Raw genomic sequence first — 197,126 nt, forward strand, 5'->3', positions numbered from 1 at the left:
GGGGTATCAACATATCTGGCGTTGATTTTTGGCACGCTGTTGAGTTCTCAAGGAACGGACGCTTCCTTTGTACTCACCCTCTCGGGCTTTCCTCCGGGCGCTTCCCTTCGGTCTTGCGTTTCCGACTCTATCAGACCGTTTCCGTATCCGATTTCCTCGGCGCTTTCCAGGTTTTCGCTTTCGCGTTTCCCTTTCCGGCGAGTCCGACTCTATCAGATCCTTTCGGGCCTGACTCCCAGTCAGCGGGGTTTGTCATCGCGACTGTTGGGCCGTTCCGACGAGTGAGACATTAGCGGATTCCGGACTCCCGAGCTAATCGGGGTGGCGCTCTTTCGAACGCGGAATCCTCATTTCGCAAACATGCATGAAAACGAGCCGACGACGAGTCGTCGATCGTTGGATGCTGGTGCGGAATGGCTGTCCGGGGACGACCGGAGTCGGCTCTCACGTCGGACAACTCGGAGAACACTACGGACGGGCACGGGCCGTGTCAACCGAGGCCCCGACGGGCCACCCGAGGCGTACGCTGACGTCCATGACTACGCGTACGTGCGCCCAGCAGTGGTGGGCCGCCTGACGGCGGCCGTACACACGTATGTACTCAACGGCCGCCGCCTCGGCGGCCGTTCTTGTTTCCCTCCTGGGGAGCCGGCCGACGGGTGCGGCGGCCTCGACCAGGAGGTTGAGAGATGACGCGGATCTTCAGCGGGGTCAAGCCGACCGGGCATCTGACGCTGGGGAACTACCTGGGTGCCGTACGCCGCTGGGCGGAGGTCGACCAGCACCGGGCCGAGGCCCTCTTCTGCATCGTGGATCTGCACGCGCTGACCGTGGACCACGATCCGGGGCGGGTCCGCAGGCTCAGCAGGCAGGCGGCCACGCTGCTGCTGGCCTCGGGGCTCGATCCCGAGCTGTGCACCGTGTTCGTACAGAGCCATGTGGACGAGCACGCCCGGCTGTCGTATCTGCTGGAGTGCGTCGCGACCGACGGCGAGATGCGGCGGATGATCCAGTACAAGGAGAAGGCCGCGCTGGAACGGAATCGTGGCGGGAGCGTGCGGCTGTCGTTGCTGACCTATCCCGTACTGATGGCGGCCGACATCCTGGCGTACGGCACCGACGAGGTTCCGGTCGGGGAGGACCAGACACAGCATGTCGAGCTGACCCGGGATCTGGCGGTGCGGTTCAACCAGCGCTACGGGCATACGTTCGTCGTGCCCCGGGCGACCCGGCCGGAGGTCGCGGCACGGGTCATGAACCTTCAGGAGCCGACGTCGAAGATGGGGAAGAGCGACGACGTGGGGCCCGGTGTCGTCTATCTCCTCGACGAGCCGGACGCCGTACGGAAGAAGTTCATGCGCGCGGTGACGGACAGCGGACAGGACGTCGCGTACGACCCGGAGGAGCGGCCCGGGGTCTCGAATCTGCTGGAGATCCTGGCGGCGTGCGAGGGCGGGGACCCCGAGACCCTCGGCGGTACCTATACGTCGTACGGCGCTTTGAAGAAGGACACCGCCGACGCCGTGGTCGAGCTGCTCAGGCCCGTGCAGGAGAGGCACCAGCGGCTGTGCGCTGACCCCTCCTATGTGGAGGGGGTGCTGCGGGACGGTGCGCGGCGGGCCAGGGAGACGGCGCGGCCGAGAGTGGACTCCGCGTACGAGGCCATCGGCCTGCTGGCGCCTTCGGCGGGATAGGCGCGGGCCGGATAGGCGCGGGTCGGACCACCGGAGGGCCGGACTACCGGAGCCGAAGAGCCGGGCCGGTGGTCGTCCTCGGCTCCGGGCCGGCTCCCGGGACCGAGGACGGCTCGGTGCCGGGGCCGGTCGGAGCGGAGTGGGCGCGTCAGCTGTTGCCGGAGGCGAGTTCGCGACTGCGGTCGCGGGCCGCTTCCAGCGCGGCGATGAGTGCGGCGCGTACGCCGTGGTTCTCCAGCTCGCGGATCGCGTTGATCGTGGTGCCCGCGGGAGAGGTGACGTTCTCACGGAGCTTGACCGGGTGCTCGCCGCTGTCGCGGAGCATCACGGCGGCGCCGATCGCGGACTGGACGATCAGGTCGTGGGCCTTGTCGCGGGGCAGGCCGAGCAGGATGCCCGCGTCCGTCATGGCTTCGACCAGGTAGAAGAAGTACGCGGGTCCCGAGCCGGAGAGCGCGGTGCAGGCGTCCTGCTGCGACTCGGGGACGAGCAGGGTCTTGCCGACCGCGCCGAAGATCTCCTCGGCGTACGCCACGTGCTCGGCGGTGGCGTGGCTTCCCGCGGAGATGACGGACATGGCCTCGTCGACGAGGGCGGGCGTGTTCGTCATGACGCGGACGACGGGCGTGCCCGCGGCCAGCCGCTCCTCGAAGAAGGAGGTCGGAATGCCCGCCGCGCCGCTGATGATCAGACGGTCGGCGGGGATGTGCGGGGCGAGTTCGTCCAGCAGGGCGCCCATGTCCTGGGGCTTGACCGTGAGGATCAGGGTGTCCGCCGTCTTCGCCGCTTCGGCGTTGCCGACCGGGGTGACGCCGTGGCGTTCCTGGAGTTCCTTGGCCCGCTCCGGCCGGCGGGCGGTGACCAGGAGATCGGTGGGGGCCCAGCCGGCTCGGATCATTCCGCTGAGCAGGGCTTCGCCGATCTTGCCGGTGCCGAGGACTGCGACTTTCTGAGGCATGGTGCGGGTGCCCTCCGGGAGTTGAGTCGTCCGTGTTCATCCTCCCACCGGGATCATGGGGGCGGGCGGGATGTCCGGTGGGCGGACGGAGGGCCGGCCGCCCCCGCCGCCCACGGCCGAAGGGCTCCGCGGCGGACACGGCCTACGGCGTCCTGCGGCGCAGGGTCGCCGCTCCGAGCCCCAGGACCAGCAGCGCGCTGCCCGCGACGATCAGCACGTCGCGCACGAAGGTCGCGGTCAGATCGGTGTGCCTGAGGACCTGGTTCATGGCGTCGACCGCGTACGACATCGGGAGGACGTCGGAGATCGCCTCCAGGACGGGGTGCATGTCGGAGCGCGGGGTGAACAGGCCGCACAGGAGGAGCTGCGGGAAGATCACCGCCGGCATGAACTGGACGGCCTGGAACTCGGAGGCGGCGAATGCCGAGACGAAGAGGCCGAGGGCCGTGCCCAGGAGGGCGTCGAGGAGGGCCACCAGGAGCAGGAGCCAGGGGGAGCCGGTGACGTCCAGGCCGAGGGCCCAGACGGCGAGTCCGGTGGCCAGGGCCGACTGGACGATCGCGAGCGCGCCGAACGCGAGGGCGTAGCCGGCGATGAGGTCGCCCTTGCCCATGGGCATCGCGAGGAGGCGTTCGAGGGTGCCGGAGGTGCGCTCGCGCAGGGTCGCGATCGAGGTCACCAGGAACATCGTGATCAGCGGGAAGATCCCGAGGAGGGACGCGCCGATGGAGTCGAAGGTGCCCGGGCTGCCGTCGAAGACGTAGCGGAGCAGGACCAGCATCACGCAGGGGACGAGGATCATCAGCGCGATGGTGCGCGGGTCGTGCCGGAGCTGGCGCAGGGCGCGGGCCGCGGTGGCCGTCGTGCGGGAGAGGTTGAGCGCGCTCGGGCGAGGCGCGGGGGCCGGCTGTCCCGGGGCGGCGTGGGGTTCGGGCGCGGCGGGCGGAGTGGGGCTGGTGGCCGCGGTGGAACTCATCGTGCGGTCTCCTCGCGGGAGTCGGGGCCGGGGAGCGGGGACGTCGTGGCCGGCGCGGGCCGGCGTGCGGTGGCGACCGCCTCGTCCACGAGGTGCAGGAAGGCGGCTTCGACGGTGTCCGAGCCGGTCCGTTCGCGCAGGGCTTCGGGGGTGTCGTCGGCGAGGATCCCGCCCTCGCGCATGAGCAGGAGCCGGTGGCAGCGCTCCGCCTCGTCCATGACGTGGGAGGAGATGAGGAGGGTCGTACCGCGCTCCTCCGCGATGGAGTGGAAGAGGCTCCACAGATCGCGGCGCAGGACGGGGTCGAGGCCGACGGTCGGCTCGTCGAGGACGAGGAGTTCCGGGGCTCCGAGGAGGGCGACGGCGAGCGAGACGCGGCTGCGCTGGCCGCCCGAGAGGTTGCCGGCGAGGGAGTCGGCGTGGGTGGTGAGGTCGACGTCGGCGATGACGCGGGTGACGTCCGCGTGGCGGCGGTCGGCGGCGGCCCGGCCGGGGTCGAGGATCGCGGCGAAGTAGTCGAGGTTCTGGCGGACGCTCAGGTCGTCGTAGACGGAGGGCGCCTGGGTGACGTACCCGATGCGTGAGCGCAGTGCGGCGGCGCCCGCGGGGAGGCCGAGGACGTCGAGGGTGCCGCCGACCTTGGCCTGGGTGCCGACGGTCGCGCGCATCAGGGTGGACTTTCCGCAGCCGGAGGGGCCGAGCAGGCCGGTGATCTGGCCGCGCGGAACGGTGAAGTCGAGTCCGTGCAGGACGGTGCGGGTGCCTCGGACGACCGTGAGGCCTTCGGCGCGGACGGCGGGCGGGGAAAGGGGCACGGGTGTTCCTGTGGGGTCGGGCGGACGAGGACGAATAATCATCACGCGATGAATATTCCTCTCGCGGGGTACGCGGGTCAAGGGCCGCGCGGGACCGGTACGAGGGGGCGTACGGCGGGTGGCTCAGGCGTGCGGCGGGTGGCGCGGGCATGCGGGGCGGGTGGCGCGGGCGTGCGGCGGCGCGAACGGAACGCGATCGTCCGCGGCGCCTCCGCATCACGCGCTCCCGCATTCGCGTGACGCGGCCCCGGAGGTGCTGCGCGGCCAACGGGCTTACCTGACAATGGATTTCACTGCGCGATACGGCCCCGTGCCGTGTCGCCAGGGCCGCCGTGCCCTCCCCCGGCACGGCACCCACGCATCTCCCGCTGTCGACCGGAGGTGCTGTCGTGATGCGCAAGGCCGATCTGTTCGCGTCCCTCGTCGTCTTTCTGGTGGCGTTGCCCCTGTGTGTCGGGGTCGCCATAGCGTCCGGTGTACCGGCCGAACTGGGGCTGGTGACCGGAATCGTCGGCGGGCTGGTCGCCGGGGCGCTGCCCGGAAGCAGTCTCCAGGTGAGCGGCCCCGCCGCCGGGCTGACCGTGCTCGTGTACGAGGCCGTGCGGTCGTACGGGGTCCAGGCGCTCGGCGTGCTGGTGCTCGGGGCCGGGCTCGTGCAGCTCGGGCTCGGGGTCCTCCGGCTCGGGCGGTGGTTCCGGGCCGTGTCGGTGGCCGTCGTGCAGGGGATGCTCGCCGGGATCGGGCTCGTGCTGATCGCGGGCCAGGTGTACGCCATGGGCGACGCGACGGCACCCTCGGGCGGGCTCGGGAAGCTCGCCGGGCTGGTGTCGCTGGCCGGGGCCGCCGATCCCGTGGCGCTGGCCGTCGGGGGCGCCACCGTCGCCGTACTGCTGCTGTGGCCGCGCTGGCGGCGGGGCGCGCGGGTGGTGCCGGCGCCGCTGCTGGCGGTGGCGCTCGCCTCGGCCGTGACCGGGGTCTTCGGCCTGGCGGTGCGGCGGGTCGAGATCCGGGGGCTTTTCGACGCCGTGCGGCCGCCGTCCACCGCGGATCTGGGCCGGCTCACGGAAGTGGGCGTGATCGGGACGGTGCTGGCGTTCGCGCTGATCGCCTCGGCGGAGTCGCTGTTCAGCGCGGCGGCGGTGGACCGGCTGCACCAGGGGCCGCGTACCGACTACGACCGGGAGCTCATCGCGCAGGGCGCGGGCAACGCCGTGTGCGGGATGCTCGGGGCGCTGCCCATGACCGCGGTGATCGTGCGGAGCGCGGCCAACGTGCACGCGGGAGCGCGGACCAAGGTGTCTCGGGTGCTGCACGGGGTGTGGCTGCTGCTCTTCACCGCCGTGGTGCCCGCGGTGCTCGGGCTGATCCCGGTGGCGGCGCTGGCGGGGCTGCTGGTGCACGCGGGGTTCAAGCTCGTGCCGGTGCGGGAGGTGCGGACGCTGTGGCGCGGGCATCGCGGTGAGGTGGTCGTGCTCGCGGTGACCGCGGTGGCGATCGTGCTGGGGAACCTGTTCGAGGGGGTGCTGGCCGGGCTCGCGCTCGCCGTGGCCAAGACGGCCTGGGACATCAGTCATGTGCACGTGGAGACGGAGGACCGGGGCGCCGCGGGCCTGGTCGTACGGGTGGCGGGCAACGCCACGTTCCTGCGGCTGCCGAAGCTGCTGGACGCCTTGGAGGCGTTGCCCCGCGACCGTGTCGTACGGCTGGAACTGGCCGGGCTGCGGCATGTGGACCACGCGTGTGCGGCGGCCCTGGACGCGTGGGCCGCCGGGCGGGATCAGGGACGGATCGCCACCAGCAGCTCCACGACGTAGGTCTCCTCCACCAACCCTTCGGGAAAGGCCTGGAGGAGGTGGTCGCGTTCCTCGGCGAAGAAGGCGCCGGTGGCCTCCTCGCCGAGGACCAGGAAGTGCGAGTGGCTGCCGATGTTCGCGAGACGGGTGTCGACCGGGACGCGCCGGCTCCAGCGGACCCGGCGGTGCTCGAAGGTGAGGGTCCCGCTGGGGTCGGCGGCCAGGGAGTGCGCGGGGTCGGCGGAACCGTGGCTCCTCTCCGCCTTCAGGTCCTTCTCGTCCAGGCCGAGGAACCGTCCGGCGCGCCGGGCCGCCGCCTCGATCCACGGGACGCCGAGCGCCTCGGTGTTCCACCACAGGGCGAGCGCCCCGCCGGGACGCAGGACGCGCAGGGCCTCCGGCACCGAGCGGCGCGGTTCGGTCCAGTGCCAGGACTGGGCGTAGGTGAGGAAGTCCGTCGAGGCGGTCGCGAGGGGCAGGGCGTCGCCGCTGCCCCGCACGATCGGGATGCGGGGGTGGACGCGGCGGAACTCGGCGGCCATGCCAGGGCCGGGCTCCACGGCGAGGACGTCCGCGCCCCGGCCGTGCAGCAGCCCGGTCGAGATGCCGGTGCCGGCCCCTACGTCGGCAACCCTGGCCCCGCTCAGCGACCGGCCGGCCAGGTCTTCCACGGCGTCGAAGAGGGCGGGCGGGTACGAGGGGCGGTTGGCGGCGTACTGCGCCGCGGCACTGTCGAAGGAGCGCGCACGCGCGGCGTGCCGGGCGGCTCCGGAGGAGCTGGAGGGCGAGGGCGACGAGGAAGGCGTCATGGGGTCATGATCGCGGGCGGCGCGGGACCCGGGTAGGGGGTTTTCCGCCGCGGCGGCCGGACGTGGTCGGGCGCGGCGGCGCTTCTTCGTGAGGCCGGGGCTGGCGCGGCGGCGCTCCTCCGCGGGAGCCGGTCAGGCCCGGCGGTGCTTCAACGCGGGACCCGGTAAGTCGCGGCGCCGCCCCTTCGTCGAACTCCGGTCAGGCGGGGCGGGCGCTTCTTCGCCGGAGCCGGTCAGGCCCGGCGGCGCTTCAACGCGGGACCCGGTCAGGCGCGGCGGCGTTTCTTCGCGGGGTTGCCGGCGCGGCGTGTGGTGCGGCGGATGTACTGCTCCTTCGCCGTCTCGTACTCCGCGCGGTGCAGCTTCTCGCCCGGGGCCTCGGTGAGCGAGCGCAGGGAGTAGGCGAGGAGGGAGCCGACGAAACCGATGGTGAGCAGTCCGCGCAGCTTGGCCCGGCGTTCGGGGTCGGGCCGCTTGGAGAAGGACTCCCAGGTGTGGCCGAACGCGAGCGCGGTGCACACCGCGAACATCACCACGACCATCACGGTCACGAGTGTGCCCACGTTCCCGATGGTCAGGCCCTCGTAGGCGAAGCGGAGCACGAAGCAGGAGGCCACCGCGGCGACCGGCGAGCCGACGGCCACGCCGATCCGGCGGGCGGTGTAGCCGCCGTCGTGCTCCACCCAGGTCGTCCCGAAGAACCGCAGGGGCTCGGGCTGGGGCCCCGCGGGGGTGCCGGTTCCGGTGCTGTTCTCGTCGCTCACCGGACGATTATCGCCCCGGGCGACGACCCGCCCCACCGCCGTGGGTGCCCCGGAGCCGGGGAGACGGTCAGGAACACTTGGCGGCGACGTAGCCGTCGCTGCCGGTCTGGACGTAGGCGTCGGAGACGAACTGTCCGTTCGAGATGTTGTCCCAGATGTTGCTCGTCCCGTACGGGCCGGCCACGGACTCGCCCGGGCACTGGCAGTAGATCGGAACGCTCGAACCCGCCGGCAGCGTGCGGACGACGCTGAAGTGCGTTCCCGGACCACTGCGGACGTTGACGTTGTGGCCCGGCGCGAGCGGGTAGGTGCGCAGCGCCTGGGCAGTGGCCGACATGCCGTCCGCCGCCGCTGTCGAGTCCGTGATCACAATGTCTTCCGTGGCCATGTCTCTGTCCCCCGTTGATTGATTCACGCCAACTTGTGGCTGCGCGCCGAGGCTAGCAAGCCGCCGAGGTTTCGCACGAAGGATCGACTAGGCTCTGCGCGTCGCGCATGCGGTCGAACCCACGGGGGTGAGTGATGCCGCCACAGCGCAGCACTGGTACGGACTCGGAAGCGGAACATCCGCGCTATGCCGGGCAGTACCTGCTGGAGGCGAGACTGGGCTCCGGTGGCATGGGAATCGTGCATCTGGCGCGGTCCGCCTCCGGGTTGCGGCTGGCCGTCAAGGTCGTGCACGCCGAGTTCTCGCAAGACCCCGAGTTCCGGGGGCGGTTCCGTCAGGAGGTCGCGGCCGCGCGACGGGTCAGCGGTGCCTTCACCGCGCCCGTGGTGGACGCCGACCCCGACGCCGCACGCCCGTGGATGGCGACCCTGTTCATCCCGGGACCGACCCTCGCCGAACACGTGAAGCGGAACGGCGCGCTGCCCACGGACCGGTTGCGCCACCTGATGGCCGGACTCGCCGAGGCCCTGCGCGACATCCACCGGGCCGGGGTCGTCCACCGCGATCTCAAGCCCAGCAACGTCCTGCTGGCGGAGGACGGGCCGAAGGTCATCGACTTCGGCATCTCGCGCCCCGCCGACAGTGAACTGCGGACCGAGACGGGCAAGTTGATCGGCACTCCGCCGTTCATGGCGCCGGAGCAGTTCAGCAGACCGCGGCATGTCGGGCCGCCCGCTGACGTGTTCGCCCTCGGGTCGGTGATCGTGCACGCGGCCACCGGGAGCGGGCCCTTCGACTCGGACAGTCCCTATCTGGTCGCCTATCAAGTCGTGCACGACGAGCCCGACTTGACCGGGGTGCCGGAGGAACTGCTCGATCTGGTCGCGCGCTGCCTCGCCAAGGAACCCGAGGACCGGCCCACCCCGGACGAGCTGATGACCGCGCTGCGCTCGGTCTCGGCCTCGTACGACACCCGGGCTTTCATCCCCGAACAGCGCACCGGCAGAGGGGAGTCGGCCGTACCGGAGCGGGCCTCGCGTCCGCGGATGCGGCGTGAGCGGCCGGAGGGCGCCGAGGACCGTACCCATGTGGCCGCCCGGAAGCGGGGCGGCAGGCGCCGGGGTCTGCCCGCGCTCGTCGCGGTCGCCGGGCTCGCCGTCGTCGCCGGTGTGGTCGTCGGCGCCTTCGGTCTGCCCGGCGCGTCGCAGAGCCCGGCGGCGGAACACCACGCCGCTCTCCCGCCCGGGCACACCTTCCGGCCCTGGAGTCGCGATCTGAAGACCTCCGGCTCCGAAGCCGCGGGTCAGACGCAGTGCACGGACACGCCCCGAGCCCTGCTCTGCGTCCGGCCCGGAGTCCTCGCCGCCGCGATCGATCCGGACAACGGCGAAGTGCTGTGGTCCCGGAGCGACACGGGGACCGCCAGCGCCTACTCCACCCCGGCCCCGGTCCTTTCCGGCGGGCTCCTGCTGGTCGGCAGCGGGGACGGGCGGCGGCTGACGGCGCTGGACCCCGCCACGGGCGCGACGCGCTGGACCCGGGACGTCGAACGCTACGACGGCCGGATCGACCACGTCGACGGCGTGGTCCTGCTCATCGCCCCCGACTCGAAGGTCATCGCGCTGGACGCCGCCACGGGCAAGGAGAAGTGGCGTCACACCGTCCCCGGTATGCACCTCCCCCAATTCCACTCGTTCGGTGACGGGGTCGCCTACGCGGTCTCGACGCCGACGGCGACCGAGACCCGGGTCGCCGCCGTGGACCCGCGGACCGGTTCCACGACCTGGCAGCGGACGATGAACGGGCAGCTCGGCATCGTGGCCGCCCACGACGGAGCGGTCTGGTTCACGTCGACCACCACAGACCAGTACACGGACGCCGTACTGCGTTACGACGTGGCGCAGCGCCGGCTCCACCGCACCGCGCTGCGGGTCCAGCAGGCCCAGGCGCAGGTGGCGGTACGGGGGGACGTCGCGTATCTGCTGGGGAACGACGGTTCGCTGGTCGCCGTGAACACCAGGACGTCGAAGCAGCTGTGGCGGGTGGAGACATCGGTCAGCAAGGCGTCCGCCCCGGTCGTGGCCGGACGACGCCTCTACCTCACCGCGGTGGACGGACGTCTCATCGCCGTCGACGCCGACCGGGGCGCCTTGCTCGGCCAGACCGAGCCACGGGCGGGCGGCACCCGGGGCTCGCTCGTCAGCGCGCTCCCGGCCCCCCTCACCGCCGGCACCCGCGTCTACGCCACCGCCCCCGACGGCACCCTCTTCGCGGTCGACGGGCGGGATCCCTCGGGCTGGTGAGACGTGAAGGGGGCCGTCCCGGCAGGAACGGCCCCCTTCACGGCTTCGCGAGGACGGGCGGGCTAGCCGAGCTTGGAGACGTCGCGCACCGCGCCCTTGTCCGCGCTCGTCGCCATCGCCGCGTAGGCGCGCAGGGCGGCGGTCACCTTGCGCTCGCGGTTCGCGGGGGCGTAGACCCCGTTCAGCGCCTCGCGGCGGGTGGCCAACTCCTCGTCGGAAACGAGCAGTTCGACGGAGCGGTTGGGGATGTCGATGCGGATGCGGTCGCCGTCGCGGACGAGCGCGATGGTGCCGCCGGACGCGGCCTCGGGAGAGGCGTGACCGATCGACAGGCCCGAAGTGCCGCCGGAGAAGCGGCCGTCGGTGATCAGGGCGCAGGTCTTGCCGAGGCCGCGGCCCTTGAGGAACGAGGTCGGGTAGAGCATCTCCTGCATACCGGGGCCGCCCTTGGGGCCCTCGTAGCGGATGACCACGACGTCGCCGTGGGTGATCTGCTTCTTGAGGATCTTGTCGACGGCCTCGTCCTGTGACTCGCAGACGACCGCCGGGCCCTCGAAGGTCCAGATGGACTCGTCGACACCGGCCGTCTTCACGACACAGCCGTCGACGGCGAGGTTGCCCTTGAGGACCGCGAGACCGCCGTCCTTGGAGTAGGCGTGCTCGGAGGAGCGGATGCAGCCGCCCTCGGCGTCCTCGTCGAGGGCCTCCCAGCGCTCGGACTGGGAGAACGCCTCGGAGGAGCGGACGCAGCCGGGGGCCGCGTGCCACAGCTCGACGGCCTCGGGCGAGGGGGAGCCGGCACGCACGTCCCAGGTCTTCAGCCAGTCCGACAGGGACGGGCTGTGGACGGAGTGGACGTCCTCGTTGAGCAGACCCGCGCGGTGCAGTTCGCCGAGGAGGGCGGGGATGCCGCCGGCGCGGTGCACGTCCTCCATGTAGTACGTGCGGTCCTTGGCGACGTTCGGGGCGACCTTGGCGAGGCACGGCACCCGGCGCGAGACCTCGTTGATCTCGTCCAGGCCGAAGGGGACGCCGGCCTCCTGGGCGGCGGCCAGCAGGTGCAGGATCGTGTTGGTGGAGCCGCCCATGGCGATGTCGAGGGCCATGGCGTTCTCGAAGGCCGCGTGGGTGGCGATGTTGCGCGGCAGGACCGACTCGTCGTCCTGGTCGTAGTAGCGGCGCGTGATGTCGACGACCGTGCGGGCCGCGTCCTCGTACAGGCCCTTCCGGGCGGTGTGGGTGGCGAGGATCGAGCCGTTGCCGGGCAGGCTCAGGCCGATGGCCTCGGTCAGGCAGTTCATGGAGTTGGCGGTGAACATGCCGGAACAGGAGCCGCAGGTCGGACAGGCGTTCTCCTCGATACGGAGGATGTCCTCATCCGAGATCTTGTCGTTCACGGCGTCGGAGATCGCGTCGACCAGGTCGAGGGTGCGGACGGTGCCGTCGACCAGGGTGGCGCGGCCGGACTCCATCGGGCCGCCGGAGACGAAGACCGTCGGGATGTTCAGGCGCAGGGCGGCCATGAGCATGCCGGGCGTGATCTTGTCGCAGTTCGAGATGCAGATCAGGGCGTCGGCGCAGTGCGCCTCGACCATGTACTCGACCGAGTCCGCGATCAGGTCGCGGGAGGGCAGCGAGTACAGCATGCCGCCGTGGCCCATCGCGATGCCGTCGTCGACCGCGATCGTGTTGAACTCGCGGGCGATGCCGCCGGCGGCCGTGATGGCCTCGCCGACGATCCGGCCGACGGGCTGGAGATGGGTGTGGCCCGGCACGAACTCCGTGAAGGAGTTGGCAACCGCGATGATCGGCTTCCGTCCGATGTCCGCACCGGGTACACCGGAGGCGCGCATCAGGGCACGTGCGCCCGCCATGTTGCGGCCGTGGGTGACTGTGCGGGACCTCAGCTCGGGCATCGTCGCTCGCTCCTTCGGGAGATAAGACTGAAGTCGAGCGTACGCCGGTGCTCCAGGATCCGGACAGGGTGTCCGTATCGCGGACCGCATGTCTCGCCCAGCGGCTGTGTCCGCACGGCGTCCGCGCAGGTCGGCGGTGTTCACCGGGGCAGGGCCGGCTTCACTCGCTCATGGGTTCGTCAGGTGTCCTTGCACCACGGGGGCCACCTTGACCACGATGCGCTCCAGGTCCGCCGAGGCCAGCGGCTCGACCTTGATCACGTAGCGCAGCATCGCGACCCCGACCAGCTGGGCCGCCGCGAGCTCCGCGCGCAGCTCCGCGTCCGGGAGGTCGAGCCGGCCGGCGACGCGGCGCAGCAGCTGGGCGGCGACCAGGCGGCGGAAGACGGCGGCCGCGGCGTCGTTGTTCACCGCCGAGCGGACGATCGCGAGCAGCGGGGTACGGCTCGTGGGGTTCTCCCAGATGCCGAGGACGAACCGGGTCAGCCGTTCGCCGACGCCTTCGAGGGGGCCCTCGACGAGCTTGTCGGGCGCGTCGAGCGCGGGGGCGAAGGCGACCTCGATGGCCGCCTCGAAGACCTGTTCCTTGGTGCCGAAGTAGTGGTGCACGAGGGCCGAGTCCACGCCGGCGGACTTGGCGATCCCGCGGATCGAGGTCTTCTCGTAGCCGCGCTCGGAGAACTCCTCGCGGGCCGCCTCCAGGATGCGGTCGCGGGTGGCGGGGCCCGCCTCCGTCTGGGTACGGGTGGGTCGTCCCCGGCCGCGGCGGGGGGCGGCGTCCGTCATCCGCGGGGCACCTTGACCGCCGCGGCGAGGTGGAGCCGGGTGAAGGCGAGGGCCTCGGCGAGGTCGGCCTCGCGCTCCGCGCTGGACATCGCCCGGCGGGTGTTGACCTCGATGACGACATGACCGTCGAAGCCGGACAGGGCGAGGCGGTCCAGGAGTTCGGCGCAGGGCTGGGTGCCGCGGCCCGGGACCAGGTGCTCGTCCTTGCTGGAGCCGTTGCCGTCGGCGAGGTGGACGTGGCCGAGGCGGTCGCCCATGCGGTCGATCATCTGGAGGGCGTCGGTGCGGGCGGTCGCGGTGTGGCTGAGGTCGATCGTGAAGTGACGGTAGTCGTCCTTCGTCACGTCCCAGTCGGGGGCGTACGCGAGCATCTCGCGGTCGCGGTAGCGCCACGGGTACATGTTCTCGACGGCGAACCGCACGTCCGTCTCGTCGGCCATGCGCCAGATCCCGGTGACGAAGTCACGGGCGTACTGGCGCTGCCAGCGGAACGGGGGGTGGACCACGACGGTGCTCGCGCCGAGCTTCTCCGCGGCGGCCTTCGCGCGCTGGAGCTTGGTCCACGGGTCGGTGGACCAGACGCGCTGGGTGATCAGCAGGCAGGGCGCGTGGACGGCGAGGATCGGTACGCGGTGGTAGTCGCTGAGGCGGCGCAGCGCGTCGATGTCCTGGCTGACGGGGTCGGTCCACACCATGACCTCGACGCCGTCGTACCCGAGGCGTGCGGCGATCTCGAAGGCCGTCGCGGTCGACTCCGGATAGACGGAGGCCGTGGACAGCGCGACCTTCGCATCCGGGATGCGCACCACTGGTTCTGCCACGAGGGACAGCGTACGGGGTGCGTACGGCGGAGTCCGGGGCGCCCACTCGCCGTGGGGGCGGGGGTCGTCGGCGGGTCTCCCCCGCGGCGGGCCGAGCACGCCGTTCCCCGCGCCCCCTTCGGGGCGACCGGCCCCACCGGCGTCCCACCAGGCCCTGCGGGGCGGCACCCACCCGCCGTGGGGGCGGGGGTCGTCGGCGGCTTTCCCCTACAGGGGGCTGAGCGCGCCGTTCCCCGCGCCCCTTCAGGGCGCCTTGGTATCCGGCGTTCCGCGCGCCCCCTCGGGGTGCTTGCGCGGGGTCCTGGTCGTCTCTCTACTCCGAGGCCATCTGGTCCAGGCGGCGCAGGATGACGCCCTCGCGCAGGGCCCAGGGGCAGATTTCCAGGGTTTCGACGCCGAAGAGGTCCATCGCGGCCTCGGCGACCAGGGCTCCGGCGAGCAGCTGGCCCGAGCGGCCCGGGGAGACGCCCGGCAGCTCGGCGCGTTCGTCGGCCGTCATGGACGCGAGGCGGGGGACCCAGTCCTCCAGGGAGCGGCGCTTGAGCTCGCGCTGGACGTACAGGCCGTCGGTGGAGCGGGCGGCGCCGGCGATCCGGGCGAGCTGCTTGAACGTCTTGGAGGTGGCGACCACGTGGTCCGGGGCGCCGAACCGGCTGAACTCCCCGACCGTCCGGGCGATCTGGGCCCGTACGTGCCGGCGCAGCGCCCGCACGTCCGCCGGGTCCGCCGGGTCGTTGGGCAGCCAGCCCGCGGTGAGCCGGCCGGCGCCGAGCGGCAGCGACACGGCCGCGTCCGGCTCCTCGTCCATGCCGTACGCGATCTCCAGGGAGCCGCCGCCGATGTCGAGGACGAGCAGCTTGCCCGCCGACCAGCCGAACCAGCGGCGGGCCGCCAGGAAGGTGAGCCGTGCCTCCTCGGCGCCGGTGAGCACCTGGAGATCGACGTCGGTCTCCGCCTTCACACGGGCGAGCACCTCGTCGGCGTTGCCCGCCTCGCGCACGGCGGACGTGGCGAACGGGAGCAGGGCCTCGACGCCCTTGTCCTCGGCGGCCTCCAGGGCGTCCTGGACCGTCTCGATCAGCTTGTCGACGCCTTCGGGGTCGATCGCGCCGTTCTCGTCGAGCAGTTGGGCAAGCCGCAGATCGGCCTTGTGCGAGTGCGCGGGGAGCGGCCGGGCGCCGGGGTGTGCGTCCACCACCAGCAGATGCACCGTGTTCGAACCCACGTCGAGGACACCGAGTCTCATGTACGGAACGCTACTGCCAGCAGGGCGGTTCACGTGGGGCGGGGCGAAAGCCCACGTCGAACGGTGACCTGCGGGCGGGCGGCGGAGCGTCCCCGGCGGGGGCGGAAGCGACTTACCCTGGACACGTGCCAAAGACGAAAAAGGCGAAGTCCGACAAATCGGCCACCGACTCCCCGCAGGCGAAGGCCGCCAAGCCCAAGAAGCCTGTGAAGAAGGGCGACGAGAAGGGGCTCGACTTCGCCCGCGCATGGGTGGAGTTCCCGGATCCCGCCGATGACGAGCAGGTGTTCCGGTGCGATCTGACCTGGCTGACCTCCCGGTGGAACTGCATCTTCGGGAGCGGCTGCCAGGGCATCCAGGCGGGCCGCGCCGACGACGGCTGCTGCACCCTGGGGGCCCACTTCTCCGACGAGGACGACGAGAAGCGGGTGGCGGGGCACGTGGCCCGGCTCACGCCGGAGATCTGGCAGCACCATGACGTGGGCACGGAGACGGGCTGGGTGTCCAAGGACGAGGACGGCGACCGCCAGACCCGCCCGTACGAGGGGTCCTGCATCTTCCAGAACCGTCCGGGATTCGCCGGCGGCGCGGGCTGCTCGCTGCACATCCTGGCCGTCAAGGAGGGCCGCGAACCGCTGGAGACCAAGCCGGACGTCTGCTGGCAGCTGCCGGTGCGGCGCACGTACGAGTGGATCGACCGGCCCGACGACACCCGGGTGCTCCAGGTCTCCATCGGCGAGTACGACCGGCGCGGCTGGGGACCGGGCGGCCACGACCTGCACTGGTGGTGCACCTCGGCGACCTCGGCACACGGCGCCGGTGAACCGGTGTACGTCTCGTACCGCCCGGAGCTGATCGAGCTCATGGGCCAGGCGGGATACGACCGTCTGGCCCAGCTGTGCGAGGAGCGGCTGGCCTCGCAGCTGCCGCTGCTGGCACCGCACCCCGCGGATCCGGTGGACTGAGTCCACGACCGGGCGCAGTACGCGTGGGCCCGGGCCTCAAGGTGGCCCGGGCCTCAAGGTGGACTCGGGCCTCAAGGTGTGCCGGTTCCCGGGTCACCGCCGTCGTCCGGCGGTGCCGATGAGGTGCCCGGGTCCGGGGTGGACGAGGCGGTGGCCGTCGGTGTCGGGTCGGACGCGGTCGGGGACGGGTCCTCGCTGGGGCTCGCGGCCGGGCTGGAGCTCCCTCCCGAGGGGGTCGGAGCGCCGGTGGTGGGGTCCGGTCCGCCGCCGGGCCGGGGCGAGCCGGCCTTTCCGTACCCGGTGATCGTGACCACCGCGCCCGCCGGGGCGATCGCCACCCGCGCGGTCCAGCGGCCCGCGGGCTCGCGCAGGTGGTCGACGTACACCTTGACCGTCAGCGACCGGCCCGGATCGAGTGTTCCCGAGGACTGGCTGAGGTAGAGCCAGGACACACCGGTGCGCGCGGACCAGCGGACCGGGGCGCTGCCGGACGCGGTCAGCGTGACCAGGGTCGTGTCGCCGCTGGTCCTGGCCGCCACCGCGAGATGTCCGGGGGTGGTTCCGCGGGCGCTGACGACCTCGACGGAGACGTCCGAGGAGCCGCCGCCCCCGGTGAAGCCGGAGCCGGGTCCCGCGCTGGCGTTCCCGGCGTTCTCGTAGCCGCCCGCCTGTCCGCCGTTCAGACCCTCGGAGTCCTGGGCCCCGCTCGTACTGGCCGGACGGCCGTCCACGCCCTCGCCGGTCAGGGGCGCGCCCCGGTACGCGGCCCACAGGGCGAGGACGGGGGCGGCGACGACGGTGGCCACGATGGTCGTCGTGACCGCACGCGCGCGCAGACGGTCTCTTCGGGCCGCGTGGTCCTTGGGGTCCATCGGGAAGCCGCGCCGGTCGAAGCGCGGAGCGCTGCCCCGCGCGCGCGGGGAGTGCGCCATCGCGGTGCGCAGGTCCGCGTGCGGGGCCTGGAGCACGGGAAGCGCCGCGGGCGTGACGCTGGTGCCGGGCCAGGCGCCGGGAACCGCGCGTTCGGCGGTGCGGCGGCAGCGGGGGCAGTCGTCGACGTGCCGGACCAGCTCGCCGCGCAGGGTGGTGCTCAGGACGAGCCGGCTGTCGCCGGTGAGTCGGGCCACGCTGGGGCAGGCGCCGGTCTCCACGACGGCGAGGGCGGCGCGGGTGCGTTCGACCTCGCAGGCGGCGGAGGCGAGCAGTTCGCGGGCCACGGTCAGGTCCATGCCGAGGACCGCGGCGACCTCGTGGGCGGCGAGCTGGTGGCGCACCGCGAGTTCGAGCGCCTCGCGCTGTTCCGGGGTGGTGCCGGCGGCCTCCGGCCAGGCCAGCAGACCCAGTTCGCGGCGCCGGTGGTCCTGGATCTCCTCGGACACGGAAGGGGCGCTCAGCGCCTCGGCCGCGCGCCGGTCGGCGGCGGCCTTGAGCGCACGGTCGGGGGCGGCCCCTTCCCGGGGCCCTCCCGGGGCTCCGTGGGAGTCGCCCGCGCGGGGGGTGTACCGCCCGGAGGCGTGCGCCGCCTGCCGCTTGCGCCGGGCCTCGGTGAGCTTGCGCAGACAGGACCAGCGGGCGAGCGCGTAGAGCCAGGCCCTGCGGTCGCCGGCGGCCTCCGGGCCCCGCGGGCCGCGCCGCTCGGCGAGCGCGAGGGCGTCCCCGAGGGCGGCGGTGGCCGCGTCGTGGTCGCACAGCACGGACAGGCAGTAGGTGAACAGACCGTCCAGATAGGGCTCGTAACGCGCGGGGGGACGCTGGACCAGCGTGCGGGGGGTCGCGCCGCGGGACACGGCCGCCCACTTGCGCGCGGTTCCGTGCGCCCGGTGTGCGCCGGTGGTGTGCGTTGAGGTCTCCGGACTGCTGCTCATCACCCGTGCGACCGTAGGTGCCCGGGGCCAGGCCCTTCCTCCCCCTTGAGCACATTTAATCCGTACGGGTGAAACGATCCCTCATAAGAGGACAGGAACCCCCGACCCCTGGCCTGGGCCGTCACCGGCCGCGATGGCACTCCATGGCAGATGGGACGGCTCCGGGTCCACGCGGGGCCCGGTCGCGCGGGGGTGGGACGGGGGCACGGGGGCTCGCGGGGAGCCCGCGGGGAGGCCATCGAAGCACGGCCTAGGGGCCGGGGCGCGGGGCCTTCGGGGCAAGGGCTCGCGGGCGGTCCGGGGCCGGGGCGCGGTGGGGTCGTACCGGCGCGTGCCGGGTTGTCAGTGGGTCCGGCTACGGTTCGGTCATGGCTGCCCGTACGAAATCCGCGAAGGACCGCCCGTCCTACCGCTGCACCGAGTGCGGCTGGCAGACGGCCAAATGGCTCGGCCGTTGCGCCGAATGCCAGGCATGGGGGACGGTCGAGGAGTACGGCGCGCCCGCCGTGCGCACGACCGCGCCGGGCCGGGTCACCACGTCCGCGGTGCCCATCGGACAGGTCGACGGCCGTCAGGCCACCGCCCGCAGCACCGGCGTGCCCGAGCTGGACCGCGTCCTCGGCGGTGGTCTCGTGCCCGGAGCCGTCGTCCTCGTCGCGGGTGAACCCGGCGTCGGCAAGTCCACGCTGCTGCTGGACGTGGCCGCGAAGTCGGCGAGTGACGAACACCGCACCCTGTATGTGACGGGCGAGGAGTCGGCCAGTCAGGTGCGGCTGCGCGCGGACCGGATCAAGGCGATCGACGACCACCTCTATCTCGCCGCGGAGACCGACCTGTCGGCCGTCCTCGGTCATCTGGACGCGGTGAAGCCGTCGCTGCTCATCCTGGACTCCGTCCAGACCATCGCCTCCCCGGAGATCGACGGCGCGCCCGGCGGCATGGCCCAGGTCCGTGAGGTGGCGGGCGCGCTCATCCGCGCCTCCAAGGAGCGCGGCATGTCCACCCTGCTCGTGGGCCATGTCACCAAGGACGGCGCGATCGCCGGACCCCGGCTGCTCGAACACCTCGTGGACGTCGTCCTGTCCTTCGAGGGCGACCGGCACGCGCGCCTCAGGCTCGTCCGAGGGGTCAAGAACCGCTACGGCACGACGGACGAGGTCGGCTGCTTCGAGCTGCACGACGAGGGCATCACGGGGCTCACCGACCCGTCGGGGCTCTTCCTGACGCGCCGAGCCGAGCCCGTCCCGGGCACCTGTCTGACCGTCACCCTCGAAGGCCGCCGTCCGCTGGTCGCCGAGGTCCAGGCGCTCACGGTGGACTCCCAGATCCCCTCCCCGCGCCGGACGACCTCCGGTCTGGAGACCTCCCGCGTCTCGATGATGCTCGCCGTCCTGGAGCAGCGGGGCAAGATCAGCGCCCTCGGGAAGCGGGACATCTACTCGGCGACGGTCGGCGGTGTGAAGCTCACCGAGCCCGCCGCGGACCTCGCCGTCGCGCTGGCGCTGGCGTCCGCCGCCAGTGACGTCCCCCTGCCGAAGAACCTCGTCGCGATCGGCGAGGTGGGGCTCGCGGGCGAGGTCAGACGGGTCACGGGGGTGCAGCGACGGCTGGCCGAGGCCCATCGTCTGGGCTTCACGCACGCCCTCGTACCGACCGATCCGGGCAAGGTCCCCGCCGGTATGAAGGTCCTGGAAGTGGCCGACATCGGCGCGGCTCTGAGTGTCCTTCCGCGCTCGCGTCGCAGAGAGGCCCCACGGGACGAGGAACAGCGCCGGTAGACTTTGCCCTGGTCTCGCCCGTCCGTACGAACCGAGGGCGGCCGGAAACCTTCGACCGGAGGAGTGCAGTGGCAGCCAACGACCGGGCAGCAGCTCCCGGAAAGTCCGGTGGGAGCTCCGGTGCCGATGGCCTGATGCGCGCCGCACTGAGCGCCGTGGCACCCGGCACGGCGCTGCGCGACGGACTTGAACGGATCCTCCGCGGCAACACGGGCGGACTCATCGTGCTCGGCTCCGACAAGACCGTCGAAGCGATGTGCACGGGCGGGTTCGTCCTGGACGTGGAGTTCACCGCGACCCGTCTGCGTGAACTGTGCAAGCTCGACGGCGGCATCGTGCTCGACAAGGACATCACCAAAATCCTCCGGGCGGGCGTGCAGCTGGTGCCCGACCCGACGATCCCGACGGAGGAGACGGGCACGCGGCACCGCACCGCGGACCGGGTGAGCAAGCAGGTCGGCTACCCCATCGTCTCGGTCTCCCAGTCGATGCGCCTGATCGCCCTGTACGTCGACGGTCAGCGCCGCGTCCTGGAGGACTCCGCCGCGATCCTCTCGCGCGCCAACCAGGCCCTCGCCACGCTGGAGCGCTACAAGCTCCGCCTGGACGAGGTCGCGGGGACGCTGTCGGCGCTGGAGATCGAGGACCTGGTCACCGTCCGGGACGTCTCGGCGGTCGCCCAGCGTCTGGAGATGGTGCGCCGCATCGCCACCGAGATCGCCGAGTACGTGGTGGAACTGGGCACGGACGGACGCCTGCTGACCCTCCAGCTCGACGAGCTGATCGCCGGAGTCGAGCCCGACCGCGAGCTGGTCGTCCGGGACTATGTACCCGAGCCGACCGCCAAGCGTTCCCGTACGGTCGACGAGGCGCTGTTCGAGCTGAACGCGCTCGCCCACGGGGAGCTGCTCGAACTCTCCACGGTGGCCAAGGCGTTGGGATACACCGGCTCCCCCGAGGCGCTGGACTCCGCGGTCTCCCCGCGTGGCTTCCGTCTGCTCGCCAAGGTGCCCCGGCTGCCCGGCGCGATCATCGACCGGCTCGTGGAGCACTTCGGCGGGCTCCAGAAGCTGCTCGCAGCGAGCGTGGACGACCTCCAGACGGTCGACGGCGTGGGCGAGGCACGGGCCCGCAGCGTCCGCGAGGGCCTGTCCCGTCTCGCCGAGTCGTCGATCCTGGAACGCTACGTCTGAGGACCGGGGGCTCTCCCCGGCCGGGGGCGCTCAGTCCTTGGACAGGACGAACGACGTCTGCGCCTTCGCCAGCCCCGGCGCCTTCGCCTCGACCAGATAGGTGCCGGCGGGGGCCGACCCCGAGGGGGGCGTGGCGCACGACGGGGCGCCGGGCTTGCGGTCCCACTTCACCGTGTGGACGGTCTGGCCGTGGGCCGGGACGCGGAAGAGGATGCCCGCGGCGTCCTTCGGGCAGTCGTCCGAGGCCCAGAAGCCCTTGTCGCCGCCTGACTGAGTGATCGTCAGAACAGCGCTCTTCGGGCCGAGATCGACCTTGCAATCGCTGCCCGAGCCGTTCTTGGCGACGATCTCGATCTCGGGCTGCTCGCCCGGCGCGTAGCTGTTGCGCACGCTCTTGAGCGTCAACTTCACATCGCCCGGCGTGCAGTTGGGGACGGTGGACCCGGCCGGGAGCCGGTCGGCCGCCCCGCCGCCGTTCTTGGCCCCGTCGTCGGAACCGCCGCCGGCGCTCCCGCCGGAAGCGGTGGAGCCGTCACCCGAACCGTCACCCGAACCGTCGCCCGAGCCATCGCCGGAGCCGCCGCCGCTTCCGGTCCCGCCGGTGCCGCCGCTCTCACCGCCGTCGCCCGACTCGTCGCGGCCGCCCGGGTGTTGGCTGATCGCGGGGCCCGACCCCGACGGTCCCGGCGTGATCGAGGAAGCGGGATTCTTGCCGTTCGACCCTCCGGCGGCGTTGTGGCCGCCGCCGCCTCCGGTACCGACCACCCAGACGGTGAGAAGCGCCAACAGCCCTAGCACGGACAGCAGAACGGCCCTCCGACGCCAGTAGATGGTGGAGGGTAGCGGCCCGACCGGATTGCGCAGAGATCCCACGGCGCAAACTGTACGAGAGATCGACCGCCCATCAGGCCCCACCCGCCGCCCCGGCGCCAACTTTTCCGGATCATCATCCAGGAGGACATCCATTCCGGCGACCGCACGGCCGCCGGATGCAGCCTTTCACCACCGCCCGCCCCCGGCGTCGTCCCCGTATCGGCACCGCAGCATGGCAGGATCGACATCGCCATGACTGCACCCACCCAGCCCACCGGGCCCCTCCGCAAAGCCCCCGGCGAGGACCTCCACACCCCCGTCATCGCCTGGTTCGACGAGCACGCCCGCGATCTGCCCTGGAGGCATCCCGATGCCGGCCCCTGGGCGGTGATGGTCAGCGAGTTCATGCTCCAGCAGACCCCGGTCAACCGTGTCCTGCCGGTGTACGAGCAGTGGCTGGCGCGCTGGCCGCGCCCCGCCGATCTGGCGAAGGACGCGCCCGGCGAGGCCGTACGGGCCTGGGGGCGACTCGGCTACCCGCGCCGCGCCCTGCGTCTGCACGGCGCCGCGGTGGCCATAGCGGAACGGCACGGCGGCGACGTACCGACCGATCACGCGCAGTTGCTGGCGCTGCCCGGTATCGGGGAGTACACGGCGGCGGCGGTCGCGTCGTTCGCGTACGGCCAGCGCCATCCCGTGCTGGACACCAACGTCCGCAGGGTCTTCGCCCGGGCCGTCACCGGCGTGCAGTACCCGCCGAACGCCACCACCGCCGCCGAGCGCAGGCTCGCCCGCGCCCTGCTGCCCGAGAGCGAGAGCACGGCGGCGCGCTGGGCCGCCGCCTCGATGGAGCTCGGTGCGCTGGTCTGCACGGCCAGGAACGAGACGTGCCACCGGTGCCCGATCGCCGGGCAGTGCGCGTGGCGGCTGGCGGGCAAGCCCGAGCACGACGGGCCGCCGCGCAAGGGACAGACGTACGCGGGCACGGACCGCCAGGTGCGCGGCAAACTGCTGGCCGTCCTGCGGGACGCTCATGTGCCGGTTCCGCAGAGCGCGCTGGACCGGGTCTGGGACGAGCCGGTGCAGCGGGGGCGGGCGCTCGACGGTCTCGTCGCCGACGGTCTGGTCGAGCCGCTCCCCGGCGGTCTGTATCGGCTGCCTCTCACCTAGAACAGACGTCATATCAGGATCAACCCGGACATAGGGTCAACTCCCCTTACCCCGCACGTACAGCCGTTACACAACCGACGGACAGCCGAGTGCTGGCCGAAGGCTGTCTCGGACAACCCCGTGACAACGCGTCCGTAGCTTCAGTGCCGTACCGCAGGAGGTGCCGCCCGACCGGCGGCGACCGAACGGCGGTTCGCAGGCAACGGACAACCGGCAGCAAGCGGGTCGGAAACGGGGATGGAGGCGGTTGATCATGGCGCACGGCGAGGTGCTCGAATTCGAGGAGTACGTCCGCACTCGGCAGGACGCGCTGCTGCGCAGTGCCCGCCGCCTGGTCCCCGACCCGGTCGACGCCCAGGACCTGCTCCAGACGGCGCTCGTGCGGACGTACGGCCGCTGGGAGGGCATCGCGGACAAACGTCTCGCCGACGCCTATCTGCGCCGCGTGATGATCAATACGCGGACGGAGTGGTGGCGGGCCCGCAAGCTCGAAGAGGTGCCCACCGAGCAGCTGCCGGACGCGTGCGTCGAGGACGCCACCGAGCAGCACGCGGACCGCGCGCTGCTGATGGACATCATGAAGGTGCTGGCACCCAAGCAGCGCAGCGTCGTGGTGCTGCGACACTGGGAGCAGATGTCCACGGAGGAGACGGCCGCCGCACTCGGCATGTCGGCCGGAACGGTCAAGAGCACGCTGCACCGGGCGCTGGCCCGGCTCCGCGAGGAGCTGGAGAACCGCGACCTGGACGCCCGCGCGCTCGAACGTGAGGAGCGGGAGCGTTGCGCGGCCTAGGAGTCCGGTCCAGAACGGCTCTACAGGCGGGGGGTTCGGCGGCGGCCGGGCTCGCCGCCCTCGGCCTTTTCCTGACCGCGTGCGCCACCGGCGGCACCGGCGCCCGTGACGAGGGGCCCGCGGGCACCGACGCGGTCCCCAAGGGCAGCATCAAGCCGGTCGTCTCCGGCTCGCCGCCCAAGGCGCCCGAGCGCGTGGACGCGGTCAAGATCGTCAAGAACGACCCGACGGTCAGTGCCGCGGTCAAACGCGATCTGAAGCCGTGCGTCGCCGACGAGTACCCGGTCGACGTGTCGTACGGGAAACTGACCGGCGGGTCCGCGAACGACGTCGTGATCAACGTGATGACCTGTGCCGACGCCGTGGGTGTCGGCAGCTACGTCTATCGCGAGCAGAACGGCCGGTACCAGAATGTCTTCAAGGCCGAGGAGCCGCCGGTCTACGCCGAGATCGACCGGGGCGATCTGGTGGTCACCCAGCAGCTGTACAAGAAGGGCGACCCGGTGTCGTACCCGTCCAGCGAGGAAGTGATCACCTACGGCTGGTCCTCGACGCGCTTCGTCGAGCAGTCCCGGATCCACAACGACTACAGCAACGCGGTGGGCGGCTCCAACTCGCCCGCCCCGGACGCGAATTGAGAACGGGCGGAGCAAGCCGGATGGCAGAGCAGACCCATGTCCTGTTCGTCGAGGACGACGACGTCATCCGCGAGGCCACACAACTCGCCCTGGAGCGCGACGGCTTCGCGGTCACGGCCATGCCCGACGGGCTCTCGGGACTGGAGGCCTTCCGCGCCGACCGTCCCGACATCGCCCTGCTGGACGTGATGGTCCCCGGGCTCGACGGTGTGTCGCTGTGCCGCCGCATCCGGGACGAGTCGACCGTGCCGGTCATCATGCTGTCCGCGCGCGCCGACTCGATCGACGTCGTGCTGGGCCTTGAGGCCGGCGCCGACGACTACGTGACCAAGCCCTTCGACGGCGCCGTACTGGTCGCCCGTATCCGCGCGGTGCTGCGCCGTTTCGGGCACGCGAGCGGGGGCGCGGGCTCGGCGGCCGAGGACGCCGCGCCGGTGGAGGGCGGGGTGCTCGTCTTCGGCGAACTGGAGATCGACACCGAGGGCATGGAGGTGACCCGGAGCGGTACGCCGGTGGCGCTGACGCCCACCGAGATGCGGCTGCTCCTGGAGTTCTCGTCCGCGCCGGGGACGGTGCTGAGCCGCGACAAGCTGCTGGAGCGGGTGTGGGACTACGGCTGGGGCGGGGACACACGGGTGGTCGACGTCCATGTGCAGCGGCTGCGGACGAAGATCGGCCAGGACCGTATCGAGACGGTCCGCGGCTTCGGCTACAAGTTGAAGGCCTGAGCGCGCCGTGCGGGGGATGTTCGGGCGCTCGGCTCCGGGGACGCCCGCGGCCGCGGGGCGGGTACGGATTCCTGGCGGACGCGCGGCAGCGGGGGACGGCGTGAGAACGGGTGCGCGCGAGGGCGTCGACACGACTGCCGGCAGAGGTGCCGGCCGGGGCGAGGTCCTCGGCGGGGGCGTCGGCCCCCGACCGGTGAGCGGCAGGGGCGGCGGCATCGGATTCGGCAGGGGCCGCGGCATCGGGATCGGCATCGACCGGGGCACGGACTCGGGTACGAGCATCCGTACGGGCATCCGCTGGAAGCTGAGCACGGCGATCGCCCTGGTCGGCGCGCTGGTCGCGGTCGCGCTGAGCCTGGTCGTGCACAACGCGGCCCGTGTCTCGATGCTGGACAACTCGCGTGACCTGGCCGACGAGCGCATCCAGCTGGCCGAGCGCATGTACGGGCCGGGCCGGCCGCCACCGTTCGGCGCGAAGATAGACGATCCCTCCATCCCCTCGGACCTGATGGTGAAGGTCGCGGAGGGACGGCGGGCGACCTACGTCTCCGACAGCCCGAACGGCGTGCCGGACATCTGGGCCGCCGTACCCCTCAGGAACGGCCAGGTGCTGTCCTGGCACGAGCGTTTCACGGACCGCAACGCGGACGTGATGAAGGACCTCGACCAGGCGCTGATCATCGGCTCGATCGCCGTCGTCTTCGGCGGCAGCGCGCTCGGGGTGCTGATCGGCGGCCAGCTGTCACGTCGGCTGCGCAAGGCCGCGGCCGCGGCGAACCGGGTCGCCAAGGGGGAACCGGACGTCCGGGTGCGGGACGCGATCGGCGGTGTCGTGCTCGACGAGACCGACGACCTGGCGCGGGCGGTGGACGCCATGGCCGACGCGCTCCAGGAGCGCATCGAGGCCGAGCGCCGGGTGACCGCCGACATCGCGCACGAACTGCGCACCCCGGTGACCGGGCTGCTCACGGCGGCCGAACTCCTGCCGCCCGGCCGCCCCACCGAGCTCGTACGGGACCGCGCGCAGGCCATGCGCACGCTCGTCGAGGACGTGCTGGAGGTCGCCCGGCTCGACGGGGCCTCGGAGCGCGCGGAGTTGCAGGACATCATGCTCGGTGAGTTCGTGGCCCGGCGCATGGCCGCCAGGGGCGCGGACGTCGAGGTACGGGTGGTGCACGAGTCGGAGGTCACGACGGACCCGCGCCGTCTGGAGCGCGTGCTGCTCAACCTTCTCGCGAACGCGGCGCGGCACGGCAGGCCGCCGATCGAGGTCACGGTCGAGGGCCGGGTCATCCGGGTCCGCGACCACGGTCCGGGTTTCCCCGAGAAGCTTCTCGCGGAGGGGCCGAGCCGGTTCCGTACCGGCAGCACCGACCGTGCGGGCGACGGGCACGGACTCGGCCTGACCATCGCCGCGGGCCAGGCCCGGGTGCTGGGCGCCCGGCTGACCTTCCGCAACGTACGGCCCGCGGGGGCTCCGGACGATGTGCCGGCCGAGGGGGCGGTCGCGGTGCTGTGGCTGCCGGAGCACGCGCCGACGAACACCGGCAGCTTCCCGGTCCTGCCGCCCTCCGGCACGTAGCCACGGTGGTGGACCGGGCCGGACCGCGGCCCGCCACCCGCGGCGCGCACAGGAGAAGGCCCCCGGGGCGGACAACGCCGGGGGCCTTCGTCGAGAGGTGACCGGGGCCGGGTGGACCGGCCCCGGTCAGGTCAGACCGGCTCCGCGAGCGGGACCTGGGGTGCCTCGTCCGACGCCCCGCCCTCGCCGGGCTTGGGCGCTCCGGCTCCCTTCAGCGGGACCTCCTTGACGAACACGGCCGCGACCAGTGCGAGAACGGCGACCACGGAACCGAGCAGGAACGCGGAGTGCGTACCGGCGGACACCGCGTGCTGGTAGGCGTCACGGGCGGCCGCCGGCAGCTTCGCCAGGCTGGCCGCGTCGAGCTGCGCCGACTTCTCGGTCGTCTTGGAGCCGAGCGCCCCGGCCCGCTCGGCCATGACGTCCTGCACCCGGTGGTTGAACAGCGCGCCCATGATGGCGACACCGAACGACGATCCGAGCGTACGGAAGAGGGTCGTGGAGGAGGACGCGACGCCCATGTCCTTCATCTCGACGCTGTTCTGCGCGACGAGCATCGTGATCTGCATCAGGCAGCCCATGCCGGCGCCGAGCACCGCCATGAACAGCCCGGAGGTGAGCCGCGTCGTCCCGGTGTCCATCTGCGAGAGCAGGAACAGCCCGATGATCATCAGCACGCTGCCGACGAGCGGGAAGATCTTGTAGCGGCCGCTGTTGGTGGTGACCCGTCCGGCGACCATCGACACGGCGAGCATGGCGCCGAGCATGGGCAGGAGCAGCAGACCGGAGTTGGTGGCGGAGGCGCCCTGCACCGACTGCTGGTAGAGCGGCAGGAAGAGGACGGCGCCGAACATCACGAAGCCGGTGATGAAGCCGATCATCGACATCAGCGTGAAGTTGCGGCTGCGGAAGATGTGCAGCGGCATGACCGGCGCGGTGGCCTTGGTCTGCCAGAAGATGAAGCCGACGAGAGCGGCGACGCCGATGCCGGTCAGCTCCATGATCCGCGCGGAACCCCAGGCGTACTCGGTGCCGCCCCAGGTGGTGACGAGCACGATGGAGGAGATGCCGAGGGCCAGCAGAGCGGCACCCAGGTAGTCGATCTTCGCCTGGACGCGCTTCTTGGGCAGGTGCAGCACGACACTGACCGCGATCAGCGCGACGACGCCGAGCGGCAGGTTGATGTAGAAGGACCAGCGCCAGCCCCAGTGGTCGGTGATGGTTCCGCCGACCAGCGGGCCGAGGATCATGGCGAAGGCCATCACGCCGGCCATCATGCCCTGGTACTTGCCGCGCTCGCGGGGCGGGATCAGGTCGCCGATGATCGCCATGACACCGACCATCAGACCGCCGGCGCCCAGACCCTGGATCGCGCGGAAGCCGATGAGCTGTCCCATGTCCTGGGCCATGCCGCTGAGGGCCGAACCGATCAGGAAGATCACGATCGAGGTCAGGAAGGCGCCCTTGCGCCCGTACATGTCGCCGAGCTTGCCCCAGATCGGGGTGGAGGCCGCGGTGGCCAGGGTGTAGCCGGTGACCACCCAGGAGAGGTGCTCGAGTCCGCCCAGCTCACCGACGATCGTCGGCATCGCGGTGCCCACGATCATGTTGTCCAGCATGGCGAGCAGCATGGCGATCATGAGCGCCATCAGGACGACTCGTACGCTCCGCTGCTGCTTCCCGCCCTCGGCCGGTGCCCCGGCCGCTTCCGCGGCCGGTTCGGCCGCTTTCGTCTCGTCCGCCATCGTTCCCCACTCCCCTGAGCGCCGCTGCTGCCGTCCCACTACTTACTTGCCGACCGGCAAGCTGACTACACTCAGGAAAATAGCCCTGTAACTAGCCGGGCGTCAAGTAAGTAACACTAGTTTTGCCAGCCGGTCGACAGGTAAGTTTCAAGGGAGCGCGAGGAGTACGAGAATGGGCGGCACCATGGACGGCATCAAGCGGCAGCGCCGGGGCGACACTCGGCAGCGCATCCAGGACGTAGCCCTCGAACTCTTCTCCGAGCAGGGCTACGAGAAGACCTCGCTGCGCGAGATCGCCGAACACCTCGACGTCACCAAAGCGGCGCTCTACTACCACTTCAAGACCAAGGAAGAGATCCTCATCAGTCTCTTCGAGGATCTGACGCGGCCACTGGACGAGCTGATCGAGTGGGGCGCGCAGCAGCCGCACACCCTGGAGACCAAGCAGGAGGTCCTGCGCCGCTACAGCGACGCCCTCGGCGGGGCCTCACCACTCTTCCGCTTCATGCAGGAGAACCAGGCGACGGTACGCGAGCTGAGCATCGGCGAGACCTTCAAGGACCGCATGATCAGCATGCTGGAGATCATCAAAGAGCCCGGATCGGCGCTGACCGACCAGGTCCGCTGCATCAGCGCGCTCTTCACGATGCACGCCGGCATGTTCGTGCTCAAGGACGTCGAGGGCGACCCCGAGGACAAGCGCAAGGCCGTCCTGGAGGTCGCGATCGACCTGGTGACCCAGGCCCACGCGGGCGGCGCGGCCTCCGAGGGCGAAGCCTCCTAGGCGCCGGTTCCGACCGCGCGGGGACGGGACCTTCCGGCGTCCGCCCCCCGGCGGGGGGCGAGTCCTCCCGTTCCGGTTCCGGGCGCGCGAAAGCGGAGCCCAGGCACCGCTTTCGGTGCCGGGACTCCGCCTCGGTCTCCGCTCCGGCCGTTCGGGCCGGTGCCGCACGCCGGATCACCGGCGCGAGGGTCAGACAGTGACACCCATGCTGTGCAGGAACGTCACGGGGTTGATGGCCGAGCCGTAGTTCGGGGTCGTACGGATCTCGAAGTGCAGGTGCGGGCCGCTGGAGTTACCGGTGTTGCCGGACAGGGCTATGTGCTGGCCGGTGGAGACGACCTGGCCGACGCGCACGTCGATGCGCGACAGGTGGGCGTACTGCGAGAACTTGCCGTTGGCGTGCTTGATGACGATGGCGTTGCCGTACGCCGGGCCGTCACCGGCGCCGTTGGGGCCGACCTTGACGACGGTGCCGCCGTGGGCCGCCATGACGTTGGTGCCCTGCGGCACGGCGAAGTCCTGGCCGGAGTGCTTGTGGGCCCACATGCCGCCGGCCTGGTCGAAGGTGGCGGACAGGGTGTACTTCGCGACCGGGTCGATCCAGGACGCGGCCTTCTTCGCGGCGGCCGCCTTCTTCGCGGTGGCGGCCTTCGCCTGAGCCGCGGCCTGGGTGTGCACCGCGTCGGCCGCGGTGACGGTGGCGCTGCTGCTGACGCCCGTTTCGGCGGCGGTCGCGACCCCTGCGCCCAGCACGACCGAGGCGCCGAGGCCGACGGCCAGGACGGCCGCCCGAGTGCGGACCATGGACGTAAGGGACTTGCGGGACGTGACGCGCTTCGACATGAAAACCTCGTGGAGACGGGGACGGGGGCTTGAACAACCACTCCGGTGCGGTGCTGGCCACCGAGCGGGCCATTCATTGGTAACCCGGCCCCTGGGCCGGACTCAAACCCCCCATCTACGGCCCAAGGTAGTAGTTCATCGCAAAACTTCCCGAACCTTGACACCTCGGACATCCGGCGCGGGATCTTGCCCCTTTGGTCCGAAATCCAGGGTTTACCTCCACTTCAGGCCTGTACATCCCTTGCTAAACCTGCCCCGGGCCACTCCATCCTCACGACCTGCCGACAGCCCTGTCCACCCTGGGCCAAAGGTCCTTTTTGTCCGTTTTCACTTATCCACTATTCGCCCTAGTACCGGACAAACCGCCTGTGCGTCATGTCACCGGGGCGCCGGATCCAGGACCTCCTGAATGTGACGCGGGCTACCCCTCCGGCCCCTGTTTTCAAGGGCCTTGAGGCACCGGCGAACCGTCCGCGGACACCCCCGGAGCAGCCGTGTCGACCGGCTGCCGGAGCGCGCGGTTGTCCGACCACGCTGGTGCGACGGCCGGCGGTGACCGCGGCGCGGGGAGCAGGGAGCGGGGAGCGGGGAGCCGGGAGCGGGGAGCGGGGAGCGCGGGCGGGGAGAGCGCATCCCCGTCGTCCTTCCGCTGCGCACCCTGGTCCGCCCCCTCGACGGGCCTGCCGACCCCGGACACGACCTAGGACTCCCAGAGCCTCCTGTGGCTCCTCCACGGACGTGAAAAAAGGGGCTGCCCCGGAACCGAAGTCCCGGGGCAGCCCCTTTTCAGGCGGACCCTGAGGTCACGCCTCCTTGCTCAGGTTGGGACCGGCGCCGCCGGCGGCCTGCTCGATCGGCGGGACGTCGGGAAGGGCCGACTTCTCCTCACCGCGGAAGGTGAAGGCCTTGGTGTCGCCCTCGCCCTCCGTGTCCACGACCACGATGTGGCCGGGACGGAGCTCGCCGAAGAGGATCTTCTCGGAGAGGATGTCCTCGATCTCGCGCTGAATGGTCCGGCGCAGCGGCCGGGCGCCCAGCACGGGGTCGTAGCCCTTCTTCGCGAGGAGCGACTTGGCGGTCGGGCTGAGCTCGATGCCCATGTCCCGGTCCTTCAGCCGCTCGTCGACCTTGGCGATCATGAGGTCGACGATCTGGATGATGTCTTCCTCGGTCAGCTGGTGGAAGACCACCGTGTCGTCGACACGGTTCAGGAACTCGGGGCGGAAGTGCTGCTTCAGCTCCTCGTTGACCTTGGCCTTCATCCGGTCGTAGTTCGTCTTGACGTCGCCCACGGCCGCGAAGCCGAGGTTGAAGCCCTTGGAGATGTCCCGGGTGCCGAGGTTGGTCGTCATGATGATGACCGTGTTCTTGAAGTCCACGACCCGGCCCTGGGAGTCGGTCAGTCGACCGTCCTCCAGGATCTGCAGCAGCGAGTTGAAGATGTCCGGGTGGGCCTTCTCGACCTCGTCGAACAGGACGACGGAGAACGGCTTGCGGCGGACCTTCTCGGTCAGCTGGCCGCCCTCTTCGTAGCCCACGTAGCCGGGGGGCGAACCGAAGAGACGCGAGACCGTGTGCTTCTCGCTGAACTCCGACATGTCGAGGGAGATCAGCGCGTCCTCGTCACCGAAGAGGAACTCCGCGAGGGTCTTCGACAGCTCCGTCTTACCGACACCCGAGGGGCCGGCGAAGATGAAGGAACCACCGGGACGCTTCGGGTCCTTCAGACCCGCTCGCGTACGGCGGATCGCCTGCGAGAGCGCCTTGATGGCGTCCTTCTGGCCGATGACCCGCTTGTGGAGCTCGTCCTCCATGCGCAGCAGACGCGAGGACTCCTCCTCGGTCAGCTTGAAGACCGGGATGCCGGTGGCGGTGGCGAGGACCTCGGCGATCAGCTCGCCGTCGACCTCGGCCACGACGTCCATGTCGCCGGCCTTCCACTCCTTCTCGCGCTTGGCCTTCGCCGCCAGCAGCTGCTTCTCCTTGTCGCGGAGAGAGGCCGCCTTCTCGAAGTCCTGGGAGTCGATGGCCGACTCCTTGTCGCGGCGCACGCCCGCGATCTTCTCGTCGAACTCACGGAGGTCCGGCGGTGCGGTCATCCGGCGGATGCGCATCCGGGAGCCCGCCTCGTCGATCAGGTCGATCGCCTTGTCGGGCAGGAAGCGGTCCGAGATGTACCGGTCGGCGAGCGTCGCCGCCTGCACCAGGGCCTCGTCCGTGATGGACACGCGGTGGTGGGCCTCGTACCGGTCGCGCAGACCCTTGAGGATCTCGATCGTGTGGGGGAGGGAAGGCTCCGCCACCTGGATCGGCTGGAAGCGGCGCTCGAGGGCCGCGTCCTTCTCGAGGTGCTTGCGGTACTCGTCCAGCGTGGTGGCACCGATGGTCTGGAGCTCACCGCGGGCCAGCATCGGCTTCAGGATGGAAGCGGCGTCGATGGCGCCCTCGGCGGCACCCGCGCCGACGAGCGTGTGCAGCTCGTCGATGAACAGGATGATGTCGCCGCGGGTGCGGATCTCCTTGAGGACCTTCTTCAGGCGCTCCTCGAAGTCACCGCGGTAGCGGGAGCCGGCGACCAGCGCGCCGAGGTCCAGGGTGTAGAGGTGCTTGTCCTTGAGGGTCTCGGGCACCTCGCCCTTGACGATGGCCTGGGCGAGGCCCTCGACGACGGCGGTCTTGCCGACGCCGGGCTCACCGATCAGCACCGGGTTGTTCTTGGTGCGACGGGACAGCACCTGCATGACCCGCTCGATCTCCTTCTCGCGCCCGATGACCGGGTCGAGCTTGGACTCACGAGCGGCCTGGGTGAGGTTCCGGCCGAACTGGTCGAGGACCAGGGACGTGGAGGGAGTGCCCTCGGCGGGACCGCCACTGGCGCCGGCGGTCTCCTTGCCCTGGTAGCCGGAGAGCAGCTGGATGACCTGCTGCCGCACCCGGTTGAGGTCTGCGCCCAGCTTGACCAGGACCTGGGCGGCGACGCCCTCGCCCTCACGGATCAGGCCGAGCAGGATGTGCTCCGTGCCGATGTAGTTGTGGCCCAGCTGAAGGGCCTCGCGGAGCGAGAGCTCCAGGACCTTCTTGGCACGGGGGGTGAAGGGGATGTGCCCGGACGGGGCCTGCTGGCCCTGCCCGATGATCTCCTCCACCTGCTGGCGGACCGCCTCGAGCGAAATCCCGAGGCTCTCCAGGGCCTTAGCGGCGACACCCTCACCCTCGTGGATCAGGCCCAGGAGGATGTGCTCGGTGCCGATGTAGTTGTGGTTGAGCATCCGGGCTTCTTCCTGAGCCAGGACGACAACCCGCCGCGCGCGGTCGGTGAACCTCTCGAACATCGTTAATCGCTCCTCAGAGCGGTCAGGCAGTAAGGGGACGCTCCCCTCCCTGTCCTTCCGCAGCTTAGTCCCGCAAGCGGGGACCGCTCATTCCAACTGCCGACACCGTCCTTGGCCTCCTGACCCCGAACGCCGACATCTGCTCCAACCTGATGGTGCGAGACGATGTTCCCGCAGGCCAGGCAGATACCCTCTCCCGCTGTACGCCGATGGCGAACGTGAGATGCCGAGGCCCTGCGTGTCGCCCCTCCCACTAGGCATGTCTTACCCGCGCGCACGGACAGTCCATGCCGCGCGCACCGGTTCCCTCCGCTACGGGCGAACATCAATGCCCGGCGGAACGCTCCCGCACGCCCCGTTTTCCGGAACTCTGTGCGGTCACATAAACACCCAGCGTAACTCCGGGTGCCTTCCGGCGGTTGCTCCTTGCATGGTTGCCACCGTCCCTGTCCCCCGTCGGCCGTCCGATCCGGGTGATCCGGTCGATCCGGTACGCCGGTGGTACGAAAACGAACTGGGCTGGGCGACAGTGCCCGGAGCGCCGGTACGGCTGGTCACGGGGCTGCGCTTCGACGTCCTCGACGTTCCGGCCGAGGCGGGATTCCCCGCCCTGCGGCATCTGGGGCCGGGTTCTCCGGTGGCCCTGCGCGGGGAGCGGATGCGGCTGCTGGTGGCCGCGGGGAGCGCGGAGGAGCTGCCGGGGCTGCTCGACTGGCTGGAGTGGGGCTCTCTCGCGCTGGATCTCGTGGCGATCGGCGAGGGCGGAAGCGTCGAGGCTCCGCCGCGGCCCGGTCCCGGCGTCGCGGTGGCGCCGGATCCCGGGGATCCCGCGGCACCGGGTCCCCGCGCCGCGGGGCCTTCGGGGTTCGGGGCACGGCCCGGAGGCCGGCCCGGGGACGGTCCGCGGGCCCGTCCCGGGGAGCGGCCGGAAGCCTGTCCGGGAACGGGAACGGGGACGGCCCCACGAGGGGCCACCCGCTGGCTGCGGCCCCCGGAGCCCGGCCGCGAGGTGGAGACGGCGTTGCCGACGCTGTCGGCACTGGGCGGCGGGACCGCCGGCGGGGGCGTTGGGGGCGCCCCCGATCTCGTGCGACTGGTGCAGACGATGGCGACACAGTGCCACCGCGTCATGCTGCGGCGGGCGCGCGCTCAGCCGTTGGCCGTCTCGTAGGCCTCACGGATGGACGCGGGAACGCGGCCGCGGTCGTTGACCTCCAGGCCGTTCTCCTTCGCCCAGGCACGGATCTGCGCGGTGTCCTGGCTGCCACCGGAAGCGGCGCGGGCCTTTCCACGTCCGCCCGAAGCACGGCCTCCGGTACGACGGCCACCCTTGACGTAGGCGTCGAGAAGGCCACGGAGCTTGTCCGCATTGGCGGTCGTGAGATCGATTTCGTACGTCTTGCCGTCCAGCGCGAACGTCACGGTCTCGTCCGCCTCGCCACCGTCGAGGTCGTCGACAAGAAGGACCTGAACCTTCTGTGCCACCGGATTTCCTTTCATCGATAACTTCAAGGGCAAGGAGGGCCTCGCGGCGTCCGCCGTTTCGCCGTCCCTTGTTATATGCAGTACTGCACTACGTCGGAAAGCAAACCGCTTTTGCTGGAAAAACACAAACCCCTGGCGGAGACTCACGGGACTCCGCCCGCCCGGAAACGTGCGCGTTTCGGACATAGGGAACGTGGGCAAGGCGCTCCGGCGGAATAGCCGGCGGCGATCACAGATGCAGAAGCATCCGGCTGTTGCCCAAGGTGTTCGGTTTCACCCGTTCGAGACCGAGGAACTCCGCGACGCCCTCGTCATAGGAACGCAGGAGCTCGGCGTAGACATCGGTGTCGACGGGCGTCTCGCCGATCTCCACGAAGCCGTGCTTCGCGAAGAAGCCGACTTCGAAGGTCAGACAGAAAACCCGTCGAACACCGAGCCAGCGGGCGGTCTGGAGCAACTTCTCCAGCAACTGATGGCCGACGCCCAGGCCCTTGACCGCGGGGTTCACCGCGAGCGTGCGGACTTCCGCGAGGTCTTCCCACATCACGTGCAGGGCGCCGCAGCCGACCACCTCGGCGTTGTCGTCGCGTTCCGCGACCCAGAACTCCTGGATGTCCTCGTAAAGGGTGACGGTGGCTTTGTCGAGCAGGATACGGCGGCGCACGTTCGCGTCGAGGAGTCGTCGTACGGCCGCGACATCGCCGGTCCTGGCCCGCCGGACGGTGACGGCTTTTGCGGTGACTTCGGGATGCTCCGCCGGAAGCCCTGCCGGAACCTCCGCGGGATGCTCTGCTGACATGAGCGGACGCTATCGCCCGGGGGCGTCCCCGTCGGCGGCGGGGTTCTCCTCCGAGGGCTCGGGCGCCGGTGGCCTTTCGACGGCTTCGGGGGCTTGCGGTTCGGGCCCTTGCACGATGCGCATGGCGTCCCTGAGGGCCACCCGCTGTTCCTCGCTCATCATCCCGAAGAAGGCGACGAGAGCCGCCGCGGGGTTGTCGCTCTGCGACCAGGCGTCGTTCATCAGTGCCGCCGAGTAGGCGGCCCGTGTGGAGACGGCCTCATATCGATAGGCCCGGCCTTCCGCCTCGCGACGCACCCAGCCCTTCTGATGGAGATTGTCCAAAACGGTCATCACCGTGGTGTACGCGATGGACCGTTCCTGTTGAAGGTCTTCCAGGACTTCCCGAACGGTCACCGGGCGGTTCCACTTCCACACCCGCGTCATGACCGCGTCTTCGAGTTCTCCCAATGGGCGAGGCACAGTTCAGAACAATAGTGGGAGAGAGTCAACAAAAAGGGCGTACGACTCGAAGGACGCAGGAAACGTCCGAGTCGTACGCCGCTGACAGCGCCGTCCGGTACGGGGCGGGCGGGCGCCGGGGAGGGCCCGGCGGGCGCGCCGGGGGCCGCCCGGGGCTCAGGCCCCGGCGTCCTTGGGGGCCGAGGTCTGCCGGGCGGCCTCCACGCGCGCGAGGGCGGCGTCGACGACCCCGTCCTCCTTGGCCTTGTTGGCCCCGCCCTGACTCTTCACGATCGTCACGATGAGCCCGATGAAGAACACGGCCATCACTACCGGGGGCACGAGCGCGGAGACGTAGTCCATGCCCCCAGAGTAGCTAGCCCGCCGCGAGTTGCTGCGGCGGGTCGGCCGGAGGAGGCCCGGGCTTGCGCCGCGGCGGGAAGACCTCGCCCGGGGTGGGGACGGGCCGGTCCGGGCGCGGCGTCCGGGGCTGCTCTCCCGGCGCGGGCCTGCGGTCGGGCTCCTCGGCGGCGCGGCCGCCCGGCAGGGCCAGCAGCCGGGTGCGGGACGCCGGGACCGGGGCGACCGCGCGGCCCGCGAGCCGGGCGCGCACGTCCTGCTCGGCGAGGACCCGGCAGCGTTCCAGGAGGACCGCCGCCACGGGGTTGCCGCGCAGCGCGCGGAGCGCGGCGAGGTCGTCGGGGTTCGGCCGGTAGCCGGAGGCGAGGACCTCCTCCAGGAGGGCGAAGTATCCGGCGGCGGTGCCCGGCAGCGCGGCCCGGTAGCGGGTCAGGTCGGCCAGCAGGAAGGCCCGGAGCCTGGTCCCCTCGTGGGCCGCCTCGTCGATGGACTCGGCGAGGCGGAGGCAGTCCTGGACGTCCTCGGCCGAGACGGGGCTGGGTTGCAGGGCGAGGGCGAGGGCACGGCGGAGCACACGCAGCTCCTCCGCGCCGAACGCCATGCCGCCGTGGGATCCATAGGGCGTGGGCATGAAAGTGACGATACGCACCGAATGTGAAGAATCAGAAGAATGTAATTCTTGTGGCGCGGCTCGGGCCCGCCCTTCGGACCAGGAAGATCCGGAGAACGGGCCCGCGGGGTCAGATCACGCGCCTCCTTGCGCTCAGCGTGCCGCCCGGCGGCGCAGGCCGAGGAACAGTCCGGCGCCGAGGAGCAGGGCCAGCACCGACGCTGCTGCGGCGAGCGCCGTCGCGGGGCTCGCTCCGGTCGCGGCCAGGGGCCCGTTCCCGGTGCCTCCCGTGGCCGTACCGGCGCCGGAACCCTGCGCCCCGCCGGAGGCCGCGGACGTACCGCCCGAGCCCGTGGAGCCCGCCGTACCGCCCGTACCACCCGAGCCGCCCGTGCTACCCGAGCCGCCCGTCGCACCGCCGCTGCCCGAGGCGTGGCCCGCGGCGACGACGACGACGGGCGCGGTGTTGTTGTCCGGGTCGGGGTCGCTCTTCCACCGGTCCGCCTTGACCCTGCCCGGCTTCAGCGCGGCCGGATCGAGGACGCGCAGTTCGAAGGTCCAGGTCGACTGCTGGCCGGGGTCGATCCAGCCGTCGTTGCGGTCGAACTTGACGCACTCGTAGTCCACGGCACCGTTCTTGGCCGTGAACTTGACGCAGCCCTCGGGAACGGCGACCGCCTCCGTCCCGGCCGGAAGGACGACGTGGGCCGTGAACGTGGAGTCCTCGCCGGGTTCGCTGCCGCCCCACGCCCGGGTGCCGGCGGGCCCGTTGTTGCGGATGCCGACCGTGACCGCCACCGGGTCGCCCGGCTTCTTCTGCCGTGTGGAGGCTCCCAGCGCCTGCCAGTCCATGGTGTTGTCGACGTCGAAGCCAAGCCGCCCTTGCTCCTGCGGCGTGCCCGGGGGCGCCGAGGCGGGCCGGGGCGTCGGCTTCAGCTCACGGCCGGTGCCGCGGTGGTGCGGCTGGCCGTTCCACACGGGCTCCGCGCTCCCGTACGAGACCGACACCTCGCCGTCCAGCACGGCGGTGTCGACGGTCATCGAACCCAGGTCCAGGTCGTACGATCCGTCGACGGCGAACGGACCCTCGAAGTCGCAGAAGACCGTGCCGCCGCCGTTCGCGGTGCCGTGGGACGTCGAGTACTCGCAGTTGCTGAATTCCTCGTCGGGCGTCAGGCCCGAGTAGTACATGCCCAGACCCGTGGTGTTCTGCGCGTCGGCACCGTAGTTGGTGAACCCGCTCGTCACCTTCAGGGAGGTTCCCGGCTTCACCTTCTGGCTGCCGGGCGTCCGCTCCAGGCGGTCGAGGACCACGCCCGCGTCGGGAACCGTCACCTTGATCGTCCGCGTCGCGAGCTGCACTCCGTGCGATGCCAGGGTCACGCGGATCTCGCCCGAGGCGCCGACCGCCGCGTTCTTCGCCCGCCGCAGATCGAGCGAGTAGGCGCGGCTCCCACGGGACGGGAGGATTCCGTCGGATGCGCAGACCCTGACGGGGTTCGCGGGCTTCCCGCTCGCGCACGCCGTCACATCGGCGACGCCCTTGAGCGACGCGGCATCGACGGTGAGCTGGTAGGAGTCGAGCGTCGTCGTCCCTGTGTTGCGCACCCACACGTTCATCGGAAGTCCGTAGGACGGATGCGGGAAGGCCTGCGCGGTCGCCGGAGCGTCCAGCTCCACGTGGGTGCCGGCCGGCGCGGGCGCCCCAGCCGCCGATCCGGTGGACAGGCCCGTCAGGGCCGTCGCCGCGGCGAGGGCGCACACGGCCGACCGGGCCCATCTCCTGCCGGCCGTTCTGGCCGCAGCCGGAACCGATCTCATCCGAACTCCTCTGGTGGTCCAGGGCCCCGGGACACCCCGAAGGCACCCACGATGACCATGAACCCGACCAGAAGGTTGTATGAACTCCGGTTGTACGAAGGCTCCGTGAATCCGGCTCTCGTGAGTCCGGACCCTGTCGCCCTAGGTGCGCGAGACGTTCCGCTCGTACACCAGGCGCAGCCCGATCAGCGTCAGCCACGGCTCGTGCTCGTCGATCACCGAGGACTCGCCGAGGACCATCGGGGCCAGTCCGCCGGTCGCGATGACGGTCACGTCCTCGGGGTCGCCGGCGAGCTCGCGCGCCATCCGGGTCACGACCCCGTCGACCTGGCCCGCGAACCCGTAGATGATGCCGGACTGCATCGCCTCGACGGTGTTCTTGCCGATCACCGCGCGGGGCCGGGCCACCTCGATCTTCCGCAGCTGCGCGCCCTTGACGCCGAGCGCCTCGACGGAGATCTCGATGCCGGGGGCGATGACACCGCCGACGTACTCGCCGCGCGCGCTGACCGCGTCGAAGGTCGTCGCCGTACCGAAGTCGACGACGATCGCCGGTCCCCCGTAGAGCTCGACGGCCGCGACGGCGTTGATGATCCGGTCGGCGCCGACCTCCTTGGGGTTGTCCGTGAGGATCGGCACGCCCGTCTTGACGCCCGGCTCGACGAGGACGGCGGGGACATCGCCGTAGTAGCGCCGCGTCACCTCGCGCAGCTCGTGCAGCACCGACGGCACGGTCGCGCAGATCGCGATGCCGTCGATGCCGTCGCCGAGTTCCTCGCCGAGCAGCGGGTGCATGCCCATGAGGCCCTGGAGCAGCACGGCGAGTTCGTCGGCGGTGCGGCGCGAGTCGGTGGAGATGCGCCAGTGCTCGACGATCTCCTCCCCGTCGAAGAGGCCCAGGACCGTGTGCGTGTTGCCTACGTCGATGGTCAGCAGCATGGCCGGGGTTACTCCGCCGCTCGCAGGTCGAGGCCGATGTCGAGGATCGGGGCGGAGTGCGTGAGCGCGCCCACCGCCAGGAAGTCGACGCCCGTCTTCGCGTAGGCCCCGGCGTTGGCGAGGGTGAGCCGGCCGGAGGCCTCCAGCAGGGCCCGGCCCGCGACGACGGCGACCGCCTCCTCGCACTCCGCTGGCGTGAAGTTGTCCAGAAGGATCAGGTCGGCGCCCGCGTCCACGACGTCGCGGAGCTGGTGCAGGGTGTCGACCTCGACCTCGACCGGGACCTCGGGGAACATCTCCCGTACGGCCTTGAAGGCCTCGGCCACCCCGCCGGCGGCGACCACGTGGTTGTCCTTGACCAGCGCCGCGTCGGACAGCGACATGCGGTGGTTGACGCCGCCGCCGCAGCGCACCGCGAACTTCTCCAGGGAGCGCAGGCCCGGCGTGGTCTTGCGGGTGTCCCGCACCTTCGCCTCGGTGCCCTCCAGGGCGTCCGCCCACGCGCGCGTGGCGGTCGCGATGCCGGACAGGCGGCACAGGAGGTTGAGGGCGCTGCGTTCGGCCGTCAGCAGGTCGCGGGTGCGCGTGGTGACGCTGAGCAGCTTCTGCCCGGCCTCGACGGTGTCGCCGTCCTCGACGTGCCGCTCGACCTCGAACTCGTCGGTGCAGACGACGGACAGGACGGCCTCGGCGACGCGCAGGCCCGCGACGACGCCCGCGTCCCGGGCGGTGAAGTCCGCCGTGGAGACGGCGTCCTCGGGGATGGTCGCGACCGTCGTCACGTCCACGCCGTGGTCGAGGTCCTCCTGGATCGCCACGTTCGCGATGTCCTCGACCTCCAGCGGGTCGAGGCCGGCGTCGGCCAGGAGCTGGGCGAGAGCGGGATCGAGGCCGCACTCCATGTACGCCTCGTCCATGTCTGCGTCGCAGCCGCAGCCGTCGCCGCAGCCGCCGCTCTCGGCGAGGGGAAGGTCGTGGGTGCTCACTTCGGTCACTGCTCCTGGGGACGGGACGGGGGCGCCGTGTGGGGCTGCCGGGATGTCGGGGGGAAGTCTGCGGTATCGGTGGTGCGGACGGCGAGGGTCCGGTCGGGATTCAGCCGTACGACGATGTGGCGGCGCCACTGCTCGTCGTCCCGGTCGGCGTGGTCCTCGCGCCAGTGGCAGCCCCGGGTCTCCTCGCGCAGGAGGGCGGCGGCGACCAAAACGCGGGCCACGCACAGCAGGTTGGTGGCCTCCCAGGTGTCGACGCCCGGCTCGGAGGTCTTGCCGTTCTCGTCGAGGGCGTCCCGGGCGTCGGTGTGCAGCCGCTGGAGCTGCTCGGCCGCGGTCTGGAGGGACGCGGCGGAACGCAGCACTCCGGCGCCGCCCGTCATGATCCGCTGGATCGCGAAGCGGGCCTCGGGGGCGAGCAGCGGGTGCGCGGGGGTCTCGGGGTGCGGGACGGGCTGGGGCACGCGCGCGTGCAGGCCGTCCCCGGCGTGGCTCGCCACGATGTCGGCGGCGATGCGCTCGGCGTAGACGAGGCCTTCCAGCAGGGAGTTGGAGGCGAGCCGGTTGGCGCCGTGGACGCCCGTGCAGGCGACCTCACCGCACGCGTACAGACCGGGGACCGTGGTGCGGCCACGGGCGTCGGTGCGGACGCCGCCGGAGGCGTAGTGGGCGGCCGGGGCGACCGGGACGGGCTCGGTCACCGGGTCGATGCCGTTGGCCCGGCAGGCGGCGAGGATCGTGGGGAAGCGGTGCTCCCACATCTCGGCGCCGAAGTGCCGGGCGTCGAGGAACATGTGCTCGGCGTCCTGCTCCTGCATGCGGCGCGTGATGCCCTTGGCGACGATGTCCCGGGGCGCCAGCTCGGCCAGCTCGTGCTGTCCCAGCATGAAGCGCACGCCGTCGGCGTCGACCAGGTGGGCGCCCTCGCCGCGTACCGCCTCGGAGACCAGGGGCTGCTGGCCCTCCGCGTCGGGGCCGAGGAAGAGCACGGTCGGGTGGAACTGGACGAATTCGAGGTCGGAGACCTCGGCGCCGGCGCGCAGCGCGAGGGCCACGCCGTCGCCCGTGGAGACGGACGGGTTGGTGGTCGCGGAGTACACCTGGCCCATGCCGCCGGTCGCGAGGACCACGGCGGGGGCGTGCACGGCGCCCACGCCGTCGTGCTGGCCCTCTCCCATGACGTGCAGGGTCACACCCGCGGTGCGGCCCTCGGCGTCCGTCAGGAGGTCCAGGACGAGCGCGTTCTCGACCGTGCGCAGTCCGCGCGCGCGGACCGCCTCGACGAGGGCCCGGGAGATCTCGGCGCCGGTCGCGTCGCCGCCCGCGTGCGCGATGCGGCGGCGGTGGTGACCGCCCTCGCGGGTGAGTTCGAGGTCGCCCTCGGACGACTCGTCGAAGTGGGCGCCGGTCGCGATGAGCCGGCGTACCGCGTCGGGGCCCTCGGTGACGAGGATGCGCACGGCCTCCTCGTCGCACAGGCCCACGCCCGCGACGAGGGTGTCGTCGAGGTGCTGCTCGGGGGTGTCGCCCTCGCCGAGCGCGGCGGCGATGCCGCCCTGGGCCCAGCGCGTGGAACCGTCGTCCAGGCGGGCCTTGGTGACGACGACGGTCCGCAGCCCCTCGGCCTCGCAGCGCAGGGCCGCGGTGAGCCCGGCGACGCCGGAGCCGACGACCACGACGTCCGCGGTCAGGGCCCAGCCGGGGGCGGGCGCGTGCAGGCGTATGCCGGTGCCAGTGGCGGTGTCTGAACCTGTGCCTTTGCCGGTCACGAGGCCGCTCCGAAGGTGAGGGGGATGTTGTCGATCAGCCGGGTCGTCCCGACCCGGGCGGCGACGGCGAGGACCGCGTCGCCGGTGTGGTCGTCCGGGATCTCCGTGAAGTCGCCGGGGTCGACGAGCGCGAGATAGTCCAGGACCAGGGGCGGCTTCATCCGGGCCGCCTCGTCCAGGACCAGCCGGGCCGCCGAGCGGACGCCGCCGGGCCAGCCGGGGACGGCCTTGGCGACGGCGTGCGCGTCGGCCGCGGCCCGGGACTCGCCCAGGGCGCTGAGGGCCTCGGCACGCGCGTGCGTGGCGGGCACTTCGAGGGCCCGCGCGCGCAGCGCCTCCTGGGCGGCGTGACGGTCACGGCCGGCGAACAGGGCCTGGGAGAGGGCGAGCGCGGTGCGCCGCTCCTCGGCCGAGAGGTAGCGGTTGCGGCTGGAGAGGGCGAGGCCGTCGTCCTCGCGCACGGTGGGGACGCCGGTGATCTCGACGCCGAAGTTCAGGTCGCGTGCCATGCGCCGGATCAGGGCCAGCTGCTGGGCGTCCTTCTGGCCGAACAGGGCCACGTCCGGGCGGGTCAGGTGCAGCAGCTTGGCGACGACGGTGAGCATGCCGTCGAAGTGGCCGGGCCGCACGGAGCCCTCCAGGCGCTCGCCCATGGGTCCCGCGGAGATCCGGACCTGGGGCTCGCCGCCGGGGTAGACCTCGTCGACGGAGGGGGCGAACACGACGTCCGCGCCCGCCTGTTCGGCGATCTTCAGGTCGGCGTCGAGGGTGCGCGGGTAGCGGTCGAGGTCCTCGCCCCGGCCGAACTGGAGGGGGTTCACGAAGACGGTGACGACCACCTCGCCCGTGTCTCCCGCGATCTCGCGGGCGGCGCGGATCAAGGTGGCGTGGCCCTCGTGGAGGGCGCCCATGGTCATCACGACGGCTCTGCGGCCGGTGCGGGCGCGCGCGGACAGTTCGCCGGCGGTGCGCATCAGGGCGGTGGTCATCGGGTGTCTCCCTCGGTCCCCTGGGGCGCGTCCGTCCCGGCGGCGAGCACTCCCAGGAGGTCCTCGGCGAGTTCGGGCTTGAGCAATCCGTGCGCGAGCGCCCGGTCGGCGGTCGCGCGGGCCATCGCCAGATAGCCGGCGACGGTCTCCGGGGCGTGCCGGCGCAGTTCGGCGACGTGCGCGGCGACCGTGCCCGCGTCCCCGCGCGCGACGGGTCCGGTCAGGGCCGCGTCACCGGACCTCAGGGCGTTGTCCAGAGCGGCGCCGAGGAGCGGTCCGAGCATGCGGTCGGGGGCCTCGACACCGGCGGTGCGCAGCAGTTCCATCGACTCGGCGACCAGGGTCACCAGGTGGTTGGCGCCGAGCGCGAGGGCCGCGTGGTACAACGGCCGTGACTCCTCGGCGATCCACTCGGGCTCGCCGCCCATCTCGATCACCAGGGCCTCGGCGGCCAGCCGCAGCTGCTCGGGGGCGGTGACCCCGAAGGAGCAGCCGGCGAGCCGCTGGACGTCGACGGCGCTGCCGGTGAACGTCATCGCGGGGTGCAGGGCCAGCGGCAGCGCGCCCGCGCGGAGGGCCGGCTCCAGCACGCGCGCGCCGTAGCGTCCGGAGGTGTGCACCAGCAGTTGTCCCGGCCGGACGGCGCCGGTCTCGGCGAGCCCCTCCACGAGCCCGGGGAGCGCGTCGTCGGGCACGGTCAGCAGCACGAGGTCGGCGCGCTGGAGCACCTCCGCCGGGGACACCATCGGCACGTCGGGCAGGAGCTGCGCGGCCCGTCGGCGGGAGGCGTCGGAGACGCCGGAGACGGCCACCGGGCGGTGTCCGGCGAGCTGGAGCGCGGCGGCGAGCGCGGGTCCGACACGGCCTGCGCCGACGACACCGACGGTCAGCCGCGCTGGGCGGTCCTTGGGCTCTGGCTGGGGATGTGTACTCACTCGACGGCGGCCTTCCGTTCCAGTCCGCTCGGGGTACCGGACGATTTCTCGTCATGTTAACGCGATTGGCCGGAGGGCTGTTCGGCCATCCACAGGCTGTGGGTTCCCGCGCGCCGCCGCGGCGCCCGCGAGCCGACCGCCGGAGCGGGATTTCCGCAGGTCACCGGCGGGCCGAATTCGGGATGCCCGACAGGCCCGGCTCGGGACATGATCCTGGGATGAGTGATAGCGATACGGCGGCACGAGGCGGAGCGGAACCTGCGGAGCGGGGCGGGACTGAACCCACGACGGAGCGGGGCGGAGCCGATCCTGCGGAGCAGGGCGGTGAGGGAGCGGCGGAGCAGGGCGGTGCGGGGGCGGCGGAGCTGTCTCCCAAGGAGCGGTTCGAGCGGCGCGCGGTGGCCTGGAAGGCGGCCGGGCGGGTGCTGTGGCGGCCCAGCCACCAGCAGACGCTGCGCGAGCGTCTGGACTGGCTGAGCGAGGGCGCCGGTGCCGTGTGCGACCTGGACCAGCGGATCGACATGTACGGCGACGGCGTCGTCGAGACCCTGGAGGAACGGGTCGCCGGACTGCTGGGCACGGAGGCGGCGGTCTTCTTCCCGACGGGGACCATGGCGCAGCAGGTGGTCCTGCGCTGCTGGGCGGGCCGGACCGGCGACCCGACCGTGGCCCTGCACGGCCTCAGTCACCCCGAGGTCCATGAACGGCAGGCGTTCAGCCAGGTCAGCGGGCTGCGTCCGGTCCGTCTGACGAACGAGCCCCGGATGCCCACGGCCGAGGAGGTACGCGACTTCCCCGAACCGTTCGGCGCCCTGCTGCTGGAACTGCCGCTCAGGGACGCCGGTTTCGTCCTGCCCACCTGGGAGGAGCTCACCGAGGTGGTGGAGGCGGCCAGGGAGCGCGACGCCGTGGTGCACATCGACGGGGCCCGGCTGTGGGAGTGCACCCCGCACTTCGGCCGCTCCCTGGAGGAGATCGCCGGCCTCGCGGACAGCGTGTACGTCTCGTTCTACAAGTCGCTCGGCGGGTTCGGCGGTGCGGCCGTCGCGGGACCGAGGACGCTCGTGGACGAGGCGAAGACCTGGCGGCACCGGTACGGCGGCATGATCATCCAGCAGTTCCCGACGGTCCTGTCGGCGCTGATCGGCCTGGAGCGGGAGCTGCCCCGGCTGCCGGACTACGTCGCCCACGCGCGCGTGGTGGCCGGCGCGCTGCGCGAGGGCTTCACCGAGGCGGGGGTCCCCTGGGTCCGGGTCCACCCGGAGGAGCCGCACACCCACCAGTTCCAGGTCTGGCTGCCCTACGAGCCCGACGTCCTCTCGGACGCGGCCCTGCGGCAGGTCGAGGAGACGGGGACGGGCCTGTTCGCCCAGGGCTGGAACCGGGGCGGCCCGGGACTCGCGTACACCGAGGTCACGGTGGCGGAGCCGGGCCTGGAGTGGACGGCGGACGACGTGAAGGCGGCGGCCCGCGCGTTCGTGGAGCGGCTGCCGGAGCGGATCACCGGGTAGCGAGGGGCCCCCGCGGCGTCTCAGTGGACCGGCCGCCGGTGCGTGCCGTGCAGCCACCGGCTCAGGGCGCCGCGCAGCCGGCCGCGGGCCGGATGTCCGGCCAGGACGGCCCGGAACCGCCGGTAGTCGCGCAGTTCCCGGGCCGTCTCCCAGTCGTGGCTGCCGGGGGCGGGCGGAGCGGCTTCCGCGTGCTGCGAGGCCCGGTAGCTGTCCAGGAGGTACTGCTGGGTGACGCTCATGGCCGACCGCCTCTCGGGAGAGGGATGGGATCCGAGGGCCCCGCGCGGACCGCCCCGGTCGTCCCAGGTTGCGCCTGACCACAGCGGCTGTCCCGTCGATTGACGGCCGCCGTCAATCGACGGCGGCCGCTGTCGGTGGCGGGGTGCACCATGGGGGCATGAGCGTGCGCATCGACATCGACGGGCTGCGGCCGGAGCGGACGGCCGTCGTGCCCTCGCCGCTGGCCGAGCTGGGGATGGCGCTGCACGCGCTGGCGGAGCCGGGACACCACCCCGGGCTCCAGGGCTGGGCGACGGGGGTGACGGCCGGGCTCGACCCGCATCTCGCGGACCGGATGTGCGAGGCGGACTTCCTGTGGCGCACGACGTTCTCGGACCTGTTCCTGCCGTGCGCGGGTGTTCCCGGCGGCCCCTCGCTGCCCGGCGCGACGCTCGCCGAGGACCTGGACCTGCTGGACAAGCTCACGGACGAGCAGTTCGTGGACGCGGCCCTGGAGTTCACCTGCGCGCTCGCGTACGGCACCGAGGGGCCGCACGCCCTCGCCGACCCCGAGGTGCGGCGGCGGGCCGTGGACCTGGCCGCCTCCCGGGGACCCCAGCAGACCCGGTTCACCGAGCGGCTGCTGGCGGACCCGCCGGGGGTGCGGGCGTGGCTGCGCCAGTTCCTGGAGGACTGCGACGAGGCCTTCTTCGCCGAGACCTGGTCCCGGCTGCGCCACCCGCTCGCCGCGGAGGCCCGCCACAAGACGGATCTGCTCCGGCACAAGGGCCTGTCCGAGGCGCTGGCCTCCGTCTCCTCCGCCCTGTCCCTGGACGAGACGGCGCGGATCATCACGGTGGACAAGCTCACCGAGGGAAGCACGGTCACGGCCGGCGGCGGTCTCCTCCTCGTCCCCACCAGCCTCGGCCGTCCGCACCTGATGGTGCTGCACCGGTACGGATGGCAGCCGGTGCTGCACTATCCGGTCAGCTCCCCCGAGCTCTCCGCCCCGCCTTCCGTGGAACAGCTCACGCTGCGGATGAGCGCCCTGTCCCATCCGGTCCGGATGCGTATCTGCCGTCATCTGGCGCGCAGCGCGTACACCACGGGCGAGCTGGCGCAGGTGCACGGCATGACCGCGCCGGAGATATCCCGGCACCTGAGTGTGCTCAAGAAGGCGGGGCTGATCACCACGAGGCGGCGCGGCCGGTATGTGCTGCATCAGCTCGACGTCACCGTGGTGGCCCGGCTGGGCAGCGACTTCCTGGAGGGACTCCTGCGCTGACGGCGCCGGGTCGGCCCGGGCGCCTTCAGCCCGTGAGCGGTGTGGCTTCAGTCCGGTGGGTGGGTCGGGGCCGTGCCGGTGCATCAGCCCGTCGCCGTCGGGTGAGGAGTGGGCGTCGGTGGCGACCGGCATCGATGTACCGGCACGGCCCCTCGCGTTGTATCCCGGCTGCGGGTCCGTCCACATTTCGGCTCCGGCCGGCGAATTTCAGCCCCTCCGGCGTTTGAGGAGCAGGGGTCCGGGGGCGGCGGGTCGGGTAGGGGCGGAGGGGGCGAGAACCTGTCCGGACCCGAGGTGGGGCCGCCTTCGGCCTGCGGGTCAGTCGAAGCGGATGTGGCGCACGCTCGTCCGTGCCCGGCGCAGGCGTCCGCGCAGGGCACCGTCCCGGTTCGGCGTCAGGGTCAGCCCCGCGAGGACCGCGATCCGCTCGGCGGTCCTGGCGACCGTCGTGTCGTCGGTCCACAGGTGTTCGGCGAACTCGGGCTCGCGCAGCCGCTCCAGGCAGCGGTCGAGCTGCCCCACGGCCCAGCTCTCGCGCCGCAACGGGACGTCCTTCCCGGCGACATGGCGCACGACGTGCCCCAGGCCGCGCTCGCGCAGCCGCCGCAGGACGGTCCCGGGTTCGGCCAGCAGCGTGAAGTGCCGTACGTCGTGGCCCAGTTCACGCAGCCGCCCGACCGTCTCCCCGAAGTACACGGGGTCCGTGACCGTCATCGGGGCGATGACGACACCGTCCCGCTCGCCGAGCGCGAGGTCGAGCACCTCGACCACGCCCTGCCGCCAGGACGCCAAGTCCTGGAAATCGCCGCGGAGTTCGGGCGGAAGCATGCGATGGAGACCGAAGCCGGCATGTTCCGGATCGCAGATGACGCTGCCGGGCAGCCGGCGCCGGATCTCGTGCGCGGTCTGTGTCTTGCCGCCCCCGAAGGGCCCGTTGATCCACAGAAGCATGCGCAGACCCTAGTGCGCGCCGGTCACGTCCCGGTCACGCGACCGCGCCGGCCTCCGGTCGCGGGGCGTGGGCCGTGGTGCGGTCTCAGCCGAGCCCGCCCGCCCTGACGAGTCCCGTCTCGTAGGCGAGGACGACCACCTGGACCCGGTCCCGCAGTCCCAGCTTGGTGAGGATGCGCCCGACGTGGGTCTTCACGGTGGCCTCGGAGAGGACGAGACGGGCCGCGATCTCCCCGTTGGACAGACCCTGGGCGACGAGGATCATGACCTCGCGCTCGCGGTCGGTGAGTCGTTCCAGGCCCTTGTGCTGCGGCTCCTTGCCCGCGTTGGGCAGCAGCGGGGCGAACCGGTCGAGCAGACGCCGGGTGGTGGACGGCGCGACCACCGCGTCGCCGCTGTGCACGGAACGGATGGCGGCGAGCAGCTCACCCGGGGGCACGTCCTTGAGCATGAAGCCGGAGGCGCCCGCCTTCAGCCCGGAGAACGCGTACTCGTCCAGGTCGAAGGTGGTCAGGATCAGCACCTTCGGCGGGTTCGGGTCCGAGCAGATGCGGCGGGTGGTCTCCACACCGTCGAGCTTCGGCATGCGGACGTCCATCAGGACCACGTCGACCTCGCCGGCGCGCAGCACCTGGAGGGCCTCGACGCCGTCTCCCGCCTCCGCCACGACCTCCATGTCCGGCTGGGCGGCGAGCACCATCCGGAAGCCGGTGCGCAGCAGCACCTGGTCGTCGACGAGCATCACGCGGATCGCCATCGGGGGCCTTTCACTTCGTCGGGCCGGTCGTCAGGTCAGGACCGGGTGCCTACAGGCTGGCCGGCCGCGAGGACCGGTGGTGTACAGGTGTCAGTGGGCCGCTTTGAGCGGCAGCAGGGCGCTGATACGGAACCCCCCGCCGGGCCGGGGACCGGCGTCCAGGGTGCCGCCGACCATGCCGACGCGCTCCCGCATGCCGATCAGGCCGTGCCCCTGTCCGTCGGCGCCGCCCTCCTCGTACAGCTCGTGCGGAGCGCCCTTGCCGTCGTCCTCGACGAGCAGGCCGAGGCCGTCGTCGAAGTAGACCAGACGGACGCTGGCGCCCGCGTTCGGGCCTCCGTGCTTGCGGGTGTTGGTCAGGGCCTCCTGCACGATGCGGTACGCCGTGAGCTCCACACCGCTGGGCAGGGGGCGCGGGGTGCCCTCCACCTTGAAGTCGACGGGCAGGCCCGAGGTGCGGCACTGCGCGATGAGGTCGTCGAGCTGCTCGACGTCGGGCTGCGGCACGTACTCGCCGCCCTCCTGGTGTTCGCCGGTGCGCAGGACGCCGAGCAGCCGGCGCATCTCGGCGAGGGCCTGCCTGCCGGTCCCCGAGATGGTCTCCAGCGCCTTCCTGGCCTGGTCCGGTGCGGTGTCCATGACGTACGCGGCGCCGTCGGCCTGCACCACCATCACCGAGACGTTGTGCGCGACGACGTCGTGCAGCTCGCGTGCGATCCGGGCGCGCTCGGCGGCGACCGCGACCTTGGCCTGCGCCTCGCGCTCCTTCTCCAGGCGGGCGGCACGCTCCTCCAGCTGCGCGAGGTAGGCGCGGCGGGTGCGGATGGAGTCGCCGAGCACCCAGGCGAGCGCGAACGGAACGGTCTGGAAGATCGCTATGAAGACGCCGCCGGGCCCGCTGGTCTCGTGCGCGGGCCAGCGGAGCTGCGCGATCGTGCCCGCGCACAGGCCGCCGATCAGCGCGAGCCGCGAGGCCCAGCGGGCGCCGTTCGCGGCGACCGTGTAGATGATCACCAGCATCGCGAAGTCCGCGGGCGCCGACGGCACGTCGAGGACCAGCTGTGCGAGGCCCGCCAGGACGGCCAGGACCAGCATCTTCTCCGGCATGCGGCGGCGCAGCGCGAGGACGGCGCTCAGCGCGAAGGCGATCGGGAGCGCCACGGCGGTCGACGACGGTCCCTCCGCGGCGCCGTTGACATTGCTGATGCTCACCCAGGAGATCCCGAGGAGGGCGACGGCCCAGAAGGTGTCGACCCATGTCGGGTACCTGCGGAGAAGGTCATAGAGGCGCTGCACGTAACCCAGAGTAGGGAGGCGCGCGGTGTGCCCGGGTCAACCGGAGGACCGATCCGGGACCGCCCCTCGTACTCCCCAAGGTGGATGCCTCCGCCGCGGGACGCTCAGGGGGCGCCTTTCGGACGGCCCCGGGACCGCCGCCCGCTCAGCGGGGAACCGGCCCCGGCGGGTGGCCACTAGCCTGGCCCCGTGGAACGTGCGGCGGCGGGTGCGTGGCGGGGATGGCGTGAGGCGACGGAGGAGGCGCTGTACGGCCCCTCGGGCTTCTATCGCCGGCCCGAAGGGCCTGCCGGGCACTTCCGGACCTCCGTGCACGCCTCCCCGCTGTTCGCGGGCGCCGTGGCACGGCTTATGTGCCGCCTCGACGCGGCGCTCGGCCACCCGGACCCGCTGGCCTTCGTGGACATGGCGGCGGGCCGCGGCGAGCTGGTGACCGGCGTCCTGGCCGCCCTCCCCGCCGATGTGGCCGCCCGCACACGCGCGTACGCGGTCGAGCGGGCGGACCGGCCGGCCGGCCTCGACCCCCGGATCTCATGGCTCGGCGAACCGCCGGTGGGGGTCACCGGGCTGCTGTTCGCCAACGAGTGGCTGGACAACGTCCCCGTGGACGTCGCCGAGGCGGGCCCGGACGGTGTGCCGCGGCTGGTCCTCGTCCGCGACGACGGCACCGAACGGCTCGGGGACCCGGTCACCGGGGAGGACGCCCGCTGGCTGCGAACCTGGTGGTGGCCCGCTCCCGACGCCGGACCCGCGCCGAAAGCGGACCCGGACACCGCACCGGGAACAGGGCCGGGCCGGCCCTTGGACCCCGATCCGGGACGGCGCCCGGACCCCGCCCCGGCAGGACACCTGAACCCCGTGCCCGCTCCAACGCCCGAAGGTTCCGGGCGCCCCGCGCCGGAAAGCCGACCCGTCCCCGCCCCGGGGGCAGATCCGGGCCCCGAGCGCGTACAAGGAGCACCCCGCCCGCCAGGGGCGGACACGGCTTCCGGGGCGCTCCTCGCGCCCATGGAGGGCGCGCGGGCCGAGATCGGGCTCCCCCGGGACCTCGCCTGGGCCTCCGCCGTGTCCGCGCTCGACCGGGGCCTCGCCGTCGCCGTCGACTACGCCCACCGCGCCGGCGGGCGTCCGCCCTTCGGCACCCTCACCGGTTTCCGGGAGGGCCGCGAAACGACCCCGGTGCCGGACGGCTCGTGCGACATCACCGCGCATGTGGCGCTCGACGCGTGCGCGCTGCACGGAGGGCACGTGCTGACGCAGCGCGCGGCACTGCGCGCGCTGGGCGTGAGCGGCGCCCGCCCCCCGCTCTCGCTCGCCTCTTCGGACCCGGCCGCCTATGTGCGCGCCCTGGCGGGCGCCGGACAGGCGGCCGAGCTGACCGCTCCGGGCGGACTCGGCGACTTCGGCTGGCTGCTCCAGCCGGTCGCCTTCCCGGGCCTCGAAGGCCTACTTGTCGATGTCCCCGACCACGAAGAACAGTGACCCGAGGATCGCCACCATGTCGGAGACCAGGGTCCCGGGCAGCAGTTCGGTGAGCGCCTGGATGTTGTTGAACGACGCGGAGCGCAGCTTCAGCCGGTACGGGGTCTTCTCGCCCTTGCTGACGAGGTAGTAGCCGTTGATGCCGAGCGGGTTCTCGGTCCATGCGTACGTGTGTCCCTCGGGCGCCTTCAGGACCTTCGGCAGACGCTGGTTGACCGGGCCCGGCGGCAGTTCGGCCAGCCGGTCGAGACAGGCGTCCGCGAGGTCCAGGGCGTTGTGGGTCTGCTCAAGGAGGCATTCGAAGCGTGCCAGGCAGTCGCCCTCCTCGCGCGTGACGACCCTCAGGGTGTCCTGGAGCTCCCCGTAGGCGAGGTAGGGCTCGTCGCGGCGCAGGTCGAAGTCGACGCCGGAGGCCCGCGCGATGGGGCCGCTCACGCCGTACGCGTGCACCGCCCCGGGAGTGAGGACGCCCACACCGCGCGTCCGCCCGCGGAAGATCTCGTTGCCGAGCACCAGGTCGTCGTACACGCCCATCCGCGAGCGCAGGGCGGCGACGCAGGCACGCGCGCGCGTGGCCCATCCCGCCGGGAGGTCCTCCTTGAGGCCGCCGACGCGGTTGAACATGTAGTGCATGCGCCCGCCGGAGATCTCCTCCATGACGTGCTGGAGCTCCTCGCGCTCCGTGAAGGCGTAGAAGATCGGCGTGATCCCGCCCAGCTCCAGGGGGTAGGAGCCGAGGAACATCAGGTGGTTGAGGACCCGGTTGAGCTCCGCGAGCAGCGTGCGCATCCACACCGCGCGCGCGGGGACCTCCATGCCGAGCATCCGCTCCACTGCCAGGACGACGCCCAGCTCGTTCGAGAAGGCCGACAGCCAGTCGTGGCGGTTGGCGAGCATGATGATCTGCCGGTAGTCACGCGCCTCGAAGAGCTTCTCGGCGCCGCGGTGCATGTAGCCGATCACCGGCTCGGCGTGCTGGATCCGCTCACCGTCGAGGACGAGCCGCAGCCGCAGCACGCCATGGGTCGAGGGGTGCTGGGGGCCGATGTTGAGCACCATGTCGGTGCTCTCGGCGGCTCCGCCGACACCGACCACGGTCTCCGTCATGGGAGTCATGGCCACAGTCTCTCGTACGTACGCTTGCTCCATGGAGACGGGGAGCGCACGGACCGGGAAGAGCGCGCCGGGGGAGCCGGTCTGGACCGGACTGCCTCCGGGGCTGCTGCACATGCGACGACTGCTGCTGGTGGTGTGGCTGGGACTCCTGACGATCGCCGTCGGGGTGCTCCTCGCCCTGCTCGCCGGTCGGGGCTGGGCGGCCTTCGCCCTGCTGCCGCTCGCGCTCGCCGCGTGGGGCTGGCGCATGCTGGGGCGCAACTGGCGTTCCTGGCGGTACGCGGAACGCGCGGACGACCTGCTGATCAGCCGCGGGGTGCTGTGGCGTGAGGAGACCGTGGTGCCGTACGGGCGCATGCAGCTGGTCGAGGTGACCTCCGGGCCGCTGGAACGTCACTTCGGACTCGCCGGTGTGCAGCTCCACACGGCCGCCGCGGCCACCGACGCGCGCATCCCCGGTCTCGAACCGGCCGAGGCCGAGCGGTTGCGGGACCGGCTGACCGAACTGGGCGAGGCACGATCGGCGGGCCTGTGAGCACGGCCTCCCCGGACTCCCCGGGACACCCGTCCGGGCACCCGGCCGCCGCCTCGCCCGGCCTCCCCGACGCGACGGCCGGACCGGACGACGAGGGTTCCCCACAGGACCACCGTTCCCTACGGGACCACGGTTTCGTACGGGACCACGGTTTCGTACGGGAGGAAGTCCCGTTGTCCGAGCGGCGGTTGCACCCGGTGACCCCATTCCGGCGCGCCTGGGCCCCGGTCGCGGTGCTCGCCGGCTGGGCCGTCCACGATCCGGGCCAGGCGCAGCAGCAGCTCACCCGGCTCACGACGACCGCGCTGCTCGTCGGACTCGCCGTGATCGTCCCGGGCGCCGCCCTGTACGGCTTCCTGAGCTGGTGGTTCACCCACTTCGCGGTGACCGACACCGAACTGCGCATCCGTACGGGCCTGTTGTTCCGCCGCACCGCGCACATCCGGCTCGAACGGCTCCAGGCCGTCGACATCACCCAGCCGCTGCTCGCCCGGGTCGCGGGTGTCGCCAAGCTCAAGCTCGACGTCGTCGGAACGGACAAGAAGGACGAACTGGCCTATCTGGGCGAGGGCGAGGCCCGACGACTGCGTGCCGAACTCCTGGCCCGGGCGGCCGGGTTCGCACCCGAGTCCGCCCGCGAGGTCGGCGAGGCGCCGGTGCGGCGGCTGCTGCACGTGCCGCCCGGCGTCCTCGCCGTCTCCCTGCTGCTCACCGGCGCCACCTGGGCCTCCCTGGTCGCCGCGCTCGTCGTCCCCACGCTGCTGTGGTTCGCCACGCACAGTGCCTGGACGGTCCTCGCGACCGGGCTGCCCCTGCTCGGCGCCGCGGGCGCGAGCAGCGTCGGGCGGTTCGTCGGCGAGTACGACTGGACGGTGGGCGAGTCGCCCGACGGCCTGCGCATCGATCACGGGCTCCTGGACCGGACGCACGAGACGGTGCCGCCCGGACGCGTGCAGACCGTCCGCATCGTCGAACCCCTGCTGTGGCGCGGCAGATGGGTGCGCGTCGAGCTGGACGTAGCCGGGTCGTCGAACTCGGTCCTCGTGCCCGTCGCCCCGCACGAGGTCGCCTACGCCGTGATCGCCGCGGTGCTGCCCGGGGTGACCGTTCCCACGTCGCTGGACCGCCCGCCGCGGCGGGCCGGCTGGTGCGTGCCGTTCTGGTGGCACGGGTACGGACTCGCCGTCACCGACACCGTGTTCGCCGCGCGCCGGGGACTCCTGCGACGCCGCCTCTCCCTCGTCCCGCACGCCAAGGCGCAGAGCGTCCGGCTGACGCAGGGGCCCTGGGAGCGCTTCAAGGGGCTCGCCGACGTCCACGTCGACGCCGGTGCGGGCAAGACGGTGACGGCGCGGCTGCGGGACGCCACGGAGGCGGCGGAGCTGCTCCAGGCACAGGCGGACCGCTCCCGCACGGGACGGCGTGAGGCCCCGCCGGACCGGTGGATGGCCTGAGCCACGCCGGGGCGGGAAGCCGAGGCGGGAAGCAGGACCGGGGAGCCGCGGCGGGAAGCCGGACCGGGAAGCCGGACCGGGAAGCCGGACCGGGAAGCCGGAGCGGGAAGGGCGCCGGGCGCACGAGTCCGCTCCGGGCAGGGGCTGTGACGCGGGTTCTCGGCGCGGACAGCGAACGACCGAGGGCAGTGGCGTGATGCCACTGCCCTCGGTTCGTCGTGCGCGCCCGGCGGGCGTACGGCTCAGGAAGCCGCGCTGCGCAGCCCGGTCATGTCGATGTGCTCGGTCTCGTCGTGCGCGGTGAGGTCGATGACCTGGCGGTCGGCGCCCTCAGGGGTCTCCCCCACGGGCTCGGACCCGGCCTCGGACTCGGCCTGGTGCGCCGCGAGCGCCTCCTGACCGACCACGTCGGCGAGGTCCTCGTTCTGCACGGCCTCCATCGCGGCGGCGTCCGCCTCCTCCTTCTGCGTACCGAAGAAGTCGAAGCCGCCCTCGACCGAGGGACGCCGCACCGGCGCGGTCTGCGGGACGACGGCCACCGCGGTCGGCACGGTGAAGTGCCCGGAGCGCTGGGCGGGCCTGGCGGGCGGGAGCGCCGCCCGCGTCGGCGACGCCGTCACGGCCCTGCGGGACGTCTCGGGCGCGGCGGGTGCCGACGGTTCGGCCTCGGCGGCCGCGCGCTGGTGCTCGCGGGCCGCCTCGGGCTTCCCCTGCGCCCCACCCGCCTCCGTGACGGAGTCCGCGGACGGACCCGTCTCGGCGGCCGGAGCGCCCTTCGGGGCGGCCTCGCCCTGCGCGGCCGCGTCCCGCTCGGCCATCAGGTCTTTCCTCGCGACCAGGTCCTTCGTGGCCGCCGAGCCCTTCTGCATCGCCGCGCGCCTCTTGGCCGCGTCCCGCTTGACGGCCGCGTCCAGCGCGGAACCGGCGGGCGCGGGCACGTCGTTCAGGGACCTGGCGGTCGCGTCGGCGTCGGGGGCGGTGTCGGCGGGGGCCGACTCCGGCAGCGCGAGGGCGACGGACGTCGAGGACACCGCGGTCCGGGTGCCCTGCGTCTGCCGGGCATCGACCGCCGTACGGCCCGGTGCCGCCCCGCCCCGCAGGAAGAGCGACGACCCGGTCGGGGAGAAGCCCTCCGCGGACTCCTCGGTCCCGGCCTCCGCCTTCGCGTCCTCGCCGTCCCGTGCGTCCGGGGCGACGGGGTCGTCGTCGGGTGCGATGAAGGCCTCGATGGCGTCCGTACCGCTTCCGGACACGGACGGCGCGCGGCCGGAACTCCCGGGCTCCGTCGGCCCCTCGGAGGCCGAGGAACGCTCATGCCCCTCGGGTGCCTCCGACGCGCCCGGTCCCCCGGGCGTCTCGTCCGCTTCGGCCGTCTCGACCGCTTCAGGCGTCTCGTCCGCTTCGGTGGCCTCGTCCGGCTCGGGCGTCTCCGGCGAGTCCGCCGCCGCGGCGAGGTCCGCGGAACCCGGCGTGTCGTGCGCGTCCGGCGTGTCGTGCGCGTCGGACACGGCGAGCGAGTCCGTCGCGTCGGAATCCTGCGTCTCCGTGTCGTCCGGAGCCGTCCGCGCGGCCGGCAGGGCGCGGGCCGGTACCGAAGCCTCTATGGCGAGCTGCCGGCGCCCCTCGAGGGCGGTGGCCCGCTCCGTCTCGGCCGTGGCGTAGCGCCGCAGCAGCGCCGCGTGCTCGTTGCGCAGGCCGGCCAGTTCGGTGCGCTTGGCGCGCAGCTTCTGCTCCAGCTTGCCGCGCAGTTCGCGCGACTCCTCGAGATCCGTCTCCAGTTCGGCGACGCGCTCCTCATGACGCCACTCGTCGCTCGCCCGCGCGCGCGTGAGATCGGCGACGCGTTTACCCGCCGCGGAGTCCCATTGGCGCAGGACGACCGCGCTGACGACCGCCGTCGCCGCGGCACCCGCGGCCAGGACACGGAGCGCGAACGCGTCCGTGAACAGCCAGGGTCCTATGGCGCAGACGAGCGACACGCCGGCGATCGCCGAAGAAGGCAGCACCCTGTGCAAGGGCGGGGAATGGCGGTGGCGTCCACGTGGCATGGCCAGAAACTTACCGCGCGTAGGCGAATCTTGGTGCCCCGCGCGGTAAAAACCCAGTCTCCCCGGAGGCTTTGTCCTGTACCAGCCGCCCACAGGACACACCGCTTGTCCCACTAAGCCCGCCACGCCCCCCGATCGCACCGGCTCCGCGATCAATTCGACCGGCTCCGAACGTTATCCGAATCGTCATCGACGCGGCTCCGGCATTCCTCGGCGGGACGCCATTATCCCGGCGCCGGACGACCCTCGATCGGCGGGCCGGACGACCCTCAATTCGTCCGGCCCGCACCGCCCCGCGCCACAGCGCACGGCGCGACGCGGCAGGGCAGGGCGCCGCGCGACACGGCACGGCATCGCGCGACACGGCAGGCGTCAGCGGTCGCTCAGGCGTCCGCTGATCCACTGGAGCGCCGCCGGGATCTCCCGCCGCCAGGTGTTGAAGTTGTGGCCGCCGCTGTCGAGGATGATCGACGAGATCCTGGTGAGCCTCTTCGATTTCACCAGGTCTATGAAGTCCAGCGTCGCCCTGTAGTTGGATTCGCCCAACCTGCTGCTCGTGACGAGGAGCGAGGTGTCCGGCGCGGGCTTGTTCCGCAGGTACCAGCGGAGGTCGGCACTGTCGCGCAGGGCCTTGTGGCCGCGGAAGAGATTGCCCGTCGTGCGGTCGATCGGCGCCTTGTAGTAGGGCGACAGTCCGGCACCCGCCGCGTACGCCCCGGGATGATGGACTGCGAGTTTCAGCGCGCAGTACCCGCCCGTCGAGTCACCGATGACGCCCCAGCTCCGGGGACTCGGGCCCACCCGGTAGTGGGCCGACACGGCCTCGGGGAGGTCCTTGGCGAAGAAGGACTCGGTCCGCGGACCGCCGGGGATGTCCACGCACTCGGTGTCCCGCGGCGGAGCGACGGTCGGACGCAGCATCACCAGGATCATCGGCTGGCTCCGGCCGCTCTTGACCAAACGATTCTCCGTCTGCGGGAAGTGCAGCGCGTTGATGAGCGCCTTGGCCGTCCCGGGATAGCCGGTCAGCACGGTGACGGCGGGGAACGTACGGGTGCGGTAGCGCGGCTGGAAGTACTCCGGCGGCAGGTACACGTACGCCGGTGTGGCGATCCGGGACGTACGGCCGACGATGTCGATCTTCTGGATCTGACCGCCCGTCTGCGGCCTGGCGCCGCCCGAGACGGCCACCGGCTCGGTGTCCACGACCTGGAGGGGGCCGCCGCCCGGACCGGCGGCGCCGTTGTGGTCGACGACCACACCCTCGCCCTTCTCGCGGCCGAGGAGGTCCGCCCAGCTGGCGTAGAACCCGAAGGCCTGGTTGGCGCACAGCCCGACCGAGGCGAACAGCATCACCTGAGTGACCAGCAGCAGCCCGACCCGCCCGCCGACGGACGCCCAGGTACGCCTGGCGAGCCGCGGCCACCACCACACCGTGCCGATGAAAAGCAGCACGGCGAGCAGGACCACCAATGCCAGCACCTTGTTGCTCGTGAGACCCATGGGCTGCTCCGCCTGCGCTTTCCGTCCGGGTCCGTCCCGCACATTGGCGAGTCCTTGCCCTGGACTTTCCTTGTCCTTTGAACCGGATTTCCGGCGGGGAATGAACCTGAGTCCCCAAGACACCGTCCTAGAGGGCGCAATGTCGCCGGATGCCGGAATGGCACCGGATTCAAGGTCTCTCGCAGAACCACGGGATGCGATGTCTGTCAGGATAGATGGGGAATTGTCGGGTGGGGTTCCAGGCCGAGCAGCCCGGACGCGGCGCCTTCTGCGCGGTCCGAGCCCGGAGGCCGTCCCCGCCCTGGTCGCCAGGGCCTGCACGCTCGTAGGTCTCCTGGACATCGCGGCGGGAGTCTTCCCGCGCTTCCGTCACAGCCGTATGCACGCCCTGGCCGAGGTGCTGCCCGGAGCGTTCGGGCCCTTCGCCGCGGCGCTGTCCCTCAGCGCCGGCGTGCTCCTGCTGCTGCTCGCCCACGGACTGCGGCGCCGCAAGCGCCGGGCCTGGCGCGCCGCGGTGCTGCTGCTGCCCGCCGGAGCCGTCGCGCAGTTCGCGTACCGCCACTCGGTGATCGGCGTCGTCCTCTCGGCCGCGCTGCTCGCACCGCTGCTGCGCCACCGGAACGAGTTCGCCGCGCTGCCCGATCCGCGCAGCCGCTGGCGCGCGCTCGCCAACTTCGTCCTCATGGGCGCCGGTTCCCTCGTGCTCGGACTCGTCATCGTCAGCGTCCACGAGGACCGCATGATCGGCGACCCGAGTCTGGCCGACCGCATCAGCCACGTCCTGTACGGCCTGGTCGGCTTCGAGGGCCCCGTCGACTACGCCGGACCCACGTCCTGGACCGTCGCCTTCTCCCTCGGCGCGCTCGGCTGGCTGACCGCCGTCACCACCATCTATCTGGCCTTCCGGCCCGAACACCCCGCCGCACGCCTCACGGAGGACGACGAGGCCCAGCTGCGCGTCCTCCTGGACAAGCACGGTGCCCGCGACTCCCTCGGGCACTTCGCGCTCCGCCGCGACAAGGCGGTCGTCTTCTCCCCCAGCGGCAAGGCGGCGGTCACCTACCGGGTCGTCTCCGGGGTGATGCTCGCCAGCGGTGACCCCATCGGCGACGTGGAGGCCTGGCCCGGCGCGATCGAGCGCTTCATGGACGAGGCCAGGGCGCACTCCTGGACCCCCGCCGTGATGGGCTGCTCCGAGACGGGCGGCGAGGTGTGGACCCGCGAGACCGGCCTCGACGCCCTCGAACTCGGCGACGAGGCGGTGGTGGACGTCCCGGATTTCTCCCTCTCAGGGCGCGCGATGCGAAACGTGCGCCAGATGGTCAAGCGCATCGAGCGCGCCGGCTACGAGACCCGGGTGCGGCGCATCCGTGATCTGGGGGAAGGCGAGCTGGAACGGATACGGCACGCGGCGGAGGACTGGCGCGGCACCGACACCGAGCGTGGTTTCTCCATGGCGCTCGGCCGTATCGGTGACCCGTCCGACGGCGACTGTCTGATCGCCACGGCGCACAAGGCCGACGACCCGCCCGGTCCTTACGGCGACCTGAAGGCCGTCCTGCACTTCGTCCCGTGGGGCCCGGACGGCGTGTCGCTCGACCTCATGCGCCGCGACCGCGCGGCCGACCCCGGCATGAACGAACTCCTCATCGTGGCCGCGCTCCAGGCGTCACCACGCCTCGGCATCGAGCGGATCTCGCTCAACTTCGCGATGTTCCGCTCGGCGCTCGCACGCGGCGAGAAGATCGGCGCGGGGCCCGTGCTGCGCGCCTGGCGCGGCCTGCTCGTGTTCCTGTCCCGGTGGTTCCAGATCGAGTCGCTGTACAAGTTCAACGCCAAGTTCCGCCCGCGCTGGGAACCGCGCTTCGTGGTCTACGCCACCTCCCGCGACCTCCCCCGCATCGGCTTCGCCGCCATGCAGGCCGAGGGCTTCGTGAACCTCGCCCTGCCCCGGATCCTGCGCCGCCGCGCACCGGCCCCGCGCCCGTGCACCCACGCGACGACGGAACGGGGCGTCAGGGCGGCCTAGGTCGTGTCCGCAAAGTCTCGTCTGCCCGGCCTCCGGGCGGACGACGCGACTTTGCGGACACGACCTAGGCTGGACGTATGAGTATTGAGCGCGGGCGCGGCCGAGTCGCGGGACTGCCGACGTGGGACCGCTGCGCGGTCATGGGGGTCGTGAACGTCACCCCCGATTCCTTCTCCGACGGCGGCCGCTGGTTCGACACGACGGCCGCGGTCAAGCACGGCCTCGGCCTGGTCGCCGAGGGCGCCGACCTCGTGGACGTGGGCGGCGAGTCCACCCGCCCCGGAGCGACCCGGGTCGACGAGGCCGAGGAGCTCAAGCGGGTCATCCCCGTGGTCCGCGGTCTCGCCTCCGAGGGCGTCACCGTCTCCGTGGACACCATGCGCGCCTCCGTCGCCGAACAGTCCCTCGCCGCCGGCGCCGCCCTCGTCAACGACGTCAGCGGCGGCCTCGCCGACCCCGCGATGATCCCGGCCGTGGCGGCCGCGGGCGCCCCCTTCGTGGTCATGCACTGGCGCGGCTTCCTGGCCGGCGGGAACGTCCGGGGCACGTACGAGAACGTGGTCGCCGAAGTCCTCGACGAACTCCACGCGCGCGTGGAGGCCGTGCTGGCGGGCGGGATCGCCCCCGACCGCATCGTCGTCGACCCCGGCCTCGGCTTCTCCAAGGACCCCGAGCACGACCTGGCCCTCCTGGCCCGCCTGGACCGCCTCCACGACCTCGGCCACCCCCTGCTGGTCGCCGCCTCCCGCAAACGCTTCCTCGGCCGCGTCCTGGCCGGCCCCGAGGGCGCCCCGCCGCCCGCGCGCGAGCGGGACGCCGCCACCGCCGCCGTCTCGGCCATAGCCGCCCAGCAGGGCGCCTGGGCGGTCCGTGTGCACGAGGTACGGGCCACCGCCGACGCCGTACGGGTCGCCCGCGCCGTCGAGGGCGCCAGGACCGGCACGGGCACGAACACAGACACGAGCACGGGCAAGGCCAAGGGCCAGGGCACCGGCACCGCCGACGACACGGCCGCAGAGGGAGCCCGGTGAGCACACCGCGTACCGACGTCGAACAGGTCGAACGCGCCAACACGGCGTACTACGAGGCGATGGAACGGGGTGACTTCGAGGAGCTGTCCTCGCTGTGGCTGATCCCGCCCGACACCTCGGGCGACGACCTCGGGAGCGAGGACGGGGACGCGGCCGTCTCCTGCGTCCACCCGGGCTGGCCCGTCCTCAACGGCCGCGGCGAGGTGCTCCGCTCGTACGCGCTGATCATGGCCAACACGGAGTACATCCAGTTCTTCCTCACCGACGTGCGCGTCTCCGTGGCCGCCGACACGGCCCTGGTGACCTGCACCGAGAACATCCTCAGCGGCGGTCCCGCCCCCGACGACAGCGACGAGCTCGGCCCCCTCCTCGGCCAGCTGGTCGTCGCCACGAACGTGTTCCGCCGCACCGCCGACGGCTGGAAGCTCTGGTCCCACCACGCCTCCCCCGTGCTGGCCGAGTCCGGCGAGGAGGAGGACGAGGACACCGCCGGCTGAGTGGGTGTGGGGCGCCCGGGAGCCGAAAGGCGATTGGAACCGCCACTCCGGGGTAGGGGCGGCGCTACCGGCCCGTGAGCCGCCGCGTTCCCCAGGGGAAACGCCCGGTGAAGCCTCGTGGCCTTCACCGGTCGTCCGCGCCCGTGGGCGAGCGTTGTCGGTGCCCGCAGGTAGATTCGTTCGAGGCCCGTGTGCCGGCCGCATGCGGCACAGGACGGCCTTCACCGACAAGTTCAGGAGTGATTCGCGTGGATCGTGTCGCGCTGCGCGGCCTCAAGGCTCGCGGGCACCACGGCGTCTTCCAGAAGGAACGCGAGGAGGGCCAGACCTTCATCGTGGACCTGACGCTGGGCCTGGACACCCGGCCGGCCGCGGCCGACGACGACCTGGCGAAGACCGTGCACTACGGCATCGTGGCGGAAGAGGTCGTCGCCGTCGTCGAGGGCGAGCCGGTCGACCTCATCGAGACGCTCGCCGAGCGCATCGCCCAGACGTGTCTCAAGCACGACGGGGTCCAGGAGGTCGAGGTCTGCGTCCACAAACCGGACGCGCCCATCACGGTCCCCTTCGACGACGTGACCGTCACGATCATCCGGAGCCGAGTATGACCACATCCTTCACCGAGGGCCAGAGCGACCCGACCGTCCAGCCGGTGCCCGCCTCCGTGGTCGAGCGGGTCGACGCCGCCGACACCACGCTGAGCAACCCCCGGCGCGCGGTGGTCTCCCTCGGTTCGAACCTGGGCAACCGCCTGGAGAACCTCCAGGGAGCCGTCGACGCCCTGGAGGACACCCCGGGCGTCCGGGTCAAGGCCGTCTCCCCCGTCTACGAGACCGAGCCCTGGGGCGTCGAACCCGGCAGCCAGCCCTCGTACTTCAACGCGGTCGTGGTGCTCAGGACCACCCTCCCGCCGTCCTCCCTGCTGGAGCGGGCCCACGCGGTCGAGGAGGCCTTCCACCGTGTACGGGACGAACGCTGGGGCCCGCGCACGATCGACGTCGACATCGTCGCGTACGCCGGCGTCCTCTCGGACGACCCGGTGCTGACCCTCCCTCACCCGCGCGCCCACGAGCGGGCCTTCGTCCTCGCCCCCTGGCACGACGTGGACCCCGAGGCACAGCTGCCCGGCCACGGCGCCGTCGCCCGCCTTCTCGACGGCATCACCCGGGACGGTGTCGCGGCCCGCGCCGACCTGGAACTCCGGCTGCCCGAGTAGTCGTTAAGGTCAGGACGAACGCGCCGGCCCGACACGGGCCCGGCCGCACGCGGGCTACCGAAGGGGCAACGTGAAACAGCTGCGGATCAGGACACTGGCTGCCGTGTTCGTGGTGGCCGGAGTGCTGTCCTGGGCGGGCGCCCGCCTGTGGAACGCGGTGGGCACGCTGCCCCGGGTCCCCCTGGCCGCGCCCATCGTCCTCGCCGTGATCGCGATCGTCCTCCTTGCGACGGCCCTGTCGCTGCGGGCCCGTCTCAAGGCCCAGCGCGAACGCCGCCCCGGCGCCAAGGGCGTCGATCCGCTGATGGCCGCCCGCGCGGTCGTCTTCGGCCAGGCGAGCGCCCTGGTCGCCGCCCTGGTGGCGGGCATGTACGGCGGCACCGGCGTGTTCCTCCTGGAATCCCTGGAGGTCCCCGCCCGCCGCGACCAGGCCATCTACGCCGGCTTCTCCGTCCTCGCCGGAATCGCCGTGATAGCGGCCGCCTTCTTCCTGGAACGCGTCTGCAAACTCCCGGAGGACGACGACGAACACCACGGCGGGACGGCCCCGGTGGCATGACCCGGCACCGGGGCACCGCGTCCCCGTGAGTGGCGTCGGTGTTGTCCTGACCGGTCAAATGGACGGCCGGACGGACCGGTCGGACGGACGGACCGGTCGGACCGGTCCGGGTGAGGCCGTGGGGCCTAGCGCGCCATGATGAGGCTCATCGCCTCGTTGCGGGTGGCCGCGTCCCTCAGCTGTCCGCGCACCGCCGAGGTGATGGTCTTGGCGCCGGGCTTGCGGATACCGCGCATGGACATGCACATGTGCTCGCACTCGATGACCACGATGACACCGCGCGGCTCCAGGATCTCCATCAGCGAGTCGGCGATCTGGGTCGTCAGCCGCTCCTGCACCTGGGGACGCCGGGCGTAGACGTCGACGAGCCGGGCCAGCTTGGACAGGCCGGTGATCTTGCCGCTGGTGGACGGGATGTAGCCGACGTGCGCGACGCCCCTGAACGGGACCAGATGATGTTCACAGGTGCTGAACACTTCGATGTCCTTCACGAGGACCATCTCGTCGTGGCCCAGGTCGAACGTCGTCGTCAGCACGTCCTCCGGCCGCTGGAGCAGACCCGCGAATATCTCCTTGTACGCCCTCGCGACACGTGCCGGGGTCTCTCGTAGGCCCTCGCGGTCCGGGTCCTCGCCGACCGCGATCAGGAGCTCTCGTACGGCGTTCTCGGCGCGCTTCTCGTCGAACTCGCCGATCGCGGCCTCGCCGTCCAGCGTCACGGGGTCGGTCATCTGGTCCTCGTTCCTGTGGATCCTGCGCGTGCCTCGACGCGTCCAAAAGGTGCGGGCACACGAAAATGCCGCGCCCCCCAGGCTAGAACCTGGGGGGCGCGGCATCCATTCCGGGCCTGGTGAGGCCGCCCGGAGCCGAGCGGACTCAGCTGTCGGTGCGGTCCTCGGGGGCCGTCTCCGTGGCCGGGACGGACTCCGTCGCGGTGGCGATCGAAGCCGTCGATCCGTTCGCCCCGTTCGTCAGTGACAGCTCCTTGGGGGAGAGCACCGGCGGGCGGGTCGACGGGGTGCGGCGGGAGGAGCCGGTCCACGCGGGGCGGGCCGGGCGCTTCACGATCGGAGCGAAGACCTCGGCGATCTGCTCCTTGCTCAGCGTCTCCTTCTCCAGCAGCTGGAGCACGAGCGCGTCCAGAACGTCGCGGTTCTCGACCAGGATCTCCCAGGCCTCGTTGTGCGCGTTCTCGATGAGCTTCTTGACCTCTTCGTCGACGAGCGCGGCGACCTCTTCCGAGTAGTCGCGCGGGTGCGACATCTCCCGGCCCAGGAAGGGCTCGGTGTTGTCGCCGCCGAACTTGATCGCGCCGAGACGCTCGGTCATGCCGTACTGCGTGACCATCGCGCGAGCGGTGGCCGTGGCCTTCTCGATGTCGTTCGCGGCGCCGGTGGTCGGGTCGTGGAAGACGAGCTCCTCGGCCGCGCGGCCGCCCAGCATGTACGCGAGCTGGTCCAGCATCTCGTTGCGCGTGGTGGAGTACTTGTCCTCGTCCGGCAGGACCATCGTGTAGCCGAGGGCACGGCCACGCGACAGGATCGTGATCTTGTGGACCGGGTCGGAGTTGGGGGAAGCCGCCGCGACCAGGGCGTGTCCGCCTTCGTGGTACGCGGTGATCTTTTTCTCCTTGTCCGACATGATCCGGGTCCGCTTCTGCGGGCCCGCGACCACACGGTCGATCGCCTCGTCCAGCATGCTGTTGTCGATCAGCTTCTGGTTGCTGCGCGCGGTGAGCAGCGCCGCTTCGTTCAGCACGTTCGCCAGGTCGGCACCGGTGAAGCCGGGGGTCCGGCGTGACACCGCGGACAGGTCCACGTCCGGAGCGACCGGCTTGCCCTTCTGGTGAACCTTGAGGATCTCCAGACGGCCCTGCATGTCCGGGCGGTCGACCGCGATCTGGCGGTCGAAGCGGCCGGGGCGCAGGAGTGCCGGGTCGAGGATGTCGGGCCGGTTCGTGGCGGCGATCAGGATGACGCCGCCCTTCACGTCGAAGCCGTCCATCTCGACGAGCAGCTGGTTGAGGGTCTGCTCGCGCTCGTCGTGACCGCCGCCGAGGCCGGCGCCGCGATGGCGGCCGACCGCGTCGATCTCGTCGACGAAGACGATCGCCGGAGCGTTCGCCTTGGCCTGCTCGAACAGGTCACGGACCCGGGAGGCACCGACACCGACGAACATCTCGACGAAGTCGGAACCGGAGATCGAGTAGAAGGGAACGCCGGCCTCGCCCGCGACGGCGCGCGCGAGGAGCGTCTTGCCCGTACCGGGAGGCCCGTAGAGCAGGACTCCCTTGGGAATCTTCGCCCCGACCGCCTGGAACTTCGCCGGCTCCTGGAGGAACTCCTTGATCTCCTGGAGCTCCTCGACCGCCTCGTCCGAGCCCGCGACATCCGCGAACGTCGTCTTCGGGGTGTCCTTGGTGATGAGCTTCGCCTTGGACTTCCCGAAGTTCATGACCCGGGAGCCGCCGCCCTGCATCTGATTCATCAGGAACAGGAAAACGACGACGATGAGGACGAAGGGGAGCAGGGAGAGCAGGATCCCGACGAAGGCGTTCTGCTTGGTCGGCGAGACCGTGTAGCCGTCGGGGATCTGCTTGTTCTGGTACTTGTCCTGGAGCGTGTTGGCCAGGGCCACGCCCTGGTCGCCGATGTAGCTCGCCTGGATCTTCGAGCTGCCGTCAACCTTCTCGCCGTCCTTCAGCGAGGCCTTGATGATCTGCTCGTCGCCAGTGGTGATCTTGGCTGACTGGACCTTGTTGTCATTGATCGCCTGGACGACCTGGCCGGTGTCCACCGTCTTGTAGCCGCCGGACGAACCGACGACCTGCATCAACACGACCACGGCAAGGACGGCCAGCACGATCCACATGACCGGCCCACGGAAGTATCGCTTCACGTCCATCCATACGGAGCGGTGCCGCCCCGTCCCTCCTGCCATAGTGAGTTTGATAAAGACTGTTCTTCGGACGGTACCCCAGCATTGTCACCCGAAGCCGCAGGGGACTGCTGTCAATCCCGTCCACGCATGCTCCAACGGCGCGAAACCCGCTGGGGTTCCCGATCGTCCTACAAGGACTGAGCTGCCCTCAGGAAGAGGGGGCTCAGCCGCCGTAGACGTGGGGCGCGAGCGTACCGACGAACGGGAGGTTGCGGTACTTCTCGGCATAGTCCAGGCCGTACCCGATGACGAACTCGTTCGGGATGTCGAAGCCGACCCACTCCACGTCGATCGCGACCTTGGCCGCGTCCGGCTTGCGCAGCAGCGTGCACACCTTGAGCGAGGCGGGCTCGCGGGAGCCGAGGTTGGAGATCAGCCAGGACAGGGTCAGCCCGGAGTCGATGATGTCCTCGACGATCAGGACGTGCTTGCCCTTGATGTCGGTGTCCAGGTCCTTGAGGATCCGCACCACGCCGGAGGACTGGGTGCCCGCGCCGTACGACGACACGGCCATCCAGTCCATGGTGACGGGGGTGGACAGCGCACGCGCGAGGTCCGCCATGACCATCACGGCACCCTTGAGCACGCCGACGATCAGCAGGTCCTTGCCCGCGTACTCCGCGTCGATCTTCGCGGCCAGCTCTGCCAGCTTCGCGTCGATCTCTTCCTTGGTGATGAGCACCGACTTGAGGTCGGTGCCCATGTCTTTCGCGTCCACCCGCATCACTTTCGGTCGTCCGTCCCACTTTTCTGGGCTCGTCACCTGTCAGGGCGCCGTGTAACCGGCGGTGGTCCCCTTCGGCTCACCCGCACGGCCGCTCGGACCGCCCGCGACCCGAGTGCAGGGGTCCCGGGGAGCCGCGTGAGCGGCCCCGGTGCAGGGTCCGGTTTCAGCCTTGCCGAATCACCAGTCTGCCACCCTGGCGCTGGGCGACGACTTTGCCCGGGAGATTGATGGCTCCCTGACCGCGCCATCCGGTGATCAACCGGTCGATCTCCTCGATGTGCCGGGCGAACAGCGAACCGGCCGGAGCGCCCGCCTCGATGGCCGCGCGGCGCAGGATCCGGCGGCGTACGGCGGGCGGCAGGGCGTAGAGCTTGGCGCACTCCAGGAGGCCGGCCGCGTCGCGTACGGAGGCCTCCGCCTGGCTCGCCCACGCGTCGAGCGCGTCGGCATCGTCCCGGGAGAGCTGGGCCGTACGGGCGAGAGCCTCGACGACTCCTTTGCCGAGAGCCTTCTCGAGGGCGGGCAGACCCTCGTGGCGGAGCCGGGAGCGGGTGTAGGCCGGATCGGCGTTGTGCGGGTCGTCCCAGACGGGCAGCGACTGGACCATGCACGCCTTGCGGGCGGTCTGCCGGTCCAGGTGCAGGAAGGGGCGTCGGTAACGGCCGTCGGCCCCCGAGACCGCGGCCATTCCGGACAGTGAGCGGATGCCGGAGCCGCGCGCGAGGCCGAGCAGGACGGTCTCGGCCTGGTCGTCGCGGGTGTGGCCGAGGAGGACCGCCGTGGCGCCGTGGCGCTCGGCCGCGGAGTCGAGAGCGGCGTACCGGGCGTCGCGGGCGGCGGCCTCGGGGCCTCCGTCGCGGCCGACGGTGACGGCGATCGACTCGGCCGGCGCGAGCCCGAGTTCACCGAGGCGCAGCACGACTTCGTCGGCGCGCAGCTCGGAGCCGGGCTGAAGACCGTGGTCGACGGTGATGCCGCCGGCGCGGATGCCGAGTTTCGGGGCTTCGAAGGCGAGGGCCGAGGCGAGCGCCATGGAGTCGGCGCCGCCGGAGCATGCGACGAGCACGAGCGGCGCCGGGGTGACGCCCTCGCCCGGCAGGGGCCGGGAGCTCGTGGAGGTCTGGTCGTGCGAGTGGCGCGCGGGCGCGGTGACGCTGCGCCGCGTTCCGGGGGCGGGGACGCGTTCCGCGTCGGGCGCGCAGGAGCGCGCGGCACCGCGTGCGGGCGCGCGCCGGGTGTCGTGGGTGGTCGGCTGTTCGGTCAGGATGTCGTGGAGTACGCGGCGGACCGCCAGGCGTATCGCCGCGACCGCAGGATGGGGACCCATGTCCGGTTCCCTTCATGAAGTTTTCGGGGGGTTGGCCCCGGGGGGTCTGTCACTCAGAGTGTGTAGATGGTGACAGAACCGGGGCGTTCCCCGAGCATTGCACGCCTACCCATGCTCCACGGTCCCTCGGACGGGTGATAGCAGAAGCGTTTGCCTGCCATCGGCCGGATTCGTTTCACGACCGTCCCGTAGGGTTCACGACTCCGCCTTGCGGTGCACCCGTGTGACCCAGTCCGCCGGTTTGGCGATCTCCGCCTTGGTCGGGAGCGTGTTGGGGGAGGTCCAGACACGGTTGAAGCCGTCCATGCCGACCTCGTCGACGACCGCCCGTACGAACTTCTCGCCGTCGCGGTACTGCCGGAGCTTGGCGTCCAGGCCGAGCAGCTTGCGCAGGGCCATGTCGAGACGGGAGGCGCCCTTGGCGCGGCGCTGCTGGAACTTCTCGCGGATCTCGGCGACGGAGGGGACCACGGCCGGGCCGACGCCGTCCATCACGAAGTCGGCGTGTCCCTCCAGGAGGGACATCACGGCGGTGAGCCGGCCGAGGATCTCGCGTTGGGCGGGTGTCTGCACGATTTCCACGAGGGAACGTCCGCCGTCGTCCTCCTCGGTGTCGGGACGCGAGCCGGCGAGCGACTGCGCGGCCTCCCTGACCCGCTCCAGGACGGTCATGGGGTCGACCTCCGTCTCCCCCAAGAACGACTGGATTTCGCCCTCCAGGTGGTCACGCAGCCAGGGCACGGCCGAGAACTGGGTGCGGTGCGTCTCCTCGTGGAGGCACACCCACAGGCGGAAGTCGTGGGGCTGGACGTCGAGTTCGCGCTCCACGTGGACGATGTTCGGGGCGACGAGCAGGAGTCTGCCGCCGCCGTTGCCGGAGGGGGTGGGCGCTCCCGCGGGCAGGTCGCGGGTCGCGGGAGCGAACGTCTCGTACTGCCCGAGGACCCTCGACGACAGGAACGACAGCAGCATGCCCAGTTCGACGCCGGTGACCTTGCCGCCGACGGCGCCGAGGACGGCTCCGCCCGGGGTGCTCCCGCGCCGTTCCTGCATCTTGTCCAGCAGGGGCTTGAGGATCTCCCGGAACCCGGCGACGTTGGCCCTGACCCAGCCGGGGCGGTCGACGACGAGGACGGGGGTGTCGTGGACGACGTCGCCACCCATGCGGGTGAAGCCCCGCACGTGTTCCTCCGAGGCCTTGGCGTGCCGGCGCAGCTCGGCGACGATCGCCCGTGCCTCGTCGCGGCTCACCTCGGGGCCCGGCCGTACGAGTCGGGTCGCGGTCGCCACCGCGAGATTCCAGTCGACCATCCCAGTAGATGCAGCACCACCGATGCTCGTCATGCGTCAACCGTACGTGAGCGGGTGCGGCTGCGGTTAGGGTCCGACACCGTCCGCGCGCCCGTACGGGGGCGACTGATGCCCGTGGTTCGCGCGGGCCGGGAGGGGCCGCGCTCCCGCGTCCGGCGGGCCGCCGCTACCGGCAGCCGCACGCCACCAGTGCCGTCGCCGTGTGGTCCAGGGCCGCCCGGGCCTCCAGGGGGTTCGGGGGGTTGGCGGGGTCGGAGGTCAGGAAGGCGAAGGCCAGCAGGCGGCCGTCCTTGTCGACGACGGTCCCGGCGAGGGTGTTGACCCCGGTCAGGGTGCCCGTCTTCGCGCGGACGACCCCGGTGGCGGTCGGGGCGTCGGTGTAGCGGGTGCTGAGGGTGCCGGTGAACCCGGCGACGGGCAGGCCGGTGAGGACCGCGCGGAGCTCGGGGTGGGCCGGGTCGCCGGCCTTGGTCAGCAGGGCGGTGAGCAGGTCGGCGGACACCTTGTCGGCGCGGTTCAGACCGCTGCCGTCCGCGAACCGGGCCCCGGTCAGCGGGAGTCCGAGCTTGTCCAGCTGGGCGCGGATCGCCTTGGCGTCGCCGTCGAAGCTGGGTTCCTCGCCGGCAGCGAGGGCGACCTGACGGGCCAGGGCCTCGGCGATGTCGTTGTCACTGTTGGTCAGCATCCGCTCGACCAGGGCGGACAGCGGCGGCGAGGAGACGGAGGCGAGGGCCTGGGAGCGGCTCGTCGCCTTGGAGGGGCCGGGTGCCGTGGCGGTGACGCCGTGCCGGTGGAGCAGGTCCGCGAACGTCCGTGCCGCGTCCGCCGCCGGGTCGGCGGCGCGCCCGGCCGGCCCGCTGGTCGAGTGGTCGAGGCGGCCCTCGTCGGCCATCAGGGGGGTGACCTTCGCGATGTTCTCGTTGACCCCGATGGGGTGAAGGTCGGGGCCGGAGTAGAGCGAGGTGTCGTAGGAGAGCGTCACGTGGTCCATGTGACGGGCCTTCAGGGCGGTGGCCGTCCGCTCGGCGAGCGTTCCCAGGTCGGCCCAGCCGTCCGCGGGCTTGCGCGCGGTCAGCGTCGGGTCACCGCCGCCGACGAGCACGACCTCCTCGGTGTCGGGCTCCAGGACCGTACGCGTCTGGATGCGGTGGTCGGGGCCCCGTGCGGCGAGGGCGGCGACGGCGGTGGCGATCTTCGTGGTGGAGGCCGGGGTCTGGACCTGGTCGGCGCCCTTGCCGTAGAGCCGCTCGCCGGTCGCCACGTCGACCACGACCGCGGTGCGCACCGAGCCGAGGACCGGGTTGGCCAGCAGCGGGTCGAGGACGTCCGCGAGGGCCTTTCCTGCGGGCGCGGGCTCGGCGCTCGCCGGTCCGCCGAGTCCGGTGAGCACGGAGTCGGCGCTGGGCGCGGGCCGGGGTGACGTTCGGCGCGTACCGGACGTACGTGCGTGATCTGTGCCACCCTCGGTCGTCCGCGATGCGGCCCAGTCCCGCTCGGCCGTACGCTGACCGGTGGAGTCCCAGGGGCCGGCCACGGCCACCGCCCCGGCCGAAAGTGCCAGGCCGACGGTGGCGGCGACGGCTGTGAGCTGCGGCGTCGTCCATCGCAGGGCACGCGGCTGCACGGCTCGGGTGATCCGCGCCACATGCGGTTTCACCGTCCGCGCGACCCGCACCACATGCGGTCTCGCGGCCCGCCAAGCCCTCAGCTCTGGCACGACCACCAGCCCCTTTCGCGATCACCCACCTGCGTGAGGGACACTTAATCACCAGAACTATGTGTTGATCATGGAGGAGCCACCGGTGGAGTTCGACGTCACGATCGAGATTCCGAAGGGTTCACGGAACAAGTACGAGGTGGACCACGAGACCGGTCGGATCCGTCTGGACCGTCGACTCTTCACCTCGACCAGCTACCCGGCCGACTACGGCTTCGTCGAGAACACCCTCGGCGAGGACGGCGACCCGCTGGACGCCCTGGTCATCCTGGACGAGCCGACCTTCCCGGGCTGCCTCATCCAGTGCCGCGCCATCGGCATGTTCCGTATGACGGACGAGGCCGGCGGCGACGACAAGCTGCTCTGCGTCCCGGCGCACGACCCGCGCGTGGAGCACCTGCGCGACATCCACCACGTCTCGGAGTTCGACCGCCTGGAGATCCAGCACTTCTTCGAGGTCTACAAGGACCTGGAGCCGGGCAAGTCCGTCGAGGGCGCAGACTGGGTCGGCCGCGCGGACGCCGAGGCCGAGATCGAGCGTTCGTACAAGCGCTTCAAGGACCAGGGCGGTCACTGACCTCCCCGCGGGCGGTCGTTGACCTCCGCTCCTTCCGAACGGGCCGCGCGATCCCCCTGGGGGTCACGCGGCCCGTTTGTGTGTCCGTACGCATACTGAGGCATACGGAAGGCAAGAAGGAGAACCACACAGACGGGAAAGGCGAGGCTGGAGTTGGTGGCGGACCCGGAAGCGGAAGACCGCAAGCCGCACTCGGACGAGGCGAGGAGTGCCTTCACCCCGCCCACGGGTGTGCCGGCGCCGGCCCCGGCGGCGGCCGACGACGAGTCGTCGACGACCTCGGAGTTCGCGCTCCCCCACGGGCTCGACGCACCGCAGCCCGCCGCGGAGCGGGAGGGCTCGGCGTTCAACACGCCGCGCACCTACAGCGCCCGCTCCGCGCCTCCCGCGTTCACCCCGGCGACCGGCGTCCCCCTGGTCAGTCTGACCAAGGAGGGACCGTGGCAGGACCGGATGCGCACGATGCTGCGCATGCCGGTGACCGAGCGCCCCGCGCCCGAACCGGTGCACAAGGAGGACGAGACGGGGCCCGCCGTCCCGCGCGTCCTGGACCTGACCCTGCGCATCGGCGAGCTGCTCCTCGCGGGCGGTGAGGGCGCCGAGGACGTGGAGACCGCGATGTTCGCCGTCTGCCGCTCCTACGGTCTCGACCGCTGCGAGCCGACCGTCACCTTCACCCTGCTGTCGATCTCGCACCAGCCGTCGCTGGTGGACGACCCGGTGACGGCGTCCCGGACCGTGCGCCGCCGGGGCACCGACTACACGCGCCTGGCGGCCGTCTACCACCTCGTGGACGATCTGAGCGACCCGGAGACCGTGATCCCCCTGGAGGAGGCCTACAGGCGGCTCGCGGAGATGCGGCGCAACCGGCATCCGTATCCCGGCTGGGTGCTGACGGCCTCCGGCGGGCTGCTGGCGGGCGCCGCCTCCGTGCTCGTCGGCGGTGACGCGATCGTGTTCGTCGCCGCCGCGCTCGGCGCGATGCTCGGCGACCGGCTCGCCTGGCTGTGCGCGGGACGCGGGCTGCCGGAGTTCTACCAGTTCACGGCCGCCGCGATGCCGCCCGCCGCGATAGGGGTGGCCCTCACGGTGGCGCACGTCGACGTGAAGGCGTCCGCGGTGATCACCGGTGGGCTCTTCGCGCTGCTGCCGGGACGGGCGCTGGTCGCGGGGGTGCAGGACGGGCTGACCGGCTTCTACATCACCGCGGCCGCGCGGCTGCTCGAAGTCATGTACTTCTTCGTGGGCATCGTCGTCGGCGTCCTGGTGGTGCTCTATTTCGGGGTGAAGCTGGGCGCGCAGCTCAACCCGGACGCGGCGCTGAACATCTCCGAGCGGCCGCTCCTCCAGATCGCCGCGTCGATGCTGCTGTCGCTCACCTTCGCGGTCCTGCTCCAGCAGGAACGTTCCACTGTTCTCGCCGTGACCCTCAACGGAGGCGTCGCCTGGTCGGTGTACGGGGCGATGCACTACGCGGGCGGGATATCGCCGGTGGCCTCCACGGCCGTCGCCGCGGGCCTGGTGGGCCTGTTCGGGCAGCTGCTCTCCCGCTACCGGTTCGCTTCCGCGCTGCCGTACACGACGGCCGCGATCGGGCCCCTGCTGCCCGGTTCGGCGACCTACTTCGGACTGCTGTCCATCGCCCAGAACAACGTCGACAAGGGCCTGGTGTCGCTCACCAAGGCCGCGGCCCTCGCCATGGCCATCGCGATCGGCGTGAACCTCGGTTCGGAGATCTCGCGGCTGTTCCTGCGCCTGCCGGGCGGCTCCGCCGGCGGGCGGCGGGCGGCCAAGCGGACCCGCGGGTTCTGAGGCCCGGCCCCGGCGGACCGGGCCCGGGCTCACCTGGCGGGCCCGTCAGTTCCGCGAGGGGCCCTGGCCGTACGGGTACTGCTCGGCGTCGTACGGAGGCCGGGGGTGGGCCTGGGGGTGCTGCTGGGAGTGCTGCTGGGGCTGACCCTGGTCGTAGCCCTGGTCGTAGCCCTGCTGGTACCCCGGGTCGTACTGCTGCTGGTCGTAGCCGTAGCCCTGCTCCGAGCCGTAGGGCTGCTGGGGCTGCTGCTGGTACGGCTGCTGGGGCTGGTGCTGCTGGTACGGCTGCGGCTGCGGCTGCTGGGCCTGGTAGGCGTTGTGCTGGCGGCCGTAGCCCTGGTTCTGGTTCTGACCCTGGTTCCCGTAGGGCTGGTCGCCGTACGGCTGACCCTGGCCGCCGTACTGCTGACCGTGGCCCTGGTTCCCGTACGACTGCCCGTGGCCCTGGCCCCGGCCCCGGTCGCCGTACGGCCGGCCGTGGCCCTGGTCGCCCTGGAACCGGTCGTGGTCCTGGCCTTCGTACGAGGGGTCCTGGCCCTCGTGGACCGGCGGCACCCGCAGCGGCCTGGTCGCGTCGTCCATGACCGGAAAGTGCGGGAAGTCGTCGAAGTCCTGGGGGTTCGGGGACTCCTCCGGCTCCTGGGACGGGTTCTTCTTGGCCTGGGAGCGGGCGCGCAGGAACTCGATCATGATCGGGACCACCGAGACGAGCACGATGAGGATCAGGATCAGTTCGATGTGCTTGTTGACGAACTCGATCTTGCCGAGCCAGGCGCCGAGCAGCGTGACGCCCGCGCCCCACAGGACGCCGCCGATGACGTTGAAGGTGAGGAACGGGCGGTACCGCATGCCGCTGACGCCCGCGATGATCGGCGTGAACGTGCGCACGACGGGGACGAAGCGGGCGAGTACCAGGGACTTCGGGCCGTACTTCTCGAAGAACTCGTTGGCCTTGACCACGTTCTCCTGCTTGAACAGGCGGGAGTCCGGGCGGTTGAAGAGCGAGGGTCCGACCTTTTTGCCGAAGAGGTAACCCGCTTGGTCGCCGAGGACCGCGGCGAGACAGATCAGCGGGACCGCCGCCCACAGCGGGAAGTCCATGGCACCCGTGGTGATCAGCAGACCGCAGGTGAAGAGCAGCGAGTCACCCGGCAGGAAGAAGCCGATGAGCAGGCCGGACTCGGCGAAGACCACCAGCAGCAGGCCCCAGATGCCGAAATTGTCCAGGAGCGTGTTCGGATCCAGCCAGCTGGGACCGAGGGCAAGCGTCATCACGGGTCCGGGCTCCTGAGGGGTGAAGGGAGTTGCGGCGGTCCTTGTACGGCCGGCCAAAGCTATCAACGCAATGTGTCAACGCCAGGTTCCACCCGTGACTCCAGGATGCACTGTGCGAGGACTGGGACAAAGCTGTGGACCATGGGCATCGATGAATACGGCGGCGGCCAGGGTCCCCACGAGGACGTCCTGGTCGTCACGACGAACGACGTTCCCGGCCATCGCGTCGAGCAGGTCATCGGGGAGGTCTTCGGCCTCACGGTGCGCTCGCGCCATCTGGGCAGCCAGATCGGCGCGGGCCTGAAGTCGATGATCGGCGGCGAGCTCAAGGGGCTCACGAAGACGCTGGTGCAGACCCGCAACCAGGCGATGGAGCGGCTCGTCGACCAGGCACGCGCGCGTGGCGCCAATGGCGTACTCATGTTCCGCTTCGACGTCTCGGAGGCCGCGGACGTGGGCACGGAGGTCTGCGCCTACGGCACGGCGGTGGTCCTGGTGAAGGAGTAGCCGGCACCGGCGGGGTCCGCCCGCACCGGCGCCGGCCGAGATCACGCGTCCCTGGTCCGGGCCGGTGCCGGCATCGGACATTCCGCGGCCTGGCCGGCGCCGGTCCGGGTCAGGCCTCCCGGGGGTTCCGGCCGGCGTTCGCCGTGATCGCCGACCTCAGGTGCTCGGCCAACCCCGGCCGCATGGAGTCGTAGAACGCTCTGAACCGTTCGTCGGCGACGTACATCTCGCCGAGCCCCCGGTGGATCTCGTACGTGCACGTGTAGAACCACGTGCAGATGTGCTGCCGGTGCTCCTCGGCCATGTCCATGGCCCGCTCGCCGTCCGGTTGCTCCCCGGCCTCCATCAGGGCGCCGTAGCGCTCGCCCCAGGAGGCCACCTCGGCCTGCATGCGCTTCCAGTCGTCCTTGGTGTAGCGGGCCGTCCGGCGCCGCGACTCGGCGTACGTCTCCGTGCCGCCCCAGCGGCGTTCGGCCTCCTGCGCGTGCTCCTCGGGGTCCTTGTCCCCGAAGACCTCGAACTGCTCCTCGGGCGTGAGGTTGATGCCCATCGTGCGTGCCTCCATGGCGTGCTCCACGGCCGCGGCCATCCTCTGAAGCCTCTCGATCCGGGCGGTCAGCAGTTCGTGCTGCCGGCGCAGCCGCGCGCGCGGGTCCGTGTCCGGGTCGTCGAGCAGGGCCGCGACCTCGTCGAGCGGGAAGCCGAGCTCCCGGTAGAACAGGATCTGCTGCAAGCGGTCGAGATCGGCGTCGCCGTAACGCCGGTGACCCGCGTGGCTGCGTTCGCCGGGGGCGAGCAGACCGATCTCGTCGTAGTGGTGCAGCGTGCGCACCGTGACTCCGGCGAATCCGGCGACCTGTCCCACTGAATAGCCCACTTCCGCTCCTTCCTCGGTACGCCCTTCACGATGAGGCCTGACGTGACGTGAGGTGCAAGCCCGAAGTCCCGGACCGGTTCCGGTGGTGACGTTCGGGATGTTATGTCCGATTCACGCGCTTAGGGTGAGCCCGTGACCCACCAAGCGGCTCCCCCGGGACCGGCCCCCGCCCCGGCGACGCCCGCCCGGACGCTGCTGCCGCTGTTCCTCCCGGCCGTGGTCGTCGGCGCGGTCTCCAGCCTTCTCTTCGTGGGCGTGAGCCGGCTCGCCGACCAGCTGAAGGACGTGTGGTGGACGGACCTTCCGAACGCGCTCGGCATCGGCGGATACTCCTCGCTCTGGATGATCGTCATGCTCACCACCACCGGCATCCTGGTCGGTCTTGTGGTGTGGAAGGCGCCGGGGCACGCGGGACCCGATCCGGCCACCGTGGGGCTCCAGGCGGCGCCGATGGCCCCGTACATCCTGCCCGGGCTGCTGGTGGCGGCCATGCTGATGCTGGCGGGTGGTCCGAGCCTCGGTCCCGAGAACCCGATCATCGCCACCAATGTCGCGCTGGCGTTCTGGGCGGGCCGCCGGTTCGCGCCGGCGGCACCCGGTGAGCTGTGGGTGGCCCTGGCCGAGGCGGGGACCATCGGCGCGCTGTTCGGCACCCCGGTCGCGGCGGCGCTGGTGATATCGGAGGCGCTCGCCGGCCGGCAGGTGAGAGGTCTGCTGTGGGACAACCTCTTCGCCCCGCTGACGGCCGCCTCGGTGGGCTCGATCACCACGGCCCTGCTGGGGCACGCGAGCTTCGACCTGGATCTGCCCCCGCTCGGCAGTCCCGGCTGGGCCGACGTGCTGGCCGCGGTGGTCATCGCCTCCGCCGCGGCGGTGCTCGGCATGGCCGGGGTCTACGCCTTTCCTTACGTCCACAAGGCGTTCGGCCTGCTGCGCCATCCCATGGCGGCCCTGCCCGTCGGCGGGCTCGTGCTCGGCCTGCTGGGCTGCCTGGGCGGGCCGCTGACCCTGTTCAAGGGCCTGGACCAGGTCGCCGAGATCGCCCGGGACCCGGACGGCTGGTCGGCGGGCCGGTTCGCCCTGATGGCGGTGGTGAAGCTGGCCGCGCTGGTCGTCGCGGCGTCCTGCGGATTCCGGGGCGGCCGGATCTTCCCCGCCGTCTTCGTGGGCGCCTCGTTCGGTCTGTGCGCCCACGCGCTGGTGTCCTCGGTCCCGCCGTCGCTGGGATTGGCAGCGGGGGTCCTGGGCACGCTTCTCGCGACCACCCGGCAGGGCTGGGTGAGCCTGTTCACGGCCGCCGCCCTGGTGGCCTCGCCGACGATCATCGCCCTGCTGTGCATCGCCTCGCTGCCGGCCTGGCTGCTGGTGACCGGGCGGCCGCAGATGCAACTGCACCCGGACGGGAGCCCGGTCCGGTGAACCGCCGGGGCGCCCTCATCCGATGAACAAGGGGGACGCCCGTCCCGCCGAACCGTTGGGAGTAAGCCCATGCCGCTCCACCAGGGCCAGCAGAAGCCCGATGCCCGCCCGCACTCCGTCAATCCCTTCTACGGCGAGGCCAATCCGGTCAGCGGCATGGTCGAGGCGCCGCCCAAGCACCGCCTCCCGGACGGCCCGCTGCCGCCTACGACCGCGCTCCAGCTCGTCCACGACGAGCTCATGCTGGACGGGAACTCCCGGCTGAACCTGGCCACCTTCGTCACCACCTGGATGGAGCCGCAGGCCGGAATCCTGATGGCGGAGTGCCGGGACAAGAACATGATCGACAAGGACGAGTACCCCCGGACGGCCGAACTGGAGCGGCGCTGTGTCTCGATGCTCGCCGACCTGTGGAACGCTCCGGACCCCTCGGCCGCGGTGGGCTGTTCCACGACGGGTTCGAGCGAGGCGTGCATGCTCGCCGGCATGGCCCTGAAGCGGCGCTGGTCGCAGCGCAACGCCGACCGGTATCCGGGCGCGCGGCCCAATCTCGTCATGGGCGTGAACGTCCAGGTGTGCTGGGAGAAGTTCTGCAACTTCTGGGAGGTCGAGGCCCGCCAGATCCCCATGGAGGGCGACCGGTTCCACCTCGACCCCGAGGCGGCGGCCCAGTTGTGCGACGAGAACACGATCGGGGTCGTAGGCATCCTGGGCTCCACCTTCGACGGCAGTTACGAACCGATCGCGGAGCTGTGCGCGGCGCTGGACCGGCTCCAGGAGCGCACGGGGCTGGACATCCCGGTCCATGTGGACGGCGCGTCCGGCGCGATGGTCGCGCCGTTCATCGACGAGGACCTGGTCTGGGACTTCCGGCTGCCCAGGGTGTCGTCGATCAACACCTCGGGCCACAAGTACGGACTGGTCTACCCAGGCGTCGGATGGGCGCTGTGGAGGAGCGCGGAGGAACTGCCGGAGGAACTGGTCTTCCGGGTGAACTACCTGGGCGGCGACATGCCGACCTTCGCGCTCAACTTCTCCCGCCCCGGGGCACAGGTCGTCGCGCAGTACTACACGTTCCTGCGGCTGGGTCGGGAGGGCTACCGGACCGTCCAGCAGACGACCCGGGACGTGGCGCGCGCCCTCGCCGAACGCATCGACTGCCTGGGCGACTTCCGGCTCATCACCCGAGGGGACGAACTGCCGGTGTTCGCGTTCACGACGGCACCCGAGGTGACGGCGTTCGACGTGTTCGACGTGTCCCGGAGAATGCGCGAGAACGGCTGGCTGCTGCCCGCGTACACCTTCCCCGAGAACCGTCAGGACCTGTCGGTGCTGCGGGTGGTGTGCCGCAACGGCTTCTCGTCCGATCTCGCCGACCTCTTCATCGAGGACCTGACCCGGCTGCTGCCCGAACTGCGCCGCCAGTCGCATCCCTCGACCCATGACAAGGAGGCGGCCACGAGCTTCCACCACTGAAGCCGCGCCCGGCTCGCCCTACGGGACAGTCGGCCCGCCCCCGCGGCCGGGCCGCCCCAGGCCGGGCACCGCCCGCGAGCGGGGCGCTCACCCCCAGGAGGAGCCTCGTTCCAGCGCCACCAGCTCGAAGGCCGTCTTGCCGTCCAGGGACTCGCGGATGATGTCGGCGTGCCCGGCGTGCCGGGCCGTCTCACGGATCAGATGGAGGGCCAGCCAGCGCATCGAGACCCGGCCCTCCGGCGGGAACCACGGGTCCGGCGGAAGCGCGAAGGTGTCGTCCAGGCTCGGCACCGAGCTCAGGAAGGCGTCCGTCTCGGCGGCGACCTTCTCCCAGTAGGCCAGTTGCGAGGCGACCGTCTCCCCCTCCGCGAGGACGAAGCACTCGTGCCAGTTCGACTCGTCCCGCTTGACGGCCGGCGGCTCGCCCTTGGCCCGCGCGATCCAGCCCTGCTCGACCTCGGCGACATGTTTGAGCAGCCCGGACAGGGAGAGTTCGCTGGCGCTCGGCCTGCTCGCGGCCTGCTCCTCGGTCAGCCCCAGCAGCGACCGGCGGATACCGCCGCGCTGCTCCTCGATGAAGGCGAGCAGCGCCCCGCGCTCGTCGCCCCGCTCTTCCGCTCGCACATGCGTGACCATGACCGGCCGCCCTTTCCTCGGGTCTTCCTGGCTGACACGGAAGACGCTACGGACCCTTGCGGTCAGGTTCTGTCCGCAAGGGTCCGGGCGCGCTGAACGATCACGCGAAGGCGTGTCAGAAGGGGAAGCGGCTCCGCCCGTGCTGCACCGAGATCCACTTCGTGGTGGTGAAGGCGTCGACCGTCGTCTCGCCGTTCAGACGGCCGATGCCGGAGTGCTTCTCGCCGCCGAAGGGGACGAGGGGTTCGTCGTGGACGGTGCCGTCGTTGACGTGGAACATGCCGGTGTCGATCTGCTTGGCGAAGTTCACGCCGCGCTCGATGTCAGCCGTGTGGACGGCGCCCGAGAGGCCGTACGGGGTGTCGTTGACGATCCGGACCGCCTCCTCCTCGCCGTCGAACAGGACGAGGAAGACGACCGGGCCGAAGACCTCCTGGCGGAGGAGTTCCGAGTCCGCGGGGACGCCGGTCAGGACGGAGGGCTCGACCAGGTTGTCCGTGGTCGAGCCGTGCAGCAGGGCGGTGGCACCCTCGGCGATCGCCTGCTCGACGACGTTGGACAGGGCGTCCGCCTGCGAGGAGTTGATGACCGGGCCGATGACCGTCCCCGGGTCCCTCGGGTCGCCGGTCTTCAGCGTCCCGACCTTGGCGACGAACTTCTCGGTGAACTCGGCCTCGATCGAACGGTCCACGAGGACGCGGTTGGCGGCCATGCAGACCTGGCCCTGGTGGACGAAACGGCTGAAGACCGCCGCGTCGACCGCGTAGTCGATGTCCGCGTCCTCCAGGACCACCAAGGCGCTGTTGCCGCCCAGTTCGAGCACCGAGCGCTTGAAGTTCGCGGCACAGACGGTGGCGACGTGCCGGCCGACCTTGTCGGAGCCGGTGAAGGAGATGACCTTCGGGACCGGGTGCTCGATGAAGGCGTCGCCGATCTCGGCGATGTCGGTGATGACGACGTTCAGGAGGCCGCCGGGCAGGCCCGCCTCTTCGAAGATCTTCGCGACGAGGGAGCCACCGACGATCGGGGTGTTCTGGTGCGGCTTCAGGACCACGCCGTTGCCGAGCGCGAGGGCGGGGGCGACGGACTTGACCGACAGCAGGAAGGGGAAGTTGAAGGGGCTGATGACCCCGACGACACCGACCGGGACGCGGTAGAGGCGGTTCTCCTTGCCGTCGCCGGGCGACGGGATGATCTTTCCTTCGGGGCGCAGCGACAGCTGGACCGACTCGCGCAGGAACTCCCGGACGAGGTGCAGTTCGAAGGCCGCCTTGAGACGGGTGCCGCCGAGCTCGGCGATGATCACCTCGGTGATCTCTTCCTCGCGCTCGTCGATGACGGCGAGTGCCTTCTCGAAGACCGCGCGGCGGGCGTACGCGTTCGTCGCGCCCCACTTCTTCTGGGCGCGCTCGGCGGCGCGGTAGGCGTCATCGACCTCTTCGACCGTGGCTATCGTGATCGACGCCAGCTTCTCGCCGTCGTACGGGTTGAAATCGATGATGTCCCAGGAGCCCGTTCCCGGGCGCCACTCGCCGTCGATGTACTGCTGGGCCAGGTCGGTGAAGTAGGACGACATGTGCTCCCTCAATCCCTGTGCTGCCGAGACAGTCCTTGGTCCGGGTCAGCAGACATCCGATCACGGTCTGATCACATGTCATCGTACTTGTGTTTCAAGGGAGTTGAGGGAGTCCAGGGAAGTCCGCGGACTCTCCCGGGAGAGTCGGAAGCCTCAGGAGAGCTGGAGCAGACCGCGCAGCAGGTCCCGGCTCTCGGCCGGCCCGGGGCTGTCCTGCTGGAGCTGCTTGAGCGCGCCCTCGTACTGGTTGACGTCCTCGCGCTTGTCCAGGTAGAGCGCGCTGGTGAGCTGCTCCAGGTAGACGACGTCCGACAGATCGGACTCGGGGAAGCTCAGGATGGTGAACGCGCCGCTCTCGCCGGAGTGGCCGCCGAAGCTGAACGGCATGACCTGAAGACGTACGTTGGGCCGCTCGGAGATCTCGATCAGGTGCTGGAGCTGCCCGCGCATCACCTCACGGTCGCCGTAGGGGCGGCGCAGCGCGGCCTCGTCGAGGACGATGTGGAACTCGGGGGCCTTCTCGGAGACGAGGTACTTCTGCCGCTCCAGGCGCAGGGCCACGCGCCGGTCGACGTCGGCGGCGGAGGCGCCCTTCATCCCGCGCCGGACGACGGCGTGGGCGTACGCCTCCGTCTGGAGGAGACCGTGCACGAACTGCACCTCGTACACCCGGATCAGGTGGGCCGCGCCCTCCAGGCCGACGTAGGTGGGGAACCAGCTCGGCAGGACGTCGGAGTAACTGTGCCACCAGCCGGCGACGTTGGCCTCCTTGGCGAGGGAGACCAGGGAGGTGCGCTCGGCCTCGTCGTTGATGCCGTAGAGCGTCAGCAGGTCCTCGACATCGCGGGTCTTGAAGCTCACCCTTCCCAACTCCATACGGCTGATCTTCGATTCGGAGGCACGGATCGAGTAACCGGCCGCTTCACGGGTGATGCCGCGGGTCTCACGCAGGCGCCGCAGATGCGACCCCAGCAGCATGCGGCGCACCACCGAGCCGCTCGACTCACCAGCGCTCACGTTCGTCAGCCTCCCCAACCGTCTTCCAGACGCCGAAGTCTGCCACTAAAACACTTCAAGCAGTACTCGTTCAGTTACGGAAACGGAAAGCAGCCAAAGCCCGCGCACAGAAAAGGATCAATGACGGGCCGGGAACTGAGAATAAGGTGAAGGAAGAAATGACCAAGAAGTAGCAGAGGAAGGTCCAATTCGGGCGCGTGCACGTGCATCTGCCCTTGCATCTGCTGTACGCATTCGGAACCATGGTCCCCGCGCCACCGCTGCATCGCAACGACCGCGAACACCCGGGAGTGCCTCGCATGGGGACGAATGGATCGACCATGCTCGAACCCTTACGGCAGGGACTTCCGCCTCTCGATCCCGCGGCCGTGTCCAGCGCCGCCTCGTGCGCCCTGCCCGCCCGCTACGAAGCGGTGCGCGAGGCACGGCAGTTCACCCGCGGAACGCTGGACCAGTGGGAGATCGGCGACCGTTTCGACGACGTCTGCCTCGTGGTCTCCGAACTCGTCACCAACGCCCTGCGGCACGCGCTGCCCTCGGACACCCCGCGCAAGGACGACCAAGGGCCGCCCGTACGGCTGCACTTGATGCGGTGGACCTCACGACTGGTGTGCGCGGTGCGCGACCCCAGCCACGAGAGTCCGGTCGCGGGCGACTCGGACGACTTCGCGGCGGAGTCGGGGCGCGGCCTCTTCCTGGTCGACTCGTTCTCGGACAGCTGGGGCTGGCACCCGCTCGCCGGAACGCTCAGCGGCAAGGTCGTCTGGGCGCTGTTCCGGCTGGGGTCACAGCCGGACACGGACGCGCTCTCCTCCGAATAACGAACCGCGGCGCCTTTTGGCGCCGCGGTTCTACGCGCGTTACGGAACGCAGAGTGAAGCTCACCCTCGAATGACGCCGACCGCTCCCTGTCCGGCCCTTCCCCGGCCGGCTCGCCCGGGACGGTGCGCGATCACGGCCGTCAGCCCGCGATCAGGTGGTCGAACTCGCCGTCCTTGATACCCAGGAGCATGGCTTCGATCTCGGCGCGCGTGTAGACGAGCGCGGGTCCCTCGGGGAACCGCGAGTTCCGCACGGCCACGTCACCGCCGGGCAGCCGCGCGAACTCCACGCAGGAACCCTGTGAGTTGCTGTGCCGGCTCTTCTGCCAGGCGACGCCGTCGAGCTCGGTCGCAGCCATGCCGTTGTACACACATTCAGCCATACCGTCGTACACGTCATCCACGTCGAACACGTCGTGGTCCACAGGTCGCTCCCCGGTCGTGCAGTGGCTGAGGTGGCCATAGATGCAGTAGTCAACTGACTCGGATCATAGCTCTGTTCATGTGCAGATGCATGGGCAGATGCACGTGCACGCGGGGTGGTCCTGCGGTTACAGCTTTTACCGGCCTTTGACTACCGGCTGTCGTTCACCCGACTACGGCCCGCACCGCACCGAAGCTCGGTACGGCCCGTATCCGGTCAAGCGCATTCCCCGGAAACCGCTTCACATGCGGCCCCGGCCCCCGTCCACGATCTTCCGCGCCCTCGATCTGTGCGGGACCTCCGGATCGGATCCCGCGTGTATCAAGTAGAGACGCATGCCGCGCCCTTACTGTTCCAGCGTTCACGTAGTGGTCCGGACCGCGGATCGCCGCGCGTGCCCGCCGGCCCGCCGGACGCCCGGCTTCCGCGGGGGCTCGCGGGCGGGAACGAGCACGTCAGCGGTCCCGGGGAGGTTCACGGCACGGCACCCGTGAGCAACCGCATGCCGGATTCCCCGACGGAGTCCCCCGGCCCTCCTGATAGCTTGCTGCGATCGTTCGGGCGACCCGCATCCATCCCACCCTTGGGGGCTTCAGTGACCACGGCGACCTTCCCGTCCCGCCACGCGCGCATAGCGGCCGCGACCGCCGGACTGGCGGCGGCGCTCGTGCTGACCGGTTGCAGCAGCGGGAGCGACGACTCCGGGACCCCCTCCGCGAGCCCCAGCGCGTCCGCGACGGACGGCGCCGGTACGGGCGGCGACTCCGGCAGCCCCTCGGCCTCGGGCGGCAAGCTCCAGGGCAGCTGGCTCACCACCGCCGAAGGCAAGGCCGTGGTCCTCATGATCAACGGCAAGCAGGCGGGCCTGTTCGCGACCGGCGGCACCGTGTGCAGCGGCACCTCGGCCGACGAGGCGAGCATGCAGATGATCCGTCTCGCCTGCACGGACGGCAGCAAGAAGCGGGCCGTCGGCATGGTCGACTCCGTGAACGGCACGACTCTGACGGTCACTTGGCAGGGCGGCCTCGGCAAGGAGACGTACACGAAGAGCGTGGGCGGAAAGCTGCCCACCGGTCTGCCCACAGCGAGCCTCGGCTCGTGACCGGGCGCGGGACCGACCGCCGGACCGACCGCCGCGTCCCCCCGCTCGCCGGATCGCCTGAGCACCTGAGCACCTGAGCACCTGAGCACCTGAGCACCTGAGCACCTGATCGTTCGAGCTCGGTCCCCGCAGAATCTCGTCGGTCCATTCCGACACGGCGAGAACGTCCGCGGGCAATTCAGGGCGATACCGGTCCCGTGCGGGTGAACGGCCAGGGGTGGGCAACCTCGGTGGTCCCGAGTGCGTGATGATCCATGCACATCGTCACGACTCCCAGGGGAACCCATGCGCGCTCTGCCCATCGCCGTCACCGTCCTCGCGGCGGCCCTCGCTCTGACCTCCTGCGACGGCGGCGGCTCCGGCACCTCGGGAAAATCCGGTGACTCCGCCGGCCCGGCCAAGAAGACCGCCGCCGCGGCCTGCGTGATCGGTGACACCGGAATCCAGGTCGGTCCGGCGAACGCCGCCACGGCCGCCGGCGACACGGGCAACATCCCGGTCACCCTCACCAACAAGGGCGACCGGTGCATCCTGAAGGGCTTCCCCGGGCTCTCCGTGGCGGCGGGCGGCACCTCCGCCGCCATCGCGGCGGACAAGTCCGCGGCACCGGAGGAGCTGACCCTGGCCAAGGGCGACACCGCGTCCTTCACCATCACCTATGTCCGGGGCGCGGCGGGCGACGCGAAGACCCTCGCCGTGAAGACCCTGAAGATCGCGCTGCCCGGCGCCGACACCACGCAGAGCTTCCCGTGGTCGTACGGCCCGCTCGCCGGCAAGGGATCGGCGAGCGAGCCGAACGCCTCCGTGACGCCGTTCCAGCACGCGGGCGACTGACGAGCCGCCGCCGCGCCTCTACGGACAGGGGCGCGCGGCCGGATCTACGGAAGCGGGTGCCTGGCCCTGCGCACGGCGGCTCCAGTGAAGCGGGTGCCCGGCCCGGACCTGCGCACGATCGACGCCGGGGAAGCGGGGACCGGGCCCTGCGCTCGGCCGGCTCTGCGCATGCCGGTGCCGAGCCCTGCGCACAGCGGGTCTACGGAAGCGGGCGTCGGCCCCGGACCTGCGCACGGTCCGCCGCCGCGGCGCCCTCGTGCCACCCGGCCTCGTCGGTGATCCCGCGCACCCTCGTCGTCACCGTCTCCGGGAACATCCGGTCCAGGTGGTCCGCGACCGCCGCGTCACGGGCCGCCAGGACCGGCAGCAGCTCCCCCTCCGTGGCGGTCACCTGCTCCTCGGCGACCGACGCGAGCCGGTCACCGATCCGGTGCGCGTACGCGGCCAGGAACGACTGCCGGAAGGTCTTCGTACGCTTGCGCCCGCCCGCCCACTGCGCCGCCTCCGCCTTCGCCATCGCCGTCGTGGCCTGGACGAGGAGCGAGGTGTAGAGGAGCTCGACCGCTTCCAGATCGGGTTCGAAGCCGACGACGGTCGAGAAGCAGAGAGCCTCGTTCCACACGGCCCGGCAGCGGTTCGCCCCCGCGACCGCGTCCAGGAGCACCGCCTTGGCCGTCTCGTACGGCGGCTCGACGCCGACCCGGCAGGCGCCGGGCGCGTCCTTCGCGTGGGTCCGGGCCGCGAGCAGCGCCTCGTCGAAGCTGTGCCGCGCCATCAGCTCCTGCGCCTTGGCGCTGAGCGCCTCCGCCTCCTCAGGGAACCCGGTCGCCTCGGCCTTCGCGAGCAGGGCGCGGATCCGGGCGAGCATGCGCGTCTCCTGCGGGGCGGCGGCCGTGACCGGCGCCCTGGGCGGCTCCAGCGGTTCGATGGAGGGCAGCCGCAGGAGCAGCCGGTAGAGCTCCAGGGTCGCGGTGGCGCGGGAGAAGCGGTCCGTCCGGAGGTCGTGCGGCTCGGCCTCCAGCTCGTCCAGCTGGGCCGTCCAGCGCGCGCCCCGGGGCACGCGCTCCCCCTCCACCTCCTTGAGGATCAAGGAAATCAGCAGGCGTACGTGTACGTCGTCCAGGTCGCGCCGCACGATCCGTACGACATCGGCGGGCTGCCAGCCCCGTCGCCAGGCCGCAGCGACGAACTCCTCGCCGCGCCGGGCGAGTTCGGGGTCGGAGGCCGGGTCCGCGGCGAGCACGGAGGCTCCGGTGTCGAGGGCCGTGTCGGAGTCGGCGTAGAGGGCGGCCGCGAAGGCGCGCTCCACGGTGCTGGACGTACTCATCCCCCGATCGTGTCACGGGCGGGGCGGGGCCGGCGTACGGCCCGACGTCACGGCCGTCGGCTCGTCCACACCCTGTGGACAACTTTTCGCCGCCGGAACGGGGATCCGGAGCAGGCATCCCGAGAGCCTTGTCGCACCACTCTCCGAGGGTGCCGCACCGGCACCCTCGATACGACATCAAGTGTCAACTCCGGGTTGACACTCCCGGACTGTCAACCTACCGTTGACACATGACGACGAACTCACCCGGCAAGGCATCCGTCCGTCTCGACGACCTCATCGAGGCCATCAAGAAGGTGCACACCGACGCGCTCGACCAGCTCCAGGACGCGGTCATCGCGGCGGATCACCTGGGCGACGTGGCCGACCATCTGATCGGGCACTTCGTGGACCAGGCACGCCGTTCGGGAGCCTCCTGGACGGACATCGGCAGGAGCATGGGCGTGACTCGGCAGGCCGCGCAGAAGCGGTTCGTGCCGAAGGCGGAGGCGGACCTCGACCCCAGCCAGGGGTTCGGCCGCTACACACCCCGCGCCCGGAACGTGGTCATGGTCGCGCACAACACGGCGAAGGGCGCGGGCCACGCGGAGGGACTCCCCGAGCACCTCGTCCTCGGCCTCCTGTCCGAGGACGAGGGGCTCGCCGCGAAGGCGATCACCGCACAGGGCGTGACCCTGGACGCGGTCCGCGAGGCGGCCCTCGCCGCGCTCCCGCCCGCCGCCGCCGAGGTCCCCGAGCTGGTCCCGTACGGACCGGCCGCCAAGAAGGTCCTGGAGCTCACCTTCCGCGAGGCCCTCCGGCTCGGTCACAACTACGTCGGCACCGAGCACATCCTGCTCGCCCTGCTGGAGTTCGAGAACGGCGAAGGCGTTCTCAGCGGCCTCGGCATCGAGAAGACGGCGACGGAGGCCTACCTCGTGCGCGTGCTGGAGGTCATCGCAGGGGCGGGACAGCGGGAGGACCAGTAGGTCCAGTAGGTCCGGCAGGACTCGCAGGTCCCGGGAGCCCGGACCTGGGAAATGGGGCCCGGGACTTGAGACACAGGGCATGGGACCCGGGACTTGGGAGCCCTGGACTTGGGGTTCGGACCACCGCCCGCCCTTCTCCCCCTGCCCCTCCCACCCATCCCACCCTCCCCTGACCCGCCCTTCCCGCCCTGCTCACGGCCATTGTCAGACCCTCCTGCGAGACTCGGAACCATGACCGAGCGCTGGGCTCTCGCGCCGGCCGAGGACGGAGGCGTCGAGATCGCCGCCCTCGGCCCGGACGGGCTGCCCGCAGGGGAGGTCCGCCGGGAGGCGGACCTCGCGGGTGCCGTACGGACCCGGCCGGACGTGAGCCGGTGGGTATGGCGGTCGACGGCCGATGTCTATCCGCGCCTGCTCGCCACGGGGGTGCGAGTGGAGCGGTGTTACGACATGGAGGCCGCCGAGACCCTGCTGCTCGGACACGAGGGGCGGCTCGGCGAGCCCCGGTCGGCGGCCGCCGCGCTCGCGAGACTGCGCGGCGGCCCCGTACCGCCCGACCCGCCCCAGCGCTCCGCCGCACCCGGCTCGCAGTCCTCCCTCTTCGAACCCGGCCCCGTGCACCTGCCGCTGGCGGATCTCCTCGCGGTCTACGCCGACCAGCAGCGCCGCCATGACGCCACGGAGCACCCGGAACGGATGCGGCTGCTGACGGCCGCCGAGTCCGCGGGGATGCTGGTCGCCGCCGAGATGAACCGGGCGGGGCTGCCGTGGAGCGCGGACGTCCACCGGGACCTGCTGCGCGAACTGCTCGGCGACCGGTACACCGGAGGCGGTGAGCCCCGGCGCCTGGCCGAGCTCACCGAGGAGGTGTCCGCCGCCTTCGGAAGGCGGGTCAGACCCGACCTGCCCGCCGATGTCCTCAAGGCGTTCGCACAGGCCGGGATCAAGATCAAATCCACCCGGCGGTGGGAGATCGAGTCGATCGACCATCCCGCCGTGAAACCGCTGCTCGCATACAAGAAGCTCTACCGCATCTGGGTCGCCCACGGCTGGTCCTGGCTCCAGGACTGGGTGCGCGACGGACGGTTCCGGCCCGAGTACCTGCCGGGCGGGACCGTCACCGGACGCTGGGTGACGAACGGCGGCGGCGCGCTCCAGATCCCCAAGGTGATCCGGCGTGCCGTGGTCGCCGATCCCGGCTGGCGGCTGGTCGTCGCCGACGCCGACCAGATGGAGCCGCGCGTCCTCGCGGCCATCTCCCGCGATCCCGGCCTCATGGAGGTCGCGGGCCGGGAGAGCGACCTCTACCAATCGGTGTCGGACCGGGCGTTCTCCGGCGACCGGGCCCAGGCCAAACTCGCCGTCCTCGGCGCCGTCTACGGCCAGACCTCCGGCGACGGGCTGAAGAATCTCGCCCTGCTCCGCCGCCGTTTCCCCAAGGCGGTGGCCTACGTCGACGACGCGGCCCGGGCCGGCGAGGAAGGGCGCCTCGTGCGGACCTGGCTCGGGCGGACCTGCCCTCCGGCGGCCGGTGCGGGCGATGGCGGCGGGGAGGAGGCGGGCATCCCGCAGGACGAGCCCGTCGAGACGGGCGGCGACCAGGGCTGGGTGCCGGGGTACGCGTCCTCCGACTCCCGCGCCCGCGGCCGGTTCGCGCGCAACTTCGTCGTGCAGGGCAGTGCCGCCGACTGGGCCCTCCTCATGCTGGCGGCACTGCGCCGCACCTGCTCCGGACTCGCCGCCGAACTCGTCTTCTTCCAGCACGACGAGGTGATGGTGCACTGCCCCGCCGAGGAGGCGGAGACCGTGGTGGCGGCCATCCGCGAGGCGGCCGAACTCGCCGGCCGTCTCACCTTCGGAGAGACACCGGTGCGCTTTCCGTTCACGACGGCGGTCGTCGAGTGCTACGCGGACGCGAAATGACGCGACGCCCGCGTCACCGGACCGTCTGCCGTGCCAGCAGCTTCCGCAGTTCGCCGGTCACCGGGCTGTCCGTGTCCTCCAGGGCCTCCAGGGCGGACGCCCACTCCTGACGGGCCGCCTCCATGTCGCCGCGTTCCCGCAGCAACAGGCCGGCCTGATGGCGGGCGAGGCCCCCGGTGTAGCCGTCGGCGCGGCGGTCGGCACGGCATCGCAGCAGCTCGCACTCCCGCGTGGCCCGCTCCGACTGACCGACACCGCGCAGGGCCCGCACCAGACCGAGCCTGGTCTGTGACTCGCCGTGCCAGTCGCCGTGGCCGCCGAGGATGCGCAGGCTCTCCTCGAAATGCGGTACGGCGGCGGCCGGTTCACCGAGCGTCAGGTGGGCGTAGCCGATGTTGCAGTGCGCGGAGAGCCGGATGATCACATCCTGCACGGCGTCGCCGATGGCGAGACTGCGCTTGTGGTGATCGATGGCGGCCCTCGGGTCGGTGTGCTCGTACAGGTTGCCGAGATGGCTGTAGGTGATGGCCTCCATGTGCGGGTCACCCAACTCCCGGGAGAACTGGAGACTTTGGAGGAGTGCCTCGCCGGACTCGGCATGCCGGCCGAGGGATTCGAGGAGCATGCCCCGGTTGTTCAGGGCCCGCCGCTGGCAGGAGCGCACCCCGAGGCGGCGCCAGATCGCGAGCGCGTCGTCGTTCAGGGTCAGGGCCTCGCCCACCCGGCCCGTCATGAAGTGCAGTCCTCCGAGGTCGCCGAGCGCGTACGCCTCGGCCGCCTCGTCGCCGAGCAGTCGCGCCGCGTCGAGCGCGGCCCGTTGAAGAATCTCCAACTCGGCGACGCGGCCGCTTCGTTGGACGTACGGGTTGAGCAGGCGGGCCAGCAGGGGGAAGTACGGGGAGGTGTGCGCGTGGCGCTCCGCCAGCGCGACCACGTTCGCCAGCTCCGTGTCGCCCCAGGCGAAGGCCTCCCGCGCGGAGCAGAACGGGGGCGTGGCCGCCACGTCCGCGGCGTGCCCCGCCGGCTGCGAGGCGGTGGGCCGGCTGCGGTCCTCCCGGTCGAGGCCGGGTTCGAGGAGCGCCTCGAGGGAGCGGGCGGCGACACCGGCGTACCAGCGCAGGGCACGCTCGGCGACCGCCGCGTCATGACCCGGCGGTACGGGACCGATCCGAGCGCCGGGGGATGGATGGGTGGTCGGGTGTGTGGGGGCGGGGGTTGGAGAGGCCTGGGCGGCTGGGAACGCCTGCCCGCTCGGGGACCCCTGCACGCTCGGGGCCGCCTGCCCGGTTGGGGCCGCCTGCGCGGCTGGGGAGGCCTGGGCATCACCGTCGGCGCGGGCGGCGGCAACTCCCTCGATTCCGGGAACGCCGTCGGTGGGCGTGGCGCCCGCACCAGTCGCACCGGCCGCAGCGACCGCTGTCGCGAGGACGCACTCCGCGGCACCCGCGATCTCCCGGGCGAAGTCCCGCACGAGATCGTGCGGCGCGTAGCGCCCGTACGCCGTCTCCTCCAGGAGGGCGACATCGACGAGGCGGTCGAGCGCGGCCTCGGCGCGACGCTCGTCGGTGCCGTTGAGGCGGGCGACGAGGGCGGCTCCGTACGCGGGCAGGTCGAGCGCGCCGATACGGCACAGGGCGAGCGCAGCGTCCCGGTCGGCCTCCCGCTCGGAGGCGCGCAGCGCGTCGTGCGCGACGGCGAGCGAACGGCGCACGCTCAGGTCGTCGTACTCCAGATGATGCAACCGGCTCTCGGTGGCGGCCAGTTGACGGGCGAGCACGTCGGGGGTCAGGGCGCGGCGGGCGGCGAGACGGGCCGCGACGACCCGGAGCGCCAGCGGCAGTCGGCCGGTGAGCTCGACGAGGGGGTGGCCTCTGTCGAGCCCGTCCCGGCGGCCGGAGACCGCGCGGAGCAGGGCCGCGCTGTCCTCGTCCGTCAGCGGCGCGAGCGGGAAGCGGTCGGCACCGTCCAGGGCCGCGAGCGGCGAGCGGCTCGTCACGATCACCGCGCAGCCGGGGCCGGCCGGCAGCAGCGGTCGTACCTGGGCGGCGTGCGCCGCGTCGTCCAGCACCATGAGGGTGCGGGTGGGGGCGAGCATCGACCGGAGCAACGCCGCCGCCGCGTCGGGGTGTTCGGGGATGCGCCGGGGTTCGGCCCCGAGGTCGCGCAGGAGCGCGGCGAGCGCCTGACCGGCGGTGAGCGGGGTCATGCCGGGGGTGGCGCCGTGCAGATTGACGTACAGCTGACCGTCGGTGAATCGTTCCCGCAGTCCGTGTGCGACATGGAGTGCGAGCGCGCTCTTGCCGACGCCCGCCATCCCGCTGATCACCACGACCCGGGGCATGCCGGTGGCGGGGGCGCCGTCGAAGGCCCGGCCGTACGGGGCGCTCCGCGGGACATCGGCGGGTGCGACACCGGTGGGCGCCGCACCTGTGGGCACAGCACCCGTGGGTGTCCCGGGCGTCGTCGCGTCGTGGGGTTCGGTGGTGGACGCACGGGCGAATGCACCGGCGGACGCCTCTGCGGCTGCTCGGTCGCCGGGGGCGACGTTCGGTCGCGCCGGGTTCTCCGGGTGCGTGGGGTGCGAGGCGGGTTCCGGGTTCAGGATGCGGAGCAGCCGGTCGCGGACGTCCTCGCGTCCGGTGAAGTGTGCCGGGGGCGGCGGGAGTTGGGCGGGCCTGGGCGGTGAGACGGTGTCCCGCCCGGTGCGGTGGGTACCGACCGCGGACTCCGCCGCCTCGCCGTCGCGGCCCGGGCCGCTGTCTCCGTCCCGACCGGCATACCCGTCTCGGCCCTGGTCTCCGCCCCGATCGGCGTGCGCGCCCCGACCGCCGTTCGTATCCCGGCCGCCGCTGCTACCGCGACTGTCGTTGCCGTCATGGACAGCGCCGCCGTCCCGACGGCCGTTCCCGTCGCGGCCACTGCCATCGCCCTGGCCGGCGCTGCCACCCCGCCCCCCGTTCACGGCACTGCCGACACCGTCGTTCTCACGCCCTCCGCCGTCGCGGTCGGCCCTCCCGGCGCCATCGTCGTATCCGCCCCGGTCGGCGCTCCCGTCCGGGACGGCCCCCTCGTACCGGCGGGCACTCCCGTCGTCAGCCCCGGTCCTGTCGTCCTCGCCGCTCCCCGTCCTGGCCCGGCTGCGGCGGTCGCCGCCCTTCCTGCGGTCCGGTCCCTCGCCCGGGATCCAGCCCATGTACGGATCTCCGACACCGGCGGCACCCTCACCAGGAGCCACCTCGTCCGCACGGAACGCACCCGAGGCCCGGTCGTCGTCCCGCAGGATCTCCAGGTGGGCCCTGCGCACGGCCGGGCCCGGCTCGACGCCGAGTTCGTCGAGCAGACGGGCCCGCAGGTCGCGGTGGACGGCGAGCGCCTCGGCCTGGCGTCCGGCGCGGTGCAGGGCGAGCATCAGGAGCCGGTGGAACGACTCGCGGAGCGGATGCTCGGCCGTGCGGGCGGCCAGTTCCGGCGTCAGCCGGTCGAGCCGGGAAGCCGTCGGGTCGAGGCCCAGCTCCGCCTCGTACCCCCACTCCAGGACGAGCAGCCGGGCCTCCTCCAGCCGCTGGACGAAGGCGTGTCCGCCGGTCTCCGGCGGCAGGCCGCCGAGCGGCGCGCCCCGCCACAGGGCGAGCGCCGCGGTGGACTCGCGCAGCGCCCGCTGCCAGTCGCGCTCGGCGTGCGCGTCGCGCGCGAGGCCGGAGTGCCGCTCGAAGACGCGGACGTCCAGCTCGCCCTCGCCGACCCGCAGGACGTATCCCGGTGGTACCGCGCGCAGTCGTTCCGGATCGTCGAGGAGCCGGCGCAGCCGGGTCACATGGTTCTGGAGGGAGGCGTGGGCGGATGCGGGCGGCGCTCCGCCCCACAGCGCGTCCTTGAGCACCTCGACGGAGACGACCCGGCCCGGTTCCAGGAGCAGCGCGGCCAGCAGGGCGCGCGTCTTGCGGCTGCCGATCGAGCCGACCTCGCCATGGGAGTCGTACAGGACCGGCGGCCCCAGCAGCCCGAACCGCAGCCCGTTCCGCATCTCGCCGCCCCACGCTTTCCGCCCGGCCGCGCCGGCCGCGCACCACGGCGGTTTCGCGCCCCTCAGGACGAGTTCACGCCGGTCAAGTGATCGTTCCCGAGGGAACCGTTGGCCTCATGTTAGCGATCCGTTGGCGTGGCCTGATGTGATCATTCCATCGGATCTGGCCCGACGGTGCGCGCGTACTACGCGTAACTCGGGGGAGTGTCGCCGCCGCGGCCGGATCCGGGGACGTGAGAGGCCCCGGTCGTCGAGGTGATCGACCGGGGCCTCCGTCCGTCCGGAAATCGCCGTACAAGATCTCCGTACAAAATCCCCGCGCGAGATTCACGGACCGAGCCCGCGGGCGGGGCTCCCGTGGCGAGATCCCACCGCTGACGCCTGAGGTAACCGGCGAGCGGAACCGGCCGCCGGAACCGCCCAGGAAACGGTGCTCAGAACCGGCGGTCCGGGGTCGGACGACCAGCCGGCCCGATCCAGACGACCGGCGGACCGCGTTCAAACGCCCAGCCGACCGGATCCAGCCGACCAGCGAGCCGGATCCAGCCGCCCGGCACGCCGGGTTCAGATGACCGGCGGGCGGCCGAGTCGGGTCAGTCGCCAGACCGTCCGCCACCGCATCGGGCGCCGCTCTCCGCCGGACCTCCGCAGCCCCTCCGCGAATCCGCCGAACCAGGCGCGCAGCCCGCCGACCGACCGCGTTCGCAGCAGCGTGAGCACCATCCAGATCCCCAGGTGCACGGGGATCAGCGCCAGGGGCAGCCGGCGGCGGGTGAGCCAGACCCGGTTGCGGGCGGTCACGCGGTAGTAGATGGCGTGCCGGGCGGGCGAGGTCTTCGGGTGCTGGAGGAGCAGTTCGGGCTCGTACAGCACGGTCCAGCCGGCGTCGATCGCCCGCCAGGCCAGGTCGGTCTCCTCGTGCGCGAAGAAGAACTCGGCGGGCCAGTCCCCCGTCTCGGCGAGCATCGGCATGGACAGCGCGTGCCCGCCCCCGAGGAAGCCGGTGACCGGTCCGCCGCGCATCGGGTCCTTGGCCCCGACCCTCGGCACATGGCGGCGCTGGGTCTCCCCGTTCTCGTCGGCGATGCGGAAGCCCACGATGCCGAGCCGCGGCCGGGAGGCGTACAGATCACGCACCTTGCGCAGCACGTCGGCGTCCACGAGAAGCCCGTCGTCGTCGAGTTCGACGACCACGTCCACGTCCCCGAACTCACGCAGCCGGCTCAGACCGACGTTCCGGCCACCGGGGCAGCCGAGGTTGTCGTCCACCTCGATGGTCGTCACCTCGCCCGGCAGACCGAGGCGGTCGGCGAACTCGGGCAGCGGACAGCCGTTGCCGATGATCACGATCCGGGCCGGCGCCACGTCCTGCTTGGCCACGGAGGTGAGCAGCGCGTCGACCTCGGCGGGCCGGTTGCCCATGGTCACCACGGCAACGGCGATCCGTGGCCCCTCCTCCGCCTGTGACACGACACCCACCCCATCCCGGCCGACAACTGTGCCGCGATGCTAGTCGTTCACCGGGACGACCCCTCACGTACTCCCTCGGGTACGCGGATACGCCGGCCGTGCGTACGTCCTGATCTACGGTCATACGTCCGCGATATCTACGGTCATACGTCCGCGATCAGGAGCACGTCAGGAGCTCCGGTTCTCCTTGCGCCGGACGAATTTCAGCCCCGACCAGTCCTCCCCCAGGGCGGCCACCTTCACGTCGACGACCCCGAGGGGCAGGAAGAGATCCCGCAGATCGTTCTCGGTGATGTCGCTGCGGTGCCCGGCCGCGCGACGGGGCCAGGCGATCCACAGCATGGCCGCGTCGGACAGGTCCGCGGCCAGCCCGGCCGCCCGCGCTGCCAGCTCCGCGCGCTCCCGGAAGAAGGCGACGGTGACGTCGGCCCCCTCCGGGCCGCTCTCCCCGATCTCGCAGTCCTCGGGCAGCCCGGGAATCTCCCAGTCCCGCGGCCCGTGGACCAGCCGCACCCGGTGCCCCGCCTTGATGCCGATCTTCCGGGCCAACGGGGTACCGGAGTACCCGCCGCCCGCCGTGCTGGAACCCGTCATCCCCGCAGGATGACACCACCCGGCCCGGCCGGCCCGCGTACACCGGACGGCCGCCCGGAGCGCGGCTCGACTACCGGTTGTCGGGATGCGGGTTCATGCTGGTGGGAGCGGCCCGGCTCCCCGGGCGTCCCTGGTGACCCGCGGGATGCCCAGGCTTCCGGGCCGGGGACAGCGTGCGCCCGGTCCACCCGGCGGGCGCCACCAGGTTCCGGAGGGCGCCATGAGCTCACGATCCGTCCCGCCACCCGCGCCCCTGCCCCCGTTGGGCCCCGGCGCCACGGACAAGGGCCTCAAGGGCGGCGCCCTGGGTCTGTTCTCCAGCACGGTGATCGGACTGGCCTCGACGGCCCCCGCCTACAGCCTCGCGGCGACCCTCGGCGTCATCGTCGGGATCGTGGGCTTCCAGTCACCGATCGTGGTCATCCTCGCGTTCGTCCCGATGTTCCTCATCGCCTACGGCTACAAGGAACTGAACCGGGCCGACCCCGACTGCGGCACCACGTTCACCTGGGCGGCCCGGGCTTTCGGCCCCCGTACCGGCTGGCTGGGCGGCTGGGGCATCGTGGCCGCCGACATCATCGTGATGGCCAACCTGGCCCAGATCGCCGGCGCGTACGGCTTCCAGCTCATCGGCGCGGACGGGCTGGCGCAGAACACCTTCTGGGTCACCTTCGTCGGCGTCGTGTGGATCGCCCTGATGACCCTGATCTGCTACATCGGCATCGAGCTCTCGGCCAACCTCCAGAAGGCACTGCTCACCATCGAGATCGTGGTGCTGTTCCTGCTGGCGATCACCGCGCTGTTCAAGGTGTACAACGGGTCGGCGCCGGGTTCCTCCTCGGAGATCTCGTGGTCGTGGTTCAACCCCTTCGAGATCAACTCGTTCGACGACCTGACCAAGAGCATCCTCGCCGGTGTGTTCATCTACTGGGGCTGGGACACCGCGGTGTCCGTGAACGAGGAGACCGTCGACCGCGACCGCACACCCGGCCGCGCCGCCGTCATCTCGACCGTCATCCTGCTGCTCGTCTACGTCCTGGTCACCACGTCCGCCCAGGCCTTCGCGGGCGTCGGCGACAAGGGCATCGGCCTGGGCAACCCGGACAACTCCGGAGACGTCCTCTCCAGCCTCGGCGCCGAGGTCTTCGGCACCGGGGGCTGGGGCACGTTCGCCACCAAGCTCCTGATCGTCATGGTCCTGACCTCGGCCGCGGCCTCCACCCAGACCACGATCCTCCCGACGGCCCGCACTACTCTGTCCATGGCGGCGTTCAAGGCCATCCCGCAGCGCTTCGCCCGTATCCACCCGCGGTTCCTGACCCCGACCTGGTCCACCGTGGGCATGGGGCTGGCCTCAGCCGTCTTCTACGTCATCCTGACCCGGGCCAGCGAGAACGTCCTGGCCGACTCCATCGGATCCGTCGGCCTGATGATCGCCTTCTACTACGGGCTCACGGGCTTCGCCTGCGTCTGGTACTACCGCAAGGTCCTCACGCGCAGCCCACGTGACCTGTGGACGCGCGGGATCATGCCGGGCCTGGGCGGTCTGATGCTGTTCTACTTCTTCGTCAACGCCTGCATCGTGTACGCCGCCGCCGACTACGGCAGCACGTCGTGGACCCTGCCGTTCCCGCCGCACTGGCAGCTCGGCGGCGTCTTCGTCACCGGCATCGGCGCCCTCATCGTCGGAGCCGTCCTGATGCTCGTGTACAACGCGTTCCGCCCGGCCTTCTTCCACAAGGAGACGATCCCGGTCTCCGCCCACGACCCGAGCGGCCACTGACCGGCCCGTGCGTGAACGAACCGGAGCCATTCGGCCACTCGCCCGCCACCGCATCCGGAAAAAGCAAAAGCCCCAGGTCACGGCGAGTGAGTCCTGAGGCTTCCACAGAGCCGCCTTCGGGATTCGAACCCGAGACCTACGCATTACGAGTGCGTTGCTCTGGCCATCTGAGCTAAGGCGGCGCGCTGTCCACACCTATGGTGCGATCAGCAACGTCGGTAAGTCTACACAGTTTCCCGAGGTGCTCCGCACACCGCTCGGAGCAGGGGTGCCGCGGTTGCCCGGCAGGGCTATGAGCAGCGCTTTCCCTTCTCCGGAGGGGTGCCCTGGAGCAGGTAGCGGTTGATCGCGGAGTCGATGCAACTGCTGCCGCGCCCGTAGGCGGTGTGGCCGTCGCCGACATAGGTCAGGAGGGTGCCGGAGGAGAGCTGGGAGGCCAGGGACTGCGCCCAGGGGTACGGGGTCGCCGGGTCCCGGGTCGTGCCCACGACGAGGATCGGTGCCGCACCCTTGGCCTCGATGCGATGGGACTCGCCGGTGTTCCTGACGGGCCAGTACGCACAGTTGAGCGAGGCCCAGGCCAGGCCCTCGCCGAAGACGGGGGACGCCTTCTCGAAGGCCGGGAGCGACCGCTCCACCTGGTCCGGGCCGGAGAAGGCCGGGGGCAGGTCGAGACAGTTCACGGCGGCGTTGGCGGACATCAGGTTCGCGTACCGGCCGTCGGCGTCCCGCTCGTAGTAGCTGTCGGAGAGGGCGAGCAGACCCGCGCCGTCGTTCTTCTTCATCGCGGAGGTGAGCGCGTCCCGCAGCTGGGGCCACGCCGTCTCGTCGTACATCGCCGCGATGACACCGGTGGTCGCGAGCGCCTCTCCGAGCTTGCGGCCGTCCGGGTCCCCCGTCGGGATCGGCTCCTTGTCCAGCTGCTGGAAGAACGCCTTCAGATTCCGGCCCACCTCGTCCGGGCTCGTGCCCGCGTCGCCCAGCGGGCAGTCGCTGTGCCGCACACAGTCCTTCGCGAAGGACTGGAACGCCGTCTCGAACCCCGCCGTCTGCTCCTCGTTGAGCTTGCGCGCGTTCAGGGACGGGTCGAGCGCGCCGTCCAGCACCAGCCGGCCCACCCGGTCCGGGTAGAGGCCCGCGTACGTCGCCCCCAGGAACGTCCCGTACGACGCCCCCACGTACGTCAGCTTCTGGTCGCCCAGCACCGCCCGCAGAATGTCCATGTCACGGGCCGCCTCGACCGTGGAGACGTGCCGGAGCAGCTCGGGGGAGTGCGCGCCGCAGCCCTCGGCGAACTTCTTGTACGCCTTGACGAGCTGATCCGTCTCCCGGCCGTTGTCCGGCGTGGTGTCCGTCTGCGTGAACGCGTCCATCGCGCGACCGTTGAGGCACTCGACCGGCTCGCTGCGGGCCACACCGCGCGGGTCGACCGCGACCATGTCGTAGCGGGCACGGACGTCCACCGGATAGCCGATTCCGGCGTACGACTGGAGGTAGCCGACCGCCGAACCGCCCGGCCCTCCCGGATTGACGAGCAGCGAACCGAGCCGCTTGCCCGGTCCCGTGGCCTTCTTGCGGGAGACCGCCAGCCTGACATCGCCCGAGCCAGGCTTGTCGTAGTCGCGCGGCGCCTTCATCGTGGCGCACTCGAAGCCGGGCACACCGCAGCTGCGCCAGTTCAGCTTCTGCTCGTAGTACGGCGCCAGCGCCGACGGGGTGGCACGCGGCAGCGGGGTGAGCACCGCCTGGGTCGTCGCGGTCGTGGTCGTGGAACTCCCCGAGGAGGAGCACGCGGAGACGAGCAGCGCCGCGGCGGCCAGCAGCACGCCGCTCGCACGGAGGGGTCGGATCGGCCGTGTGGTGCGCCTCATGTGCATTTCGCGAGCCTAACCTTGTGCGATGGTTCGATCACCTTCAGTCGCGGAAGCGGCTCGTACGAGTGACGCCGTCAACCGGGCACTCGCCACCGCCGCCCGTCGGCAGCCGTCGCCGGGCAACCCGTCGCCACCGGGTGACAGTGGTCGCCGGGCAACCCGTCGCGCCGAGTGACAGTCACCGCCGGGCGGCAGCCATCGCCGGGTGACGGCCGTCAGCCCGCGCGGAGCGCCATCGTCATCGCCTCCACCGCGAGCAGCGGAGCCACATTGCGGTCGAGCGCCTCGCGGCACGCGGCGATCGCGTCGATACGGCGCAGCGTCGACTCCGGCGAGCCTCCGCGGGCCAGCCGCTCCAGGGCGTCCCCGGCGTCCGCGTTGGCGATGGCCAGGCGGGAGCCGAGCTGAAGGGCGAGGACATCGCGGTAGAAGCCGGTGAGGTCGATCAGGGCCAGATCCAGGCTGTCGCGCTGCGTACGTGTTCTTCGGCGCTTCTGCCGGTCCTCCAGCTCCTTCATGACACCCGCGGTGCCCCGGGGCATCCGGCCGCCCTGCGCCGCGCCGAGCGCCGTCTTCAGCTCCTCGGTCTCCTTGACGTCGACTTCCTCGGCGAGTTGCTTGGCGTCCTCCGCCGCCGTGTCGATCAGCTCCTGGGCCGCCTTGAGACAGCCGCCGACGTCGTCGATCCGCAGGGGGAGCTTGAGGACGGCGGCGCGGCGCTGACGGGCGCTCGGGTCCGTCGCGAGACGGCGGGCGCGCCCGATGTGGCCCTGGGTCGCGTGCGCGGCGGCCGCGGCGACCTCGGGCTCGATGCCGTCACGGCGGACCAGGATGTCGGCGACGGCCTCCACCGGAGGGGTGCGCAGCGTGAGCAGCCGGCAGCGGGAGCGGATGGTGGGCAACACGTCCTCGACGGACGGCGCGCACAGGAGCCAGACGGTGCGGGGTGCGGGCTCCTCCACGGCCTTGAGCAGGACGTTGCCCGCGCCCTCGGTGAGTCGGTCCGCGTCCTCCAGGACGATGACCTGCCAGCGGCCGCCCGCGGGGGACAGCTGGGCGCGCCGGACCAGGTCGCGGGTCTCCTTGACGCCGATGGAGAGCAGGTCGGTGCGGACGATCTCCACGTCGGCGTGGGTGCCGACCAGGCTCGTATGACAGCCGTCGCAGAATCCGCAGCCGGGGATTCCCCCGAGCGCGCGGTCGGGGCTCACGCACTGCAAGGCGGCCGCGAACGCACGCGCCGCCGTGGAGCGGCCCGAACCGGGCGGGCCCGTGAACAGCCAGGCGTGCGTCATCTTGGACGCCTCGGGAAGCGGGGTCCTCGCGGCGACGGCCGTGACGAGGGCGTCGGCGTCCCGGGCAGCGGCGGCGAGCTGCTCGCTCACCTTCTCCTGGCCCACCAGGTCGTCCCACACAGGCATGGGCTCCGCCCTTCCGTCGCACGCGCTTTGTCTCGTGTCGTCCATTGTGCGGGTCGCCACTGACAACCGGGCCCCACCGCCCGTTCGGCGGACACGACCTGGGCCCGATCGTAGGCAACCCCGGCCCGATCGCGCGCGGCCCGGGCCAGGCCCCGAGCAGCCGGCCAGGCCGTCGGTCGTCGGAGCGCGCACCGCTCCGCGGAGCGGTGACGGCCGGGGCAGGGCAATCCCCGGCCGTCAGCCGTCAGCCGTCAGCCGTCCTGGCTAGCGTCGCCGCCCGCCCCGGCCGCGTCCCGGTCCCTCGTCCCAGTCGTCCTCGTCGTCCCGCGGGCCCAGCAGTTCGTCCGCCAGGGTCGGGAGGTCGTCGAGCGGGGTCTCCTCGGCCCAGTCGGGGCGGGGCCGGCGGCGCGGGGCGCCCGTCTCGTCCACCTGCGGCAGTTCCCTCGTACGGTCGGACGGGCCCTCGGGTCCCGCCGCCGGCCGCTCGTCGCGGAAGAAGCCCCGGGGCATCCGGTCCGCGGAGGCACCGGACGGCCCGCCTGTCCTGCCGCCCGCGCCCCGGTCCCGTACCGGAGGAAGGACGGCCGTCTCGTCGGCCGCGCCCCGGCCCGGGGAGACGGGCGGCAGGACCGCCGTCTCGTCCGCCGCCCCGCCCGGAACCGGCGGCTTCGGCAGCGTGGCCGTGTCCTCGACGTCGGCGCGGGATCCCAGGCGCTTGCCCGCGCGGCGCGCGTCCGGTCGTACGGGTGGAAGCACGGCGGTCTCGTCGACCGCCGCCGGGTCGGTGACGACCGGTGTGGGCAGCGTCGTCTCGTTGTCCGGCTCCGCGGCGGTCGCGGACCACGAACGCGTGGACGCGGAACGGGAAGCGGACGGAGAAGCCGACGGCGAGGACGGGGACGCCGAGGCCTCTCCGGCGTCACGTCCCGACCGGGCGGCGGAGTCCGAACCCTTCGGGGCGCCGGTCCTCGGAGCCGTCCCTGCGCCCGGCACCGCTGCCCCGGCCGAAGCCGCCGCGGCCGCCGAAGCGGAGGCGGCCTCCGCGGCGATCCGCCGTGCCTCCTCCGCCCGCAGCAACGCCTCCTCGGCCTTCCGCTGCTTCTCCAGACGGCGTTCCTCGGCCTCGGCGCGCAGCCGCGCCTCCTCCTCGGCCTGCCTGCGTGCCCGCTCCTGCTCGGCGGCGCGTGCCTTCTCCTCGGCGAGGAGGCGGACCCGCTCCTCCTCGGCACGGCGGCGGGCCTCCTCGGCGCGCTGCCTGGCCTCCTCCGCCTGGCGCTCGGCCTCACGCCGCTGGGCCTCTTCCAGCTCGCGCTGCTTGCGCTCCTCCTCCTCGGCGCGCAGCTTCGCGAGCTGCGCCTGGCGCTCACGCTCCAGGCGCTCCTCCTCCGCCTTGCGCGCTGCCTCTTCCTCCGCCTTGCGCCGGGCTTCCTCCTCGGCCGCCCTGCGCGCCTCCTCCTGGGCCTTCACCTCGGCCTCGGACAGGGGCAGCATCACGTCGAGGCGGTGCCGTACGACCGTGGTGACGGCCTCGGGCTCCTGCGCGGCGTCGACGACCAGGTAGCGGCTCGGGTCGGCGGCGGCGAGCGTCAGGAAACCGGACCGCACGCGCGCGTGGAACTCGACCGGCTCCGACTCCAGCCGGTCGGGCGCCTCGGTGAACCGCTCGCGGGCGGCCTCGGGCGACACGTCCAGCAGAACGGTCAGATGCGGTACGAGCCCGTCCGTAGCCCAGCGGTTGATGCGGGCGATCTCCGTGGGCGACAGGTCGCGGCCCGCACCCTGGTAGGCCACGGACGAGTCGATGTAGCGGTCGGAGATGACGATGGCGCCCCGCTCCAGGGCGGGACGTACGACCGTGTCGACGTGCTCCGCGCGGTCGGCGGCGTACAGCAGGGCCTCGGCGCGGTGCGAAAGGCCCGTGGACGACACGTCGAGAAGGATCGAACGCAACCGCTTGCCGACCGGCGTGGCGCCCGGCTCACGGGTCACCACGACCTCGTGGCCCTTGGCGCGGATCCAGTCGGCGAGGGCCTGGGCCTGGGTGGACTTGCCGGCCCCGTCGCCGCCCTCCAGGGCGATGAAGAAGCCGTTCGTCGCGGGCATCTGCGCCGGGTCGTCACCGCCGCGCAGGGCGTCCAGCAGGTCCTTGCGCAGCGGCACGCCGGAACGGTCGTCGACCTTGGCGAGCACCAGGGCGGCGACGGGCAGCAGCAGCGCGCCGACCAGCATCAGGGTGAAGGCGGCGCCGCCGTGCGCAAACACGAACTTGCCGCTTTCCAGCCGGTGCGGGCCGATCGCCGCGGCCACCAGCGGCGCCACGATCGCGCCGACCGCCACGAAGACCCGTACGACCGCGTGCAGGTGCTCGGTCGTGCGGGCCCGCCGGTAGTCCTCGGTCTCCTGGTCGAGCAGGGCGTGTCCGGTGTTGGCCGCGACGCCCGCGCCGACACCGGCGAAGGCGAGGATCAGCAGCACGGTGGTGACGTCCGGGACGAGTCCCGCGGCCAGCAGCGTGATCCCGGTGAAGGCGATCGCCAGCGCGAGCAGCCTGCGCCGCGACAGCGAGGGAAGCAGCGAGGGGGCGGTGCGGATGCCCACGACGACACCACCGGTCAGGGCCAGCACCAGCAGTCCGTACAGCACCGGGCCGCCGCCCAGGTCGATGGCGTCCAGCACGGCGACGGCGACGGCCGCGGAGATCGCCCCGGCGACGGCCGCGCAGGCCGGTACCAGGAGCGGGATCGCGCCGGTGCGGCCCCTGTCCGCGGCGGTGCCCGTCTTCGGACGGCGCAGCCCTTCGAGCGGCGACCGCGCGCGCGGGGTGCGGGCGTCGGGCAGTTCGAGGAAGGTGACCACCGACAGGGAGGCCGCGAACAGTCCGGCGGCCACGTACGAGGCGAGCGCCGCCTGGTGCAGGTGGAACCAGTCGATCCCGGCGCCCAGCATGTTGCTGACCAGGGAGACGACGACCAGGGTGAGGGCCGCGAGCGGCAGCGCGACGAACGCGGTACGCAGGGACAGGCGCCGCAGCGCGTCCATGTGGTCCGGCAGCGGGCGCACGGTGGCGCCCTCCAGCGGCGGCGCGGGCAGCAGCGCGGGCGCCGCGCTCTCCCGGCAGACCGTCCAGAACCGCTCGGCGACTCCGGACACGAAGACGATGACCAGGAGGACGGCGAGCGCGTTGTCCGGGGTCCAGTCGATGAACAGGGGCGCGACGATGAGGAGCGCAGCCCGCAGGCCGTCGGCTCCGAGCATGGTCCAGCGCCGGTCGAGGGGCCCGTCGGGTGAGGTGAGCGACGTCAAGGGGCCCAGGAGCACGGCTCCGAAGAGCAGGGTCGCGAGGACACGTGCTCCGAAGACGGCCGCCACGGCGAGGGCGGCTCCGCGGACACCGCCGCCGAAGGAGCCCTCGGAGACCGCCGCCTGGAGGGCGAGGACGACCAGGACCAGCAGGGCCAGGGCGTCCGCGACACCTCCCACGAGGTGTGCGCTCCACAACCGTTTCAGCTGCGGTTGCCGCAGCAGGGCGCGGACGGCACGCTCGCGCGAATCCGCGACCAGGGCTTCGTCGGGGGCCCAGTTGTGGGCCGTTGGCTGCTCGGCTCGCGTCATCCTGCCAGCCTATCCGGACCCACTGACTCCCTGGAGGGGTGCCCGAACAAACGGACGCCCCCACACCAAATGGTGTAGGGGCTTCCGCTCTTGGCTTCCGCTCTTCACGAGGGCCTGGCGGGCGGCCCAGCGGGCGGCTCAGCCTTCCGAGGTCGCCGTCTTCTTGGCGGCGGTCTTCTTCGCGGGCGCCTTCTTGGCGGCCGTCGTCTTCGAAGCCGTCGTCTTCTTCGCGGCGGTCTTCTTGGCCGGTGCCTTCTTGGCGGGGGCCTTCTTGGCCGCCGTCTTCTTCGCGGTCTTCTTGGCCGGGCCCTTGGCGCGCTTCTCGGCGAGCAGCTCGTAGCCGCGCTCCGGCGTGATGTCCTCGACGCTGTCGTCGGAGCGCAGGGTCGCGTTGGTCTCGCCGTCGGTGACGTACGCGCCGAAGCGGCCGTCCTTGACCACGACCGGCTTCTCGCTGACCGGGTCGGTGCCCAGCTCCTTCAGCGGCGGCTTGGCGGCCGCGCGACCGCGCTGCTTGGGCTGGGAGTAGATCTCCAGCGCCTCTTCCAGCGTGATCGTGAAGAGCTGGTCCTCGGCGGTGAGCGACCGCGAGTCCGTGCCCTTCTTCAGATACGGACCGTAGCGCCCGTTCTGCGCGGTGATCTCGACGCCCTCAGCGTCGGCGCCGACGACGCGCGGCAGCGACATCAGCTTGAGGGCGTCCTCCAGCGTCACCGTGTCGAGCGCCATCGACTTGAAGAGCGAGGCGGTACGCGGCTTGACGGCGTTCTTGCCGGTCTTCGGGGTGCCCTCGGGAAGCACCTCGGTGACGTACGGGCCGTAGCGGCCGTCCCTGGCGATGATCTGGTGACCCGTCTGCGGGTCGGCGCCGAGCTCGAAGTCACCGCTCGGCTTGGCGAGCAGTTCCTCGGCGAGCTCGACCGTCAGCTCGTCCGGGGCCAGGTCCTCGGGCACGTCGGCGCGCTGGTGGTTCTCGGCGTCCTTCTCACCGCGCTCGACGTACGGGCCGTAGCGGCCGACGCGCAGCACGATGTCGTTGGCGACCGGGAAGGAGGACACCTCGCGGGCGTCGATGGCACCCAGGTCGGTGACGAGTTCCTTGAGGCCGCCCAGGTGGTCGCCGTCGCCGTTGCCGGCCTCGGCGGCGCCGGTGGCCTCGCCCTCGCCGAAGTAGAACCGCCGCAGCCACGGCACGGCCTGCGCCTCGCCGCGGGCGATGCGGTCGAGGTCGTCCTCCATCTTGGCGGTGAAGTCGTAGTCGACGAGCCGCCCGAAGTGCTTCTCCAGGAGGTTGACCACGGCGAACGACAGGAAGGAGGGCACGAGGGCCGTCCCCTTCTTGAAGACGTAACCGCGGTCGAGGATCGTGCCGATGATCGACGCGTACGTCGACGGGCGGCCGATCTCGCGCTCTTCGAGCTCCTTGACCAGGGAGGCCTCGGTGTAACGCGCCGGCGGCTTGGTGGCGTGGCCGTCGACCGTGATCTCCTCGGCGGACAGCGGGTCGCCCTCGCCGACCTGCGGCAGACGGCGCTCACGGTCGTCGAGCTCGGCGTTCGGGTCGTCGGCGCCCTCGACGTACGCCTTCAGGAAGCCGTGGAAGGTGATCGTCTTGCCGGACGCGCTGAACTCGGCGTCCCGGCCGTCGGCGGACGTGCCCGCGATCTTCACGGTGACGGAGTTGCCGACCGCGTCCTTCATCTGCGAGGCGACGGTCCGCTTCCAGATCAGCTCGTACAGCCTGAACTGGTCGCCGGTCAGCCCCGTCTCGGCGGGGGTGCGGAAACGATCACCCGAGGGGCGGATCGCCTCGTGCGCCTCCTGCGCGTTCTTGACCTTTCCGGCGTACGTACGCGGCTGCGCCGGCAGGTAGTCGGCGCCGTACAGCTGGGTAACCTGGGCGCGGGCGGCCGTGATGGCCGTGTCCGACAGGGTCGTGGAGTCCGTACGCATATAGGTGATGAAGCCGTTCTCATACAGCTTCTGCGCCACCTGCATGGTCGCCTTCGCACCGAAGCCGAGCTTGCGCGAGGCCTCCTGCTGGAGCGTCGTCGTACGGAACGGCGCGTACGGCGAGCGGCGGTAGGGCTTGGACTCGACCGAACGGACCGCGAAGTTCGTGTCCGTCAGGGCGGCGGCGAGCGCTCGGGCGCCCGTCTCGTCCAGGTGGAGCGTGTTCGCACCCTTGATCTGGCCGAGCGAGTCGAAGTCGCGGCCCTGGGCGACGCGCTTGCCGTCTACCGAGCTCAGCCGGGCGACGAGGGTGGACGGGTCGCTCGCGTCACCGGTACGGCCGGTGCCGAAGGTGCCGGTCAGGTCCCAGTACTCGGCGGAGCGGAAGGCGATGCGCTCGCGCTCCCGCTCGACGACGAGACGGGTCGCCACGGACTGGACACGGCCCGCCGACAGCCTCGGCATGACCTTCTTCCACAGGACCGGCGAGACCTCGTAGCCGTAGAGGCGGTCGAGGATGCGGCGGGTCTCCTGCGCGTCGACCATGCGCTTGTTCAGCTCGCGCGGGTTGGCGACGGCGCTGCGGATCGCGTCCTTGGTGATCTCGTGGAAGACCATCCGGTGGACGGGAACCTTGGGCTTCAGGACCTCCAGGAGGTGCCACGCGATGGCCTCGCCCTCGCGGTCCTCATCGGTGGCGAGGAAGAGCTCGTCGGAATCCTTCAGCAGGTCCTTGAGCTTCTTGACCTGGGCCTTCTTATCGGCGTTGACCACATAGATCGGCTGGAAGTCGTGTTCGACGTCCACACCGAGGCGGCGGACCTCACCCGTGTACTTCTCCGGCACCTCGGCGGCGCCGTTGGGAAGGTCGCGGATGTGCCCGACGCTCGCTTCGACGACATAGCCGGGGCCGAGGTAGCCCTTGATCGTCTTCGCCTTGGCAGGCGACTCGACGATGACGAGTCGGCGGCCGCCGTGTGCGGTGTCGCTGGTCGGGGACAACTTCGCTCTTCTCTCCGGTCGACGCGGAATCTCCTCGGGGCTTGGCTCCCGAGGGGTCGGGTCATGCTGACGCTGCGGAGTGTGACGGTACATCCCGCCCCCGTGTCAAACGGGAAAAGCCCGCAACGGCCACTCGAACGGTAACCCGACTACCGCCATTCCTGCCGCCCGGAGTGTCGACCTGCCCTTCCCGGCCTATCCGGAGGGTAACTTCCCAGTTACCCGGGCCGCGGTCCTCCCGCACGGTCTCACAGGCGCGTGAAGCACCACACCCCGAGCGCCAGGGCCCCGCTTCCGGCGACGCCCGCGAGGGTCGCCGATGCGACACGGCTCACACCGTGGGCGACCGGCTCGCCGTGGCGCACCCGGACCACCGTCCAGGCCAGGATTCCGCCTCCGAACAGGGCGAACACCATCCCCGCGAAGATCGCCGGCCCGCTTTCCATGGCTCTTTCCTTTCACACCGAGTTCTCAGGCTCGGGAGGCTGACACGCCCCGGCAGCCGGGGCACGAACCCACGGTGAACGCCGGGCGACCGGCACCCCATGGGGCACCCACACCGCTCCCGGCGTCACGGTCCGCCCTCCCTCTCCTCACGCTCCGGCGCGGCCTCCGGTGCCGCCGACTGTGGCGAATCCGTCGTTCCGGTCCGCCTCGACACCGCGCCTCCGTGCCACGCCGCGGGCTGTGGACGGTGACGGCGGTGATGTTGGCCGGTTTACTCTCCCCCGCCCCCGCCCCTCCTCTGCCCCACCCCGCGTCTGCGGCTACTCGACCGGCTCCAGGAAGCCCTGCTCGACCAGCAGGCGGATCTGCGCCGGCGTCCGGTCCCGCAGCAACACCGGATCCTCGCCGACCAGTTGGGCGATGGCGTCGAGGATCCGCCCCGCACTGAGCGTGCCGTCGCACACACCGGCGAAGCCCGCGCCGACCGTGTCCACCTTGGTGGCCCGGCGCATGCCCCGGTGCTGACGCAGCACCACGTGCTCCGGGTCCTCGGCGCCGGGCAGCCCGACCTGCTCCTGCACGACCTCCGCCACGAGTCTGAAGTGGCCGGCGAGCAGACCGGCGTCGTCGTGCCGCCTGAGATAGTCGATCCGTTCGAAGTGCTCACGCACGGCGTCGCCGAGCGGCTGCTCGACGGAGTGCGGCCACTCCTCGACGTTGATCGAGGGCTCGGCCGCCGCCGTTCTGCGCAGCGTGATCCATCCGAAGCCGACGGCCTTCACCTTGCGGGCCTCGAACTCGTCGAGCCACGCGTCGTACCGCGCCTGGTAGTCGGCCGGGTCGGCCCGGTGGTCGCCCGAGTCGCGCAGCCACAACTCCGCGTACTGCGTGACGTCCTGCACCTCGCGCTGCACGATCCACGCGTCACAGCCACGCGGCACCCAGGACCGCAGCCGGTCCTGCCAGTCCTCGCCCTCCACGTGCTGCCAGTTGGCGAGGAACTGGGCGTACCCCCCGTCGTTCAGCCGGTCCCCTGCCTCCTGAACGAGCGTGCGGCACAGATCGTCCCCGCCCATTCCGCCGTCGCGGTACGTCAGCCGGGCGGCCGGCGAGATCACGAAGGGCGGGTTCGAGACGATCAGGTCGTACGTCTCGTCGGCGCGGACCGGCTCGAAGAGGGAGCCCTGGCGCAGGTCGGCGGCAGGGGCGCCGGAGAGCGCCAGGGTGAGCGCGGTGATGTGCAGGGCACGGGGGTTCAGGTCGGTCGCCGTCACGCGGGTGGCGTGCTGCGCGATGTGCAGGGCCTGGATCCCGGAGCCGGTGCCTAGGTCGAGCGCGGAGTCGACGGGTGTGCGGACGGTGATGCCTGCGAGCGTCGTGGAGGCGCCTCCCACCCCGAGGACGACTCCTTCCTCCCGGCTGCCGATGCCGCCCGCGCCGCCGACCGCGCATCCGAGGTCGGACACGATGAACCAGTCCTCGCCGTCGGGTCCGCCGTAGGGCCGGATGTCGACGCTCGCGGCCACCTCGTCCCCGCCCGTCCGGGTCAGCCAGCCGCCCTCCAGGGCGTCCTCGACGGGCAGCACGTCCGCCGCACGCGGATACGGAACGGGCTGTTGCAGCAGGAACAGCCGCACGAGCGTCTCCAGCGGCGTGTCCCCGCGGGTCGCCCGGAGGGCGGGCACGGTCTCGCTGCGCGCCAGCGCGGCGTACGCGGGGGCTCCGAGCAGGTCGAGGAGGCCGTCCGCGGTGAAGGAGGCGTCGAGCAGGGCGGCGCGCAGCCGGGCGGCGGTGTCGGCTCGGTCGGGCGAGGGCAAGGGTGACAGGCTGGTGTGACTCACGCCTCCCATTGTGTCCGCTATCGCCCCGGGGCACCCACCCCTGTGGACAGAGGCTCGCCTGTGGACAACGGGGGCGGCACGGGTCTCACGTGCGACGCAGGCCGAGAGCCCGGCGCGCCTGCGCACCGAGCTCTCCTGCTGTCGTGCTGTCGTGCTGTCCTGCTGTGGATCTCAGCCGTTGGCCGCCCCCGCGGACCCGGACGCCGCCTTGCAGCTCTCCTGCTGCGCCATCGCCTTGCCCACGTCGCCCTCCTCCAGCTGCTTCAGGGCGTCGCTGCCGCTCTGGCTCAGCTTGCCGAGCTGGGTCGCGATGCCCTTGAGTCCCTCGGCGAACTTGGCCTGGTCCTTGGTGTCGAGCTTGGCGACCTGTGTCTTCAGGGTGGCGTACGAGGAGGCGATGCCGTTGAGCTCCTTGACCGCGTTGGTCTGCTTCGTCTTGCCGCCCTCGACGTCCGGCGGTCCCGCGTTGTCCACGGCGGTGCCGATCGCCTTGTACGCGTCGGACATGTCCTGGAAGGCCTGTGCGTCGGTCTTCTGGACGGCATCCGGCGTGCTGTTGTCCGAGGTCTGCTTCTGGATCGCGGCGTTCGCGTCCTCGATCTTCTGCGCCTGCGGTTTCACCGCGTCGCAGACCTGCTTGGCCCAGGAGTTCAGCTTGTCGTTGCCGCTGCCGCCGCTGCTGCCGCATCCCGACAGCGCGAGCACCAGTACCGCACCGCCGGACAGTGCGGCCGCGAGCTTCTTGTTCACCGGTTTGGTCCCTTCCATGGCTCTCGGCCCCGGAACATACACGCCATGGGGGAGACACCCGTATGACGAATGTCCAGTACGACACCTTTTGAAGCCATTTGCACCAAGCGAGAGAAGGCTCACGAAGACGGCGTGAACAGACACAGGGCGGGCGTACGGCACATCAACACGTGCCGTACGCCCGCCCGTTGGTCCGCGTCCGACCGGGCACGGACTCCGTGCCCGGTCGGACGCGGAACCTGTGAGTTACGAAACCACCGCAGGATCGGCCGACTTGGCGATCCCTTCGTCCTTGTCCTCCTCGTCGCCCATGACGATCCCGCGCCGCTTGGAGATGTACACGGCGCCCACGATCACGATGAGCGCGAGGATGGCGATGAACACCCGCACACCGACGCTCTTGTCGTCGCCGTACGAGAATTTGACGATCGCCGGAGCGATCAGCAGGGACACCAGGTTCATGACCTTCAGCAGCGGGTTGATCGCGGGGCCCGCAGTGTCCTTGAACGGATCACCGATCGTGTCCCCGATCACCGTCGCCTCATGGGCCTCGCTCCCCTTGCCGCCGTGGTGGCCGTCCTCGACGAGCTTCTTGGCGTTGTCCCACGCGCCACCGGAGTTGGCGAGGAACACCGCCATCAGCGTGCCGGTGCCGATGGCCCCCGCAAGGAACGAACCGAGCGCGCCGACACCGAGCGTGAACCCGATCGCGATCGGCGTGAGCACCGCGAGCAGACCCGGTGTCGCGAGTTCGCGCAACGCGTCCTTGGTGCAGATGTCGACGACTTTCCCGTACTCGGGTTTCTCGGAGTAGTCCATGATCCCCGGGTGCTCGCGGAACTGCCGGCGCACCTCGTAGACCACCGCTCCGGCGGACCGCGACACCGCGTTGATCGCCAGCCCCGAGAAGAGGAAGACGACCGCGGCTCCCGCGATGAGACCCACCAGGTTGTTGGGCTGCGAGATGTCCATCATCAGGTTCATCGGCGCGCCCGCTCCCGAGACCTTCTCGCCCACGTCGCTCGCCGCCGTGGTGATCGCGTCACGGTACGAGCCGAAGAGGGCCGAGGCCGCGAGGACGGCGGTGGCGATGGCGATGCCCTTGGTGATGGCCTTGGTGGTGTTGCCGACGGCGTCCAGGTCGGTGAGCACCTGCGCTCCCGCGCCCTCGACGTCGCCGGACATCTCGGCGATGCCCTGCGCGTTGTCGGAGACGGGACCGAAGGTGTCCATCGCGACGATGACACCGACCGTGGTGAGCAGGCCCGTTCCGGCGAGCGCCACGGCGAACAGCGCCAGCATGATCGACGTACCGCCCAGCAGGAAGGCCCCGTACACGGCGAGACCGATCAACAGGGCGGTGTAGACGGCTGATTCGAGACCGATGGAGATGCCGGCGAGGACGACGGTGGCCGCGCCGGTGAGGGAACTCTTGCCGATGTCCCGGACGGGACGGCGGCTGGTCTCGGTGAAGTAGCCGGTCAACTGCTGGATGAGCGCGGCCAGGACGATGCCGATCGCGACGGCGACGAGTGCGAGGATCCGCGGGTCGCCGCCCTTGGCCTTGATCGCCGCGTCGGTGACCCCGTCGAGTTCGGCGTAGGTGCCCGGGAGGTAGACGAAGACGGCGAGCGCGACCAGGACGACCGAGACCGCCGCGGACACGAAGAACCCGCGGTTGATCGCGGACATACCGCTGCGGTCGGTGTGGCGGGGTGCCACCGCGAAGATGCCGATCATCGCGGTGATCACGCCGATCGCGGGCACGATCAGCGGGAACGCGAGCCCAAAGTCGCCGAACGCCACCTTCCCGAGGATCAGCGCGGCGACGAGCGTGACGGCGTACGACTCGAAGAGGTCCGCGGCCATCCCGGCGCAGTCGCCCACGTTGTCGCCCACGTTGTCGGCGATGGTCGCGGCGTTGCGCGGGTCGTCCTCCGGAATGCCCTGCTCGACCTTGCCGACCAGGTCGGCGCCGACGTCGGCGGCCTTGGTGAAGATGCCGCCGCCGACACGCATGAACATGGCGATCAGTGCCGCGCCGAGACCGAAGCCCTCAAGGACCTTCGGCGCGTCGGCCGCGTAGACGAGCACCACACAGGAGGCGCCCAGCAGACCGAGCCCCACCGTGAACATGCCGACGACGCCACCGGTGCGGAAAGCGATCTTCATGGCTTTGTGCGAGACGGCGGTGAGATCCCTTTCGGGCTCACCCTCCGCCGGAGTCGCCTCCCTTGCCGCGGCGGCCACGCGGACATTGCTCCGTACGGCGAGCCACATACCGATGTAGCCGGTGGTCGCCGAGAACGCCGCGCCGATCAAGAAGAAGATCGACCGTCCGGCGCGCTGATTCCAGTCGTCCGCGGGAAGCAGCATGAGCAGGAAGAACACCACGGCGGCGAATACGCCGAGCGTGCGCATCTGACGGCCCAGGTAGGCATTCGCGCCTTCCTGGATCGCCTTCGCGATCTCCTTCATGCTGTCGGTGCCCTCGCCGGCCGCGAGAACCTGGCGCACCAGGATCCCTGCGACCACGAGCGCCGCCACGGCGACGACGGCGACGACCGTCACGATGAGACGGTTGCCGTCCGTCAGAACCGCGGCTGCGAGGGTTGTGGGGTGGTCAAACTGATGAGGGGTAGAAAGCCCCGCCATTCGTCCTCCTTGACGCTTGGGCTGAGCTCAAGATGTGGACGGATTCTAGGTACCGGAACCTGATCAAAACAGTACGCGGTAAGCGGAATTAGCCTTCACTTGTTCTTCGTCGAATGATCGACAGGCATCCATGGGCCCAAATGCAGTAATGCCCCAGACACATTGACGCTTGATCCAATGATCGCGCCATCGATCGTGAATCAATTCACGAAACGCCGTGCGTGATCACCATTTGGACGAGTCCGTGTTCCCGGACATGCCGAAGGGCCCCACCGAGTAGGGCCCTTCGGGACAAATAAAGAGAGGCTGGTGTCAGGAAAGAGCCACGGCCGGCGGCGTGGTGGGCCAGCTCATCCTGATCAATCCGCCGTTCTCTCCGGCGATGACTTCCACGTCGTCGACGAGGCCGCTGATGACCGCGAGGCCCATCTCGTCCTCCTCGGCCTCCGTGTCCGAACCGTCCGGGGCGGCGCCGGACGCCGCCCCACCGGGCACGGAACCCGGTGACTCGTCGCCGACCTCGATGGAGAACTGCTTCTCCTCCTCGATCAGCGTCACATGCACCGGCGCCGAGATACCGCCGCTCTGATGCAGTCCGACGGCACGAGTGCAGGCCTCACCGACGGCGAGCCTGACCTCGTCGAGGACGGCCTCGTCCACTCCGGCCCTGCGCGCCACCGCTGCCGCCACCAGTCGGGCGGTCCTGACGTGCTCGGGCAGCGCGCTGAAGCGGAGTTCAACGGTGGCCATGCATCCCCCTCTGAACTACGGGCGTGCTGTCTGGGGGCCGGGCCGTGGGCCCGGTCCCCGATGTCGTGCGATACCGGGCCCACGGACCCGGGAGACCGGCCGTCAGTCGGTCGCGTTGACCGCCTCGTCCACCGAGGTGTGAATCGGGAACACCTTGGTGAGGCCGGTAATACGGAAGATCTTCAGAATGCGCTCCTGGTTGCACACCAGACGCAGCGAGCCCTCATGGGCCCGGACGCGCTTCAGGCCGCCCACCAGCACGCCGAGACCGGTGGAGTCGAGGAAGTCGACGCCCTCCATGTCGACGACGAGGTGGAAACTGCCGTCGTTCACCAGCTCGACCAGCTGCTCACGCAGCTTGGGCGCGGTATATACATCGATTTCGCCGCCGACCTCGACGACCGTACGGTCGCCGTTGGGGCCGGACACATTGCGAGTCGACAGGGACAGGTCCACGGATCCTCCAGCACCTTGCTATCGAGCGGTCGCCCCATGGGACACCTCGGCAGAGCCCCCGGGACGGTTCGCCAGCCGCGATGGCATTCAATCACTTACCGGCAGGCGTGCACGACGCCTTGGGCCCATTGTCCGTCACGCCAGTGACACACTCGATGCCGATGGCCAAGAATCACCGATCCGATCGATCCTCGGCGGACACCGCGTACCGCCCCTCGCCGAGCACAGTCCTGGACCGGCTCGCCTCGGGGCCGAGCCGGGCTTCGCGCATCACTCATACGGAGCACTTGCCCCCGCGAGCGGGTCGCCATGCCGTCTGGCCCGACCGGATCCGTTCCGAGGTCATCGCCGCCGTACAGGCCGCGGGCATCGAGCACCCTTGGGCCCACCAGGCCCAGGTCGCCGAGCACGCCCTGGACGGCGAGTCGGTGATCGTCGCCACCGGCACCGCCTCCGGCAAGTCCCTGGCGTACCTCGCCCCGGTCCTCACGGCCCTCCTGGAGGGCTCCGAGACCCCGAACGGCCGGGGCGCCACCGCTCTCTACCTGGCCCCCACCAAGGCCCTGGCCGCCGACCAGCGCCGCACGGTGAAGGAACTTTCACAACCACTGGGCCATGCCGTACGCCCGGCCGTGTACGACGGCGACACGCCCTTCGAGGAACGCGAGTGGGTACGCCAGTACGCCAACTACGTCCTGACCAACCCCGACATGCTGCACCGCGGGATATTGCCCTCCCACCCCCGCTGGTCCTCCTTCCTGCGCGCCCTGCGCTACGTCGTCATCGACGAGTGCCACACCTACCGCGGTGTCTTCGGCTCCCACGTCGCCCAGGTACTGCGCCGTCTGCGCCGCCTCTGCGCCCGCTACGGCGCCTCTCCCGTCTTCCTGCTGGCCTCCGCGACCGCGGCGGAAGCCTCCGTCGCGGCGCGCCGCCTGACCGGCCTCCCCGTCGTGGAGGTGGCCGACGACGCCTCCCCACGAGGGGAACTCGTGTTCGCCCTGTGGGAGCCCCCGCTCACCGAGCTGCGCGGTGAGAAAGGTGCACCCGTACGGCGTACCGCCACCGCCGAAACAGCCGATCTGCTGACCGACCTCACCGTCCAGGGCATGCGCTCGATCTCCTTCGTACGGTCCCGGCGTGGCGCCGAGCTGGTCGCGGTCATCGCCCAGGAACGCCTCGCCGAGATCGACCGCTCCCTGGCCCGGCGCGTCGCCGCCTACCGCGGCGGCTACCTCCCCGAGGAACGCCGTGCCCTGGAGAGCGCCCTGCACTCCGGGGAACTCCTCGGTCTGGCCGCCACCACCGCCCTCGAACTCGGCGTCGACATCTCCGGCCTCGACGCCGTCGTCATCTCCGGTTACCCGGGCACCCGCGCCTCCCTCTGGCAGCAGGCCGGCCGCGCGGGCCGCTCGGGGGAGGGCGCGCTGGCGATCCTGGTCGCCCGCGACGACCCGCTGGACACCTTCCTCGTCCATCACCCCGAGGCCCTGTTCGACCAACCGGTGGAATCCACGGTCCTCGACCCGGACAACCCCTACGTCCTGGCCCCGCACCTGTGCGCCGCCGCCTCCGAGATCCCGCTCACCGACGAGGACCTGGAACTCTTCGGCCCTGCCGCCGCCGGACTGCTGCCGCAGCTGGAGGCCGCGAAGCTGCTGCGCCGCCGGGCCACGGCCTGGCACTGGACCCGCCGGGAGCGGGCCGCCGACCTGACCGACATCCGCGGGGGCGGCGGCAGCCCGGTGCAGGTCGTCGAGGCCGGGACCGGCCGCCTGCTCGGCACGGTCGACGAGGGCGCCGCGCACACGGCGGTCCACGAGGGCGCGGTCCATCTGCACCAGGGCCGTACGTACCTGGTGCGCAAGCTGGACCTGGAGGACTCCGTCGCGCTGGTCGAGGAGGCCAGCCCGCCGTATTCGACGGTCGCCCGCGACACCACCGCCATCGCCGTCCTGGAGACCGACGTCGAAGTCCCCTGGGGCGACGGCCGCTTGTGCTACGGCTCGGTCGAAGTCACCAACCAGGTCGTCTCCTTCCTGCGCCGGCGTGTCATCACCGGTGAAGTGCTGGGTGAGACCAAGCTCGACCTTCCTCCTCGTACGCTCCGCACCCGTGCCGTCTGGTGGACGGTCACCGAGGACCAGCTGGACGCGGCCCGGATCAACCCGGAGATCCTCGGCGGCACCCTGCACGCCGCCGAGCACGCGTCGATCGGCATGCTGCCGCTGTTCGCCACCTGCGACCGCTGGGACATCGGCGGCGTCTCCGTCCCCCTCCACCCGGACACGCTCCTGCCCACCGTCTTCGTGTACGACGGCCACCCGGGCGGCGCCGGATTCGCCGAGCGCGCCTTCCACACGGCCCGCTCCTGGCTCACGGCCACCCGTCAGGCCATCGCCTCGTGCGAGTGCGAGGCCGGCTGCCCCTCCTGCATCCAGTCCCCCAAATGCGGTAACGGCAACGATCCACTCCACAAGCGAGGCGCCGTACGCCTCCTCACGGAACTGCTCCGGACGGCACCCGAAGAGCCGGACGGGGAGAAGTCAGGGCCGGACGGGTGAGGCCGACCGCCGGACGGGTGAGGGCCACCGCTCGGTGGACAAAGATCGGGGCCCTACGGCCGAACGGGTGAATCCCGGGTGTGTGATGGCCGTGATCCGGGGCTCGGACCGCCGGAGAGCCCGGACGGCCGAAGAGCCCGGACCGTCGGAGGGTGGCCCACACGGCCGGCGGATCCGGACCGCTGGAGGTCCGAACGGCCGGAGATTCAGAACCGCCGGAGAGTTCGGAGCGCCGGAGGACTCGGAGGAGCCTCGGACGCCGACGGTTCCGCGGGTCCTGCGGGGCCTGGCTCCATGGGTCTCGCGGGGCCCGGTTCCGCAGGGCCCGGTTTCATGGGTCTCGCGGGGCCCGGTTCCGCAGGGCCCGGTTTCATGGGTCTCGCGGGGCCCGGTTCCGCAGGGCCCGCGGGGCCCGCTCTCGATCTGACCTCGGCGGTGATCAGCCCGGTTCCGGACGCTGCCGTCACGTCCGAGATCTGCCCCTCGACCTCGCACCGCACGAGCCGCGCTCTCTGCGCCAGGGCCACCCGTCCCGCGCGGGCGCAGGCCGCCGCTCCACCGTCGCTCCAGTGGTCCGCCGCGGCGAGGGCGGCCAGGTCCGCGGCCCCCGCCGCCCGGTGCCGCACCACGACGGCCTGCCCCATCGACAGCACCGCCCCGAAGACGGCGCACAGCACGGCGATCGCGCCCACCGTCCACACCGTCGCGGAACCTCTGTCGGAGGGCGCACACCCCCGCGCGCGGCGGCTCCTCCCGGCAAGTGACCAAGGCCATCGCCGAACCCACCGCCGATTCCGGCTCCTCATCTCCTGTCCACCCCCTCCCCCGTGTCCCCGACCGTCTCCTCCGCCAGCGCCACCGCCTCGTCCTTCAGGTCCAGGGACAGCGCCGCTGGACCGGGCGTCCTCGCACCGACCGTCACCCGGACCAGGTCGCCCTCCCGGCCCACCGTGACCTTCGCGCCGGACGGAGCCGCCCGGAGAGCCGTCGCCAGCACCACGTCCGGCGGGTCCTGGCGTGCGGCCGACCGGGCGCCCGCCCTCGCCGCGTCCACGCACTGGATCTGCGCGGACGCGGCGAGAAGGGCCCAGACGAGCGCCATCCCGACGAGCACCAGGGAAGGCAGCACCACGGCGGCCTCCGCGGTGACGAATCCCCCGTCTCCCGGCGGGGCGGGGCCGGCCCTCAACCGACCCCGCCACAAGCCGCGTTCACATCTGGACATTCAGTGCCCGCCCCACGATGCCCTGAAGCTCCTCACCGACCTGGCCGCTCGTCACCACCTTGTAGAGGGCCGCGGCGAACGCCACGGCCGCGATGACACCGACCGCGTACTCGGACGTGACCATCCCCGCGTCCTTCCGCGCCGCGATCGTCGCGAGCATCCAGGCCCGCGTCGCCCGCAACTGCGCACACCGTCGCCCTCGCCCACGGCGTAGCTCCTGCCCATTCCCTTGCCCACGTCCTCGCCCGTGTCCCGGCCGGAGCGCTCGCACCATCTCGTTCATGTCAACCTCCGTCAGATTCAGCCCTGTTGGCCACTTCGTCGCATCGCCGTCCACCGTCGCTGCTGATTGCCCGCTGCTCGCTGCCGCCCGTCACCCACCACCCCTTCGCATCAACCCGCCCGCCAAACCGATGACCACAGGGAGCACACCGATCGCCAGGAAGGCGGGCAGGAAGCACAGCCCCACCGGGGCGGTGACCATGACGGCCGCCCGGCGCGCCCGCGCCGTCGCGGTGCGCCCCCACTCGGCGCGAGCCTCGGCCGCGAGCCGCCCGACCGGCACAGCGGCCGGTACGCCCGAGTCACCCGCCCTCTCCAGCAGCCGCGCCAGACCCCTGGCGCCCGGAAGGGACGCCAACTTCCGCCAAGCGTCGACCGGTTCACCTCCGAGCCGCACTTCGGCGGCACCGCGGGCCAGCCGCTCACCCACCGGTCCACCCAGCGCCTCCCCCACGGCCTGGGCGGCCGCCACCGGGCTCGCCCCCGCGGCGATACAGGCGGCCACCAGGTCGGCGGCGAGAGGAAGTTGGCGGGCGGCCAGTGACACGTCGTACTCCTCAGGTGTCACGGGATCGCGTCGCCGAAGCCACCACCGGAGCCCGAGCCCGGCCGCCGCCCCGACCAGAACTCCGGCGAGACCGCCGATCAGGACCCAGCCGGCACACACCACACCGAGCAGAGGCAGCCATCGCCGGCCGTAGTCCCGTACCTCGTGGCGCCGTGGTGGCGGCGCCGGATCGGGGAGCAGCAGTTCGGCCAGCCGTCTGCGCACTTTCCGCGCCCGTCGCAGCGTTCCGAGCCAGCGGGCCGGCGAGCCGATCAGGAGGACTCCGCACACGAGTACCCCCAGCCTGTGGACAACTTCCGCGCTCATGCCACCTCCGCTCCTCGCGCGATCCGCAGCGCCCACCACAGCCCCACGCCCTCCAGCACTCCGCCGACGAGCAGGCAGCCAAGGCCCGGACCGGTGTGCAGCAGCACGTGCAGGGGGTCAGCGCCGAGCGCGGTGCCGAGCAGGAGACCGAGGACCGGCAGGCCCGCGAGCATGGAAGCCGTGGAGCGGGAACCCGCCAACTGGGCACGCATGTCGGCTCTTTGGTCGCGTTCTGCGCGCAGTGCCGCCTCCAGCCGGTCCAGTCCGGCCGCGAGCCCCGCACCCCGGTCCACGGCCACACGCCAGCAGGCGGCGAGCCCCACCAGTCCATCGGCGCCGGGCTGCCGTGCCGCCTCGGTGAGCGCACCCGGCACATCACCACCGAACCTCGCCGCGGCCAGTACCAACGGCTGAGCGTCCGCGAGGCCCTCCGAGTCGCGCGCGGCGGCCAACAGTGCCTCGCCGGGCTGACGTCCGGCTCGCACCTCACCGGCGAGAGCACCGCACAGGGCGATCACCGCGTCCCCTCGGCGCTCCCGCTCACGGCGCGCCTCCCCCTTCAGTCGCACCCGGCGCAGCAGGGGCATACCGGCGGCTCCGAGAAGGAGTGGCACGACCGACGTGCCCAGTACGGCGATCACTGTTCCGGCCACCAACGACCAGGCTTCGGGCCGCAGTCGCCCGCGCAGTCGCCGCCAGTCCACACGGGCCCGCTCCCACCGGAATGGTCCGGCCTCCACCCCGCCGCCGGCGAGCAGCGCCCTAGCTCTGCGCGCGCCCGAGCCGTACCCGCCGATCAGCCAGGCCGCGATCCCGGCAGAGGCCACCGCCGCCCCCGCGGGGGCGTCCGTCATCTCACCGATCCTCATCCCGCTCCCCGTTCGCATCCCGACGTCCGGACCCTGTCTGCGCTCCTGCGTCCACCGCCTCCGAAGGACCCCTCGCCCTCCACGGGTCCGGGTGGCCTTCCGCCGCCCCGAGCCCGATCGGCTCTCGACGCACCTCGGCCTCGATCCCGCGGCTCCCGACCCGCAGGAGCTCCCTGAGCCGCTCCCACCCCCGCTCGTACGCGAAGGCTTCCTCGCCCCACCGCAGCGCCGGCACCGTCACCACCAGTCCCGACGGATCGCGCTCCAGCACGTGCACTTCGGCGATCCGGCGCCGTCCGGCCCTGTCCCGCACAAGGTGCAGGACCACGGACAGCGCCGCCGCCAGCTGGCTGTGCAGTGCGGCCCTGTCCAGCCCGGCCGCGGTGCCCAGAGCCTCGAGCCGGGCCGGGACCTGTGCCGCCGCATTGGCGTGAAGAGTCCCCGAGCCGCCCTCGTGTCCCGTGTTCAGCGCGGCGAGCAGTGAGACGACCTCGGGACCGCGCACCTCGCCGACCACCAGTCGGTCCGGTCTCATCCGCAGGGCCTGCCGCACGAGATCCTGGAGCGAGACGAGTCCGACGCCTTCCTGGTTGGCGGGCCGCCCCTCCAGGCGCACCACATGCGGATGGTCGGGGCGCAGCTCGGCCGAGTCCTCGGCGAGCACGATCCGCTCCCCGGGACCCACCAGTCCCAGCAGCGCGCTCAGCAAGGTCGTCTTACCGGAGCCCGTGCCGCCGCTGATGAGGAACGACAACCGGGCGTCCAGCAGAGCTCTGAGCACCCGGTCGCCTCCGGGCGGCACCGTCCCCGCCGCGACCAGTTCGTCGAGGGTGAACGCACGCGGCCGTACGACCCGCAGGGACAGGCAGGTGGAGCCGACGGCGACCGGTGGCAGCACCGCGTGCAGACGGGTTCCGTCCGGCAGTCGGGCGTCCACCCAGGGGCGGGCGTCGTCGAGCCGTCGGCCCGCGACCGCCGCGAGGCGCTGCGCGAGACGTCGTACGGCTGCCGCGTCCGGGAAGGAGACGGAGGTCAGTTCCAGGCCGCCGCCGCGGTCCACCCAGACCCGGTCGGGCGCCGACACGAGCACGTCGGTCACCGACGGGTCGGCGAGCAGCGGTTCCAGCGGACCACTGCCGACCAGCTCGGAGCGCAATCGCTCGGCCGCGCCGAGGACTTCGGCGTCCCCGAGCACCCGCCCCTGTTCGCGCAGCGCCTGTGCCACGCGCGCGGGGGTCGGTTCGGATCCGCTCTCGGCCAGCCACTGCCGCACGCCGTCCAGCAGTCCCGCGCCTCCGTCCGGACCGCCCCTGAGCCCGTCCCACGCCTCCGTTTCCGCGGCAGCGGAGCCCACCGGACCGCCTCGTGCCTCCTCCCGCCGGGAGGGGTAGGACCACGGTCCCTCCCGCTCGTCGACACGACTGGACGAATGCCGTCCGGGCCCGTCCCGCGTGTCCCTCAGCCCGGACGAAGCTCGCTCGGGGCCGTCCCGGGTGTCCGTCCGCGCCGGGGAACGGTCCCTGGATGTGACCCGGTGCGCGGGTCCGGATCGGCCGTCGACTCCCACGCCGTGATCCGCGGCTCGACTCGTGTTCCAGGTCATACGCCCCCTCCTTCGACCGGAACCCGCTCCCAGAAGGCCGCGCAGAACCGGGACAGTGGCCCCTTGGCCACGCTCCCCGGTGGCGCCCCGCCGTCCAACGGGAAGGAATCCTCGGGCAGTTCGCCCACCAGGGGCAGATCCAGGAGGCGCGCGACCTCGCGGTCGTCGAGACCGGGCGCGCAGGGTCCGCGGACCACGATCCGAAGGTCGCGCAGGACCATGCCGACCACGGACGCCACCCGCCCGGCCGCCGCGATGGAGCGCAGGTCGGCGGGGACCACCAGCAGCCCCATGTCGAGCTGGGCGAGGATCTCGGCGACGCCCTCGTCGACGCGGCGGGGCAGGTCGACGACCACCGCGCCCCCGCGCCGTCTGGCGGCGGCCAGCACCGCGCGGACGGCTTGCGGAGGGACGGTGACCGTGTCGCTCCGGTCCCAGCTCAGCACCCGCAGAGCGTGCAGTCGGGGCAGGGACTCCTCCAGAGCGCCGCCGCCGACCCTGCCGCGGGACGCCGCGAACGCCGGCCAGCGCAGTCCCTCGGCCGCCTCTCCGCCGAGAAGTACGTCGAGTCCGCCTCCGAGAGGGTCCGCGTCCACGAGCAGGGTGCGCTTCCCCTCACGCGCCGAGGTGACGGCGAGAGCGCAGGCCAGCGTGGACGCCCCGGCCCCGCCGCGGCCGCCGATCACGCCGACGGTGAGCGCGGGCCGTCCGACTCCTTCGGCCACGTCGGCGATGCGGTCGACGAGCCATTGCTCGCCGTCCGGCAGCACCAGGACGTGATCGGCGCCGATCTCGACGGCACGCCGCCAGACCCCGGGATCGTCCTGGTCCCGGCCGACCAGGACCACTCCCCTTCTCCGCAGGGCGCCCCGGACGCGCCGTGCGGCGTCGTCGCCGACCAGGACGAGGGGTGCCGCCTCCCAGCTTCCCCTGCGTTCCGGAATCCCGTGATGGACCTCGGGCCGGGCGCCCGCCGCGGCGCACAGCCGCAAGAGGTCGTCGAGGAGATCGACGTCCTCGGTGACGATCAACGGTCCGCCCTGCCGCCCCTCGGCGGTGGGCGGCCGGTCATGGGTGATGGCTCCCGCCACGTTCTCCAGCCCCCTTCGCTGCTTCTGGCGCGGGGCCCTCCCGGACCCCGTGATTCCCGCTCGTGTGAAGTGCCGTCCAGCGGCCTCCATATGCACGGCCGATACGAACCGGCCGAACGCGTCCGACAAACGGAACCCGGCCGTGAACCGGCCGCGAACGGAGCGCGTGAGAATCACGGTGCAGCGATGCTGGAAATCGTGTGGATCTTGGTCGAAAACTGTGGACAACGCCGAGGCTGTGAATATCGCCTTCACGCATACCGGTGAACGGTCAACGGCTTCCGCAGAGCAGCCCGACGACTACTTACAGTGACGGATCATGAGGACACAAAAAACGCGGCCCCGACGGAGCCATGGAGGCTTCGGGGCCGCGCAGAAGTGGAGAAAACCCATCCGGACATGCGACGACCCCCGCCGGGGGGGAGAGCGGGGGTCGTCCCCACGGCCGACTCGGGGGGGGAGGAGTCGGACCGGGTTAGCACGGTCGCGAACGATCCGTGACTTCCATGGTGTACCCGAGAGCCCTCTCAGGCAAACCCACGCGCCTCACCTTACGCCGAATGGTGGGCCCTATGCTCAACCTCGTGGAAAACCACTCCTTGCCTCGTACAGCGGCCTTCTTCGACCTGGACAAGACGGTCATTGCGAAGTCGAGCACGCTCACCTTCAGCAAGTCGTTCTACCAAGGCGGACTGATCAACCGCAGGGCCGCCTTGCGTACCGCATACATCCAGTTCGTGTTCCTGGCGGGCGGCGCCGACCACGACCAGATGGAGCGGATGCGCAAGTACCTGTCCTCGATGTGCCGCGGCTGGAACGTCCAGCAGGTCAAGGAGATCGTCGCCGAGACGCTGCACGACCTCATCGACCCGATCATCTACGACGAGGCCGCGTCGCTCATCGAGCAGCACCACCAGGCCGGTCGGGACGTCGTGATCGTGTCCACCTCCGGCGCCGAGGTCGTGGAGCCGATCGGTGATCTGCTCGGCGCCGACCGCGTCGTGGCGACCCGCATGGTCGTCGGCGAGGACGGCTGCTTCACCGGAGAGGTGGAGTACTACGCCTACGGGCCGACGAAGGCGGAGGCGATCAAGGAGCTGGCCGCGTCCGAGGGATACGACCTGGCCCGCTGCTACGCCTACAGCGACTCGGCGACCGATCTGCCGATGCTGGAGTCCGTCGGGCACCCGCACGCAGTGAATCCGGACCGCGCGCTGCGTCGCGAGGCGGTCGCCCGCTCATGGCCGATCCTGGACTTCCACCGCCCGGTCCGGCTCAAGCAGCGGCTGCCCGCCCTGTCCGTGCCCCCTCGCCCCGCTCTCGTCGCGGCGGCCGCCATAGGGGCGGCGGCGGCCACGGCCGGGCTCGTCTGGTACGCCAGCCGCCGTCGCGCGGCGGCAGCGGTTTGAGATGTCACGCGCGCCGATTCCAATGGAGTCCATTTCTCACCCTTTTGAACCTAAAAGTAAAGAACTGGGGTGAGGGGTTTCGCTTCCTCCGAACCTGGAGTACAAAGGGTTTAACGGCCCGCGAGACCAAGGACATCCGCGAGGATCACCTTCAAACGCAATCAGGCCCCACGGACCGAGCATGAACATCGAGCACCCACGCGACGTCGACCCGTCGATTACGGGCCAGCCGCACCAGGTGACGGGCAGAAGATCCCGACCTGATGGGCATCATCTCGAGGACGCTTGGTACCCCGGTGAACATGCCAGCGGCGGTACGAGAACTCGTACCGCCGCAACCCTTTCCGGGCGATCCGCGTCCTCTACGCGGCGCCGCGCTGAAGCGCCTCGCAGACCGCGGCGGACTCCCTGGCTCCCAGCTCGACGGCCCGGCCGCAGTGCGCGATCCAGGCGGCCATCCCGTCCGGGGTGCCGGAGACATAGCCGTCCAGCGCCGCGAGATAGGCCGCGCGGCCCAGTTCCGCGTGACCGACCTCGGCCGGGCAGATGGACTTCGGGTCGAGACCGCTGCCGATCAGGACGATGCGCTCGGCGGCACGCGCGACGAGCCCGTTGTGGGAGCCGAAGGGACGCAGAGCGATCAGTTCGCCATGGACGACGGCCGCCGTGACCAGCGCCGGGGCCGAACCGCCCGCGATGATCAGCTGGGAGAGTCCCTCCAGACGGCCGGCGACCTCATCCGCGTCCGGCAGCGGCAGTTCCACCAGCGGCTCGTCGGCCTTCTCACCCTCCCGCCGCGGCCGACCCGCCGCGTCGCCGCGGTCGGCCGCCGCCACCAGATGGAGCCGTGCCAGCACACGCAGGGGCGACTGCCGCCAGATGGACAGGAGCTGGCCCGCCTCGGCGGTCAGCCGCAGGGCGGCGCCGACCGTGCGGTCCTCCTCCCCCACGCTGAAGTCGGTACGCCGACGGACCTCTTCGAGAGCCCAGTCGGCACCGGACAGCGCCGCGGAACCACGGGCCCCGCGCAGCGCCGCCTCGGACGTGATCTCGTTGCCGCGCCGCCGCATGATCCGGTGTCCGTAGACCCGGTCCACCGCCTTGCGTACGGACTCCACGGAATCGGCCACCCCGGGAAGGGAACCGAGGGCCGCGAGCGGATCGGTGGCCGCACCTGTCGTACTCATGAGTACGACATTACGCACCTCGGGCACACGCCCCACGAAGGAGTGGTCTTCTTCACGCGGCGCGGGCACGTGGAGCGACGATCGCACTACTCTTGGTGAACATGAAAATTGCTTTCGTCGGGAAGGGCGGCAGCGGCAAGACCACCTTGTCCTCGCTCTTCATCCGCCACCTCGCCGCCGCGGGGGCACCTGTCGTCGCCGTCGACGCCGACATCAACCAGCATCTGGGGGCCGCGCTCGGGCTCGAAGAGACGGAGGCCGCGGCGCTCCCCGCGATGGGCGAGCGGCTGCCGCTCATCAAGGACTACCTGCGCGGTTCCAACCCGCGCATCGCGTCCGCCGAGACGATGATCAAGACGACCCCGCCCGGGGAGGGCTCCCGTCTGCTGCGTGTCGGTGAGACCAATCCGGTGTACGACGCCTGCGCCCGGCCGGTGGAACTCGACGGCGGCGTCATCCGTTTGATGGTCACCGGCCCGTTCACCGAGGCCGATGTGGGGGTGGCTTGCTACCACTCCAAGACCGGTGCCGTGGAGCTCTGCCTGAACCATCTCGTCGACGGCCCGAGCGAGTACGTCGTCGTCGACATGACGGCGGGCTCCGATTCCTTCGCATCCGGCTTGTTCACCCGCTTCGACATCACCTTCCTTGTCGCCGAACCGACCCGCAAGGGAGTCTCCGTCTACCGCCAGTACAAGGAGTACGCCCGCGACTTCGGCATCACCCTCAAGGTCGTCGGCAACAAGGTGCAGAACGAGGACGACATCGACTTCCTGCGCGCGGAGGTGGGTGACGACCTCCTGGTCACCGTCGGGCACTCGGACTGGGTGCGCGCCATGGAGAAGGGCCGCCCGCCCCGGTTCGACGCCCTGGAGGAGCCCAACCGGCGCTCCCTGCACGCCTTGCGGGCCGCCGCCGACGCCACGTACGAACTGCGGGACTGGGAGCGGTACACGCGCCAGATGGTGCAGTTCCATCTGAAGAACGCCTCCGGCTGGGGCAACGCCAAGACCGGGGTGGACCTGACCGGGCAGATCGACCCCGGTTTCGTACTCGGCGAAAGCCCGATGGCCACCGCTTGAGGGACCGCCGACGATCAGCACCGCTTCGGGCCGAGTGACAACCGGCCCGAAGCGCCGCCGGCCGGCCATACCGCCGCCCGCCCACGCGGCAGGCCCGCCCGCTTCCCCGGCGTCTCCTTCGTATCGCGCTCACCCTGCCGGGGACGCTGCCGCCGTCCGCGCCGCCGGCGAGCGCCATGGCGCGGGCCGCCGCGACGGCCATTCCGCCGCGATCCTCCGGGTGACGGACATGTTCCGCCCTCCTCCTCCTTCTGCTTCTCCTCCTTCTCCTCGGTCGGGCGGTACGGGTCAGGACGCCGGCGCGGTTCGCGGAGATACGCGTCCGCGCACCGGCGACGCCGCCGAGGCGTCACGGAGCCGAGAAGGAATAAGTGGGACCAGCCGACTGAAAGCCCACTTCACCCCAGGGGGTGAATTGATGACCTATTCGCCCCTATTTTCGACATCAAGCCTTTACTCTGCATTACGATCCGTTTACCGAGTGTTGAAAATCCCGCCGCTGCACGCCGTGACCCACGGCCGCGACCCGCCCCCCGCCACCACGGACGGGGGATCACCTGTTCCGCGACCGCGCTGCCCCGGAGGAGACGGGAACCATGTCCGCCTGCGTCCCCACCCGCGCCACCGACCCGACTCGGCCCGCGCCGGTACACCAGCCCCTCAGCCCCCCGCCGACCCCGCCCCGGCGCTTCCGTGTCGCGGGCGCCGATCTGTCCGCCTCGATCGCGGTCTTCCTAATCGCCCTCCCCCTGTCCCTCGGCATCGCCCTCGCCACCGGCGCGCCGCTCCAGGCGGGGCTTGTCGCCGCCGCCGCCGGCGGACTGGTCGCGGGACGGCTCGGCGGCTCACCGCTCCAGGTGAGCGGACCGGCGGCCGGGCTCACCGTCGTCACGGCCGAGCTCATCCAGCACTACGGCTGGCGCGCGACCTGCGCCATCACCGTGCTCGCCGGAATCGCCCAACTCGGCCTCGGCTGCCTGCGCGTGGCCCGTACGGCCCTGGCCGTCAGCCCCGCCATCGTGCACGGCATGCTCGCCGGAATCGGGGTGACCATCGCCGTCGCCCAGCTGCACATCGTGCTGGGCGGCATCCCGCAGAGCTCCGTCCTCGACAACCTCGTCGCACTGCCGGACCAGGTGGCCCGCATGCACGCGGCGGCGGTGTCGATGAGCGCCCTGACCTTGGTGCTGCTGTTCGCCTGGCCGCGCCTGCCCGGACGGACCGGGCAGATGCTGCGCAAGGTCCCCGCCGCGCTGGTAGCCGTCGCCGGAGCCACCCTGACCGCCTCCCTCGCCGGACTCACGCTGCCGAGGGTCGAACTGCCGTCCTGGAGCAGCCACGCGCTCGCCGGGCTGCCCGAGGGCCCGGTGCTCGGCGTCGCCGCCGCCGTCCTCACCGTGACACTGGTGTGCAGCGTGCAGTCGCTGCTCGGAGCGGTCGCCGTGGACAAGCTGGTGAGCGGGCGCCCGGAGCTCCAGGGTCGCGTGGGCCGTTCCCGCCTCGACCGGGAACTGCTCGGGCAGGGCGCCGCCAACGTCGTCTCCGGCGCGCTCGGCGGACTGCCCGTCGCCGGCGTCGCCGTGCGAAGTTCCGCGAATGTGAAAGCGGGTGCCGTCAGTCGGAACTCCACGATCCTGCACGGCGTTTTCGTAGTGATTGCCGCGCTGCTGATGGTCCCGATCCTGGAGCTGATCCCCCTCGCATCGCTCGCCGCCCTGGTGATGGCCGTCGGCATCCAGATGGTGTCCCTGCACCACATCCGCACGGTCACCCGTCACCGCGAAATGCTGGTGTACGTCGTCACCACGCTCGGCGTCGTCTTCCTCGGAGTCCTCGAAGGCGTGGCCCTGGGGGTCGCCGTGGCCGTCGGTGTCGCCCTGCACCGCCTCGGCCGCACCCGCATCACGCACGAAGAGAGGGAAGGAGTCCATCACGTCCATGTACGAGGCCAGTTGACGTTCCTCGCGGTGCCCCGGCTCAGCCGCACCCTGCACCTGGTGCCCCGGGGGGCGGACGCCGTCGTGCGGTTGGACGGCTCGTTCATGGACCACGCCGCGTACGAGTCGCTTCAGGACTGGCAGAGCGTCCACGTCGCCCAAGGCGGCACGGTCGACCTCGGCGGAAGAAAGGGAACACGGATCGCCGAACCCGTGGACTCCGGACACTGCCGCTGCCGGCCCTGGACACCCTGGCGCAACCACCAGTGCGACGCCGCCGCAGAACAGGGGACCCCGCCCGCGGACACGTTCTCGGACCGACAGGAGGAGACCATCGAGGCCAGACCGAGCGGACATCAACTGGCGCGCGGAATCAGCGCGTTCCAGCGCAACACCGCACCCCTGGTGCGCGACGAACTGGCCCGGCTGGCCCGGGAAGGACAGCAGCCGTCCCAGCTGTTCCTGACCTGTGCCGACTCCCGGCTCGTCACCTCGATGATCACATCCAGTGGTCCGGGCGACCTCTTCGTCGTACGGAACGTCGGCAACCTCGTGCCGCTGCCCGGAAAGGAGAGCGGGGACGACTCGGTGGCGGCCGCCATCGAGTACGCGGTGGACGTACTGAAGGTGCGGTCCATCACCGTGTGCGGGCACTCCGGGTGCGGGGCCATGCAGGCGCTGCTGGCGTCCGAGCCCGGAGGGGCGCTCACACCGCTCAAGCGATGGCTGCGGCACGGGCAGCCGAGTCTGGACCGGATGGCCGCCGACGACAGACCGTGGGCGGGGATCGCCGGACGGGCGCCCGCCGACGCGGTGGAGCAGCTCTGCCTGACCAACGTGGTGCAGCAACTCGAGCACCTGCGGGCCCATGAGTCCGTGGCGCGGGCCCTGCGGGAGGGCGTGCTCGAGCTGCAAGGGATGTACTTCCACGTCGGGGAGGCCCAGGCGTATCTGCTGGCCGAGACCGACGGGACCGAACTGTTCGATCACGTGGGCGCGTTCGATCATGCGGGCGCGGCAGGGGAGCTGCGGCATCCCGTGTGATCGGGCGGTGGTGCGCGGTCCTGGTCGGCGGGACCGTGCACCACGTACGACGTCCGTTGCCGGAACCCCGCTGTCGGAACGTCGGTCCACCACTGACGAAGAGCCTCCGCTGTCGGAGCTTCTGTCCCCTCCGCTGAAGAACGGCCTCCCCTTTCCGAGTTTCAGAGCTTCAGGCCCGGTCCGGGTTCACTCTCGCGGGCCTGCGAGAGTGAACCCGGTGGCCGGTACGTACGTGCCACAGGGGGAGCCCCCGTGCGGAGGCATGTGGTCTCGTGAAGGGTGAAGGGGCCCTGTCGCGGGATACGGGGATGCCGCGTGGGCCGTGAGCGGAACGAGGACGACCCAGGCATAGGTCTAAACCAATTCTGGGTCGGGCCTTGTCACCGGGCCCCCCGGTCTGATGAGCTGTGGCCTGGGACACAACGGACACCCTGGGAAAGGGAGATGTCGTGAGCAACGAAAGCCTGGCCAACCTGCTGAAGGAAGAGCGCAGGTTCGCGCCGCCCGCCGACCTGGCGGCGAACGCCAATGTCACCGCGGAGGCGTATGAGCAGGCCAAGGCTGACAGGCTCGGCTTCTGGGCCGAGCAGGCCCGTCGGCTGACCTGGGCCACCGAGCCGACCGAGACACTGGACTGGTCGAATCCGCCGTTCGCGAAGTGGTTCGCCGACGGAAAGCTGAACGTCGCGTACAACTGCGTGGACCGGCATGTGGAGGCCGGGAACGGCGACCGCGTCGCCCTCCACTTCGAGGGCGAGCCGGGCGACAGCCGGGCCATCACCTACGCCGAGCTCAAGGACGAGGTGTCGAAGGCCGCGAACGCCCTCACCGAGCTCGGTGTCGGCAAGGGCGACCGGGTCGCCGTCTATCTGCCGATGATCCCCGAGGCCGTCGTCGCGATGCTGGCCTGTGCCCGTATCGGCGCCGCGCACTCGGTCGTCTTCGGCGGGTTCTCCGCCGACGCGATCGCCACCCGCATCCAGGACGCCGACGCCAAGCTGGTCATCACCGCCGACGGCGGTTACCGGCGCGGGAAGCCGTCCGCGCTCAAGCCCGCCGTCGACGACGCGGTGAGCCGGGTCGACGGCGTCGACAAGGTGCTGGTGGTGCGCCGTACCGGCGAGGACGTGGACTGGACCGAGGGCCGCGATGTGTGGTGGCACGACATCGTCGGTCGGCAGTCGGCCGAGCACACCCCGGAGGCGTTCGACGCCGAGCACCCGCTGTTCATCCTCTACACCTCCGGGACCACCGGGAAGCCGAAGGGCATCCTGCACACCTCGGGCGGTTACCTCACGCAGGCCTCGTACACCCACCACGCGGTCTTCGACCTCAAGCCGGAGACGGACGTGTACTGGTGCACGGCCGACATCGGCTGGGTCACCGGGCACTCGTACATCACGTACGGGCCGCTCTCGAACGGCGCGACGCAGGTCATGTACGAGGGGACCCCGGACACTCCCCACCAGGGCCGGTTCTGGGAGATCGTGCAGAAGTACGGGGTGACGATCCTCTACACGGCGCCCACGGCCATCCGTACGTTCATGAAGTGGGGCGACGACATCCCCGCGAAGTTCGACCTGTCGTCGCTGCGGGTGCTCGGGTCGGTCGGCGAGCCGATCAACCCCGAGGCGTGGATCTGGTATCGCAAGCACATCGGCGGGGACCGTACGCCGATCGTCGACACCTGGTGGCAGACCGAGACCGGCGCGATGATGATCTCGCCGCTGCCCGGGGTCACCGAGACCAAGCCCGGCTCGGCGCAGCGGGCGCTGCCCGGTATCTCGGCCACCGTGGTCGACGACGAGGCGAACGAGGTGCCCGACGGCGGTGGCGGCTACCTGGTGCTCACCGAGCCGTGGCCGTCCATGCTCCGCACGATCTGGGGTGACGACCAGCGGTTCCTCGACACGTACTGGTCCCGCTTCGAGGGCAAGTACTTCGCCGGGGACGGCGCCAAGAAGGACGATGACGGCGACATCTGGCTGCTCGGGCGCGTCGACGACGTGATGCTCGTGTCGGGGCACAACATCTCGACGACCGAGGTCGAGTCGGCGCTCGTCTCCCACCCCTCTGTCGCCGAGGCGGCGGTCGTGGGTGCGGCGGACGAGACCACGGGGCAGGCGATCGTCGCCTTCGTCATCCTGCGCGGGACGGCTTCCGCCGAGGACGAGGGCCTGGTGGCGGAGCTGCGCAACCACGTCGGCACCACGCTCGGTCCGATCGCCAAGCCCAAGCGGGTCCTGCCGGTGGCCGAGCTGCCGAAGACCCGGTCCGGGAAGATCATGCGCCGTCTGCTGCGCGACGTGGCCGAGAACCGCGAGCTCGGTGACGTCACGACGCTCACCGACTCCACGGTGATGGACCTGATCCAGGCGAAGCTGCCGGCCGCGCCCAGCGAGGACTGAGGCGGGCTCACCCCGCCGGCCCGACCCTGAGGGGTGCGGGAGCACACTCACCGTGCTCCCGCACCCCTCACGCGCGTCCGCACCCCTCAAGCGCGTCTCCACGCCCCAGGCGCCTCAGGCTCCGCGCACCGGAAAACCCGCGCAACCGCGCAGCCCCCCACCGCAGTCCGCACTCCGCAGCCCGCAGCCCGCAGCCCGCAGCCACCCTTCAATCGGCCGCCGACCCCGCCACTGCCGGTCAGCATCTGCGCTGCCGGTCCAGCACCGCAGGTCCAGCCCCCGTCCGCCCAGTGCCCCCGTCGGCCCAACCAGCAAGCCCTGCGGCCCCTTCAGTCGTACCGTGAAGATCCCCCACCGAACCGGCCGCATCGTGGGTAAGGTAAGCAAAGCGTCAAAGACGCGACAAGATCGTCCATGGTGTGCCGGGAAGTCTGGTCGGCGAGTACTCAGCCCTGCCTGCCCGACCGGAGGTCCTCACCATGGCCACGACCCCCAGCAACAGCACCAGCCCGCGCAAGTTCCTGGGCCTGTTGTCCCTGCCCGAGCGGAACTTCGTGGCGGGCGCGCTGCGCACCGAGACCGTGGGCGGAGTCCTGCTGCTGATCGCGGCGGTCGCGGCGTTGATCTGGGCGAACACCCTGCCGCACAGCTATGAGACCGTCTCGCACTACCACTTCGGACCGGCCGCCCTCGGGCTCGATCTGTCCGTGGAGCACTGGGCGGCCGACGGACTGCTCGCCATCTTCTTCTTCGTCGCCGGCATCGAGCTGAAGCGCGAGCTGGTGGCCGGCGACCTGCGTGACCCCAGGGCCGCGGTGCTGCCCGTGGCCGCGGCGGTCTGCGGCATGGCCGTTCCCGCGATCGTCTACGTCCTGACCAACGTGTTCGGCCACGGCTCGCTGGAGGGCTGGGCCGTCCCGACGGCCACCGACATCGCCTTCGCGCTCGCCGTGCTCGCGGTCATCGGGACGTCGCTGCCGTCCGCCCTGCGCGCCTTCCTGCTCACGCTCGCCGTCGTCGACGACCTGTTCGCGATCCTGATCATCGCCGTCTTCTTCACGGACTCCATCAACCTCGCGGCGCTCGGCGGGGCCGTCGTGGGCCTCGGCGTCTTCTGGCTGCTGCTGCGCAAGGACGTGCACGGCTGGTACGTGTACGTCCCGCTCGCGCTGGTGATCTGGGCCCTGATGTACAACAGCGGCATCCACGCCACCATCGCCGGTGTCGCCATGGGCCTGATGCTGCGCTGCCATCCGCTCGACGGCGAGGAACACTCCCCCGGCGAGCACATCGAGCACCTGGTGCGCCCGGTGTCGGCGGGCCTCGCCGTGCCGCTGTTCGCCCTGTTCAGCGCCGGGGTCGCGATCTCCGGCGGTGCCATCCACGACGTGTTCACCCGCCCCGAGACGCTCGGCGTGGTGCTCGGGCTCGTCGTCGGCAAGGCGGTCGGCATCTTCGGCGGTACGTGGCTGACGGCCCGCTTCACCAGGGCTTCGCTCAGCGACGACCTGGAATGGGCCGACGTCGCCGCGGTCGCCACCCTCGCGGGCATCGGCTTCACCGTCTCGCTGCTCATCGGCGAGCTCGCCTTCGCGGGCAACACGAGCCTGACCGACGAGACCAAGGCCGCCGTTCTGACCGGCTCGTTCATCGCGGCCGTGCTCGCCACGATCCTGCTGAAGATACGCAACTCCCAGTACCGCTCGATGTGCGAGGCCGAGGAACGCGACGAGGACCTCGACGGCATCCCCGACATCTACGAGCAGGACAAGCCCGCGTACCACCTGCGCATGGCCGCGATCTACGACCGGAAGGCCGCGGAGCACCGCAGGATTGCCGAAGTGGCGGGTGGGGCAAGCGAGGGCGACGACGGTCCGGCATGATCTGACAGGACCGTACAAACACATGCAGAAGAGGGAGATCGCGATGAGCGCACCCGACGGAACCCCGGTCGGCGCCGAACGCAGCATCGGCCAGTTGGTCGCCGCGGCGACGACCGAGATGTCCGCGCTGGTGCACGACGAGATCGCGCTGGCGAAGGCTCAGCTCAAGCAGGACGTCAAGCGCGGCGCGGTCAGCGGCGGCGCGTTCTCGGCGGCCGGAGCGATCCTGATCTTCTCCCTGCCGATGCTCAGCTTCGCGCTCACGTACGGCATCAGGACCTGGAGCCACTGGAATCTCGCGATCTGCTTCCTGTTGTCGTTCGCGGCGAACGTGCTGGTCGCGGCCGTGCTCGCGCTGATCGGCGTGATCTTCGCGAAGAAGGTCAAGAAGAGCCAGAGCCCGCAGAAGGTGGCCGCCTCTGTGAAGGAGACGGCCGGCGTCCTGCCGAACGCCAAGCCGCACCCCCGGCCCGAACCGGTCGAGGACGCCGTCAAGGCTGTGGCACGCTCATCCTCATGACGGACCCCGCCACACCATCGGCGCAACCCACCTCGGTCGTACGGATCGACCTTCCCGGCGGCCGGAAGGTCACGCACCGGGACGTGGCAGCCAACGGCGCGCGCTTCCACATCGCCGAGCTCGGCGACGGGCCGCTCGTGCTGCTGCTGCACGGCTTCCCGCAATTCTGGTGGGCCTGGCGGCACCAGCTCGTCGCGCTCGCCGACGCCGGGTTCCGGGCCGTCGCCATGGACCTGCGGGGCGTCGGGGGCAGCGACCGCACCCCCCGCGGCTACGACCCCGCGAACCTCGCGCTCGACATCACCGGGGTCGTGCGCTCCCTCGGCGAGCCCGACGCGGCGCTCGTCGGGCACGACCTCGGCGGCTATCTGGCGTGGACGGCGGCGGCCATGCGGCCCAAGCTCGTGCGCCGGCTCGCGGTCTCGTCCATGCCGCATCCGCGCCGCTGGCGTTCCGCGATGCTCTCCGACGTCAGGCAGACGACGGCGGGCTCGTACATCTGGGGGTTCCAGCGCCCCTGGATCCCCGAGCGTCAACTCCTCGCGGACGACGCCTCCCTGGTGGGTCGTCTGGTCAGCGACTGGTCGGGTCCCCGGCAGCCGGACGAGGACGCCCTGGAGACGTACCGCCGGGCCATGCGGATCCCCTCGACCGCGCACTGCTCCATCGAGCCGTACCGGTGGATGGTGCGGTCCATGGCGCGCCCGGACGGCATCCAGTTCAACCGGCGCATGAAGCGGCCGGTGCGGGTGCCGACCCTGCATCTGCACGGCTCGCTCGATCCGGTGATGCGGACGCGGAGCGCGGCGGGCTCCGGGGAGTACGTCGAAGCGCCGTACCGCTGGCGGCTGTTCGACGGGCTCGGCCACTTCCCGCACGAAGAGGATCCGGTCGCTTTCTCCACCGAACTGATCAACTGGCTGAAGGATCCGGAACCCGACCGGTGACACCTCGGTCACTCTTGCTCGGCCACGCGAAACTGCCCGGTGTCACGCCGACGACGCGGACCGTGAACACCTGTCCTACGAACGGCCACTTGCCTCGCGCATAGGCCAATTGAAGGGCCGGGGCGAGGTTATCGACCTTGGGGCAGGGGCAGACGTCGGGGTATGGGCTGGACGCACGACTACAGTGACGTAGCACGCAATCGCCGCTCGGCATCGGGTCTGAGCTCTCGTCAGGGGGGTGCCCGGCAATGGTCGGGCACGGATACGCGTGTGGGGATTCCGCACATTCTGCGGCGCCGGGCCCGCTGGGTCTCCGTACGGCTGCGCCATCCGCGCGGCTGAGGCCCCTCTCACGCCATCGACACCGGGATCCCACCCGCACTCTCCGAAGTGGCTGGGATCCCGTCCGGCATCCTCCGACGCGACAGGGGTCCCGCCCTGCGCTCAGAGCGCGCAGCTGTCGCTGTCCACCTGCTGGTCGGCCGTGCGCCCCTTGGCGATGTCCTGCCGGACCTCGTCCGCGGTGAGCGCGTAGCCGGTCTCGGCGTCGTCGAGCGACTTGGCGAAGACCACTCCGTACACCTTGCCCTGGGGTGTCAGCAGCGGTCCGCCGGAGTTGCCCTGACGGACCGTCGCATACAGCGAGTAGACATCGCGGCGCACCGTCTTGCGGTGGTAGATGTCGGGTCCGTTGGCCGTGATGCGGCCGCGCACGCGCGCGGGCTGGATGTTGTACGAGCCGTTCTGCGGGAACCCGGCGACGATCGCGCTGTCGCCGCTGCCGGCGTCCGCCGTGCTGAAGCGCAGCGCGGGCGCCTTGAGGTTCGGCACGTCCAGTACGGCGATGTCGCGCTCCCAGTCGTAGAGGACGACCGTGGCGTCGTACTTCTTGCCCCGGCCGCCTATCTGGACGGTGGGCTGGTCGACTCCGCCGACGACGTGCGCGTTGGTCATCACACGGCGGTCGCTGAAGACGAAACCGGTGCCTTCGAGCACCTTGCCGCAACTCTGGGCGGTGCCCATGACTTTGACGATGGAGTCCTGGGAGCGGGTGGCGACGGGGCTGGCGGCGAGCTGGGGGTCGGGCGGCTGGACCTCGGTGATGGGCTCGTTGGCGAACGGGCTGAAGACCTGTGGGAAGCCGTTCTGCGCCAGGACCGAGGAGAAGTCGGCGAACCAGGTGTTGGCCTGGTTCGGCAGCGCGCGGGAAACCCCGAGCAGCACCTTGGAGTTGCGGACCTCCTTGCCGAGCGTCGGCAGCGTGGTGCCGGCGAGGGCGGAGCCGATGAGCCAGGCGACGAGCAGCATCGCCACGACGTTCACCAGGGCGCCGCCGGTCGCGTCCAGGGCTCTGGCAGGGGACCAGGTGATGTACCGGCGCAGCTTGTTGCCGAGGTGGGTGGTGAGGGCCTGGCCGACCGAGGCGCAGACGATCACGACGACCACGGCGACGACGGCCGCGGTCGTGCTCACCTTGCTGTCGTCGGTCGTCCAGCTCCAGACGACCGGGAGGAGGTAGACGGCGACGAGGCCACCACCCAGGAAGCCGATCACCGACAGGATGCCGACGACGAAGCCCTGGCGGTAGCCCACGATCGCGAACCACACGGCGGCGACCAGCAACAGGATGTCCAGCACATTCACGAAGGTCACCTTGTCACGCGCGCCAGTCGAGTGGGACCTGCTTGTCGCGGTCCCACGGGCGCTCCCAGCCCGCGAAGTGCAGGATCTTGTCGATCACCCCGGCCGTGAAGCCCCAGACCAGGGCCGATTCGACCAGAAATGCCGGACCCCGGAAACCGCTGGGGTGCACGGTGGTCGCACGGTTGGCCGGGTCCGTGAGATCCACCACGGGGACGGTGAAGACCCGGGCCGTCTCGCCCGGGTCGACGACACCGACCGGCGTCGGGCGGCGCCACCAGCCGAGGACCGGGGTGACCACGAAACGGCTGACCGGGATGTAGAGCTTGGGCAGGACGCCGAAGAGCTGGACACCGCTCGGGTCGAGACCCGTCTCCTCCTCAGCCTCGCGCAGAGCGGCGTTCAGCGGCCCGTCGGTGGCCGGGTCGCCGTCCTCGGGATCGAGGGCGCCACCGGGGAAGGACGGCTGCCCGGCGTGGGATCTGAGGGTTCCCGCCCGTTCCATGAGCAGCAGTTCGGGGCCGCGCGGGCCCTCGCCGAAGAGGATGAGCACCGCGGACTGACGGCCCGTGCCGTTGGCCGGCGGCAGGAAGCGGCTCAGCTGGAGCGGTTCCACGGTCTCGGCGACCTGCGCGACCGGGCCCAGCCAGTCGGGCAGTCCTTCCTTGCTGAGCACCGGACCGCCCTGCGTGTTGCTCGTGTCCTGTGTGTTGCCTGCGTGCTTCATCGCCACCCCCGTTCTGCTCTTCCCAACGCCCGCCGAGGCCGAGTTCGTTCCGTCATCCGGCGCCCAGCGGCGGCGCGGGCGTGCCGCCCGCGTCCAGATAGGCCTGAGGGGGGTTGAGCCGCTGCCCGGGGAAGCCGCCCTTCTCGTACTTCAGGAGCTTCCTCGCCTTCTCGGGGTCGGTCTCGCCCTCCCCGTACGCCGGGCAGAGCGGGGCGATGGGGCAGGCGCCGCAGGCGGGCTTGCGGGCGTGGCAGATGCGGCGGCCGTGGAAGATCACGTGGTGCGACAGCATGGTCCAGTCGCTCTTCGGGAAGAGCTCGCCCACAGCCTTCTCGATCTTGTCGGGCTCGGTCTCGGCGGTCCACCGCCAGCGCCGTACGAGCCGCTGGAAGTGGGTGTCGACGGTGATCCCGGGACGCCCGAAGGCGTTGCCGAGCACGACGAAGGCGGTCTTGCGGCCCACTCCGGGCAGTTTCACGAGGTCTTCGAGGCGCCCGGGCACCTCGCCCCCGAAGTCGTCCCTCAGGGCCTTGGAGAGCCCTATGACGGATTTGGTCTTGGCGCGGAAGAACCCGGTCGGGCGCAGGATCTCCTCGACCTCTTCCGGGTTGGCCTCGGCGAGGTCCTCGGGGGTCGGATACCTGGCGAAGAGCGCGGGCGTCGTCTGGTTCACCCGCAGGTCCGTGGTCTGGGCGGACAGGACCGTGGCGACGACCAGCTGGAAAGGGTTCTCGAAGTCCAGCTCCGGGTGGGCGTACGGGTACACCTCGGCGAGTTCGCGGTTGATGCGGCGGGCCCGGCGGACGAGGGCGGTGTGCGACTCGTTCCGCGGCGGCACGGGGGCCACGGCCTTCTTGGAGGCTTTCCCGGCCACCGTCTCCTTGGATGCGGTCTTACCGGCCGCAGCCTCCTTGGAGGCGCCCTTACCGGCAGCTGTCCTCTTGGCGGCGGCCGCGACCGATGCCGCCTTCTTGGCACCGGCTTTCGCAGACTGCGTCTTCTTGGCGACAGCCTTCACAGGCGCCACCTTCTCGCCGGCCGCTCTCGCGGGTGCCGCCTTCTCGGCAGCCGATTTCGCGGGTGTCACTTTCTTCGCCGTCCCTTTCGCGGGTGTCACCTTCTTGGCGGGACGAGGCGCCGTCTTCTTCGCGCTCTTCCCGCGCGCCGTCGCCGACGGCGCCTTCGACCCCGTCCCGGACACGGCCTTCAAGGGCACGGCGCCTGCCGCTTTTGTCGGTTCTTTGGTTCCGTCGGGGGCCTGTTCGCCCACAGCGGAATCACGACGTACAACCACCCGCCCAGCCCCCTTGGCCTGTGCTCTCACCGGCGATTTGGACACCCGGCCAGCCTAAAGCCCGGCACCGACATCCGCCCCGGACCCTGAAGATCGGCCCCCAATTGGCCCCCTGCCGCACTCGTCGGGACGCCGGTGCGGCAGACTTGTGACTGATCACACTGTTTGGAACGTCCGGCAAGATGGGGAACACGGTCCCCTGGTACCAAGGGGGGCAACGGTCCCCTGAGCAGGTCGACAAGGAGAGAACTCGTGGACGACGTTCTGCGGCGCGCCCCGCTCTTCGCGGCGCTCGATGACGAGCAGGCCGCGGAGCTCCGCGCCTCCATGAGTGAGGTGACCCTCGCGCGAGGCGACGCCCTCTTCCATGAGGGCGACCCCGGGGACCGCCTCTATGTGGTCACCGAGGGCAAGGTGAAGCTCCACCGCACCTCCCCCGACGGGCGCGAGAACATGCTCGCCGTCCTCGGCCCCGGCGAGCTGATCGGCGAACTGTCACTGTTCGACCCGGGCCCGCGCACGGCGACCGCCACCGCGCTCACCGAGGTCAAGCTGCTCGGCCTCGGCCACGGCGACCTCCAGCCCTGGCTGAACGCGCGGCCCGAGGTGGCCGCCGCCCTGCTGCGCGCCGTCGCCCGGCGCCTGCGCAAGACCAACGACCAGATGTCCGACCTGGTCTTCTCCGACGTGCCCGGCCGTGTCGCCCGGGCCCTGCTCGACCTGTCGCGCCGCTTCGGTGTGCAGTCCGAAGAGGGCATCCACGTCGTGCACGACCTCACGCAGGAGGAACTGGCCCAGCTGGTCGGCGCCTCCCGCGAGACCGTCAACAAGGCGCTCGCCGACTTCGCGGGCCGCGGCTGGCTCCGCCTGGAGGCCCGCGCGGTGATCCTCCTGGACGTGGAGCGGCTCGCCAAGCGCTCGCGCTGACACCATTCGGCCGTACGACGACGGGGTCCCGCCTCTCACCGAGGCGGGACCCCGTCGTCGTACCCCGTGGACCCAGGCACCCGCGGTCGTCCGGCGCCGGCCGCGCACCCGCAAATGATCTGCGCGACGACGGCCCCTGGCGGCACAGTGGGCGCATGGACGTACCGGGGTACCGCAGAGGGCTCGACGCCGAGGGGCACATCGCGCGCGAGGGGTCGCTCGCGCGCGTGCCGCGGGCGTTCGGGCCCGTCGTCGCGGCGGCCCGTGAACGGCTGCTGGACGTCTTCGGGACCCGGCTGGACGGCGCGTACCTCTACGGCTCGATCCCGCGCGGCACCGCGCGCGTGGGACGCTCCGACCTCGACCTGCTGCTGTCCCTGCGCGAGGAGCCGACCGAGACCGACCGCGCCGAGACCCGCGCGCTCGAAGCGGCGCTCGACCAGGAGTTCGCCGAGATCGACGGCGTGGGAACGCTGCTGTTCGGCCGTGCGCGGCTGCTGAGCGACCTGGAGCGGCACGACCTCGGCTGGTTCGTCGCCTGCCTCTGCACCCCGCTCCTGGGCGAGGACCTGGCCGGACACCTCCCGCGCTACCGTCCCGACACGCGGCTGGCCCGCGAGACGAACGGCGACCTCGCCCTGCTGCTGCCGCGCTGGCGCGAACGGATCGCCGCGGCCGAGGACACCGACGAGGCCAGACGCCCGCTGGTCCGCTCGATGTCGCGGCACCTCGTGCGCACCGGCTTCACGCTCGTCATGCCGCGCTGGAACGGCTGGACCAGCGATCTGGAGGAGATGGCCGAGGCGTTCGGCACGTACTACCCGGAGCGGGCCACCGACCTGAGGAACGCGGCCGTACGCGGACACGAGCCGACCGGCGACCCCGCGGCGCTCCGCTCGTACGTGGACGATCTCGGACCGTGGCTCGCCGACGAGTACGCACGCGTGCACGGCATCAAGGCGCCCCGCCCGTGAGGCCCTCCCCCGGAACGCGAGAGAACGCCACCACGGCCCAGGTGACCTAGGGCCTGCCGTTTGGGTCAGGTCGCAGCAGGGCAGCGACGGGGCTGTTCTGCACCGGTGACCGGGGTCTGGTGCGTGCAGCTGCAAGGCGGAGGAGGGAGTCGACGCGGTGGGGGCACCTCCCGGCCGGAGGCTGGGGGACGTTGGCGACCGACGACAACGCCGCTGGGGGTGCCCCCTGCTCGAAGAGCTTGGGGGAGTGCGTGCCAGACCCCGCGTCTGCGAACTGATCCAAACGACAGGCCCTAGATCAGCCCGTGCTCGCGCAGATAGTCCATCTGCGCCCGCACCGACAGCTCGGCCGCGGGCCAGAGCGACCGGTTCACGTCCGCGTAGACGTGGGCGACGACCTCCTCGGGAGCCCGGAGGCCGTTCTCCACGGCGGTCTCGACCTGGGCCAGCCGGTGGGCGCGGTGGGCGAGGTAGAACTCGACCGCGCCCTGCGCGTCGTCGAGGACCGGTCCGTGACCGGGCAGGACGGTGTGGACACCGTCGTCGACCGTCAGCGAGCGCAGCCGGCGCAGCGAGTCGAGATAGTCGCCCAGACGCCCGTCGGGATGGGCCACCACGGTCGTGCCGCGCCCCAGGACGGTGTCCCCGGTGAGCACGGCCCGGTCGGCCGGGAGATGGAAGCACAGCGAGTCGGCGGTGTGCCCGGGAGTCGACACGACACGCAGCTCCAGCCCGCCGAGGCTGATCACGTCGCCGGCCGCCAGCCCCTCGTCCCCGAGCCGCAGCGCGGGGTCCAGGGCGCGCACGGAGGTTCCCGACAGCTCGGCGAAGCGCGAGGCGCCCTCCGCGTGGTCGGGATGCCCGTGCGTGAGCAGGGTCAGCGCGACCCGCTTCCCGGCCTTCTCGGCCGTGTCCAGGACGGCGCGCAGATGTATGTCGTCCAGGGGCCCCGGGTCGATGACGACCGCGAGCTCGGAGTCGGGCTCGGACACGATCCACGTGTTCGTGCCGTCCAGGGTCATCGCGGAGGCGTTGGGGGCCAGGACGTTCACCGCGCGCGCGGTGGCGGGGCCGGAGAGGACCGTGCCGCGCGGCTGGCCGGGGAGCGCTGCTGCGTCGGTCATGCGGAGGCTCCGCCGGTCGGGATGTGCTTGGTGAACTCGTCGTGTCCCGGCCAGGAGAGGACGACCTCGCCACCCTCCAGACGCGCCTCGGCCAGGACAGGGGTCAGATCACGGGCGGCCGCGCCGGCGAGGGCGTCCGCGGACCTCTCGTACCCCACGATCCCGCGCAGCGTGGCGATGGTGGGCGGCATCATCAGCAGCTCGCCCTTGTCGTAGCCGGCCGCCGCGTCGGCGGGACGGATCCACACCGTGCGGTCGGCCTCCGTGGAGGCGTTCCGGGTGCGCTGGCCCTCCGGGAGGACGGCCACGAAGAACCAGGTGTCGTAGCGGCGGGACTCGAACTCCGGAGTGATCCAGCGGGCCCAGGCCCCGAGCAGGTCCGAGCGGAGCACGAGCCCCCTGCGGTCGAGGAACTCGGCGAAGGACAGGTCCCTGGCGACCAGGGCCGCCCGGTCCGCCTCCCAGTCGTCCCCGGTGGTGTCACCGACCACGCTGTCCGGGCTGGGGCCGGCGAGCAGGACGCCCGCCTCCTCGTACGTCTCCCGTACGGCAGCGCAGACGATGGCCTGGGCGGAGGTCTCGTCCACGCCGAGCCGTTCCGCCCACCACGCGCGCGTGGGACCGGCCCAGCGGATCTGCTGCTCGTCGTCGCGCGGGTCCACGCCGCCGCCCGGATACGCGTACGCGCCTCCGGCGAAGGCCATGGAGGCGCGTCGGCGCAGCATGTGGACCACGGGGCCGGTCTCGCCGTCCTTGACCAGCATCACCGTGGCGGCGCGCCGGGGTGCAACCGGTGTCAGTGTTCCCTCGGCCAGCGCACGAATCCGCTCCGGCCACTCCGCCGGAAACCATTGCCCATTCCCCATGGCCGGAGGCTATCCCGAGCCGGGCGGATGTTCGAGGCCCCACCGCCCCACAAGCGACGTCCACCCCGTACGACGTGGGGCTCTCTGTGCTGCTGCCCGCCCCCGGGATCCGGCGTGAGGGGACGGGCCGGTACATCGATGCCCGTCGCCACCGACGGTCACTCCTCATCCCACGGCGACGGGCTGATACACCGGCACGGCCCCGACCCACCACCGGACCGGAGCCGAACCTGTACCCGACCCCGGTGACATCCCGAAGGGCTACGCGTGGGTGAGTTCCACCTGGATCTCGACCTCCACCGGAGCGTCCAGCGGCAGCACCGCGACACCGACCGCACTCCGCGCGTGCATACCCTTGTCGCCGAGCACGGCCCCGAGCAGCTCACTCGCGCCGTTCAGCACACCCGGCTGCCCGGTGAAGTCCGAGGCCGAGGCCACGAAGCCCACGACCTTGACGACACGCGCGATGCGATCGAGGTCGCCCACGACCGACTTCACCGCCGCCAGGGCGTTCAGCGCGCACGTACGGGCCAGTTCCTTGGCCTCCTCGGCCGTGACCTCGGCCCCGACCTTCCCGGTGACCGGAAGCTTCCCGTCCACCATCGGAAGCTGCCCGGCGGTGTACACGTACACGCCCGACTGCACGGCGGGCTGGTACGCGGCCAGCGGCGGGACGACACCAGGAAGGCTCAGCCCGAGCTCGGCGAGCTTCGCCTCGACAGCCCCGCTCATGCGGACTTCTCCCGCTTCAGGTAGGCCACGAGCTGCTCGGGGTTGTTCGGCCCGGGCACGACCTGCACGAGCTCCCAGCCGTCCTCGCCCCAGGTGTCCAGAATCTGCTTCGTGGCATGGACGAGCAGCGGCACAGTGGAGTATTCCCATTTGGTCATGTGGCCGACTGTAGCCGCTGGGGACCACCGCCTCCCGCCCGAGCCGCCCGCCGCCCCGCCGCCGCAAGCGCGGCTTGTCCACAGCCTCCTGCGTACTCCGGCGGCGGACTGGTTAGGCTCGAATACGTGAGCAGGCTCCAGGTCGTCAGCGGCAAGGGCGGTACCGGCAAGACCACGGTAGCCGCGGCCCTCGCGCTCGCCCTCGCGACGGAGGGCAAGCGCGCCCTTCTGGTCGAGGTCGAGGGCAGGCAGGGCATCGCGCAGCTCTTCGAGACAGAAGCGCTGCCCTACGAGGAGCGGAAGATCGCCGTCGCTCCAGGTGGCGGGGAGGTGTTCGCCCTCGCCATCGATCCCGAACTGGCTTTGCTGGACTACCTCCAGATGTTCTACAAACTGGGCGGTGCCGGCCGCGCCCTGAAGAAACTCGGCGCGATCGACTTCGCCACCACCATCGCGCCCGGGCTGCGGGACGTACTCCTGACCGGCAAGGCCTGCGAGGCGGTGCGGCGCAAGGAGAAGAGCGGCCGCTTCACGTACGACTACGTGGTGATGGACGCGCCCCCCACCGGCCGCATCACCCGCTTCCTGAACGTCAACGACGAGGTCGCAGGCCTCGCGAAGATCGGCCCGATACACAATCAGGCCCAGGCCGTCATGCGTGTCCTCAAGTCCCCGGAGACCGCCGTCCATCTGGTGACGCTGCTGGAGGAGATGCCCGTCCAGGAGACCGCGGACGGGATCGCGGAGCTGCGCGCGGCGAAGCTTCCCGTGGGCCGGATCATCGTGAACATGGTGCGCCCGGCACTCCTCGACACCGTCGACCTGGAGCTGGCCGAGACCGCTCCCCGTTCGGCGATCGCCAAGTCGCTCTCCTCTGCCGGTCTCGGCGGCGCGCGGCGCGGCGGCCTCGCGGAACGGCTGGTGGACCCGCTCCTCCAGCAGGCCGAGGAGTACGCCGAGCGGTACACGCTGGAGACCGAACAGCGCGGCGTGCTGGCCGAACAGGGCCTGCCGCTGCACGAGCTCCCGCTGCTCGCCGAGGGCCTGGATCTGGCGGGCCTGTACCAACTGGCCGCACAGCTGCGTAAGCAAGGGATGTCATGAGCCTGGACCCCGTCCGCGTCCTCGATCTCGACCCGCTGCTCGACGACCCGGAGACCCGCATCGTGGTGTGCTGCGGCTCGGGCGGTGTCGGCAAGACGACCACGGCCGCGGCTCTCGGGCTGCGTGCCGCGGAGCGCGGCCGCAAGGTGGTCGTGCTCACCATCGACCCCGCGCGCAGACTGGCGCAGTCCATGGGCATCGACTCCCTGGACAACACTCCGCGCCGGGTGAAGGGGGTCGAGGGGAGCGGCGAACTGCACGCCATGATGCTCGACATGAAGCGCACGTTCGACGAGGTCGTGGAGGCGCACGCGGACGGCGACCGGGCGGCCGCCATCCTCAACAACCCGTTCTACCAGTCGCTTTCCGCGGGCTTCGCCGGCACGCAGGAGTACATGGCGATGGAGAAGCTCGGCCAGCTGCGGGCGCGCGACGCGTGGGACCTGATCGTGGTCGACACACCGCCGTCCCGTTCGGCGCTGGACTTCCTGGACGCCCCGAAGCGGCTCGGTTCCTTCCTCGACGGGCGGCTGATCCGGCTGCTGACGGCGCCGGCCAAGCTGGGCGGCCGGGCCGGAATGAAGTTCCTGAACGTCGGGATGTCGATGATGACGGGCACCCTGGGCAAGCTGCTCGGGGGTCAGCTCCTGAAGGACGTGCAGACGTTCGTCGCGGCCATGGACACCACCTTCGGCGGTTTCCGCACGCGGGCCGACGCCACGTACAAGCTGCTCCAGGCGCCCGGCACCGCGTTCCTTGTGGTCGCGGCGCCCGAGCGGGACGCGCTGCGCGAGGCCGCGTACTTCGTGGAGCGGCTGGCCGCGGAGGAGATGCCGTTCGCCGGGCTGGTGCTCAACCGGGTGCACGGCAGCGGGGCCACCCAGCTGTCCGCCGAGCGGGCGCTCGCCGCCGCGGAGGATCTCGACTCCGCCGACGCGGAGACCGCCGAGCCGGCCGACCCGGAGACCGCGGACGCGGGCAACGCCGAGACGACCGACCCCGGCGAGGCCGAGGCCGCCGACTCCGCCAAGTCCGAGACCGCCGAACCCGCCGCCGGGGACGGTCCAGAATCCGCCGACGCAGAAAATCTTGCCGACGCCCGCATTGTGGATCAGACGAACGGGAAGGCTGGACTTCGTAACTCCCCTGGCACGTACGGCAGTTCAGACACACCGGCTTCCGGTGCATCAGCTCCTGACGAAGGCTCCCCCGCCGACACGGACAGGACCGCCGCCACGGCCCCGGAACGATCCGTCGACCAGCTCACCGCAGGCCTGCTGCGGCTCCACGCCGAGCGCATGCAGCTGCTCTCCCGCGAGCAGCGCACGCGTGACCGCTTCGCCGCGCGCCACCCCGAGGTGCCGGTGGCCGAGGTGGCCGCGCTGCCCGGCGACGTACACGACCTCGCGGGACTGCGGGACATCGGGAACCGGCTCGCGGCCCACCGGCACGAGCTTCCCGAAAGCTGAACGCGGAGCACCCGAAGGGACACGTGGAGCCCCCGGGTGCCGTGTGGAGCCTCCACGGGGGCGCTTCAGGCCCCATCCTGCCCCCGCGGCCTCCGGGCGGGCCCCAGAAGGCCCGTACGAGTCCCGGGGCTCCGGAGTGGCGTCCTGACCGCGCGACGGACACGGCAACCCGGCCGCGGCCCGGAGCGGCATCCCGGCCGCGAAGGACGAACTCCCCGGCGCCGCGCGAAATCCCCCGCGATGGACGAGGTTCGCCTCGACATCGCCGTCGACGTTCCCGTCGGCGTTTCCGTCGGCGTTTCCGTCGGCGTTTCCGTCGGCATTTCCGTCGGCGGGCGAACTCCCCTCACCCCACCGCCGCGTAGCGCTCGTACACCTCTTCCTCGTCGAGGGGCAGCAGGCCCGCCCCGCGCTCGTACTCCGTACGCGCGGTCTCGAGCAGGCGCCGCCACGAGGTGACGGTCGGCCGCCGGCGCAGCAACGCGCGGCGCTCACGCTCGGTCATGCCACCCCACACGCCGAATTCGACGCGGTTGTCGAGCGCATCGGCGAGGCACTCCGTGCGAACCGGACATCCGGTGCACACTGCCTTGGCCCTGTTCTGCGCTGCTCCTTGAACGAACAGTTCATCTGGATCGGTAGTGCGGCAGGCCGCCTGCGCACTCCAGTCGGTTACCCAGCCCATACCGGCGCCGTCCTCTCCCGAATCGAGGCTCCCCCACGGCGGCAGCGGCATATTCACCGCCGCCAGTTGAGGACGTTACGGAAGGTGGGCACAGCGCAACACCCCCTTCGGGCCCAATCTTGAATGGCCCGAACGGACTATGCGTAAGCGGCAGATCACCCGGGGGAGTGAGCCGAGGACATGCGCGGCTATTCCGGCAAACCGGGATGATCTGGTCGAGTCACAACGGACGCCATGTGACACACAAGGCTGATTCGGACACGTGCTCCACAGGAACGCGGAACCTCCGGAACGATTCGGGGTCGCCGGACGTATTGATACGTGGCCGCACTGCTGTGACAGTTGAGAGCAGCTTAGGCCAAGGCATATACGCGTGTCCGGCGAATGAGAACGTAGGCTGCCCTCATGCCAAAGAAGCGCTCGGGCGGTGGTCTGTCCCCTACGCAGCAGGCCGCCAAGTTCCTCGGTGTCAGCGTGCTCGCGGGCGCCGTCATGGCCGGAATCGCGCTGCCCGCCGCGGGCGCGCTCGGTCTCGCGGCCAAGGGCTCGGTCCAGGGGTTCGATGACATTCCGGACAATCTGAAGAGTCCGTCGCTGAGTCAGCGGACCACGATCCTGGACAGCAAGGGCGGTCAGCTCGCGACCGTGTACTCGCGCGACCGCACGGTGGTCGACGTCAAGAACATCTCGCCCTACATGCAGAAGGCGATCGTCGCGATCGAGGACTCGCGCTACTACCAGCACGGCGCGATCGACCTGAAGGGCATCCTGCGCGCGGTCAACCAGAACGCGCAGAACGGCGGCGTGGCCCAGGGCGCCTCCACCCTGACCCAGCAGCTGGTGAAGAACTACTTCGTGGAAGAGGCGGGCGACGACCCGACCAAGGTCGCGCAGGCCACCCAGCAGACCATCGGCCGCAAGGTCCGCGAGCTCAAGTACGCCATCCAGCTGGAAGAGAAGCTGGGCAAGAAGAAGATCCTCGAGAACTACCTGAACATCACGTTCTTCGGCGAGCAGGCGTACGGCATCGAGGCCGCGTCCCAGCGCTACTTCTCCAAGCCCGCCAAGAGCCTGAACCTCCAGGAGGCGGCGCTCCTCGCGGGCATCGTCCAGTCGCCGAGCCGGTACGACCCGGTCAACGACGAGGAGGAGGCCCTCAAGCGCCGCAACACCGTGCTCCAGCGCATGGCCGAGGTGCACGACATCTCCCAGGAGCAGGCCGACGCCGCCAAGGCGACGAAGCTCGGGCTGCACGTCAGCCAGCCGAAGAACGGCTGCATCACGGCGGTCAAGGGCGCCGGCTTCTTCTGCAAGTACGTGGAGAACGTCTTCCTGAGCGACCCGGTCTTCGGCAAGACCAAGGAGGACCGGGCGAAGATCTGGAACCAGGGCGGCCTGACGATCCGTACGACGCTCGACCCGCAGTCCCAGGCCTCGATCCAGACGTCGCTGAAGCAGCACGTCTACAAGTCCGACAAGGTCGCCGCGGCGGCCACCCTGGTCGAGCCCGGCACCGGGAAGATCCTCGGGATGGGCCAGTCGAAGCCGTTCGGCTACGGCAAGAACGAGACCGAGTACAACTACTCGGTCAACTACGACATGGGCGGCTCGAACTACGGCTTCCCGACCGGCTCGACGTTCAAGCCGTTCGTGGCCGCGGCGGCGCTGGAGCAGGGCCGGCCGGCGACGCAGGAGTACTCCTCGCCGAACTCGATGCTGTACCCCAGCCCCGTGCAGACGTGCAGCAGCAAGCCCTGGACGAACCAGGCGAACGAGCGGGTCCCGAACGAGAGCGCGTCCGAGAAGGGCCCGTATCAGCTGAAGGAGGCGATGGCCAAGTCGGTCAACACCTACTTCGTGCAGATGATCTCCGACATCGGCCTGTGCCCGGTGATGAACCAGATCGACAAGCTCGGCGTGGTCCAGGGCAACGGCGACAAGCTCCCCGAGGTGCCCTCCATCGCCCTGGGCGCCAAGGGCATCTCGCCGCTCACCATGGCCACGGCATACGCCTCCTTCGCCTCCCGCGGCATGTACTGCACCCCGGTCGCCATCGAGTCGATCAGCCAGCAGATCGGCGGCCGCGAGAAGTCCCTGGACGTGCCCAAGTCGACCTGCTCGCGGGCCATGTCCGAGACGACGGCCGACACGGTCAACAGCCTGCTGAGCGGCGTGATCGACTCCGGTACGGGCCAGCAGGCCGGTCTCACCGACCGTGCCAACGCCGGTAAGACGGGTACCACCGACGAGCGCAAGAACGCCTGGTTCGTCGGCTACACGCCGAACCTCTCCGGCGCCGTCTGGGTCGGCAGCGCCACCCAGCGGGTCCACATGGTGAACATCGAGATCGGCGGCGTCTACCAGGCGAAGGTGTACGGCGGTCAGGTCCCGGGTCCGATCTGGCGCGACCTGATGACCGGCGCCCTCGTGGGCAAGGACGCCCCGTCCTTCAACCTGATCAACATTCCGGACCCGGAGAAGAACAAGGACCCGGGTCAGGACGACAACAACAAGGGCCGCGGCCGCCACGGCGGCAAGGGGAACGGCAACACCACCATCGGCAACACCATCAGCGGTCAGAGCGACGGCGGAGTGACGTTCCCGTCGCCCACGTTCTCGCTCCCCGACGGATGGATCCAGGGCAACACGAACAGCGGCAACACGAACAGCGGCAACGGAAACGGCGGCCAGCGCTGACCCGTACACCGCGAGCCGGCACGTGAACGCGTGAACGCCCCGTGGCCCAGGAGTCGATCCTGGGCCACGGGGCGTTCTCCGTAAGGGGTGTTGCGAGTTCCGGAGACGGCTTCACCGGGTGGCGTCCCCGGAACCGGCGATGCCGTCACCCGGACACCAGCCCCGCAACGGACGGCGGCGTCAGCCGGCGGGCGACTGCTTGACGACGACGGCGTCAGCCGACAGGCGACTGCTTGACGACGGCGGCGTCAGCCGACAGGCGACTGCTTGACGGCGCGTTGACTCAGCCCGCGAGCAGCTGCTTCACGACGGCGGCGACACGGCCGCCCTCGGCCTGGCCGGCCACCTTCGGGTTCACGATCTTCATGACGGCACCCATCGCGCGCGGGCCCTCGGCACCGGCCGCCTTCGCCTCGTCGACGGCCTGGGCGACGATCTGCCGAAGCTCGTCGTCGGACAGCTGCTTGGGCAGGTACACGGCGAGCACCTCGCCCTCCGCGCGCTCACGCTCGGCCGACTCGGCGCGCCCGCCCTGCGTGAAGGCCTCCGCGGCCTCACGGCGCTTCTTCGCCTCGCGGGCGATCACCTTCTGCACTTCGTCGTCGGAGAGTTCGCGCTTGGTCTTGCCCGCGACCTCCTCATTGGTGATCGCGGAGAGGGTGAGCCGGAGCGTCGAGGAGCGCAGCTCGTCGCGTCCCTTGATCGCGGCGCTGAGGTCTTCCTGCAACTTCGACTTGAGCGTGGTCATGCCGTCAAGTGTCGCAGGTGCGGTGACGCGGACGCCTGTTGATTTCGCAGCGCGCCCGGCCGAGGACCGAAGTCCCGTACGGGGGCGCCCTCCTCGTGGTCCGGGAGGGCCGTGCGCGACCGTCTCCCCCGTGGTCGCGTCGGGCCGTCCCCGACCGGCTCCCCCGCGATCGCGTACGGGACTTCCAGGTTGTCCACAGCCGGGTAAGAGCGCTCACCGGAGTCTGACACGATGGACGTATGCGCGCGCGATACGGAGTACCCCTGGGAATCACGGCGGTGGGCGCCGCCGGTCTGCTGTACTCGGCGGGGTTCGAGGCCCGTTCCTTCCGCCTGCGGCGGGTGACCGTCCCCGTCCTGCCGCCGGGGATGCGGCCGCTGCGCATTCTCCAGGTCTCGGACATCCACATGGTGAGCGGACAGCGCAAGAAGCAGCGCTGGCTCCGCTCCCTGGCCGGTCTGCGTCCCGACTTCGTGATCAACACCGGGGACAACCTCTCGGACCCGGAGGGCGTGCCCGAGGTACTGGACGCGCTCGGCCCCCTGATGGAGTTCCCCGGCGCCTACGTCTTCGGCTCGAACGACTACTACGGCCCCACGCTCCGCAACCCCGCCCGCTACCTGTTCGAGAAGGCCGCGGGCCGTCACGGGCTGAACGGCAACAAGCCGGTCGTGGGCGCCGTCCACAACCCGTGGGAGGACCTGCGCGACGGTTTCGACACCGGGGGCTGGCTGAACCTGACGAACACCCGGGGGACGCTGAAGATCGAGGGCGCTGAGATCGAGCTGACCGGCGTCGACGACCCCCACATCAAGCGTGACCGCTACGCACGCGTGGCCGGCGGCCCGTCCGCGTCCGCCGACTTCTCGATGGGCGTGGTGCACGCCCCGTACCTGCGCGCCCTGGACGCCTTCACCGCCGACGGATACCCCTTGGTCCTGGCGGGCCACACGCACGGCGGCCAGATCTGCCTCCCCTTCTACGGCGCCTTCGTCACCAACTGCGACCTCGACACCGACCGCGTGAAGGGCCTCTCCAGGCATACGGCGGAGAGCCGGACCTCGTACCTGCACGTCTCGGCGGGCTGCGGCGCGAGCCGCTACACACCGGTCCGCTTCGCCTGCCCGCCGGAGGCGTCGCTGCTGACGCTGGTGGAGCGGGGCCAGTAAGCGGGGCGCCGACCCCACCTGCGTACGGGCCGCACCCGGACCGATGGCGGAGACGCTGCGAAGCGCCTCCGCCGCGAACCGTGACCGGAGGGTGGCCGAAAGGCGTCCCGGCACCGCATGCCGAAGAACGCCACGGTCACCGGCCGCGGCGGACGGGCTGGACACCAGCAGGACCGGATGCCCTGGGGGAACCGGATGAAGCCGCCGCACCGGCCCACGCCGCCCGGATGACATCCCGAACGACCTCGTAACCCACCCGGTCGACACATATCGCCCAAATGCCCTCATCCGCTTAGCGTGAGGGCATGATCAACCCCCTACCGAGGGACATACCCGATCTCCCCGCGATACCGGGGATCATCCCGTCGACCCGCCCCTTCGTCCCCGCGACGGCGGTGGTGGCTCCCGCCCGGCGTCCGGCCACGGCGGCGTACCGCGTTCTGGTGGCGCTCGCGGCCGCGAGCGGCGTGGCCATCGAGCTGAAGCTGGGCTCCACGGTCCGGGTGCTGAGCTACTTCACGATCCAGACCAACCTGCTCGTCGCCGTCGTCTTCGCGCTGTCGGCCCGCCGGGCCTGGTCGGCGCGCAGGCCGCTGCCCGGGGTCCTGACCGGCGGCACGTTGATCTACATCTCGATCACCGGCCTCGTCTATCACCTGGTCCTGGCGAACGAGTCGACCCCGTTCTCCATGACCGGAGGCGCCGGCGCACTCTCCGGCTGGCAGACGCTCGCCGGTCACCTGCTGCACACGGTCACGCCGATCGCCGTCCTCGTCGACTGGCTCCTGCTGACGCGCCCGGTCCCACTGGCGTTGCGCGACGCGGCGACCTGGCTGATCTACCCCCTCGCCTACCTGGCCTTCTCCCTGGCCCGCGGCGCGATGCTGACTCCCGGAACGCCGGCGCGCTACCTCTACCCCTTCGTCGACGTGGACCGGCACGGCTACGGGGGCGTCCTCGGCAACACCGCCGTCCTGGGCGTCGCCTTCTACGCCCTGGGCCTCTTCATCGTCGTCCTCGACCACCTGCGCCCCGACCCGGTCCGACGCCGCCTCCGACGCCCAGAAAACCGGATTTCGTCTCAGGCCAGCGGTGGGCTAAAGTAAACGACGTCGCCGCGAGAGCAGCGACAATCGGGGTGTAGCGCAGCTTGGCAGCGCGCTTCGTTCGGGACGAAGAGGTCGTGGGTTCAAATCCCGCCACCCCGACAGCTAAATCGCAGATCAGGCCCGGTGCTGAGGAATCAGCACCGGGCCTGTCTCGTTCTCCAGGGGCTCTCTGGAGAAACCCTGGAGAAGATCTTGGAATCTGTCTCCCGATCGGCGCGCTGCTAGACCCGCTCCAGTGAGCGGTGAGGGAGCGGCGGGGTTTCGACCTGGATGGCATCGTCAGGGCGGACGATCCCTCCGTGGCGGACCACGGCCATGACACCACTCTTGAATGTGAACTCACCGGTCACGGAGTCCATGGTGAAGACTTCACCGAGCAGTCCCTTGCGGAAGTCGTTGATCTTCGAGCATGGGTTGCGCAGTCCCGTCACCTCGAGTACCACCTGCTCTCCGAGATGGAGCAGGGCACCGGTGGGCAGGCCCAACAGGTCCACCCCGCGCGTGGTGACGTTCTCGCCGAGCTGGCCCGCAGAGACTTTGAAGCCCTTGAGGGCGAGTTCGTCGAAGAGTTCCTCGTGCATCAGGTGGACCTGGCGCAGGTTGGGCAGGTCCGGCTCGTAGGTCATGCGGAACTGATGGCGGATCGTCTCACCTGCGTGAACGTCTCCCTCCACCCCGAGCCCTGTGAGCAGCCTGATGGAATCTCGATTGGGCTTGCTGAACGAGTACACCTCGTTCCGGCTCACTGCGGCGACCTGACCAGTCATCACGCCCTCCCCCTGTTGTCGTTCTGCGGCGGTCGATCTTATTGTTGGGGCAACCAGCCTTGTGAGGAGGGAACAGGGAGCGGACCGGCCGGATGCGCCAGTACCCGATCCTGCGCGAGTTTGCGAGACAACCCTTAGCGAGTTTTCAGCAACGCATCCAGAGCAGACACGGGCGAGCCGACGCTCATCGTCCGGCGCACGTCCAACGCTTCCTCCCACATCCCGGTGAGCGCAGTCATCAGATCGCTGACAGCTTCCAGCATCTTCACGCGAGTCGACTCCGCCACGGCGTCCGGGCGGTTGAGGACGTTCGAGACGGTGCCGGTCGATACGCCGGAGCGGCGCGCCACGTCGACCAGCTTCGCCCCGGGGCGGCTTGCGGACCCGTTGGCGGTTCCATGGCCGCGGAAGACGTAGGCCAGTCCGTGGCACTCGCAGGGCTTCGGTCTTGTCCGGGCGATGTGGCCGGCAAGCAGGGAGGCGAGGAATTCCGGTGTGTCGATGTCGCGGTAGGAGTCGTCCTTGGGCGGGCAGCGGTGCAGTTCGCCGGTGTCCAGTTCGTAGAGCTGCCACTCAACGCGGATGCTCTTCGGCCGGACGAACTCGGTCTCAAGGACGACGATTTCGCCCCAGCGCATGCCGGTGTAGCCCTTGATGATGCCGGCAAGGAACTCGTCGTCGCGGCCGGACAGCAGGGCCATTCTCTCGGCGAGCAGCAGGATGCCGAGTGCGGTCGTGACTGCCTTCTCGGGTCCACGGTTGCGTGAGCGGCCGGCGCGTTTTTCTCGTCCGCGGCGCTTGGTTGCCGGGTTGGAGTCGCGCAGTCCCTCGTCAACAGCGTCGGCGAGGATCGGGTGCAGTGTGGCCCGCCATGGCTTGACGCTGGATGCCGCATAGGGCACGGCGCGTTCGTGCTTCTCCCAAGCGGCAATGTCGGTGCTCAGGATGTCGGCGACGGCTGAGTCTTCGAATGCGGGGAGTAAATGCTCTTCGATGTGCCGCCGGTAGTTCTGCATGGTGGAGGCCGCCAAGTCCTGTGCGGCATACCAGCGGTTGACGTAAGCACCGAAGGTGATCCGCTCGCGAGGCGCCTTCTTCGTTCCGGCCAGCAGCTTCGCTTCTTCGGCGTCGGCCGCCTTCTTTGCCGCAACCTTGGTCCGGAAGCGGATGGCATCGCCATCGGCACCGCAGTCACGTCAAGACCGCTCCGGACGGCTATGGGCCAGGCTGGAACCGAACAAGCAGGTCAGTGATCGTGAAGCGAGGTCACGCGGCACCTGATCACGTTCGGGAGCAAGCGGTCTTCAAGCAAAGCGCCCCCTATCCCCGCGCGTTCCACCCTGAGGAGACGGCATCGCAGGCGAGGCACCCCGTGGGGTGCTGCTGCGGCCTCATGGATCCCGGCTTCCGGCTCTTGGTCGCTACTGCCGACCCCGGACTCCTCCACCAACACTTCCCCGGCCACCTACAGCACCGACCCGGCCGGCCGGCCGGCGCTCCATCAACCTCGCGTCCACCGGCACCCGCAGATGCCTCCCCACCAGCCGTCGCCGGTCATAGTGACTAACCAACTGCATCATGCTCGCGGGTATCCCGAGCGGCACCGGCAGCACGGCCCATACAGCCCCGATTGGTTGCCTCTAGCCCGTCGCCCGACCAACGAAAAGTGGTTCACCAGCCTGTTCGGCGAACTGTCATGAAGGTCGAGGGTAAATTCAAGGATCAATCCTTTAGATTCCTTGATTGAGCAAAAAGGTTGTTAAAAAGGCAACATCCTCGCGCTCGCGCGATCGATTCGCACCGACGGAGCATGAGATTCCGCTTGCTTGCAGGGCCAAGGTGTAGCCAATGACCCGGCTTCAATGGCCCTACTCAAGTCTTGCTCAGATCAATCGAGTTTCCTTGACGATCACCCAGGCAGTCCGCAATTGTTCTGTTCATGCCGCTCCCGGGGGGAGCGGCAACGGAGGGAACAATGAACGCCATAACTCGCGCATGCACAGCCGCTGCACTGACCGCTTTTCTCGCCATGGGGTCCGGGGGCGTGGGAACTGCATTTGCGGAAGATGCCCCGACGCCGGTCAATGCCGACCAGGACGGGAACCCGATCCCTCAGGCGCCGGACGACGCCGACGCCAACGGTCCCGTACACCCGGACGGTTGCCAGCAAGACTCGATCATCTCCATCACCAAGGCCAAGAGCGTGTTCGTCGGTGACAAGTCCAAGACCGTTCACGGACAGTCCGGCGTCACGCTCTCGGTCTCGGTGGCCAAGGGCCACACCTGGACCGGCACGTTCACCTATGCGGCAAAGCTCAGTGAGTCGATCATCGTTGCTTCCGCCGAGGAGACCTTCGGCGGCTCGGTCTCCTACGCGAAGACCACCACCGTCACCCCGGGCGGCTCGTGGAAGGTTCCGGCGAGCCAGCGGGACGGATGGCTCGCCCTCGGCTCGAAGGGATACTCCTTCAACTGGGAGCAGGGTTCCTACAACGGTGGCTGCGACTGGAGGGTCACGAACCACGGGACCGCCAAGCTCCCCGCACTCTCGCCCTACATCGCCCACTCGTGAGCTGAGGACGATCTGATGAAGCCTTCCCTGCTGGCCGTCAGCCTGTCGGCCCTGGTGCTCGTGTCGGCCTGTTCCGGCGAGGCTCACCCCCGGGCGACCGCCACCCATGGGGCGGAGAAGGGGGCCAGCATGCCCCCCTCTGCGATACAGACTCCAACGAGCCCGGACCGCCTTCCCAATCCGGTCCAGTCGTCGCTCCCTGTCGGATCGAAGACGCTGTACACAAAAACGGGTCACGGTAAGGGCGGTGTCACACTTCCTGCGTCAGCGGGGAAGGCATCATCCATCACGGTGATGTGGACATGTGCCGGTCCCTCCAATTTCGACATCATCGCCACCGGAAAGCCTCTCGCCGGGTCTCAGTGCGGTGACGGGACCGGCGTATACACCGCCGAGATACCGCACGCTCATCTGCACGAACTGGCGTGGAAGTTCTCGGCGGCCGATTCGGTGGTCTGGCGAATCGTTGTCATCCAGCCACCAGGGAAATAGAAACGAGCGCACCGACGCCTGGCAGCATCCGTCGCGTTCTTCGGACGAGCTACGCGACGCGTTCTCGCGTCGGGCCACACTCGTCAACGCGAGGGTCCGTGCAGACGTGAGCCGCCAGAAGAAGGCCGCAGTGTCCACGGCGCGCCCAAGCGGGACGAGTTTTAGTGGGTGCCGGCCAGTCCACGCTCGCCGGAGGTATGGATGGCCGGGGGCCAAACGGGGGGCCAAACCCGACAACCAAGCCGGGACTGGCACGAACAGCAATGGACGGAGCTGGCGCCGAACGAGAAGGTCAGGGTGACCACGAATCAAGGTCACGAAGGGGCCTGATCGCGTTCGGGACGAAGAGGTCGTGGGTTCAAATCCCGCCACCCCGACAGCTACATAGCAGTTCAGAGGGCCCTTACCGGATCGGTAAGGGCCCTCTGGCGTTGCCGCGTGTCCAACATCAAAGCACCGCATCCAGCGCTTTGGAGACACCCGATGAGCAAGGCAAGCGACTGGGGAATCACCGCGCGTGAGGCTGAGCAGGTGGATCGAGCGAACCTGTCGGGCACGCAGCCGGTGGTGTTCGTCGGAGAAGCCGACGCGAATCCTGAGGTCTTCGCTCACAAGAAGGTCGGAATGATCGCCGACCACATCGAGACCGGCGTGATCGGCGCGCTGGACAGGAAGCCCGTGCTCATCGGCCATTCGATCGGGGGGGCTCCTGGTGCAGATGCCGGCCGGACGCGGCGTCGCCGCCGCTACGGTCGCGATCGACCCGGGCCCCGTCCGGGGCGTACTGCCCTTGCCGTACCACCTGCTCAAGGCGACAGCGCCGGTGTGGCACCACCCGGCCAACCATCACCGCGCGGTGCCCCTCACCTACGAGCAGTTCCGGTACGGCTTCGCCAACACGGTCAGCGAAGAGGAGGCGCACGAGCTCTACGAGACCTTCGCGGTGACAACGGATGGCAAGACGTCGCCCGGACCGCACTGGACTTCGTGCAGCGCTTCGTCCAGACACCCGTCAACAGCTCCGGCGGCACAGGAGCTTCGGCGGTGTCCGGGCCACGTGGCCGGCCCATTCGCGAGCAAGTCATGCCGGGGCATCGACGGACCCCTCCGCAGACCCCTCTCAAGGGCCTTGTCCACAAGAGGAGTTGAGGTCTCCGCCCGGGGCCGTTAACCCCTTGCTCCGATGTCAGGGGCAGGCACTACAGTTCGACTCGTTGCGTGATGTTCACAGCAACCGTACAAAGAGCGCGGCCGGCTTCCGGATCTCCGGGGCAGCGAGGCCGCGCCGTTCCCGTGGGGGGAATCCAGCAGTGAGAACACGCTCTTTGGTGTCGGCGGCCGTGTCCGCCGCACTGGGCGCCGCGCTCCTCGCCGCGCCCGCGCTGGCGTACGCGGACGACGGCGGCACGCCCGCGCAGAACCCGGCGGCCACCGCGGCCACCGCGGCCACGAACCCGCCGTCGGATCCGACGTCCGAGCCGACGTCGACGGACACACCCACCAGCGCCCCGTCCGAGACTCCTTCGGACACCCCGGCCCCGACCGACCCGCCCACCGGCGAACCGTCGGACACCCCGGCCCCCGCCGATCCGTCCCCGACCGACCCGCCCACCGGCACGCCGACGCCCGACCCGAGCAGCAGCGCGCCCGCCGACGGCACCGGCGCGCCGGTGTTCGGCAGCGTCGGCTCCGACCCTTCCGACGCCGGATTCCTGACGGTCGCCGTCTCCTCCGACTCGGCGGTCACCGAGGTGTCCGCCGACCTGACCGAGCTGCACGGCGCGGACCCCGCGACCGTCGCGGTCACCGGCTTCACGCTCGTCTCCGGCACGCCGCAGGACGGCGTGTGGCGCTCACCGCGCATGACGCAGCTGCCTTCGTACGGCAACTACGACGTGACGGTCAGCGCCAAGGACAGCGACGGCGACAGCACCACGGCGGCGGACGCCACCACCGTGGACATCGAGCCGAAGCCGGTCTTCGCCGACCGCAGCATCAGCCCCGCCGTGCTGGACGTGGAGCACAAGCACGTCACACTCAGCGGCCGTATCTCGCTCTTCGACCCGATCACCGGCGACACCTCGCCGCTGGCCGGGAAGACGCTGAGCGTGATCGCCCAGTACTCCTACAGCGCCGTCACCGCCGCCGACGGCAGCTACGCGATCGACGTGGCGCCGCGGCCGTACAGCGAGAACACCACGTCCGTGCCGGTCTCGCTCTCCTTCTGGATCGCCAACCCCGACGGCACGAACACCTATGTGCTCGTCGACAGCAAGACCCTGCCGGTCGCGGTCAGCCCGAGCCGGATCCGCCTCGACCACACCAGCGCGCGGATCAAGTTCGGCACCAAGGCCTCCTCGTCCGGTGTCGTGGAGTACCTGTACGACGGCACCTGGCGCCCGGCCAAGGGCGTCGCGCTCGACATGGGCTACTACGCCACGGCGACCAGCGGTACCGGCGGGCGCTTCACGCTCACCGACCCCTACATGCCGTACGACGACGCCACGTTCACGGTCGAGACCACCGGCAACAGCTACCTGAGCGACCCGTATCTGAAGCCCTCGCACGCGCAGTTCAAGGTCGACGTCATCAACAAGACGAACATCTGCTTCTGTTCGAGCTGGATCGACGAGTACTCCGACCTGCACGTCCAGGGCAGCATGAGCGCCAGCAACGGCAAGGTGCCGCCGAACAGGAAGCTGTATCTCCAGCAGTCGGCCGACGGCAGGACCGGCTGGAAGTCGCTCGGCTGGTTCAACACGAAGTCCGACGGGACCTTCAACCTCGACGGGTACGTGGCGGTGCCCAAGGGCTACTGGCGGCTGTACTCGGCGGGGTCCTCGGACTACCAGTCCGGCTATTCCAACTCCGTGCACTTCAACCGCACCGCGACCAGGATCACCGGCTTCAACGCCGGTCCCGAGCCGGTGCGCAAGGGCCACACCGTGACCACGACCGGCACCTTGCAGCGGCTGAGCGGCACGAAGTGGGGGGCGTTCGGCAAGCAGCGCGTCTACATCGCCTTCCAGGCCAAGGGCAAGAAGTCCTGGACGACGCTGGGCTCCGTCAAGACCGACTCGCATGGCCACTTCACCGCCCGCTTCACCGCGAAGCAGGACGGCACCTGGGTCGCGGTCTACCTCTCGTCCGGCTCCTACGTGGACGCCGAGAGCTACCACGACTACGTGGACGTGCGCTGAGCAGTCCTCATCTGCGACGACCACGGCGAAGGGCGCCCCGGAAACCACCGGGGCGCCCTTCGCCGTCGCGGCCGCTCTGCCGCGTACCGCGTGATTAACGGCCCCGGCGGCGGCCCCCCTTGGCACGGCCGGGGTACGGGAAGAACCGCGGGCGGCGCTTGGCGGCCACGTCCTCTATCCAGCCGAAGAGCAGGATCGCCAGGCAGATCAGCGGAACGGCGACCACCAGCGGGGTCCACTGGCTCACCAGCAGCCACTGCGCGTGGTCGTAGAAGAAGCTGTTGTCCCACAGCAGGTCGATCAGCGGCTCGGTCAGCACCAGGGCGAAGGAATGCCACAGGTAGACGGTGACCGCGCGGGAGTTGAGCAGGCTGATCACGCCGTTGAACCTCTCCAGCGGCTTGGGCCACTGCTCCCAGAACGGGCTCAGGTGCAGCAGCAGCATCACGGCTCCGAACGACCAGATCGCCTGGGCGACCGGTACCGCTTCCAGGTCGTGGCCGATCCGCGGGTTGTCCACCGGCGACCGCAGCAGCCACCACAGGCCGAACATGAGCACCAGCGGGGCCACGGACGGCACGATGTACTGCGGGATCCTGCGCAGCAGCCCCTCCTGGTGGGCCATGCCGAGCAGCCAGCAGGAGCCGAAGGTGGTGAAGTCGGTGGCGGCTTCCATCAGCCGGCCGGACTGGTCGACCAGACCGGAGTTGATGAGGAACGCGAGCGCCAGCGGCACCAGCAGAGTGACCCAGGGCAGCTTCCGCATCGCCTTGAGCAGGAGCGGCGAGAGCAGTACGTACCAGAGGTAGGCGCGCAGGTACCAGAGCGGCACACAGATCTGCTCGGCCCAGGAACTCGGCAGATGCCCGCCGAACGTGTGCAGCGAGGCCCCGAACGGCGGCTCGCTGAACGGCAGGACCCAGTACGCCAGATCGGCCCACCACCAGTCGGGGTGGTGGGCTCCGGCCCGCCAGCCCTGGAGGAACATCAGCGGCACCACGACCGCGCCGAACAGCCACAGCGGCGGCAGCAGACGGCGCAGCCGGCCGCGGATCACGCTCAGCGCCGGCCGGTTGAGCGACCGCGCCATCAGCGACCCGGCCAGCGCGAACATGACGCCCATGGAGGGAAAGACGATCGGCAGCCAGGTCCAGCTGAAGTTGTGGTAGATCACCACGCGGACCAGGGCGAGCGCCCGCAGCAGGTCGAGGTAGCGGTCACGGCCGGGCTTGCGCGCGGGCGCGGGGAGGGACTCCTCGGGCAGCGGACCGCGCTGCGTGGGAATCAGGGCGGGGTCCGTCACCCGCAGGGCGACGGTGTCGAAAGAGCCTTGGGTGCCGTAGGCACCTCGTTCCGCGGTACTCATGAACTCATCGCCCCCGTTGTGACATCGAGCCCCACCTCGCCGGTGCGCTTCAGCTTCTGCCAGCGCAACCGGCCTCCCGTCAGAGCGGTGATGGCGGACTGCATCAGCACCATGTACATGAGCACGCGGTAGACCACCTGCTGGGCCGGCAGCGTGATCAGGTGCCACGCCTTCTCCTTGTCCAGACGGAAGGCCCACCAGGCGCAGACGGCCTGAAGGGCCATCACCGCGAACCAGGCGGCGAGGGTCTTGTACGCGTCGACGAAGACCACGCCGTAGACCATGCCGATGTCGAAGGCGGGCGCGAGCAGCGGGGTGACCACCATGAACAGGGCGACGAACGGCAGACCCACCCGGCCGAAGTGGCCGGCCGCGCCGCGCTCCAGCACCGCGTGCCGGTGCTTCCACATCGCCTGCATGGTGCCGTAGCTCCAGCGGTACCGCTGCGACCACAGCTGCTTCATGCTGACGGGCGCCTCGGTCCAGGCGCGGGCGTCCTCCGCGTAGACGACCCGCCAGCCGGCCCGGTGCAGGGCCATGGTCACGTCGGTGTCCTCGGCGAGGGTCTCGTCGCTCATGCCGCCCGCCTGCTCCAGCGCGGAGCGGCGGAAGCCGCCCACGGCGCCGGGGATGGTCGGCATGCAGTTGAGCACGTCGTACATCCGGCGGTCGAGGTTGAAGCCCATCACGTACTCGATGTGCTGCCAGGCGCCGATCAGGGTGTCGCGGTTGCCGACCTTGGCGTTGCCGGCGACCGCGCCGACGCGCGGATCGGCGAAGGGCTGCACGAGTTCGCGGACGGTGGACGGCTCGAAGACCGTGTCGCCGTCCATCATGACGATCAGGTCGTACGAGGCGGCGGCCACGCCGGTGTTGAGGGCGGTCGGCTTGCCGCTGTTGGGCTGCCGGATGAGCCGGACCATCGGCAGGTCGAGCTCCTCCACGATCGCGGACGTGTCGTCGGTCGACCCGTCGTCGACCACGATCACCTCGATGGGGTAGTCGCTCGCGGCCAGGGAGAGCAGGGTGTTGGTGATGCACTCCTGCTCGTTGTACGCGGGGACGACCACGGTGACCGGTTCGGTGACCGGGTCGCCCCAGGAGAAGCCCCGTTTACGGATGCGCCGCACATGGACGGCCGAGAGCACCAGCATCAGCACGAACCGCGCCATGACCAGCGCGCCGACCACCGCGAGCAGGCCGACCAGGAACGGCATCAGCCACACCGAGAAGGTGGTGCACCACAGGAACGCCTTGCCGACCCACAGGTTGTAGCTGCTGACCTTGGTGTTGGCGGAGCCGGTGCCGAGCGCCTCGCCTGTGGTCTTGAAGGTGTAGCCCTGGGCCTTGAGCTTGTCGATGATGACCGGCAGCGCGGACAGGGTCTGCGACCGGTTGCCGCCCGCGTCGTGCAGCAGGATCATCTCGCCCTGCCCGGGGAGGTCGGGCATGGCCGCCTTGACGATGGAGTCGACGCCGGGGCGCTTCCAGTCGTCGGTGTCCTTGTTGATGAAGGTGGTCAGGTAGCCCTCGGACCCGGCCTGCTTGGTCACCGGCCACGACCAGTCGTCCAGCGCGTCCACGGTGGAGGAGTACGGCGGGCGGAACAGGCTGGAGTGGATGCCCGCGACACCGGCCAGCGCGAGCTGGGTCTCGCCAAGCTCCCAGGTGAGCCGGCTGCCGGAGTGCAGCGCGAGGTCGGGGTGGGTGAAGGTGTGCAGTCCGATCTCATGGCCTTCGGCCACGATCCGGCGGATCAGTGCCGGGTTGCGCGTGACCATCGAGCCGGTGACGAAGAAATCGGCGCGGACGTCCTTCTCCTTCAGCACCTTGAGGATCTTCGGCGTCCACTGGGGGGAGGGCCCGTCGTCGAAGCTGAGGACGACCGTCCTGTTCGGGATCGTGTAGCTGACCGGCTTGCCGTTCTTGGCGCCGCGCGCGTCGACGACCGGGCCGCCCTCCAGGACGCCGGTCGGGACGGTGCCCTTGTCCACCGAGGTGGCGATCTTGTCGTCGTGGAAGACCTCGTTGTTCGCCATGCCCCGGAGCACCATCAGGGCCAGCAGGGTCGTCAGGACGGTCACCGGCAGGAAGAAACGCAGGGGAGGCGCGGCGAGGCGGCGCGGTCGCGCGAGGGACTGCCGGGGGCGCTGATGGCGGGAGCGGGACATGGACTTCCTGGTCGGTCGCGTCTGGCTACTGCGCGGTGGCAGTCAGGGGGCTCGACGCTGCCGTACCGGCTGTCGTCGTCGCGGGGGCGTCGGTCGTGGAGCCGGTCACTGCCGTGCCGGCGGTGGCCGGGGTCGCGGTGGCCGACGGGATGGCGTCGGGGACGGACGACGTGGCGCCGGATGTGGAGCCTGTCGCCGCCGTGCCGGCCCCCGCTGTGGCGGTGGCCGACGCGATGGCGCCGGTGACGGACGCGGTGGCGTCGGAGCCGGCCGCTGCCGCGGGGGTGCTCTCGGCGGCGCCGGGAGCCGCGGGCAGCGGCGCGTTCAGGTACTGGCTGGGCGGTGTGGTGTCGGCGGAGGCGGGGACGGTGAGCGCGGGCGCCTGCGACTGGGTTCCGACCAGGCCGGAGACCATCGCGAGCACGCACCCGGCGCAGAGGATGCCCACCAGCCAGCCGAGTCCGCGCAGACGGCGACCGCGCTGACCGGTCTGGTCCACAAAGACGGGAGCCGGCTCGACCTCCGTGGAGGTACTGGTCATCGACAGCCTCGAGCCTTCGTTCATCGTGTTACGTCCGCCGGTTCGGCAAGCCGAAGGCGGTGAGCAATACGGAAAAGTGATGTATGTGCGAGGAAAAGGAGATCAGTCGACCCACCCCCGGATCATGCGGCTAGATTAGTATGCAGATTCCGTGAATGTCACGCAGGTCTCGTAGAGTCCCGGCGACGTCGCTTGCTTTCTGCTCGATGGGACCTGACGCATGGCCATACCCCGCCGCCGCAGCCGCCTGACGGTCGCCGCGATCCTCATGATCGCTGTCGCGCTCCTGGCGGACGCCTGCGGCGGCACGGCGAGCGGGAGCGGCGCCGAGGCGGGTACGACCACCGCGCCCGACGCGCACTTCCAGGTCACGTCCCTGCTCAAGCCGTCCGGCCGCGCGCTGGGGGTCGTCGACGACAAGACGCCCTGGCAGTACGGCATCGTGACCACCTTCGCCAAGGAGGCCGGGCGGGCTCCCGACATCCGGGAGTACTACAGCTCCTGGGGCGACGACTTCGACACCGAGGGCGACGCCTTCCTGTGGCAGCACGGCCAGCTGCCCATGATGGCGCTGGTGCCCTCCGACACCCCGCTCGCCGACATCGGCAGGGGCGAGGACGACGCCTACGTCCGCCGACTGGCGCACCAGATCGCCGCCTACGACGGCCCGTTGGCCCTCTCCTTCGCCGGTGAGATGAACGGCCCGTGGAACTCCTGGGGTCCCGGGCACGCCAAGCCCGCCGACTTCGTCGCGGCCTGGAAGCATGTGCACGACATCTTCGCCGCCGAGGGCGTCACCAACGTGATCTGGGTGTGGACCCCGCACGTGATCGACTCGGGAACCACCGCCGAGCTGCGTCCCTACTACCCCGGCAGCGCCTACGTCGACTGGGTCGGCCTCATCGGTTACTACGGGCCCATCGACGGCGTCGCCTTCTCCAGCCTGTTCGCCCCCACCCTGCGCAAGATCGCGGACTTCTCCGGCAAGCCGGTGCTGATCGCGGAGACCGGGGTGGCGCAGAGCGACGGCAAGGAGGCGCACATCCGTGACCTGTTCCGGGGCGCCGCGAAGGCCGGCGTCATCGGGCTCGTCTGGTACGACCAGCGCAAGGACTGGCCGGGCGGCAAGCAGCTGATGGACTGGCGGATCAGTACGTCGGTGGGTGCGCTGGCCGCTTTCCAGGTGGAGTCGACCCGGAACAGATTCGGTCATTCCTTCAAGAGCGGCTGATTTTGCGCAATTACGAGAATTCGGTCTGAAAACCGTAAGAAACAGCATTCATCACGGAGCATCACTGCGGCTGGCGCAAGCGGATGCCCGACCAGGGGAGAAACACGGAGATGACGACGGAATCGTCGCCGGGCCAGGGGGCTCCGCAGGAGGACCAGGGCTGGGCCTTCCGGCCCCGCACACCGGCTGCCGGCCCGCAGCCGTACCGGGAGGAACAGCGGGCGTACCGGGAAGAGCAGCGCACGTATCGCGACGAGCCGCGGACGTACCAGGACCACCCGCGGACGTACCGCGAAGAGCAGCGGACCCACCAGGACCACCAGCAGACCTACCGCGACGACCAGCGGACCCACCAGGACCACCAGCAGACCTACCGCGACGACCAGCGGACCCACCAGGACCACCAGCAGACCTACCGCGACGACCAGCAGGCCTACCAGGAGGAGCGGCGGACGGCGCCGGCCGCTCAGTGGGACGACGGGTGGCCGGCCCAGCCGTACGGCGGATCCTCCGGTACCCGCTGGGACACCGGCGTGCCGCCCCGGGCCCCCGAACCCCGCACCGGCGCCCATGAGTCCCTGGACGAACCGGAGCGCCGGACACCCGCCCCCACCCGGCGCCGCGGACCGGCCGGACAGGAGTCCGGGCACCCGTCGGCGGCGGACCTCTTCGACGACGCGGCCCTCCGCCGCCCCGAGCCCGCCGCCGCGCAGCCGCCGGCCCGTACGGGCTCGGACGGCGAGCCGGCCGGGAAGCCGAGGTGGGTGGGCCGGATGGCGCTCGCCCTCACCGTCCTCGTCGCCGCCGGCGGGGGCACCGCCGTCCTGTTCGAGCAGGAGGACGCCGCCGCCGTCGCCTCCGAGCAGCTGACGCAGGAGTGGCAGATACCCGCGCCCGCCGCGGACGACGCGCTGATCGGCAGCTGGGTCACCGGCAAACTGCTCGTGCGGGCCAGCAGCCGGGGCGGTCTGCGGGCCTACGACCTCACCGACGGCAAGCAGGTGTGGAGAGCCAAGCCCTCCGCCCCCGCCAAACCCTCCGCGTCCACCGGATCCTCCGGCACCTCCGCGTCCACCGGGTCCTCCGGCACTTCAGCGTCCACCGGCACCACGGCCGAGCCCACCGCCGATCCCGCCACCGCCGCCGACCGCGACACCGTCCCCTGCGCGATGTCGCCGACGCTCAACGCCCAGGGCATCGGCACGGTCGCCTTCGGCAAGGACGGCAGCACCTGCACCCGGCTGGCCGGCGTCGACGCGTCCACCGGCAAGATCCTCTGGTCCCTGCCGCTGACCAGCGCCAAGCACCGCGTGGCGGCGACCGCCTCGACCTATGTGCAGGGCGATGTCGCCACCATCGTCAGCGAGAACTTCCTCGGCGGTGTCGACCTGCGCACCGGCAGCCGCGTCTGGGGCTACAAGGCCCGCGGCCACTACTGCAACGCCTACGACTGGGGCGCGGACGGCATCGTGCTGGTGGACGACTTCTGCCTCGACAGGAAGACCCGGTTCACCCTCACCGCGTACGACGGCAGGACCGGGAAGGTGATCTGGCGCAAGCCCGAGAGCGCCCACTCGGAGGTGACGCACATCCTGTCCGGCTCCCCGCTGGTCGCCTCCGTCCACACGGCCCGCCAGGACGCCGTACGGGTCTTCGGCGCCGACGGGACCGGCCGCAAACTGGCCGTGGGCAACGACGAGCTCACGACCGGCAACACCACCGGCGCCGACCACTCCGCGCGGCTCTACGGCAAGGTCCTGGTCACCCCGGCCTCGGCCGCCGGCAGCACGCTGATCGACGCCTTCGACACCACCACCGGCGCCAAGCTCTGGACCGCACGCTCCGCCGCGCTCGCGGTCCCCGCGTCCGGCGCGCACGACAAGGTGTACGCCGTCACCACGTCCGGCTCCCCCCAGCTCATCACCGTCGACCCGCGCACCGGTCGCACCACCCCGGTCGCCGGCCTGCCGGCGGGGAAGGGAAAGTGGAGCTTCACCTCCGGCACGGTGTACGTCACCCCGGACGGCGGTGTCCTGGTGCTCAACGCCCTCGGCTCGAACGGCGGTGTGCGGCTCTACCGGTAGGGCCTCCGGCCGATCGGGCGGGAGCCCCGCCTCCCGTCTCCCCCGTGTCCGGCGGGACTTCCCCCTGGGAACCGGCGTCCCCGTGCGGCAGTCTTCTCCTTCGTGGGGAATCTTCCGTCTCAGAGTCCGCCGGGTGACGCCGCCGAGCACATGGTGGTGGCCGGGGACGACGCGCTGGCCCATCGGCTGGCCGCCGAGTTGCGTGGGGTGTACGGCGAGCGGGTGACCCTGGTCGTGCCGCCCGCGCAGGGCGGGGTGCGACCGCCGGTCGTCGGACGGGCGCGGGCCACCGCCCTGTTCGACCGGGTCTCCGCGGCGGTGAACCGGGCCTCCGGAAACGGGGGAAACGGGGGCACGAACGGGGGCGGAGGAGCCGATGAGCCGCCCGCGTCCGAGCGGATCGTGGAGACCGCCGACCTCGGCGAGGCGGCGCTCGCCTACGCGGGCGTCGAACGGGCCACCGCGCTCGCCCTCGTGTACGACGACGACGAGACCAACATCCGTGCCGCGCTCACGGCCCGGCGCCTCAACCCGCGGATCCGGCTGGTCCTGCGGCTCTACAACCGGCGTCTCGGGCAGCACATCGAGGCCCTCCTCGACCAGGCCTCGGCGCTGGCCGCAGCCGCGTCGTCGAGCGGCGGACCCGGTGACGGCGGGGGCCCGTCGGGAACGGCCGGCTCACGGAGCGGCGGGAACGCCGAGGCGTACGACGCCTCCACCACCGTCCTGTCCGACGCCGACACGGCCGCGCCCGCGCTCGCCGCGACCGCCGTGGCCGGTACGAGCAAGGTGGTCCAGACCGACGGGCTGATGCTCCGCGCGGTGGAACGTCCGCCGCCCGGCCCGGGCCAGGTCGCCGATCCGGGGCTGTGCACCCTGGCGTTGCTGTCCGCGACGACCAACGACCCTGCCGGCGCCGACGGTTCGGAGAGCAGTGGCGCACAGGGTCCTCAACTCCTGCCCGACGAAAGGGCGGTGGCCGCCGCCACCGGACGCGGGACCGTCGTCCTGGAGAACGTGGCGTACTCGGGGCCCGAACTGAGCTCGGGGCGGGGCGTGATGCCGTGGTTCGGCTCACTGCTCTCGCGTCGGCTGCGCCTGTCGTTCGCGGGGCTCGTCGCCTGTGTGGTCGGACTCGCCGTGGCCTCGATGCTGGTCACCGGGGAGCGTCCGCTCCAGGCGACCTATCTGACGCTCCTCGACCTGTTCGCCATCAACAACCCGGCCATCGGGGAGCCGTTCGGACGCCAGATCCTCCAACTCTGCTCGGGAATGGTCGGGTTGCTGCTCCTGCCGGTGCTGCTCGCCGCCGTCCTGGAAGCACTCGGCACCTTCCGCGGCGGCACCGCCCTGCGCAAGCCGCCCCGCGGGCTGTCCGGGCACGTGGTGCTGCTCGGGGTCGGCAAGATCGGTACGAGGGTGCTGGCCCGGCTGCGTGAGCTGCGCATCCCGGTGGTGTGCGTGGAGGCCGATCCCGAGGCCCGCGGGCTCGCGCTGGCACGGAGTCTGCGGGTGCCCGTGGTACTGGGCGACGTCACGCAGGAAGGGGTGCTGGAGGCCGCCAAGATTCACCGGGCGCACGCGCTGCTGGCGTTGACCAGCGCGGACACGATGAACCTGGAGGCCGTGCTCTCCGCCCGTACCCTGCGGCCCGATCTGCGGGTCGTCCTGCGGCTGTACGACGACGACTTCGCGACCGCCGTGTACCGCACCCTGCGCGCCGCGCATCCCGGCGCGCTCACCCGCAGCCGCAGCGTGTCCCATCTGGCCGCGCCCGCGTTCGCGGGGGCGATGCTGGGGCGCCAGATCCTCGGGGCGATTCCGGTCGAGCGGCGGGTGCTGCTGTTCGCCGCGGTGGACGTGGGCGGGCATCCGCAGCTGGAGGGGCGCACGGTGGGTGAGGCGTTCCGGGCGGGGGCGTGGCGCGTGCTCGCGCTGGACACGGCGACCCCCGCGGAGCGCCGGGCGGCCCCGGCGTCCTCCCCCGGCGGTCCCCGGCTGGTGTGGGACCTGCCGTCCGCCTATGTCCTGCGGCCCGAGGACCGCGTGGTGCTGGCCGCCACCCGCCGGGGACTGGCCGAACTGCTCGGCCGACGGCCCCGGCAGCGGACGGGGGCCCAGACGTGAACCGCCGGCCCTGACCCGCCGCCCCCGCGCGGCCCCGCCCACGGCCGGCGGCCAGGCCAGGCCAGGTCCGGTCCGGTCCGGTCCGTTTCCCCGGAGCCCGGACCTTCCCGCGCCGCATCGGGGTCAGCGGCCCAGGTGCCGCTCCGCGAAGTCGAGTTCCAGGCGGACCTGCTTGATGCGTTCGTCGACGACCAGGGAGCCGTGGCCCGCGTCGTAGCGGTAGACCTCGTGCATGGCCTCGCGGGCGGCGAGGCGGGTGACGTAGTTGTCGATCTGGCGGATGGGGCAGCGGGGGTCGTTGACACCGGCCGAGATGTACACGGGGACCTTGACCGCGTCGACGTAGGTCAGCGGGGAGGACGCCTCGAAGCGCTCGGGGACCTCCTCCGGGGTACCGCCGAGGAGCGTGCGGTCCATGGCCTTCAGCGCCTCCATCTCGTCGTGGTACGCCGTCACGTAGTCGGCGACCGGGACGGCGGCGATGCCGAGGGCCCAGGCGTCCGGCTGGGTGCCGACGCCGAGGAGGGTGAGGTAGCCGCCCCAGGAACCGCCGGTGAGGATCAGCCGGTCGGGGTCGGCCAGGCCGGACGTGACCGCCCAGGCGCGGACCGCCTCGATGTCCTCCAGCTCGATCAGACCGACGCGGTGCTTGAGCGCGTCGGTCCACGCGCGGCCGTAGCCGGTGGAACCGCGGTAGTTGACCCGGATCACCGCGTACCCGTGGTCGACCCAGGCCGCCGGGCCCGCCGCGAACGAGTCGCTGTCGTGCCAGGTCGGGCCGCCGTGGATCTCGAAGACGGTGGGCAGCGGTCCGGTGGCGCCTGCCGGCTTCTGGACCAGGGCGTGGACGCGGCCGCCGGGTCCCTCGACCCACACGTCCTCCACGGGCACGGATCCAGGGGACTTCTCACCGGGCGGGTCCAGGACGATCTCACCGGTGGTCGAACGGACCACCGAGGGCTCGGCCGCCGACGACCACAGATACTCCACCGACCCGTCCGGGCGGGCCGTCGCGCCGGAGACCGTGCCGGGCGGGGTCGCGACCTCGGTCAGCTCGCCGGAGGCGAGGTCGTAGCGCCAGAGGTTGCTGCGCGCCTCGAAGCTGTGGGCGATGAGCAGGCCCGAGCCGTCCGGATACCACTCGGCGCCCACGTCTCCGGGGAGGTCGAGGCCCAGGTCGGTCTGCGCGCCGGTCGCCACGTCCCACACCAGGGGTTCCCAGCGGCCGCGCCGCTGGTGCCCGATGAGCAGCCGGCTGTCCCCGTCGACAGGGGCGAAGCCCAGCACTTCGAGGCCCAGCTCGACCGTGCCGCCCTCGGTGTCGTCCAGCTCGGCGACCGCCGAACCGTCCGGACGCAGCACCCTGAGCGCCGAGTGCATCGCGTCGCCGTGCTCGGTGTGCTCGACGGCGATCAGCGAGCCGTCGTGCGAGAGGTCGCCGACCCCCGCAGACTCGCGGTGCCGGTAGATCTCGACCGGGGTCTCGCCCGCGCGGGCCACGTGGATCGTCGATCCGTCGTCGTCCGTCGAGCGGCCCACCACGGCCGTACGCCCGTCGCGGCCGATGGCCAGGCCCGCCGCGTACGAGGGGTCGAGGCCGGGGACCGCGGGTTCGTCGACGTCGCCCGCGACCAGGGGCGCCTCGAACGGGCGGCGCCGCCAGACGCCGAACTCGTCGCCGTCCTTGTCGTCGAACCACCAGATCCACGCGCCGTCGGGCGAGAGCACCCCGTCCGTCGTGCCGTTCGCCCGGTGGGTGACCTGGCGCTGCTCGCCGGTCTCGCGGTCCCACGCGTACAGCTCGTACGTCCCTGTCGCGTTCGAGACGAACAGGGCGCGGTGCGGGGCGTCCTCCGCCCAGTCCGGCAGCGACACCCGCGGTGCCCGGAAGCGCTTCTCCCAGTCGGGCATGTCCTGCTGCTGCGGCCCGGTGGACCTGGTGCTCTCAGTCATGGCCCCATAGTGCCTGGCCCGGCCCGTCTCGCGCCGACGAGGTCCCCAGCCTGTGGAAAACTTCCGCGACCGACGTGCCGTCCGCCACCGCACGAGCCCCCGGCGGGCCGGGGCCGTCCCGCCCGGCGGTACCGGCCGAGCGGTACGGAGCGGGCCCCACGGCCGAGCCCGGCTCGGCCGCCCCGTACCGTGGACGGCGTGTACCGGTTCCTGCTGACGCCCCGCTGGTGGGGGATCAACGTCTTCGTGCTGTTGGCCATCCCCTTCTGCGTCTTCATGGGGGCGTGGCAGCTGGGGCGGTTCGAGGACCGGGTGCGCGACCACCGCACGGCGGAGGCGACGGCCTCGACGGCCTCGACGGAGCCCGCCCGGCCGCTGGCCGCGATGCTCCCCGTGACCACGGAGACGTCAGGCAAGCAGACCACCGCCCAGGGCCGGTACGGCAAGCAGCTCCTCGTTCCCGGCCGGGAACTGGACGGCAGGAGCGGCTACTACGTGCTGACCCTGCTGCGCGTCGACGGCGGCAAGGCACTGCCCGTCGTCCGGGGCTGGCTGCCCGGCACGGCCGACCCGGCGAAGGCCCCGGCCGCGCCCACCGGCGAGGTCACGGTCACGGGTGCGCTCCAGGCGTCCGAGAGTCCCGGCTCGAACGGCGTCAGCACCGCCGGAGGGCTTCCGGCCGGGCAGACGGCCGCGATCAGCGCCGCGTCGCTGGTCAACCTCGTGCCGTACACCCCGTACGACGCGTGGATCACGCTCGACAAGGCCGACTCCGGAATGAAGGCGGTGCCCCCGGCCGCGCCGGACAACACCGGTCTCGACCTCAAGGCGTTCCAGAACCTCGGCTACACCGGCGAGTGGTTCGTCTTCGCGGGCTTCGTCGTCTTCATGTGGTTCCGCCTGCTGCGCCGCGAGGCGGAGTTCGCCCGCGACGCCGAACTGGGACTGCTCCCCGACTCCCCGGACACCGGGGGCGCCGGGGAGAAGGCGTCCGAGGACACCGGCACCGCGGCCGCGACGCCGTCCGCCACCGCCTAGACACGCCCGACCCGGCACGCACAGCCCGGCGCGCACGGCCCGGCACAGCGGAACGGGCCCCGGGCCCGGGCTCTCGCCCGGGGCACAGGGCCCGCGTTCCGGACTTCGGATCACGTCAGGACGAGGACAGGATCCCCGTGTGATACACCGTGCCCGCGCACGCGCCGGGCACGGTCACCGACGCTGTCGCGCCGCCCGTCGACGCCGTGCTGGAGACCACGACGCTGCCGTCCAGCGTGCCGTCCTCGATGAAGAGCTGGGGCGCGGGGTTGGCCACCGCCGAGTCGGACGTCGTGCCGCCGGTGCCGCCGGCGCCCTGCGTCGGGGTCGGGTCCGGCGTGGGCTCCACCGCGGTCGGACACGTCGACGAGGGAACCCAGGCGAACTTCACCACGTACGAGGTGCCCGGCTGGAGCACCATGGAGGTGACCTCGGTGGCGGGGTCGGGCAGCCCGGTGGCCGCGTCGCCCCCCACATGCGTCGCCACACCGACCTTGGCGGGGTCGGCCGCGCCCTGGGCGAGCGCGTTGACCGTGCCCGCGCTGGTGACCGTGCAGGCGACGGTGGAGACGTTCGAGACGGTGAACGAGCCGTAGACCGCGCCGGTGGAGTCCGGTGCGGCGGCCGTGCCGGAGGCACCGCCGAGCTGGTCCGCCGTGCACGTGGAGGCGGCGGAGGCGGAGGCCGAGGGATCGGTACCGCCCGTGACGGCTCCGTTCGCGCCCTTGTCCGTGCCGCCCGGACTCCGCGTCCTGCCGTCGGAGCCGTTGCCCTTGGACGTGCCGCCCGAGCCGCCGGCGTCCTTGCCGGAGCCGCCGTCCGAGTTCTTGCCCTGGTCCGTGCCGCCCTGGGCCTGTGAGCTGTTGGCCGCGATGGACGGATCGGGGTTCGATCCCGAGGAGTTGGAGACGTGCACGAACGCGGGGATCGCCGTGCCCAGGAAGAGCGCCGCCGCCGCCATGCCGACCATGGCCTGCCGTTTGCGGGCGCGCCGGGCAGGTACCGCCCGGCGCAGGTGGTCCAGGGTGCCGTGGGTGGGTTCGATCTCCTGAACGGCCTGGTGCAGCAGCCGGCGCAGTGCCAGCTCGTCGCCGCCGAGCCCTTCGGGTCCCAGTCCGTCCATGTCCGGTGTTCCGGGCTGTTCGTCGGGGCCGTGGTTCACATTTCCGTTCCCAGCGTGCGATTGCTTGTGCTCGGGTTCCGGGCTCCCCAGGTCCTCGGGGTGGAGCCGGTCGTCGTTGCCACTCATGCCGAAGCCCCCATGGCGACGCGGAGCGCCGCGATGCCCCGCGAGCCGTACGCCTTCACCGAGCCCAGCGAGACGCCGAGCGTCTCGGCGACCTGAGCCTCGGTCATGTCCGCGAAGTAGCGCAGGACCAGGACCTCGCGCTGACGGCGCTGGAGTCCCTTCATCGCCTTGATGAGGGCATCGCGCTCCAACTGGTCGTAGGCGCCTTCCTCGGCGCTCGCCATGTCGGGCATCGGCTTCGACAGGAGCTTGAGGCCGAGGATGCGCCGGCGCAGGGCCGAACGCGAGAGGTTGACGACGGTCTGCCGCAGGTAGGCGAGCGTCTTCTCGGGGTCCCGGACGCGTTTGCGCGCCGAGTGCACCCGGATGAAGGCCTCCTGGACGACGTCCTCGCAGGAGGCCGTGTCGTCGAGCAGGAGCGCCGCGAGACCGAGGAGGGAGCGGTAGTGCGCCCGGTAGGTCTCGGTGAGATGGTCGACTGTCGTGCCGGCCGCCAGGCTGTCCGGGGCGCCGTCACGCTGACCGGGGATGCGGGCGGGCCGCGCTGAGGGCATGGGCGCGATCACCGGCATGCCGCCGGGCGCGCCGGGGCTGCGGAGTCGGCGGGGTGGACGCAGGGCCATGCCCCTCGTCTGGACCGCGGTGAATTCGAGTACCTCTGCCACGCCTGTTGGACACACGTCCCCCCGGCAGGGTTGTACGCGACGCGCGTCACATTCGCTCCGGGCGGCACGACGGCCGGAATCCTCTCCACCGGAACGCCCCCCGGTCCCACCGCCGTTACGCCGCCGCGCCGACGCGACAGTGCATCAGATGCCCTCATGCGTAACAGCTCTTCTCCTGTGCCCAATGCCCCGCCGCCCCCCGGACGCCCCTGAATGGCGACGGCGAAGACGCTCCCGGTCCGCCGCGCGGTTGCGGGGAGGACACCGAAATCTTCGAACGCCGACCCGAGTCGGTACAAGTGGTCCGGACCATTAAGTTGATCACTGGACCGAGAGGGATCCTACAAACCCACCCTCCGCGGGGCACCGGAATTACGTCCTCGGGACGCCGGGAGCTCACGTCCACGACGCCCTGACCGGCGAGAACGCCGGATCGTGCGGGGTCCTGACCCGGAGGAGGGCGGGATCTACGGGGCTTTGACGATCTCCGCGGCGACCAGCTCGGCGATCTGAGCGGTGTTCAGGGCGGCGCCCTTGCGCAGGTTGTCGCCGCACACGAACAGTTCGAGGGCCGTCGGGTCGTCCAGCGCCCGGCGGACCCGGCCCACCCAGGTCGGGTCGGTGCCCACCACGTCCGCGGGCGTGGGGAACTCGCCGGCGGCCGGGTTGTCGAAGAGGACGACGCCGGGCGCGGTGTCCAGGATCTCCCGGGCTCTGTCGACCGTCACCTCGTCCTGGAAACGGGCGTGCACGGTCAGGGAGTGCGTGGTGACGACGGGCACGCGGACGCAGGTGACCGCGACCCTGAGCCGGGGCAGTCCGAGGATCTTGCGGGTCTCGTCGCGGACCTTCATCTCCTCCGAGGACCAGCCGTCCTCGGCGAGCGACCCGGCCCACGGCACCACGTTCAGGGCGACCGGCTCCGGGAAGGGGCCCGTGTCGTCGCCCACGGCCCGGCGTACGTCACCGGGGCTGTTCCCCAGTTCCGTGCCCGCGACCAGGGACATCTGCCGGCGCAGGGTGTCGATGCCCGCGCGGCCCGCCCCGCTGACCGCCTGGTACGAGGAGACGACCAGTTCCCGCAGCCCGAACTCGGCGTGCAGGGCACCGAGCGCCACGATCATGGACAGGGTCGTGCAGTTCGGGTTGGAGACGATCCCGCGTGGGCGCACCCGGGCGGCGTGCGGATTCACCTCGGGGACGACGAGGGGCACTTCCGGGTCCATCCGGAAGGCGCCGGAGTTGTCGACGACGACCGCGCCCTTGGCGGCGGCGATCGGCGCCCACTGGGCGGCCACCTCGTCCGGGACGTCGAACATGGCGACGTCGACCCCGTCGAAGGCCTCCTCCGACAGAGCCGTCACCTCGACCTCCACACCGCGCACGGCCAGCTTGCGGCCGGCCGAGCGCGGCGAGGCGATCAGTCGGATCTCGCCCCAGATGTCCGCGTGCTGGGACAGGATCTGGAGCATGACCGTGCCGACGGCCCCGGTCGCTCCCACGACCGCGAGCGTCGGTCGCCGGGTCATCGCCCGGTGCCTCCGTAGACGACGGCCTCGTCGCTGTCGGAGTCGAGCCCGAAGGCGCTGTGCACGGCGCGGACGGCGTCGTTGACGTCGTCGGCGCGGGTGACGACGGAGATACGGATCTCGGAGGTCGAGATCAGCTCGATGTTGACCCCGGCGTCGGTGAGCGCCTCGAAGAAGCCGGCCGTGACACCCGGGTTGGTCTTCATGCCGGCGCCGACGAGGGAGATCTTGCCGATCTGGTCGTCGTAGCGCAGCGACTCGAAGCCGATCACGCCCTTCGCCTTCTCCAGGGCGTCGATGGCCTTGCGGCCCTCGGTCTTCGGGAGGGTGAAGGAGATGTCTGTCAGGCCCGTGGTGGCCGCCGACACGTTCTGCACGATCATGTCGATGTTGATCTCGGCGTTGGCGATGGCGCGGAAGATCGCGGCGGCCTCGCCCGGCTTGTCCGGGACACCGACGACCGTGACCTTGGCCTCGGAGGTGTCGTGAGCGACACCGGAGATGATGGCCTGCTCCACCTTCTGGTCCCCTTGCTTTCGAACGAGTGGCGCGCTGCTGACCCAGGTGCCCTGGAGTCCGCTGAAGGACGACCGCACATGGATCGGGATGTCGTAACGGCGGGCGTACTCCACACAGCGGTGGAGCAGCACCTTGGAGCCGGAGGCGGCGAGCTCCAGCATGTCCTCGAAGGCGATCCAGTCGATCTTCTTCGCCTTCTTCACCACGCGCGGGTCGGCGGTGAACACGCCGTCCACGTCGGTGTAGATCTCGCACACCTCGGCGTCGAGCGCCGCGGCGAGCGCGACGGCCGTGGTGTCCGAGCCGCCGCGGCCCAGTGTGGTGATGTCCTTCTTGTCCTGCGAGACGCCCTGGAAGCCGGCGACGATGGCGATGTTGCCCTCGTCGAGCGCCGTACGGATACGGCCCGGGGTGACGTCGATGATCCGGGCTTTGTTGTGGACCGAGTCGGTGATGACGCCTGCCTGGCTGCCGGTGAAGCTCTGGGCGCTGTGGCCCAGGTTCTTGATCGCCATCGCCAGCAGGGCCATGGAGATCCGCTCTCCGGCGGTCAGCAGCATGTCGAACTCTCGTCCGCTGGGCATCGGAGATACCTGCTCGGCGAGATCGATCAGCTCGTCCGTCGTGTCGCCCATCGCGGAAACGACCACGACCACCTGGTGGCCGTTCTTCTTCGCTTCCACGATCCGCTTGGCGACGCGCTTGATGCCCTCGGCATCGGCTACGGAGGAACCTCCGTACTTCTGCACGACAAGGCCCACGTGCGCTCCTCGCTCAGTCCGTCTCTGCACCGCACTACTGCGGTCGGCTCAGTCTAACGAGCGGCCGGATTTCCCTTCCGGGGTACCGCATCGTGAGATGTCCCGCTCACGACGTGATCACTCCGGGCTGTCAGGTCGATAAGGGAGATCCGGCCGCTCCGAGACGGCACCTGCCCTTGCCGGAGCCCCGCCACTCCGAACGTGCCTCAGGTCACATCCCGGACGGGGCGGGACGGGACGGACTACTTGACCGTGCGCAGGCCGAGCGGCCCGGCGATCTCCTCCGCCATCACCTTGCCGGCCTCCTCCGCGAGTGCCTCCTCGCCGATCTCCTGGTCGGTGTCGAGACCGTCGAGCTCCTCAAGGGGCTGGTTCAGCCGGACGTGGGCCACCACGGACTGGAGGGCGCGCAGGGTCGCGGAGGCGGTGGAGCCCCAGTTCGAGAAGTAGGAGAACTGCCACCACCACAGGGCCTCCGTGGTGCGGCCCGCGCGGTAGTGGGCCATGCCGTGGCGCAGGTCGGCGATGACGTCGGCGAGGTCGTCGGAGATACGGGCCGGGACCGGGGCCTTGCGCGGCTCGTAGGGGTCGAAGACCTCGGAGTAGACGTCGATCGGCTCCAGCATCACGGCGAGGCGCTCGCGGAGTTCGTCCACGTCCGCCTCCGGGCCGAGGTCCGGCTCGTAGCGCTCGTCGGGGACGATGTCCTCGTGCGCGCCGAGACGGCCGCCGGCCAGCAGGAGCTGGGAGACCTCCAGCAGCAGGAAGGGCACGGCCGAGTCCGGCTCGTCGCCCTTGGCGACCTCGGCGACGGCGACCAGGAAGCTCTCCACCTGGTCCGCGATCTGGACCACGAAGTCGTCGGGGTCCGGGCTGGTCTCGTGCAGCGTGGCGTCAGACATCTAGAAGTCGTCTCCCCTCGAAGGCGCGGCCGAGTGTGACCTCGTCCGCGTATTCCAGGTCGCCACCCACCGGGAGGCCGCTGGCCAGGCGGGTGACCTTGAGGCCCATGGGCTTGATCATGCGGGCGAGATACGTGGCCGTGGCCTCGCCCTCCAGGTTCGGGTCCGTGGCCAGGATGAGCTCGGTGACCGTCCCGTCGGCGAGCCGTGCCAGGAGCTCCCTGATCCGCAGGTCGTCCGGGCCGACCCCCTCGATCGGGCTGATCGCGCCGCCGAGCACGTGGTACTTCCCCCGGAACTCACGTGTCCGCTCGACCGCGACCACGTCCTTGGGCTCCTCCACCACACAGATCACCGTGAGGTCGCGGCGCGGATCGCGGCAGATGCCGCACAGCTCCTCCTGCGCGACGTTGCCGCAGGTCGCGCAGAAGCGGACCTTCGCCTTGACCTCCATGAGGGCCTGCGCGAGCCGGCGGACGTCCGTGGGCTCCGCCTGGAGGATGTGGAAGGCGATCCGCTGCGCGCTCTTGGGACCGACGCCGGGGAGCCGCCCCAGTTCGTCGATGAGGTCCTGGACAACGCCTTCGTACAACGGACTGCCTTCCGATCGCTCCGGTACCGCCTGGTCCCGTCCCGCTTTTCTTCCTGCTGTTTCTTCCTGGTGCGTACGGTAGTTGGATGCCGCCGGTCTTAGAAAGGCAGACCGGGGATACCGCTGCCGCCGCCGAGCCCCTGGGTGAGCGGGCCGAGAGTCCGCTGCTGGAGCGCCTGCGCGTTCTCGTTCGCCGCGTGGACGGCCGCGACGATCAGGTCGGCGAGCGTCTCGGTGTCCTCGGGGTCGACCGCCTTCGGGTCGATCACCAGGGCACGGAGCTCTCCGGAGCCCGTCACGGTCGCCTTCACCAGGCCGCCGCCGGACTGGCCCCCGACCTCCGTCCGCGCCAGCTCCTCCTGCGCGTTCGCCAGGTCCTGCTGCATCTTCTGGGCCTGCTGGAGCAGCTGCTGCATGTTGGGCTGGCCACCACCGGGAATCACGATCAGCTCCTGGTTTCGAGTACGGCTTTCCGAGGGCTTTTTCCTGTCCAGCACGAGCCTACGTGGTCGACGGGCCCGTCGCCCAAGCACTCTTTCGAGTGACATCACAGCCGCTCCTATACCTGATCAAGGCCCTCTTCCGGGCGGAAAAGCCGGTAAACCCGGTCCATCGCCACCCATTGAGCGGTAGGAAGGGGGCGGCGCAAATGCACCACGTGTCACAGGACGTCACGCAGTGTCAGTGCCGCCACCGTCGTCACCGTCGTCCGTCGTCACCGTCGTCAGCTAGGGAGTGCCGGGTGAGTCAGCCGGAGATGCAGCCGGAGGGGCCGCTCCAGGACGGGCGGAGCGAGTTCGCGTCGGGGCTGCGGCCGGGGGAACTGATGGGCCGGCCGTTTCCGCTCGGCGACTGGGAGGAGCCCGCGGAGCGGCTCCACGAGCTCTACCGGTGGGTGGAGCAGGGGGCGCTGGACACGGCCGCCTGGTATCTGTCCGACCGCGTGTGGAAGCGGCGGGCGGCGCGGGCGCTGCGGTGCGGCGCCTCGCTGGGCGCCGTCGCCGGGGCCGCGCTGCCGCTGCTCGACCTCACCCGCTCGGTGCGCGGGGTGGCTCCCTGGGGATATCTGGCGCTGCTGCTCGCGGTCTCGTGTGCCGCCGTCGACCGGTTCTTCGGGGTGACCTCGGGATGGATAAGGGACGTGGCCACCGCGCAGGCCGTGCAGCGGCGGCTTCAGGCACTTCAGTTCGACTGGGCGTCCGAGAGTGTCCGGGAGGTGCTCGGACCGGCCGACGGGACGGCCAGCGAGGCGGCCGACCGGTGCATCGGCGTGCTGCGGAGGTTCTCCGAGGACGTCACCGAGCTGGTGCGCACCGAGACGGCGGACTGGATGGTGGAGTTCCGCACCGGACCGGCGCCGCTCGGCATCCAGTCGGCGGCGGGAGCGGCCCGGACCGAGGGCCCGCCGCCGAACGGGCGCACGCCGCTGCCGCCCGGCACCCGCCCGAACATGCCCCGCCAGCGCCCGCCCGAGCCGCGCTAGGTCGTGTACGCAACGTCGCGTCGTCCGCCGGGAGGGCGGGCCCGGGCGGTGTCATCCGATCCGCCTCCCGGGCGGTGTCACCCGGCTCCGCAGATCCTCAGCCCGACCGGTGTCCCGCAGGGCAGATGGCCGTGGGTGCGGATGACGTCCTGGCCGCTGCCCCTGCCGATGTAGGAGAGGAAGCTGGAGGCGAGGCAGTCGGCGGGCGGCTGCCCGTAGGTGTAGGCGTACTCGATCTCGCGGTACGGATACGCCGAGGTGCCCCGCTCCAGGTCCTCGACGGAGGCGGCGTGACCGTCGAGGCCGACCCGGTGCAGGCCCTTGCGGCCGGTGGCGTCGTTGAGCTCGCTGTAGCCGATCGCGCCGCGCAGCCGGGCGACCGCGGCCAGCACCTGCTCGGTGGAGTCGAGTTCGCACCGCACGAGGGGCGCCGTCGCGTCGTCCTTGTGGACGCAGTCCAGCGAGGAGTTGGCGATCTCGCCGCGCCCGAGCACCCGACGCTGGAACACCTGCCGGGTCCCGGAGTCGGCGTCCCGGCTGACCAGCAGGACGGGCAGGTCGGGGCCGCAGCTGCTTCCAGTTCCTGATCTCGCCGCGGTACAGCCGCCGTACGTCGCCCAGCGACAGGTTCCTCACCGCGACGGCGTCGTTGACGACCAGCGTGAAGACCGACACCGCGATCCGGTTCTCCCGCAGTCTCGGGAAGTCGCCGGGCCTGGGACCGTCGGAGAGCGCGATCAGGGGCGGGGACCCCTTCTTCGACTCCCGCCCCGCCGCGTCGAGCTCACGCACGCCGGCCGTGCTGCCCTGGGCCTCCACCGTGATCGTGGAACCCTGGCAGTCGTGCTCGTACTTCTGTGCCAGTTCGCGGGCCACCGGCTCGAAGGCGGTCGAGCCGGTGATGGCCAGCGTGCCCCGCTCGCAGCCGATCGGGGGCGGGGTGTCGTCGCGCTGGACGACGATCAGGGCCAGCGTGACGACGCACACCGTCAGCAGCACGGTGAACAGCCGCGCGGCCCGGCTGAACAACGGCGGCTGCTCGTCGGGGGTCGTACTGCGGTTGGGCCGGACCTCACCGTCCCGGATGCCGCCGACGATCCGGACCGGGCATCCCACGTCGCCGCCCGACAGCAGGACGAGCAGCTTGAAGTGCTCGCCCCGGTTCAGCGGGACCCGCGGGATGCGCAGGGTGCCGTTCTCGTAGCCGAGCCCGGCGGCCGAGGTGAAGTGGTCCATCAGATGGTCGGTGCCGGGCGGCTGGGTCACGGACACACCGCGGATGGTGCGGTCGGTGAACACCGCGGTCAGACCGTGCCGTTCGTGGCTGGTGTAGTCCTCCCCGGCGATGCTCTGCGAGCCGTCGTTCTCGATCCGCAGCAGCACGAGGGTGGCGTCGGACATCCCGGGCGTCTCGTCGAACAGCCCGAGCCGCACGTTCGCGCGTCCCGAGCGGACCCCGTCGCCGATGGGGTTGTCCATCTGGACGCGGTAGCCGACGGTCTTGCGGCGCGGCACCCTCCGCTCGTACCAGACCATCACGGCGGAGGAGACGACACCGATGACGGCGGTCCCGACGGCCACGACGTTCTCTGCGCTCAGCCACTCCACGTGAGCCACTCCCCCGAGCACTGCCCTGCGGTGCGGTCACCGTACGGCTCCGGCCGGAAACGGCCCACCTACGGGAAGTGAACTTCGGCGGCCGTGGACGTCAACGGCCGCCGAAGCCCGCGGGGCCGCCCGGGGGCTCAGCCGCTCCTGGTGTACGTCAGCTCGGCCTCGGCCGCCGAGCCCGTCTTGGCCCGCCGCAGCCGGCCGTCCGGCAGGAGGGTGACCTCGGAGGCGTCACCCGGCTTGCAGGACGGCAGTCCCCCCACCGTGACCGAGGAGGGGCCGATCTCCAGCGGCCCGCTCGGCCCCGGGGCCGAGGAGAGAGCCGCCTCGAAGACACAGTGGTAGCCGATCGAGCCGTCCGCGACGAGCGTCAGCACCGTGTCGCCGACACCGCCCTGCTGGATCGTCATGCGGCGCGTGTGGTGGCCGGTGTCGTTGTCGATGACCGCGTCCCAGGTGCCGAGGAACGCCTGCGGGATCGTGCCGCCCGGTGTCGCCGGGGCGCTGGACAGCAGCGGGGAGGCGGTGGTGGGAACCTGCGACGCGCTCTGCCCCGGTGTCGTCCCCGCGGCGGCCGTGCCGGACGCCTTGGGGTCCTCCGTGCCGCCCCCGCCCCCGCGGCCGTTCAGCAGCGCGAACACGCCGCCGCCCGCGCCCAGCGCGACGACCAGGGCCACGGCGACGAGCAGGGCGGTGGACCGGCTGCTCCGGCGCGGGGCCTCCGGACCGAGCGCGGCGACACCGGCACCGTAGGGAGGTGTCGGCCCGTAGGGCGGGGTCGCGCCGCCGGGTCCGTACGGGTTGGCCGTCACACCCGGACCGTAGGGAGGCGTCGAACCGTACGGGGGCTGGGCGCCCCAGCCCGCTTGCGGATAGCCGTACGCGGGGTGACCCGGGACCTGGCCGGACGGCTGCGGGTGCTGCTGCGGATAGCCGTAGGCCGGGTGCGGGCCGGCCGGTGCCGCCGGAGGGGGCGTCGCGCCCGAGCCCGCGATCATGGTCGGCAGATGGTTCACCGGGCCGGGCTGCCCCGGGGCGGGAGGCGTGGCGCCCGGGCCGGCGGGCGTGGACGCGTGCTCGGAGGAGGCCTCGGACGACGCGGCGGGCGCCGAGGAGGAGGCGGAGGGCGTCGAGGAGGAAGCCGAGGACGAGGAGGCGGGCGCGCCGGACGGCGGCTTGGACAGGTCGGGGGCCGCGACAGGGGCCGGCGGCAGGGCGAGCGCGGCACCGGGGGCCGGAGAACCGGGCGGGAGCTGCGGCGGTCCCGCGTCGGGGTTCTCCGTGTCGAGCAGCTGCACGGCGTGGCGCCCCAGCTGGGCCACCAGCGAGCCGGGCAGCCACGGGTCGAGCGTGCGCCCCTCGGCGACGGTGTCCTCCGCGCCCGTGCGCTCCAGGATCTCGTCGAGACCGGGCCGGGCGCCGGGGTCCTTGCGCAGACAGTCCCGCACCAGGTCGGCGAGGCCCTCGGGCACTCCCGTCAGGTCGGGGTCCTCCTGCGCGATGCGGAACATCATGGCGTGCACACCGCTGTTGGCCGCGCTGAACGGAAGGGCGCCGGTGGCCGCGTACGACAGGACCGAGCCGAGGCAGAAGATGTCGCACGCGGGGGTGACGCGGTCGCCGCGCACCTGCTCGGGCGCCATGAACCCGGGAGAGCCGACGAGCGCCCCGGTGTGGGTCAGGCCGCCGTCGGTCACCGTCTCCAGGGCACGCGCGATGCCGAAGTCGATGACCCGGGGGCCGTCGATGGTGACGAGGACGTTCGAGGGCTTGAGGTCGCGGTGGATGAGGCCCGCGGCATGGATGTCCTTGAGCGCGTGCGCGAGGCCCGCGGCCAGGATGCGCACGGACCGCTCGGGCAGTGCGCCGTGGTCGCGCCCGACGACGCCCTGGAGCGAGGGCCCGGCGACGTAGCCGGTGGCGACCCACGGGATCGGGGCCTCGGTGTCCGCGTCCAGGACGGGCGCGGTCCACAGCCCGCCGACCCGTCGGGCGGCCCGCACCTCCTGGCGGAAGCGGGCCCGGAACTCCTCCTGTTCGGCGAGCTCCGGCCTGACGAGTTTCACGGCGACGGTACGTCCCCGGTCGGACCGCGCGAGATAGACGTGTCCCATCCCTCCGGCGCCCAGTCGCGCCAGCAGTCGGTACACCCCGATCTGCTGCGGATCCCCTGCCCCCAGCTTCTCCATGACGGTGCCCACCCTCCCCCATATGTGTGCAACAGACCGAGGATAGTGCGCCGTTGCGGGAGCCGTGCCGAGCGGTGTCCACGGTTCCGTCACGACTGGTGCCGTTTTGGTAACGGCTCTCCCCGTTGTCCCCGACGTCCCCCGCCGCCGGGCTCCCGGCGGCTGCCACCCGGCAGCGCCCGCGCCGGTACCGCCGCCGGTTCCTCGCACCCGGCGGCCAAGCCCGACAGTCTGTCGCGTAATGCCCCCGACCGCAGACAGGACGCCGATATCGCACCCGGTCCGTGGACATTTACGCTTCGCCGCATGACCCCTCAGCCCAACCCCCAGACCGGCGCCGCCGTGAAGGCCGCGGACCGCGCGCACGTGTTCCACTCCTGGTCCGCGCAGGAGCTCATCGACCCGCTCGCCGTCGCCGGTGCGGAGGGGTCCTACTTCTGGGACTACGAAGGCAAGCGGTATCTGGACTTCACCAGCGGGCTCGTCTTCACCAACATCGGCTACCAGCACCCGAAGGTCGTCGCCGCGATCCAGGAGCAGGCCGCCACCCTGTCCACCTTCGCGCCCGCCTTCGCCGTCGAGGCGCGCTCCGAGGCGGCCCGGCTGATCGCCGAGCGGACCCCCGGCGACCTGGACAAGATCTTCTTCACCAACGGGGGCGCGGAGGCCGTCGAGAACGCCACGCGGATGGCCCGGCTGCACACCGGCCGCCCGAAGGTGCTCTCCGCCTACCGCTCGTACCACGGGGCCACCTCCACGGCGATCAACCTCACCGGTGACCCGCGGCGCTGGCCGAACGACCTCGGCGCGGCCGGTGTCGTCCACTTCTGGGCGCCGTTCCTGTACCGCAGCCCCTTCCACTCCGACAGCGAGCGGCAGGAGTGCGAGCGCGCGCTCCAGCACCTGGAGGACACGATCGCCTTCGAGGGGCCCGGGACCATAGCGGCCCTGATCCTGGAGACGATCCCGGGCACCGCGGGCATCATGACGCCGCCGCCCGGCTACCTCACCGGCGTGCGGGAGATCTGCGACCGGTACGGGATCGTCTTCATCCTGGACGAGGTCATGGCCGGGTTCGGCCGCACCGGCGAGTGGTTCGCCGCGGACCACTACGAGGTGACGCCGGACCTGATGACCTTCGCCAAGGGCGTGAACTCCGGCTATGTGCCGCTGGGCGGTGTGGCGATCTCCTCCGCCATCGCCGAGACCTTCGCCCGGCGGCCCTACCCGGGCGGACTCACCTATTCCGGGCACCCGCTGGCCTGCGCCGCCGCCGTCGCGACGATCAACGTCATGGAGGAGGAGGGGATCGTCGGCCAGGCTGCCACGATCGGCGAGACCGTCCTCGGACCGGGGCTGCGCGCGCTGGCCGAGCGGCACCCCAGTGTCGGCGAGGTGCGCGGCACGGGCGTCTTCTGGGCGCTTGAGCTGGTGAAGAACCGGGAGACCCGCGAGCCGCTGGTCCCGTACAACGCCTCGGGCGAGGCGAACGCGCCGATGGCCGCGTTCGGCGCCGCCGCCAAGGCCCGCGGTCTGTGGCCCTTCATCAACATGAACCGCACCCACGTCGTCCCGCCGTGCAACATCACCGAGGCCGAGGCCAAGGAGGGCCTGGCGGCCCTGGACGCGGCCCTGTCGGTGGCGGACGAGCACACGGTGTGAGGCCGTAGGTCGTGTCCGCGAGCCCGTGGGCCGGCGGCCGGGTTCCCCCTGCCCCTTCGGGGGTGCCGGGGCATCGGGTCGCCGGCCCCCACGGCGTATGGTGGCCTGCTCGACGAGATGCGCGAGCTGATGCGCGCACCCAGGAACGCGACGGGGAGTGAGACCACCACCATGGCCGGGACCGGCGGCAGCGGCGCCGTAACACGCAGCACCCTGCGGCAGCAGATCGCGGACGCGCTCCGTGACGAGGTGCTCGGGGGCCGTCTCCGGCCCGGCCAGGAGTTCACGGTGAAGGAGATCGCCGAGCAGTACGGCGTCTCCGCCACCCCGGTCCGCGAGGCCCTGGTCGACCTGTCGGCCCAGGGACTCCTGGACGCGGACCAGCACCGCGGCTTCCGGGTCCACGAGTACTCGGGCGCCGACTACCGCGGCATGATCGAGGCCCGCAGCCTGATCACGGACGGCATGTTCCAGCACCTCGTGGCCAGCGGGATGCCGCAGGCCGACGACCCCGGCGCCCTCGCCGCCCTCGCGGCCGTCCGGCGCCGCGGCGAGGAGGCCCAGCGCGCGGCCACCGCCGGCGATCTGAACATCCTCATCGGCTACGACCTCCGTTACTGGCGCGAACTGAGCAACCTCTTCGGCAACACCTACCTCGCCGACTTCCTGCACCGGATGCGGGTCCAGTCCTGGGTCTGCACGGTCCAGCACCTGCGCCATGTCTCGGACCTCAAGGGCCACCTGTGGTCCGGTCACACCCAGTTGGTGGACGCCCTCGCGCACCGCGACGCCGACGGGGCACGGGCGATCGTGACGGCGTACAACGAGCACGCTCTCACCCTCATCGAGCGCCTCGACGCCCCCTGAACCGGGGTCCGGGGCGGGACAGCGGCGGTCCCGCGTTTGAGGACCCCCTCTCCGGGCGATCGAGGGGAGGGGGGCGTGGCCCCGGGGACGGACAACCCCGGCCCCCGGGGAACGTACTTGCGTACCGGCCTCTTCACAGGACCGCCATGCGCACTACGCTGCCCTGACCACCCTGCACCCCAAGGAGCAAGAGGAGCCGTCTGTTGGCCTGTGACCTGTGGTTGGTCCCGCTCGTCGACGTGCTGTGCCACACCCCCGACAACCCCTTCGCCGAGGAACTGGCGCTCTACGACAAGGTGCTCGCCGAGTCCGGGCTCCCACCGGTGCCGGTGTACGCGTACATGCCGGGCCTGTCGGGTGACGTGGCCCCGGTCGCCGGCTTCGACTACGAGGCGCTGCACTTCCTGCGCCGCGCGTACCTCCTCCAGATGTGCGGGCTCGCGGTGGCGCCGGTCGACGAACTCGGTGGCGACTACGAGCAGTTGCTGGAGATGTTCGAGTCGAACGCCCAGCAGTCCCATCTGGTCTGGCACTACGACCACGCGGGCGCCTACGTCCCGGTGGAGTTCCCCCACCCGCTGGCCAACGACGAACTCCTCGCGGGCGGCGGACCGTTGGGCTCCTCGCAGGTTCTCCTGCGCGAACTCGAGTTCGTGGCGCCCTCGATCGGCATCGACCCGGCCAATCCCCCGGCGCCTCCGCAGCCGCCGAGCGCCCCGACGGAGCTGGAGGAGCCCGCGGCTCCGGCCCCCTACGACTCCAGCCCCTTCGCCCGCGAGCGCCATGTGTGGCTCGGCCTGCACGCGGCGGCGACCCGGAGCCTCGCCCAGGGCTCCATGATCGTCTTCAGCTGATCCGCGCCCACTCCCGGTGCGGGGCCAGGACACGGTCCGCGCGGCCCCGCACCGAGCCGGACGGAACGCGTCCGGTGGGCCGTCAGCCCAGCTGGGACAGGCCCTTGTGGAGGTCCTCCGCGTTCATGACGGGGGCGAGCTCGATCTTGGCGCCGAGTTCCATGAAGAACGGCTCGGCGATCACCGGGATCTGGCTGGTGTCCTCCAGGTCGAAGACCATGTAGCAGGCGCGGCTGCCTTCGTGGGTGGTGAAGTAGGACGCCTCGGGTTTGATCCGCTCCATCGTCCGCTGCATCAGTTGCGGAAGCTTTCCGCTCCGGATGAGCTCGTTGGCCTTCTCCGTGTCCATCGTCGCCCTGAGCATCACGCGCATCGCAGTCTCCTTGTCCTTCGGCCGACGCACGCAGAAGCACCCGAACGTGCGCTTTCAGGCTATTCCCCCCGCCCGCGGCGCGCTCACGGCGGCGGCCCGGACGTCACTCTCTCCAGTGAGGCCCGGGCCGTGCCGGTCATGGGTGGTGCGTCGAGCGGGCGGCTCAGAAGACGGGCGTGCCGTTCTGGGTCAGCTTCCAGTTGACGGCGGCGAAGTCGGCCGGGTTCAGGGCTCCCTTGGCGATGACGTAGGCGATCATCAGGTCGCGGATCTGGTCCGGGGCGCTGAAGGCGGTCTCCGCGGCCGCGATGTGCGGGTAGCCCGAACCGCCGTTGGCGCGGTAGTTGTTGACCGCGACGACGAAGACCTGGTCGTCGGCGACGGCCGCGCCGCCGTAGGTGAGGTTCTTGATCCGCGAGCCCTCGGCCGCGGCGATGTCGATCTCGTAGTCGACGCCCGCGGCGGTGTCGTACATGTAGTCCCAGAAGCTGTTGGCGTTGGTGAGGGTGGCGGTGTCCACCGCCGTGCCGGCCGGGACCTGGTGATAGTACTTCGCCGCGTACTCCAGGTAGTCCTTGAGCTGGGCGCCCGTCAGCTTCTTGCCGTAGAGCGTGTTGTCGTAGATGTACAGCCCGGCGATGTCCTTGATGGTGACGTTGCCCGCCGGAATGTCCGCGGTGCGGCTGAAGGGCGCGGCGACCGAGATCAGCGGCAGCGCCGCGTCCGCGGTGGACAGGCCCGCCTTCACGGCCTCCGTCTGGACCTGGTGGATGAAGTCCATGACCGGGACGTCCTTCCAGCAGGACTCCGCGGCCGAGAGGTCCTCGGTACAGGTGCCGACCGCCGTGTTGACGTACTTCACGACGAGTTCGTGGTCGGCTTCCAGGTGCTTCTTGATCTGCGGGTCCTCGTCCACGGCCGCGGGGTTGAGGGTCTGCGCGGTCTTGCCGACGACCTTCCAGCGGCCGTGCTCCAGCTCCATCTCGAAGTCGAAGACGCTCAGCCGGTAGCCCCAGCAGTAGGGCTCGGACAGCAGGACGTCCTCGCCGGTCTCCGCGTTCTTCACCGTGTAGGAGGGGACCTCGACATGGGTGTGGCCGACCAGGATCGCGTCGATGCCGGGCACCTGCTCGGCGACCAGGTTCGAGGCGTTCTCCACGTACGGCAGCGCGTCGCCCCACGACGAGGAGCCGTCGAGGCCGGAGTGGTCGGTCAGGAAGACGACGTCGCAGCCGAGCGCGCGCAGCCGGGGCACGTACTTCTTCGCCTGCTCGACGAGGCCGGGGAAGACCATCCTGCCGTTGACGTTGTCCTTGTCCCACAGCGCGATGCCGGGGTTGGTCAGGCCCATGATGCCGACCTTGATGTCGGGGGCCCCGGGCACGCGGATGTGCTTCACGGTGTACGGCTGGAACGCGGGCCGCAGCGTCTTCGCGTCCAGCGCGTTCGCGGCGAGCAGCGGGAAGTCGCACTGGCTCTCGAACTTGCGCAGTGTCTCGATGCCGTAGTTGAACTCGTGGTTGCCGAGCGCGGCGGCGTCGTAGCGCATGAGGTTCATCGCCACGGCCATCGGGTGCTTGGGGCCCTTCTTGCCCTTCGTCCCGGTGATCGGGTCGACCCGCGCGAAGTAGTAGCCGAGCGAGGTGCCCTGGATGATGTCGCCGGCGTCGACGAGGAGCACGCGGTCCTCGCCCTTGGCGGCGCGCTGCTGCTTGATGAGCGTGGCGACCTTGGCGACGCCGACGGAGTTGCCCTTGGCGTCGGAGTAGGCGGCGTCCTTGTAGTAGTCCCAGTCGAAGACGTGGCTGTGCAGGTCGGTGGTGCCCAGGATCGAGAACGACCAGGTACGCGGGGGCTTCGGCCGGCTGTGGTCCGCCGCCTGCGCGGGGGCCGCGGCGGCCACGCCACCGGCGGCCACGGCCGCACCGGTGACGGCCGACTTCTTCACGAACTCCCGGCGGTTCAGGGGATTGACGGGCATACGGACTCCTGGGACTGGGGTGGCGGGGCAGGGGGACGTGCCATGCGAACCGTGCGGAACTACACGCGTAGAGCGTGGTCGCCGCCCCTCCCCTCCGGAACCAGGAAAAACCCATGTCCCGGTCAAGTAACGGTCAGTTCGAGGTCCCCACGCGTCAACCGGCCCGGGTTTCGGGCGGTGTTCACCCGGTCTTCACACCGGCCTCACACGGTCGTCCGCGCCACCGGGCACACCGCGGCCCGCGCCACCGAACACACCCGCCGGACACAGGACTCCCCGCCTCCCACAACTGCCGCACAACTGCCGCGCAGGGAGGGCGGGAAGGACGATCCGTGAGCCCCGGTCGGCTCCACTCGCGCACCACCGGCCGGCACGGTCCCGCTCGTCCCCGGCCCCGGACACGGGTACGCCCCCGGCTGTCGGCCGGGGGCGTACCCGTGGATCCCACTGCTCCGGACCTGGTCCGGACACCGCTCCGCGCTAGATGAACGAGTTGATCTCGATCGTCTCGGTGCGGCCCGGTCCGACGCCGATCGCGGAGATCGGGGCGCCCGACATCTCCTCCAGCGCCTTCACGTAGGCCTGCGCGTTCTTCGGGAGATCCGCGAAGGTCTTCGCCTTGGTGATGTCCTCCGACCAGCCGGGGAGGGTCTCGTAGATCGGCTTCGCGTGGTGGAAGTCGGTCTGGGAGTACGGGAGTTCCTCGACGCGCTTGCCGTCGATCTCGTACGCCACGCAGACCGGGATCTCCTCCCAGCCGGTCAGGACGTCCAGCTTGGTGAGGAAGAAGTCGGTCAGCCCGTTCACGCGGGTCGCGTAGCGGGCGATGACCGCGTCGAACCAGCCGCAGCGCCGGTCACGGCCGGTCGTCACACCGCGCTCGTGGCCGATGCGCCGCAGCGCCTCGCCGTCCGCGTCGAACAGCTCGGTCGGGAACGGACCCGAACCCACCCGGGTCGTGTACGCCTTGAGGATGCCGATGACCCGGCTGATCTTCGTCGGGCCGACACCGGCACCCGTGCAGGCGCCGCCCGCGGTCGGGTTCGACGACGTCACGAACGGATACGTGCCGTGGTCGATGTCCAGCAGTGTGCCCTGGCCGCCCTCGAAGAGCACGACCTTGTCCTGCTCCAGCGCCTGGTTGAGGATCAGCACGGTGTCGGCGACGTACGGCTTGAGCCGGTCCGCGTAGCCCAGCAGCTCCTCGACGACCTGGCCCGCCTCGATGGCGCGGCGGTTGTAGAGCTTGGTGAGCAGCTGGTTCTTGACCTCCAGCGCCGCCTCGACCTTCTGGACGAGGATCGACTCGTCGTAGAGGTCCTGGATGCGGATGCCCACACGGTTGATCTTGTCCGCGTAGGTCGGACCGATCCCGCGCCCGGTGGTGCCGATCTTCCGCTTTCCGAGGAAGCGTTCCGTCACCTTGTCGACAGTGACGTTGTAAGGCGTGATGATATGAGCGTTTCCGCTGATCAGCAGCTTGGAGGTGTCGACACCGCGCTCGTTGAGCCCGTTCAGCTCGGAGAACAGGACGGACGGGTCGACGACGACTCCGTTTCCGATCACCGGAGTGCACTCCGGCGTGAGGATTCCGGAAGGGAGGAGGTGGAGGGCGTATTTCTGGTCGCCCACGACTACCGTGTGGCCGGCGTTGTTGCCGCCCTGGTAGCGCACCACATAGTCCACGGATCCACCGAGCAGGTCGGTGGCCTTTCCCTTGCCCTCGTCACCCCACTGAGCACCGAGCAGCACAAGTGCGGGCACAGGCGTACACCCCTTCCGGGCGGGGCATGTCCAAGGTCGGGGGCGTACGCGGCCGTTTGTGGCTCTGGCTGCGTGCACCGGCGACCACCATTGGCCGCGACCGTCGGACCGGATGCCCCGGAATAGACGAAGCCCCTGGCGCAAAGGCGCAAGGGGCTCTTGCAGAAAGATGTTACCCGAGGAAGCGAGGCAGGACCGAGGTGGCGGCTTCCGACCAGCTCCTTGTGGTCATCGACCCGGTCGCCCGACGGACGGACGGCGAGTCCGTCCGGATCGCGAAAGACGTGCTCAGCGCGGGTGCGGCGACGAAAGTGTGCCTCCCGGAGGGGCCCGAGGAATTCGCTCGGGCACTGATCCGACGGGGCGCGCGGCGCCCCGTCGTCATCGGCGACGACGGCGCCCTGCTGCGGGCGGTGTCCCTGCTGCACCGGCGGCGCGAACTCGCCGCCTGCGCGCTGTCCTTCGTCCCCGTCGGGGGCGCGCTGTCGCTGTCCCGGTCGCTCGGGGTGCCGATGGGAGCCGTCGCGGCGGCCCGGGCGGTCCTCGACGGGGCCGAACGGCGGCTCGACCTGCTCGTGGACGACAGTGACGGCGTGGTGCTCGGCGCGCTGCGCATCCCCTCGCTGCCCTCCCGGCCGGCCGCCGCCGCGTTCGCGGACATGCCAGGGGAGGAGGCCGGCGGACATCCGTGGCTGCGCACCTGCCAGTCGCTCGTACGGACCCTCGCCTCCCGGCCGTCCCGGCCCGCCGCGCCCCCGACAGGGCCCTCCCGGCTGCGGATCGAGGTCGACGGGGTGTGCGTCGTGGACCTGGACCAGCCCGTGGAAGCCGTGTCCGTGACACCTGGGGGCTCGGGAACCGGCGCCGAGATCGAGGTCCGCGCGGTGTCCTTCGGGGCCGCGCCCTCGTCCCTGCGGCTGCTGGGCCACAAGGTCACCGTCTCCGGCGCGGACTTCCGCTACGGCGCGGACTCCGTGGTGAGCGGCCCGGTGAGGACCCGGACCTGGACGGTACGGGAATCGGCCTGGGGCCTGACCCTGCCGGCCACGACGTGACAGCACCCCCGCCCTGCCCCCTGACGCCCCCCTGAAGGACCGAGCGACGCCGATCCGGGGCCGGGGGGCCGGGGCCGGCCAAGACGGGTCCAGCGCCCGACTGAGCCCCACCGGGGGCGGGGGCGGAGGCGACGGCACCGCACGAAGTCGTACGCCGACCGGGGCGCCGGGGCCGGTCCACCCGGGGTGTCAGGCCGGCTGGGGACGCCTGCACGAGCACGTCCACAGATGGGACGCCGGGGGCCGGTTCACCCGGGGCCCGGGGCGACCGGGGGCCCGGGGGGCCCGGGGCGGTCAAGGCCGGGCCGGAGCTCGGCTGAGTCCCACCGGAGGCGGGGGCACCGGCACCGCACGATGACATGAGCCGACCGGGGCGCCGGGGCGGGTTCCCCCGGGGTGCGGGGTGCCCGGGTGGGCGAGGCGACCGGGCTCCGGGATGCCCGAGCTGCCGGAGGTGCGCTGTCGGGGTTCCTGGTCAGGCGCCGTCGCCGAACAACTGCTCGCGGTGGGCGCGCCAGCGTTCCATCATCGCGGCGACCTCGCCGTCGACGAACTCGAAGAACGCGAGGGTCTCGGAGAGCCGCCGGCCCGCGGGGGTCGTGGAACCCAGGGAGTCGACACCGGCGCGCAGGGCGAGTTCCCAGCGCTTGAGCACCGCGTCACGGTTGGTCAGGGCCTCGTACCACTGGTTACTGTGCACGCGGTACCGCTCTCGCCGCGAGCCGGGTTCACGTTCGCGCCCGACCATGTGCTGCTGCGCGAGGTAGCGCACCGCGCCGGACACGGCGGCGGGGCTGACCTGGAGCTGCTCGCCGAGTTCGGCGGAGGTCATGGCACCGGAGTCGGAGGCCAGCAGCGCGGCGAAGACCCGCGCGGGCATCCGCTGCATCCCCGCCTCCACGAGCTGGGCCGCGAATCCCTCGACGAACTGCGAGACCGCCTCCGGATCCCTCGCCGCACTCGGTTCCGCCATCTGTCGATCATCTCCCCTGCTCACGCTTCGCGGTCGAGTGTATCCAGAGTTTATATGTTTCCTTAACTTCACAAACTTCTGAACGAAGCGTACGTTCGGGCCATGACGAAGGCAATCAGCGTCGCCGGACTGCACAAGTCGTTCGGCAGGACGCACGCACTCGACGGGCTGGACCTGGAGGTCGAGGCCGGCGAGGTGCACGGCTTCCTCGGCCCCAACGGCTCCGGGAAATCCACCACCATCCGGGTCCTGCTGGGCCTGCTGCGCGCCGACTCGGGCACGGCCCGCATGCTGGACATGGACCCCTGGGCGGACGCGGTCGAACTGCACCGCCGGGTCGCCTACGTCCCCGGCGACGTCACGCTGTGGCGCAACCTCTCCGGCGGCGAGGTCATCGACCTCTACGGCCGGCTGCACGGCGGTGGCCGCGCCCGGCGCGGCGGACGGACCGGCGGCCTCGACCCGGCGCGGCGCGCCGAACTGATCGAGCGCTTCGAACTGGACCCCACCAAGAAGGGGCGCACCTACTCGAAGGGCAACCGCCAGAAGGTCGCCCTCGTCGCCGCCTTCGCCTCGGACGTCGACGTACTCATCCTGGACGAGCCGACCTCGGGCCTGGACCCGCTGATGGAAGAGGTCTTCCAGAAGTGCGTCCGCGAGGAACGCGACCGGGGCCGCACGATCCTGCTGTCCTCGCACATCCTGAGCGAGGTCGAGGAACTCTGCGACCGTGTCAGCATCATCCGCACGGGCCGGACCGTCGAGAGCGGCACCCTCGCGGACCTGCGCCACCTCACCCGTACCAGCGTCACCGCCGAGCTCACCGGGCCGCCGAAAGGACTGGCGTCCCTGCCCGGAGTCCACGAACTCGACGTCCAGGACGCCGGAGCACGGACCGACGGTGTCAGCTGCCGGGTCCGGTTCCACGTCGACGGCGACCGGCTGAACGCCGCCCTGAGGACGCTGACCGACTCCGGCGTACGGTCCCTGACCTCGACCCCGCCGACCCTGGAGGAGTTGTTCCTGCGGCACTACCAGGAGGACGACGGCCGGGCGGACCAGCAGCCGGGCGCGGTCCACGCGGGCGACGAACAGGCGGACGGCTCCGCGGAGACGGTGACCCGATGACCGCCACGACCGGCCCGGCCGCCGGCCCCTTCACCGCCCGCTCCGGCGGCTCCCGCCCCCTGGCCGGCACCGGAACCCTGCTGCGCTTCGCACTGCGCCGCGACCGCGTGACGACGCCACTGTGGATCGGCGTGACCGCCCTCATGGTGCTCTCCCTGCCGGCCTCGCTGAAGAGCGTCTACGGCACCCCGGCCGAACGCGCCTCCCTGGCCCGGCAGATGCTCGCCAACAACTCCCTGCGCGCCACCTACGGACCGGTGTTCGGCGACTCGCTCGGAGGACTTACCGCCTGGCGCATCGGTGGATACGCGGGGGCCCTCGCCGCGATCATGAGCCTGATCATCGTCGTACGGCACACCCGCGACGAGGAGGAGAGCGGCCGTCAGGAACTCGTCTCCGCCGCGATGGTCGGGCGGCGGGCCCCGCTGACCGCCGCCCTGCTCGCCGCACTCGTCGCCGATTCCGTACTCGCCCTTCTCGTCACGGGCGGCCTCTCCGGACAGGGTGCTTCCGGGGCCCTGGCGCTGGGGCTCGCGATCGGCGGAACGGGGATGGTCTTCGCGACCATGGCCGCGATCGTCGCCCAGCTGACGGAGAGCGCGCGGCTCGCCAAGGGCCTGACGGGCGGTCTGATCGGCGCCGCCTTCGTCCTCAGGGCGGCGGGCGACTCCGCGACCGACGACGGCTCGTCGGTGCTGACCTGGATCTCGCCGGTGGGCTGGCTGGAGAACGTCCGCGCCTTCGCGGACGAACGCTGGTGGGTCCTGGCGCTGTTCGTCGCGGCCGTCGGCGCACAGGGTGCCGTCGCCTACGTACTGGCCGGGCGGCGCGATGTCGGCATGAGCTTCCTGCCCACCCGGCCGGGACCCGCCACCGGCCGACTCGGCTCGGCCGGTGCGCTGGCCTGGCGCCTCCAGCGTGGTGCGGTGCTCGGCTGGAGCCTCGGCTTTCTCGCGGCGGGCGCGGCCTTCGGCGGCATCACGAAGGGGGCCGCGGACCTGGTCGGCGGCAACGCCAAGACCCGCGAGATCATCGAGCGGATGGGCGGGCAGGCCGGGATCACCGACGCGTTCCTGGCCGCCATGGTCGGCATGCTGGGCATGGTCGCCGCCCTGTACATCGTCTCCTCCGTACTGCGACTGCACGGCGAGGAGACCTCGCAGCGCGCCGAACCCCTGCTCGCGACCGCCGTCGGCCGGCTGCGCTGGGCCGGCGGGCATCTCGTCCTCGCGTTCGGCGGCACGGTCCTGATCATGCTGCTCGGCGGACTCGGCCTCGCGCTCGGCTACGGCTCCGCGTTCGGTGCCGTCCTCGGCGCCAGTCTGGTCCAGGTCCCGGCGGTCTGGACGCTGGGCGGTTTCACGGTCCTGCTCCACGGTCTCTCGCCCCGGGTCGCCAGGGGCGCCTGGGCCGCGGCCGGCCTCGTCCTTCTCCTCGGCTGGATCGGACCCGCCCTGAAGATCCCCCAGGTTGTGATGGACCTCTCCCCCTTCGGCCATCTCCCGAAGCTGCCGGGCGGCACCATGACCTGGACACCGGTCCTGGTCCTCACCGCGATCGCGGCGGGACTGACGGCGGCGGGACTGGTCTGCCTGCGCCGGCGTGACATGGCTGCATAGGAATTGGTCCTGAAACGCAGAAAACCCCCGTACCGGTATCCCCGGCACAGGGGTTTTCTCAAAAATTGTTCGGCGGCGTCCTACTCTCCCACAGGGTCCCCCCTGCA

Annotated in this window: 157 protein-coding genes, 3 tRNA genes and 2 pseudogenes; 66 read left to right on the forward strand and 96 right to left on the reverse strand. The window is 71.2% G+C overall.

The genetic code is table 11. The annotated features are described in order from the left end of the window. The first annotated feature begins 689 nt into the window (after positions 1-689). Positions 690-1,694, forward strand: coding sequence for a tryptophan--tRNA ligase (gene trpS / locus ACZ4AA_RS26385; protein WP_467607805.1), 1,005 nt, complete (start codon positions 690-692; stop codon positions 1,692-1,694). Between the two features lie 148 nt (positions 1,695-1,842). On the opposite strand, the gene proC is transcribed toward trpS, so the two are convergent. From proC to ACZ4AA_RS26400, 3 genes are all read right to left on the reverse strand, one after another. Continuing rightward, positions 1,843-2,652 carry a pyrroline-5-carboxylate reductase gene (gene proC, locus ACZ4AA_RS26390; protein WP_467607809.1) on the reverse strand — a complete coding sequence of 270 codons (810 nt, stop codon included), beginning with the start codon at positions 2,650-2,652 and terminating at the stop codon, positions 1,843-1,845. A 142-nt stretch (positions 2,653-2,794) separates the two neighbouring features. Further along, positions 2,795-3,628, reverse strand: coding sequence for an ABC transporter permease (locus tag ACZ4AA_RS26395; protein WP_467607814.1), 834 nt, complete (start codon positions 3,626-3,628; stop codon positions 2,795-2,797). Continuing rightward, positions 3,625-4,485, reverse strand: a complete 861-nt coding sequence (locus tag ACZ4AA_RS26400; RefSeq protein WP_467607817.1) for an ABC transporter ATP-binding protein — start codon at positions 4,483-4,485, stop codon at positions 3,625-3,627. The genes ACZ4AA_RS26395 and ACZ4AA_RS26400 overlap by 4 nt, the downstream gene beginning before the upstream one ends. Positions 4,486-4,835: 350 nt before the next feature. On the opposite strand from ACZ4AA_RS26400, the gene ACZ4AA_RS26405 reads away from it, so the two are divergent. Beyond that, positions 4,836-6,257 (forward strand): SulP family inorganic anion transporter, encoded by a 1,422-nt coding sequence (locus ACZ4AA_RS26405; protein WP_467607819.1) that lies wholly within the window; start codon positions 4,836-4,838, stop codon positions 6,255-6,257. Here ACZ4AA_RS26405 and ACZ4AA_RS26410 read toward each other — a convergent pair. The 3 genes from ACZ4AA_RS26410 to ACZ4AA_RS26420 all read right to left on the reverse strand — a co-directional run bounded on the left by ACZ4AA_RS26410 (position 6,221) and on the right by ACZ4AA_RS26420 (position 8,197). Then, on the reverse strand, positions 6,221-7,045 hold the full coding sequence (locus tag ACZ4AA_RS26410; protein ID WP_467607823.1) for a class I SAM-dependent methyltransferase: 825 nt from the start codon (positions 7,043-7,045) through the stop codon (positions 6,221-6,223). The two genes, ACZ4AA_RS26405 and ACZ4AA_RS26410, sit on opposite strands and share 37 nt — an antisense overlap. 266 nt (positions 7,046-7,311) lie before the next feature. After that, positions 7,312-7,809 carry an EamA/RhaT family transporter gene (locus ACZ4AA_RS26415; RefSeq protein WP_467607828.1) on the reverse strand — a complete coding sequence of 166 codons (498 nt, stop codon included), beginning with the start codon at positions 7,807-7,809 and terminating at the stop codon, positions 7,312-7,314. A 67-nt stretch (positions 7,810-7,876) separates the two neighbouring features. After that, the gene (locus tag ACZ4AA_RS26420; protein ID WP_467607830.1) at positions 7,877-8,197 is read right to left on the reverse strand and encodes a peptidase; all 321 of its coding nucleotides are present in this window, start codon (positions 8,195-8,197) and stop codon (positions 7,877-7,879) included. 134 nt (positions 8,198-8,331) lie between these two features. Between ACZ4AA_RS26420 and ACZ4AA_RS26425 the strand changes: the two genes are divergently transcribed. Then, a complete protein-coding gene (locus tag ACZ4AA_RS26425; protein WP_467607834.1) occupies positions 8,332-10,500 on the forward strand; it encodes a serine/threonine-protein kinase in 2,169 nt (722 codons plus the stop codon). A gap of 62 nt (positions 10,501-10,562) precedes the next feature. Here the strand turns inward: ACZ4AA_RS26425 and ilvD are convergent, their stop codons facing one another. The 4 genes from ilvD to ACZ4AA_RS26445 form a co-directional block, all read right to left on the reverse strand. Further along, positions 10,563-12,416 (reverse strand): dihydroxy-acid dehydratase, encoded by a 1,854-nt coding sequence (ilvD, locus tag ACZ4AA_RS26430; protein WP_467607838.1) that lies wholly within the window; start codon positions 12,414-12,416, stop codon positions 10,563-10,565. Between the two features lie 168 nt (positions 12,417-12,584). Further along, complete coding sequence (locus tag ACZ4AA_RS26435; RefSeq protein WP_467607841.1) at positions 12,585-13,202, reverse strand: TetR/AcrR family transcriptional regulator; 618 nt, start codon at positions 13,200-13,202, stop codon at positions 12,585-12,587. After that, positions 13,199-14,023 (reverse strand): sugar phosphate isomerase/epimerase family protein, encoded by an 825-nt coding sequence (locus tag ACZ4AA_RS26440; RefSeq protein WP_467607844.1) that lies wholly within the window; start codon positions 14,021-14,023, stop codon positions 13,199-13,201. The genes ACZ4AA_RS26435 and ACZ4AA_RS26440 overlap by 4 nt, the downstream gene beginning before the upstream one ends. A gap of 313 nt (positions 14,024-14,336) precedes the next feature. Beyond that, positions 14,337-15,269: a Ppx/GppA family phosphatase gene (locus ACZ4AA_RS26445; protein ID WP_467607847.1), complete on the reverse strand. Its 933-nt coding sequence runs from the start codon at positions 15,267-15,269 to the stop codon at positions 14,337-14,339. 125 nt (positions 15,270-15,394) lie between these two features. On the opposite strand from ACZ4AA_RS26445, the gene ACZ4AA_RS26450 reads away from it, so the two are divergent. Next, positions 15,395-16,234 carry a DUF3109 family protein gene (locus tag ACZ4AA_RS26450; RefSeq protein WP_467607850.1) on the forward strand — a complete coding sequence of 280 codons (840 nt, stop codon included), beginning with the start codon at positions 15,395-15,397 and terminating at the stop codon, positions 16,232-16,234. A 71-nt stretch (positions 16,235-16,305) separates the two neighbouring features. Here ACZ4AA_RS26450 and ACZ4AA_RS26455 read toward each other — a convergent pair whose 3' ends face one another. Further along, the gene (locus ACZ4AA_RS26455; RefSeq protein WP_467607854.1) at positions 16,306-18,102 is read right to left on the reverse strand and encodes a BACON domain-containing protein; all 1,797 of its coding nucleotides are present in this window, start codon (positions 18,100-18,102) and stop codon (positions 16,306-16,308) included. A gap of 365 nt (positions 18,103-18,467) precedes the next feature. Here ACZ4AA_RS26455 and radA point away from each other — a divergent pair, with 365 nt between their 5' ends. Both radA and disA read left to right on the forward strand, forming a co-directional pair. After that, complete coding sequence (radA, locus tag ACZ4AA_RS26460) at positions 18,468-19,877, forward strand: DNA repair protein RadA (RefSeq protein WP_467607857.1); 1,410 nt, start codon at positions 18,468-18,470, stop codon at positions 19,875-19,877. Positions 19,878-19,945: 68 nt separating this feature from the next. Then, positions 19,946-21,070, forward strand: a complete 1,125-nt coding sequence (disA, locus tag ACZ4AA_RS26465; protein WP_467607861.1) for a DNA integrity scanning diadenylate cyclase DisA — start codon at positions 19,946-19,948, stop codon at positions 21,068-21,070. Positions 21,071-21,100: 30 nt separating this feature from the next. Here disA and ACZ4AA_RS26470 read toward each other — a convergent pair whose 3' ends face one another. Then, the gene (locus ACZ4AA_RS26470; protein WP_467607864.1) at positions 21,101-21,943 is read right to left on the reverse strand and encodes a hypothetical protein; all 843 of its coding nucleotides are present in this window, start codon (positions 21,941-21,943) and stop codon (positions 21,101-21,103) included. Between the two features lie 192 nt (positions 21,944-22,135). Here ACZ4AA_RS26470 and ACZ4AA_RS26475 point away from each other — a divergent pair, with 192 nt between their 5' ends. From ACZ4AA_RS26475 to cseC, 5 genes are all read left to right on the forward strand, one after another. Further along, positions 22,136-23,053, forward strand: a complete 918-nt coding sequence (locus ACZ4AA_RS26475; protein ID WP_467607867.1) for an HhH-GPD family protein — start codon at positions 22,136-22,138, stop codon at positions 23,051-23,053. Positions 23,054-23,306: 253 nt separating this feature from the next. Continuing rightward, a complete protein-coding gene (locus ACZ4AA_RS26480; RefSeq protein ID WP_328554197.1) occupies positions 23,307-23,846 on the forward strand; it encodes a SigE family RNA polymerase sigma factor in 540 nt (179 codons plus the stop codon). Next, entirely contained in the window at positions 23,834-24,484 is a 651-nt protein-coding gene (locus ACZ4AA_RS26485; RefSeq protein WP_467607871.1) for a hypothetical protein, read from the forward strand. Before ACZ4AA_RS26480 ends, ACZ4AA_RS26485 begins: the two co-directional genes overlap by 13 nt. A 20-nt stretch (positions 24,485-24,504) precedes the next feature. Further along, the gene (cseB, locus tag ACZ4AA_RS26490; protein ID WP_467607875.1) at positions 24,505-25,212 is read left to right on the forward strand and encodes a two-component system response regulator CseB; all 708 of its coding nucleotides are present in this window, start codon (positions 24,505-24,507) and stop codon (positions 25,210-25,212) included. A gap of 16 nt (positions 25,213-25,228) precedes the next feature. After that, a complete protein-coding gene (gene cseC, locus ACZ4AA_RS26495; RefSeq protein ID WP_467607878.1) occupies positions 25,229-26,794 on the forward strand; it encodes a two-component system sensor histidine kinase CseC in 1,566 nt (521 codons plus the stop codon). Between the two features lie 131 nt (positions 26,795-26,925). Here cseC and ACZ4AA_RS26500 read toward each other — a convergent pair whose 3' ends face one another. Next, the gene (locus tag ACZ4AA_RS26500) at positions 26,926-28,539 is read right to left on the reverse strand and encodes an MDR family MFS transporter (RefSeq protein WP_467607880.1); all 1,614 of its coding nucleotides are present in this window, start codon (positions 28,537-28,539) and stop codon (positions 26,926-26,928) included. A gap of 172 nt (positions 28,540-28,711) precedes the next feature. Here ACZ4AA_RS26500 and ACZ4AA_RS26505 point away from each other — a divergent pair, with 172 nt between their 5' ends. Next, entirely contained in the window at positions 28,712-29,323 is a 612-nt protein-coding gene (locus ACZ4AA_RS26505) for a TetR/AcrR family transcriptional regulator (protein WP_467607884.1), read from the forward strand. Positions 29,324-29,512: 189 nt separating this feature from the next. Here ACZ4AA_RS26505 and ACZ4AA_RS26510 read toward each other — a convergent pair whose 3' ends face one another. Next, positions 29,513-30,166, reverse strand: a complete 654-nt coding sequence (locus tag ACZ4AA_RS26510; protein ID WP_467607888.1) for a M23 family metallopeptidase — start codon at positions 30,164-30,166, stop codon at positions 29,513-29,515. A gap of 803 nt (positions 30,167-30,969) precedes the next feature. Beyond that, positions 30,970-33,498, reverse strand: a complete 2,529-nt coding sequence (locus tag ACZ4AA_RS26515; protein ID WP_451886400.1) for an ATP-dependent Clp protease ATP-binding subunit — start codon at positions 33,496-33,498, stop codon at positions 30,970-30,972. A gap of 430 nt (positions 33,499-33,928) precedes the next feature. Between ACZ4AA_RS26515 and ACZ4AA_RS26520 the strand changes: the two genes are divergently transcribed. Beyond that, complete coding sequence (locus ACZ4AA_RS26520) at positions 33,929-34,669, forward strand: SCO3374 family protein (protein WP_467607891.1); 741 nt, start codon at positions 33,929-33,931, stop codon at positions 34,667-34,669. On the opposite strand, the gene ACZ4AA_RS26525 is transcribed toward ACZ4AA_RS26520, so the two are convergent. The 11 genes from ACZ4AA_RS26525 to ACZ4AA_RS26575 form a co-directional block, all read right to left on the reverse strand. Then, a complete protein-coding gene (locus ACZ4AA_RS26525; protein ID WP_467607894.1) occupies positions 34,648-34,983 on the reverse strand; it encodes a histone-like nucleoid-structuring protein Lsr2 in 336 nt (111 codons plus the stop codon). The two genes, ACZ4AA_RS26520 and ACZ4AA_RS26525, sit on opposite strands and share 22 nt — an antisense overlap. 229 nt (positions 34,984-35,212) lie before the next feature. After that, entirely contained in the window at positions 35,213-35,782 is a 570-nt protein-coding gene (locus tag ACZ4AA_RS26530; protein ID WP_467607897.1) for an amino-acid N-acetyltransferase, read from the reverse strand. A gap of 9 nt (positions 35,783-35,791) precedes the next feature. Further along, positions 35,792-36,232 carry a BlaI/MecI/CopY family transcriptional regulator gene (locus tag ACZ4AA_RS26535; RefSeq protein WP_467608298.1) on the reverse strand — a complete coding sequence of 147 codons (441 nt, stop codon included), beginning with the start codon at positions 36,230-36,232 and terminating at the stop codon, positions 35,792-35,794. 168 nt (positions 36,233-36,400) lie between these two features. Next, positions 36,401-36,586, reverse strand: a complete 186-nt coding sequence (locus ACZ4AA_RS26540; RefSeq protein WP_467607900.1) for a hypothetical protein — start codon at positions 36,584-36,586, stop codon at positions 36,401-36,403. A 13-nt stretch (positions 36,587-36,599) separates the two neighbouring features. Then, a complete protein-coding gene (locus ACZ4AA_RS26545) occupies positions 36,600-37,184 on the reverse strand; it encodes a hypothetical protein (RefSeq protein WP_467608301.1) in 585 nt (194 codons plus the stop codon). Positions 37,185-37,346: 162 nt separating this feature from the next. Then, positions 37,347-39,014 (reverse strand): hypothetical protein, encoded by a 1,668-nt coding sequence (locus ACZ4AA_RS26550; RefSeq protein ID WP_467607904.1) that lies wholly within the window; start codon positions 39,012-39,014, stop codon positions 37,347-37,349. A gap of 141 nt (positions 39,015-39,155) precedes the next feature. After that, a complete protein-coding gene (locus tag ACZ4AA_RS26555; RefSeq protein WP_467607907.1) occupies positions 39,156-39,953 on the reverse strand; it encodes a type III pantothenate kinase in 798 nt (265 codons plus the stop codon). 8 nt (positions 39,954-39,961) lie between these two features. Continuing rightward, positions 39,962-40,939 (reverse strand): carboxylating nicotinate-nucleotide diphosphorylase, encoded by a 978-nt coding sequence (nadC, locus tag ACZ4AA_RS26560; RefSeq protein WP_467607910.1) that lies wholly within the window; start codon positions 40,937-40,939, stop codon positions 39,962-39,964. A 5-nt stretch (positions 40,940-40,944) separates the two neighbouring features. Further along, positions 40,945-42,714 carry an L-aspartate oxidase gene (locus ACZ4AA_RS26565; protein ID WP_467607913.1) on the reverse strand — a complete coding sequence of 590 codons (1,770 nt, stop codon included), beginning with the start codon at positions 42,712-42,714 and terminating at the stop codon, positions 40,945-40,947. Further along, positions 42,711-43,703 carry a pantoate--beta-alanine ligase gene (gene panC / locus ACZ4AA_RS26570; protein ID WP_467607916.1) on the reverse strand — a complete coding sequence of 331 codons (993 nt, stop codon included), beginning with the start codon at positions 43,701-43,703 and terminating at the stop codon, positions 42,711-42,713. The genes ACZ4AA_RS26565 and panC overlap by 4 nt, the downstream gene beginning before the upstream one ends. Beyond that, positions 43,700-44,638 carry a Rossmann-like and DUF2520 domain-containing protein gene (locus tag ACZ4AA_RS26575; RefSeq protein ID WP_467607920.1) on the reverse strand — a complete coding sequence of 313 codons (939 nt, stop codon included), beginning with the start codon at positions 44,636-44,638 and terminating at the stop codon, positions 43,700-43,702. The genes panC and ACZ4AA_RS26575 overlap by 4 nt, the downstream gene beginning before the upstream one ends. A 218-nt stretch (positions 44,639-44,856) precedes the next feature. Between ACZ4AA_RS26575 and ACZ4AA_RS26580 the strand changes: the two genes are divergently transcribed. Then, positions 44,857-46,149 (forward strand): threonine aldolase family protein, encoded by a 1,293-nt coding sequence (locus tag ACZ4AA_RS26580; RefSeq protein ID WP_467607924.1) that lies wholly within the window; start codon positions 44,857-44,859, stop codon positions 46,147-46,149. A 20-nt stretch (positions 46,150-46,169) separates the two neighbouring features. Here the strand turns inward: ACZ4AA_RS26580 and ACZ4AA_RS26585 are convergent, their stop codons facing one another. Next, positions 46,170-46,388: a hypothetical protein gene (locus ACZ4AA_RS26585; RefSeq protein ID WP_467607929.1), complete on the reverse strand. Its 219-nt coding sequence runs from the start codon at positions 46,386-46,388 to the stop codon at positions 46,170-46,172. A 158-nt stretch (positions 46,389-46,546) separates the two neighbouring features. Here ACZ4AA_RS26585 and ACZ4AA_RS26590 point away from each other — a divergent pair, with 158 nt between their 5' ends. Further along, entirely contained in the window at positions 46,547-47,653 is a 1,107-nt protein-coding gene (locus tag ACZ4AA_RS26590; protein ID WP_467607932.1) for a DUF5937 family protein, read from the forward strand. A gap of 318 nt (positions 47,654-47,971) precedes the next feature. Here ACZ4AA_RS26590 and ACZ4AA_RS26595 read toward each other — a convergent pair whose 3' ends face one another. The 3 genes from ACZ4AA_RS26595 to ACZ4AA_RS26605 all read right to left on the reverse strand — a co-directional run bounded on the left by ACZ4AA_RS26595 (position 47,972) and on the right by ACZ4AA_RS26605 (position 50,657). Continuing rightward, a complete protein-coding gene (locus tag ACZ4AA_RS26595; RefSeq protein WP_467607937.1) occupies positions 47,972-48,604 on the reverse strand; it encodes an AAA family ATPase in 633 nt (210 codons plus the stop codon). An 85-nt stretch (positions 48,605-48,689) separates the two neighbouring features. Then, positions 48,690-49,361: a response regulator transcription factor gene (locus ACZ4AA_RS26600; protein WP_467607942.1), complete on the reverse strand. Its 672-nt coding sequence runs from the start codon at positions 49,359-49,361 to the stop codon at positions 48,690-48,692. 90 nt (positions 49,362-49,451) lie between these two features. Then, positions 49,452-50,657 (reverse strand): sensor histidine kinase, encoded by a 1,206-nt coding sequence (locus ACZ4AA_RS26605; protein ID WP_467607946.1) that lies wholly within the window; start codon positions 50,655-50,657, stop codon positions 49,452-49,454. 189 nt (positions 50,658-50,846) lie between these two features. Between ACZ4AA_RS26605 and ACZ4AA_RS26610 the strand changes: the two genes are divergently transcribed. Next, positions 50,847-52,139 carry an SAM-dependent methyltransferase gene (locus ACZ4AA_RS26610; protein ID WP_467607950.1) on the forward strand — a complete coding sequence of 431 codons (1,293 nt, stop codon included), beginning with the start codon at positions 50,847-50,849 and terminating at the stop codon, positions 52,137-52,139. Here the strand turns inward: ACZ4AA_RS26610 and ACZ4AA_RS26615 are convergent. After that, positions 52,104-53,255, reverse strand: coding sequence for an NADH-quinone oxidoreductase subunit D (locus ACZ4AA_RS26615; protein WP_467607953.1), 1,152 nt, complete (start codon positions 53,253-53,255; stop codon positions 52,104-52,106). The two genes, ACZ4AA_RS26610 and ACZ4AA_RS26615, sit on opposite strands and share 36 nt — an antisense overlap. 31 nt (positions 53,256-53,286) lie before the next feature. Between ACZ4AA_RS26615 and ACZ4AA_RS26620 the strand changes: the two genes are divergently transcribed. After that, positions 53,287-53,790 carry a PH domain-containing protein gene (locus ACZ4AA_RS26620; RefSeq protein ID WP_467607956.1) on the forward strand — a complete coding sequence of 168 codons (504 nt, stop codon included), beginning with the start codon at positions 53,287-53,289 and terminating at the stop codon, positions 53,788-53,790. A 173-nt stretch (positions 53,791-53,963) separates the two neighbouring features. After that, a complete protein-coding gene (locus ACZ4AA_RS26625) occupies positions 53,964-55,244 on the forward strand; it encodes a PH domain-containing protein (RefSeq protein ID WP_467608303.1) in 1,281 nt (426 codons plus the stop codon). Between the two features lie 242 nt (positions 55,245-55,486). Here the strand turns inward: ACZ4AA_RS26625 and ACZ4AA_RS26630 are convergent, their stop codons facing one another. Then, the gene (locus tag ACZ4AA_RS26630; protein WP_467608306.1) at positions 55,487-57,223 is read right to left on the reverse strand and encodes a DNA polymerase III subunit gamma/tau domain-containing protein; all 1,737 of its coding nucleotides are present in this window, start codon (positions 57,221-57,223) and stop codon (positions 55,487-55,489) included. A 441-nt stretch (positions 57,224-57,664) separates the two neighbouring features. Further along, on the reverse strand, positions 57,665-58,795 hold the full coding sequence (locus ACZ4AA_RS26635) for an alpha/beta hydrolase (RefSeq protein WP_467607959.1): 1,131 nt from the start codon (positions 58,793-58,795) through the stop codon (positions 57,665-57,667). 199 nt (positions 58,796-58,994) lie between these two features. On the opposite strand from ACZ4AA_RS26635, the gene ACZ4AA_RS26640 reads away from it, so the two are divergent. The 6 genes from ACZ4AA_RS26640 (at position 58,995) to ACZ4AA_RS26665 (ending at position 64,127) form a co-directional block, all read left to right on the forward strand. Then, a complete protein-coding gene (locus ACZ4AA_RS26640; protein ID WP_467607962.1) occupies positions 58,995-60,824 on the forward strand; it encodes a phosphatidylglycerol lysyltransferase domain-containing protein in 1,830 nt (609 codons plus the stop codon). Positions 60,825-60,901: 77 nt separating this feature from the next. Beyond that, complete coding sequence (gene folP / locus ACZ4AA_RS26645; protein ID WP_467607965.1) at positions 60,902-61,855, forward strand: dihydropteroate synthase; 954 nt, start codon at positions 60,902-60,904, stop codon at positions 61,853-61,855. Continuing rightward, the gene (locus ACZ4AA_RS26650) at positions 61,852-62,352 is read left to right on the forward strand and encodes a nuclear transport factor 2 family protein (protein ID WP_467607968.1); all 501 of its coding nucleotides are present in this window, start codon (positions 61,852-61,854) and stop codon (positions 62,350-62,352) included. Before folP ends, ACZ4AA_RS26650 begins: the two co-directional genes overlap by 4 nt. Positions 62,353-62,600: 248 nt before the next feature. Next, on the forward strand, positions 62,601-62,960 hold the full coding sequence (gene folB, locus ACZ4AA_RS26655; RefSeq protein WP_037625942.1) for a dihydroneopterin aldolase: 360 nt from the start codon (positions 62,601-62,603) through the stop codon (positions 62,958-62,960). Next, positions 62,957-63,568, forward strand: coding sequence for a 2-amino-4-hydroxy-6-hydroxymethyldihydropteridine diphosphokinase (folK, locus tag ACZ4AA_RS26660; protein WP_467607972.1), 612 nt, complete (start codon positions 62,957-62,959; stop codon positions 63,566-63,568). Before folB ends, folK begins: the two co-directional genes overlap by 4 nt. A 70-nt stretch (positions 63,569-63,638) precedes the next feature. Beyond that, on the forward strand, positions 63,639-64,127 hold the full coding sequence (locus ACZ4AA_RS26665) for a DUF3180 domain-containing protein (RefSeq protein ID WP_467607975.1): 489 nt from the start codon (positions 63,639-63,641) through the stop codon (positions 64,125-64,127). A 125-nt stretch (positions 64,128-64,252) separates the two neighbouring features. Here the strand turns inward: ACZ4AA_RS26665 and folE are convergent, their stop codons facing one another. The 6 genes from folE to dacB all read right to left on the reverse strand — a co-directional run bounded on the left by folE (position 64,253) and on the right by dacB (position 72,155). Beyond that, on the reverse strand, positions 64,253-64,858 hold the full coding sequence (gene folE, locus ACZ4AA_RS26670) for a GTP cyclohydrolase I FolE (protein ID WP_467607978.1): 606 nt from the start codon (positions 64,856-64,858) through the stop codon (positions 64,253-64,255). Positions 64,859-65,003: 145 nt separating this feature from the next. Further along, on the reverse strand, positions 65,004-67,031 hold the full coding sequence (ftsH, locus tag ACZ4AA_RS26675) for an ATP-dependent zinc metalloprotease FtsH (RefSeq protein WP_467608310.1): 2,028 nt from the start codon (positions 67,029-67,031) through the stop codon (positions 65,004-65,006). Positions 67,032-67,230: 199 nt separating this feature from the next. After that, a complete protein-coding gene (gene hpt / locus ACZ4AA_RS26680) occupies positions 67,231-67,791 on the reverse strand; it encodes a hypoxanthine phosphoribosyltransferase (RefSeq protein ID WP_037625953.1) in 561 nt (186 codons plus the stop codon). A 166-nt stretch (positions 67,792-67,957) separates the two neighbouring features. Then, positions 67,958-69,121 carry a tRNA lysidine(34) synthetase TilS gene (gene tilS / locus ACZ4AA_RS26685; protein WP_467607981.1) on the reverse strand — a complete coding sequence of 388 codons (1,164 nt, stop codon included), beginning with the start codon at positions 69,119-69,121 and terminating at the stop codon, positions 67,958-67,960. A 195-nt stretch (positions 69,122-69,316) separates the two neighbouring features. Beyond that, positions 69,317-70,465 (reverse strand): zinc-dependent metalloprotease, encoded by a 1,149-nt coding sequence (locus ACZ4AA_RS26690; protein ID WP_467607983.1) that lies wholly within the window; start codon positions 70,463-70,465, stop codon positions 69,317-69,319. Positions 70,466-70,598: 133 nt separating this feature from the next. Beyond that, positions 70,599-72,155: a D-alanyl-D-alanine carboxypeptidase/D-alanyl-D-alanine endopeptidase gene (gene dacB / locus ACZ4AA_RS26695; RefSeq protein ID WP_467607988.1), complete on the reverse strand. Its 1,557-nt coding sequence runs from the start codon at positions 72,153-72,155 to the stop codon at positions 70,599-70,601. A 79-nt stretch (positions 72,156-72,234) separates the two neighbouring features. Between dacB and ACZ4AA_RS26700 the strand changes: the two genes are divergently transcribed. Continuing rightward, positions 72,235-72,726 (forward strand): inorganic diphosphatase, encoded by a 492-nt coding sequence (locus tag ACZ4AA_RS26700; protein WP_037625961.1) that lies wholly within the window; start codon positions 72,235-72,237, stop codon positions 72,724-72,726. A 156-nt stretch (positions 72,727-72,882) separates the two neighbouring features. After that, positions 72,883-74,538, forward strand: coding sequence for a threonine/serine exporter family protein (locus tag ACZ4AA_RS26705; protein WP_467607991.1), 1,656 nt, complete (start codon positions 72,883-72,885; stop codon positions 74,536-74,538). Positions 74,539-74,583: 45 nt separating this feature from the next. On the opposite strand, the gene ACZ4AA_RS26710 is transcribed toward ACZ4AA_RS26705, so the two are convergent. Then, the gene (locus ACZ4AA_RS26710; RefSeq protein WP_467607994.1) at positions 74,584-75,813 is read right to left on the reverse strand and encodes a DedA family protein; all 1,230 of its coding nucleotides are present in this window, start codon (positions 75,811-75,813) and stop codon (positions 74,584-74,586) included. Positions 75,814-75,954: 141 nt separating this feature from the next. Between ACZ4AA_RS26710 and ACZ4AA_RS26715 the strand changes: the two genes are divergently transcribed. After that, positions 75,955-76,320 carry a YbjQ family protein gene (locus ACZ4AA_RS26715; protein WP_339130681.1) on the forward strand — a complete coding sequence of 122 codons (366 nt, stop codon included), beginning with the start codon at positions 75,955-75,957 and terminating at the stop codon, positions 76,318-76,320. A 109-nt stretch (positions 76,321-76,429) separates the two neighbouring features. On the opposite strand, the gene ACZ4AA_RS26720 is transcribed toward ACZ4AA_RS26715, so the two are convergent. Continuing rightward, a complete protein-coding gene (locus ACZ4AA_RS26720) occupies positions 76,430-77,197 on the reverse strand; it encodes a MerR family transcriptional regulator (protein WP_467607998.1) in 768 nt (255 codons plus the stop codon). Between the two features lie 132 nt (positions 77,198-77,329). On the opposite strand from ACZ4AA_RS26720, the gene ACZ4AA_RS26725 reads away from it, so the two are divergent. Together ACZ4AA_RS26725 and ACZ4AA_RS26730 are read left to right on the forward strand one after the other, a co-directional pair. After that, entirely contained in the window at positions 77,330-78,616 is a 1,287-nt protein-coding gene (locus ACZ4AA_RS26725; RefSeq protein WP_467608001.1) for an ion channel protein, read from the forward strand. Positions 78,617-78,685: 69 nt separating this feature from the next. Beyond that, positions 78,686-80,092 carry a glutamate decarboxylase gene (locus tag ACZ4AA_RS26730; protein WP_467608007.1) on the forward strand — a complete coding sequence of 469 codons (1,407 nt, stop codon included), beginning with the start codon at positions 78,686-78,688 and terminating at the stop codon, positions 80,090-80,092. An 87-nt stretch (positions 80,093-80,179) separates the two neighbouring features. Here ACZ4AA_RS26730 and ACZ4AA_RS26735 read toward each other — a convergent pair whose 3' ends face one another. The 3 genes from ACZ4AA_RS26735 to ACZ4AA_RS26745 all read right to left on the reverse strand — a co-directional run bounded on the left by ACZ4AA_RS26735 (position 80,180) and on the right by ACZ4AA_RS26745 (position 83,282). After that, the gene (locus ACZ4AA_RS26735) at positions 80,180-80,728 is read right to left on the reverse strand and encodes a DinB family protein (protein ID WP_467608010.1); all 549 of its coding nucleotides are present in this window, start codon (positions 80,726-80,728) and stop codon (positions 80,180-80,182) included. A 115-nt stretch (positions 80,729-80,843) separates the two neighbouring features. After that, positions 80,844-82,304 carry an aldehyde dehydrogenase family protein gene (locus ACZ4AA_RS26740; RefSeq protein WP_467608013.1) on the reverse strand — a complete coding sequence of 487 codons (1,461 nt, stop codon included), beginning with the start codon at positions 82,302-82,304 and terminating at the stop codon, positions 80,844-80,846. 153 nt (positions 82,305-82,457) lie between these two features. Then, a complete protein-coding gene (locus ACZ4AA_RS26745) occupies positions 82,458-83,282 on the reverse strand; it encodes a helix-turn-helix domain-containing protein (RefSeq protein WP_467608315.1) in 825 nt (274 codons plus the stop codon). A 338-nt stretch (positions 83,283-83,620) separates the two neighbouring features. Here ACZ4AA_RS26745 and ACZ4AA_RS26750 point away from each other — a divergent pair, with 338 nt between their 5' ends. Then, a complete protein-coding gene (locus ACZ4AA_RS26750; RefSeq protein WP_467608016.1) occupies positions 83,621-84,142 on the forward strand; it encodes an ATP-binding protein in 522 nt (173 codons plus the stop codon). A 140-nt stretch (positions 84,143-84,282) separates the two neighbouring features. Here ACZ4AA_RS26750 and ACZ4AA_RS26755 read toward each other — a convergent pair whose 3' ends face one another. Continuing rightward, positions 84,283-84,567, reverse strand: coding sequence for a DUF397 domain-containing protein (locus ACZ4AA_RS26755; RefSeq protein WP_467608019.1), 285 nt, complete (start codon positions 84,565-84,567; stop codon positions 84,283-84,285). Positions 84,568-85,161: 594 nt separating this feature from the next. Here ACZ4AA_RS26755 and ACZ4AA_RS26760 point away from each other — a divergent pair. After that, entirely contained in the window at positions 85,162-85,668 is a 507-nt protein-coding gene (locus tag ACZ4AA_RS26760) for a hypothetical protein (protein WP_467608023.1), read from the forward strand. A gap of 285 nt (positions 85,669-85,953) precedes the next feature. Next, the gene (locus ACZ4AA_RS26765) at positions 85,954-86,502 is read left to right on the forward strand and encodes a DUF4232 domain-containing protein (protein ID WP_467608026.1); all 549 of its coding nucleotides are present in this window, start codon (positions 85,954-85,956) and stop codon (positions 86,500-86,502) included. Between the two features lie 199 nt (positions 86,503-86,701). Here the strand turns inward: ACZ4AA_RS26765 and ACZ4AA_RS26770 are convergent, their stop codons facing one another. Then, positions 86,702-87,829 (reverse strand): DUF2786 domain-containing protein, encoded by a 1,128-nt coding sequence (locus ACZ4AA_RS26770; protein WP_467608032.1) that lies wholly within the window; start codon positions 87,827-87,829, stop codon positions 86,702-86,704. Positions 87,830-88,059: 230 nt separating this feature from the next. Between ACZ4AA_RS26770 and ACZ4AA_RS26775 the strand changes: the two genes are divergently transcribed. Next, positions 88,060-88,797 (forward strand): Clp protease N-terminal domain-containing protein, encoded by a 738-nt coding sequence (locus tag ACZ4AA_RS26775; protein WP_467608038.1) that lies wholly within the window; start codon positions 88,060-88,062, stop codon positions 88,795-88,797. Positions 88,798-89,028: 231 nt separating this feature from the next. Further along, on the forward strand, positions 89,029-90,720 hold the full coding sequence (locus tag ACZ4AA_RS26780) for a bifunctional 3'-5' exonuclease/DNA polymerase (protein WP_467608041.1): 1,692 nt from the start codon (positions 89,029-89,031) through the stop codon (positions 90,718-90,720). A 13-nt stretch (positions 90,721-90,733) separates the two neighbouring features. Here ACZ4AA_RS26780 and ACZ4AA_RS26785 read toward each other — a convergent pair whose 3' ends face one another. The 3 genes from ACZ4AA_RS26785 to ACZ4AA_RS26795 form a co-directional block, all read right to left on the reverse strand. Continuing rightward, the gene (locus tag ACZ4AA_RS26785) at positions 90,734-94,744 is read right to left on the reverse strand and encodes an AfsR/SARP family transcriptional regulator (protein WP_467608045.1); all 4,011 of its coding nucleotides are present in this window, start codon (positions 94,742-94,744) and stop codon (positions 90,734-90,736) included. A 564-nt stretch (positions 94,745-95,308) separates the two neighbouring features. Beyond that, positions 95,309-96,166 (reverse strand): glycosyltransferase family 2 protein, encoded by an 858-nt coding sequence (locus tag ACZ4AA_RS26790; RefSeq protein WP_467608320.1) that lies wholly within the window; start codon positions 96,164-96,166, stop codon positions 95,309-95,311. Between the two features lie 216 nt (positions 96,167-96,382). Further along, positions 96,383-96,808, reverse strand: a complete 426-nt coding sequence (locus ACZ4AA_RS26795; RefSeq protein ID WP_467608049.1) for a DUF3052 domain-containing protein — start codon at positions 96,806-96,808, stop codon at positions 96,383-96,385. 220 nt (positions 96,809-97,028) lie between these two features. Between ACZ4AA_RS26795 and ACZ4AA_RS26800 the strand changes: the two genes are divergently transcribed. Then, positions 97,029-98,591 (forward strand): APC family permease, encoded by a 1,563-nt coding sequence (locus tag ACZ4AA_RS26800; protein ID WP_467608053.1) that lies wholly within the window; start codon positions 97,029-97,031, stop codon positions 98,589-98,591. Positions 98,592-98,699: 108 nt separating this feature from the next. Here ACZ4AA_RS26800 and ACZ4AA_RS26805 read toward each other — a convergent pair. The 11 genes from ACZ4AA_RS26805 to bldG all read right to left on the reverse strand — a co-directional run bounded on the left by ACZ4AA_RS26805 (position 98,700) and on the right by bldG (position 115,352). After that, positions 98,700-98,773, reverse strand: a tRNA-Thr gene (locus ACZ4AA_RS26805). Between the two features lie 108 nt (positions 98,774-98,881). Then, complete coding sequence (locus ACZ4AA_RS26810; protein WP_467608056.1) at positions 98,882-100,468, reverse strand: alpha/beta hydrolase; 1,587 nt, start codon at positions 100,466-100,468, stop codon at positions 98,882-98,884. 212 nt (positions 100,469-100,680) lie between these two features. Next, the gene (locus ACZ4AA_RS26815) at positions 100,681-101,886 is read right to left on the reverse strand and encodes a DNA polymerase III subunit delta' (RefSeq protein WP_467608060.1); all 1,206 of its coding nucleotides are present in this window, start codon (positions 101,884-101,886) and stop codon (positions 100,681-100,683) included. 264 nt (positions 101,887-102,150) lie between these two features. Continuing rightward, complete coding sequence (gene tmk / locus ACZ4AA_RS26820; RefSeq protein WP_467608063.1) at positions 102,151-105,498, reverse strand: dTMP kinase; 3,348 nt, start codon at positions 105,496-105,498, stop codon at positions 102,151-102,153. 138 nt (positions 105,499-105,636) lie between these two features. Next, positions 105,637-108,453, reverse strand: coding sequence for a type I DNA topoisomerase (gene topA / locus ACZ4AA_RS26825; protein WP_467608068.1), 2,817 nt, complete (start codon positions 108,451-108,453; stop codon positions 105,637-105,639). Between the two features lie 248 nt (positions 108,454-108,701). Further along, on the reverse strand, positions 108,702-108,899 hold the full coding sequence (locus ACZ4AA_RS26830; RefSeq protein WP_467608070.1) for a hypothetical protein: 198 nt from the start codon (positions 108,897-108,899) through the stop codon (positions 108,702-108,704). A 321-nt stretch (positions 108,900-109,220) separates the two neighbouring features. Further along, positions 109,221-110,750: a DUF7059 domain-containing protein gene (locus ACZ4AA_RS26835; RefSeq protein ID WP_467608073.1), complete on the reverse strand. Its 1,530-nt coding sequence runs from the start codon at positions 110,748-110,750 to the stop codon at positions 109,221-109,223. A gap of 162 nt (positions 110,751-110,912) precedes the next feature. After that, complete coding sequence (locus tag ACZ4AA_RS26840) at positions 110,913-111,509, reverse strand: small secreted protein (protein WP_467608075.1); 597 nt, start codon at positions 111,507-111,509, stop codon at positions 110,913-110,915. A 228-nt stretch (positions 111,510-111,737) separates the two neighbouring features. Next, complete coding sequence (locus tag ACZ4AA_RS26845; RefSeq protein ID WP_467608080.1) at positions 111,738-114,146, reverse strand: sodium-translocating pyrophosphatase; 2,409 nt, start codon at positions 114,144-114,146, stop codon at positions 111,738-111,740. A 312-nt stretch (positions 114,147-114,458) separates the two neighbouring features. Then, positions 114,459-114,896 (reverse strand): ATP-binding protein, encoded by a 438-nt coding sequence (locus tag ACZ4AA_RS26850; RefSeq protein WP_467608084.1) that lies wholly within the window; start codon positions 114,894-114,896, stop codon positions 114,459-114,461. 102 nt (positions 114,897-114,998) lie between these two features. Continuing rightward, positions 114,999-115,352 (reverse strand): anti-sigma factor antagonist BldG, encoded by a 354-nt coding sequence (gene bldG, locus ACZ4AA_RS26855; RefSeq protein ID WP_037625427.1) that lies wholly within the window; start codon positions 115,350-115,352, stop codon positions 114,999-115,001. A gap of 80 nt (positions 115,353-115,432) precedes the next feature. Here bldG and ACZ4AA_RS26860 point away from each other — a divergent pair, with 80 nt between their 5' ends. Further along, positions 115,433-117,916 carry a DEAD/DEAH box helicase gene (locus ACZ4AA_RS26860; RefSeq protein WP_467608093.1) on the forward strand — a complete coding sequence of 828 codons (2,484 nt, stop codon included), beginning with the start codon at positions 115,433-115,435 and terminating at the stop codon, positions 117,914-117,916. A 206-nt stretch (positions 117,917-118,122) separates the two neighbouring features. Here ACZ4AA_RS26860 and ACZ4AA_RS26865 read toward each other — a convergent pair whose 3' ends face one another. From ACZ4AA_RS26865 to ssd, 7 genes are all read right to left on the reverse strand, one after another. Continuing rightward, positions 118,123-118,722: an Rv3654c family TadE-like protein gene (locus tag ACZ4AA_RS26865; RefSeq protein WP_467608096.1), complete on the reverse strand. Its 600-nt coding sequence runs from the start codon at positions 118,720-118,722 to the stop codon at positions 118,123-118,125. Beyond that, positions 118,719-119,141: a TadE family type IV pilus minor pilin gene (locus ACZ4AA_RS26870; RefSeq protein ID WP_467608100.1), complete on the reverse strand. Its 423-nt coding sequence runs from the start codon at positions 119,139-119,141 to the stop codon at positions 118,719-118,721. Before ACZ4AA_RS26870 ends, ACZ4AA_RS26865 begins: the two co-directional genes overlap by 4 nt. Further along, a complete protein-coding gene (locus ACZ4AA_RS26875; RefSeq protein ID WP_467608325.1) occupies positions 119,128-119,301 on the reverse strand; it encodes a DUF4244 domain-containing protein in 174 nt (57 codons plus the stop codon). The genes ACZ4AA_RS26870 and ACZ4AA_RS26875 overlap by 14 nt, the downstream gene beginning before the upstream one ends. A gap of 213 nt (positions 119,302-119,514) precedes the next feature. Next, on the reverse strand, positions 119,515-120,297 hold the full coding sequence (locus ACZ4AA_RS26880; protein ID WP_467608105.1) for a type II secretion system F family protein: 783 nt from the start codon (positions 120,295-120,297) through the stop codon (positions 119,515-119,517). Next, positions 120,294-121,151, reverse strand: coding sequence for a type II secretion system F family protein (locus ACZ4AA_RS26885; RefSeq protein WP_467608107.1), 858 nt, complete (start codon positions 121,149-121,151; stop codon positions 120,294-120,296). Before ACZ4AA_RS26885 ends, ACZ4AA_RS26880 begins: the two co-directional genes overlap by 4 nt. A 1-nt stretch (position 121,152) precedes the next feature. Next, positions 121,153-122,520, reverse strand: a complete 1,368-nt coding sequence (locus ACZ4AA_RS26890; RefSeq protein WP_467608113.1) for a TadA family conjugal transfer-associated ATPase — start codon at positions 122,518-122,520, stop codon at positions 121,153-121,155. 245 nt (positions 122,521-122,765) lie between these two features. Beyond that, positions 122,766-123,860, reverse strand: coding sequence for a septum site-determining protein Ssd (gene ssd / locus ACZ4AA_RS26895; RefSeq protein WP_467608117.1), 1,095 nt, complete (start codon positions 123,858-123,860; stop codon positions 122,766-122,768). 572 nt (positions 123,861-124,432) lie between these two features. Between ssd and ACZ4AA_RS26900 the strand changes: the two genes are divergently transcribed. Continuing rightward, a complete protein-coding gene (locus tag ACZ4AA_RS26900; protein ID WP_467608121.1) occupies positions 124,433-125,269 on the forward strand; it encodes an HAD family hydrolase in 837 nt (278 codons plus the stop codon). A 362-nt stretch (positions 125,270-125,631) separates the two neighbouring features. Here the strand turns inward: ACZ4AA_RS26900 and ACZ4AA_RS26905 are convergent, their stop codons facing one another. Further along, complete coding sequence (locus ACZ4AA_RS26905) at positions 125,632-126,456, reverse strand: Fic family protein (RefSeq protein WP_467608124.1); 825 nt, start codon at positions 126,454-126,456, stop codon at positions 125,632-125,634. A gap of 101 nt (positions 126,457-126,557) precedes the next feature. Between ACZ4AA_RS26905 and ACZ4AA_RS26910 the strand changes: the two genes are divergently transcribed. From ACZ4AA_RS26910 to ACZ4AA_RS26940, 7 genes are all read left to right on the forward strand, one after another. After that, positions 126,558-127,538, forward strand: a complete 981-nt coding sequence (locus tag ACZ4AA_RS26910; protein ID WP_467608126.1) for an ATP-binding protein — start codon at positions 126,558-126,560, stop codon at positions 127,536-127,538. A gap of 596 nt (positions 127,539-128,134) precedes the next feature. Continuing rightward, the gene (locus tag ACZ4AA_RS26915; protein WP_467608128.1) at positions 128,135-130,519 is read left to right on the forward strand and encodes a SulP family inorganic anion transporter; all 2,385 of its coding nucleotides are present in this window, start codon (positions 128,135-128,137) and stop codon (positions 130,517-130,519) included. 407 nt (positions 130,520-130,926) lie between these two features. Beyond that, positions 130,927-132,927, forward strand: a complete 2,001-nt coding sequence (gene acs / locus ACZ4AA_RS26920) for an acetate--CoA ligase (RefSeq protein WP_467608131.1) — start codon at positions 130,927-130,929, stop codon at positions 132,925-132,927. A gap of 479 nt (positions 132,928-133,406) precedes the next feature. Continuing rightward, the gene (nhaA, locus tag ACZ4AA_RS26925) at positions 133,407-134,810 is read left to right on the forward strand and encodes a Na+/H+ antiporter NhaA (protein ID WP_467608134.1); all 1,404 of its coding nucleotides are present in this window, start codon (positions 133,407-133,409) and stop codon (positions 134,808-134,810) included. 43 nt (positions 134,811-134,853) lie between these two features. Beyond that, the gene (locus tag ACZ4AA_RS26930) at positions 134,854-135,330 is read left to right on the forward strand and encodes a phage holin family protein (RefSeq protein WP_467608138.1); all 477 of its coding nucleotides are present in this window, start codon (positions 134,854-134,856) and stop codon (positions 135,328-135,330) included. Then, the gene (locus ACZ4AA_RS26935) at positions 135,327-136,277 is read left to right on the forward strand and encodes an alpha/beta fold hydrolase (protein ID WP_467608142.1); all 951 of its coding nucleotides are present in this window, start codon (positions 135,327-135,329) and stop codon (positions 136,275-136,277) included. The genes ACZ4AA_RS26930 and ACZ4AA_RS26935 overlap by 4 nt, the downstream gene beginning before the upstream one ends. 162 nt (positions 136,278-136,439) lie before the next feature. Further along, positions 136,440-136,619, forward strand: a complete 180-nt coding sequence (locus tag ACZ4AA_RS26940) for a hypothetical protein (RefSeq protein ID WP_467608144.1) — start codon at positions 136,440-136,442, stop codon at positions 136,617-136,619. A 102-nt stretch (positions 136,620-136,721) separates the two neighbouring features. On the opposite strand, the gene ACZ4AA_RS26945 is transcribed toward ACZ4AA_RS26940, so the two are convergent. The 3 genes from ACZ4AA_RS26945 to nth are packed head-to-tail and all read right to left on the reverse strand — an operon-like array spanning position 136,722 to position 139,672. Then, positions 136,722-137,921, reverse strand: coding sequence for a MarP family serine protease (locus ACZ4AA_RS26945; RefSeq protein WP_467608146.1), 1,200 nt, complete (start codon positions 137,919-137,921; stop codon positions 136,722-136,724). 13 nt (positions 137,922-137,934) lie between these two features. Next, positions 137,935-138,645, reverse strand: coding sequence for an NUDIX hydrolase (locus tag ACZ4AA_RS26950; RefSeq protein ID WP_467608151.1), 711 nt, complete (start codon positions 138,643-138,645; stop codon positions 137,935-137,937). A gap of 52 nt (positions 138,646-138,697) precedes the next feature. After that, entirely contained in the window at positions 138,698-139,672 is a 975-nt protein-coding gene (gene nth, locus ACZ4AA_RS26955) for an endonuclease III (RefSeq protein WP_467608329.1), read from the reverse strand. A 519-nt stretch (positions 139,673-140,191) separates the two neighbouring features. Between nth and ACZ4AA_RS26960 the strand changes: the two genes are divergently transcribed. Together ACZ4AA_RS26960 and ACZ4AA_RS26965 are read left to right on the forward strand one after the other, a co-directional pair. Beyond that, positions 140,192-140,866 (forward strand): Crp/Fnr family transcriptional regulator, encoded by a 675-nt coding sequence (locus tag ACZ4AA_RS26960; RefSeq protein ID WP_006382668.1) that lies wholly within the window; start codon positions 140,192-140,194, stop codon positions 140,864-140,866. 155 nt (positions 140,867-141,021) lie between these two features. Next, positions 141,022-141,840: a nucleotidyltransferase domain-containing protein gene (locus ACZ4AA_RS26965; RefSeq protein ID WP_467608155.1), complete on the forward strand. Its 819-nt coding sequence runs from the start codon at positions 141,022-141,024 to the stop codon at positions 141,838-141,840. A gap of 293 nt (positions 141,841-142,133) precedes the next feature. On the opposite strand, the gene ACZ4AA_RS26970 is transcribed toward ACZ4AA_RS26965, so the two are convergent. From ACZ4AA_RS26970 to ACZ4AA_RS26985, 4 genes are all read right to left on the reverse strand, one after another. Continuing rightward, positions 142,134-142,964 carry an MBL fold metallo-hydrolase gene (locus tag ACZ4AA_RS26970; protein WP_467608159.1) on the reverse strand — a complete coding sequence of 277 codons (831 nt, stop codon included), beginning with the start codon at positions 142,962-142,964 and terminating at the stop codon, positions 142,134-142,136. Then, a complete protein-coding gene (locus ACZ4AA_RS26975; protein WP_467608163.1) occupies positions 142,961-143,830 on the reverse strand; it encodes an NUDIX hydrolase in 870 nt (289 codons plus the stop codon). The genes ACZ4AA_RS26970 and ACZ4AA_RS26975 overlap by 4 nt, the downstream gene beginning before the upstream one ends. Positions 143,831-144,091: 261 nt before the next feature. Next, positions 144,092-144,562: a RidA family protein gene (locus tag ACZ4AA_RS26980; RefSeq protein ID WP_467608166.1), complete on the reverse strand. Its 471-nt coding sequence runs from the start codon at positions 144,560-144,562 to the stop codon at positions 144,092-144,094. Beyond that, entirely contained in the window at positions 144,559-144,720 is a 162-nt protein-coding gene (locus ACZ4AA_RS26985) for a DUF4177 domain-containing protein (protein ID WP_261704751.1), read from the reverse strand. The genes ACZ4AA_RS26980 and ACZ4AA_RS26985 overlap by 4 nt, the downstream gene beginning before the upstream one ends. Positions 144,721-144,846: 126 nt before the next feature. Between ACZ4AA_RS26985 and bagA the strand changes: the two genes are divergently transcribed. Both bagA and bagB read left to right on the forward strand, forming a co-directional pair. Next, the gene (gene bagA / locus ACZ4AA_RS26990) at positions 144,847-145,824 is read left to right on the forward strand and encodes an ATPase BagA (RefSeq protein ID WP_467608170.1); all 978 of its coding nucleotides are present in this window, start codon (positions 144,847-144,849) and stop codon (positions 145,822-145,824) included. Further along, positions 145,821-147,293 carry an ATPase BagB gene (gene bagB, locus ACZ4AA_RS26995; protein ID WP_467608174.1) on the forward strand — a complete coding sequence of 491 codons (1,473 nt, stop codon included), beginning with the start codon at positions 145,821-145,823 and terminating at the stop codon, positions 147,291-147,293. Before bagA ends, bagB begins: the two co-directional genes overlap by 4 nt. A 346-nt stretch (positions 147,294-147,639) precedes the next feature. On the opposite strand, the gene wblA is transcribed toward bagB, so the two are convergent. After that, positions 147,640-147,978 carry a transcriptional regulator WblA gene (wblA, locus tag ACZ4AA_RS27000; protein WP_028799159.1) on the reverse strand — a complete coding sequence of 113 codons (339 nt, stop codon included), beginning with the start codon at positions 147,976-147,978 and terminating at the stop codon, positions 147,640-147,642. A gap of 405 nt (positions 147,979-148,383) precedes the next feature. On the opposite strand from wblA, the gene ACZ4AA_RS27005 reads away from it, so the two are divergent. After that, positions 148,384-150,675, forward strand: coding sequence for a transglycosylase domain-containing protein (locus tag ACZ4AA_RS27005; RefSeq protein ID WP_467608177.1), 2,292 nt, complete (start codon positions 148,384-148,386; stop codon positions 150,673-150,675). A 283-nt stretch (positions 150,676-150,958) separates the two neighbouring features. Here ACZ4AA_RS27005 and ACZ4AA_RS27010 read toward each other — a convergent pair whose 3' ends face one another. Beyond that, complete coding sequence (locus tag ACZ4AA_RS27010) at positions 150,959-151,423, reverse strand: GatB/YqeY domain-containing protein (RefSeq protein WP_467608180.1); 465 nt, start codon at positions 151,421-151,423, stop codon at positions 150,959-150,961. A gap of 239 nt (positions 151,424-151,662) precedes the next feature. Between ACZ4AA_RS27010 and ACZ4AA_RS27015 the strand changes: the two genes are divergently transcribed. The 3 genes from ACZ4AA_RS27015 (at position 151,663) to ACZ4AA_RS27025 (ending at position 153,800) form a co-directional block, all read left to right on the forward strand. Next, positions 151,663-152,592 (forward strand): metallophosphoesterase, encoded by a 930-nt coding sequence (locus ACZ4AA_RS27015; RefSeq protein WP_467608182.1) that lies wholly within the window; start codon positions 151,663-151,665, stop codon positions 152,590-152,592. A gap of 305 nt (positions 152,593-152,897) precedes the next feature. Beyond that, complete coding sequence (locus ACZ4AA_RS27020) at positions 152,898-153,698, forward strand: Pr6Pr family membrane protein (protein ID WP_467608185.1); 801 nt, start codon at positions 152,898-152,900, stop codon at positions 153,696-153,698. Positions 153,699-153,726: 28 nt separating this feature from the next. Beyond that, positions 153,727-153,800 (forward strand) — tRNA-Pro (locus ACZ4AA_RS27025). Between the two features lie 122 nt (positions 153,801-153,922). Here ACZ4AA_RS27025 and ACZ4AA_RS27030 read toward each other — a convergent pair. After that, positions 153,923-154,468: an MOSC domain-containing protein gene (locus tag ACZ4AA_RS27030; RefSeq protein ID WP_467608188.1), complete on the reverse strand. Its 546-nt coding sequence runs from the start codon at positions 154,466-154,468 to the stop codon at positions 153,923-153,925. A 239-nt stretch (positions 154,469-154,707) separates the two neighbouring features. Then, positions 154,708-155,652, reverse strand: a pseudogene (locus ACZ4AA_RS27035) (LacI family DNA-binding transcriptional regulator); the annotation flags it as partial. A gap of 860 nt (positions 155,653-156,512) precedes the next feature. On the opposite strand from ACZ4AA_RS27035, the gene ACZ4AA_RS27040 reads away from it, so the two are divergent. From ACZ4AA_RS27040 to ACZ4AA_RS27050, 3 genes are all read left to right on the forward strand, one after another. After that, positions 156,513-157,040, forward strand: coding sequence for a hypothetical protein (locus ACZ4AA_RS27040; RefSeq protein WP_467608192.1), 528 nt, complete (start codon positions 156,513-156,515; stop codon positions 157,038-157,040). Positions 157,041-157,825: 785 nt separating this feature from the next. Continuing rightward, positions 157,826-157,909 (forward strand) — tRNA-Pro (locus tag ACZ4AA_RS27045). A 963-nt stretch (positions 157,910-158,872) separates the two neighbouring features. Further along, positions 158,873-160,732, forward strand: a complete 1,860-nt coding sequence (locus ACZ4AA_RS27050; protein ID WP_467608194.1) for a hypothetical protein — start codon at positions 158,873-158,875, stop codon at positions 160,730-160,732. Positions 160,733-160,826: 94 nt separating this feature from the next. Here the strand turns inward: ACZ4AA_RS27050 and ACZ4AA_RS27055 are convergent, their stop codons facing one another. From ACZ4AA_RS27055 to ACZ4AA_RS27065, 3 genes are read right to left on the reverse strand one after another with little or no spacing between them, the layout of a single operon-like run. Then, positions 160,827-162,098: an acyltransferase family protein gene (locus ACZ4AA_RS27055; protein WP_467608196.1), complete on the reverse strand. Its 1,272-nt coding sequence runs from the start codon at positions 162,096-162,098 to the stop codon at positions 160,827-160,829. After that, positions 162,095-164,269 carry a bifunctional polysaccharide deacetylase/glycosyltransferase family 2 protein gene (locus ACZ4AA_RS27060; RefSeq protein ID WP_467608199.1) on the reverse strand — a complete coding sequence of 725 codons (2,175 nt, stop codon included), beginning with the start codon at positions 164,267-164,269 and terminating at the stop codon, positions 162,095-162,097. The genes ACZ4AA_RS27055 and ACZ4AA_RS27060 overlap by 4 nt, the downstream gene beginning before the upstream one ends. A 25-nt stretch (positions 164,270-164,294) precedes the next feature. Beyond that, positions 164,295-164,810, reverse strand: a complete 516-nt coding sequence (locus ACZ4AA_RS27065) for a hypothetical protein (protein ID WP_467608203.1) — start codon at positions 164,808-164,810, stop codon at positions 164,295-164,297. Between the two features lie 220 nt (positions 164,811-165,030). Between ACZ4AA_RS27065 and ACZ4AA_RS27070 the strand changes: the two genes are divergently transcribed. The 3 genes from ACZ4AA_RS27070 to ACZ4AA_RS27080 all read left to right on the forward strand — a co-directional run bounded on the left by ACZ4AA_RS27070 (position 165,031) and on the right by ACZ4AA_RS27080 (position 170,252). After that, the gene (locus ACZ4AA_RS27070) at positions 165,031-166,041 is read left to right on the forward strand and encodes a glycoside hydrolase family 26 protein (RefSeq protein WP_467608206.1); all 1,011 of its coding nucleotides are present in this window, start codon (positions 165,031-165,033) and stop codon (positions 166,039-166,041) included. A gap of 110 nt (positions 166,042-166,151) precedes the next feature. Then, positions 166,152-168,125 carry an outer membrane protein assembly factor BamB family protein gene (locus ACZ4AA_RS27075; protein WP_467608210.1) on the forward strand — a complete coding sequence of 658 codons (1,974 nt, stop codon included), beginning with the start codon at positions 166,152-166,154 and terminating at the stop codon, positions 168,123-168,125. Positions 168,126-168,275: 150 nt separating this feature from the next. Beyond that, positions 168,276-170,252 carry an NAD-binding protein gene (locus tag ACZ4AA_RS27080; RefSeq protein WP_467608332.1) on the forward strand — a complete coding sequence of 659 codons (1,977 nt, stop codon included), beginning with the start codon at positions 168,276-168,278 and terminating at the stop codon, positions 170,250-170,252. Positions 170,253-170,375: 123 nt separating this feature from the next. Here ACZ4AA_RS27080 and ACZ4AA_RS27085 read toward each other — a convergent pair whose 3' ends face one another. Then, positions 170,376-172,205 (reverse strand): S9 family peptidase, encoded by a 1,830-nt coding sequence (locus ACZ4AA_RS27085; RefSeq protein WP_467608213.1) that lies wholly within the window; start codon positions 172,203-172,205, stop codon positions 170,376-170,378. Positions 172,206-172,403: 198 nt separating this feature from the next. Here ACZ4AA_RS27085 and ACZ4AA_RS27090 point away from each other — a divergent pair, with 198 nt between their 5' ends. Next, positions 172,404-173,243 (forward strand): SURF1 family protein, encoded by an 840-nt coding sequence (locus tag ACZ4AA_RS27090; RefSeq protein ID WP_467608216.1) that lies wholly within the window; start codon positions 172,404-172,406, stop codon positions 173,241-173,243. Between the two features lie 115 nt (positions 173,244-173,358). Here the strand turns inward: ACZ4AA_RS27090 and ACZ4AA_RS27095 are convergent, their stop codons facing one another. From ACZ4AA_RS27095 to ACZ4AA_RS27125, 7 genes are all read right to left on the reverse strand, one after another. After that, the gene (locus ACZ4AA_RS27095) at positions 173,359-174,492 is read right to left on the reverse strand and encodes a hypothetical protein (protein WP_467608221.1); all 1,134 of its coding nucleotides are present in this window, start codon (positions 174,490-174,492) and stop codon (positions 173,359-173,361) included. Continuing rightward, complete coding sequence (locus tag ACZ4AA_RS27100; RefSeq protein ID WP_467608228.1) at positions 174,489-175,157, reverse strand: SigE family RNA polymerase sigma factor; 669 nt, start codon at positions 175,155-175,157, stop codon at positions 174,489-174,491. Before ACZ4AA_RS27100 ends, ACZ4AA_RS27095 begins: the two co-directional genes overlap by 4 nt. Before the next feature lie 467 nt (positions 175,158-175,624). After that, the gene (locus tag ACZ4AA_RS27105; protein WP_467608234.1) at positions 175,625-176,686 is read right to left on the reverse strand and encodes an aspartate-semialdehyde dehydrogenase; all 1,062 of its coding nucleotides are present in this window, start codon (positions 176,684-176,686) and stop codon (positions 175,625-175,627) included. Beyond that, the gene (locus tag ACZ4AA_RS27110; RefSeq protein ID WP_467608240.1) at positions 176,683-177,966 is read right to left on the reverse strand and encodes an aspartate kinase; all 1,284 of its coding nucleotides are present in this window, start codon (positions 177,964-177,966) and stop codon (positions 176,683-176,685) included. The genes ACZ4AA_RS27105 and ACZ4AA_RS27110 overlap by 4 nt, the downstream gene beginning before the upstream one ends. A 242-nt stretch (positions 177,967-178,208) precedes the next feature. After that, positions 178,209-178,868, reverse strand: coding sequence for a DUF5063 domain-containing protein (locus ACZ4AA_RS27115; protein ID WP_467608245.1), 660 nt, complete (start codon positions 178,866-178,868; stop codon positions 178,209-178,211). Continuing rightward, positions 178,861-179,460, reverse strand: coding sequence for a recombination mediator RecR (recR, locus tag ACZ4AA_RS27120; RefSeq protein WP_467608249.1), 600 nt, complete (start codon positions 179,458-179,460; stop codon positions 178,861-178,863). The genes ACZ4AA_RS27115 and recR overlap by 8 nt, the downstream gene beginning before the upstream one ends. Before the next feature lie 98 nt (positions 179,461-179,558). After that, positions 179,559-179,903: a YbaB/EbfC family nucleoid-associated protein gene (locus ACZ4AA_RS27125; protein WP_385398827.1), complete on the reverse strand. Its 345-nt coding sequence runs from the start codon at positions 179,901-179,903 to the stop codon at positions 179,559-179,561. A gap of 299 nt (positions 179,904-180,202) precedes the next feature. Between ACZ4AA_RS27125 and ACZ4AA_RS27130 the strand changes: the two genes are divergently transcribed. Further along, positions 180,203-180,943: an SLATT domain-containing protein gene (locus ACZ4AA_RS27130; protein ID WP_467608254.1), complete on the forward strand. Its 741-nt coding sequence runs from the start codon at positions 180,203-180,205 to the stop codon at positions 180,941-180,943. Positions 180,944-181,020: 77 nt separating this feature from the next. Here the strand turns inward: ACZ4AA_RS27130 and ACZ4AA_RS27135 are convergent. Beyond that, positions 181,021-182,551: pseudogene (locus tag ACZ4AA_RS27135) on the reverse strand (substrate-binding domain-containing protein). A 137-nt stretch (positions 182,552-182,688) separates the two neighbouring features. Then, the gene (locus ACZ4AA_RS27140) at positions 182,689-184,743 is read right to left on the reverse strand and encodes a serine/threonine-protein kinase (protein WP_467608259.1); all 2,055 of its coding nucleotides are present in this window, start codon (positions 184,741-184,743) and stop codon (positions 182,689-182,691) included. A 306-nt stretch (positions 184,744-185,049) separates the two neighbouring features. Between ACZ4AA_RS27140 and ACZ4AA_RS27145 the strand changes: the two genes are divergently transcribed. The 3 genes from ACZ4AA_RS27145 (at position 185,050) to ACZ4AA_RS27155 (ending at position 188,126) form a co-directional block, all read left to right on the forward strand. Next, a complete protein-coding gene (locus ACZ4AA_RS27145; protein WP_467608261.1) occupies positions 185,050-186,405 on the forward strand; it encodes an aminotransferase class III-fold pyridoxal phosphate-dependent enzyme in 1,356 nt (451 codons plus the stop codon). 171 nt (positions 186,406-186,576) lie between these two features. Next, the gene (locus ACZ4AA_RS27150) at positions 186,577-187,272 is read left to right on the forward strand and encodes a GntR family transcriptional regulator (RefSeq protein ID WP_467608336.1); all 696 of its coding nucleotides are present in this window, start codon (positions 186,577-186,579) and stop codon (positions 187,270-187,272) included. Positions 187,273-187,475: 203 nt separating this feature from the next. Continuing rightward, on the forward strand, positions 187,476-188,126 hold the full coding sequence (locus ACZ4AA_RS27155) for a hypothetical protein (RefSeq protein WP_467608264.1): 651 nt from the start codon (positions 187,476-187,478) through the stop codon (positions 188,124-188,126). A gap of 82 nt (positions 188,127-188,208) precedes the next feature. On the opposite strand, the gene ACZ4AA_RS27160 is transcribed toward ACZ4AA_RS27155, so the two are convergent. From ACZ4AA_RS27160 to ACZ4AA_RS27170, 3 genes are all read right to left on the reverse strand, one after another. Then, positions 188,209-188,499 carry a DUF3303 family protein gene (locus tag ACZ4AA_RS27160; RefSeq protein WP_467608268.1) on the reverse strand — a complete coding sequence of 97 codons (291 nt, stop codon included), beginning with the start codon at positions 188,497-188,499 and terminating at the stop codon, positions 188,209-188,211. 163 nt (positions 188,500-188,662) lie between these two features. Beyond that, on the reverse strand, positions 188,663-190,480 hold the full coding sequence (locus tag ACZ4AA_RS27165; RefSeq protein WP_467608273.1) for a bifunctional metallophosphatase/5'-nucleotidase: 1,818 nt from the start codon (positions 190,478-190,480) through the stop codon (positions 188,663-188,665). Between the two features lie 480 nt (positions 190,481-190,960). Beyond that, complete coding sequence (locus ACZ4AA_RS27170; RefSeq protein ID WP_467608278.1) at positions 190,961-192,244, reverse strand: adenylosuccinate synthase; 1,284 nt, start codon at positions 192,242-192,244, stop codon at positions 190,961-190,963. Positions 192,245-192,444: 200 nt separating this feature from the next. On the opposite strand from ACZ4AA_RS27170, the gene ACZ4AA_RS27175 reads away from it, so the two are divergent. Then, entirely contained in the window at positions 192,445-193,299 is an 855-nt protein-coding gene (locus tag ACZ4AA_RS27175; protein ID WP_467608285.1) for a diacylglycerol kinase family protein, read from the forward strand. Positions 193,300-193,774: 475 nt separating this feature from the next. Here ACZ4AA_RS27175 and ACZ4AA_RS27180 read toward each other — a convergent pair whose 3' ends face one another. After that, positions 193,775-194,272, reverse strand: a complete 498-nt coding sequence (locus tag ACZ4AA_RS27180; RefSeq protein WP_467608288.1) for a GbsR/MarR family transcriptional regulator — start codon at positions 194,270-194,272, stop codon at positions 193,775-193,777. A gap of 102 nt (positions 194,273-194,374) precedes the next feature. Here ACZ4AA_RS27180 and ACZ4AA_RS27185 point away from each other — a divergent pair, with 102 nt between their 5' ends. Together ACZ4AA_RS27185 and ACZ4AA_RS27190 are read left to right on the forward strand one after the other, a co-directional pair. Continuing rightward, positions 194,375-195,400: an ABC transporter ATP-binding protein gene (locus ACZ4AA_RS27185; protein WP_467608292.1), complete on the forward strand. Its 1,026-nt coding sequence runs from the start codon at positions 194,375-194,377 to the stop codon at positions 195,398-195,400. Then, the gene (locus tag ACZ4AA_RS27190; protein WP_467608295.1) at positions 195,397-197,019 is read left to right on the forward strand and encodes an ABC transporter permease; all 1,623 of its coding nucleotides are present in this window, start codon (positions 195,397-195,399) and stop codon (positions 197,017-197,019) included. Before ACZ4AA_RS27185 ends, ACZ4AA_RS27190 begins: the two co-directional genes overlap by 4 nt. The last annotated feature ends 107 nt before the right edge of the window (positions 197,020-197,126 follow it).

It is taken from the genome of Streptomyces sp. NPDC024698 (assembly GCF_055559015.1).

Excerpts from the sequence above, each read along its gene's own strand:
- trpS (WP_467607805.1), top strand. The coding sequence starts at position 690 with ATGACGCGGATCTTCAGCGGGGTCAAGCCGACCGGGCATCTGACGCTG.
- proC (WP_467607809.1), bottom strand. The coding sequence starts at position 2,652 with ATGCCTCAGAAAGTCGCAGTCCTCGGCACCGGCAAGATCGGCGAAGCC.
- ACZ4AA_RS26395 (WP_467607814.1), bottom strand. The coding sequence starts at position 3,628 with ATGAGTTCCACCGCGGCCACCAGCCCCACTCCGCCCGCCGCGCCCGAA.
- ACZ4AA_RS26400 (WP_467607817.1), bottom strand. The coding sequence starts at position 4,485 with ATGATTATTCGTCCTCGTCCGCCCGACCCCACAGGAACACCCGTGCCC.
- ACZ4AA_RS26405 (WP_467607819.1), top strand. The coding sequence starts at position 4,836 with ATGCGCAAGGCCGATCTGTTCGCGTCCCTCGTCGTCTTTCTGGTGGCG.
- ACZ4AA_RS26410 (WP_467607823.1), bottom strand. The coding sequence starts at position 7,045 with ATGACGCCTTCCTCGTCGCCCTCGCCCTCCAGCTCCTCCGGAGCCGCC.
- ACZ4AA_RS26420 (WP_467607830.1), bottom strand. The coding sequence starts at position 8,197 with ATGGCCACGGAAGACATTGTGATCACGGACTCGACAGCGGCGGCGGAC.
- ACZ4AA_RS26425 (WP_467607834.1), top strand. The coding sequence starts at position 8,332 with ATGCCGCCACAGCGCAGCACTGGTACGGACTCGGAAGCGGAACATCCG.
- ilvD (WP_467607838.1), bottom strand. The coding sequence starts at position 12,416 with ATGCCCGAGCTGAGGTCCCGCACAGTCACCCACGGCCGCAACATGGCG.
- ACZ4AA_RS26435 (WP_467607841.1), bottom strand. The coding sequence starts at position 13,202 with ATGACGGACGCCGCCCCCCGCCGCGGCCGGGGACGACCCACCCGTACC.
- ACZ4AA_RS26445 (WP_467607847.1), bottom strand. The coding sequence starts at position 15,269 with ATGAGACTCGGTGTCCTCGACGTGGGTTCGAACACGGTGCATCTGCTG.
- radA (WP_467607857.1), top strand. The coding sequence starts at position 18,468 with ATGGCTGCCCGTACGAAATCCGCGAAGGACCGCCCGTCCTACCGCTGC.
- ACZ4AA_RS26475 (WP_467607867.1), top strand. The coding sequence starts at position 22,136 with ATGACTGCACCCACCCAGCCCACCGGGCCCCTCCGCAAAGCCCCCGGC.
- ACZ4AA_RS26480 (WP_328554197.1), top strand. The coding sequence starts at position 23,307 with ATGGCGCACGGCGAGGTGCTCGAATTCGAGGAGTACGTCCGCACTCGG.
- cseB (WP_467607875.1), top strand. The coding sequence starts at position 24,505 with ATGGCAGAGCAGACCCATGTCCTGTTCGTCGAGGACGACGACGTCATC.
- cseC (WP_467607878.1), top strand. The coding sequence starts at position 25,229 with ATGTTCGGGCGCTCGGCTCCGGGGACGCCCGCGGCCGCGGGGCGGGTA.
- ACZ4AA_RS26500 (WP_467607880.1), bottom strand. The coding sequence starts at position 28,539 with ATGGCGGACGAGACGAAAGCGGCCGAACCGGCCGCGGAAGCGGCCGGG.
- ACZ4AA_RS26505 (WP_467607884.1), top strand. The coding sequence starts at position 28,712 with ATGGGCGGCACCATGGACGGCATCAAGCGGCAGCGCCGGGGCGACACT.
- ACZ4AA_RS26510 (WP_467607888.1), bottom strand. The coding sequence starts at position 30,166 with ATGTCGAAGCGCGTCACGTCCCGCAAGTCCCTTACGTCCATGGTCCGC.
- ACZ4AA_RS26515 (WP_451886400.1), bottom strand. The coding sequence starts at position 33,498 with ATGTTCGAGAGGTTCACCGACCGCGCGCGGCGGGTTGTCGTCCTGGCT.
- ACZ4AA_RS26520 (WP_467607891.1), top strand. The coding sequence starts at position 33,929 with ATGGTTGCCACCGTCCCTGTCCCCCGTCGGCCGTCCGATCCGGGTGAT.
- ACZ4AA_RS26530 (WP_467607897.1), bottom strand. The coding sequence starts at position 35,782 with ATGTCAGCAGAGCATCCCGCGGAGGTTCCGGCAGGGCTTCCGGCGGAG.
- ACZ4AA_RS26540 (WP_467607900.1), bottom strand. The coding sequence starts at position 36,586 with ATGGACTACGTCTCCGCGCTCGTGCCCCCGGTAGTGATGGCCGTGTTC.
- ACZ4AA_RS26545 (WP_467608301.1), bottom strand. The coding sequence starts at position 37,184 with ATGGCGTTCGGCGCGGAGGAGCTGCGTGTGCTCCGCCGTGCCCTCGCC.
- ACZ4AA_RS26550 (WP_467607904.1), bottom strand. The coding sequence starts at position 39,014 with ATGAGATCGGTTCCGGCTGCGGCCAGAACGGCCGGCAGGAGATGGGCC.
- ACZ4AA_RS26555 (WP_467607907.1), bottom strand. The coding sequence starts at position 39,953 with ATGCTGCTGACCATCGACGTAGGCAACACGCACACGGTCCTGGGCCTC.
- panC (WP_467607916.1), bottom strand. The coding sequence starts at position 43,703 with ATGACCACCGCCCTGATGCGCACCGCCGGCGAACTGTCCGCGCGCGCC.
- ACZ4AA_RS26580 (WP_467607924.1), top strand. The coding sequence starts at position 44,857 with ATGAGTGATAGCGATACGGCGGCACGAGGCGGAGCGGAACCTGCGGAG.
- ACZ4AA_RS26585 (WP_467607929.1), bottom strand. The coding sequence starts at position 46,388 with ATGAGCGTCACCCAGCAGTACCTCCTGGACAGCTACCGGGCCTCGCAG.
- ACZ4AA_RS26590 (WP_467607932.1), top strand. The coding sequence starts at position 46,547 with ATGAGCGTGCGCATCGACATCGACGGGCTGCGGCCGGAGCGGACGGCC.
- ACZ4AA_RS26595 (WP_467607937.1), bottom strand. The coding sequence starts at position 48,604 with ATGCTTCTGTGGATCAACGGGCCCTTCGGGGGCGGCAAGACACAGACC.
- ACZ4AA_RS26600 (WP_467607942.1), bottom strand. The coding sequence starts at position 49,361 with ATGGCGATCCGCGTGATGCTCGTCGACGACCAGGTGCTGCTGCGCACC.
- ACZ4AA_RS26615 (WP_467607953.1), bottom strand. The coding sequence starts at position 53,255 with ATGACTCCCATGACGGAGACCGTGGTCGGTGTCGGCGGAGCCGCCGAG.
- ACZ4AA_RS26620 (WP_467607956.1), top strand. The coding sequence starts at position 53,287 with ATGGAGACGGGGAGCGCACGGACCGGGAAGAGCGCGCCGGGGGAGCCG.
- ACZ4AA_RS26635 (WP_467607959.1), bottom strand. The coding sequence starts at position 58,795 with ATGGGTCTCACGAGCAACAAGGTGCTGGCATTGGTGGTCCTGCTCGCC.
- ACZ4AA_RS26640 (WP_467607962.1), top strand. The coding sequence starts at position 58,995 with ATGTCTGTCAGGATAGATGGGGAATTGTCGGGTGGGGTTCCAGGCCGA.
- folP (WP_467607965.1), top strand. The coding sequence starts at position 60,902 with ATGAGTATTGAGCGCGGGCGCGGCCGAGTCGCGGGACTGCCGACGTGG.
- folK (WP_467607972.1), top strand. The coding sequence starts at position 62,957 with ATGACCACATCCTTCACCGAGGGCCAGAGCGACCCGACCGTCCAGCCG.
- folE (WP_467607978.1), bottom strand. The coding sequence starts at position 64,858 with ATGACCGACCCCGTGACGCTGGACGGCGAGGCCGCGATCGGCGAGTTC.
- ftsH (WP_467608310.1), bottom strand. The coding sequence starts at position 67,031 with ATGGACGTGAAGCGATACTTCCGTGGGCCGGTCATGTGGATCGTGCTG.
- hpt (WP_037625953.1), bottom strand. The coding sequence starts at position 67,791 with ATGCGGGTGGACGCGAAAGACATGGGCACCGACCTCAAGTCGGTGCTC.
- tilS (WP_467607981.1), bottom strand. The coding sequence starts at position 69,121 with ATGGGTCCCCATCCTGCGGTCGCGGCGATACGCCTGGCGGTCCGCCGC.
- ACZ4AA_RS26690 (WP_467607983.1), bottom strand. The coding sequence starts at position 70,465 with ATGACGAGCATCGGTGGTGCTGCATCTACTGGGATGGTCGACTGGAAT.
- ACZ4AA_RS26715 (WP_339130681.1), top strand. The coding sequence starts at position 75,955 with ATGGGCATCGATGAATACGGCGGCGGCCAGGGTCCCCACGAGGACGTC.
- ACZ4AA_RS26730 (WP_467608007.1), top strand. The coding sequence starts at position 78,686 with ATGCCGCTCCACCAGGGCCAGCAGAAGCCCGATGCCCGCCCGCACTCC.
- ACZ4AA_RS26735 (WP_467608010.1), bottom strand. The coding sequence starts at position 80,728 with ATGGTCACGCATGTGCGAGCGGAAGAGCGGGGCGACGAGCGCGGGGCG.
- ACZ4AA_RS26740 (WP_467608013.1), bottom strand. The coding sequence starts at position 82,304 with ATGTCGTCCTACTTCACCGACCTGGCCCAGCAGTACATCGACGGCGAG.
- ACZ4AA_RS26745 (WP_467608315.1), bottom strand. The coding sequence starts at position 83,282 with ATGCTGCTGGGGTCGCATCTGCGGCGCCTGCGTGAGACCCGCGGCATC.
- ACZ4AA_RS26750 (WP_467608016.1), top strand. The coding sequence starts at position 83,621 with ATGGGGACGAATGGATCGACCATGCTCGAACCCTTACGGCAGGGACTT.
- ACZ4AA_RS26765 (WP_467608026.1), top strand. The coding sequence starts at position 85,954 with ATGCGCGCTCTGCCCATCGCCGTCACCGTCCTCGCGGCGGCCCTCGCT.
- ACZ4AA_RS26770 (WP_467608032.1), bottom strand. The coding sequence starts at position 87,829 with ATGAGTACGTCCAGCACCGTGGAGCGCGCCTTCGCGGCCGCCCTCTAC.
- ACZ4AA_RS26775 (WP_467608038.1), top strand. The coding sequence starts at position 88,060 with ATGACGACGAACTCACCCGGCAAGGCATCCGTCCGTCTCGACGACCTC.
- ACZ4AA_RS26780 (WP_467608041.1), top strand. The coding sequence starts at position 89,029 with ATGACCGAGCGCTGGGCTCTCGCGCCGGCCGAGGACGGAGGCGTCGAG.
- ACZ4AA_RS26785 (WP_467608045.1), bottom strand. The coding sequence starts at position 94,744 with ATGCGGAACGGGCTGCGGTTCGGGCTGCTGGGGCCGCCGGTCCTGTAC.
- ACZ4AA_RS26790 (WP_467608320.1), bottom strand. The coding sequence starts at position 96,166 with ATGGGCAACCGGCCCGCCGAGGTCGACGCGCTGCTCACCTCCGTGGCC.
- ACZ4AA_RS26795 (WP_467608049.1), bottom strand. The coding sequence starts at position 96,808 with ATGACGGGTTCCAGCACGGCGGGCGGCGGGTACTCCGGTACCCCGTTG.
- ACZ4AA_RS26800 (WP_467608053.1), top strand. The coding sequence starts at position 97,029 with ATGAGCTCACGATCCGTCCCGCCACCCGCGCCCCTGCCCCCGTTGGGC.
- ACZ4AA_RS26810 (WP_467608056.1), bottom strand. The coding sequence starts at position 100,468 with ATGCACATGAGGCGCACCACACGGCCGATCCGACCCCTCCGTGCGAGC.
- ACZ4AA_RS26815 (WP_467608060.1), bottom strand. The coding sequence starts at position 101,886 with ATGCCTGTGTGGGACGACCTGGTGGGCCAGGAGAAGGTGAGCGAGCAG.
- tmk (WP_467608063.1), bottom strand. The coding sequence starts at position 105,498 with ATGACGCGAGCCGAGCAGCCAACGGCCCACAACTGGGCCCCCGACGAA.
- ACZ4AA_RS26830 (WP_467608070.1), bottom strand. The coding sequence starts at position 108,899 with ATGGAAAGCGGGCCGGCGATCTTCGCGGGGATGGTGTTCGCCCTGTTC.
- ACZ4AA_RS26835 (WP_467608073.1), bottom strand. The coding sequence starts at position 110,750 with ATGGGAGGCGTGAGTCACACCAGCCTGTCACCCTTGCCCTCGCCCGAC.
- ACZ4AA_RS26840 (WP_467608075.1), bottom strand. The coding sequence starts at position 111,509 with ATGGAAGGGACCAAACCGGTGAACAAGAAGCTCGCGGCCGCACTGTCC.
- ACZ4AA_RS26845 (WP_467608080.1), bottom strand. The coding sequence starts at position 114,146 with ATGGCGGGGCTTTCTACCCCTCATCAGTTTGACCACCCCACAACCCTC.
- ACZ4AA_RS26850 (WP_467608084.1), bottom strand. The coding sequence starts at position 114,896 with ATGGCCACCGTTGAACTCCGCTTCAGCGCGCTGCCCGAGCACGTCAGG.
- ACZ4AA_RS26860 (WP_467608093.1), top strand. The coding sequence starts at position 115,433 with ATGGCATTCAATCACTTACCGGCAGGCGTGCACGACGCCTTGGGCCCA.
- ACZ4AA_RS26865 (WP_467608096.1), bottom strand. The coding sequence starts at position 118,722 with ATGAGGAGCCGGAATCGGCGGTGGGTTCGGCGATGGCCTTGGTCACTT.
- ACZ4AA_RS26870 (WP_467608100.1), bottom strand. The coding sequence starts at position 119,141 with ATGTCCAGATGTGAACGCGGCTTGTGGCGGGGTCGGTTGAGGGCCGGC.
- ACZ4AA_RS26875 (WP_467608325.1), bottom strand. The coding sequence starts at position 119,301 with ATGCTCGCGACGATCGCGGCGCGGAAGGACGCGGGGATGGTCACGTCC.
- ACZ4AA_RS26880 (WP_467608105.1), bottom strand. The coding sequence starts at position 120,297 with ATGAGCGCGGAAGTTGTCCACAGGCTGGGGGTACTCGTGTGCGGAGTC.
- ACZ4AA_RS26885 (WP_467608107.1), bottom strand. The coding sequence starts at position 121,151 with ATGACGGACGCCCCCGCGGGGGCGGCGGTGGCCTCTGCCGGGATCGCG.
- ACZ4AA_RS26900 (WP_467608121.1), top strand. The coding sequence starts at position 124,433 with ATGCTCAACCTCGTGGAAAACCACTCCTTGCCTCGTACAGCGGCCTTC.
- ACZ4AA_RS26905 (WP_467608124.1), bottom strand. The coding sequence starts at position 126,456 with ATGAGTACGACAGGTGCGGCCACCGATCCGCTCGCGGCCCTCGGTTCC.
- ACZ4AA_RS26910 (WP_467608126.1), top strand. The coding sequence starts at position 126,558 with ATGAAAATTGCTTTCGTCGGGAAGGGCGGCAGCGGCAAGACCACCTTG.
- ACZ4AA_RS26915 (WP_467608128.1), top strand. The coding sequence starts at position 128,135 with ATGTCCGCCTGCGTCCCCACCCGCGCCACCGACCCGACTCGGCCCGCG.
- nhaA (WP_467608134.1), top strand. The coding sequence starts at position 133,407 with ATGGCCACGACCCCCAGCAACAGCACCAGCCCGCGCAAGTTCCTGGGC.
- ACZ4AA_RS26930 (WP_467608138.1), top strand. The coding sequence starts at position 134,854 with ATGAGCGCACCCGACGGAACCCCGGTCGGCGCCGAACGCAGCATCGGC.
- ACZ4AA_RS26935 (WP_467608142.1), top strand. The coding sequence starts at position 135,327 with ATGACGGACCCCGCCACACCATCGGCGCAACCCACCTCGGTCGTACGG.
- ACZ4AA_RS26940 (WP_467608144.1), top strand. The coding sequence starts at position 136,440 with ATGGGCTGGACGCACGACTACAGTGACGTAGCACGCAATCGCCGCTCG.
- ACZ4AA_RS26950 (WP_467608151.1), bottom strand. The coding sequence starts at position 138,645 with ATGAAGCACGCAGGCAACACACAGGACACGAGCAACACGCAGGGCGGT.
- ACZ4AA_RS26965 (WP_467608155.1), top strand. The coding sequence starts at position 141,022 with ATGGACGTACCGGGGTACCGCAGAGGGCTCGACGCCGAGGGGCACATC.
- ACZ4AA_RS26970 (WP_467608159.1), bottom strand. The coding sequence starts at position 142,964 with ATGACCGACGCAGCAGCGCTCCCCGGCCAGCCGCGCGGCACGGTCCTC.
- ACZ4AA_RS26975 (WP_467608163.1), bottom strand. The coding sequence starts at position 143,830 with ATGGGGAATGGGCAATGGTTTCCGGCGGAGTGGCCGGAGCGGATTCGT.
- ACZ4AA_RS26980 (WP_467608166.1), bottom strand. The coding sequence starts at position 144,562 with ATGAGCGGGGCTGTCGAGGCGAAGCTCGCCGAGCTCGGGCTGAGCCTT.
- ACZ4AA_RS26985 (WP_261704751.1), bottom strand. The coding sequence starts at position 144,720 with ATGACCAAATGGGAATACTCCACTGTGCCGCTGCTCGTCCATGCCACG.
- bagB (WP_467608174.1), top strand. The coding sequence starts at position 145,821 with ATGAGCCTGGACCCCGTCCGCGTCCTCGATCTCGACCCGCTGCTCGAC.
- wblA (WP_028799159.1), bottom strand. The coding sequence starts at position 147,978 with ATGGGCTGGGTAACCGACTGGAGTGCGCAGGCGGCCTGCCGCACTACC.
- ACZ4AA_RS27005 (WP_467608177.1), top strand. The coding sequence starts at position 148,384 with ATGCCAAAGAAGCGCTCGGGCGGTGGTCTGTCCCCTACGCAGCAGGCC.
- ACZ4AA_RS27010 (WP_467608180.1), bottom strand. The coding sequence starts at position 151,423 with ATGACCACGCTCAAGTCGAAGTTGCAGGAAGACCTCAGCGCCGCGATC.
- ACZ4AA_RS27015 (WP_467608182.1), top strand. The coding sequence starts at position 151,663 with ATGCGCGCGCGATACGGAGTACCCCTGGGAATCACGGCGGTGGGCGCC.
- ACZ4AA_RS27020 (WP_467608185.1), top strand. The coding sequence starts at position 152,898 with ATGATCAACCCCCTACCGAGGGACATACCCGATCTCCCCGCGATACCG.
- ACZ4AA_RS27030 (WP_467608188.1), bottom strand. The coding sequence starts at position 154,468 with ATGACTGGTCAGGTCGCCGCAGTGAGCCGGAACGAGGTGTACTCGTTC.
- ACZ4AA_RS27055 (WP_467608196.1), bottom strand. The coding sequence starts at position 162,098 with ATGAGTACCGCGGAACGAGGTGCCTACGGCACCCAAGGCTCTTTCGAC.
- ACZ4AA_RS27060 (WP_467608199.1), bottom strand. The coding sequence starts at position 164,269 with ATGTCCCGCTCCCGCCATCAGCGCCCCCGGCAGTCCCTCGCGCGACCG.
- ACZ4AA_RS27065 (WP_467608203.1), bottom strand. The coding sequence starts at position 164,810 with ATGACCAGTACCTCCACGGAGGTCGAGCCGGCTCCCGTCTTTGTGGAC.
- ACZ4AA_RS27070 (WP_467608206.1), top strand. The coding sequence starts at position 165,031 with ATGGCCATACCCCGCCGCCGCAGCCGCCTGACGGTCGCCGCGATCCTC.
- ACZ4AA_RS27075 (WP_467608210.1), top strand. The coding sequence starts at position 166,152 with ATGACGACGGAATCGTCGCCGGGCCAGGGGGCTCCGCAGGAGGACCAG.
- ACZ4AA_RS27080 (WP_467608332.1), top strand. The coding sequence starts at position 168,276 with ATGGTGGTGGCCGGGGACGACGCGCTGGCCCATCGGCTGGCCGCCGAG.
- ACZ4AA_RS27085 (WP_467608213.1), bottom strand. The coding sequence starts at position 172,205 with ATGACTGAGAGCACCAGGTCCACCGGGCCGCAGCAGCAGGACATGCCC.
- ACZ4AA_RS27095 (WP_467608221.1), bottom strand. The coding sequence starts at position 174,492 with ATGAGTGGCAACGACGACCGGCTCCACCCCGAGGACCTGGGGAGCCCG.
- ACZ4AA_RS27105 (WP_467608234.1), bottom strand. The coding sequence starts at position 176,686 with ATGACCCGGCGACCGACGCTCGCGGTCGTGGGAGCGACCGGGGCCGTC.
- ACZ4AA_RS27115 (WP_467608245.1), bottom strand. The coding sequence starts at position 178,868 with ATGTCTGACGCCACGCTGCACGAGACCAGCCCGGACCCCGACGACTTC.
- ACZ4AA_RS27140 (WP_467608259.1), bottom strand. The coding sequence starts at position 184,743 with ATGGAGAAGCTGGGGGCAGGGGATCCGCAGCAGATCGGGGTGTACCGA.
- ACZ4AA_RS27145 (WP_467608261.1), top strand. The coding sequence starts at position 185,050 with ATGACCCCTCAGCCCAACCCCCAGACCGGCGCCGCCGTGAAGGCCGCG.
- ACZ4AA_RS27150 (WP_467608336.1), top strand. The coding sequence starts at position 186,577 with ATGGCCGGGACCGGCGGCAGCGGCGCCGTAACACGCAGCACCCTGCGG.
- ACZ4AA_RS27160 (WP_467608268.1), bottom strand. The coding sequence starts at position 188,499 with ATGCGCGTGATGCTCAGGGCGACGATGGACACGGAGAAGGCCAACGAG.
- ACZ4AA_RS27165 (WP_467608273.1), bottom strand. The coding sequence starts at position 190,480 with ATGCCCGTCAATCCCCTGAACCGCCGGGAGTTCGTGAAGAAGTCGGCC.
- ACZ4AA_RS27180 (WP_467608288.1), bottom strand. The coding sequence starts at position 194,272 with ATGGCGGAACCGAGTGCGGCGAGGGATCCGGAGGCGGTCTCGCAGTTC.
- ACZ4AA_RS27185 (WP_467608292.1), top strand. The coding sequence starts at position 194,375 with ATGACGAAGGCAATCAGCGTCGCCGGACTGCACAAGTCGTTCGGCAGG.
- ACZ4AA_RS27190 (WP_467608295.1), top strand. The coding sequence starts at position 195,397 with ATGACCGCCACGACCGGCCCGGCCGCCGGCCCCTTCACCGCCCGCTCC.